This is a genomic window from Polaromonas sp. P4_F4 (assembly GCF_056401355.1).
Genome location: NZ_JBFUJO010000004.1, coordinates 56204 through 280745, shown reverse-complemented (window position 1 = coordinate 280745; position 224542 = coordinate 56204). Strand labels below are relative to the sequence as shown.

222 protein-coding genes, 1 tRNA gene and 1 pseudogene (2 of these 224 cut by a window edge) are annotated in these 224542 nt (G+C 63.6%); 105 read left to right on the top strand and 119 right to left on the bottom strand.

Translation table 11 applies throughout. The features are described from left to right. Positions 1 to 816: the 3' portion of an AMP nucleosidase gene (locus AC1DUR_RS07100; protein WP_477719037.1), read on the top strand. 684 nt of this gene lie to the left of the window's left edge; the window shows 816 of its 1500 coding nt (coding positions 685-1500); the start codon falls outside the window, past its left edge; the stop codon is at positions 814 to 816. A 5-nt stretch (positions 817 to 821) separates the two neighbouring features. On the opposite strand, the gene AC1DUR_RS07095 is transcribed toward AC1DUR_RS07100, so the two are convergent. From AC1DUR_RS07095 to purT, 7 genes are all read right to left on the bottom strand, one after another. After that, positions 822 to 2000, bottom strand: coding sequence for an MFS transporter (locus tag AC1DUR_RS07095; protein ID WP_477719036.1), 1179 nt, complete (start codon positions 1998 to 2000; stop codon positions 822 to 824). Between the two features lie 60 nt (positions 2001 to 2060). Next, the gene (tcuB, locus tag AC1DUR_RS07090) at positions 2061 to 3248 is read right to left on the bottom strand and encodes a tricarballylate utilization 4Fe-4S protein TcuB (protein ID WP_477719035.1); all 1188 of its coding nucleotides are present in this window, start codon (positions 3246 to 3248) and stop codon (positions 2061 to 2063) included. Beyond that, complete coding sequence (tcuA, locus tag AC1DUR_RS07085; protein WP_477719034.1) at positions 3235 to 4641, bottom strand: FAD-dependent tricarballylate dehydrogenase TcuA; 1407 nt, start codon at positions 4639 to 4641, stop codon at positions 3235 to 3237. Before tcuA ends, tcuB begins: the two co-directional genes overlap by 14 nt. 22 nt (positions 4642 to 4663) lie before the next feature. Continuing rightward, entirely contained in the window at positions 4664 to 5656 is a 993-nt protein-coding gene (locus AC1DUR_RS07080) for a Bug family tripartite tricarboxylate transporter substrate binding protein (protein WP_477719033.1), read from the bottom strand. 228 nt (positions 5657 to 5884) lie between these two features. Then, positions 5885 to 6817, bottom strand: a complete 933-nt coding sequence (locus AC1DUR_RS07075) for a LysR family transcriptional regulator (RefSeq protein ID WP_477719032.1) — start codon at positions 6815 to 6817, stop codon at positions 5885 to 5887. Between the two features lie 356 nt (positions 6818 to 7173). Beyond that, a complete protein-coding gene (locus AC1DUR_RS07070) occupies positions 7174 to 8268 on the bottom strand; it encodes a mechanosensitive ion channel family protein (protein WP_477719031.1) in 1095 nt (364 codons plus the stop codon). Between the two features lie 35 nt (positions 8269 to 8303). Continuing rightward, a complete protein-coding gene (gene purT / locus AC1DUR_RS07065) occupies positions 8304 to 9512 on the bottom strand; it encodes a formate-dependent phosphoribosylglycinamide formyltransferase (RefSeq protein ID WP_477719030.1) in 1209 nt (402 codons plus the stop codon). Positions 9513 to 9755: 243 nt separating this feature from the next. On the opposite strand from purT, the gene AC1DUR_RS07060 reads away from it, so the two are divergent. The 5 genes from AC1DUR_RS07060 to AC1DUR_RS07040 all read left to right on the top strand — a co-directional run bounded on the left by AC1DUR_RS07060 (position 9756) and on the right by AC1DUR_RS07040 (position 14581). Next, a complete protein-coding gene (locus AC1DUR_RS07060; protein ID WP_477719029.1) occupies positions 9756 to 10583 on the top strand; it encodes a siderophore-interacting protein in 828 nt (275 codons plus the stop codon). Positions 10584 to 10834: 251 nt separating this feature from the next. Beyond that, positions 10835 to 11779, top strand: a complete 945-nt coding sequence (locus tag AC1DUR_RS07055) for an ATP-binding cassette domain-containing protein (protein WP_477719028.1) — start codon at positions 10835 to 10837, stop codon at positions 11777 to 11779. After that, positions 11779 to 12603 (top strand): ABC transporter permease, encoded by an 825-nt coding sequence (locus AC1DUR_RS07050; protein ID WP_477719027.1) that lies wholly within the window; start codon positions 11779 to 11781, stop codon positions 12601 to 12603. The genes AC1DUR_RS07055 and AC1DUR_RS07050 overlap by 1 nt, the downstream gene beginning before the upstream one ends. Before the next feature lie 68 nt (positions 12604 to 12671). Next, entirely contained in the window at positions 12672 to 13181 is a 510-nt protein-coding gene (locus AC1DUR_RS07045; RefSeq protein ID WP_477721492.1) for a hypothetical protein, read from the top strand. Then, on the top strand, positions 13178 to 14581 hold the full coding sequence (locus AC1DUR_RS07040) for a GAF domain-containing protein (protein WP_477719025.1): 1404 nt from the start codon (positions 13178 to 13180) through the stop codon (positions 14579 to 14581). The genes AC1DUR_RS07045 and AC1DUR_RS07040 overlap by 4 nt, the downstream gene beginning before the upstream one ends. A gap of 8 nt (positions 14582 to 14589) precedes the next feature. Here AC1DUR_RS07040 and AC1DUR_RS07035 read toward each other — a convergent pair whose 3' ends face one another. The 3 genes from AC1DUR_RS07035 to pcaH all read right to left on the bottom strand — a co-directional run bounded on the left by AC1DUR_RS07035 (position 14590) and on the right by pcaH (position 16921). Next, positions 14590 to 15306 carry a hemerythrin domain-containing protein gene (locus AC1DUR_RS07035; protein WP_477719024.1) on the bottom strand — a complete coding sequence of 239 codons (717 nt, stop codon included), beginning with the start codon at positions 15304 to 15306 and terminating at the stop codon, positions 14590 to 14592. Between the two features lie 278 nt (positions 15307 to 15584). Then, complete coding sequence (gene pcaG / locus AC1DUR_RS07030; RefSeq protein WP_477719023.1) at positions 15585 to 16175, bottom strand: protocatechuate 3,4-dioxygenase subunit alpha; 591 nt, start codon at positions 16173 to 16175, stop codon at positions 15585 to 15587. A 32-nt stretch (positions 16176 to 16207) separates the two neighbouring features. Continuing rightward, positions 16208 to 16921, bottom strand: a complete 714-nt coding sequence (pcaH, locus tag AC1DUR_RS07025) for a protocatechuate 3,4-dioxygenase subunit beta (protein WP_477719022.1) — start codon at positions 16919 to 16921, stop codon at positions 16208 to 16210. 101 nt (positions 16922 to 17022) lie between these two features. On the opposite strand from pcaH, the gene pcaQ reads away from it, so the two are divergent. Continuing rightward, a complete protein-coding gene (gene pcaQ, locus AC1DUR_RS07020) occupies positions 17023 to 18000 on the top strand; it encodes a pca operon transcription factor PcaQ (protein WP_477719021.1) in 978 nt (325 codons plus the stop codon). Positions 18001 to 18021: 21 nt separating this feature from the next. Here pcaQ and AC1DUR_RS07015 read toward each other — a convergent pair whose 3' ends face one another. Next, entirely contained in the window at positions 18022 to 18963 is a 942-nt protein-coding gene (locus AC1DUR_RS07015) for a class I SAM-dependent methyltransferase (protein WP_477719020.1), read from the bottom strand. A 283-nt stretch (positions 18964 to 19246) separates the two neighbouring features. On the opposite strand from AC1DUR_RS07015, the gene AC1DUR_RS07010 reads away from it, so the two are divergent. The 5 genes from AC1DUR_RS07010 (at position 19247) to AC1DUR_RS06990 (ending at position 23385) form a co-directional block, all read left to right on the top strand. Then, positions 19247 to 19651 carry an RNA recognition motif domain-containing protein gene (locus tag AC1DUR_RS07010; protein WP_477719019.1) on the top strand — a complete coding sequence of 135 codons (405 nt, stop codon included), beginning with the start codon at positions 19247 to 19249 and terminating at the stop codon, positions 19649 to 19651. 279 nt (positions 19652 to 19930) lie between these two features. Continuing rightward, positions 19931 to 20386 (top strand): MarR family winged helix-turn-helix transcriptional regulator, encoded by a 456-nt coding sequence (locus tag AC1DUR_RS07005; RefSeq protein WP_477719018.1) that lies wholly within the window; start codon positions 19931 to 19933, stop codon positions 20384 to 20386. Between the two features lie 87 nt (positions 20387 to 20473). Then, entirely contained in the window at positions 20474 to 20893 is a 420-nt protein-coding gene (locus tag AC1DUR_RS07000; protein WP_477719017.1) for an organic hydroperoxide resistance protein, read from the top strand. Between the two features lie 333 nt (positions 20894 to 21226). Beyond that, complete coding sequence (locus AC1DUR_RS06995) at positions 21227 to 22303, top strand: serine/threonine protein kinase (RefSeq protein ID WP_477719016.1); 1077 nt, start codon at positions 21227 to 21229, stop codon at positions 22301 to 22303. A gap of 113 nt (positions 22304 to 22416) precedes the next feature. Continuing rightward, entirely contained in the window at positions 22417 to 23385 is a 969-nt protein-coding gene (locus AC1DUR_RS06990) for a tripartite tricarboxylate transporter substrate binding protein (RefSeq protein WP_477719015.1), read from the top strand. Positions 23386 to 23471: 86 nt separating this feature from the next. On the opposite strand, the gene htpG is transcribed toward AC1DUR_RS06990, so the two are convergent. Beyond that, positions 23472 to 25352: a molecular chaperone HtpG gene (gene htpG, locus AC1DUR_RS06985; RefSeq protein ID WP_477719014.1), complete on the bottom strand. Its 1881-nt coding sequence runs from the start codon at positions 25350 to 25352 to the stop codon at positions 23472 to 23474. Between the two features lie 274 nt (positions 25353 to 25626). Between htpG and AC1DUR_RS06980 the strand changes: the two genes are divergently transcribed. The 6 genes from AC1DUR_RS06980 (at position 25627) to AC1DUR_RS06955 (ending at position 31933) form a co-directional block, all read left to right on the top strand. Next, positions 25627 to 26079 (top strand): spore coat protein U domain-containing protein, encoded by a 453-nt coding sequence (locus AC1DUR_RS06980; protein WP_477719013.1) that lies wholly within the window; start codon positions 25627 to 25629, stop codon positions 26077 to 26079. Between the two features lie 65 nt (positions 26080 to 26144). Beyond that, the gene (locus tag AC1DUR_RS06975) at positions 26145 to 26699 is read left to right on the top strand and encodes a hypothetical protein (RefSeq protein ID WP_477719012.1); all 555 of its coding nucleotides are present in this window, start codon (positions 26145 to 26147) and stop codon (positions 26697 to 26699) included. Between the two features lie 65 nt (positions 26700 to 26764). Next, positions 26765 to 27439: a fimbrial biogenesis chaperone gene (locus AC1DUR_RS06970; RefSeq protein ID WP_477719011.1), complete on the top strand. Its 675-nt coding sequence runs from the start codon at positions 26765 to 26767 to the stop codon at positions 27437 to 27439. Positions 27440 to 27480: 41 nt separating this feature from the next. Then, positions 27481 to 29847 carry a fimbria/pilus outer membrane usher protein gene (locus AC1DUR_RS06965; protein WP_477719010.1) on the top strand — a complete coding sequence of 789 codons (2367 nt, stop codon included), beginning with the start codon at positions 27481 to 27483 and terminating at the stop codon, positions 29845 to 29847. A 184-nt stretch (positions 29848 to 30031) separates the two neighbouring features. Beyond that, positions 30032 to 30964: a Csu type fimbrial protein gene (locus AC1DUR_RS06960; RefSeq protein ID WP_477719009.1), complete on the top strand. Its 933-nt coding sequence runs from the start codon at positions 30032 to 30034 to the stop codon at positions 30962 to 30964. A 576-nt stretch (positions 30965 to 31540) separates the two neighbouring features. After that, a complete protein-coding gene (locus tag AC1DUR_RS06955; RefSeq protein ID WP_477719008.1) occupies positions 31541 to 31933 on the top strand; it encodes a hypothetical protein in 393 nt (130 codons plus the stop codon). Positions 31934 to 32019: 86 nt separating this feature from the next. On the opposite strand, the gene AC1DUR_RS06950 is transcribed toward AC1DUR_RS06955, so the two are convergent. The 9 genes from AC1DUR_RS06950 to AC1DUR_RS06910 all read right to left on the bottom strand — a co-directional run bounded on the left by AC1DUR_RS06950 (position 32020) and on the right by AC1DUR_RS06910 (position 42681). Next, positions 32020 to 32400 carry a response regulator gene (locus AC1DUR_RS06950; RefSeq protein ID WP_477719007.1) on the bottom strand — a complete coding sequence of 127 codons (381 nt, stop codon included), beginning with the start codon at positions 32398 to 32400 and terminating at the stop codon, positions 32020 to 32022. A gap of 235 nt (positions 32401 to 32635) precedes the next feature. Further along, positions 32636 to 33484, bottom strand: a complete 849-nt coding sequence (locus AC1DUR_RS06945; RefSeq protein ID WP_477719006.1) for a pseudouridine synthase — start codon at positions 33482 to 33484, stop codon at positions 32636 to 32638. Between the two features lie 95 nt (positions 33485 to 33579). Then, a complete protein-coding gene (kdpE, locus tag AC1DUR_RS06940; protein ID WP_477719005.1) occupies positions 33580 to 34284 on the bottom strand; it encodes a two-component system response regulator KdpE in 705 nt (234 codons plus the stop codon). 11 nt (positions 34285 to 34295) lie between these two features. Next, a complete protein-coding gene (locus AC1DUR_RS06935) occupies positions 34296 to 37013 on the bottom strand; it encodes a DUF4118 domain-containing protein (RefSeq protein WP_477719004.1) in 2718 nt (905 codons plus the stop codon). 34 nt (positions 37014 to 37047) lie between these two features. Next, positions 37048 to 37620, bottom strand: coding sequence for a potassium-transporting ATPase subunit KdpC (gene kdpC / locus AC1DUR_RS06930; RefSeq protein ID WP_477719003.1), 573 nt, complete (start codon positions 37618 to 37620; stop codon positions 37048 to 37050). A gap of 9 nt (positions 37621 to 37629) precedes the next feature. Continuing rightward, positions 37630 to 39750 (bottom strand): potassium-transporting ATPase subunit KdpB, encoded by a 2121-nt coding sequence (kdpB, locus tag AC1DUR_RS06925; protein WP_477719002.1) that lies wholly within the window; start codon positions 39748 to 39750, stop codon positions 37630 to 37632. 24 nt (positions 39751 to 39774) lie between these two features. Then, complete coding sequence (kdpA, locus tag AC1DUR_RS06920; protein ID WP_477719001.1) at positions 39775 to 41574, bottom strand: potassium-transporting ATPase subunit KdpA; 1800 nt, start codon at positions 41572 to 41574, stop codon at positions 39775 to 39777. Next, positions 41574 to 41672, bottom strand: a complete 99-nt coding sequence (locus AC1DUR_RS06915) for a potassium-transporting ATPase subunit F (RefSeq protein ID WP_477719000.1) — start codon at positions 41670 to 41672, stop codon at positions 41574 to 41576. Before AC1DUR_RS06915 ends, kdpA begins: the two co-directional genes overlap by 1 nt. 289 nt (positions 41673 to 41961) lie before the next feature. Beyond that, the gene (locus AC1DUR_RS06910) at positions 41962 to 42681 is read right to left on the bottom strand and encodes a Crp/Fnr family transcriptional regulator (RefSeq protein ID WP_477718999.1); all 720 of its coding nucleotides are present in this window, start codon (positions 42679 to 42681) and stop codon (positions 41962 to 41964) included. Between the two features lie 187 nt (positions 42682 to 42868). Here AC1DUR_RS06910 and AC1DUR_RS06905 point away from each other — a divergent pair, with 187 nt between their 5' ends. The 9 genes from AC1DUR_RS06905 to AC1DUR_RS06865 all read left to right on the top strand — a co-directional run bounded on the left by AC1DUR_RS06905 (position 42869) and on the right by AC1DUR_RS06865 (position 54149). Further along, positions 42869 to 44815, top strand: a complete 1947-nt coding sequence (locus tag AC1DUR_RS06905; RefSeq protein WP_477718998.1) for an AMP-binding protein — start codon at positions 42869 to 42871, stop codon at positions 44813 to 44815. A 17-nt stretch (positions 44816 to 44832) separates the two neighbouring features. Beyond that, positions 44833 to 45618 (top strand): ABC transporter ATP-binding protein, encoded by a 786-nt coding sequence (locus AC1DUR_RS06900; protein WP_477718997.1) that lies wholly within the window; start codon positions 44833 to 44835, stop codon positions 45616 to 45618. A 242-nt stretch (positions 45619 to 45860) separates the two neighbouring features. Further along, entirely contained in the window at positions 45861 to 46790 is a 930-nt protein-coding gene (locus tag AC1DUR_RS06895) for a branched-chain amino acid ABC transporter permease (protein WP_477718996.1), read from the top strand. Between the two features lie 158 nt (positions 46791 to 46948). Further along, complete coding sequence (locus tag AC1DUR_RS06890; protein ID WP_477718995.1) at positions 46949 to 48025, top strand: branched-chain amino acid ABC transporter permease; 1077 nt, start codon at positions 46949 to 46951, stop codon at positions 48023 to 48025. Positions 48026 to 48152: 127 nt separating this feature from the next. Continuing rightward, positions 48153 to 49487, top strand: a complete 1335-nt coding sequence (locus AC1DUR_RS06885; RefSeq protein WP_477718994.1) for an ABC transporter substrate-binding protein — start codon at positions 48153 to 48155, stop codon at positions 49485 to 49487. 110 nt (positions 49488 to 49597) lie between these two features. Further along, on the top strand, positions 49598 to 50407 hold the full coding sequence (locus tag AC1DUR_RS06880; RefSeq protein ID WP_477718993.1) for an ABC transporter ATP-binding protein: 810 nt from the start codon (positions 49598 to 49600) through the stop codon (positions 50405 to 50407). A gap of 174 nt (positions 50408 to 50581) precedes the next feature. Further along, on the top strand, positions 50582 to 51844 hold the full coding sequence (locus AC1DUR_RS06875) for a phenylacetate--CoA ligase family protein (RefSeq protein WP_477718992.1): 1263 nt from the start codon (positions 50582 to 50584) through the stop codon (positions 51842 to 51844). A 148-nt stretch (positions 51845 to 51992) separates the two neighbouring features. Next, a complete protein-coding gene (locus AC1DUR_RS06870; protein ID WP_477718991.1) occupies positions 51993 to 52979 on the top strand; it encodes a tripartite tricarboxylate transporter substrate-binding protein in 987 nt (328 codons plus the stop codon). A gap of 213 nt (positions 52980 to 53192) precedes the next feature. Beyond that, on the top strand, positions 53193 to 54149 hold the full coding sequence (locus AC1DUR_RS06865; protein WP_477719053.1) for a Bug family tripartite tricarboxylate transporter substrate binding protein: 957 nt from the start codon (positions 53193 to 53195) through the stop codon (positions 54147 to 54149). Positions 54150 to 54301: 152 nt separating this feature from the next. Here the strand turns inward: AC1DUR_RS06865 and AC1DUR_RS06860 are convergent, their stop codons facing one another. Continuing rightward, positions 54302 to 54598 (bottom strand): DUF1840 domain-containing protein, encoded by a 297-nt coding sequence (locus tag AC1DUR_RS06860; protein ID WP_477718990.1) that lies wholly within the window; start codon positions 54596 to 54598, stop codon positions 54302 to 54304. On the opposite strand from AC1DUR_RS06860, the gene AC1DUR_RS06855 reads away from it, so the two are divergent. The 9 genes from AC1DUR_RS06855 (at position 54597) to AC1DUR_RS06815 (ending at position 63160) form a co-directional block, all read left to right on the top strand. Continuing rightward, on the top strand, positions 54597 to 54776 hold the full coding sequence (locus tag AC1DUR_RS06855) for a hypothetical protein (protein WP_477718989.1): 180 nt from the start codon (positions 54597 to 54599) through the stop codon (positions 54774 to 54776). The two genes, AC1DUR_RS06860 and AC1DUR_RS06855, sit on opposite strands and share 2 nt — an antisense overlap. 5 nt (positions 54777 to 54781) lie before the next feature. Then, entirely contained in the window at positions 54782 to 55531 is a 750-nt protein-coding gene (locus AC1DUR_RS06850; RefSeq protein ID WP_477718988.1) for a 2OG-Fe dioxygenase family protein, read from the top strand. Between the two features lie 164 nt (positions 55532 to 55695). Next, entirely contained in the window at positions 55696 to 58029 is a 2334-nt protein-coding gene (locus tag AC1DUR_RS06845; protein WP_477718987.1) for a bifunctional salicylyl-CoA 5-hydroxylase/oxidoreductase, read from the top strand. Between the two features lie 50 nt (positions 58030 to 58079). Then, complete coding sequence (locus AC1DUR_RS06840; protein ID WP_477718986.1) at positions 58080 to 58565, top strand: MarR family winged helix-turn-helix transcriptional regulator; 486 nt, start codon at positions 58080 to 58082, stop codon at positions 58563 to 58565. Beyond that, positions 58562 to 59416 carry an enoyl-CoA hydratase family protein gene (locus AC1DUR_RS06835; RefSeq protein WP_477718985.1) on the top strand — a complete coding sequence of 285 codons (855 nt, stop codon included), beginning with the start codon at positions 58562 to 58564 and terminating at the stop codon, positions 59414 to 59416. The genes AC1DUR_RS06840 and AC1DUR_RS06835 overlap by 4 nt, the downstream gene beginning before the upstream one ends. Before the next feature lie 39 nt (positions 59417 to 59455). Continuing rightward, complete coding sequence (locus AC1DUR_RS06830; RefSeq protein WP_477718984.1) at positions 59456 to 60691, top strand: acyl-CoA dehydrogenase family protein; 1236 nt, start codon at positions 59456 to 59458, stop codon at positions 60689 to 60691. Next, a complete protein-coding gene (locus AC1DUR_RS06825) occupies positions 60688 to 62334 on the top strand; it encodes an AMP-binding protein (RefSeq protein WP_477718983.1) in 1647 nt (548 codons plus the stop codon). The genes AC1DUR_RS06830 and AC1DUR_RS06825 overlap by 4 nt, the downstream gene beginning before the upstream one ends. Continuing rightward, on the top strand, positions 62331 to 62768 hold the full coding sequence (locus AC1DUR_RS06820) for an acyl-CoA thioesterase (protein WP_477718982.1): 438 nt from the start codon (positions 62331 to 62333) through the stop codon (positions 62766 to 62768). The genes AC1DUR_RS06825 and AC1DUR_RS06820 overlap by 4 nt, the downstream gene beginning before the upstream one ends. Beyond that, positions 62765 to 63160, top strand: a complete 396-nt coding sequence (locus tag AC1DUR_RS06815; RefSeq protein WP_477718981.1) for a RidA family protein — start codon at positions 62765 to 62767, stop codon at positions 63158 to 63160. The genes AC1DUR_RS06820 and AC1DUR_RS06815 overlap by 4 nt, the downstream gene beginning before the upstream one ends. A 16-nt stretch (positions 63161 to 63176) precedes the next feature. Here the strand turns inward: AC1DUR_RS06815 and AC1DUR_RS06810 are convergent, their stop codons facing one another. After that, a complete protein-coding gene (locus AC1DUR_RS06810; protein ID WP_477718980.1) occupies positions 63177 to 64070 on the bottom strand; it encodes a LysR substrate-binding domain-containing protein in 894 nt (297 codons plus the stop codon). Positions 64071 to 64193: 123 nt separating this feature from the next. On the opposite strand from AC1DUR_RS06810, the gene AC1DUR_RS06805 reads away from it, so the two are divergent. The 15 genes from AC1DUR_RS06805 to AC1DUR_RS06735 all read left to right on the top strand — a co-directional run bounded on the left by AC1DUR_RS06805 (position 64194) and on the right by AC1DUR_RS06735 (position 82895). Further along, entirely contained in the window at positions 64194 to 65204 is a 1011-nt protein-coding gene (locus AC1DUR_RS06805; protein ID WP_477718979.1) for a Bug family tripartite tricarboxylate transporter substrate binding protein, read from the top strand. A 190-nt stretch (positions 65205 to 65394) separates the two neighbouring features. Further along, positions 65395 to 66279, top strand: coding sequence for an HTD2 family dehydratase (locus AC1DUR_RS06800; RefSeq protein WP_477718978.1), 885 nt, complete (start codon positions 65395 to 65397; stop codon positions 66277 to 66279). Between the two features lie 32 nt (positions 66280 to 66311). Then, a complete protein-coding gene (locus AC1DUR_RS06795; protein WP_477718977.1) occupies positions 66312 to 67475 on the top strand; it encodes an acyl-CoA dehydrogenase family protein in 1164 nt (387 codons plus the stop codon). A gap of 27 nt (positions 67476 to 67502) precedes the next feature. Then, positions 67503 to 68693: a CaiB/BaiF CoA transferase family protein gene (locus tag AC1DUR_RS06790; protein ID WP_477718976.1), complete on the top strand. Its 1191-nt coding sequence runs from the start codon at positions 67503 to 67505 to the stop codon at positions 68691 to 68693. 50 nt (positions 68694 to 68743) lie between these two features. After that, positions 68744 to 70132 (top strand): MmgE/PrpD family protein, encoded by a 1389-nt coding sequence (locus AC1DUR_RS06785; protein ID WP_477718975.1) that lies wholly within the window; start codon positions 68744 to 68746, stop codon positions 70130 to 70132. After that, complete coding sequence (locus AC1DUR_RS06780; protein WP_477718974.1) at positions 70129 to 71022, top strand: HpcH/HpaI aldolase/citrate lyase family protein; 894 nt, start codon at positions 70129 to 70131, stop codon at positions 71020 to 71022. Before AC1DUR_RS06785 ends, AC1DUR_RS06780 begins: the two co-directional genes overlap by 4 nt. Positions 71023 to 71200: 178 nt before the next feature. Further along, complete coding sequence (locus tag AC1DUR_RS06775) at positions 71201 to 72193, top strand: tripartite tricarboxylate transporter substrate binding protein BugD (protein WP_477718973.1); 993 nt, start codon at positions 71201 to 71203, stop codon at positions 72191 to 72193. A gap of 388 nt (positions 72194 to 72581) precedes the next feature. Next, on the top strand, positions 72582 to 73049 hold the full coding sequence (locus tag AC1DUR_RS06770) for a (2Fe-2S)-binding protein (protein WP_477718972.1): 468 nt from the start codon (positions 72582 to 72584) through the stop codon (positions 73047 to 73049). A gap of 119 nt (positions 73050 to 73168) precedes the next feature. Next, entirely contained in the window at positions 73169 to 75544 is a 2376-nt protein-coding gene (locus tag AC1DUR_RS06765) for a xanthine dehydrogenase family protein molybdopterin-binding subunit (protein ID WP_477718971.1), read from the top strand. Between the two features lie 22 nt (positions 75545 to 75566). Continuing rightward, positions 75567 to 76358, top strand: coding sequence for an FAD binding domain-containing protein (locus AC1DUR_RS06760; RefSeq protein WP_477718970.1), 792 nt, complete (start codon positions 75567 to 75569; stop codon positions 76356 to 76358). Between the two features lie 186 nt (positions 76359 to 76544). Continuing rightward, complete coding sequence (locus AC1DUR_RS06755) at positions 76545 to 77447, top strand: AAA family ATPase (RefSeq protein ID WP_477718969.1); 903 nt, start codon at positions 76545 to 76547, stop codon at positions 77445 to 77447. Between the two features lie 212 nt (positions 77448 to 77659). Beyond that, the gene (locus AC1DUR_RS06750) at positions 77660 to 78844 is read left to right on the top strand and encodes a vWA domain-containing protein (RefSeq protein WP_477718968.1); all 1185 of its coding nucleotides are present in this window, start codon (positions 77660 to 77662) and stop codon (positions 78842 to 78844) included. 30 nt (positions 78845 to 78874) lie between these two features. Then, complete coding sequence (locus tag AC1DUR_RS06745; RefSeq protein ID WP_477718967.1) at positions 78875 to 79462, top strand: SRPBCC family protein; 588 nt, start codon at positions 78875 to 78877, stop codon at positions 79460 to 79462. A 167-nt stretch (positions 79463 to 79629) separates the two neighbouring features. Continuing rightward, a complete protein-coding gene (locus AC1DUR_RS06740) occupies positions 79630 to 81735 on the top strand; it encodes a TonB-dependent receptor family protein (protein ID WP_477719052.1) in 2106 nt (701 codons plus the stop codon). Positions 81736 to 81794: 59 nt separating this feature from the next. Further along, positions 81795 to 82895, top strand: coding sequence for an XdhC family protein (locus AC1DUR_RS06735; protein ID WP_477718966.1), 1101 nt, complete (start codon positions 81795 to 81797; stop codon positions 82893 to 82895). 61 nt (positions 82896 to 82956) lie between these two features. Here AC1DUR_RS06735 and AC1DUR_RS06730 read toward each other — a convergent pair whose 3' ends face one another. The 9 genes from AC1DUR_RS06730 to AC1DUR_RS06690 all read right to left on the bottom strand — a co-directional run bounded on the left by AC1DUR_RS06730 (position 82957) and on the right by AC1DUR_RS06690 (position 93229). Next, a complete protein-coding gene (locus tag AC1DUR_RS06730) occupies positions 82957 to 83976 on the bottom strand; it encodes a Bug family tripartite tricarboxylate transporter substrate binding protein (protein ID WP_477718965.1) in 1020 nt (339 codons plus the stop codon). Positions 83977 to 84049: 73 nt separating this feature from the next. Further along, complete coding sequence (locus AC1DUR_RS06725; protein WP_477718964.1) at positions 84050 to 85252, bottom strand: amidohydrolase family protein; 1203 nt, start codon at positions 85250 to 85252, stop codon at positions 84050 to 84052. Positions 85253 to 85320: 68 nt separating this feature from the next. Further along, a complete protein-coding gene (locus tag AC1DUR_RS06720; protein WP_477718963.1) occupies positions 85321 to 86793 on the bottom strand; it encodes an amidohydrolase family protein in 1473 nt (490 codons plus the stop codon). A gap of 7 nt (positions 86794 to 86800) precedes the next feature. Beyond that, a complete protein-coding gene (locus tag AC1DUR_RS06715) occupies positions 86801 to 87802 on the bottom strand; it encodes an ABC transporter ATP-binding protein (RefSeq protein ID WP_477718962.1) in 1002 nt (333 codons plus the stop codon). After that, on the bottom strand, positions 87799 to 88824 hold the full coding sequence (locus AC1DUR_RS06710) for an ABC transporter ATP-binding protein (RefSeq protein WP_477718961.1): 1026 nt from the start codon (positions 88822 to 88824) through the stop codon (positions 87799 to 87801). The genes AC1DUR_RS06715 and AC1DUR_RS06710 overlap by 4 nt, the downstream gene beginning before the upstream one ends. Positions 88825 to 88829: 5 nt before the next feature. Next, a complete protein-coding gene (locus AC1DUR_RS06705) occupies positions 88830 to 89744 on the bottom strand; it encodes an ABC transporter permease (protein WP_477719051.1) in 915 nt (304 codons plus the stop codon). A 19-nt stretch (positions 89745 to 89763) separates the two neighbouring features. Next, positions 89764 to 90732 (bottom strand): ABC transporter permease, encoded by a 969-nt coding sequence (locus tag AC1DUR_RS06700; protein WP_477718960.1) that lies wholly within the window; start codon positions 90730 to 90732, stop codon positions 89764 to 89766. A 73-nt stretch (positions 90733 to 90805) separates the two neighbouring features. Beyond that, complete coding sequence (locus tag AC1DUR_RS06695; protein WP_477721491.1) at positions 90806 to 92395, bottom strand: ABC transporter substrate-binding protein; 1590 nt, start codon at positions 92393 to 92395, stop codon at positions 90806 to 90808. A gap of 93 nt (positions 92396 to 92488) precedes the next feature. After that, positions 92489 to 93229, bottom strand: a complete 741-nt coding sequence (locus AC1DUR_RS06690; protein WP_477718958.1) for an aspartate/glutamate racemase family protein — start codon at positions 93227 to 93229, stop codon at positions 92489 to 92491. 188 nt (positions 93230 to 93417) lie between these two features. Here AC1DUR_RS06690 and AC1DUR_RS06685 point away from each other — a divergent pair, with 188 nt between their 5' ends. Together AC1DUR_RS06685 and AC1DUR_RS06680 are read left to right on the top strand one after the other, a co-directional pair. Next, positions 93418 to 94158, top strand: coding sequence for a GntR family transcriptional regulator (locus AC1DUR_RS06685; RefSeq protein ID WP_477718957.1), 741 nt, complete (start codon positions 93418 to 93420; stop codon positions 94156 to 94158). 271 nt (positions 94159 to 94429) lie between these two features. Next, the gene (locus AC1DUR_RS06680) at positions 94430 to 95200 is read left to right on the top strand and encodes a fumarylacetoacetate hydrolase family protein (RefSeq protein ID WP_477718956.1); all 771 of its coding nucleotides are present in this window, start codon (positions 94430 to 94432) and stop codon (positions 95198 to 95200) included. A gap of 140 nt (positions 95201 to 95340) precedes the next feature. Here AC1DUR_RS06680 and AC1DUR_RS06675 read toward each other — a convergent pair whose 3' ends face one another. The 10 genes from AC1DUR_RS06675 to hydA form a co-directional block, all read right to left on the bottom strand. Then, a complete protein-coding gene (locus AC1DUR_RS06675) occupies positions 95341 to 96318 on the bottom strand; it encodes a Bug family tripartite tricarboxylate transporter substrate binding protein (protein WP_477718955.1) in 978 nt (325 codons plus the stop codon). Between the two features lie 53 nt (positions 96319 to 96371). Next, positions 96372 to 97778 carry an amidase gene (locus AC1DUR_RS06670; protein WP_477718954.1) on the bottom strand — a complete coding sequence of 469 codons (1407 nt, stop codon included), beginning with the start codon at positions 97776 to 97778 and terminating at the stop codon, positions 96372 to 96374. Positions 97779 to 97791: 13 nt separating this feature from the next. Next, positions 97792 to 99084 (bottom strand): TRAP transporter large permease, encoded by a 1293-nt coding sequence (locus AC1DUR_RS06665; protein WP_477718953.1) that lies wholly within the window; start codon positions 99082 to 99084, stop codon positions 97792 to 97794. After that, on the bottom strand, positions 99081 to 99665 hold the full coding sequence (locus AC1DUR_RS06660; protein WP_477718952.1) for a TRAP transporter small permease subunit: 585 nt from the start codon (positions 99663 to 99665) through the stop codon (positions 99081 to 99083). Before AC1DUR_RS06660 ends, AC1DUR_RS06665 begins: the two co-directional genes overlap by 4 nt. Before the next feature lie 62 nt (positions 99666 to 99727). Then, entirely contained in the window at positions 99728 to 100783 is a 1056-nt protein-coding gene (locus AC1DUR_RS06655; RefSeq protein WP_477718951.1) for a TRAP transporter substrate-binding protein, read from the bottom strand. A gap of 56 nt (positions 100784 to 100839) precedes the next feature. Continuing rightward, a complete protein-coding gene (locus AC1DUR_RS06650) occupies positions 100840 to 102120 on the bottom strand; it encodes a TRAP transporter large permease (protein ID WP_477718950.1) in 1281 nt (426 codons plus the stop codon). Then, entirely contained in the window at positions 102117 to 102647 is a 531-nt protein-coding gene (locus tag AC1DUR_RS06645; RefSeq protein ID WP_477718949.1) for a TRAP transporter small permease, read from the bottom strand. The genes AC1DUR_RS06650 and AC1DUR_RS06645 overlap by 4 nt, the downstream gene beginning before the upstream one ends. Before the next feature lie 26 nt (positions 102648 to 102673). Continuing rightward, the gene (locus AC1DUR_RS06640; protein WP_477718948.1) at positions 102674 to 103684 is read right to left on the bottom strand and encodes a TRAP transporter substrate-binding protein; all 1011 of its coding nucleotides are present in this window, start codon (positions 103682 to 103684) and stop codon (positions 102674 to 102676) included. 45 nt (positions 103685 to 103729) lie between these two features. Beyond that, positions 103730 to 104476, bottom strand: coding sequence for an aspartate/glutamate racemase family protein (locus tag AC1DUR_RS06635; RefSeq protein WP_477718947.1), 747 nt, complete (start codon positions 104474 to 104476; stop codon positions 103730 to 103732). Beyond that, positions 104473 to 105909 carry a dihydropyrimidinase gene (gene hydA, locus AC1DUR_RS06630; protein ID WP_477718946.1) on the bottom strand — a complete coding sequence of 479 codons (1437 nt, stop codon included), beginning with the start codon at positions 105907 to 105909 and terminating at the stop codon, positions 104473 to 104475. Before hydA ends, AC1DUR_RS06635 begins: the two co-directional genes overlap by 4 nt. A 308-nt stretch (positions 105910 to 106217) precedes the next feature. Here hydA and AC1DUR_RS06625 point away from each other — a divergent pair, with 308 nt between their 5' ends. The 4 genes from AC1DUR_RS06625 (at position 106218) to AC1DUR_RS06610 (ending at position 109764) form a co-directional block, all read left to right on the top strand. Continuing rightward, entirely contained in the window at positions 106218 to 106943 is a 726-nt protein-coding gene (locus AC1DUR_RS06625; RefSeq protein WP_477718945.1) for a maleate cis-trans isomerase family protein, read from the top strand. 68 nt (positions 106944 to 107011) lie between these two features. Continuing rightward, entirely contained in the window at positions 107012 to 107713 is a 702-nt protein-coding gene (locus AC1DUR_RS06620; RefSeq protein ID WP_477719050.1) for a GntR family transcriptional regulator, read from the top strand. 269 nt (positions 107714 to 107982) lie between these two features. Next, positions 107983 to 109194, top strand: a complete 1212-nt coding sequence (locus AC1DUR_RS06615) for a pyridoxal-phosphate-dependent aminotransferase family protein (protein ID WP_477718944.1) — start codon at positions 107983 to 107985, stop codon at positions 109192 to 109194. A 363-nt stretch (positions 109195 to 109557) separates the two neighbouring features. Next, on the top strand, positions 109558 to 109764 hold the full coding sequence (locus tag AC1DUR_RS06610; protein ID WP_011481474.1) for a dodecin: 207 nt from the start codon (positions 109558 to 109560) through the stop codon (positions 109762 to 109764). A 319-nt stretch (positions 109765 to 110083) separates the two neighbouring features. Here the strand turns inward: AC1DUR_RS06610 and AC1DUR_RS06605 are convergent, their stop codons facing one another. The 29 genes from AC1DUR_RS06605 to AC1DUR_RS06465 all read right to left on the bottom strand — a co-directional run bounded on the left by AC1DUR_RS06605 (position 110084) and on the right by AC1DUR_RS06465 (position 132595). Beyond that, the gene (locus tag AC1DUR_RS06605) at positions 110084 to 110851 is read right to left on the bottom strand and encodes a DUF2894 domain-containing protein (protein ID WP_477718943.1); all 768 of its coding nucleotides are present in this window, start codon (positions 110849 to 110851) and stop codon (positions 110084 to 110086) included. Beyond that, positions 110844 to 111497 carry an OmpA family protein gene (locus AC1DUR_RS06600; RefSeq protein ID WP_477718942.1) on the bottom strand — a complete coding sequence of 218 codons (654 nt, stop codon included), beginning with the start codon at positions 111495 to 111497 and terminating at the stop codon, positions 110844 to 110846. The genes AC1DUR_RS06605 and AC1DUR_RS06600 overlap by 8 nt, the downstream gene beginning before the upstream one ends. Continuing rightward, complete coding sequence (locus tag AC1DUR_RS06595; protein ID WP_477718941.1) at positions 111494 to 113665, bottom strand: DUF802 domain-containing protein; 2172 nt, start codon at positions 113663 to 113665, stop codon at positions 111494 to 111496. Before AC1DUR_RS06595 ends, AC1DUR_RS06600 begins: the two co-directional genes overlap by 4 nt. After that, entirely contained in the window at positions 113662 to 114453 is a 792-nt protein-coding gene (locus AC1DUR_RS06590; protein WP_477718940.1) for a DUF3348 domain-containing protein, read from the bottom strand. The genes AC1DUR_RS06595 and AC1DUR_RS06590 overlap by 4 nt, the downstream gene beginning before the upstream one ends. A 312-nt stretch (positions 114454 to 114765) precedes the next feature. Next, positions 114766 to 114842: transfer RNA gene (locus tag AC1DUR_RS06585), tRNA-Met, on the bottom strand. 18 nt (positions 114843 to 114860) lie between these two features. Continuing rightward, entirely contained in the window at positions 114861 to 115259 is a 399-nt protein-coding gene (gene rplQ, locus AC1DUR_RS06580; protein ID WP_477718939.1) for a 50S ribosomal protein L17, read from the bottom strand. An 82-nt stretch (positions 115260 to 115341) separates the two neighbouring features. Then, a complete protein-coding gene (locus AC1DUR_RS06575) occupies positions 115342 to 116331 on the bottom strand; it encodes a DNA-directed RNA polymerase subunit alpha (RefSeq protein WP_011481468.1) in 990 nt (329 codons plus the stop codon). A gap of 95 nt (positions 116332 to 116426) precedes the next feature. Further along, positions 116427 to 117050 (bottom strand): 30S ribosomal protein S4, encoded by a 624-nt coding sequence (rpsD, locus tag AC1DUR_RS06570; RefSeq protein ID WP_477718938.1) that lies wholly within the window; start codon positions 117048 to 117050, stop codon positions 116427 to 116429. A 128-nt stretch (positions 117051 to 117178) separates the two neighbouring features. Beyond that, complete coding sequence (gene rpsK / locus AC1DUR_RS06565) at positions 117179 to 117583, bottom strand: 30S ribosomal protein S11 (protein ID WP_007869288.1); 405 nt, start codon at positions 117581 to 117583, stop codon at positions 117179 to 117181. A gap of 13 nt (positions 117584 to 117596) precedes the next feature. After that, positions 117597 to 117962: a 30S ribosomal protein S13 gene (gene rpsM / locus AC1DUR_RS06560; RefSeq protein ID WP_011481466.1), complete on the bottom strand. Its 366-nt coding sequence runs from the start codon at positions 117960 to 117962 to the stop codon at positions 117597 to 117599. A gap of 25 nt (positions 117963 to 117987) precedes the next feature. After that, positions 117988 to 118101: a 50S ribosomal protein L36 gene (rpmJ, locus tag AC1DUR_RS06555; protein WP_011481465.1), complete on the bottom strand. Its 114-nt coding sequence runs from the start codon at positions 118099 to 118101 to the stop codon at positions 117988 to 117990. Positions 118102 to 118129: 28 nt separating this feature from the next. Beyond that, positions 118130 to 118348: a translation initiation factor IF-1 gene (gene infA / locus AC1DUR_RS06550; RefSeq protein WP_007869286.1), complete on the bottom strand. Its 219-nt coding sequence runs from the start codon at positions 118346 to 118348 to the stop codon at positions 118130 to 118132. An 18-nt stretch (positions 118349 to 118366) separates the two neighbouring features. Further along, complete coding sequence (secY, locus tag AC1DUR_RS06545; protein WP_477718937.1) at positions 118367 to 119686, bottom strand: preprotein translocase subunit SecY; 1320 nt, start codon at positions 119684 to 119686, stop codon at positions 118367 to 118369. A 20-nt stretch (positions 119687 to 119706) separates the two neighbouring features. Further along, positions 119707 to 120138 carry a 50S ribosomal protein L15 gene (gene rplO, locus AC1DUR_RS06540; protein ID WP_477718936.1) on the bottom strand — a complete coding sequence of 144 codons (432 nt, stop codon included), beginning with the start codon at positions 120136 to 120138 and terminating at the stop codon, positions 119707 to 119709. Between the two features lie 13 nt (positions 120139 to 120151). Further along, positions 120152 to 120334, bottom strand: a complete 183-nt coding sequence (gene rpmD, locus AC1DUR_RS06535) for a 50S ribosomal protein L30 (RefSeq protein ID WP_011481462.1) — start codon at positions 120332 to 120334, stop codon at positions 120152 to 120154. Positions 120335 to 120346: 12 nt separating this feature from the next. Then, positions 120347 to 120865 (bottom strand): 30S ribosomal protein S5, encoded by a 519-nt coding sequence (gene rpsE / locus AC1DUR_RS06530; RefSeq protein WP_011481461.1) that lies wholly within the window; start codon positions 120863 to 120865, stop codon positions 120347 to 120349. Positions 120866 to 120882: 17 nt separating this feature from the next. After that, positions 120883 to 121248 (bottom strand): 50S ribosomal protein L18, encoded by a 366-nt coding sequence (gene rplR / locus AC1DUR_RS06525; RefSeq protein ID WP_007869273.1) that lies wholly within the window; start codon positions 121246 to 121248, stop codon positions 120883 to 120885. A gap of 11 nt (positions 121249 to 121259) precedes the next feature. After that, positions 121260 to 121793 (bottom strand): 50S ribosomal protein L6, encoded by a 534-nt coding sequence (gene rplF, locus AC1DUR_RS06520; protein ID WP_477718935.1) that lies wholly within the window; start codon positions 121791 to 121793, stop codon positions 121260 to 121262. A 24-nt stretch (positions 121794 to 121817) separates the two neighbouring features. Then, positions 121818 to 122213 carry a 30S ribosomal protein S8 gene (gene rpsH / locus AC1DUR_RS06515; RefSeq protein ID WP_122954342.1) on the bottom strand — a complete coding sequence of 132 codons (396 nt, stop codon included), beginning with the start codon at positions 122211 to 122213 and terminating at the stop codon, positions 121818 to 121820. A gap of 18 nt (positions 122214 to 122231) precedes the next feature. After that, positions 122232 to 122537 (bottom strand): 30S ribosomal protein S14, encoded by a 306-nt coding sequence (gene rpsN / locus AC1DUR_RS06510; RefSeq protein WP_293405188.1) that lies wholly within the window; start codon positions 122535 to 122537, stop codon positions 122232 to 122234. An 8-nt stretch (positions 122538 to 122545) separates the two neighbouring features. After that, positions 122546 to 123085 (bottom strand): 50S ribosomal protein L5, encoded by a 540-nt coding sequence (rplE, locus tag AC1DUR_RS06505; protein ID WP_477718934.1) that lies wholly within the window; start codon positions 123083 to 123085, stop codon positions 122546 to 122548. 2 nt (positions 123086 to 123087) lie between these two features. Further along, complete coding sequence (rplX, locus tag AC1DUR_RS06500; RefSeq protein WP_477718933.1) at positions 123088 to 123408, bottom strand: 50S ribosomal protein L24; 321 nt, start codon at positions 123406 to 123408, stop codon at positions 123088 to 123090. A 9-nt stretch (positions 123409 to 123417) separates the two neighbouring features. Continuing rightward, the gene (gene rplN, locus AC1DUR_RS06495; RefSeq protein ID WP_007869247.1) at positions 123418 to 123786 is read right to left on the bottom strand and encodes a 50S ribosomal protein L14; all 369 of its coding nucleotides are present in this window, start codon (positions 123784 to 123786) and stop codon (positions 123418 to 123420) included. 490 nt (positions 123787 to 124276) lie between these two features. After that, the gene (locus tag AC1DUR_RS06490; RefSeq protein WP_477718932.1) at positions 124277 to 125893 is read right to left on the bottom strand and encodes a glycerol-3-phosphate dehydrogenase/oxidase; all 1617 of its coding nucleotides are present in this window, start codon (positions 125891 to 125893) and stop codon (positions 124277 to 124279) included. Between the two features lie 28 nt (positions 125894 to 125921). Continuing rightward, positions 125922 to 128045 (bottom strand): TIM-barrel domain-containing protein, encoded by a 2124-nt coding sequence (locus tag AC1DUR_RS06485; RefSeq protein ID WP_477718931.1) that lies wholly within the window; start codon positions 128043 to 128045, stop codon positions 125922 to 125924. 55 nt (positions 128046 to 128100) lie between these two features. Continuing rightward, on the bottom strand, positions 128101 to 129102 hold the full coding sequence (locus tag AC1DUR_RS06480) for an ABC transporter ATP-binding protein (RefSeq protein WP_477718930.1): 1002 nt from the start codon (positions 129100 to 129102) through the stop codon (positions 128101 to 128103). A 27-nt stretch (positions 129103 to 129129) separates the two neighbouring features. Next, a complete protein-coding gene (locus AC1DUR_RS06475; protein WP_477718929.1) occupies positions 129130 to 130173 on the bottom strand; it encodes a carbohydrate ABC transporter permease in 1044 nt (347 codons plus the stop codon). A gap of 10 nt (positions 130174 to 130183) precedes the next feature. Then, positions 130184 to 131173 carry a carbohydrate ABC transporter permease gene (locus AC1DUR_RS06470; protein ID WP_477718928.1) on the bottom strand — a complete coding sequence of 330 codons (990 nt, stop codon included), beginning with the start codon at positions 131171 to 131173 and terminating at the stop codon, positions 130184 to 130186. Positions 131174 to 131317: 144 nt separating this feature from the next. Next, complete coding sequence (locus AC1DUR_RS06465; protein WP_477718927.1) at positions 131318 to 132595, bottom strand: ABC transporter substrate-binding protein; 1278 nt, start codon at positions 132593 to 132595, stop codon at positions 131318 to 131320. Positions 132596 to 132952: 357 nt separating this feature from the next. Here AC1DUR_RS06465 and AC1DUR_RS06460 point away from each other — a divergent pair, with 357 nt between their 5' ends. The 4 genes from AC1DUR_RS06460 to AC1DUR_RS06445 all read left to right on the top strand — a co-directional run bounded on the left by AC1DUR_RS06460 (position 132953) and on the right by AC1DUR_RS06445 (position 136674). Next, positions 132953 to 133720 (top strand): DeoR/GlpR family DNA-binding transcription regulator, encoded by a 768-nt coding sequence (locus AC1DUR_RS06460; RefSeq protein WP_477719049.1) that lies wholly within the window; start codon positions 132953 to 132955, stop codon positions 133718 to 133720. A gap of 39 nt (positions 133721 to 133759) precedes the next feature. After that, positions 133760 to 135253, top strand: a complete 1494-nt coding sequence (gene glpK, locus AC1DUR_RS06455) for a glycerol kinase GlpK (RefSeq protein WP_477718926.1) — start codon at positions 133760 to 133762, stop codon at positions 135251 to 135253. A gap of 104 nt (positions 135254 to 135357) precedes the next feature. Beyond that, the gene (gene proC, locus AC1DUR_RS06450) at positions 135358 to 136194 is read left to right on the top strand and encodes a pyrroline-5-carboxylate reductase (RefSeq protein WP_477718925.1); all 837 of its coding nucleotides are present in this window, start codon (positions 135358 to 135360) and stop codon (positions 136192 to 136194) included. Positions 136195 to 136437: 243 nt separating this feature from the next. Next, on the top strand, positions 136438 to 136674 hold the full coding sequence (locus AC1DUR_RS06445; RefSeq protein ID WP_477718924.1) for a protein tyrosine phosphatase: 237 nt from the start codon (positions 136438 to 136440) through the stop codon (positions 136672 to 136674). 352 nt (positions 136675 to 137026) lie between these two features. On the opposite strand, the gene ubiA is transcribed toward AC1DUR_RS06445, so the two are convergent. Genes ubiA through AC1DUR_RS06430 form a run of 3 tightly spaced genes read right to left on the bottom strand, consistent with a single transcriptional unit; the run spans position 137027 to position 139819 of the window. Beyond that, entirely contained in the window at positions 137027 to 137887 is an 861-nt protein-coding gene (gene ubiA / locus AC1DUR_RS06440; protein WP_477718923.1) for a 4-hydroxybenzoate octaprenyltransferase, read from the bottom strand. After that, complete coding sequence (locus AC1DUR_RS06435) at positions 137887 to 138810, bottom strand: Dyp-type peroxidase (RefSeq protein ID WP_477718922.1); 924 nt, start codon at positions 138808 to 138810, stop codon at positions 137887 to 137889. Before AC1DUR_RS06435 ends, ubiA begins: the two co-directional genes overlap by 1 nt. Before the next feature lie 7 nt (positions 138811 to 138817). Next, complete coding sequence (locus AC1DUR_RS06430) at positions 138818 to 139819, bottom strand: LysR substrate-binding domain-containing protein (RefSeq protein ID WP_477718921.1); 1002 nt, start codon at positions 139817 to 139819, stop codon at positions 138818 to 138820. Between the two features lie 850 nt (positions 139820 to 140669). Here AC1DUR_RS06430 and AC1DUR_RS06425 point away from each other — a divergent pair. Further along, a complete protein-coding gene (locus tag AC1DUR_RS06425; RefSeq protein ID WP_477718920.1) occupies positions 140670 to 141035 on the top strand; it encodes a hypothetical protein in 366 nt (121 codons plus the stop codon). 69 nt (positions 141036 to 141104) lie between these two features. Here AC1DUR_RS06425 and recG read toward each other — a convergent pair whose 3' ends face one another. Then, the gene (gene recG, locus AC1DUR_RS06420; protein WP_477718919.1) at positions 141105 to 143309 is read right to left on the bottom strand and encodes an ATP-dependent DNA helicase RecG; all 2205 of its coding nucleotides are present in this window, start codon (positions 143307 to 143309) and stop codon (positions 141105 to 141107) included. Positions 143310 to 143565: 256 nt separating this feature from the next. Here recG and queA point away from each other — a divergent pair, with 256 nt between their 5' ends. From queA to AC1DUR_RS06390, 6 genes are all read left to right on the top strand, one after another. Continuing rightward, positions 143566 to 144627 (top strand): tRNA preQ1(34) S-adenosylmethionine ribosyltransferase-isomerase QueA, encoded by a 1062-nt coding sequence (gene queA, locus AC1DUR_RS06415; RefSeq protein ID WP_477718918.1) that lies wholly within the window; start codon positions 143566 to 143568, stop codon positions 144625 to 144627. Between the two features lie 261 nt (positions 144628 to 144888). After that, on the top strand, positions 144889 to 146085 hold the full coding sequence (tgt, locus tag AC1DUR_RS06410) for a tRNA guanosine(34) transglycosylase Tgt (protein ID WP_477718917.1): 1197 nt from the start codon (positions 144889 to 144891) through the stop codon (positions 146083 to 146085). 3 nt (positions 146086 to 146088) lie between these two features. Beyond that, the gene (locus tag AC1DUR_RS06405; protein ID WP_477718916.1) at positions 146089 to 147336 is read left to right on the top strand and encodes a glycosyltransferase family 9 protein; all 1248 of its coding nucleotides are present in this window, start codon (positions 146089 to 146091) and stop codon (positions 147334 to 147336) included. Then, positions 147306 to 147866 carry a GtrA family protein gene (locus AC1DUR_RS06400; RefSeq protein ID WP_477718915.1) on the top strand — a complete coding sequence of 187 codons (561 nt, stop codon included), beginning with the start codon at positions 147306 to 147308 and terminating at the stop codon, positions 147864 to 147866. Before AC1DUR_RS06405 ends, AC1DUR_RS06400 begins: the two co-directional genes overlap by 31 nt. After that, positions 147853 to 149637 (top strand): ArnT family glycosyltransferase, encoded by a 1785-nt coding sequence (locus tag AC1DUR_RS06395; protein WP_477718914.1) that lies wholly within the window; start codon positions 147853 to 147855, stop codon positions 149635 to 149637. Before AC1DUR_RS06400 ends, AC1DUR_RS06395 begins: the two co-directional genes overlap by 14 nt. Positions 149638 to 149678: 41 nt before the next feature. Further along, positions 149679 to 150680, top strand: a complete 1002-nt coding sequence (locus tag AC1DUR_RS06390; protein ID WP_477718913.1) for an aldo/keto reductase — start codon at positions 149679 to 149681, stop codon at positions 150678 to 150680. Between the two features lie 21 nt (positions 150681 to 150701). Here the strand turns inward: AC1DUR_RS06390 and AC1DUR_RS06385 are convergent, their stop codons facing one another. From AC1DUR_RS06385 to AC1DUR_RS06370, 4 genes and pseudogenes are all read right to left on the bottom strand, one after another. After that, positions 150702 to 151781, bottom strand: coding sequence for a serine endopeptidase (locus AC1DUR_RS06385; protein ID WP_477718912.1), 1080 nt, complete (start codon positions 151779 to 151781; stop codon positions 150702 to 150704). 42 nt (positions 151782 to 151823) lie between these two features. After that, positions 151824 to 151976, bottom strand: a pseudogene (locus AC1DUR_RS06380) (DUF2145 domain-containing protein); the annotation flags it as partial. Between the two features lie 148 nt (positions 151977 to 152124). After that, a complete protein-coding gene (locus AC1DUR_RS06375) occupies positions 152125 to 154074 on the bottom strand; it encodes an MFS transporter (RefSeq protein WP_477721490.1) in 1950 nt (649 codons plus the stop codon). Positions 154075 to 154178: 104 nt separating this feature from the next. Next, positions 154179 to 154985, bottom strand: a complete 807-nt coding sequence (locus AC1DUR_RS06370; RefSeq protein ID WP_477718910.1) for a hypothetical protein — start codon at positions 154983 to 154985, stop codon at positions 154179 to 154181. Positions 154986 to 155111: 126 nt separating this feature from the next. Between AC1DUR_RS06370 and AC1DUR_RS06365 the strand changes: the two genes are divergently transcribed. Next, entirely contained in the window at positions 155112 to 155843 is a 732-nt protein-coding gene (locus AC1DUR_RS06365; protein ID WP_477718909.1) for a helix-turn-helix domain-containing protein, read from the top strand. 162 nt (positions 155844 to 156005) lie between these two features. On the opposite strand, the gene AC1DUR_RS06360 is transcribed toward AC1DUR_RS06365, so the two are convergent. Continuing rightward, the gene (locus AC1DUR_RS06360; protein ID WP_477721489.1) at positions 156006 to 157298 is read right to left on the bottom strand and encodes an FIST signal transduction protein; all 1293 of its coding nucleotides are present in this window, start codon (positions 157296 to 157298) and stop codon (positions 156006 to 156008) included. A gap of 28 nt (positions 157299 to 157326) precedes the next feature. Beyond that, complete coding sequence (locus tag AC1DUR_RS06355; protein WP_477718907.1) at positions 157327 to 158220, bottom strand: PhaM family polyhydroxyalkanoate granule multifunctional regulatory protein; 894 nt, start codon at positions 158218 to 158220, stop codon at positions 157327 to 157329. A gap of 322 nt (positions 158221 to 158542) precedes the next feature. Between AC1DUR_RS06355 and AC1DUR_RS06350 the strand changes: the two genes are divergently transcribed. Together AC1DUR_RS06350 and AC1DUR_RS06345 are read left to right on the top strand one after the other, a co-directional pair. Next, positions 158543 to 158956 carry a VOC family protein gene (locus AC1DUR_RS06350; protein ID WP_477718906.1) on the top strand — a complete coding sequence of 138 codons (414 nt, stop codon included), beginning with the start codon at positions 158543 to 158545 and terminating at the stop codon, positions 158954 to 158956. 67 nt (positions 158957 to 159023) lie between these two features. Next, complete coding sequence (locus AC1DUR_RS06345; RefSeq protein WP_477718905.1) at positions 159024 to 159626, top strand: MarC family protein; 603 nt, start codon at positions 159024 to 159026, stop codon at positions 159624 to 159626. A 39-nt stretch (positions 159627 to 159665) separates the two neighbouring features. On the opposite strand, the gene AC1DUR_RS06340 is transcribed toward AC1DUR_RS06345, so the two are convergent. After that, entirely contained in the window at positions 159666 to 160661 is a 996-nt protein-coding gene (locus AC1DUR_RS06340; protein WP_477718904.1) for a fumarylacetoacetate hydrolase family protein, read from the bottom strand. A 271-nt stretch (positions 160662 to 160932) separates the two neighbouring features. Here AC1DUR_RS06340 and AC1DUR_RS06335 point away from each other — a divergent pair, with 271 nt between their 5' ends. The 3 genes from AC1DUR_RS06335 to AC1DUR_RS06325 all read left to right on the top strand — a co-directional run bounded on the left by AC1DUR_RS06335 (position 160933) and on the right by AC1DUR_RS06325 (position 163301). Then, complete coding sequence (locus tag AC1DUR_RS06335) at positions 160933 to 161730, top strand: IclR family transcriptional regulator (protein WP_477719048.1); 798 nt, start codon at positions 160933 to 160935, stop codon at positions 161728 to 161730. After that, positions 161727 to 162890, top strand: coding sequence for a DUF3108 domain-containing protein (locus tag AC1DUR_RS06330; protein ID WP_477718903.1), 1164 nt, complete (start codon positions 161727 to 161729; stop codon positions 162888 to 162890). The genes AC1DUR_RS06335 and AC1DUR_RS06330 overlap by 4 nt, the downstream gene beginning before the upstream one ends. A 129-nt stretch (positions 162891 to 163019) precedes the next feature. Then, positions 163020 to 163301, top strand: coding sequence for a BTH_I0359 family protein (locus tag AC1DUR_RS06325; RefSeq protein ID WP_477718902.1), 282 nt, complete (start codon positions 163020 to 163022; stop codon positions 163299 to 163301). Between the two features lie 140 nt (positions 163302 to 163441). Here AC1DUR_RS06325 and AC1DUR_RS06320 read toward each other — a convergent pair whose 3' ends face one another. Continuing rightward, positions 163442 to 164623: an AbrB family transcriptional regulator gene (locus AC1DUR_RS06320; RefSeq protein ID WP_477718901.1), complete on the bottom strand. Its 1182-nt coding sequence runs from the start codon at positions 164621 to 164623 to the stop codon at positions 163442 to 163444. A 73-nt stretch (positions 164624 to 164696) separates the two neighbouring features. Here AC1DUR_RS06320 and AC1DUR_RS06315 point away from each other — a divergent pair, with 73 nt between their 5' ends. From AC1DUR_RS06315 to AC1DUR_RS06290, 6 genes are all read left to right on the top strand, one after another. Then, a complete protein-coding gene (locus AC1DUR_RS06315; RefSeq protein ID WP_477718900.1) occupies positions 164697 to 165578 on the top strand; it encodes a ChaN family lipoprotein in 882 nt (293 codons plus the stop codon). A 222-nt stretch (positions 165579 to 165800) separates the two neighbouring features. Beyond that, positions 165801 to 166649: a formyltetrahydrofolate deformylase gene (gene purU / locus AC1DUR_RS06310; RefSeq protein ID WP_477718899.1), complete on the top strand. Its 849-nt coding sequence runs from the start codon at positions 165801 to 165803 to the stop codon at positions 166647 to 166649. Between the two features lie 5 nt (positions 166650 to 166654). After that, positions 166655 to 167554, top strand: coding sequence for a LysR substrate-binding domain-containing protein (locus AC1DUR_RS06305; RefSeq protein WP_477721488.1), 900 nt, complete (start codon positions 166655 to 166657; stop codon positions 167552 to 167554). A gap of 100 nt (positions 167555 to 167654) precedes the next feature. Continuing rightward, positions 167655 to 169157, top strand: a complete 1503-nt coding sequence (locus AC1DUR_RS06300; protein ID WP_477718897.1) for an FAD-linked oxidase C-terminal domain-containing protein — start codon at positions 167655 to 167657, stop codon at positions 169155 to 169157. Positions 169158 to 169199: 42 nt separating this feature from the next. Beyond that, a complete protein-coding gene (locus AC1DUR_RS06295) occupies positions 169200 to 169571 on the top strand; it encodes a CidA/LrgA family protein (RefSeq protein WP_477718896.1) in 372 nt (123 codons plus the stop codon). Beyond that, the gene (locus AC1DUR_RS06290; RefSeq protein WP_477718895.1) at positions 169564 to 170289 is read left to right on the top strand and encodes an LrgB family protein; all 726 of its coding nucleotides are present in this window, start codon (positions 169564 to 169566) and stop codon (positions 170287 to 170289) included. Before AC1DUR_RS06295 ends, AC1DUR_RS06290 begins: the two co-directional genes overlap by 8 nt. Before the next feature lie 93 nt (positions 170290 to 170382). On the opposite strand, the gene AC1DUR_RS06285 is transcribed toward AC1DUR_RS06290, so the two are convergent. After that, the gene (locus AC1DUR_RS06285; RefSeq protein WP_477718894.1) at positions 170383 to 170934 is read right to left on the bottom strand and encodes a bactofilin family protein; all 552 of its coding nucleotides are present in this window, start codon (positions 170932 to 170934) and stop codon (positions 170383 to 170385) included. A 148-nt stretch (positions 170935 to 171082) separates the two neighbouring features. Continuing rightward, complete coding sequence (locus AC1DUR_RS06280) at positions 171083 to 171388, bottom strand: RNA recognition motif domain-containing protein (RefSeq protein ID WP_477718893.1); 306 nt, start codon at positions 171386 to 171388, stop codon at positions 171083 to 171085. A gap of 253 nt (positions 171389 to 171641) precedes the next feature. On the opposite strand from AC1DUR_RS06280, the gene AC1DUR_RS06275 reads away from it, so the two are divergent. Beyond that, positions 171642 to 174596 (top strand): bifunctional diguanylate cyclase/phosphodiesterase, encoded by a 2955-nt coding sequence (locus AC1DUR_RS06275; RefSeq protein ID WP_477718892.1) that lies wholly within the window; start codon positions 171642 to 171644, stop codon positions 174594 to 174596. A 178-nt stretch (positions 174597 to 174774) separates the two neighbouring features. Further along, positions 174775 to 175143: an SPW repeat protein gene (locus tag AC1DUR_RS06270; RefSeq protein WP_477718891.1), complete on the top strand. Its 369-nt coding sequence runs from the start codon at positions 174775 to 174777 to the stop codon at positions 175141 to 175143. A gap of 181 nt (positions 175144 to 175324) precedes the next feature. On the opposite strand, the gene AC1DUR_RS06265 is transcribed toward AC1DUR_RS06270, so the two are convergent. From AC1DUR_RS06265 to AC1DUR_RS06250, 4 genes are all read right to left on the bottom strand, one after another. Continuing rightward, positions 175325 to 175768, bottom strand: a complete 444-nt coding sequence (locus AC1DUR_RS06265; protein WP_477718890.1) for a host attachment protein — start codon at positions 175766 to 175768, stop codon at positions 175325 to 175327. 181 nt (positions 175769 to 175949) lie between these two features. Then, complete coding sequence (locus tag AC1DUR_RS06260) at positions 175950 to 176435, bottom strand: adenosine-specific kinase (protein WP_011481379.1); 486 nt, start codon at positions 176433 to 176435, stop codon at positions 175950 to 175952. Positions 176436 to 176754: 319 nt separating this feature from the next. Next, positions 176755 to 179778, bottom strand: coding sequence for an L-glutamate gamma-semialdehyde dehydrogenase (locus AC1DUR_RS06255; protein ID WP_477718889.1), 3024 nt, complete (start codon positions 179776 to 179778; stop codon positions 176755 to 176757). A gap of 157 nt (positions 179779 to 179935) precedes the next feature. Continuing rightward, positions 179936 to 180388, bottom strand: a complete 453-nt coding sequence (locus AC1DUR_RS06250) for an Lrp/AsnC family transcriptional regulator (protein ID WP_477718888.1) — start codon at positions 180386 to 180388, stop codon at positions 179936 to 179938. Between the two features lie 185 nt (positions 180389 to 180573). Between AC1DUR_RS06250 and AC1DUR_RS06245 the strand changes: the two genes are divergently transcribed. The 10 genes from AC1DUR_RS06245 (at position 180574) to AC1DUR_RS06200 (ending at position 188816) form a co-directional block, all read left to right on the top strand. Further along, positions 180574 to 181659 carry an ornithine cyclodeaminase gene (locus AC1DUR_RS06245; protein ID WP_477719047.1) on the top strand — a complete coding sequence of 362 codons (1086 nt, stop codon included), beginning with the start codon at positions 180574 to 180576 and terminating at the stop codon, positions 181657 to 181659. Positions 181660 to 181679: 20 nt separating this feature from the next. Then, a complete protein-coding gene (gene rocF / locus AC1DUR_RS06240; protein WP_477718887.1) occupies positions 181680 to 182606 on the top strand; it encodes an arginase in 927 nt (308 codons plus the stop codon). Between the two features lie 98 nt (positions 182607 to 182704). After that, complete coding sequence (argH, locus tag AC1DUR_RS06235) at positions 182705 to 184099, top strand: argininosuccinate lyase (RefSeq protein ID WP_477718886.1); 1395 nt, start codon at positions 182705 to 182707, stop codon at positions 184097 to 184099. Between the two features lie 72 nt (positions 184100 to 184171). Then, positions 184172 to 184942 carry a basic amino acid ABC transporter substrate-binding protein gene (locus tag AC1DUR_RS06230; RefSeq protein WP_477718885.1) on the top strand — a complete coding sequence of 257 codons (771 nt, stop codon included), beginning with the start codon at positions 184172 to 184174 and terminating at the stop codon, positions 184940 to 184942. A 35-nt stretch (positions 184943 to 184977) separates the two neighbouring features. Continuing rightward, a complete protein-coding gene (locus tag AC1DUR_RS06225; protein WP_477718884.1) occupies positions 184978 to 185745 on the top strand; it encodes an amino acid ABC transporter permease in 768 nt (255 codons plus the stop codon). Continuing rightward, entirely contained in the window at positions 185723 to 186454 is a 732-nt protein-coding gene (locus AC1DUR_RS06220) for an amino acid ABC transporter ATP-binding protein (protein ID WP_477721487.1), read from the top strand. The genes AC1DUR_RS06225 and AC1DUR_RS06220 overlap by 23 nt, the downstream gene beginning before the upstream one ends. A 43-nt stretch (positions 186455 to 186497) precedes the next feature. Continuing rightward, positions 186498 to 186713 (top strand): hypothetical protein, encoded by a 216-nt coding sequence (locus tag AC1DUR_RS06215; protein WP_477720339.1) that lies wholly within the window; start codon positions 186498 to 186500, stop codon positions 186711 to 186713. A 285-nt stretch (positions 186714 to 186998) separates the two neighbouring features. Continuing rightward, on the top strand, positions 186999 to 187598 hold the full coding sequence (locus tag AC1DUR_RS06210) for a cytochrome b/b6 domain-containing protein (RefSeq protein ID WP_477720340.1): 600 nt from the start codon (positions 186999 to 187001) through the stop codon (positions 187596 to 187598). 13 nt (positions 187599 to 187611) lie between these two features. Then, positions 187612 to 188403, top strand: a complete 792-nt coding sequence (locus AC1DUR_RS06205; RefSeq protein ID WP_477720429.1) for a molybdopterin-binding protein — start codon at positions 187612 to 187614, stop codon at positions 188401 to 188403. Positions 188404 to 188504: 101 nt separating this feature from the next. Further along, positions 188505 to 188816, top strand: a complete 312-nt coding sequence (locus AC1DUR_RS06200; protein WP_477720341.1) for a pentapeptide MXKDX repeat protein — start codon at positions 188505 to 188507, stop codon at positions 188814 to 188816. A gap of 70 nt (positions 188817 to 188886) precedes the next feature. On the opposite strand, the gene AC1DUR_RS06195 is transcribed toward AC1DUR_RS06200, so the two are convergent. The 4 genes from AC1DUR_RS06195 to AC1DUR_RS06180 all read right to left on the bottom strand — a co-directional run bounded on the left by AC1DUR_RS06195 (position 188887) and on the right by AC1DUR_RS06180 (position 190710). After that, positions 188887 to 189099 (bottom strand): DUF3820 family protein, encoded by a 213-nt coding sequence (locus tag AC1DUR_RS06195; protein WP_477720342.1) that lies wholly within the window; start codon positions 189097 to 189099, stop codon positions 188887 to 188889. Then, positions 189099 to 189470 carry a translation initiation factor Sui1 gene (locus tag AC1DUR_RS06190; protein WP_477720343.1) on the bottom strand — a complete coding sequence of 124 codons (372 nt, stop codon included), beginning with the start codon at positions 189468 to 189470 and terminating at the stop codon, positions 189099 to 189101. The genes AC1DUR_RS06195 and AC1DUR_RS06190 overlap by 1 nt, the downstream gene beginning before the upstream one ends. 165 nt (positions 189471 to 189635) lie before the next feature. Further along, entirely contained in the window at positions 189636 to 190277 is a 642-nt protein-coding gene (locus tag AC1DUR_RS06185; protein ID WP_477720344.1) for an FHA domain-containing protein, read from the bottom strand. Between the two features lie 178 nt (positions 190278 to 190455). Then, entirely contained in the window at positions 190456 to 190710 is a 255-nt protein-coding gene (locus AC1DUR_RS06180) for a hypothetical protein (RefSeq protein ID WP_477720345.1), read from the bottom strand. A gap of 41 nt (positions 190711 to 190751) precedes the next feature. Between AC1DUR_RS06180 and AC1DUR_RS06175 the strand changes: the two genes are divergently transcribed. The 5 genes from AC1DUR_RS06175 (at position 190752) to AC1DUR_RS06155 (ending at position 194064) form a co-directional block, all read left to right on the top strand. After that, positions 190752 to 191348 (top strand): 3'-5' exonuclease, encoded by a 597-nt coding sequence (locus AC1DUR_RS06175; RefSeq protein WP_477720346.1) that lies wholly within the window; start codon positions 190752 to 190754, stop codon positions 191346 to 191348. Positions 191349 to 191561: 213 nt separating this feature from the next. Next, positions 191562 to 192653 carry a Vgb family protein gene (locus tag AC1DUR_RS06170; RefSeq protein ID WP_477720347.1) on the top strand — a complete coding sequence of 364 codons (1092 nt, stop codon included), beginning with the start codon at positions 191562 to 191564 and terminating at the stop codon, positions 192651 to 192653. Between the two features lie 303 nt (positions 192654 to 192956). Further along, entirely contained in the window at positions 192957 to 193319 is a 363-nt protein-coding gene (locus tag AC1DUR_RS06165) for an HVO_A0114 family putative DNA-binding protein (RefSeq protein WP_477720348.1), read from the top strand. A gap of 68 nt (positions 193320 to 193387) precedes the next feature. Then, complete coding sequence (locus AC1DUR_RS06160) at positions 193388 to 193732, top strand: toxin (RefSeq protein WP_477720349.1); 345 nt, start codon at positions 193388 to 193390, stop codon at positions 193730 to 193732. Positions 193733 to 193743: 11 nt separating this feature from the next. Next, positions 193744 to 194064, top strand: a complete 321-nt coding sequence (locus AC1DUR_RS06155; protein WP_477720350.1) for a helix-turn-helix domain-containing protein — start codon at positions 193744 to 193746, stop codon at positions 194062 to 194064. Between the two features lie 260 nt (positions 194065 to 194324). Here the strand turns inward: AC1DUR_RS06155 and AC1DUR_RS06150 are convergent, their stop codons facing one another. Next, a complete protein-coding gene (locus AC1DUR_RS06150) occupies positions 194325 to 194762 on the bottom strand; it encodes a hypothetical protein (RefSeq protein ID WP_477720351.1) in 438 nt (145 codons plus the stop codon). Between the two features lie 293 nt (positions 194763 to 195055). Between AC1DUR_RS06150 and msrB the strand changes: the two genes are divergently transcribed. Beyond that, positions 195056 to 195559 carry a peptide-methionine (R)-S-oxide reductase MsrB gene (gene msrB / locus AC1DUR_RS06145; protein WP_477720352.1) on the top strand — a complete coding sequence of 168 codons (504 nt, stop codon included), beginning with the start codon at positions 195056 to 195058 and terminating at the stop codon, positions 195557 to 195559. After that, positions 195556 to 196284 (top strand): peptide-methionine (S)-S-oxide reductase MsrA, encoded by a 729-nt coding sequence (gene msrA, locus AC1DUR_RS06140; protein ID WP_477720353.1) that lies wholly within the window; start codon positions 195556 to 195558, stop codon positions 196282 to 196284. Before msrB ends, msrA begins: the two co-directional genes overlap by 4 nt. Before the next feature lie 121 nt (positions 196285 to 196405). Here the strand turns inward: msrA and AC1DUR_RS06135 are convergent, their stop codons facing one another. After that, on the bottom strand, positions 196406 to 197857 hold the full coding sequence (locus AC1DUR_RS06135; protein WP_477720354.1) for a hypothetical protein: 1452 nt from the start codon (positions 197855 to 197857) through the stop codon (positions 196406 to 196408). Between the two features lie 345 nt (positions 197858 to 198202). Then, complete coding sequence (locus tag AC1DUR_RS06130) at positions 198203 to 199390, bottom strand: aminotransferase-like domain-containing protein (RefSeq protein WP_477720430.1); 1188 nt, start codon at positions 199388 to 199390, stop codon at positions 198203 to 198205. A gap of 20 nt (positions 199391 to 199410) precedes the next feature. Between AC1DUR_RS06130 and nth the strand changes: the two genes are divergently transcribed. Continuing rightward, positions 199411 to 200049 (top strand): endonuclease III, encoded by a 639-nt coding sequence (gene nth, locus AC1DUR_RS06125; RefSeq protein ID WP_477720355.1) that lies wholly within the window; start codon positions 199411 to 199413, stop codon positions 200047 to 200049. 29 nt (positions 200050 to 200078) lie between these two features. On the opposite strand, the gene AC1DUR_RS06120 is transcribed toward nth, so the two are convergent. From AC1DUR_RS06120 to AC1DUR_RS06090, 7 genes are all read right to left on the bottom strand, one after another. Continuing rightward, a complete protein-coding gene (locus tag AC1DUR_RS06120) occupies positions 200079 to 200732 on the bottom strand; it encodes a class I SAM-dependent methyltransferase (RefSeq protein WP_477720356.1) in 654 nt (217 codons plus the stop codon). 16 nt (positions 200733 to 200748) lie between these two features. Beyond that, complete coding sequence (locus AC1DUR_RS06115) at positions 200749 to 201186, bottom strand: universal stress protein (RefSeq protein WP_477720357.1); 438 nt, start codon at positions 201184 to 201186, stop codon at positions 200749 to 200751. A 252-nt stretch (positions 201187 to 201438) separates the two neighbouring features. Then, entirely contained in the window at positions 201439 to 201648 is a 210-nt protein-coding gene (locus AC1DUR_RS06110) for a hypothetical protein (protein ID WP_477720358.1), read from the bottom strand. Between the two features lie 305 nt (positions 201649 to 201953). After that, the gene (locus AC1DUR_RS06105) at positions 201954 to 202730 is read right to left on the bottom strand and encodes an enoyl-CoA hydratase/isomerase family protein (protein ID WP_477720359.1); all 777 of its coding nucleotides are present in this window, start codon (positions 202728 to 202730) and stop codon (positions 201954 to 201956) included. Further along, positions 202727 to 203965 (bottom strand): CaiB/BaiF CoA transferase family protein, encoded by a 1239-nt coding sequence (locus tag AC1DUR_RS06100; protein WP_477720360.1) that lies wholly within the window; start codon positions 203963 to 203965, stop codon positions 202727 to 202729. The genes AC1DUR_RS06105 and AC1DUR_RS06100 overlap by 4 nt, the downstream gene beginning before the upstream one ends. Before the next feature lie 158 nt (positions 203966 to 204123). Then, on the bottom strand, positions 204124 to 205098 hold the full coding sequence (locus tag AC1DUR_RS06095) for a Bug family tripartite tricarboxylate transporter substrate binding protein (protein ID WP_477720361.1): 975 nt from the start codon (positions 205096 to 205098) through the stop codon (positions 204124 to 204126). An 83-nt stretch (positions 205099 to 205181) separates the two neighbouring features. After that, positions 205182 to 206402, bottom strand: coding sequence for a pyridoxal-phosphate-dependent aminotransferase family protein (locus AC1DUR_RS06090; protein WP_477720362.1), 1221 nt, complete (start codon positions 206400 to 206402; stop codon positions 205182 to 205184). Positions 206403 to 206529: 127 nt separating this feature from the next. On the opposite strand from AC1DUR_RS06090, the gene AC1DUR_RS06085 reads away from it, so the two are divergent. The 5 genes from AC1DUR_RS06085 (at position 206530) to AC1DUR_RS06065 (ending at position 212390) form a co-directional block, all read left to right on the top strand. Beyond that, a complete protein-coding gene (locus AC1DUR_RS06085) occupies positions 206530 to 207222 on the top strand; it encodes a GntR family transcriptional regulator (RefSeq protein WP_477720363.1) in 693 nt (230 codons plus the stop codon). Beyond that, positions 207219 to 210308 (top strand): FAD-binding and (Fe-S)-binding domain-containing protein, encoded by a 3090-nt coding sequence (locus tag AC1DUR_RS06080; RefSeq protein WP_477720364.1) that lies wholly within the window; start codon positions 207219 to 207221, stop codon positions 210306 to 210308. The genes AC1DUR_RS06085 and AC1DUR_RS06080 overlap by 4 nt, the downstream gene beginning before the upstream one ends. A gap of 30 nt (positions 210309 to 210338) precedes the next feature. Then, entirely contained in the window at positions 210339 to 211277 is a 939-nt protein-coding gene (locus AC1DUR_RS06075; RefSeq protein WP_477720365.1) for a 1-phosphofructokinase family hexose kinase, read from the top strand. Between the two features lie 145 nt (positions 211278 to 211422). Then, positions 211423 to 211797 (top strand): CBS domain-containing protein, encoded by a 375-nt coding sequence (locus tag AC1DUR_RS06070; RefSeq protein ID WP_011483672.1) that lies wholly within the window; start codon positions 211423 to 211425, stop codon positions 211795 to 211797. Positions 211798 to 211886: 89 nt separating this feature from the next. Further along, complete coding sequence (locus AC1DUR_RS06065; protein WP_477720366.1) at positions 211887 to 212390, top strand: hypothetical protein; 504 nt, start codon at positions 211887 to 211889, stop codon at positions 212388 to 212390. A gap of 18 nt (positions 212391 to 212408) precedes the next feature. On the opposite strand, the gene AC1DUR_RS06060 is transcribed toward AC1DUR_RS06065, so the two are convergent. From AC1DUR_RS06060 to cobI, 16 genes are all read right to left on the bottom strand, one after another. After that, positions 212409 to 212537, bottom strand: coding sequence for a hypothetical protein (locus tag AC1DUR_RS06060; protein ID WP_477720367.1), 129 nt, complete (start codon positions 212535 to 212537; stop codon positions 212409 to 212411). 68 nt (positions 212538 to 212605) lie between these two features. Then, positions 212606 to 213661, bottom strand: coding sequence for a lactonase family protein (locus AC1DUR_RS06055; RefSeq protein ID WP_477720431.1), 1056 nt, complete (start codon positions 213659 to 213661; stop codon positions 212606 to 212608). Positions 213662 to 214017: 356 nt separating this feature from the next. After that, positions 214018 to 215481 carry a cobyric acid synthase gene (locus AC1DUR_RS06050; protein WP_477720368.1) on the bottom strand — a complete coding sequence of 488 codons (1464 nt, stop codon included), beginning with the start codon at positions 215479 to 215481 and terminating at the stop codon, positions 214018 to 214020. An 8-nt stretch (positions 215482 to 215489) separates the two neighbouring features. Then, entirely contained in the window at positions 215490 to 216512 is a 1023-nt protein-coding gene (locus tag AC1DUR_RS06045; RefSeq protein WP_477720432.1) for an aminotransferase class I/II-fold pyridoxal phosphate-dependent enzyme, read from the bottom strand. Then, positions 216512 to 217468, bottom strand: a complete 957-nt coding sequence (gene cbiB, locus AC1DUR_RS06040; RefSeq protein ID WP_477720369.1) for an adenosylcobinamide-phosphate synthase CbiB — start codon at positions 217466 to 217468, stop codon at positions 216512 to 216514. The genes AC1DUR_RS06045 and cbiB overlap by 1 nt, the downstream gene beginning before the upstream one ends. Continuing rightward, positions 217461 to 218144, bottom strand: coding sequence for a 5,6-dimethylbenzimidazole synthase (bluB, locus tag AC1DUR_RS06035; protein WP_477720370.1), 684 nt, complete (start codon positions 218142 to 218144; stop codon positions 217461 to 217463). The genes cbiB and bluB overlap by 8 nt, the downstream gene beginning before the upstream one ends. A 139-nt stretch (positions 218145 to 218283) precedes the next feature. Next, entirely contained in the window at positions 218284 to 218865 is a 582-nt protein-coding gene (cobO, locus tag AC1DUR_RS06030; RefSeq protein ID WP_477721486.1) for a cob(I)yrinic acid a,c-diamide adenosyltransferase, read from the bottom strand. 9 nt (positions 218866 to 218874) lie between these two features. Beyond that, positions 218875 to 219630: a uroporphyrinogen-III C-methyltransferase gene (cobA, locus tag AC1DUR_RS06025; RefSeq protein WP_477721485.1), complete on the bottom strand. Its 756-nt coding sequence runs from the start codon at positions 219628 to 219630 to the stop codon at positions 218875 to 218877. Further along, positions 219620 to 219976 carry a (2Fe-2S) ferredoxin domain-containing protein gene (locus AC1DUR_RS06020; protein WP_477721484.1) on the bottom strand — a complete coding sequence of 119 codons (357 nt, stop codon included), beginning with the start codon at positions 219974 to 219976 and terminating at the stop codon, positions 219620 to 219622. The genes cobA and AC1DUR_RS06020 overlap by 11 nt, the downstream gene beginning before the upstream one ends. Next, complete coding sequence (gene cobJ / locus AC1DUR_RS06015) at positions 219973 to 220968, bottom strand: precorrin-3B C(17)-methyltransferase (RefSeq protein WP_477721483.1); 996 nt, start codon at positions 220966 to 220968, stop codon at positions 219973 to 219975. The genes AC1DUR_RS06020 and cobJ overlap by 4 nt, the downstream gene beginning before the upstream one ends. Beyond that, complete coding sequence (locus tag AC1DUR_RS06010) at positions 220965 to 221792, bottom strand: CbtA family protein (protein WP_477721482.1); 828 nt, start codon at positions 221790 to 221792, stop codon at positions 220965 to 220967. The genes cobJ and AC1DUR_RS06010 overlap by 4 nt, the downstream gene beginning before the upstream one ends. 15 nt (positions 221793 to 221807) lie before the next feature. Continuing rightward, entirely contained in the window at positions 221808 to 221999 is a 192-nt protein-coding gene (locus AC1DUR_RS06005) for a CbtB domain-containing protein (RefSeq protein WP_049764243.1), read from the bottom strand. A gap of 220 nt (positions 222000 to 222219) precedes the next feature. Continuing rightward, positions 222220 to 222942, bottom strand: a complete 723-nt coding sequence (locus AC1DUR_RS06000; RefSeq protein ID WP_477721481.1) for a hypothetical protein — start codon at positions 222940 to 222942, stop codon at positions 222220 to 222222. 19 nt (positions 222943 to 222961) lie between these two features. Then, complete coding sequence (locus tag AC1DUR_RS05995) at positions 222962 to 223405, bottom strand: cobalamin biosynthesis protein (protein ID WP_477721480.1); 444 nt, start codon at positions 223403 to 223405, stop codon at positions 222962 to 222964. Next, a complete protein-coding gene (locus tag AC1DUR_RS05990) occupies positions 223402 to 224193 on the bottom strand; it encodes a cobalamin biosynthesis central domain-containing protein (protein ID WP_477721479.1) in 792 nt (263 codons plus the stop codon). Before AC1DUR_RS05990 ends, AC1DUR_RS05995 begins: the two co-directional genes overlap by 4 nt. Further along, on the bottom strand, positions 224190 to 224542 hold the 3' end of the coding sequence (cobI, locus tag AC1DUR_RS05985; RefSeq protein WP_477720380.1) for a precorrin-2 C(20)-methyltransferase. 439 nt of this gene lie beyond the right edge of the window; 353 of the gene's 792 nt are visible here — the last part of the coding sequence; its start codon lies beyond the right edge, outside the window; it ends in the stop codon at positions 224190 to 224192. Before cobI ends, AC1DUR_RS05990 begins: the two co-directional genes overlap by 4 nt.

Sequence of the window (224542 nt, the reverse complement as noted above, 5' to 3'; positions counted from 1 at the left end):
CACGAAGCCATGGCCGACCCGGACAGCGAGTACATCGCGTTTATCGAACCCGGCAATGTGGTCACGCGGCGCGCCGGCATGCCGCCCATCACGGGCGACGAGCTGGGCATGGCGCCGCCGCGGCTGCCGCAAATGCCGGCCTACCACCTGCTGCGCGCCGACCGCACCGGCATCACCATGGTCAACATCGGCGTCGGCCCGGCCAACGCCAAGAACATCACCGACCACATCGCCGTGCTGCGGCCCCACGCCTGGATCATGCTCGGCCATTGCGCCGGCCTGCGCAACAGCCAGCAGCTGGGTGACTATGTGCTGGCGCACGGCTATGTGCGCGAAGACCATGTGCTCGACGAAGAGTTGCCGCTGTGGGTGCCGATCCCGGCGCTGGCCGAAATCCAGAAGGCCCTCGAGCAGGCCGTGGAACACGTGACCCACCTGCAGGGCCCGGACCTCAAACGCATCATGCGCACCGGCACGGTGGCCTCCACCGACAACCGCAACTGGGAACTGCTGCCCGGCAACCAGCCGCAGCGCCGCTTCAGCCAGAGCCGGGCCATTGCGCTTGACATGGAAAGCGCCACGATTGCCGCGAACGGCTTCCGCTTTCGGGTCCCCTATGGCACCCTGCTGTGCGTGAGCGACAAGCCGCTGCACGGCGAGATCAAGCTGCCCGGCATGGCCAACCACTTTTACCGCGAGCGGGTCGACCAGCACCTGCGCATCGGCATCCGCGCGGTGGAGCTGCTGCGCGGCGAAGGCATCGACCAGCTGCACAGCCGCAAGCTCAGGAGCTTTGCCGAGGTGGCGTTTCAGTAAGAGCCTCAGGACGGCTCAGGCTGGCGGCGCAACAGGGGGCGCATGGCCAGCAGGCCCAGCGCCGGCCCGACACCCAGCCAGGGCAGCAGCGACGCCAGCGCATGGCGCTGTGTCAGACTGGTGAACAGCTCGATGCTAACGATGGAAATCGCAAAGCCTATGCTGTTGGTCAGCGTCAGCACGCTGCCCACCGCCTGGCGCGGCGCATTGCTGGCGGTGAGCGCGGAAAACTGCGGCGAGTCGCCGGCCACGGTGATGCCCCACACCAGCAGCCACAGCGCGAACCATACGGCCGGCGCGCCAATGAGCCAGGGCGCCAGCAGGCAGCACAGGCCGCTGATCGCCAATTGCCCGCACGCGACCCGCGCGCTACCGATTTTTTGTGCGACCCATCCGCCACCCATGCAACCGATGGCACCGGCACCCACGACGCCAAATGCAGCCAGCGACAGCGCCGCCCCGTTGAGCCGGCTGGCCAGAATCAGGGGCACCAGCACCCACATGGTGTAGAGCTCCCACATGTGGCCGAAATAGCCCAGGACCGAGGATCGCACACGCCAGTCGGTCCACAGCGTGGCCAACGCGCGCCATTCCAGCGTGCTGCGCCGCACCGGACCCGCAGGGGGCTCGGGCAACAGGCCGTACAGCAGCACACCGCCGGTAGCGGCCAACGCGGCAACACCCAGCATGACGCTGGGCCAGGGCAATTCACCGCTCAGCCCACGCAGCGCATGAGCACTGGCCGAACCAAGCACCAGGGCACCAATCAGCAGGCCCAGAGCGGCACCCAGCCCGCGTGAATACCATTGCGCGGCAATCTTCATCCCCACCGGGTAAATGCCCGCCAGAAAAAAACCGGTCGCCGTTCGCCAGACCAGCAGGGCCGTGAACTCGCGCACCATCCACCAAGCCCCCACGGTGCATAGGGCACCGGACAGTGAGCACACCAGAAAGACCCGCCGGGCCGGAAAGCGGTCGGCGACGGCCAGGACGGCAAAAACCAGCGTACCCACGATAAAACCAAGTTGCAGCGACGAGGTCAGCGTGCCGACGGCGGATGCCGGCCATCCGAGTTCACGCTGCAGGTCCGGCATCACCGCATTGACGGCAAACCACAGCGAGGTTCCGGCAAACTGCGCCAGTACCAGCACGGGCAGCACATGACGGGGAACGGCATCGTTCATGGGCTGGACTATATCCCGCACCCCCCGTCCATCCAAACTGCCGTTTCGTTGATGGGGCGCTCAGTCTTCGCTGAGCCGCAGCCCGGTGGGCAGGCGTTTTTCCGTCGTCCACTTCAGCAGGGCGGCGCAGCGGTACACCCCATGCGCAAATTTTCCGTACGGCAGGGTGGCAAACAGGGCCATCACCGCGCCCAGATGAACCGCCAGCAGCAGGGCCATGGCCGATGTGTCGCGCCAGGCCAGCAAGGCCAGGCCGGTCAGGCTGGTCAGAAACAGCAGGGCGATGAATCCGCGGTCCATCGGTTTCTGGGCCGCATCGCCGTGCTGCGGGTGGCGCCGCAGGTTGAGCCACAACAAACCCGCCGGGCCCAGCAGCAGGCCCACACCCCCCACCGTCCCCAGCAATACCGGCAGGCTGTTCAGCGCATAAGGCGCCTGCAGGCCCAACAGATAGTGGTAAAGCGTGGCCACCGCAGTAGCGGCAAAGCACAGCATGAAACCGTAGAAGGTGAGATGGTGAAAGCGCCGCCGCCACAGCGTCCACGCGTCGCTGTCGTTGTTGCAGCCCTCGCCATGCCCGCCGTCGAGGTATTTCAGGCGCAGCGCGTCCACGGTGGCCTCGACCGCCGCTTCCCGCTTCATGACTTCAACCGTGGCGGCCCCCGATGCGTCGCCTGGCGCCACGTCACGCCAGAACTTGCGCACGCCCAGTGCCAGCGCCAGCGCAGCAAACAGGAAAATCGGCGCGAACATGGAGACCAGCAGGTTGTGCGGAAAGATCGCATAGAAATTTCCCGCCAGCGGTTCATGCAGCAGCGTGCCCTTCATCACCAGGGCGAGCACCAGGAACAGCGCCAGTCCGGCGGCCAGCGCCAGTGCCAGCGTCAGGCCGTTGCGCTTGTACAGCGCCCCCAGGGCGGGCGGCCAGGCGTAGTCGGCATAGGTCTGGCCGCGCACCTGCGCCATGGCCTGCGGCACGTTGACGGCAAACTCGTGCGGCGGCGCGTACTGGCAGGCATGCAAGCAGGCGCCGCAGTTGTGGCAGAGGTTGGCCAGGTAGTGGATGTCGGCCTTGCCAAACTCGAGCCGGCGCGTCATGGCCGGGAACACGGCGCAAAAACCTTCGCAGTAGCGGCAGGCATTGCAGATCTGCATTTGCCGGCCGACTTCGGCCTCGAAAGGGGTCAATGGCAGGTCACCGACCGCCAGCGCGCGCGCTTCGCGGGTCAGGGCTTCAAGCTGCTGCATGTCGCGCTCCGTGATTCAGGGCCGCCCGGGCGGCCTGGGTGCCGGCAATCCGGCCAAACGCCGTGCCGATGGTCATGCCGACGCCGGCGGTGTAGCCCTTGCCCAGCACGTTGCCCGCCATGATTTCACCGGCGGCAAACAGGTTGGAACTGGGTTGACCGCCAAAATGCACGGCCGCCTGGTCGTTGACCTTCATGCCCAGGTAGGTGAAGGTGATGCCGGGCTTGAGCGCATAGCCGTAAAACGGGGCCGTATCCAGGGGCCGGGCCCAATGGGTCTTGGCCGGGGCCAAGCCTTCGGTATGGCAATCGTCGAGCACGGCATGGTCGAAGGTGCCGACGCGGCAGGCCGTGTTGTAGTCATTCACCGTGCGCAAAAACGCCTGCACGTCCAGGCCCAGCTGGCACGCCAGCTGCTCCAGCGAATCGGCTTTTTCGCCGGGGAACACCGGCGGCATGAAGCGGCCCACGGCCTTGGCATCGATCACCGAATAGGCCAGCTGCCCGGGCTGCATCGCCACCAGCCGGCCCCAGATGGCGTAGCGCTTGGGCCAGAAGTCCTCGCCCTCATCGTAAAAACGCTGGGCGTGTTTGTTGACCACCACACCGAGCGAGACACAGTCGACGCGGGTGCAAATGCCGCCGTCGTACAGCGGTGCGCGCGCGTCAATGGCGACCGAGTGGCTTTGCGTCGGATCGCCAATGGTGTCCGCCCCCTGGGCCATCAGGTCGCGCAACAGCACGCCCTGGTTAAAGCGCGTGCCGCGGATGGCAAAGTTGTCGGCCGGCCACTCGCCCGCTTCATTCTGGCCCCAGGCTTCGCGCAGCCACTCGCGGTTGGACTCGAAGCCGCCGCTGGCCACCACGCAGGCGCGGGCCTCAATCCGCTCGGCGCCGCAGTGCGCGGCCACGAAGCGGCCATCGCGCAGTTCCAGGCGATCGACGGGCGCGTCATAGCGGACCTGCACACCGAGGCGCCCGGCACTGCGGTAATAGGCGTTTATCAGCGCCTTGCCGCCGCCCATGAAAAAAGCATTGGTGCGCGACAGGTGCAGCGTGCCCGACAACGAGGGCTGAAAGCGCACCCCGTGCCGGCGCATCCAGTCGCGGCAGCGCGACGATTCGCGTATCGCCAGGCGCGCCAGCTGTTCATTGGTCTGCCCGCCCGTGACCTTGAGCAGGTCCTGCCAGTACTCTTCTTCCGGGTAGGCGTCGGTCAGCACGTCCTGCGGCGACTCATGCATGCAGCGCAGGTTGCGCGTGTGGCTGGAATTGCCGCCACGCCACTCGCGCGGCGCCGACTCCAGCACCAGCACGCTGGCGCCGGCCTCCCGCGCCATCAAGGCGGCACACAGAGCGGCATTGCCACCGCCAATCACCAGGACATCCAGCATCTCTTGCGACTCCCTTTGACGTTTAATCGGCGTGGATGCCGGCGCGCTTGACGATGTCGCTCCAGATCTTTTGCTCGCTCGCGATAAACGCGGCAAATTCGCTGGACGGCCCGCCGCCGCCAACCGCGTTGTCCGTGGCGAAGCGGGCGGTGACGGCCGAGGACTTGAGGGCCTTCAGCGACTCTTCCTGCAGATGCTTGACGACGTCCGCGGGCGTGCCGGCCGGCGCCAGGATGCCGTACCACTGCGAGGTCTCAAAGTTCCTGAAGCCCATCTCGGCCACGGTGGGCACATCGGGCAGGCCGGAAATACGCTGCGCGGTGCCCACCGCGATGGCGCGCAACTTGCCGCTCTTGATGTGCGCGCTCAGGGCCGGCAGGCCGGCTGACGAGGCTTGGGTACGACCCGAAAGCAGATCGGTCAGCTGCGGGCCGGTGCCGCGGTAAGGAATGTGCGTGATGAACATGCCGGTGACCAGCTTCAGATATTCCATGGCCAGATGCCCGGCGCTGGCATTGCCGGCCGAGCCGTAATTGAGCTGACCCGGGTTTTTCTTCACATAGGCGACAAATTCCTGGAAGTTTTTGGCCGGTACATCCGGATGGATCACAAAGACATTGGGCACCTTGGCCAGCAGGGTCACCGGGATGAAATCCCTGTTCACGTCATAGGGCTGGTTTTTCAGCATGTAGGGATTGACGGCGAGCGTGCCCACATGCCCGAGGATGATGGTGTGCCCGTCGGCCGGGGACTTGGCCACCTCCTGCATCGCCACCGTGCCCGCCCCGCCCGGCTTGTTTTCCACGTAGACACTTTGCCCCAGCTGCTTGCTGAGCTCGGCGGCCACCGAGCGCGCGACGATTTCAGAAGTGCCTCCCGGTGCAAACGGCACCACAAAGCGAACCGGCCGCGACGGCCATGCCGACTGCCCCAGCGCATACGGCAAGGCCAGCGCCGAGGCGCCCAGGCCGGCGGCCTGCAACAGCACACGCCGGGAAATGGAAGGGCTCATCATGACGGGTCTCCTTGTAGTAATTGAAGCTGAAGCGCGGCGAACGGCGCCAGGAAATGACACCTGTGACACTCGATACATCTGAGGCACCCATGACGCCGGGACCGCCGGCGTTGATCACCCGGCCGGGTTGTCAGCCACGCTGGAATTTAGCGCCAAAACACCGGCAGGCCTAGCGGGTCGGCGGCATGGGGGTATCACCAATCGTGATGGCAACGCGCCGAGTTGGCCTCAGGCGTCCACCAGCCGGGCGCCCAGCCAGCGGCCGGAGCGCACGGCCTCGGTCGCGCAATCGGCCAGCACCACGCGCGCCGCCAGGGCGGCGGGCGACAGCTCGTCGTCCGACAGGCTGCACAGTGAATTGACGCGGCGCGCCAGGGGGTCGGAGATTTGCGCCAGATGAAAGCGCTGCGTCGCATCGGTGAACCGGCTCACCGCGGCCCAGGGCTGCAGCGTGCAGCCGAGGCCGTTGTCAACCGCATCCATCAGCATGGCCAGTGAGTCGATTTCGGCCACCAGCGTGGGCTTGCATTTGGCCCGGGCAAAGGCACTTTCGATCGTGCTGCGCAAGCCGTGCGTGCCGGTGGGCAGTATCAGCGGCAAGCCCGCCAGCTGCGCCACACGGATGCGGTCGGCGGGTTTGCCCGCCAGCGTGCGGCGTGACCGGATCAAAAACAGCTTTTCCTCGAGCAGGGGCATCACGCTCCAGCGGCGCCCCGCCTGGGTGTTGAACAGCATGGCCAGGTCCAGCTGGCGGGCATTGAGCATGGCCGTCAGATGGCCCGACAGGCTTTCCACCATATGCAGGCGCACATCGGGGTAGCGTTCACGCATGGCGCGGATCAGCGGCAGGCCCAGCACGGCGGCCGTAGTGGGCGCCATGCCCACGCTGACACTGCCCGACAGGCGCGACTGCTGCGCCGCTCGCGCCGCCTGCTCGGCGTGGCGCAGCACCAGTTGCGCCTCGCGGAAAAACGCCATGCCGGCCTCGGTCGGGGTCACGCCCTTGGGGCTGCGCTGGAGCAAACGGGTGGACAGCTCGCTCTCCAGCCGGCTGATCTGCTGGCTCAATGCCGATTGCACGAGGTCCATGTCCAGCGCGGCGCGGCTGATGCTGCCCAGCTCGATCACCCGGACCAGGTAACGCAGTTGGCGCAGTTCCATGCAAAATCCTCCGGTGGGTTCAACCTAGAAACGGCAGTTGGATGCGTCTGAGTGCGCCGTGATCGGCGTGCCAGGCAAGGCGTGACAACGCAGTGGGCTACTGCCCGCAAGGCGGAGCAACGCCGCATGGTGCGTCGAGCACGGTGCAATCGGACGCATAGCGCTGTCACCCAGAAGGTGAACGCGATCGAAGAGGGGAAAGTCAATGGGCATGCGGCTTTCCTGAAGTTTGTGAGCGGTCAACTGCTGTTTCTAGGTTCAACCATCACCTTTCGTGATGCCCTTGATCATCGCATGCGCGCCCTGCCTGTCCGCGTTGCCTGACTGCCTTGGGCTGCGGGCCTGCGGGCTTTGGCTCAGCCGGCCAGCCCGCCCGCCGCGTTCTGCCCTGGCTGCGGCGCTTGCGCCAACTCGGCCCGCATGCGGGGCAGGTATTGCGGGTACTCGCGCTGCATGAAATCCACCAGCGCCTCGCGCACCTTGCAGCGCAAATCCCAGTTCAGGCTGGAGTTGGCCGACGTGACCAGCAAGCGCAACTGCATGCTGTGCTCCCCCGCCTCCACCACCTGCAGCAGGCACAGCCGCTTGTCCCATTCAGCAGCCGCTTCACAGGCCTGCAGTGCGGCGTGACGCAGCGGCTCCATCGGCATGCGGTAATCCACCCACAGCAGCACGGTACCGATGATTTGCGCGCTGTTCCGTGTCCAGTTCTGAAAGGGATTTTCAATAAACCATTGCAGCGGAACGATCATGCGCCGCTCATCCCAGATCTTCAGCACCACATAGGCACCGGTGATTTCCTCGACCCGCCCCCACTCGCCCTGGACGATGAGGACGTCGTCAATGCGGATGGGCTGGGCCAGCGCAATCTGCAAGCCGGCAATCAGGTTGCTGAAGACGGGGCGCGCGGCAATACCGACCACCAGCCCCGCCACACCGGCCGAAGCCAGCAGGCTGGCCCCAAACTGCCGGGCACCGGGAAAGGTCATCAACATCAGGGCCAGCCCGGCCATCAGCACGACGAACATGAGGGTGCGCGCCAGCATGCGAGTTTGCGTGTGGATGCGGCGGGCATTGAGGTTGTCAGCCACATCGACCGGATGCAAGCCAATCACACCCAGCGCTGCCCCGCGGGCCGCGCGCATGCCCGCCCAGGTCAGGGTGGCCAGCAGTAACAGGCCATTGGCATGGCGTATTCCGCCGATCAGCGAGAAGGCATCGGGCGCGCTGTGCCACACGACCTGCAGGGCAATCAATGGCAGCAGGAACTGCGCAGGGGACCGGCATTGCTCCGCCACTTTGGCCAGCACCGGCATGGAACGCGTCACGCGCAGCACGATGGCGGCACCGATGCGGGCCACCACCAGCGCCAGCACAACGCTGACACCGGCTGCCAGCACGATGCGCAGCGACGAGTCGTCCACCCAGGCGACGAGCTCAGACAGGTTCATACCGCAGCCTCATACCGCAGCCCTGTCAGCATGCATCAGCCCTTCACCACCCGGGGCTTGACCCGGGACGCGGCCAGCTTGGCGTTGGCACGCGCCACCTCGACATCGGCATCAAACGCCAGTGCCACGCCCATGCGGCGCTTGACGAAACTCTCGGGCTTGCCGAACAGGCGAATGTCGGTGTTGGGCACGCGCAGCGCGTCGGCCACGCCGTCAAACACAATGCCGTGGGCGTCCACGCCGCCGTAAATCACTGCGCTGGCGCCCGGGCTCTTGAGCGCGGTGTTGACCGGCAGGCCCAGGATGGCGCGCGCATGCAGCTCGAACTCGCTTTGCCATTGCGTGGCCATGGTGACCATGCCGGTGTCGTGGGGGCGCGGGCTGACTTCGCTGAACCACACCTCGTCGCCCTTGACGAACAGCTCGACGCCAAAGAGACCCTGGCCGCCCAGGTTGTCGGTGATGGCTTTGGCAATGGCCCGGCTTTTTTGCAGGGCGGCCTCGCGCATGGGGTGCGGCTGCCAGCTTTCCACGTAGTCGCCGCTGACCTGGATGTGGCCAATCGGTTCGCAAAAATGCGTTTCCACCTGGCCGTCAGCGCCGAGGGCGCGCACGGTGAGCTGCGTGATCTCGTAGTCAAAGTCGATGAAGCCCTCGACGATCACCCGGCCGTGGCTCACGCGGCCACCGGCCATGGCGTAGTCCCAGGCGGTTTTCACGTCGGCGGGGCCGGCGATCTTGCTCTGGCCCTTGCCCGAGGAGCTCATGACCGGCTTGACGATGCAGGGGTAGCCGATTTTTGAATCGATGGCGGCCTGCAGCTCCTGCAGCGAATCACAAAACACATAGGGGCTGGTCGGCAGGCCCAGGGTCTCGGCGGCCAGCCGGCGAATGCCTTCGCGGTCCATGGTCAGGCGGGCGGCGCGGGCCGTCGGGATCACGCGCACCGTGCCAGCGGCTTCGAGTTCCTCGAGCATGGCCGTGGCGATGGCCTCGATCTCGGGCACGACCAGGTCAGGTTTTTCCTTTTCAATCAGCGCCTTGAGCTGAGCCGGGTCGCTCATGGTGATGGTGCGCGCATGGTGGGCAACCTGCTGGCCGGGCGCATTGTCGTAGCGGTCTATTGCAATCGTTTCCACGCCCAGGCGCTGCAACGCAATCAGCACCTCCTTGCCCAGCTCGCCCGAACCGAGCAGCATGACTTTGGTGGCATGGGGGGACAAAGGGGTTCCGAAAGTGGTCATAAGCGCAGAAGGTAGAAGTGGGAGAAATGGGAGAAAAGGGGAACGGCGGCCGCAAGGCTGGGCGCCTGGGCACCGCTTGGGCTTACTTTACTGCACAAGCCCCGCAGCCCCGGGTAGGACGCCGGCCCGCTTTGCCCCTGCAAAGCACCGGTCATTGCAATCAGATGATAATAATTCTCAATTAGAACGTTTCTCCGTTTCTCCCTCAAGCAGCGCACGATGCGCCGCTCCTCTGAAAGACACATGTCCACCACACCCACTTCGCCCTCCACCCCCGCCGCAGCCCCTGTATCCGAGGCCGCGCCGCGCAAGCGCCGGCCGCCGCGCCGCGTGCAGGTCACCCGCGTGCAGACCCTGAGCCCGCTGATGCGCCGCATCACCTTGCAAGGCGCGGAGCTTGAAGGCTTTGAGGTGGGCGACCCAGCCAGCTATATGAAGCTGATTTTTCCCGAGCCTGGGCAGACCGAGCCGGACCGCCCACTGCCCGACGGCCCGAAGCCGAAGGCCATGCGCACTTACACGCCGCTGGCCGTGCGTGCGGACGTGCACGAAGTCGACGTGGACTTTGTGCTGCACGGCGACGGCCCCGCGTCCACCTGGGTCGCGCAGGCGCAGACGGGCCAGGTGCTGTTTTTGATGGGGCCAGGCCCGGGCTACAAACTCGCGCTGGACGCACCCGTGCACGTGCTGATAGGTGACGACAGCGCCCTGCCCGCGTTTGAAACCATTCTGGCGAGCTTGCCCGCAAGCGCTCAGGCAAAGGTGCTGGTCGAAGTGGTCGATGGCACCGAAGAGCGCCCGCTGCAAAGCGCCGCGAAAGTGGACGCACGCTGGGTGGCGCGCGGCGCCGACAACACCCAGGCCGGCCAGGCGCTGGAAGCCGCCTTGCGCAAAGCCGGCGCGCCCGCCGCGGATGCCCGCATCTACCTGGCCTGCGAAGCCGCCGCCATGCGCCGCATACGCCAGTTGCTCATTGAAGAACTTGGCGTGGAACGCAGCCGCATCGTGGGCCGCGGCTACTGGAAGCTGGGCACGGTCAATCACCCGGACCACGACTACGGCGAAGATTGAGCCCCCACGCTCCCCCACTTCGTGTGGGTCGCTGCCCCCCGAGGGGGCCGCCCGCCTGCGGTCTGGCAAAGCCAGTCCCGCGGCTCATGCTTGGTTCAAGAGTTCAGTGGCGTAACCCAGTAGGGTATTTCACCAGTGGGGGCCGCGGGTCCGGCTTTGCCGGCCCCAGGCGCCGCCCCCTTGAGGGGGGAACAGGCTACACGCAGTGAGCCTGGACGGGGGTGTGGTTATAGAGTGGGCACAATGGCCGCATGAGCAAGCCCCTGTTTGAAGTCGCCGGCCTGAGCAAGCATTACGGCGACACCATCGTCGTCAACCAGCTGTCTTTCAGCATCGCACCGGGCGAATGCCTGGGGGTCATAGGCCCCAACGGCGCCGGAAAGACCACCACCATACGCATGTGCCTGGGACTGACCGCCCCCGATGCCGGCAGTGTTTCCTATTATTCCAACGGTCATGCGGCAGGCACGCTGCAGATGCCGCAGGACGCGCTGGCCATCAAGGCGCGCTTGGGCATCGTCAGCCAGTTCGACAGCCTGGACCCGGATTTCAGCTGCGCGGAAAACCTGCTGGTGTTCGGACGCTACTTCGGCCTCAAGGACGCAGTGATCCGGGAGCGGATTCCGCGGCTGCTGGAGTTTGCCGCGCTGACGCACAAGGCCAATGCCAAGCTCAGTGAACTCTCGGGTGGCATGAAGCGGCGCCTGAGCCTGGCCCGCGCGCTGGTCAATGACCCGCAGTTGCTGATGCTCGACGAGCCCACCACCGGCCTGGACCCGCAGGCCCGGCACCTGATGTGGGAGCGCCTGCAGCGGCTGGTTCAGCAGGGCAAATCGATTTTGCTGACGACCCATTTCATGGACGAAGCCGAACGCCTGTGCAACCGCCTGCTGGTGCTGGACCACGGCAAGAAAATGACCGAGGGCACGCCGCGCGAACTGATTGCGCAAAACCTCGAACCCGATGTGGTGGAGGTTTATGGAAACGGCGCCCTGGCGCTGGCCGATTCACCCCTCAAAGCGCTGGCCGCGCGCACCGAAGTCAGCGGTGAGACGGTGTTCTTTTACACGCTGGATGCCAAGCGCCTGCTGAACGCGCTGACGGACTTTCCGCAGTTGCGCACGCTGCACCGCCCGGCCAATCTTGAGGACCTGTTCCTGAAGCTCACCGGCCGCCAAATCAGGGAGGAAGGCTGATGTCCGCCATACCGGGCGCCCCGACCGCAGGGCAGGCACTGCTCAGGCCACCGCAAATCAGCCCGCGCTGGCTGCCCGTCTTCCGCCGCAACCTGCTGGTCTGGCGCAAGCTGGCCATTCCCAGCCTCGTCGGCAACATCGCCGAGCCGCTGATCACGCTGGTGGCCTTCGGCTACGGGCTGGGCGCGCTGGTCGGGCAGGTGCAGCTCAACGGCACGGCCATACCCTACATCCTGTTCCTGGCCAGCGGTTCGATTTGCATGAGTGCGATGAACGCCGCGTCGTTTGAGGCGCTGTATTCGGCGTTTTCGCGCATGCAGGTGCAGCGCACCTGGGACGGCATCATGAATGCGCCAGTGCGGCTCGATGACGTGGTGTTTGCCGAAATGCTGTGGGCTGCCTTCAAGTCGCTGTTCACCACCACCATCATCCTGGTGGTGATGCTGGCGCTGGGCATCAGCCACAGCCCCATGCTGCTGCTGGCCTGGCCGCTGCTCGGGCTGGTGGGCATTACCTTCTCCAGTATTGCGCTGATCTTCAACGCACTGGCCAAGGGCTATGACTTTTTCACCTACTACTTCACGCTGTTTCTCACGCCAACGATGTTCCTGAGCGGCGTGTTTTTCCCGCGCGACCAGTTGCCGGGCGTGATGCGGGTGATCTCGGACTGGCTGCCGCTGACGGCGGCGGTGGAGCTGGTGCGCCCCTTGTTTCTGGGCCAGTGGCCGGCGCAGGGACTGCAGCATCTGGCGCTGCTGGTGTTTTATGCGGCGGCGGGCTTCTGGATTGCGCTGGTGCTGACGCGCAAGCGGTTTCGCAACTAAGAGCCTGTTCACGATCTGCAGGGGGTCGCACCTCAACGCCCCTACAATTTGGCCGCATGAACGCTGCCATGCCCGATACACCGGCGCCGCTGCTGCCGCCAGAGCTCGTCACCATGATGGGCAAGGGCGTGTCCGTCATCGTGAGCGCCTGCAGCCTCGAGATGCGGCCCAGCATCATGCGGGCGGTGGGCTGCGCGATTGCGCCGGCTGGGCACAGCATCACGGTGTATCTGTCGCGGCAGCAGTCGCGGCAATTGATCCAGGACATTGCCAGCACCGGACGCATCGCCGTGGTGTTTTCCGAGCCGAGTTCGCACCGCACGGTCCAGGTCAAGGCCGCGAGTGCGCGCATCCGCTGCGCCGAGGCCTCGGACGAGCCGGCGCTGGACTGCTATGTGGCGTCCATGGAAGAAGAAATCCAGCGGGTCGGTTACGCGCCGGTGTTTACCCGGGCCATGCTGGCGCGCCGGCTGGATGACCTGGTGGCCATCAGCTTTGAGCCGGCGCAGGCGTTTGACCAGACGCCCGGCCCCCAAGCCGGTGCGCCGCTGCCCCATGGCCCCGGGAGTCCGTCATGAACGCAGCTCAATCGGCGCAGTTGGCCCCGGAACCCTGCCTGGCGGACATACGCCCCTGCCTGGAGGGCGCCATCCCGGCCGTCATGGCCACCTGCGCGCTGGACGGCACGCCCAATGTGGCCTATATCTCGCAGGTGTTTTATGTGGACGAACGCCATGTGGCGCTGTCTTTCCAGTTCTTCAACAAGACGCGCAAAAACATCCTGGCCAATCCTTACGCCACGGTGCTGGTGTTGCACCCGGTCACGGCGGCGTTTTTCCGCATGCACATTCGCTACCTGCGCACCGAAACCGAAGGCCCGGTATTTGAGGGCATGAAGGCCCAGCTGGCCGGCATCGCGTCGCACAGCGGCATGGCGGGCGTGTTCAGGCTGCAGGGCTCGGACATCTACGAAGTGCAGGCGATCGAGTGCATTGCCGGCGAGCCCCTGCCCGCCGCCCCACCGCGCGCCAGCATGCTGACCGGGCTGCGCCGCGGCAGCGAGCGGCTGTCGCGCTGCACCGGGCTGGGGGAGCTGCTCAATGCCGCGCTGGCGACGTTGACCGATTTTGTGGGCATTCAGCATGCGATGGTGCTGATGCTGGATCCGGCCACCCAGCGGCTCTACACCGTGGCCAGCTGCGGCTATGCCACATCGGGTGTGGGCTCGGAAATTGAAATGGGCCAGGGCGTGATTGGCGTGGCCGCGCGGGAACGCACCCCGGTTCGCATCGTGCACATGAGCAACGCCTACGCCTACAACCGGGCCATTAAAACCGGCCTGGGCGCCAGCGCGCCTGAGCTGATGCTGGAGACCGACATTCCCTACCCGGGCCTGGCCGAGCCGCACAGCCAGGTGGCGGCGCCCATCGTTTCTGTCGGCCGGCTGCTGGGCGTGCTGTTTGCCGAGAGCCCGAACGACCTGCAGTTTGGCTTTGAAGAAGAAGACGCGCTGGTCGCGCTGGCCGGTCACTTGGGGGCGGCCATCGACCTGATGCAGGCCGGTCCGGAGGCCGCCGAACTGGCGGACGCCGCACCGCCGGCGGCAGCGGGGAACCGGCAGGCGGAAGGCCCTGGCGCCAAGGCAGGTGGTGCGGCCCTGCAGCTGCGGCGCTTCCAGAGCAACGACAGCGTGTTTGTCAACGACAGCTACCTGATCAAGGGCGTGGCGGGCGCGATCTTCTGGAAGCTGGTGACCGACCATGTCCGGCTGGGCCGGACCGAGTTTTCCAACCGCGAGCTGCGGCTGGACCCGGCCATTCACCTGCCTGACGTGACCGACAACCTCGAAGCGCGCCTGTTGCTGCTGCAACGCCGCCTGGCGGAGCACGGCCCGCACATCCGCATCGAGAAAACCGGACGGGGCCGCTTCAGGCTGGCGGTGCAGCGTCCGCTGGTGCTGGCAGAGGTGGCGACCTGAGCCTGCCCCTATGCAGTCGGCAGCCCGAGGCCGCGGGTGAGCTTGGCCCACTCCCGGTCGCTCAGGTGCGGCCTGACAGTGTCCAGTGCCGCGGCAAAAGCCGGCGCCGGTGCGTGCGCCCGCATATCGGCCATCATGGCGATGCGCTCGGCCGGGTTCATGAAGGGCACCAGCCAGCGCACGACGTACATCATTTCCTGCGGCGGGATGGAGGCGACCAGGGCGGCGTGGAGCTCGGCCAGTTCGGCGTCGGTGTAGCGCGACCAGAGCACTGCGTTATGGGCCGTTTCCTCCACATGCATGTGCTGGAAGTTGTCGGCGATGAACAGTGCCAGTTGCCGGTACAGCTCCAGCGCCGCGCCGGCGCGCTGCTTCGCCTCCAGCTTGAGCAGGGCACAGGCCAGGCCGCTCAGCTCGCCAATGTGCCGCTCATGCTCCTCGTGCTCATGGGCGATGGCCTCGCTGGCACCGGGGGCGCGCGCCTCCATGGCCGCGTGAATGAACGCGTTCTCGTGCTGAAGGTGCGAGGCGCAAAAATCCAGCAATTCCATCACCCGCTGGCTGGCCTGGGCCAGCTCCAGCGCATCGTCGGTGTCCGTGCGGCCCAGCGCCAGCAGGGTATCGGCCATCAGTGCGCGCAAGGCCTTGTGAATGCCGGCGTACAGGTCCAGGCGCGGCGCATCCTGCGCGGCGACCTGTAGCATTTCCTGGGGGGTGATGTTCATGGGGCTTTTCTTTCTCAGGCGACTGCCTGCTTGGAGGCTCCCCGGCGTAGCGCCACGCGCCAGCAGTACCGAAAAACCATGCCAAAGTCTAGAAAGATGCGCCTGCCGGCATTGCTAAAAAATGCCTACGGCAACCCTAAAAAAACCTTAAACCGCCTCAGGTAAAGGCAGATGCAGATGCAGAGGCAGAGGCAGCAGGGGCGGCGCTGCGCTTGCCAGTGTTCCCGGTGGCTCCCGCCGCCAGCCGCGTCCCGGCACCACCCTTTCAAAACGCTCCGTCAAAGGTCGAAGAAAACCGTTTCCTTCTCACCCTGCATGTGGATGTCAAAGCGGTAAACCGGCCCGGCGCCGGTCATCTCACGCTTGGCAATCAGCGTGGCGCGGCGCTCGGCGGGCACGCTGGCCAGCACGGCGTCCTGGCTGTTGGCAGCGGCTTCATCGTCAAAATAAATGCGGCTGAAGGTGTGCACCAGCAGGCCGCGCATGGTGACGCAGACATTGATGAATGGCGCCTGCCCCGGGGCGGCAGCACCGGGCTTCACGGTGTCAAAGGCAAAGTGGTTGTCCGGCAGGGTGCCGGTGCCGCAGCGGCCAAAGCCGGTGAAGCCTTTGGCCTGGGCATCGGCCACTGAAGCGACGGGCTGGCCGCTGGCGTCGGGCTGGCTGATTTCGACCATGGCGTCAAGAACGCTCTGGCCTGCGCCGTCGAACACCTGGCCGGTGATGCGGATGTGTTCGCCCTGCGCGTTTGGCTGGGCCAACACCGGGGTGAACAGGCTTTTGAGGTCGTAGCCGTATTGCGTGGGTGTGAGGCCGTAGGCAAAGAAGGGGCCGACGGTTTGCGAGGGGGTCTGTTTGAGTTGGCTCATGGTCGTGTTCCTGCTATTCCTGATGTTCCTGCTTATTCGAAACGGGTGGCCCGGGGGCCGCGCAGCACGATGTCAAACACATAACCCAGCGCAAAGTCGGGCTGGGTGACGTCGAGGCTGAACTTGGCCACCATCAGTTCGCGCGAGTCGGCCGGCACGCCCTGGTACATCGGGTCGTAGGCAAACAGCGGGTCGCCCGGAAAATACATCTGCGTCACCAGGCGGCTGGCGAAGTAGTCGCCGAACAGCGAGAAGTGAATGTGTTGCGGCCGCCAGGCGTTGGGGTGGTTGCCCCAGGGGTAGGCGCCGGGCTTGATGGTCATGAAGGTGTAGCGGCCGTCGCCGTCTGTCATGCAGCGGCCGGCACCCAGGAAGTTGGGGTCCAGCGGCGCGTTGTGCTGGTCCACCTTGTGCACATAGCGGCCGGCGGCATTGGCCTGCCAGACTTCGACCAGCGTGTTGCGCACGGGGCGGCCGTCTTCGTCCATGACGCGGCCGGTGACGATGATGCGTTCACCCAGCGGCTCGCCGTTTTTCACCGCATTTTTGGTCAGGTCATGGTCGAGCGGGCCGAGTTGATCGCTGCCATAGACCGGCGCATTCAGCTGGGCCAGCGCCAGCTTGATGGGCACCAGGGGTTGTTTGGGGCCGCGCAGCAAGGTTGATTTGTAGTACGGGTAAATGTGGGATGGGTGGGCGGCCCAGTCACGCGGGGCGAGATAGCTGGTTTGAAGGTCGCTGCTCATGGGGTCTCCTGTTTCAAGTGATGGATGACTTTAGTCAATATCAATGGTTATGTATATTGATATTTATTGCACTTTTCCATAACCAATGGCTATAGTTACGCATGATTGACGAGCGCATTAAATTCCGGCATTTGCAGTGCTTTCTGGCGGTGGCCCAGCATGGCAGTTTGCAGAAAGCGGCGGGGGTGCTGTCGATCACGCAGCCGGCCGTTTCCAAAACGCTGAAAGAACTGGAGGCCCTGCTGGCGGTGCGCCTCTTTGAGCGGGGCCGCCGTGGCGCGGTGCTGACGCGAAGCGGCGATGCCTTCGCGCGCCACGCCGGAGCCAGCGTGAGTGCGCTGCGCGAAGCGGTGGCCAGCGTCGCGCCCACCCGCCCGCACGGCAGCGAAGTGGTGACGCTGGGCGTGCTGCCCACGGTGGCGCCGCAGCTCATGCCCGCGCTGCTGCTGCAACTGGATGCGGCGAGCCGCGTCAGCCGCCCGGCGGGCTTGGTGGGCTTGGCTTGCAGCCTGCGCATCCATACCGCGCCGAATCCGGCCCTGCTCACGCAACTGCGCCAGCGCGAGCTGGATCTGGTGATTGGCCGCTTTGCCGAGCCGGCCCACATGGTGGGCCTGACCTTCGAGCATCTGTATGCCGACCCGCTGGTGCTGGCCGTGCGGCCCGATCACCCGCTGATCCGGGACGCTGCCCTGCGCTCCGATGCGCTGGCGCACCTGCCAGCTTTCACGGCTATCCTGCCCACGCAGGGCACGGCGATCCGGCACACGGCCGACAGTTTTTTGCTGACGCGCGGCCTGGGCCAGCTGGTGCGCACGGTGGAAACGCTGTCAGTGACCGGGGCGCGCAATTACACCGTGCGCAGCGATGCGGTCTGGTTTTCGCCCCGTGGCGCGGTGCAGCAGGACCTGGACAGCGGCCTGCTGGCGACCCTGCCCGTGAGCATGGCGGGCACCGAGGAACTGGTCGGCATGAGCCTGCGCGCCGACATGGCTCCCACCGTTGCCCAGGCCGAAGTGATTGGCGCCCTGCGCCTGCTGGCGGCCGCACACCGGGGCCTGGACGCGCCTGCGGGGTAGGCGGCCAGGCGGCTGGAGCGCTCAGGCAGCTACGGCGGCGGTTTGCGCGGTCACCGCAAAACGCGCCGTCAGCTCGTCCAGCCCCAGGGTCTGCAAAACCTCCTGCAGGCGCGCCTGGGCTGCACGGGTTTTGGCCGCGCTGGGCGTGGCGGGCAGGCTGGCCAGGATCAGTTCGTTTTTCATTGAATGCTCCCAGCCCACCAGCTCGGTCACCGTGACCTGGTAGCCGTTGGCCTCGAGCTGCAGGCAGCGCAGCACGTTGGTGATCTGGCTGCCGAACTCGCGCGTGTGCAGCGGGTGCCGCCACAGCTCGGCCAGCGGGGTCTTGGCCAGGTTCAGCGCCCGGCTCTTCTTGAGCACGCCCGCCACCTCGGCCTGGCAGCACGGCACCAGCACCATGTGCCGCGCATGCTTGGCCAGGCCAAAGGCAATGGCGTCGTCGGTGGCCGTGTCGCAGGCATGCAGGGCTGTCACGATGTCAATGCGCTCGGGCAAGTCGGCCGACGTGGTGGCTTCCGCGACTTTCAGGTTCAAAAACGACATGCGTTCAAAGCCCAACCGTGCAGCCAAGGCGCGGGACTTGTCGACCAGTTCGGCGCGGGTTTCAATGCCGTAGATGTGCCCGGCATCCTTGCGGCCCTGGTGCGCGACATTGAAAAACAGGTCATAGAGGATGAAACCCAGGTAGGACTTGCCGGCCCCATGGTCGGCCAGGGTGGGCGCCGGATGGGTGGCCGACACCTCATTGAGCAGGGGCTCGATGAACTGGTAGAGGTGGTAAACCTGCTTGAGCTTGCGCCGGGTGTCCTGGTTGAGCTTGCCCTCGCGCGTGAGGATGTGCAGCTCCTTGAGCAGTTCAATCGACTGCCCTGGGCGCAGCTCTTCAATGACCTGCGCAGCGGGCGCAGGCTTTCCAGTGCCTTTTGAAGGTTTTGCGGCGCGCGCGGTGCTGGAGGTTTGCATGGCTCCAATTTTAGTGGGGCGGTCCGGGCCTTATCCGCCGCGGTGCAAAGCCCTTTTAGCGCAGGCACCCGACCGGCGTGCGCGCCGGCATGACGCCCGCAGGGAGAAAGGATGAAAAAAGGCGCTCCGGCGGTTCTGGGCGCATAATCGAGCAGTACGGGTTGCAAAACACCCGCACAGGTTAGGTGATCGGTCAGTTTCGCGCGCTACGGCGTACTTTTTGGGTTTGTTGTGCTTTCGGGACCCCATCGCTTTGTTTTTATGTGTTTTTTGAGGAGTCCCCATGGGCAATAAACTTTACGTCGGCAACCTGCCTTACACGGTGCGCGACGAAGATCTGCAACAATCTTTTGGCGCTTTCGGCTCCATCACCAGCGCCAAAGTCATGATGGAACGCGACACGGGTCGCTCCAAAGGCTTTGGTTTCGTCGAAATGGGCAGCGATGCCGAAGCGCAAGCCGCAATTGCCGGCATGAACGGCCAGTCCTTGGGCGGCCGTAGCATCACGGTGAACGAAGCCCGTCCCATGGAGGCACGCCCTCCCCGCACCGGCGGCTTCGGTGGTGGCGGCGGCTACGGCGGCGGTGGCGATCGCTCTGGTGGCGGTGGCTACGGCGGCGGCGGTGGCCGTTCCGGCGGTGGTGGTGGTGGTTATGGCGGTGGCGGCGGTGGCCGCGGCGGTTACTAAACCCCGCAAACCCAGTCAACGGCAGAGATGCCGTTGCAAACCAGCTGTCTCAGCCTTGCGCTGAGCAAAGCCTCTAAGGCTTCAAAACTTCGGTTTTGAAGCCTTTTCTTTTTGGAAGGCTGCACCTGGACTTGCAGGCCGAACACACTGCGTACCTGCAAAAGCTGGCGTTGCGTGACCCAGTCCGTATCAAAGCAACTTAAAGCCGCTGAAACATCGCCGAAGCATCTTTCAGTCAATTAACTTGCACGCAATTTAATTGCGCGGTATAATTCAGCCATGCCCAACAAAACCGCCACCCCATCAGCCGACGCGATGCTGCTACTGGACAACCAGCTGTGCTTTGCGCTGTATTCCACCTCGCTGGCCATGACCAAGCTGTACAAGCCGCTGCTTGACGAGCTGGGGCTGACCTATCCGCAGTACCTGACGATGCTGGTGCTGTGGGAGCAGGACGGCCTGACGGTCTCGGAACTTGGCCAGCGGCTGTACCTGGATTCGGGCACGCTCACGCCCCTGCTCAAGCGCCTGGAGTCGTCGGGCCTGATTTCCCGCATTCGTGCCGTGGAAGACGAGCGGCGCGTACACATCACCCTGACCGCCGCGGGTCGCAAGCTCAAAACCAGGGCCGCCAAAATTCCCGGCTGCATCCTGAGCGCCAGCCAGTGCTCCATCCCCGAGCTGATGGCCCTGACACAGCAGGTGCAGGCTCTGCGCCAGCGGCTGGTGGCGTAAGGGCGTTGCCGATCTCCCGCCTCAAGAATATTCCCCCGTTTTCAACCCAACCCGCCTCATTCCGGGGCATTTTTCCAAGGAAGCACCATGACCACGAAACTCGAAAAAGTCCTTTACACCGCCCACGCCCATACCACCGGCGGCCGTGACGGCAAATCCAGGACCGACGACGGCCGCCTGGACGTCACGCTGAGCTCGCCCGGCACCTCCGGCACCGGCACCAACCCCGAGCAGCTGTTTGCCGCCGGCTATTCAGCCTGCTTCATCGGCGCCATGAAGGCAGTGGCCGGCATGCAGAAAATCACCCTCCCGCAAGACCTGTCGATTGATGCCAGCGTCGACCTCGGCAAAATCCCCAACGCCTACGGCATTGCCGTGCGCCTGGACATCAGCCTGCCCGGCATGGACCCCACCGCGGCACAGGCGCTGGTGGACGCTGCCCACCAGGTCTGCCCCTACTCCAACGCCACGCGCGGCAACATCGACGTGACCCTGACGCTGAAGTAAGCCCCTCCAGGTTGGCGGCTGGGCGAACTGCGCCGCCCGGCCAGCACCTCGGCCCGCCGGTCAATGACCGGCGGGCCGTTTTCGTTCAGGGTCCGACAGCTCTCTGGTCCACCCCCCCGATCCGCCGGCCCTTTCGCCAGGGAAGGCGCGTGGGCCAATCAACCGCCCGGCAGCTCGGGGCGAGGCGAACGCCTATTCCTATTGCCTATTGTTTGATAGCGGATACCGCTCACCTCTCCCGGGTTCAAAGCGGTTTAGAAAATTTGCCCTCTCCCGACGCGGATCAGCGGCCCGCACCGTGCAGCAAGCCACCATCTGCGCCGACAATGGGTCATGACTGAAAAAAACACGGCTGCGCCGACGCAACACGCGGTTCATGCCTACGAGACCCTGACGCCGGACCTGGTGCTCGATGCACTGGCCAGCGTGGGCCTGGCCGGCGATGGACGCCTGATGGCGCTGTCCAGCTATGAAAACCGGGTCTACCAGGTCCATCTGGAGAACACAGTCGGCCCCGATGACCTGGCCGGCGACATTGTGGTCGTCAAGTTTTACCGGCCCGGGCGCTGGAGCGATGCGCAGATTGCCGAGGAACATGCGTTTGCCGCCGAACTGATGGCCGCCGAGATCCCGGTGATCGGGCCCCTGGTGCTGGACGGCCGTACGGTGCACCATTTTGGCGGCTTCAGCTTCAGCGTCTCGCCCAGCCGCGGCGGGCGCCGGCCCGAACTCGACACGCCTGAAGTGCTGGAATGGATAGGCCGTTTTCTGGCACGCATCCACACGGTGGGCAGCGCCCAGCCGTTCACGCACCGGCCCGCGCTGAACCTGCAAACCTTTGGCTACGCCTCACGCGATATTTTGCTGGCGGGCGGCGCCCACGGTTCTCACGGCTCCCATGGTTATTTGCCCCTGGACATGGAGTCGCGCTGGCGCAAGGCTTTTGAAGAAGCGATGCTGGTGGCGCAGACCGTGTTTGAAAGCGTGGGCGACGTGAAGCAGCTGCGCCTGCATGGCGACTGCCACCCCGGCAACATCCTGTGGACACCCGAGGGCCTGCCCGGCGCCGGCCCGCATTTTGTCGACCTGGACGACGCGCGCACGGGCCCCGCCGTGCAGGACTTGTGGATGCTGCTGTCGGGTGACCGCGGGCAATGCACCCGGCAACTGGGCGCCCTGGTGGACGGTTACGAGGAATTTCGCGAATTCGACCGGCGTGAGCTGGCACTGATCGAGCCGCTGCGCACGCTGCGGCTGGTTCATTACAGCGCCTGGCTGGCCCAGCGCTGGCACGACCCGATCTTTCCCATCAACTTCCCCTGGTTTGGCTCCAGCGACTACTGGAAAGGCCAGGTCGACATGCTGGAAGAGCAGACGGAAGCGATGCAGGAGACGCCGCTGATAGCCTAGGCGGCCGTCAGGCGCCTAGGGATTGCGATGAGGCCCAGACCGCGGGCGGCCGTTAGCATGCTTCCATTGGGTCCCCGAACCTGTCGGGGTTGCCGGTCTACAAGGAGCACTGCATGAAACGTCGGTCGCTGTTGCTCGCCAGCCTTCTCATGTCTGCAGCCGGGTGGTGCGCGGCGCAGGGTGCCTGGCCCACCAAACCCATCACCATGATCGTGCCCTTCCCGCCCGGCGGCTTGGCCGACCTGGTGGCGCGGCCGGTGGCTGAAGCGATGTCGCGGGAGCTGGGGCAGCCGGTGGTGATCGAAAACAGGGCGGGCGCCGGCGGCGGCATTGGCATGGGCATGGCCGCCAAGGCCAAACCCGACGGCTACACCGTCCTGCTGGCGCTGTCGTCGCTGACCGTCATTCCCGAGGCCGACACCCTGCTGGGCCGGGCCGCCATGTTCTCCTTGTCCGACCTGCGGCCGATTGCCCGCTTCACGGCCGACCCCACCGTGCTGGCCGTGCGCGCCGATGCGCCCTGGAAGACCGCGCAGCAGTTCATTGACGATGCCAAAAAACGCCCCGGCGCCATCAACTACGGCTCATCGGGCAACTACGGCACCATGCATGTGCCGATGGAAATCCTGGCGCAAACCGCCGGCGTGAAACTGACGCACGTGCCGTTCACCGGCGCCGGACCGGCCGTGGTGGCGTTGCTGGGCGGCCAGATTGATGCGGTCTCTTCGGGACCGGCCACGGTGCTGCAGCAGGTCAAGGCCGGCAAACTGCGCGTGCTGGCGCATTGGGGCAACAGCGCGCTGAGCACGCTGCCCGAGGTGCCCAGCCTGAAAGACGTCGGCTTCAATGCCGAGTACGCGCAATGGTCGGGGCTGTTCATACCGCAGGCCACGCCGGAGCCGATTGCCCAGCGCCTGCGCGCCGCCGCGAAAGCCGCCGCACAGGACGCCCGGGTCAAGGAGGTGATTCTGGGTGCGGGCAGCCCGGTGCTGTACCAGGACAGCCCGGACTTCGAGAAGTACGTGCAGGAAGATGCCAAGCGCATGGCCGAGGTCGTCAAGCGCATCGGCAAGGTGGAATAAGCCCACTCTACTTTCCAGCCCCCGCCCCCACACCGTCAACGGGCCGACCGGTTCCACCAGGACCTTGGCCGGCATGGATGCCGGCCTTACACCAGCAACGCGTTGACACGCCGCACGTACGCGGCCGGGTCTTCCGGCATGCCGCCCTCGGCCAGCAAGGCCTGGTCGAACAGGATGTGGGCCAGATCGTCAAAGTGTTCACCGGCCTCCAGCTTTTTCACCAGCGGATGCTGCGCGTTGACCTCCAGGATCGGCTTGACCTCCGGCACGGTCTGGCCGGCCTGCTTGAGCATGCGGGCCAGCTGGGTGGACATGTCGCCATCCTGCACCACCAGGCAGGCGGGTGAGTCGACCAGGCGCGTGGTGGCGCGCACATCCTTGGCCTTGTCTTTCAGGGCTTCCTTGAGCTTGTCGAGAATGGGCTTGAAGTGGGTCTGCGCCTCCTCGGCGGCTTTCTTTTCGTCTTCGTCCTGCAGCTTGCCCAGGTCCACCGCCCCCTTGGCCACCGACTGCAGCGGCGTGCCGTCGAATTCGTGCAGGTAGTTCAGCGCCCACTCGTCCACGCGGTCGGCCATCAGCAGGACCTCGATGCCTTTCTTGCGGAAGATCTCGAGTTGCGGGCTGTTCTTCGCGGCGGCCAGGGTGTCGGCCGTGATGTAGTAGATCGCGTCCTGCCCCTCCTTCATGCGGGCCTTGTAGTCGGCAAAGCTCACGCTGACGGTGTCGGTGGTCGAACTGGCAAAGCGCAGCAGCTTGGCCAGGCGCTCGCGGTTGACAAAATCCTCACCCAGGCCTTCCTTGAGGACGGCGCCAAATTCGGCATAAAAGGTCTTGAACTTCTCGGCGTCATTGGCGGCCAGGTCTTCCACCATGGACAGCACACGACGGGTGTTGCCTTCGCGAATCGCCTTGACGGCGCGGCTTTCCTGCAACAGCTCGCGTGACACATTCAGGGGCAGATCCGCGGAGTCCACCACGCCCTTCACAAACCGCAGGTAGGTCGGCATGAGCGCCTGCGCGTCGTCCATGATGAAGACGCGCCGTACATAGAGCTTCACGCCCGCGGCCTTGTCGCGGTTGAACATGTCCATGGGCGCCTTGGCCGGAATGAACAGCAGCTGGGTGTATTCGGTCCCGCCTTCCACGCGGTTATGGGTGGTGGCCAGCGGCGCCTGGCTGTCGTAGCTGATTTGCTTGTAAAACTCGTCGTACTGTTCCTGCGTGATGTCTTTCTTGGCCCGGCTCCAGAGTGCGGCCGCCTGGTTGACGGTTTCCCAGTCACCCGTGACGATCATCTCGCCGGGCTGGCCGTCTTCCCCTTCCTTCCACTCCTCTTTCTGCATCAGGATGGGCAGCGAGATGTGGTCGGAGTATTTGCTGATGATGGCCTTGAGCTTCCAGGCGTTCAGGTAGTCGTGTGCGTCCTCTTTCAGGTGCAGGGTGATGCTGGTGCCCCGTTCGGCGCGTTCCATCTCGCTCACCTCGAACTCGCCGGTGCCATCGCTGCTCCAGCGCACGCCCTGGTTCACCGGCAGGCCCGCACGGCGGCTTTCCACGGTGATCCGGTCGGCCACGATGAAGCCGGAATAAAAACCCACGCCGAACTGCCCGATCAGCTGCGCGTCGTTTTTCTGGTCACCCGACAGCCGGGCCATGAATTCGCGCGTCCCGCTCTTGGCAATCGTGCCGAGGTTGTCAATCGCCTCGCGCTCGGACAAGCCAATGCCGTTGTCCGTAATGGTCAGGGTGTTGGCGGTCTTGTTGTAGCGCAGGCGCACCTGAAGCTCGGAATCGGATTCATACAGGGCGGCGTCATTGAGCGCCTCAAAGCGCAGCTTGTCGCAGGCATCGGAGGCATTGGAGATCAGTTCGCGCAAAAAGATGTCGGGATTCGAATACAGCGAATGCGTGACCAGGTTCAAAAGCTGGGCAACTTCGGCTTGAAAGGACAAGGTTTGTTTGTGCATGGTCAGGATTAAATGTAATTATCTTGTTACAGGTTGAATGGCAGAATCTGGGTGATGTGAATGGAGTTGGGGATTATTTACAACTCCTGGCGCCGGCCCGTTCTGTCGTAATTTGGCATAAACCCAATAATTTCAACGGTCTAACGTGACAAATTCCCGACATAAGCGGGTTTTAGCGGCTCCTGCACTGGTGAATTGTGAAATGTCTAGTTACAGTTCAGTCACATACAGATTCGGTCCTTCTTATTTTCGCCTCATCCACCAGGAGATTCTCATGAAAAAACTTCTCGCACTGCTTGCCCTGGCCCTTGTCAGCGTTGCAACCCTGCCCGTTCAGGCTGCCACCGCTTCCGGCCAGTTCGATGTGTCCATCAGCCTGACCGGCACCTGCAAGTACGCCAAAACCTCGGACGTTGCCTTCACTTACACCTCGTTCCAGACCGGTGCCCAAGCGCAAACCACCGCAGGCGGCTTCACGGTCCAGTGCACGAAAGACCTGGTTTATACCCTCGCCCTGGACTCCACCTCGATCACTGATGCCGCCGTTGACCTCGCCTACACGCTGGCACTGAGCGGATCGGGTGCCACCGGCTCCGGCGCTGCACAGGCTTACACCGTGACCGGCTCCATCGCGGCAGATCAGGCCGGTAAATGTGCGACCGCCGGCGGCGTCTGTACCAACAGCGGTTCGGGCAACAAACAGCGTACCCTGACCATCACCTACTAAGCTGATCTGCCAGGCTACTACTTGATATAAAACAGCAGGATCGCCCGCTCCCGGCGCCAATGCATATGTCCAACAAGCTCATCCTCGGGGTTTCGCTGATGCTGGCGGCCGCAAGCGGCTTTGCGGGTGGCGCCAGTGGACAGTTCGGCGTGCAGATCACGCTGAACAATGCCGGCGGCAACAGCTGCACCAGCGCGAGCGATTCAGGTACGACCAGTTCTTCGGTCCAGGTGCGGTGCACGACGAACGTGTTTGTCGAGATTGCAGCACGCACAACCACCAGCACCACCCCCCCCAGCACCAGCAGGTTCATGCCCGGCTATCGGCCGGCCCGGGACTCCCTGCTGCCGGACTATTGCCGCAGCGAGCTGTCCCGCGCTGATCGGGTCGCCGGCCTGACCTGCCGCCTCGATGACCAGCGCCAGTTTGCCGCAACCGACGATGAGGGGGACGAGGGCTGGGCTTTTGAGAGCCGGCTCTACGCGGTGAATACCGAAGGCACGGCGCTGCCAACGCAGGCGCGCTCCCGCGTTGAAGACGACCACGGCACCCTGACTTCCATACGTCTGGCCAGTGCGGATGGCCGCTCGGGCCCTGTTGAGATGCTGGTATCCTTCTGAGGATGAACGTCCTGCCGCGCCGAAGCCGCCTTCACCTTGTCAGCTACCTCCTCCTGCTAAGTCTCATGGCCCCTTGGGCCCCTGCCGTTGCCGGTGTGTTTTCCGTGACGCCCGTTCGGCTTTACATGACACCCCGCGACCGGGCCATCGCCGTGACGCTCACCAACGAAGCCGATACCGAAGTCGTGCTGCAGGCCGACATCAATACCTGGAGCCAAAAACCGGATGGGACCGATGAGCTGGTGCTCACCGAAGACCTGATTCTGGCCCCTCCCATCATCAAGCTGGCCCCCAAGGCCAGGCAGGTGGTGCGGCTGGCCTTGCTGAAACCGGCGGATGCAAGCCGGCAGCTGACCTACCGCATGATCATCCGCGAAGTGCCGGAAGCCCTGCCCGCATCGGGCATTCAGGTCCCCATTGCATTGGCCCTGAGCATGCCTGTCTTTATCACGCCACCGGCCGCCAAGCGCCAGATGAACTGCAACACCGGCCGTGCAGACGCCAAAACCGTCAACCTGCAGTGCAGCAACACCGGCACCGCCTATGCGCAGATCCGCGAGGCCGCGGTCATGCGCGGCGACCAGGCGCTCGCCCGCTTTGAGGGCGGCAGCTACATCCTGCCTGGCGCGAGCAAAACCATCAGCCTGCGGAGCGACAAAGCCGTCGCCGCGGGCCCGGCGCAGCTGGTCGTGACGTTCGACGACGGGCAGAACCTGACGACCAGCATCACGCTGCCCTGATCCAGCACGGTATGACAAGGGGGCGTTGCCGGCTTTCACATGTGCGCGCCTGCCTTGTCCTGGCAAGCCTCTGCACGGGCGCCGCTGCGCAAGTCCAAACCACGCCGCCGTCCAACGTTCCGGCCAATGCCCGGTCAGCCAATGACCGGCTGCTTCCGCTGGAAGTGTTCATCAACAGCACCAAAGGCGGCGTCTGGACCCTGCTCGAGCGCAACGGCATTTTGTATGCGCCGTCAGACGCCTTTGACGAGTGGCGCCTGAACCACCAACCCAGCGCCCAGGACATCCAGTTTCAGGGACAGCAGTGGTACCCGCTTTCGGCGATTCCGGGGTTTGAAGCACGGCTCAACTTTGCCACCCAGTCGGTCGACCTGGTGTTTTCGCCGGCCGCCTTCAACGCCGTGCGCCTGACGCAGGAAGCCGCACTGCGTCCCCCGCTGTCGCCCACCATTCCCGCCGTCTTTGCCAACTACGACCTGAACTACACCACCAGCCGCAGCCGCATTGCGGGCAGCGATGACTTGCACGCCAAGGATCTGGGCGCCTTGACGGAGCTCGGGTTTTCGGGGCAATGGGGCCTGGTGACCAGCAGCTACGTTGGCCGCAACCTCGTCAGCCAGGACCCCACCCTGAATGCCTCGTGGCGGCGGCTGGAGACCACCTACACCCGGAATTTCCTGGACAGCAACAGCACGCTGCGACTGGGTGACAGCACCACGCGCACGGGTATCTCGGGCCGCTCCGTTTACTTTGGGGGCTTTCAGTTCGCCAAGAATTTTGCCCTGCAGCCGGGCTTTGTGACGCAGCCCATCCCCACCGTCACGGGGTTGTCTGCCGCGCCCAGCACGGTGGAGCTGTACGTCAATGATGCGCTCCGGCAAACCTCCCGGGTGCCCTCGGGGCCCTTCAGCATTGACAACTTCCCGGCCCTGACGGGCGCCGGCGAAGCCCGGGTCGTGGTGCGCGACATCCTGGGCCGCGAAACCGTCATCACCCAGTCCTTTTTCAGCAATGCCAACCTGCTGGAAGAAAACCTGACGGACTGGAGCTTCGAGCTGGGGGCCATCCGCAACAACCTGGGCACCGACAATGCCAACTACGGCCCGCGCTTCATCGCCGGCCTCTGGCGCAAGGGCCTGAGCAAGAGCCTGACGGTGGAAGGCAACGCCGAGTGGTCCTCCTCGCTGAGCCGTGCCGGCGCGGGTGTCAGCTACGCGTTGCCGTTCCAGATGCTCGGACAAACCGCGCTGGCGGTCAGCCGCAGCGATACCGGCGGCAACGGCGGCAACTGGCTGGTCGGCGTAGAGCGCAGCGGCCTGCGCCACGGCGTTGCCTTCAGCGCGCAAGGTGCATCGCGCGGTTACCGGCAGCTCGGTATTGACACAACATCGCCCCGCCTGCAAACCACCGCCAGCTATAGCTACAGCAGTGACCAGTTCGGGGCGCTCAACCTGAGCTATGCCGGCTTTGACAATTACGAGCTGGGCAAGCTCAACACCCTGAGCCTGAGCTACACCATCCGGCTGGGGCAGCGCAGCGCCCTGACGCTGAGCGCCACCCGGCTCAGCGGCGTGTCTTCCGGCAATTCGCTGGGCGCATTCCTGATTGTGCCGCTCGAAAACCGCATCACCATCGCCTCCGGTGTGACGGCACGCGGCGGCTCGACTGACAGCTATGTGAACGCCAGCCGGGCCCTCAGTGCCGAAACCGGCTGGGGCTGGCGCACCGCTCTGGGCTCGCGTGCCAATGGGGGCTATGCGGAAGGCGGCGCTTATTACCAGGGCACCCAAGGACTGTTTTCAGCCGACGTCAGCGGCGCAAAAAACCAGCAGAACCTGCGCCTGGGCCTGCTCGGCGGCGTCGTGATGGCCGATGGACAGGTCTTCGCCACACGCCGCGTCCAGGACAGCTTTGCGATTGTCGAAGTGCCGGGCTATGCGAATGTGGGCGTGGGCTTTCAGGGCAGCACACTGACCCGCACCAACGACAGCGGCGTGGCGCTCCTGCCGCGCCTGCTGCCCTTCCAGCGCAACAGCGTGCGCCTGGATCCGACCGAGCTGCCGATCAGCGCCGAGCTGGACTCGATTGAGCAGGAGGCCGTGCCGGCCCTGCGCAGCGCCGTCAAGATCACCTTCCCCGTGCGGTCCGGCCGGGGCGCCTTGATCCGCATTGAATTCGACGACGGTGAACCCGCGCCCGCCGGCGCTGAAATCGAACTGGTGGGAGACAAGAAGGAATTCTTTGTCGCCCGGCGCGGAGAGGCTTTTGTTACCGGCCTGCAGGCCAGCAACCGCTTGCGCCTGAAATGGAACGGCGCCAGCTGCACCTTTGACGTGGCCTTGCCGCCCGGCAAGCTGGAGGAGATCACCCGGGTGGGCCCCGTCCGCTGCATCGGCGTCAAACGGTGAAGCGCCTCCGGACGAATGGATCCGGAAAACTGTGCAAAGGGGGCGCACGCCGTGATAATCCACGAACAAAGTTTGCAGTTACCCCGTGCATTGAGGCTTTTGTCACGAGTTGCCCATCCATCTGCCCGCGACGCCTACTGGAAATGGACCAAGTCACCCCTCGCGTAACATAATGTTACCCATCATGGCCATCATGTGTAAAAAGCTTCCCGAAGCAACACCCCGCGATACCGTACGTGGCCGGGTGAGTGCAGTGGTGACTCTGCGCCATTTCCTGCTGGTGGCAGTGGCCTGGGCCGGACTCCTGGCCGCGTGCGCCGCCCACGCCACGATCAGCTGCAGCGTCTCCGGCAATGGATTCACATCGGTTTACGACCCGGTCTCGACGGTGTCGAACGACAACGTATCAAGTGTCACCATCAACTGCTCACGCGCGTCGGGCGACCTCGCTACGACCACCTATTCGCTGGCGGTCAACAATGGCGCCAATCCCAACGGACAAACCAATCGCGCCCGCTACCTGACGAACAACTACCTCAAATACGACGTCTACAAGGATGCCGCCTATTCGACCCGCTGGGGGAGCAACGGGAGTGCGCCGTTCACCGGAACACTCAGCTTTGCCAGCGGCACATCGGCCTCGTTGACCCTTCCCTACTACAACCGGGTGACCGCCCAGCAATCGGCCGTGGTGGGGGATTACACCGACGTGATGACCGCGACGCTCACCTATTCGGTGACGTCAGGGGTCAATGCGATAGCCACGCCAGCCACCATGCCGGTGATCATCACCACCAATCCGCAGTGCCAGTTCAGCACACCGCCTGGCACCATGAGCTTCAGCTATACCTCGTTCCAGTCGACGGCCGCGACAGGCAGCTCGCAATTCGCCACGCGCTGCACCAGCGGACTGCCGTACACGATGGCCCTGGGCTCCACCAGCGGCACGCTGCTGGGCCTGGCCTACAGCCTGTCGCTGAGCGCCGCCAGCGGCACAGGCACCGGCGCCGCCCAGACCTACCTGGTCAATGGCAACATTGCTGCCAATCAGGCAGGCATCTGCGCCACATCGGCCTGCTCCGCCTCCGCCCCGCAGACCATCACCATCAGCTACTGAGTCGCTGCGTCGGCGACGGGTTGACGACGGGTTGACGCGGCAACGATGCCACGCCGCTGTCATCCATCGAACACCGGCGGGCACGTTACACGCTCCGCCTCCCGGCCCGGTCACGCGCCAGTCGGCCCTCGCGCGCCACTGCGAAGGCTGACTCATGGCCTGAGTCGGGGATGCCGATAAGGGATGTCGTCAACGCTCACCGCCGATTGAAGGCCCCTGCGGCTGAAAATCTCTACCCGCCAAGCCAAAGGCCGCCGGATGCTATGACCTTCATAGCATTCAATCCAACTTCCATATGGGTAAACGCCATTTTTCGTCCGAAAAATGCGCCGAGCAAGCCTGCCACGGAACCGGCTCCCAGAAAGGTTTGGCCACCCTTGAGCTCCCAATAAATTGATAAATTTGACGAAAAAAATCGAATTCACGGCCATCGCACGCGCCAAAACTCCTCATTTCACCTAATTTGGTGAAAAATCACACAGATCAGCAAACTGATAACTTAAATTAGATATTGCGCGAATTTATCAATTTAATTAAAATTCAGGCAACAGTTGATAGTTTCAGGGAGTCAGTGCCATGCGAACCTTCACCACCGCCTTTGCCGTTTTGACCATCCAGCTTCTGCTGGCCATGTTCAGCCCCGCCCATGCGCAAAGCAGTTCCGGCACCAGTTCTGGCACGTTTGGCGTCACGATTGTGTTGCGCACCTTCAGCGAAGTGGCCACCGCAGACCATCGCTGCACCCACCGCGGGCAGCCAGAAGGACAGGCCGGCACGCTGCGCATCAGCTGCCCGGCCACAGTGGATGTGCAGGCCATTGCCAGCGCCTCTACCCGCAAAACAGGTCAACAACCCCACATGAATGCCGTGGCCGATCAGGCTAATCAGGCCGATCGCACGCAGCTTGCGGTCGTTGCCGGCCAGCCCATGAATTACCCCAACCCGGTTGAACTGACGATTTCCTGGTAACGCACGACAAGGAACGCGATGCGTGCTCCCCTCCGGAATGCATTGACCGCGCAACCAACATCAAATCCCGGCTGCGGCCACGCCTGTTACCCCTGCAGCGCCGTCTGCTCCATGCAGTAGGCAAAGAGATCATCCAGTTCCCCGGACTTGTCAAACACGGCATCCGCGCCAAGCGCGGCGGCCCGCCTGCGGATCTCGGGCGTAGCGTAGTTGGTCAGCATGACCACCTTCTGGAAAGGCTCGCGGTTGCGGCAGCCCTCCAAGACACCGAGACCGCTGCCCTCCTTCAAAAACAGGTCGACGATCGCCAGGTGCCACTCGCCGTTGTGCACGGTGAGCCAGCGGTGGGCATCCGCCTCGGTGGCACCAAAACCAGTGACCTTGACCGCGCAGATTTCCTCCAGCGTCTCGATCAGGTTCTCGAGGACGGTCTCGTTGTCTTCCGCCAGATAGGTAATGAGTGCCATGATGAGAGCGCAGGTGGGTGGGGGTAGACGGGGGTGATTTGATGACGTGGCCGGGCTGCTGCGCGTTTGGGACCTGTGAGACATGGCCAAGCCCTTAAAGACACTTTAGGCCGCATCAAGCAAAATGTTGCCAGCCTTTGGCGTACGTCGTCGTAGGACAGAGTGCGCCCTGCGCTGGCAAGGACGGTGGTGCTCCTGCAGCGTTACCGACCGCTGCAGATCACCACGGCAAAGGCTAAAAAGACTCGTGCGCCGCCAGGTAGCGCCACTGGCCTACCGGCAAATGGCCGAGGTTGACCCGACCTATCCGCACGCGCTTCAGTCCAGTCACAAAAAGCCCCACTTGCTCGCACATGCGGCGAATCTGGCGCTTTTTGCCCTCTTTGAGCACAAACCGCAGCTGCTCGGGGTTTTGCCAGTCCACCTGCGCCGTGCGCAAGGCCTGCCCGTCGAGGCTCAGACCATGGCGCAGCAAGGCCAGCTTTTCACGCGGGAACACCGCCTGCACATTGTTCGTTTCGGCGCCGTAGCTGACCCGCACCAGGTATTCTTTTTCGATCTCCGAGTTTTCACCGATGAGCTGGCGCGCCACGCGCCCGTCCTGTGTCAGCACCAGCAAGCCGATGGAGTCAATGTCCAGGCGGCCGGCCGGCGCCAGGCCCCGCAACTGCTCGGGACCCCAGCGCATGCGGCTGTTGCACTCGCGCCAGCGGTTTTGCGGCTGTACCAGCACCACCGCAGGCTCATGGCCGTCTTCAGCCTGGCCGCTGACATAGCCAACGGGTTTGTTGATCAGAATGGTGACCTGCTGGCGCTGCTGCTGCTCGGCCTGGCGATCCACTTCGATGCGTGCATCAGGGGCGACCGGCTGGCCCATCACGGCGGGCGCTCCATTCACCAGCACCCAGCCGCGGGCAATCCAGTCGTCGGCCTCGCGTCGCGAGCACAGGCCCAACTCGGCCATGCGTTTGTTCAGCCGCACGGTGGACGGTGGCGCACCTGCGGCGGAAGCAGCGGCTTTCGGAATACGCACCGCGGTGCCGGATGGCGGCGATGCTGTTTTAGGTTTCAGGGGATCTTGCATTTGCTATCTATTTTGTAGCTTACTATGCCCGTACATATTGGAAGAAATCCATATTTAGCTCTGATTATCGTGGAAATCCGGCACCGACCGGGGCCTCAGGACACCAGCAACCGGTAACCGACCGCCGTTTCCGTAAGCAGGTGCTTGGGCTGCGCCGGGTCGGTTTCCAGCTTTTGGCGCAGGTGCCCCATGTAAATACGCAGGTAGTGGCTCTGCGCCGCATGAGACGGCCCCCAGACCTCGCGCAGCAACTGGCGGTGCGTCAACACACGGCCGGCGTTGGTCATCAACACCGTCAGCAGCCGGTACTCGATCGGCGTCAGGTGAACCTCGACCCCCTGGCGCCGCACCAGCCGGGCCTGCCGGTCAACCACCACGTCGCCAAAGCTGAACAGTGGCTCCGCAGGCGCGCCGTCGACGCCGGCAGCGCGTGGCCGACGCAGATTGGCGCGCACCCGGGCCAGCAACTCGCCCACGCCAAAAGGTTTGGTCAGGTAGTCGTCGGCCCCGGCGTCAAGCGCGGCAATCTTGTCAGCCTCATCGACCCGCGCCGACAGCACCACAATCGGCACGCCCGACCAACTGCGCACATCGCGGATCACGTCCAGGCCGTCACCATCGGGCAGGCCCAGGTCCAGCACCAGCAGATCGGGTTTGCGGGTGCCGGCCTCGGTCAGCCCGCGCTGCGCGGTGTCGGCTTCAAACACCTGCCAGCCCTCGGCTTCGAGCGCGGCGCGCACAAAGCGGCGAATCTGCGGCTCATCTTCAATGACAACGGCAACGGGCGTGGGCTGGGACATTCGGTATGGGGTCAGGGATTTTCGGGCAGGCTTTGTGGTGGTGGACGGCGCGGCAGGCTCATGGTGAATTCTGCACCACCGCCTGAGGCGTTGGCCGCCGTGATCTGGCCGCGATGCGCATCAACCACCGCCTGGCAGATGGCCAGGCCCAGGCCCACGCCCGGCGTGGCCGACTCGGCGACGCCGCGCGTGAATTTCTCAAACAACTCGTGTTCGCGGCCCTTGAGCGCAGCGGGCAATCCGGGCCCATGGTCACGCACCGTCAGCACCAGAGCCTGGTCGGTCACATGCGCGCTGACTTCAACAGGCAAATTTCCGGAGCCTCCATATTTGCCGGCGTTTTCCAGCAGATTGACCAGCGCGCGTTCTATCAGCACCGCATCAAACTCCACCAGTGGAAGATCGGCCGGCAACGCCGTCTTGACGGTTTTGCCCGCCAGCGCGTGCTGCGCCTGGCGAATCGCCGAGCCCACAATCTCTTCGACCGACTGCCACTCGTTTTTGAGGTTGACGGCGCCGCTTTGCAGACGCGCCATGTCCAGCAGGTTGTTGACCAGCGCACTCAGGTGGCGTGCCTCGTCGCTGATGGCACGCGCGGCCTGGGCTTGGGCGTGGCTCAGCGGCGGTGTGGTTCGCTGCAACGAGTCGGCTAGGCCAATCAACGCCGTCAGTGGTGTACGCACGTCGTGCGAAATGGCGGCCAGCAGCACATTGCGCAGTTTTTCCGACTCCATTTGCACCAGCGCCTGCTGCGCAACCTCGACGTAATGCACCCGCTCCAGCGCAATCGCAATTTGCCGCGCCAGCGTGTCCAGTTGCTGCTGTTGCTCGGGAATCAGCAGCCAGCGCGGCTGGTCAGGCTTGAGCGCCAGCACACCGCGCACCCGCATGGGCGCCCTGAGCGGGATGTAATGCCAGGCTTGCGCCGACAAGGTCGAAGTGGCCAGGCCGGCGGCCTGCTCGTTGCGAAACGCCCAGTCGGCCACGCCCGCGTCGAAATCAACCGGTGCGTTGCTGCCGGGCAGCACCAGCTGGTCATTGGCATCGGTGGTCAGCACCAGCGCCTGGCCGCCAAAGTTGCGCTGCACCGCCGCCTCGCCCAGCTCGGTTACCTGCAAACTCAAGAGCGCAGCCGACAGGTCGCGCGTCAGTTCAAACAGCGATTGCGCGCGGCGTTCCCGGCTCGATGAAATGCGTGCCTGAAAGCGCAGCCCCGCCGTGAGCTGGCCCGTCAGCAACCCCACCACCAGCATCACCGCAAAGGTCAACAGGTACTGCACGTCGCTCACCGCGAACGACAGGCGCGGCGGCACAAAGAAAAAGTCAAAGGCCGCCACATTGAGAAAAGCAGCCAGCGCCGCTGGGCCACGGCCGAACTTCAGCGCGACCAACACCGTGCCCAGCAAAAACAGCATGACGATGTTGGCCAGGTCGAAAAACCTGAACAGCGGCAAGGCCACCAAGGTGATGGCCGCGCTGCTGGCCATGGCCCAGGCATAACGCGGCAGGCTGCCGTGCCAGGCGGCAGCGTCTTCTTCATCCGTGCGCAACACGGCCCGTGCCAGCCGCCGCGCGCTCTCGGCATGACCCACCTCCACAATGTCTAGCGCGGGCGACAGCGTGGCCAGCTGGCGCGTCATGGTGCGCCGACTCCACAGGGCGGACCAGCCCGACAGCTGCGGCCGCCCGACCACCAGCGTGGCGCAGTTCAGCAGTTGCGCCTGCGCCACCAGTTCGGTGGCTGCATCGCTACCCGCCAACACAGCGGTGGTGGCGCCCAGCTCTTCAGCCAGCTTGATCACCGCCAGAATCCGGTCGCGCTCGGCCACCGCCAGCCGCTGCAGGCGCGGCGTTTCCACATAGGCCGCATGCCAGCGCACATTGAGCTGGCCGGCCATCCGCGCTGCCGTGCGCACGGTCTGCTCGGCGCCTTCGCGCGGACCGATGCAGGCCAGAATCGCGCCTTCGGTGTTCCACACCGAGGCGATGGATTTCTCGACCCGGTAGCTGCGCACATCGTCTTCCACATGCTCGGCCGTGCGGCGCAAGGCGATCTCGCGCAGCGCAATCAGGTTGCCCTTGCGAAAAAAGTTTTTCGCCGCACGCTCGGCCTGCTGCGGCAGGTAAACCTTGCCGGCTTTCAGCCGCGCCATCAGCTCATCGGGCGTGACATCGACCAGGATGATTTCGTCGGCATCGTCCAGCACGGTGTCGGGCACGGTCTCATTGACGCGAATGCCGGTGATGGCGCCCACCGTGCCGTTCAGGCTTTCGAGGTGCTGCACATTGACAGCGGACCAGACGTCGATACCGGCTTCGAGCAGTTCCTGCACATCCTGCCAGCGCTTCGGGTGGCGCGAGCCGTCCACATTGCTGTGCGCCAGTTCATCGACCAGGAGCACAGCGGGCTTGCGCGCAAGCGCCGCGTCGAGGTCGAACTCCTGCAAGGTACGGTCGCGGTAAGGCACCTGGCGCAGCGGCAGTTGCGCCAGCCCGGCCAGCAGCTCCGCCGTTTCGCTGCGCCCGTGCGTCTCGACCACGCCGACCAGCACCTCACGTCCGGCCTTGCTTTCGCGCTGTGCGGCGCTGAGCATGGCGTAGGTTTTGCCGACCCCCGCGTTCGCCCCGAAATAGATGCGCAGCTTGCCGCGCGCGCCCTGTTCTGCCTGCTGCTGCAGTTGTAGCAACAGCACGTCAGGGTCGGGGCGTTGGTTGCTGGATACCTTCATGGCAACAGATTACCGCATGCCTTGGCGCATTCATTCACTTCAAGTCATCCAGCGCCAGATTCAGCTTGAGCACATTGACGCGCGATTCACCCAGAAAACCAGCCAGCGGCGTTTCGGTTTGCTGATCGACGAGCCCCTGTACCTTCTCGACAGGCAGGCTGCGCGCCTTGGCCACGCGCGCCACCTGGTAACGGGCCGCAGCCGGGCTGATGTGCGGATCAAGTCCGCTGGCAGAAGCGGTAACCAGATCCACCGGCACTGTAGCCGTGTTGCCCGGATCGGCCGCCTTGAGCGCCTCGATGCGGCCTTTGACCGCATCGGCCAGCGCCGGGTTCAGCGGGCCCTGGTTGGAGCCGCTGGAAGCGGATGGGTTGTAAGGCATGGGTCCGGTTGCCGAAGGCCGGCCCCAGAAATGGCCGGGCTCGCTGAAGTTCTGCCCGATCAGCGCCGAGCCGACCGGTTTGCCGTCACGCAGGATCAGGCTGCCTGCGGCCTGCACCGGAAACAGCGACTGCGCCACGCCGGTCACCACCAGCGGGTAGGCCACGCCGGTGACCAGCGTAAGAACAAAGAAAAGAATCAGCGCGGGACGAAGAATGTTTTTCATGAATTTTCCTTAAACGAGGTTCATGGCCACCAGCAGCAGGTCGATCGCCTTGATTCCGATAAAAGGCACGATCAAACCGCCCAGGCCGTAAATCAACAGGTTGCGGCGCAGCAGCGCGGCAGCGCCGACAGCACGGTACTTGACACCTTTAAGCGCCAGCGGGATCAGGAACATGATGATCAGCGCATTGAAAATCACCGCCGACAAAATCGCCGATGAAGGGCTGCCCAGCTGCATCACATTGAGAGCGGCCAGCTGCGGATAGGTCGTCACAAAAATCGCCGGAATGATGGCGAAGTACTTGGCCACGTCATTGGCAATCGAGAAGGTGGTGAGCGAGCCGCGCGTCATCAGCAGCGCCTTGCCGGTCTCCACAATCTCCAGCAGCTTGGTCGGGTTGGAGTCCAGATCGACCATGTTGCCAGCCTCCCTGGCGGCCTGGGTGCCGCTGTTCATCGCCACCGCCACGTCGGCCTGCGCCAATGCGGGTGCATCGTTGGTGCCATCGCCCGTCATCGCCACCAGCCGGCCTTCGGCCTGGTACTGGCGAATCAGCTTGAGTTTGTCTTCAGGCGTGGCCTCGGCCAGGAAATCATCGACGCCGGCTTCCGCCGCAATGGCTGCCGCCGTGAGCCTGTTGTCTCCGGTGATCATCACGGTCTTGATGCCCATGCGGCGCAGTTCGCCAAAGCGCTCCTTGATGCCGCCCTTGACGATGTCCTTGAGCTCGATGACGCCGAGCACGCGAGTCGAGTCGCTGACTACCAGCGGCGTGCTGCCGCGGCGCGCGACGTCGTCGACGGTCGCCTGCAACGCGGACGGGAAGCTGCCGCCCAGCGATTCGACATGCTTGCGGATCGCCGCGGCTGCGCCCTTGCGCACCTGGCGAACCTCGACCGCCGTGGCCACGCCGCCGTTCTCCGACTCGGCTTCGCCGCCCGTGGCGATGTCCACGCCGCTCATGCGCGTTTGCGCCGAGAAGTGAAGGAAATGCGCGCCCAGGCTTTGCAGGTCGCGCTCGCGCAGGTTGAACTTCTGCTTGGCGAGCACGACGATGCTGCGGCCTTCGGGCGTCTCGTCGGCCAGCGACGCGAGTTGCGCCGCGTCGGCGAGTTCACTCTCCTTCACGCCCGGCGCGGGCAGGAAAGCCGAGGCCTGGCGATTGCCGAGCGTGATGGTGCCGGTCTTGTCCAGCAGCAGCACATCCACGTCGCCGGCCGCTTCGACTGCACGACCCGAGGTAGCGATCACATTGGCCTGCATCATGCGGCTCATGCCCGCCACACCGACGGCAGACAGCAGGCCGCCTATGGTCGTGGGAATCAGGCACACCAGCAAGGCGACCAGCGCGGTGATGCTCACCACCGTGCCGGCCTTGACCGCCTCCACACTGAAAATGGAGTACGGCAACAGCGTGACCGTGACGACCAAAAACACGATGGTCAGCGCCACCAGCAAAATCGTCAGCGCAATTTCATTCGGTGTTTTCTGGCGTTTGGCGCCCTCGACCATGCTGATCATGCGGTCGAGGAAAGACTCGCCGGGATTGACCGCGATGCGCACCACCAGCCAGTCGGACAGCACGCGGGTGCCGCCCGTCACCGACGAGAAGTCGCCGCCCGACTCGCGCACCACGGGCGCCGATTCGCCGGTGATGGCGCTTTCGTCGACCGAAGCGACGCCTTCGATGACTTCACCATCGAGCGGAACCATGTCGTTGGCCTCCACCAGAACCACATCACCTTTACGCAGGTTCTCGGCCTTCTCCGGCAACCAGGCCCCGCCGTGTCTCGGTTCCTTGAGCTTTTTGGCCCAGGTGCTTTTTTTCAGGCTGCGCAGTGATGCTGCCTGGGCTTTGCTGCGCCCTTCGGCCATTGCTTCGGCAAAGTTAGCAAACAGCACGGTGAACCAGAGCCAGAGGGCCACGGCGAAAATGAAGCTCGCTGGCGACTCACCCTTGCCCTGCAAGGCCTGCAGACCCAGCAAGGTCGTCAGGATGCTGCCGATATAGACGACAAACATCACCGGATTGCGCCATTGCACACGTGGGTTCAGCTTGGTGAACGAAGCCGCGATGGCCGGCTTGAGAAGAGCCGGGTCCAGCAATACAAAAGATTTTTTGATACTCATGGTAATTACTCTTTGCCTTGCGGTTTATTTGCCTGACCACAGCATCAGGTGCTCAACCATCGGACCCAGCGCGAGGGCAGGCACGTAATTGAGCAGGCCCACCAGCAGCACGGTGCCGATCAGCAGCGTCACGAACAGCGGGCCGTGCGTGGGCATGGTTCCTGCCGTTACCGGCAGGCGTTTTTTGGCGGCCAGTGCACCTGCAATAGCCAGCACCGGCACGATCACGCCAAAGCGGCCCAGCCACATGACAATGCCCAGCAGCGTGTTGTAGAACGGCGTGTTGGCCGAAAGACCGGCAAACGCGCTGCCATTGTTGTTGCCCGCCGAAGTCAGCGCATAAAGGATTTCGGAAAAACCGTGTGCGCCTGGGTTGGCGATGCCCGCCTTGCCGGCGCCTGCCAGCACGGCAACGGCGGTTCCTGCCAGCACCAGAATTGGCGTCACCAGAATGGCGATCGAGGTCAGCTTCATTTCATGCGACTCGATTTTTTTGCCCAGATACTCCGGCGTGCGGCCAATCATCAGGCCGGCAATGAACACCGCCAGGATGGCGAAAATCAGCATGCCATAGAGGCCGGTGCCGACACCGCCAAACACGACTTCGCCCAGTTGCATCATCACCATGGGCACCATGCCACCCAATGGGGTGAGCGAATCGTGCATGGCGTTCACTGCACCACACGATGCAGCCGTGGTGATGACCGCGAACAGGGCGGAGGCGTTGATGCCGAAACGGGTTTCCTTGCCTTCCATGTTGCCGCCCGATTGCAGGGCGCTGGCCGTCTGGTCCACACCCAGCGGCGACAGCAGCGGGTTGCCCACCTGCTCTGCGGGCGTGATGGCCACCACCGCAATCACGAAAACCACAGTCATCGCCGCCAGCACGGCCCAGCCCTGGCGCAGGTCACCGACCTCGCGGCCAAACGCAAAGCACAGCGCGGCCGGGATCAGGAAAATCGACAGCATCTGGAAAAAATTGCTCAGCGCGGTCGGGTTTTCATAGGGGTGCGCCGAATTGGCATTGAAGAAGCCGCCGCCGTTGGTGCCCAGCATCTTGATGGCTTCCTGCGAAGCGACCGGGCCCATGGCCAGCGTCTGCTTGTCGGTCTTGGCGTCTTCCATGGCAGGATTGCCCTTGTCGTCCTTCAGGGCCTGGCCGTCGGGACCATTTTTCGGCTGCTGGTAGCTGTTGACCTCCAATGTGCTCACGTCTTTGTAAGCACCAAAGTTCTGGATCACGCCCTGCCCCACGAGGAAGATGGCAAACACCAGCGACAGCGGCACCAGCAGCCAGGCCGTGATGCGCGTGACGTCCGCCCAGAAGTTGCCGATGACGCCGGTTGAGCGCGCGGCAAAGCCGCGAAAGAGCGCGAATACCACGGCGATGCCGGTGGCCGCCGAGAAAAAGTTCTGTACCGCGAGCACCAGCATCTGCGTCAGGTAGCTCATGGTGGCTTCACCACTATAGCCCTGCCAGTTGGTGTTGGTCACAAAGCTGACGGCGGTATTGAAAGCCGAGTCAGGCGACACGGCCGCCATGCCGGCAGGATTCAGCGGAAGCCATACCTGCAGGCGTTGCAACGCATAAACAGCCAGAACGCCCAGTGCATTGAAGGCCAGTAAGGCCAGCGCATAGTGCGACCAGTTCATGGACTTGTCCGCGGACGTGCCGGCCAGGCGGTACAAAGGTGCTTCCAGCTTGTGCATCCAGCCCGGAAGCCGGCCCGAACAAAGACGCGCGAGCCAGATGCCAAGCGGCCAGGATGCCACCAGCAAAACGCTCAGGAAAAGAGCCAGCAGGCCCCAAGAGGAGTTAGTCATCAGAACTCCTCGGCGCAGATCAGCGCACAAACCAGATAGGCGAGCAGCACAATTGCACAGACGCCACCAAAGCCGTACAGGACGTCAAGGCCGATCATGAGCGGCCTCCCCGCGGACGTTCCAGCTTCTGGAAACCCCAGACCAGTAACACCATCACGCCCCAGAGCGCGGCGGCACCAACAATAAAGACAATATCCATGGACCTTCTCCAAACGTAAGACGATGTAAGGAGGTTAGGTTTCGGCGCGTAAAAACGGGGATGAAAGTGGGGCGGGCGGCGTAAAAAAACCGTAAAAAAGCGCTGAACAGCGCCGCCCGGGCATGTCGAACCCGATCCGCAAACTATCAAATTGATAGCTGACTACGCCCACCAGCCAAGGACGGCGACTACGATTTGCTTAAGGCAATGCTGGAACGCAGGGCGGCCAGGTCGAGCACGCGCAGCCCGCCGTATTCCACCCGGATGAGGCCTTGCGCCTGCAGGGCTGTCAGTGCTTCATTGACGCGCTGGCGTGACAGGCCGACCAGGTAGGCCAGCTCCTGCTGCGTGATGCGCAGGATTTCGCCCACCCCCGGGTACAGCACCGGATTGAACAGCGCGGCCAGGCTACGCGCCACGCGGATATCGGGGTTGTTCATGCGGTCAATTTCACGCGCGGCGATGAACTGGCCCAGCCGTTCATTGAGCTGGTTCATCACAAAACGGTTAAAGCCGATGGAATGGTCGAGCAGCCCGTGAAAGGTATCGACCGGCAGGCCTGCCACCACGCTTTTACGCAGCGCCTGGATGTTGTAGCGGTAGGGCTCGCGCTTGAGCGTCGTGCCCTCGCCAAACCAGCCGCCTGGCGGCAACCCGGCGAAGGTCATGGTCTGGCCCTGGGCGTTGTCGCTGCTCATCTTGAGCAGGCCTTCGACCACGCCGAACCAGTAGGTCACCGGCTTGCCTATGCGGCAGACATAGTCACCCGGATACGCCTCGCCCACCCGAAGTTCGGCCACGGCACGCTCGCGCTCGGCAGGCAGCAGCAGGCGCAGCCAGGGAATGCTTTGCAGTTCATCCGGAGTGGGCATCCTGCGGCGCTGGTGCAGGGTCAGGTCAGTGGACATGGTTCGCAAGAAGTACCGGATCGGGCGAGGGATAGGCCGGGGGACCCGGGGACACCCCAGTAGGACTTACCCGCAAATTGTCGTCGCAATGACACCGCGACGTCAAATGCGGTCCTACTATTCGTTTACATCAGCGGCTTTCTCCGACAGAAGGCTGCACCAAGAAAGAAAGAGACAAGGAACCGGAATGCAGACCACGTTCCCACGATTGCTGCTCCAACATGCCGCCGAGCGCCCCGGCGCCGCGGCCATGCGCGAGAAAGAATATGGCATCTGGCAGGCGCACAGCTGGGCCGGCATGGCCGGGCTGGTGGAACACATTGCCTGCGGCCTGCACGAGGCGGGCCTGGCGCGTGGCGAACACATGGCCGTGATCGGTGCCAACCGGCCGCGCCTGTATGCCACCATGCTGGCCGCGCAGTCGCTGGGTGCGATTCCCATTCCGCTGTACCAGGATGCCGTGGGCGCCGAATGCATCTTCCCCATCACCAACGCGGATGTCCGGTTCGCCATGGTGGAAGACCAGGAGCAGGTCGACAAGCTGCTGGAAATCCGTGACCGCTGCCCGGACCTGGCCCACATCATTTTTGACGACCCGCGCGGCCTGCGCAATTACGAAGAGCCCGGACTGGTGTCGCTGGACCAGCTGATCGAGTCCGGCAAGGCCTTCGCCGCCCGCCAGCCCGCCTGGTTCAGGGCGGAAGTGGACAAGGGCCGTCCGGACGATGTGGCCGCCATGTTTTTCACCTCGGGCACCACCGGCAACCCCAAGGGCGTGGTGCACACGCACACGACCTTGCTGGACCGTGCACAGGCCGGCGCGGAATTTGACAAGCTCACTTCCCGCGAGGAGGTGCTGGCCTACCTGCCGCCTGCGTGGATTGGCCAGAACATCTTCAGCTATGCACAGTGGCTGGCCTGCGGCTATGTGGTGAACTGCCCCGAAAGCGCCAGTACGGTGATGATTGACCTCAAGGAGGTCGGGCCGACCTACTACTTTGCCCCTCCGCGGGTGTTTGAAGGCATGCTCACCACGGTCATGATCCGCATGGAGGACGCAGGGCGCCTCAAGCGGGGCATGTTCAATTACTTCATGGGGGTGGCGCGGCGCGTGGGCCCTGACCGCATGGACGGCAAGCCGGTCAGTTTCGTCCAGACCCTGCTTTACGGCCTGGGCAACCTGATGGTCTACGGCCCCCTGCGCAACAACCTGGGCTTTTCGCGCGTGCGGGTGGCCTATACCGCCGGCGAAGCCATTGGCCCGGACCTCTTCACTTTTTACCGCTCCGTCGGCATCAACCTCAAGCAGCTCTACGGCTCCACGGAAACCGCCGTGTTCGTCTGCCTGCAGCCCGACAACGAAGCGCGGGCCGACACGGTCGGCGTGCCGATTCAAGGCGTGCAAATCCGGGTGGCCGACAACGGCGAGGTCCTGGTCAAGTCGGCCGGCCTGCTCAAGGAATACTACAAAAATCCGGCGGCCACGGCCGAGGTGCTGACGGCCGACGGCTGGTACCACACCAGCGACGCCGGATTTCTGGATGCCAGCGGTCACCTCAAGATCATTGACCGGGTGAAGGACGTGGGCCGCATCAAGGGAGGCGCCAGTGACGGCGCCCTGTTCGCCCCCAAATATGTGGAGAACAAGCTCAAGTTCTTCCCGCACATCAAGGAAGTCGTGGCCTATGGCGACGGCCGTGAAAAGGTCTGCGTGATGATCAACATCGACTTCGAGGCGGTGGGCAACTGGGCCGAACGGCGCAACCTGCCTTATGCGGGCTACACCGACCTGGCGCAAAAACCGGAGGTCTACCAGCTCATCAAGGAATGCGTCGAGAAGGTCAATGCCGACCTCAGCGCCGATGCGCTGCTGGCCGGCTCGCAGATCAGCCGCTTCCTCGTGCTGCACAAGGAACTCGATGCCGACGACGGCGAGTTGACACGGACCAACAAGGTGCGCCGCGGCTTCATCGCCGAAAAATACCAGCCGCTGGTGGATGCCCTGTACGGCGGCAAAACCGAGCAGTTCATTGAAACCGTGGTGAAGTTTGAAGATGGCCGCAGCGGCAGCGTGAGCGCCACGCTCAAGATCAGCGACACCCAAACCTTCGCGCCGGTCCTGGCGGCAGCCTGAGCAAAGACACGCACATCATGGCCCAAAAGAAAATAGGCGAAGTCATTCTCGACGTCAGCAACATCTCCCTGAGCTTTGGCGGCGTCAAGGCGCTGTCCGATATTTCCTTCAATGTGAAGGAGCACGAGATCCGCGCCATCATCGGCCCCAACGGCGCCGGCAAGAGCTCCATGCTCAACTGCATCAACGGCGTCTATTCGCCGCAGCAGGGAGCCATCACCTTTCGCGGCCAGACTTTCAAGCACATGAACAGCCACCAGGTCGCGGTGATGGGTGTGGCCCGCACCTTCCAGAACCTGGCGCTGTTCAAGGGCATGAGCGTGCTGGACAACATCATGTCGGGCCGCAACCTCAAGATCAAGAGCAACCTGCTGCTGCAGGCGCTGCGGATTGGACCGGCCGAGAAAGAGGAAATCATGCACCGCGAGGCGGTCGAGAAAATCATCGACTTCCTGGAGATCCAGGCCTTTCGCAAAACACCGGTCGGCCAGTTGCCCTACGGACTGCAAAAACGCGTCGACCTGGGCCGGGCGCTGGCCATGGAGCCGCAGGTCCTGCTGCTTGACGAGCCCATGGCCGGCATGAATGTCGAGGAAAAACAGGATATGTGCCGTTTTGTACTCGACGTGAACGATGAATTCGGAACCACCGTCGTGCTGATCGAACACGACATGGGCGTGGTGATGGACATCTCCGACCGCGTGGTGGTGCTGGACTACGGCAAGAAGATCGGCGACGGCACCCCCGACGAAGTGCGCAACAACGAAGACGTCATCCGTGCCTACCTCGGAACCAGCCACTGATATGCAAGACAACACTTTGAAAGAATCCCGGGGTATGACTACAGACCTTTCCAGCAGGCGCCGCGGAACCGGCTATGCCGGGCCGCTGGCGTCGCCCCCTGCAAGGGGGGAGGCCGCTACGCGAAGCGAGTCGGCAACGGGGGTGAGCAAAACCATCGGCTTCGCCGGGCCACAGGCGTCGTCCCCTGCAAGGGGAGAGGCCGCTACACGCAGTGAGTCGGCAACAGGGGTGAGGAAATAATATGGCTTTCTTTCTGGAAACACTCTTTGGCGGCCTGATGGCCGGCATGCTCTATTCGCTGGTGGCGCTGGGCTTTGTGCTGATCTTCAAGGCCTCGGGGGTCTTCAACTTCGCGCAGGGCGCCATGGTGCTGTTCGCCGCCCTGGCCATGGCCAGATTCTCCGCATGGATCCCGCAATGGACGGGCATCGACAGCCTCATCTTCGCCAACCTGGCTGCCTTCGTGATTGCCGGCATCATCATGTTTGCGGTAGCCTGGCTAATCGAGCGGCTGGTGCTGCGCCACCTGGTCAACCAGGAGGGCGCAACGCTGCTGATGGCCACGCTCGGCATCGCCTACTTCATGGAAGGCCTGGGCCAGACCCTGTTTGGCAGCAACATCTACAAGATCGACATCGGCATGCCCAAGGAGCCGATTTTTGTCGCCGACGGCATATTTCCGGGCGGCATCCTGATCAACAAGGAAGACCTGATTGCCGCCGCGATTGCCGCAGCACTGGTCGCCTTGCTGAGCATCTTTTTCCAGAAAACCGCGACAGGCCGCGCCTTGCGTGCGGTGGCCGATGACCACCAGGCCGCGCAGTCCATCGGCATTCCGCTGAACCGCATCTGGGTCATCGTCTGGTGCGTCGCGGGTGTGGTGGCACTGGTGGCCGGGATGATCTGGGGCAGCAAGCTGGGTGTCCAGTTCTCGCTCACCACCGTGGCGCTTCGCGCCTTGCCGGTGGTGATTCTCGGCGGCCTGACCTCGGTGCCAGGGGCCATCATCGGCGGGCTCATCATCGGTGTCGGTGAAAAGCTGTCCGAGGTGTACCTCGGTCCCTATGTTGGCGGCGGCATCGAGATCTGGTTTGCCTATGTGCTGGCGCTCGGCTTCCTGCTGTTCAGGCCGCAGGGATTGTTCGGCGAAAAAATCATTGACCGCGTATAGACATGAAGCCCCCACGCTTGTCACTTCGTGTACTGCGCTGCCCCCCGGGGGGGCCGCTGCGCCTGCGGCCCGGCAAAGCCGGTTCCGCGGCCCCTGCTGCACGGGGCAAAACCCGACGCGGAACTTCTTTCATTGCGATCTAACAGCGGCTCATCCTTATGCTCTACAGAGAAAACGGCCAATTCAAGACAACCTACCGGGCGGACCAGCAGATCTTCCCCATCCTGCAGGACCGCGTGGTGGTGGGCCTGTTCCTGATTTTCGCCTTCGCAGCGGTGCCCATGCTGGCTAGCGACTATCTCTTTCGCGCCATCCTCATCCCTTTCCTGATCATTGCGCTGGCCGCACTCGGCGTGAACATCCTGGTGGGGTATTGCGGGCAAATTTCACTGGGCTCCGGCGCCTTCATGGCGGTGGGCGCGTATGGCGCCTATAACTTTTTTGTGCGCATTCCCGGCATGCCGCTCATCCCGGCGGTGATTCTGGGCGGGCTGTGCGCCACGGTATTCGGCATCCTGTTCGGGCTGCCCAGCCTGCGGGTCAAGGGCCTGTACCTGGCGGTGGCGACGCTGGCCGCACAGTTCTTCGCGGACTGGATGTTCCTGCGCATCAAGTGGTTTACCAACGACTCCCCTTCAGGGTCGGTGTCCGTCTCCAACCTGCAGGTGTTTGGCCTGCCGATTGAAAGCGCCCACAGCAAATACTGGCTGTGCCTGTCTATCCTGGTGGTGATGGCGTTCCTGGCCAAGAACCTGGTGCGCGGCGCCATCGGGCGGGAGTGGATGGCGATCCGCGACATGGACGTGGCAGCGGCCGTCATCGGGATTCGTCCGATGTACGCCAAGCTCAGTGCCTTTGCGGTGAGCTCCTTCATCATCGGCATGGCCGGCGCACTGTGGGGCTTCGTCTACCTGGGCGCCTGGGAGCCTGCCGCATTTTCGGTAGACCAGTCCTTCCGGCTTCTTTTCATGGTGATCATCGGCGGCATGGGCTCCATCCTGGGCGGCTTTCTGGGTGCGGCCTTCATCACCGTCCTGCCGATCGCGCTGAACCAGTTCCTGCCGGTGCTGGCACATGCATTTGGATTTGAGATTTCCACCGCGGGCGTCTCCCATGCCGAGCTGATGATTTTTGGCGGTCTGATCGTCTGGTTCCTGATCGTGGAGCCGCACGGGCTGGCCAAGCTCTGGGCCATTGGCAAACAGAAGCTGCGGCTCTGGCCGTTTCCCCATTAGGACCAGGGTTGATTGGGGACTACCCATGAAACGAGCGCATTTTTTTGGTAATTGATCACTTGTCGGGATATCAGTTTTCGGATTTCGGGTTTTCGGGTGCTTTGCTTTTAATTATTAGGAGACAACAATGAAGGTTCGCAATTTGATTCTCGCCGTTGCGGCTGTGGCTGCCGGCGCATCGTCCCTGGTGTCCACCGGCGCGCTGGCCCAGGCCAAGGAGCAGTTCATTCCGGTGCTGTCATACCGGACCGGGCCTTACGCGCCCAATGGCGCGCCGTGGGCCAATGGCTATGTCGACTACCTCAAGCTGGTCAATGCCCGCGGCGGCCTCAATGGCGTCAAGCTCTCGTTTGAAGAGTGCGAAACCGGCTATGACACGGCGCGCAGCGTGGAATGCTATGAACGCCTGAAAGGCAAAAACGGTGGCGCCGCGCTGGTGCAGCCGCTGTCCACGGGGGCCACCTTCGCCATCACAGAGAAGGCGCCCGCCGACAAAATCTCCGTCGTCACGGTGGGCTACGGGCGCAGTGAAAGCGCGGACGGCTCCGTCTTCAAATGGAATTTTCCGATCGCGGGCACCTACTGGGTGGCCTCGGACGCCATCCTGCAGGCCATCGGTAAAAAAGAGGGTGGGCTCGACAAACTCAAAGGCAAGAAAATCGCGCTGGTCTACCACGACAGCCCCTATGGCAAGGAGCCGATTGCCCTGCTGCAGGAGCGCAGCAAACAACTCGGTTTTGAGCTGCAGCTACTGCCTGTCACCGCGCCCGGCGTGGAGCAAAAAGCCACCTGGCTGCAAATTCGGCAGGCCCGCCCCGACTACACCTTGCTGTGGGGCTGGGGCGTGATGAACTCCACCGCCATCAAGGAAGCGCAAGCGACCGGCTACCCGCGCGAAAAAATGTACGGCGTGTGGTGGGCCGGTGCCGAGCCTGACGTGAAAGACGTGGCGGACGGCGCCAAGGGCTACAACGCCGTGACCTTGCAGCACGGCGCCGAACCGCAGTCCAAACTCGTCAAGGACGTGTTGACCCTGGTGCACGACAAGGGCCAGGGCACGGGGCCCAAGGACGAAGTGGGGCAGGTGCTCTACGTACGTGGCGCCATGAGCGCCATGCTGGGCGTGGAAGGCATACGCGCCGCCCAGGACCGCTTCGGCAAGGGCAAGGTCATGACAGGCGAGCAGGTCCGCTGGGGTCTGGAAAACCTCAACCTGACGCAGGCCAAACTGGACGCCCTGGGCTTTGCCGGCGTGATGCGCCCGATCAGCACCTCGTGCACCGACCACATGGGTGCAGCCTGGGCCCGCATCCACACCTGGGACGGCAAGCAGTGGAAATTCACCTCCGACTGGCTGCAGGCCGATGAACAAATCCTCAAGCCGCTGATCAAGTCCACCGCCGCCAGATACGCCACCGAGAAAAAGCTGACGCCGCGCACTCCGGCTGACTGCCAGTCCTGACAGCACCCTCCCCAGCCCTGCCCGCCGGGCGGGAGGGGCGCGGCTCCGATGAGCCGCCAACTGAAAGAACAGAGGGCTGTTCTTTCAGTTGGCACTTGGAAAAAAACAGCATGGAAAAACCAGACATCGTTCTCAACGTCAATGGCATCGAGGTCATTTACAACCACGTGATCCTCGTGCTCAAGGGCGTTTCGCTTCAGGTCCCCGAAGGCCGCATCGTCGCCATTCTGGGCGGCAATGGCGCGGGCAAGACCACGACCCTGCGCGCGATTTCCAACCTCCTCAAAGGGGAACGGGGAGAAGTCACCAAGGGCTCGATCGAGCTGCGCGGCGAGCGCATTGAAAACCTCTCGACCTCCGACCTGGTGCAACGCGGCGTGGTGCAGGTCATGGAAGGCCGGCATTGCTTCGCCCACCTGACCATCGAAGAAAACCTGCTGACCGGCGGCTACACCCGCAAGAGCAAGGCCGAAATGGCGGCCAATCTGGAAAAGGTCTACAACTACTTTCCGCGCCTGAAAACGCGGCGTACATCGCAGGCCGCGTACACCTCCGGCGGCGAGCAGCAGATGTGTGCGATTGGCCGGGCATTGATGGCCAGCCCCTCCGTGGTGCTGCTGGACGAGCCGTCGATGGGGCTGGCGCCGCAGATTGTGGAAGAGGTGTTCAACATCGTCAAAGACCTCAACCAGAAAGAAAAAGTCACCTTCCTGCTGGCTGAGCAAAACACCAATATGGCGCTGAAGTACGCCGACTACGGCTACATCATGGAAAGCGGCCGCGTGGTCATGGACGGGCTCGCGGCCGACCTCGCCAACAACGAAGACGTCAAGGAGTTTTACCTGGGCGTGGGCGGCGGTGAACGCAAAAGCTTCAAGGACGTCAAGAGCTACAAGCGCCGCAAACGCTGGCTGGCGTGAATATGGCCCCCACGCTCCCCACTTCGTGTGGTTCGCTGCCCCCCGAGGGGGCCGCTGCGCCTGCGGCCCGGCGAAGCCGGTTCCGCGGCCCCTGCTGGTTTCAGATTCGTCGCCCCATGTTCCGCTGCTGCAACTGATCGCGCCGAGGTATTGACAGGATTTGGAAGATCTCACATGACCACACATTACGACGCACTGGAAGTGCGAAGCCCTTCACAACGCGAAGCCGCCCAGATGGCCGCGCTGCCGCAGCAGATCGCGCATGCGCAGTCCCACGCGCCGGCTTTCGCCGGCATCCTGCAGGGCGTGGACAGCGCAGCCATCAGCTCGCGCGCCGCGCTGGCGCGCCTGCCCGTGACGCGCAAGCACGAGCTGCTGGAGCGCCAGCAGGCCGCACGACGGGCGGGCGGCGACCCTTTCGGCGGCTTCAGCGCGCTGCGTTATGGCGCCGCGATGCCGCGCGTGTTCGCCAGCCCCGGCACGATTTACGAGCCCGACAGCACGCGCAAGGACTACTGGCGCATGGCGCGGGCCCTGCACGCCGCTGGCTTCAAGCCGGGGCAGCTGGTCCACAACTGCTTCAGCTACCACTTCGTGCCGGCCGGCACCATGATGGAAAGCGGCGCCCACGCGCTGGGCTGCACGGTGTTTCCGGGCGGCACGGGGCAGACCGAGCAGCAGGTACAGGCCATGGCCGAGCTCAAGCCGGCCGGTTATGTCGGCACGCCCAGCTTCCTCAAAATCATTGTCGAAAAAGCCGCCGAGATGAAGGTGGCGCTGCCCACCGTGACCCGGGCCATGGTGTCTGGCGAAGCCTGTCCACCCAGCCTGCGCGACTGGCTGGGCGAGCACGGCATAGCCGCCTACCAGTGCTATGCGTCGGCGGACCTGGGCCTGATTGCCTACGAAACCGAAGCGCGTGAAGGCCTGGTGCTGGATGAGGGCGTGATTGTGGAAATCGTCCGTCCCGGCACGGGCGACCCGGTGGCCGAAGGTGAAGTGGGCGAACTCGTGGTGACCACGCTAAACCCCGACTATCCCCTGATCCGCTTCGGCACCGGCGACCTGTCGGCCGTGTTGCCGGGCACCTGCCCGACCGGGCGTACCAACACCCGCATCAAGGGCTGGATGGGGCGGGCGGACCAGACCGTCAAGGTGCGCGGCATGTTTGTGCACCCGGGCCAGATAGCCGACATCACCCGGCGTTTTCCCGAGGTGGGCAAGGCCCGGCTGGTGGTCAACGGCGAGATGGCCAATGACAGCATGACCCTTCAGGTCGAGGTCGCAGGGGGCGCCGCAGCGCAGGCGGGGCTGGACCAGCGCATCGGCGAGGCCATACGCGATGTCACCAAGCTGCGCGGCACGGTGCAGTTGATGGCCCCTGGAAGCCTTCCGAACGACGGCAAGGTGATTGAGGACGCCCGCAGCTATCAATGAAGAAAGGGTATGCCTGCCCGAGGGGGGAGGCCGCCACTCTTTTCGTGCGGGAGCACGCCCCTCTAGAGGATTTTGCTTACGTAGTTCCCGCCGTCAATTTACGGCGGGCCAACCGTACACTCAAGGGCTTATTTTCAAGGAGACACGCATGAAACGCCTGTTAGTCTTGGCCGTCGCCGCGACAGCCCTCTTCGCCAACGCCCAAACCTTCCCGGGCTCCAAGCCCATCAGCTTCGTGGTTCCTTTTGCAGCCGGCGGCCCCACCGACCGGGTGGCGCGCGACCTGGCAGAAGCCATGCGCAAATCCATGGGCGGTGGCGCCAATTTTGTGGTGGAAAACGTCAACGGCGCCGGCGGCACGATTGGCGCTACCAAGGTTGCCAAGGCTGCACCCGACGGCCACACGCTGCTGCTGCACCACATCGGCATGGCCGCGGCGCCGGGCCTGTACCGCAAGCTGCAGTACAAGCCGCTCGAAGACTTCGAATACCTGGGCATGGTCAACGAAGTGCCAATGACGCTGATTGGCAAACCCCAGCTGGCGGCCAACAACTACCGCGACTTTGAAAACTATATTCGCACCAACGCCGGCAAGCTCAATATTGCCCATGCCGGCCTGGGTTCAGCCTCTCATCTGTGCGGCCTGATGTGGCAATCGGCCATCAAGGCCAGCGAGGCCATGACGACGATTCCATTTGGTGGCACCGCGCCTGCCATGAACGCGCTGGTGGGTGGCCAGGTCGACCTGATGTGCGATCAGACCACCAACACCACGGGGCAGATCGAGGCCGGCCGCGTCAAGGCGTTTGCCGTGACGACCGCCAAGCCGCTGTCCGGCAACAAGGTGCTCAAGGACTACCCGACGCTGCAGGAAATGGGCTTGAAGGGCTTCGAGCTGACGATCTGGCATGGCCTGTATGCGCCCAAGGGCACACCTCCAGCCGTGCTGGCCCAGCTCAACACCGCGCTCAAGCTGGCGCTGAAGGACCCTGACTTCATCAAGAAGCAGGAAGGCCTGGGCGCCATCGTCGTCGCCGACAAGCGCGTCGAGCCGGCGGCCCACAAGGCTTTCGTGGCGGACCAGATCGCCAAAATCAAGCCGGTGATCGAAGCCGCCGGAAAGTTTGCCGACTGAGCACGCAGGCATCGCCCTGATTGCCAAGCCGCCGGGTCGACTCCGGCGGCTTTTTTCATGCCCGGATCATGCCCGGATTTACCCTCTTGAAGCAACGGTGCGGGCACGGTATCTTTGCTGGCTGCAGCGTGCACCCATCCACCGGAGACCGTCTTGAATCTTTCCTTTAAACAAAACCGGCGCCTTGCCCTCGTTAATTGCGCGCTATCTGCTATTGTTTTTATAGCGCCTACCGTGTGGGCCCAAAGCACATGGCCGACCAAGCCCGTCAAGATCGTGGTGCCTTTCGCGCCTGGCGGCACCACGGACATTCTGGCCCGCGCAATGGCGCCTGAACTGTCCAAAGCCTTCGGCCAGCAGTTTGTGGTCGAGAACCGTGCCGGGGCCGGTGGCAACATCGGCGCCGATGCGGTGGCCAAGTCGGCGCCCGACGGCTACACCCTGCTGATGGGAACGGTCGGAACGCACGGCATCAACAAATCGCTCTACAGCAAGATGGCTTTCGACCCGCAAAAGGACTTTGCCCCCATCACGCTGGTCGCGGGCGTGCCGAACGTGATGATCGTCAACGCTGAAAAAGCGCGGGCTGCCGGCATCAGCAATGTTGCCGACTTCATCCGGGTCGCCAAGTCGAAACCGGGCCAGTTCAACATGGCCTCCAGCGGCAACGGCACGTCCATCCATCTGGCCGGCGAGCTGTTCAAAACCATGAGCGGCACCTACATGACCCACTTCCCTTACACCGGCTCGGGCCCGGCGCTGCTGGCCATGGTGGGTGGCGACATGGATGTGATGTTCGACAACCTGCCGTCCTCCATGCAGCTCATCAAATCAGGAAAGCTCAAGGCGCTGGCCGTCACCAGTTCACAGCGCTCCGCGGCCCTGCCCGATGTGCCGACGGTGGAACAGGCGGGCGGGCCCGCGCTGAAGGGTTATGACGCGAGTTCGTGGTTTGGTTTGCTGGCGCCGGCGGCAACGCCGCCCGACGTTGTCAACCGCATCCAGCAGGAAGTGGCCAAGTCGCTGAACACGCCGGCCATCAAGGAAAAACTGCTTGCACAAGGTGCGATTCCGGGCGGCAACACGCCGCAACAGTTCACGGCCTTCATCGACGCGGAGCACAAGAAGTGGGCCCAGGTGGTGAAGGCTTCCGGTGCGAAAATCGACTGAGTTCCGAACCGGGTTTCGCTGAGCTTCGTGTAGCGCTGGCGCTGCAGCACTGCCTGCACGTCCAGCGCGCAAAAAAGCCCCGTCACCGGGGCTTTTTGGCGGGAGGAACCGGCGCAGGGCCGCAGCCTTTATCGCAACCTTTTCCGCAGTCTTTACACGCCCCAGACCACTTCGTGGCCGGCCTTGTGGTTGCGCTCGAGCATGTCGATGAAAGGCAGGGCGCGCTGATGCAGGCCCAGCCCATCGCCCGGCACGGTACCGACCTGTTCATCGCCTGCATATTCCAGCGCAATGGCCGCCTTGAGCGCCTCAATCGCCGCGGGCATCTCCTCGGGCAGGATGATGCCCTTGGGCCCGGCGTGCTTGCCGATGATTTCAAGAACGCGGCGGCCATTGGGCTCCAGCATGATCACGTTGCCGGCATCTTTGGATTTGAATTTGTACAGCATGAAAGACTCCTCTGATAAACAGCACCTTCATTATGAGCAGCTTTTTGACCCCTGTCTGCAGCGAGGGTTCACCTCTTTTTGCTCATTTTTGAAATCGCCTTTCGGCCCTGCTCTGCGCACCGCTTCCGGCTCCAGCAAACCCCTGCGCTGCATCTGGGCGCACGGTAAAGCAAAATAGCCAGCATGTTCAATATCGCCACCGTTCAAAAACCCGCGGATCAGGCCCTTCGCCAGGATGGCCTGAGCCTGCTCTACCCGGCCGGCCTCACCACCAGCCTGCACCTCGACAGCCCCGCATGGAGGCAGGGCTGGCACCAGCTGACCGACTCCTGGAACCGCTTGCCGCCCGACGCCCACCTCAAGGACGGCGGGCATTACCGCAAGCGCCGGCATGCCTGCTTTGTCCAGGAACTGCCCGGTGGCGCGCTCACGCAGGTACCGCACCGCGCCCACTGGCAGCCCACCGACTACAACGCCTTGCATGGCGGCTTCGAGCGCTGGTTCGAGCCGGTGGAACCAGCTGTGGCCGAGGCGCCCGCCTGGACTGATTTGCTGGCCAGCCTGGGAAAGCTGTTTGCCCAGGTCCGGCCGGTGCCGCGGTGGTATATCGAGGCCCACCAGTTCCGCATCGACACCGCCGGCGGCGTCGGACGCCCGACGCCGGAAGGCGCTCACCGCGATGGCGTGGACTTTGTGGTGGTGCTGCTGGTAGCCCGCCACGGCGTCAAAGGCGGGGAAACCCGGGTGTTTGACGCGAATGGCCCGGACGGCGTACGCTTTGTCATGCAGGAACCCCTGACCACCCTGCTGCTGGACGACGCACGCGTCATTCACGAAACCACACCCATCCTGCCGGGCGATGGCCCCGCGGAAGACGGCTACCGGGACACGCTGGTGCTCACGTACCGCGCCGCGGGCTTTCAGGCGCCCTGAAACGCCTCGACACGCCCCTGAGGTTGGGAGCCCTGACCTCATTTGGCTTCAATTGGCTTTTGGCTGGCCGGAAAAGCGCCGTGGCCGGCCGGTGAAAAACCGCTTGACGAATTTACTTTAAACCTAAACAATTAAGGTCAGATTAATCGAGCGAGCACACATTCATGCACATCCTTTGTCTTGGCGGCGGCCCCGCAGGTCTGTATTTCGCCTTGTTGATGAAGCTGCAAAACCCGGCACACCAGGTGACCGTGGTCGAGCGCAACCGCCCGTTTGACACCTTCGGCTGGGGCGTGGTGCTGTCAGACCAGACGCTGGGCAATCTGCGGGTGGCCGACCCGGTCAGCGCGCAGCTGATTGGCGACGCCTTCAACCACTGGGACGATGTCGAGGTGTTCTTCAAGGGCCGCAGCGTGCGCTCGGGCGGCCATGGTTTTTGCGGCATCGGCCGCAAGCGCCTGCTCAATATCCTGCAAGAGCGCTGCCTGGCGCTGGGTGTTGAGCTGGTGTTTGAAACCGATGTGCAGGACGACCAGGCGATTGCCGCGCAGTACCAGGCCGACCTGGTGGTGGCCAGCGACGGGCTGAACAGCCGCATCCGCAACCGCTACGCGGAAACCTTCCAGCCCGATGTCGAGTTGCGCGCCTGCCGCTTCGTCTGGCTGGGTACGCGCAAGACCTTCGACGCCTTCACCTTCGCCTTCGAGAAAACCGAGCACGGCTGGTTTGCCGCGCATGCCTACAAGTTTGACGAGAACACCTCGACCTTCATCGTCGAAACCCCGGAAGCCGTCTGGAAGGCCCATGGCCTGGACCAGATGAGCCAGGAAGACGGCATCGCCTTTTGCGAGCGCCTGTTTGCCAAATACCTGGACGGCAATGCCCTGATGAACAATGCCACGCATGTGCGCGGCTCGGCCATCTGGATCCGGTTTCCGCGCGTGGTGTGCGAACGCTGGGTGCACCATGAAACCGTGGAAGGAAAGCGCGTGCCCATTGTGCTCATGGGCGACGCCGCGCATACCGCGCATTTCTCGATTGGCAGCGGCACCAAACTGGCGCTCGAGGACGCGATCGATCTGGCGAATGAATTCAGCGCGAGCGCTGAGGAATTCAACACCGGCCACGGCATGGACGAGGTACTGCAGGCTTATGAGGCACGGCGCAGCGTCGAGGTGCTGAAAATCCAGAACGCGGCGCGCAACTCCACCGAGTGGTTCGAGAACGTCAACCGCTACAGCAGCATGGAGATCGAGCAGTTCGCCTATTCGCTGCTGACCCGCTCGCAGCGCATCAGCCACGAGAACCTGCGGCTGCGCGATGCAAAATGGATCGAAAGCTATGAATCCTGGCTGTCGGGCGGCCCGGTGATTCCGCCCATGCTGACGCCGTTCAAGGTGCGCGGCACCGAGCTCAAGAACCGCATTGTGTGCTCGCCGATGGCAACCTACAGCGCCATTGACGGTGTGCCGCAAGACTTCCACCTGGTGCACCTGGGCGCGCGCGCGCTCGGCGGTGCCGCCATGGTGATGGTGGAGATGACCAGCCCGAATCCCGAGGGCCGCATCACTCCGGCCTGCACCGGTCTGTGGAACGACGAGCAAACGGCCGCCTTCAAGCGGATTGTGGATTTCGTGCACGGCCAGAGCACGGCCAAAATCGGCATGCAGCTCGGCCACAGCGGCCCCAAGGGCTCGACCCAGGTGGGCTGGGAAGAGATGGATGAACCGCTGCCCGCAGGGGGGCCGCATGCCAACTGGCCGGTGGTGTCGGCCAGCGCCGTGCCCTATGGCGAGCGCAACCAGACGCCGCAGGCCATGACGCACACGCACATGGAAGCGCTCAAGCAGCAATTTGTGGACGCCACCCGGCGCGCCGCCGCCGCCGGCTTCGACTGGCTGGAACTGCACTGCGCGCACGGCTACCTGTTGTCGGCCTTCATCACGCCGCTGACCAATCTGCGCAGCGACGAGTACGGCGGCAACATCGAAAACCGCTGCCGCTACCCACTGGAGGTGTTTCGCGCCATGCGCGCGGTCTGGCCCGCACACCTGCCCATGAGCGTGCGCATTTCCGCGCACGACTGGGCGCCTGGCGGCAACACGCCCGACGACGCGATCGTGGTGGCCCGGTTGTTCAAGGACGCGGGCTGCGATGTGATCGACGTGTCCTCGGGCCAAACCACGCGCCAGGCCAAACCGGTGTATGGCCGCATGTACCAGACGCCGTTTGCCGACCGCATCCGCAACGAGGTCGGCATACAGACCATTGCGGTGGGTGCGATTTCCGAAGTCGACCATGTCAACAGCATCATTGCCGCCGGCCGGGCCGACCTGTGCGCGCTGGCCCGACCGCACCTGGCCGATCCGGCCTGGACACTGCACGAAGCCGCCAAGCTGCAAAGCCAGGCCGTGGACTGGCCCAAACAGTACCTCAGCGGCCGGGATCAGCTTTACCGTGAAATCTCAAAGCAGCAAGCGCTTGCGGCCCAGTCATGACCAAGGCAGGCGGCTCTCAGGAAAACAGCAAAACAAAAAGGAATGGCTCTATGGACATGGAAGCACGAGGCCACAGCGAACACCCCGAAGCCCTGCGGCTCTGGCTGCGCCTGCTGACCTGCACCCAGCTGGTGGAAAAACAGGTGCGTACCCAGTTGCGGGAGCAATTCGACACCACGCTCCCGAGGTTTGACCTGATGGCCCAGCTCGAGCGCAGCCCCGAGGGCCTGAAGATGAACGAGCTATCGCGCCGCATGATGGTGACCGGCGGCAACGTCACCGGCATCACCGACCAGTTGGTGCAGGAGGGGCTGGTGGAACGTGTGGACGTTGAAGGCGACCGCCGTGCCTACCGCGTGCGCCTGACGCCGCGCGGGCGCAAGCTGTTTGACGAGATGGCGCGCCAGCACGAGGCCTGGATTGTGGCGGCCTTTGAAACCCTGTCGCCGCGTGAAGTCGAATCGCTCCACAAGCTGCTGGGCAAGGTCAAGCACCACCATATGCAGCAAAACGAAAACAAACTGGAAACCGCATGAAACACTACATAGTCCCCGCCAACCCCATGCACGCGCAGTTCGATGCGCTGGCCACTTACCAGGCCCGGCACTTTGCCTACGCCTTCGACGCCGGCGTGGCGACGCTGACGCTGAACCGCCCTGAGCGCAAAAACCCGCTGACGTTTGACTCCTACGCCGAACTGCGCGATTTGTTCCATGCACTGAACCGCGCCACTGATGTGAAAGCCGTGGTGCTCACCGGCGCAGGGGGCAATTTCTGCTCGGGCGGCGATGTGCACGAGATCATTGGCCCGCTGACCAAAATGACCATGCCCGAACTGCTGGAGTTCACGCGCATGACCGGCGACCTGATCAAGGCGATGCGGCTGTGCCCGCAGCCCGTCATCGCGGCGATTGACGGTATCTGCGCCGGGGCCGGCGCCATGATGGCGCTGGCGGCCGACCTGCGGCTGGGCACCGCGCAGGCGAAGACCGCCTTCCTGTTCACCCGTGTCGGCCTGGCGGGCGCAGACATGGGCGCGTGCGCCCTGCTGCCGCGCCTGATCGGCCAGGGCCGCGCCTCCGAGCTGCTGTTCACCGGCCGCGCCATGAACGCCCAGGAAGGCCTGCAGTGGGGCTTTTTCAATGCCCTGCATGAGCCCGGCGAGGTCCTGGCCCAGGCCCACAAGCTGGCGCACGAACTGGCCAGCGGCCCGACCTTTGCGCACGGCATGACCAAAACCATGCTGCACCAGGAATGGGCCATGACGCTGGACCAGGCGATAGAAGCCGAAGCCCAGGCACAGGCCATCTGCATGCAGACCGGCGACTTCACGCGCGCCTACGAAGCCTTTGCGGCCAAACAAAAACCGGTGTTCCAGGGCGATTGAACGCCGGGCACAGTCCACAGTCACAAGGATGTTTTCAGCATGAACCCGACGACAGCACATCTGGCACTGCCGTTTTTTGACGGCGCGCACCGCGACCTCGGCCGGCGGCTGGCCGACTGGATCCCCCACCAGCACATCGACGAGCGTGATGACCGCCAGGCCTGCCGGGAGTGGGTCCGGCTGCTGGGCGAGCACCAGTGGCTGCGCTACTGCGTGCCCGCGGGCAAAGACGGCGTGCTGGGCGGCGCACTCGACCAGCTCGACTCCCGGGCCCTGGTCATCTTGCGCGAGATGCTGGCCTTCCACTCGCCGCTGGCCGACTTCGCGTTTGCCATGCAGGGGCTGGGCAGCGGCGCCATCACGCTGGCCGGCTCACCCGAGCAACAAGCCGCCTACCTGCCGCAGGTAGCCCGCGGCGAAAAAATCGCCGCCTTTGCGCTGAGCGAAGCCGAGGCCGGCTCCGACGTGGGCGCCATGCAAACGAGCGCCACCCACACGGATGACGGATGGGCCCTCAACGGCAGCAAGACCTGGATCAGCAACGGCGGCATCGCTGATTTTTATGTCACCTTTGCCAAGACCGACCCCGGCGCAGGCACGCGCGGCATCACGGCCTTCATCGTCGATGCCCCGACGCAGGGCCTGGACAGCAGCGAGGCGATCGCGGTGATCTCGCCCCACCCGCTGGCCACACTGAATTTCACCCATTGCAGGCTGGCCGACAGCGCGCAGCTGGGCACGCTGCACGGCGGCTTCAAGCTAGCCATGCAGACGCTGGACATCTTTCGGGCGTCGGTGGCCGGCGCCGCGCTGGGCATGGCGCGCCGCGCCCTCGCGGAGGCGGTGCAGTTTGCCCGGGCGCGCAAGATGTTCGGGCAGACGCTGGCGGATTTTCAGTTGACCCAGGCCAAACTCGGCGAGATGGCGGCCCTGGTGGACGCAGCGGCGCTGCTGACCTACCGCGCCGCCTGGATGCGCGACCATCACAACGATCCGGGCGCGCGTCCGGACAACGCCACCACCACTGCCATCACCGCCACCACGGAGGCCGAAGGCCGCCGGGACCGCACCGTGGCTGCCGCGATGGCCAAAATGACGGCCACCGAAAACGCGCAGCGGGTGATCGACATGGCACTGCAGATGCACGGCGGCCAGGGCGTGAAGGTGGGCAGCAAGGTGGAAAGCCTGTACCGCGACATCCGCTCTCTACGCATTTACGAAGGCGCCACCGAGGTCCAGCAACTCATCATCGGCAAGGCGGTGTTGCAATCATGAATACGCCCACACACGCACCGGATTCGAAGGCGTCCTCTGCGCAGACCGACTGCTTCGTGCGCGACCGCCTGCCACCGCCCGACCAGTGGCCAAAACTGCTCTACCCCTTGCCCGAACTGCGTATTCCCGACCAGGCCAATCTGGTGGACGTGCTGTTCTCCCGGGCCAGGGCGCAAGGACATGCCGACAAGCCCTTCCTGCGCTCGGACCGGATCACCCTGAGCTATGCCGACGCACTGGAGCGCGTCAACCGGATCGCCCAGGTGCTGACGGAAGACTTTCACCTCGTGCCGGGCAACCGCGTGCTGCTGCGCGGCGGCAACTCCATCGGCATGGCCCTGGCGTGGCTGGGTGTCGTGCAGGCCGGGCTGGTGGCGGTGGCGACCATGCCGCTGCTGCGCGCCAAGGAGCTCGGCGAGATCATCGACAAGGCCCGGCCATCGCTGGCACTGTGCGATGCCAGCCTGCTGCAGGAATTGCAGGCCGCCAGGGATCAGGGCGGCCTGCTCGGCACCATCGTGCCGTTCAACCTCATGAACGAGCCCGGTTCGCTAGCGGTCCTTTCCGCACAGAAAGACGGCCAATTCACGCCCTGCCCGACGGCGGCCGACGACATTGCGATGATGGCCTTCACGTCCGGCACCACCGGCAAGCCCAAGGCCGCCGTGCACACGCACCGCGATGTGCTCGCCGCCTGCGAAGCCTGGCCGCGCCATGTGCTCAAGGCCAGGCCTGACGACATCGTGATGGGATCGCCCCCGCTGGCCTTCACCTTCGGGCTGGGCGGCATGCTGATCTTCCCGATGTGGGCTGGCGCCTCGGTGTACTACCCCAGCGTGGCCTACACACCCGAGGTCATGGTCAGGCTGATGAACCAGATCGGTGCCACCCTGTGCTACACCGCGCCCACCTTTTACCGCCAGATGGCGCCGTTTGCCAAGCAGCTCGGCGTGCCCAGCCTGCGCATCTGCGTGAGTGCGGGCGAGGGCCTGCCGGACGCCACACGCCAGCTCTGGAAGGACGCCACCGGCATTGAAATGGTCGACGGGATAGGCGCGACCGAGATGTTCCACATTTTCATTTCGTCCGCAGGCGACGAGGTGCGGCGCGGCGCCATCGGCAAGGTGGTGCCGGGCTACACCGCCAAGGTGGTCGACGACCAGGGTGCGGAAGTGCCGCATGGCACCGTCGGCAAGCTGGCGGTCATGGGGCCGACCGGCTGCAAATACCTGGACGATGCGCGCCAGGCGAAGTATGTCAAGGACGGCTGGAACTACCCCGGCGATGCCTTTGTGCAGGACGATGACGGCTACTTCTTCTACCAGGCCCGCGCCGACGACATGATCATCACGTCGGGCTACAACGTGGGCGGCCCCGAGGTGGAAGACGCGCTGCTCAAGCACCCGGCCGTGGCCGAGTGCGGCGTGATCGGCCTGCCCGACGAGGAGCGCGGCATGATCGTCAAGGCCTTTGTGGTGCTAAGGCCCGGCCACGAGGCTGGCGAGACCCTGGTCAAGAGCCTGCAGGACCACGTCAAGGCCACGCTGGCGCCCTTCAAGTACCCGCGCCAGATCGAATTCGTGGGCAGCCTGCCGCGGACCGAAACCGGCAAACTGCAACGTTTCAAACTACGTCAACCATGAAATTCACGACGCAAAAGCAGGTCCGGTTTCACCACTGCGACCCGGCGGGAATTGTTTTTTACCCGCAGTTTTTCTACCTGCTGCATGAGGTGCAGGAGGATTTTCTGAACCACATCGGCTTTCCCGAACACGTCCTGATCGCCGGCGGCGCGGGCGTGCCCATCGTGGACCTGAAAACCGAATTCCTGGGCATGTGCCGCCACGGCGACCAGCTCACAATGACGCTGGAGCTGACCAAAGTCGGCAACGCCAGCGTGGGCATGCACTATGAAATTCACGGCGAGCCGTCCGCCCCCGGGGGCAGCAGCCTTCGGGTCAGGGCCCATGGCGTCGTGGTGTATTCGGAAGTCCCGCACGGCAAGCCGGTGCCCATTCCCGACGCCCTGCGCAACGCCCTGCTGCCCTACCTGAAAACATCCCCGGAGACCACATGATCACCAAAATCCAACCGCCCGACTGGGCCGAGCCCAAGGGCTACGCCAACGGCATTCTCGCGCGCGGCGCGCTGCTGTTCGTCGGCGGCCAGATCGGCTGGAATGCCCAACAGGAGTTTGAAAGCGATGATTTTGTCGCGCAGACGCGCCAGACGCTGCAAAACATTGCAGACGTTCTGAAGGCCGGCGGCGCCGGGCCCGAGCACATGGTCCGCATGACCTGGTACGTGGTGGACCGCGACGAGTATGTGGCCAGCCTCAGGGCGCTCGGCGGTGTCTACCGCGAAATCATGGGCAAAAACTTTCCGGCCATGACCTGCGTGCAGGTGGCCGGGCTGGTGGAGGCGCGTGCGCGGGTCGAGATTGAAGTGACGGCCGTGCTGCCCGACTGAGGCCGCGTCAGCCGCGTCAGCCGCGGTAATGCGCGCACAGGGTGTCGATCAAGGCCTGGGCGTAGGCCGGCAAGGCGGCCTGGTCGCGCACGAGGATGTAGCGCTCGCGCACGCTCCACTCGTCGGTGAGCTCGATCAGCGCCAGGTTCATCGTGTCCCGGTTGCGCCGGGCCGCCGACTCCGGCACGATGCCGATGCCCACACCGCTGCCTATCATGCGGCACATCGCATCGAAGCTGGTCAGCTGGATGCGCAGCTTGAGCGGCTTGCCCAGCGACTCCGTCACCGTGGCCAAAAAAGTCTGCAGCGTGCTGCCGTGGTGCATGCCCACCGCGTCTTCGTCCAGTGTCTCGGCAAAGGCAATGGTCTTGCGCCCGGCAAAGCGGTGCTGGCGCGACGTGACCAGCACCAGGCGGTCGGTGCTGAAGTGGATGGCCTGCAGCCCCAGCGTATCGACCCTGCCGGCCACAATGCCGATGTCGGCACGGCCGTCCAGCACGCCCTTGGCGATCTCAGCGTTCGGTTTTTCCTGAAGGTCCACATTCACGCGGGGGTTGTCCGCGAGGAAGCCGGGCAGGATTTCCGGCAGGAAATCCGTCACCGCGGTGGTGTTGGCGAAAACCCGCACATGGCCGCGCAGGCCGCCCCCGTACTCCTGCAGGTCGACACGCAACTGGTCCACCTGGCGCAGCACCCCCCGGGCGTGGTGCAAGAACGCTTCGCCGGGCGGCGTCAGGCGCACGCCACGGGCTTCGCGGTACAGCAGGGGCTGGCCCGCCTGGGTTTCCAGCGACTTGATGCGGCTGCTGGCCGCCGCCAGTGACAGATGCTGGCGCTGGGCCGCCCGCGTCAGGCTGCCCTCGTCCGCCACCATCACAAACAGCCGCAGATCCGTGAGGTCGAATTTCATCGCACCATGCTAGCGCAAACGCTGCAAGCCTTCAATAAATCCGAAGCCTTGGTTTGAAAATCAGTGATTGCATTGAGGCACGGCTACAGCGACCATCAGTGACCCCACAATGGAGTTCAAAGCATGCATCGTCTTCTGCTGAGCAAGAAATTGAGTCGTCGGGTTTTCGCCGCCAGCCTGTGCGCGGTGCTGATCCCCGGTACCGCGGTGCTTGCCCAGTCGCCCTACCCGAACCGCCCCATCGTCATGATCGTGCCCCAGGCCGCCGGCGGCACCAACGACATCGTGGGCCGGCTGGTGAGCCAAAAGCTCGGCGAGGTGCTGAACAGCCCGGCCGTCGTGGAGAATCGCCCCGGCGCCGGCGGGAACATCGGCACCCAGGCGGCGGCCAAGGCGCCGAAAGACGGCTACACCCTGCTCATGACCATCAGCAGCAGCCAGGCCATCAACCCGGCGCTCTACAAGAATGCCGGTTTCGATCCGGTCCGCGATTTCAAACCCGTCAGCCTGATTGGCGCCGTGCCCAATGTGCTGCTGGTGCACCCTTCGTTTCCGGCGAAGTCGGTCGCCGAACTGGCCGCGCTGGCCAAGGGCAAGCCGGGCCAGTACCAGTACGCCTCGGCCGGCAACGGCACGCTGAACCACCTGCTCGGCGAAATGCTGGGCAGCATGGCCGGCATCAACCTGCAGCATGTGCCCTACAAGGGCGTGGCCCCGGCGCTGAACGACGTGCTGGGCGGGCAACTGCCCATGCTGTTTGCCAGCCTGCCATCGGCGCTGTCGCACATCAAGGCAGGCAAGCTGCGTGCGCTGGCCGTCAGCGGCGCCAACCGCTCGCCGGTGCTGCCCGATGTGCCGACCATTGCCGAAACCGTGCCCGGCTACAACGGCACGCTGTGGATCGGCCTGTTCGCCCCCGCCGGCGTGCCGCCGGACGTGCTGGCCCGGCTGCAGGACGGCATGGCCAAAGCGCTGGCCGCCAAAGACCTGCGCGACAAGCTGGAGCAGCAGGGCGTGGAACTGGCGGGCCCGTCCGAGCGGCCGGTGACGCCGGAGCAGTTCGCCGCGCTGCTCAACGACGACATCGCCAAATGGGCGCGCATCGTCAAGTCCTCCGGCGCCTCGGTCGATTGACCCGCCTGCCGAACGGGCGATGAACACTAAGAGCCGCTAACAAAACCCAGCGCAGCGGTCCTGGCTAGGCGTGCCGCCGCAGACAGTGCTGTAGCACGGCAAGGCGGCACAACGACGCCAGGAGGGTTTTGTTCGCGGCTCTAAACGATGAACTCCAAACCCTGAACTCCAATCTCACCCTGAAGCGATCATGAGCACTGACATCCGCACCCTCGACGCCGCCACCCTGGCCCATCTGCAAGGCTGGGTCGGCAAGACCGAAACCCTGGCCGACGACATCACCGCCGCGCCGGTCCGCGCGCTCTCGGCCACGCTGGACCGCGACGATGCACCGCCCGTACCCGGCACGGCGCTGCCCCCGCTGTGGCACTGGCTGTATTTTTTGCCGCAGCATCGCCAGAGCGAGATCGGCCCGGACGGCCATGCGAAGCGCGGCGGCTTCCTGCCGCCGGTGCCGCTGCCGCGCCGCATGTGGGCCGGCGGCCGCCTCAACTGGCAGCCGGGCAACCCGCTGGTGGTGGGCGAGGCGGCCCGGCGCGTCTCGCGCATCGAGTCCGTGACGCACAAGGCCGGCCGCACCGGCGACCTGCTGTTCGTGCTGGTCAGGCATGAGCTGCACAACGCCCGAGGCCTGGCACTGACCGAGGAACACGACATCGTCTACCGCGCCAACCCGCAGCCCGGTGACCCGGTGCCGCCCCCGGTGGCGGCGGAGCAGGGCGCGGACTGGCAGCGCGAGATCGTGCCCGACGACGTGCTGCTGTTTCGCTATTCGGCGCTGACCTTCAACGGCCACCGCATCCACTACGACCGCAAGTATGTGACCGAAGTCGAGGGCTACCCCGGCCTGATCGTGCACGGCCCGCTGATTGCGACGCTGCTGGTGGACCTGGTGCGCCGCCATGTGCCGGATGCCTTTGTCAAAAGCTTTTCCTTCAAGGCGGTGCGGCCCACCTTTGACCTGCATCCGTTCCGCCTGCATGGCCAGCCCTCGGCCGATGGCAAGACCGTGAAGCTCTGGGCCGCCGACCACGACGGCTGGCTCACCATGCAGGGCACCGCCGAACTCGCCTGAACAGCCCTCCAACCAAACACCCTACGACCGCCATGATCAAGACCGCCACCGACCAATACCAGGACATCCGCGATGCCGTGCGCGCACTGTGCGCCGAGTTCCCGGACGAATACCACCGCAAGATCGACGAGCAGCGCGCCTACCCCGAGGCCTTTGTCGATGCGCTGACCAAGGCCGGCTGGCTGGCCGCGCTGATCCCCGGCGAATATGGCGGCTCCGGCCTGGGCCTGGCCGAGGCCTCGGTGATCATGGAAGAGATCAACCGCTCCGGCGGCAACTCCGGCGCCTGCCACGGCCAGATGTACAACATGGGCACGCTGCTGCGCCACGGCTCCACGGCGCAAAAGGAGCTGTACCTGCCCAAGATCGCCAGCGGCGAATGGCGGTTGCAGTCGATGGGCGTGACCGAGCCCAGCACCGGCACCGACACCACCAAGATCAAGACCACGGCCATCAAGAAGGGCGACCGCTACGTGATCAACGGCCAGAAGGTCTGGATCTCGCGCGTGCAGCACTCCGACTGGATGATCCTGCTGGCGCGCACCACAGCGCTGGCCGAGGTCAAGAAAAAATCCGAGGGCATGTCGATCTTCATGGTCGACCTGCGCCAGGCCGAGAAATCCGGCATGACGGTGCGGCCTATTCCCAACATGGTGAACCACGAGACCAACGAACTTTTTTTCGAGAACCTGGAAATCCCCGAAGAGAACCTGATCGGCCAGGAAGGGCTGGGCTTCAAGTACATCCTGGACGGACTGAATGCCGAGCGCACGCTGATCGCCGCCGAGTGCATCGGCGACGGCTACTGGTTTCTCGACCGGGTCACCAAATATGTGGGCGAGCGCGTGGTGTTCGGCCGCCCGATCGGCCAGAACCAGGGCGTGCAGTTCCCGATTGCCGAGGCCTACATCGAGGTCGAGGCCGCCAACCTGATGCGCTACAGGGCCTGTGCGCTGTTCGATGCCGGCCAGCCCTGCGGCGCAGAGGCGAACATGGCCAAGTACCTGGCGGCCAAGGCGAGCTGGGAGGCGGCCAATGCCTGCATCCAGTTCCACGGCGGTTTCGGTTTTGCCAACGAATACGACGTGGAGCGCAAGTTCCGCGAGACGCGCCTGTACCAGGTGGCGCCGATCTCGACCAACCTGATCCTGAGCTACGTGGCCGAGCACCTGCTGGGCCTGCCCCGCTCCTTCTGAAGCTCTTTCTGATTTCCGGAGACATCCATGCCCCGACCGCTTGACGGCATCACTGTCGTTTCCCTCGAACACGCGATCGCCGCGCCGTTCTGCACCCGCCAGCTGGCCGACCTCGGCGCCCGCGTGATCAAGATCGAACGCCCCGGCGTGGGCGACTTTGCGCGCGCCTATGACCAGCGTGTGCGTGGCCAGGCCTCGCACTTTGTCTGGACCAACCGCTCCAAGGAAAGCCTCACGCTGGACCTCAAGCAGCCCGCGGCGCTGGCCGTGCTGAAGGCATTGCTGGCCAAGGCCGACGTGCTGGTGCAAAACCTCGCGCCCGGCGCCACCGCGCGCATGGGGCTGGGCTATGAAGCGCTCAGCCAGGACCATCCCGGCCTGATCGTCTGCGACATCTCGGGCTACGGCGAAGACGGCCCCTACCGGGACAAGAAAGCCTACGACCTGTTGATCCAGAGCGAGGCCGGCCTACTGTCGATCACCGGCACGGCCGAGGAGCCGTCCAAGGCCGGCAACTCGATGGCCGACATCGCCGCCGGCATGTACGCCTACACCAGCGTGCTGGCGGCGCTGCTGCTGCGCGATAAACGGGGTGGGACCGGCAAGGGCTCGCACATCGACGTGTCCATGCTCGAATCACTGGCCGAATGGATGGGCTACCCGCTGTATTACGCCTTTGAAGGCGCCCCGCCGCCGCCGCGCACCGCCGCCTCGCATGCCAGCATCTACCCCTACGGCCCGTTCCAGGCCGGTGACGGCGGCACGGTGATGCTGGGCCTGCAGAACGAGCGCGAATGGAAAGTGTTTTGCGAGGTCGTGCTGCAGAACGCCGCGCTGGCCACCGACCCGCGCTTTGACAGCAACGCCCGTCGCAACGAAAACCGCGATGCGCTCAAGGCCATCATCCTGGCCGCCTTTGCCGAGCTCGGCACCGCCCAGGTCGTGGCACGGCTGGACGAAGCGCAGATTGCCAATGCCCGCATGAACAGCATGGCCGAGGTCTGGGCGCACCCGCAGCTCAAGGCGCGCGAGCGCTGGCAAAACGTGGGTTCACCGGCGGGTGACATTCCTGCGCTGCTGCCGCCGGGCCGCAACAGCAGCTTTGACTACCGGATGGACGCCATCCCGGCCGTCGGCCAGCACACCGACACCATCCTGCGCGAGCTGGGCCGCGACGAGGCCGCCATTGCCGGACTGCACGCGGCCCAGGCTGTTTAACCCTTTAACCCTATTGGCCTTGTGCCGATTGCACTCACAAGGATGACCCGATGAGTTCTCCCACCGCCCAGCTGGCCGCTTTTGCCGCCGGTCTGACTTTCGAGGCCATTCCCGCGCCGGTGGTGCGCAAGGCCGAAGACCTGCTGGTCGACTGGTTCGGCTCGGCGCTTGCCGGAAAGGGCGCGCGCCCGGTGGAGACCATCGCGCGCTTTGCTGCGCAGATGGGGCCGCAGCCAACGCGCAGCGGCAGCGCGCTGCCTGCCGGCACCTCCGAAGTGCTGATCAACCGCGGCTGCACCAGCCCCTACCTGGCGGCCATGGTCAACGCGGCCGCCTCGCACGTGGCCGAGCAGGACGACGTCCACAATGGCTCGGTGTTTCACCCCGCCACGGTGGTGTTCCCGGCGGCGCTGGCAGTGGCCCAGGCGCGGCGCGCCAGCGGCCGGCAGCTGCTGACGGCATCGGTGGCAGGCTACGAGGTCGGGATTCGGGTGGGCGAGTTCCTGGGCCGCTCGCATTACAAGGTGTTCCACACGACCGGCACCGCCGGCACCCTGGCGGCGGCCGCCGCGGCGGGCCATCTGCTCGGGCTCACGGCGCAGCAGATGCAGCACGCCTTCGGTTCGGCCGGCACGCAGTCGGCCGGGTTGTGGGAGTTCCTGCGCACCGCGGCCGACTCCAAGCAGCTGCACACCGCGCACGCTGCCGCGGCGGGGCTGATGTCGGCCTACCTTGCGCAGGGCGGATTCACCGGCGCGGCGCAGATCTTCGAAGGCCCGCAGGGCATGGCGGCCGGCATGTCGAGCGATGCCGATCCTGCCCGGCTCACCGCGGGTCTCGGCACCCGCTGGGCCACGGCCGAAACCTCGTTCAAGTACCACGCATCCTGCCGCCACACACACCCGGCCGCCGACGCGCTGCTGCAGGTGATGCAAACCCACCACCTCCAGCCCGACGACCTGGCCAGCGTGGTCACCCACGTGCACCAGGGCGCGCTGGACGTGCTGGGGCCGGTGACGCATCCCGCCACCGTGCACCAGAGCAAATTCTCCATGGGCACGGTGCTGGCGCTGGTGGCGCGCTTCAGCCACGCCGGCCTGGCCGAATTCGACCGGCACTTCCACGATGCCGCCACGCAAAGCCTGCGCGACCGCGTGACCATGGTGCTGGACGCCGAAGTGGACAGCGCCTACCCGCAGCGCTGGATTGGCAAGGTCACGGTGACCACGACCGATGGCCGGGTACTGCAAGGCCGCGTCGATGACCCCAAGGGCGACCCCGGCAATACCCTCAGCCGCGAGGAGATCACCGCCAAGGCCTTGCGGCTGGCGGCTTACAGCGGTGCCGCCGCGCCTGCCGAAATGCAAGCCGCCATCGATGGCCTGTGGGCCATGGCGCGGAGCCCGCGACTGGGGCCGCTGCTCGGGGGTGTGGCATGACAACCGGCCCGGCCCCCGCGCCCGCTATTGCACCCGCTATCGCACCCGCAGTCGCGCGCGCCCACGCCCTGCTTTTTGTGCCCGCCAACCGGCCGGAGCGCATTGCCAAGGCGCTGGCCAGCGGCGCCGGCGCGGTGATTGTGGACCTGGAAGACGCCGTGCCGCCGGATGCCAAGGCAGCCGCCCGCGATCAGCTGGCGCAGGTGTTCGCGGGCCTGGGCGCGGCGGAACGCGCGCGCCTGCTGGTGCGCATCAACGCCGGCAGCACGCCCTGGCATGCCGGCGACCTTGCACTGGTGGGCCGGCTGGCCGCGCAGGGCTTGGCCGCCGTGATGGTGCCCAAGGCCGAATCTGCAGCAGACCTGGCACAAGTGGCCGCTGCGGTCGGCCCGGCATGCGGCCTGCTGCCGATAGTGGAGTCGGCTGCCGGGCTGGCGGCCGCGGATGCGCTGGCGCACAGCCCGCAGGTCGTCCGGCTGGCGTTTGGCAACCTCGACTTTCAGGCCGACCTGGGGCTGGCCTGCGAACCGGACGAGGCCGAGCTGGTGTCGGTACGCCTGGCCCTGGTGCTGGCGTCGCGCCGCGCCGGGCTGCCGGCGCCGGTCGATGGCGTCACCCCCGACATCGGCGACCTCGCGGCGCTGCAGGCCACCGCAGCCCGCAGCCGGCGCGGCGGCTTTGGCGCCAAGCTGTGCATTCATCCTGCCCAGGTGGCCCCGGTCAATGCGGCGCTGGCGCCCAGCGCGGCCGAACTGGACTGGGCGCGCCGCGTCATTGAAGGCAACGACAGCGAGCGCGGCGGGGTGTTCGTGCTGGATGGCCGGATGGTCGACGCCCCGGTAGTGCGGCGGGCCCGGCAGCTGCTGGCGCAGGCACCCGGGAATCCATGAGCCGCATGAACCGGTGAACCGGCGGGCCGTCTCAAGCAAAGGATCAGGCAAGGGGTTTCTCCGATTGCGCTGCCTGACCTCAGCGCCCAAGATGAGATCACAGGGTGGCAGCGCCCCCGCTCCCGCCAGCCGGCCCGGCAGCAACCATTTACAGCATTTACAGCAAGGAAGACACACCATGATCAAACTCAACACCGTCAAAACCGTGCTGGCGGCTTGTACGGCAGCGCTGGCGCTGTCCGTCCACGCGCTGGCCTTCAGCCAGGCCTTCCCCGACAAACCCGTCACCCTGGTGGTGCCGTTCGCGGCCGGTGGCCCGACCGACGTGCTGGCCCGCATGATCGCCATTCCCATGGGCAAGTCCCTGGGCCAGACGGTGATCGTTGAAAACACGGTCGGCGCCGGCGGCACGATTGCGGCCACCAGGGTGGCGCGCGCCACCCCCAATGGCTACACCCTCTTTATCCACCACATGGGCATGGCCACCGCGCCGGCGCTGTACAAAAAGCTCAGCTTCGATCCGCTGAAAGACTTCGAGTACATCGGCCAGGTGGCGGATGTGCCGATGACGCTGCTGGCGCGCAAGGACTTTCCCGCCAACAACCTCAATGAGCTGCTGGCCTACGTGAAGACCAACAAGGAAAAGGTCTCGCTGGCCAATGCCGGCCTGGGCGCCGTGTCGCACCTGTGCGGCCTGTTGTTCATGAGCCAGATCGGCGTGGACCTCAACACCATTCCCTACAAGGGCACCGGCCCTGCCATCAACGACCTGCTGGGCGGCCAGGTGGACCTGCTGTGCGACCAGACGACGCAAACCGTGCCGATGATCAAGGACGGCCGCGTCAAGGTCTTCGGCGTGACCTCGCTCAAGCGCCTGTCGGCGCTGCCGAATGTGCCCACGCTGGACGAGCAGGGCCTCAAGGGCTTTGAGGTCAAGGTGTGGCATGGCATGTATGCACCCAAGGGCACGCCGGCACCGGTGCTCGACAAGATCAACGCCGCACTGCGCGCCGCCATGCGGGACCCCGCGGTCAAGCAGCGCCTGGCCGACCTGAGCTCGGACATCGTGCCCGAGGACAAGATGACCCCGGCCGCCCTGAAGAGCCACCTGGAAGCCGAGATCAACAAATGGAGCCCGGTGATCAAGAAGGCGGGCGTGTACGCTGACTGAACCGGATTTGAACCGGATTTGAACCTGTTTTGAACCCGCTCGCATTTCACTTCGCCACCACGGCTGAATGATGAAATTGGGGTGATAAAACCGGCTGCGGCCCCTCACGGATGGCCGCAGCCGGCGATTGATTTCAGGCCGCTTCCAGGCCATCGCCCGCTGCCACTCCACGGCAGGTCCAGCGGCATTGGCCTGCGGCTCGGACGGGGGTTCCGTTCTGCCCCCGGAAATCCCGAAAACATGGCCTCGCCTTGCAGCCTGACACGTATTGTTCCAATTTGAGAATTTCACCAGGACCTGGCACGCATGCTAGGGTTTAACCTAGGGATGTCCGTCGTCAGTGATCCAACAATGAGCCCTCAGCCCCAAGCCAACAGGAGACTCGCCCATGCAAGTTCAACTCACAGTCAACGGGAAATCGTCCAGCATTGAGGCCCCGCCCAACACCCTGTTGGTGCAGGTGTTGCGGGAACATCTCAAGCTCACCGGAACCCATGTGGGCTGCGACACCGCCCAATGCGGCGCCTGCACCGTCATCATGAACGGGCGGGCCGTCAAGTCCTGCAACATCCTGGCGGCCCAGGCGGCTGGCGCCGAGATCACCACCATCGAAGGCCTGGCCAAGGCAGATGGCACGATGCATCCGATGCAGGCCGCCTTCAAGGAGTGCCACGGCCTGCAATGCGGTTTTTGCACCACCGGCATGGTGATGAACGCCGTGGACCTGTGCACGCACCACCCCCAGGCCACGGAAGCCGAAATCCGCGAGCTGCTGGAAGGCAATATCTGCCGCTGCACCGGCTACCAGAACATCGTCAAGGCCGTGCAGCAAGGCGCGGTGGCGATGACGGCCTGAAGACCTGACGCGGCGAGGTGTCCCGTTCACGCCGCCGGAATTTTTGACACGTTGAAACGCCCCACCTGCGCGGGCCAGCGCCACACCAAGTTAGCCATCTTTCCCAGGGAGTACACAACATGGGTGCATCCGACTTCATCAACCTGCCGACGATTGGCACGTCCGTTCGCCGCAAGGAAGACTACCGCTTTCTCACGGGTGGCGGCCAGTACACCGATGACATCACGCTGGCCAACCAGAGCTATGCAGTGTTTGTGCGCTCCCCGCATGCGCATGCCCGGATCAGGAGCATCAGTACGGCGCAGGCCAAGGCCGCGCCGGGCGTGCTGGGCGTGTTTGTCGGCGAGGACGTCGCGGCCGACAAGATCAACGGCCTGCCCTGCGGCTGGCTGATTACCAGCATCGACGGCACCCCGATGAAGGAGCCGCCGCACCCCATCCTGGCGCAGGGCAAGGTGCGTTATGTCGGCGACCATGTCGCCATGGTGGTGGCCGAAACGCTGGAGCAGGCCAAAAATGCCGCCGAGCTGGTCGAGGTGGACTACGACGTGCTGAGCGCCGTGGTCAAGGTCACGGATGCCGCGAAAGCCACGGCGCTGCACGAGGCCGCACCCGACAACCACTGCTACAAATGGGCGATAGGCGACAAGGCGCAGGTTGACGCGGCTTTTGCCGGGGCGGCGCATGTGACCAGACTCGACCTGATCAACAACCGCCTGGTGCCCAACGCGATGGAGCCGCGCGCCGTGATTGGCTCCTACAGCCGGGCGACCGATGAATACACGCTGTACGTGGCCAACCAGAACCCGCACGTGGAGCGCCTGCTGCTCACCGCGTTTGTGATGGGCCTGCCGGAGCACAAGGTGCGCGTCATTGCACCCGATGTCGGCGGCGGCTTCGGCTCCAAGATTTACCTCTACGCCGAAGATGTGTGCCTGACCTGGGCCTCGAAAAAGCTCAACCGCAACATCAAGTGGACGGCCGACCGCAGCGAAGCCTTTGTCAGCGACGCCCATGGCCGGGACCATTCCAGCCATGCCGAAATGGCGCTCGACAAGGACGGCAAATTCCTCGCGCTGCGCGTGCACACCGACGCCAACATGGGCGCCTACCTGTCGACCTTTGCGCCGGCCATCCCGACCATTTTGTATGCCACGCTGCTGGCCGGCCAGTACACCACGCCGCAGATTTATGTCGAGGTCGATGCCTGGTTCACCAACACGACACCGGTGGACGCCTACCGCGGCGCCGGCCGGCCCGAAGCGACCTATCTGCTGGAGCGGCTGGTCACGCGCGCCGGCTGGGAACTGGGCCTGGCGCAGGATGAAATTCGCCGGCGCAACATGGTGACGCAGTTCCCCTACCAGACGCCGGTGGCGCTGCAATACGACGTGGGCGACTTCCGCGCCTTGCTGGAACGCGCCAACGAGCTGGCCGACGTGGCCGGTTTTGCCCAGCGCAGAACCGCAACCGAAGCGAAGGGCAAACTACGCGGCATGGGCTACTCGAGCTACATCGAAGCTTGCGGCCTGGCGCCCAGCAACATCGCCGGCGCCCTCGGTGCCCGCGCCGGCCTGTTCGAGTGCGGCGAGGTGCGGGTTCACCCCACCGGCAGCGTGACCGTGTTCACCGGCTCGCACAGCCACGGCCAAGGCCATGAAACCACGTTCTCCCAGGTGGTGGCCGCCCGTCTGGGCATTTCGGTCGAACAGGTGGACGTGGTGCATGGCGACACCGGGCGTGTGCCTTTCGGCATGGGCACCTACGGCTCGCGCTCGCTGGCGGTTGGCGGCACGGCCATCATGAAGGCGCTGGACAAGATCGAGGCCAAGGCCAAGAAAATCGCCGCCCACCTGATGGAAGCCAGCGACGCCGATGTGGAGTTCGCCAACGGGGAGTTCACCATCAAGGGCACCGACAAGAAGGTGACCTTCGGCCAGGTGGCGCTGACGGCCTATGTGCCGCACAACTACCCGCTCGACAAGCTGGAGCCCGGCCTCAACGAGACGGCGTTCTACGACCCGACCAACTTCACCTTCCCGGCCGGCACCTACATCTGCGAGGTCGAGGTCGACCCCGCCACCGGCGAAGTGCGGGTGGACCGTTTCACCGCGGTGGACGACTTCGGCAACATCATCAACCCGATGATTGTCGAAGGCCAGGTGCAAGGGGGGCTGGTGCAGGGCATTGGCCAGGCGCTGATGGAAAACTGCGTGTACGACCAGGAATCCGGCCAGCTGCTGACCGGCTCCCTGATGGACTACGCGATGCCGCGTGCCGACGACATGCCCAACTTCACCCTGGCCACGCTGTGCACGCCGTGCAGCCACAACCCGCTCGGCGCCAAGGGCTGTGGCGAGGCGGGCGCCATCGGGTCACCGCCGGCGGTGATCAACGCCGTGCTCGATGCGCTCAAGCCGCTGGGCGTGACCGACTTCGACATGCCCGCATCGCCCGGCCGTGTCTGGGAAGCTATCCAGGCCGCCAAACACTGACCCCTTCCAAGGAGCAACCACCATGTATGCATTCACCCTGGAGCGCCCCGCCACCCTGGCTGACGCCGCGAAGCTCGCCGCTGCCGGCGCCAAGCCGCTGGCCGGTGGCCAGACCCTGCTCGCGTCGATGAAGATGCGCCTGTCCAGCCCGGAGCAACTGGCCGACCTGAGCGGCATCAAGGAACTTGCCGGCATCAAGCGCGACGGCAATGCTTTTGTGATCGGTGCGATGACGCGCCACGCCGATGTCGCCGACAACGCCGAGCTGAAAGCGGCCTTGCCCGCGCTGGCGGACATGGCAGCCCACATCGGTGACCGCCAGGTGCGTGCGATGGGCACGCTCGGCGGCTCGGTGGCCAACAACGATCCGGCCGCCTGCTACCCCAGCGCGGTGCTGGCGCTGGGCGCAACCATTCACACGACGGCGCGCAAGATTGCCGCCGACGATTTCTTCCTCGGCATGTTCGCGACCGCGCTCAACGAGGGCGAGCTGATCACGGCGATCAGTTTTCCCATCCCCAAACGTGCGGCCTACATGAAGTTCAAGCAGCCGGCCTCGCGCTTTGCGCTGGTCGGCGTGTTCATTGCGCAGTTTGATGCCGGTGTGCGCGTGGCCATCACCGGGGCAGCCAACGGCGTGTTCCGCCATGCCGGCCTGGAAGATGCCTTGAGCAAAAGCTTTACGCCCGAAGCGGCCGCGGCCGTCAAGATTGACGCGACAGACCTCAACAGCGACATCCACGCCACAGCGGCGTACCGCGCCAACCTGATCAGCGTGCAGGCGCAGCGTGGTGTGGCGAAGGCGCTGGGCTAACCAAAAAACCAAGCAAGCAAGGCGGGGAATTTCTGCACAATCCGTTTAAATCCGTTCGGGCTGAGCTTGGCTTGTACTGAGCTTGTCGAAGTGCGAAGCCTTTCCCCAGATGCTGATTGGTATAGAGAATAGAGAGCGTTTCGACAAGCTCAACGCGAACGGAAGAAAACCGGCAGGCCGATTTCGATGACACCATTCCCAAGCATTGATGCGCTGATGCAGGCGCTGCAGGGCGCCGGCTACTTTGCCGACCGCCGGCTGGCGACAGCGGTCTTTCTGGCCCTCAGGCTGCAGCGTCCGCTGCTGCTGGAAGGCGAGCCCGGCGTCGGCAAGACCGAGCTGGCCAAGGCGCTGGCCGTGGCGCTGCAGCGGCAACTGATACGCCTGCAGTGCTACGACGGGCTGGAGCAGCGCGAAGCCCTGTACGAATGGAACTATGCGGCCCAGTTGCTGCACATGCGGGCCGTGGAAGGCCACGGCAACGCCGCCGATGTGGAGCGCGAGGTCTACCAGGACCGCTACCTGATCCGGCGCCCGCTGCTGCAGGCGCTGCAAACGCCCCCGCCGGGCGCGGTGCTGCTGATCGACGAAGTGGACCGGGCCGATGAACCCTTCGAAGCCTTTTTGCTGGAATACCTGGGCGAGTACCAGGTCAGCATTCCGGAGATCGGCACGGTGCGCGCCGAGGTGACGCCCGTCACCATCCTCACCAGCAACCGCACGCGCGAACTCCACGACGCCGTCAAGCGGCGCTGCCTGTACCACTGGCTCGACTACCCGGACCGCGAACGCGAACTCGCGATTGTGCGGGCCCAGGTACCCGAGGCCAGTGAGCAGCTGTCGGCGCAGGTCGCCGGCTTTGTCGACCGGCTGCGCCGCTCGCCGTTTGGCAATGCCTTCCAGCGTGCGCCGGGCATTGCCGAGAGCGTGGAGTGGGCCAGGGCGCTGGTCGCGCTCGACACACTGGTGGTTGACCCCGAAGTGGTGGCCGATACGGCAGGCATCCTGTTCAAGCAGCGTGAAGACGTGGCGGCGCTGACGCATGGGATGGCAGTTGAGTTGCTCAAGCCGGAGGAGGTGGCGGGATGATGCGCACTCGCCGTCCTTCGACAACTCAGGACAGATCAGGTATTCGGGGGCGAGCCCTCACCCCAGCCCTCTCCCAGAGGGAGAGGGAGCAAGTCAGTTCTTCATTCCCTCTTCCGCTGGTTCACCCCACGACCTTCCGCACGCTGGCAAGGGAGCCGGCCAGTTCTTCATTCCCTCTCCCTCTGGGAGAGGGTTAGGGTGAGGGCTCCCCCGTGCTGCTAGGCGACGCCAGGGCCGGCAAGCTGGCCGACAACATCGCCGGCTTTGGCCGGGCGTTGCGCCGGGCCGGCGTGAAAATTGACAGCCAGCGCATTGCACTGGCCAAGGAGGCCGCGCTGGCGGTCGGTGTTGCCGACAGGGAAGACCTCAGTGCCGCCTTTGAAGCGGTCATGGTCAGCCGCGAGCAGGACCGTCTGGTGTTTCGCGAGCTGTTCGATGTGTACTTCCAGGATCCGAAAGTCGCCAACAAGCTGCTGGCGCAATTGCTTCCCAGTGCCGAAGGCAAGGCCGAAGCGAGCAAGCGCCGGCCCCGCGTGCGCGAGGCGCTGTCGCCGCAAAGGACCTTTGGCCAGCAGGCCCAGCCCCGCGCCGAAGACCAGAAGGTGGAGTTCGATGCGGCCATGACCGCCAGCGACATTGAGCGCCTGCAGCATGCCGACTTCAACGCCCTGTCCGCCACCGAGTACCGCCTGGTCGAGCGGCTGGCGCGCGACATCAAATTGCCCTTGCCCATGTTTGCCTCGCGCCGCAGCCGCCCCGCCGCATCGGGCGCACGCATTCACTGGCCGGGCGTGATGCACCAGGCCGCGCGCACGGGCGGCGAACTCATGCACCTGCCGCGGCTGCAGCGGCGCGAGCAGGCCCTACCCTTGCTGGTGCTGGTCGATGTGTCGGGCTCGATGGAGCGTTATGCGCGTTTGCTGCTGGCCTTTTTGCACGCGGCCACGCGCCGCCATCCGCACCGCGACGTATTTGCCTTCGGCATGCACCTGACCGATTTGACCCCGGCGTTTCGCCAGGCCGATACCGACGAGATGCTGGCGCATGCCAGTCTGGCGATCGAAGACTTTGCCGGCGGCACGCAACTGGGCGCGTCGCTGGCCAGCCTGCGCGAACGGCATGCGCGCCGACTGGTGGGCCGGCGCACCATGGTGCTGGTCATCACCGACGGGCTGGACACCGGCGAGCCGGCCGATCTGGCGAAAGAGCTCGCCTGGCTGCGCCGGCGCAGCCGCCGCCTGCTCTGGCTCAACCCCTTGCTGCGCTTTGAAGGCTACGCGCCGCTGGCCCGCGGCGCGGCCGTGCTGCATGCCCATGCGCATGGCATGCTGGCAGTACACAATCTGAGCAAGCTCGAAGAATTGGCGACCAGCCTGGCCGCCCTGATGAAAACCTGAAAAACCAAAAAAACCTGAAAGAATCTCCCCATGGACATGCAAGGAAGCCGTCAACTGGCCGTGACCCAGCAACAAGCGTGGGATGCGCTGAACGACCCGGCCGTGCTCAAAACCTGCATACCGGGTTGCGACAAGGTGGAAGCCTCCGGCGAGAACCAGTACGCCATCGGCATGGCGCTGAAGATCGGCCCGGTATCGGCCAAATTCTCCGGCAAGATCACGCTGAGCGACATCACCCCGCCGGCCAGCTACCGGCTGTCGTTTGAAGGACAAGGCGGCCCGGCCGGTTTTGGCAAGGGGAGCGCTGCGGTCGCGCTGACGCCGGACGCCGATGGTTGCGAGCTGTCGTACACGGTCAACGCCACCGTAGGCGGCAAGATTGCGCAGCTCGGACAGCGGCTCATCGACGGCGCGGCCAAATCAATGGCGGAAGACTTCTTCAAGCGTTTTGACGAAGAAATGCAACGCCAGCACCCTGAAAGTTATGCGGCCAAGATGGTGATGGGCGATGTGGATGCCGAGCCGGTGAGTCGGGCGCACCCTGCGGGCGTGCCGGTGTGGCTCTGGGTCGGCGGTGCCGTGGTGGGGGCCCTGGTCGTGTTCTTGTTGATGTATTAGGGGCGCAGGCGCAGTGTGAAACTCCTCCTGAAAACCCGATGTGATGGACGCGGCTGTTGGCACAAGCGCTGCTGAAAGACGATGTGAAGAGCCCATCCATCGTGAGCGGCCAGCCGTTCGGGCGGCACCGGCTTCAGGCCAACAGCCAGGCATTGGCCTGGCTGGCTATGCTGGGGCTGCCCGCGCAAGCGTGGAGCCAGGCCGCCGCTCCGGAACCGGCCGTGCGCACCCTGCGTCCGGTGGTGGTGACCGTGACGCGCGGCGTCGAGCAGTCGGCGTTCGATAGCCCCGCCTCGGTCGACGTCATCGACGCCACCACGATTCAGAACGGGCAGTTGCAGGTCAACCTGTCCGAAACGATGGTGCGCGTTCCCGGCCTGGTGGCGCAGAACCGCCAGAACTATGCGCAAGACATCCAGATCTCTTCGCGGGGGTTTGGCGCGCGCTCGACTTTTGGCGTGCGCGGCCTGCGGCTCTACGCCGACGGCATCCCGGCCAGCGGCCCAGACGGGCAGGGTCAGGTGTCGCACTTCGACCTGGCTTCCGCATCGCGCATCGAGGTTTTACGCGGTCCGTACTCGGCGCTTTACGGTAACTCCTCCGGCGGTGTCATCAGCATTTTTACCGCCGACGGCGGGCCGCAAACGGTGGCCGACATCTCCAGCGCCTGGGGCAGTGATGGCGAGCAGCGCACCGGCGCCAAATTGAGCGGCAGCCAGGGCGCGGTGCAATACAACCTGAGTGCCGCGCGCTTCAGCACCGACGGCTACCGCGACCACAGTGCGGCAAGTCGCACGGGTTTTAACGGTAAGGTGAAGGCCACCGTCCACGACGATACCCGCCTGACCTTCGTTTTGAACAGCATGAAAATGCCCGATGTCCAGGACCCGCTCGGGCTGACGCGCGAAGAAATGCAGGCCAACCCGCGCCAGGCCACGCCCAATGCCTACACCTTCAACACCCGCAAGTCGGTCGATCAACTGCAGGGCGGTGCCGTGCTGGAGCATCGCCTGAGCGCGGGCCAGTCGCTGCAGCTCACTGCCTACACCGGCGAGCGCGAGACGCAGCAGTTTCAGGCGATTCCCGTGGGCACCCAGGCACCGGCAACGCATCCAGGAGGGGTGATCGACTTGCGCCGCCGCTACCACGGCCTGGATGCCCGCTGGATCAACAAGACCCGCCTGCTGGGCAAGCCCCTGACGCTGACGGCGGGCCTGTCCACCGACCAGGCCAGGGAGGCGCGGCGTGGCTTTCAGAACTTTGTGGGGAGCACGCTCGGCGTGCTGGGCGCGCTGCGGCGCGACGAGGCCAACACCGTGCGCAGCTTTGACCAATATGTGCAGGCCCAGTGGGTGGCTGCTGAACGCTGGAGCGTCTCAGCGGGCTTGCGCCACTCACGGGTGTCGTTTGACTTTCGGGACAAATACATCGTGCCCGGCAATGGCGACGACAGCGGCTCGGTCAGCTACCAGGCCAGCACACCCGTGCTGGGCGTCGTGTACCACGTGACCGATGCCACCAACCTGTATGCCACAGCGGGGCGGGGCTTTGAAACGCCGACGCTCAACGAGCTGGCCTACCGTGCCAGTGGCGGAACAGGCCCGAATTTGGCCTTGCAGAGCGCGACCAGCCGGCAATGGGAAATCGGCGCCAAAACCGAATTCATGCCGCAGTGGCGCCTGAACGCCGCCTATTTCCGGGCCCGCACGGCCAACGAGATCGTGGTGTTGAGTAACGCCGGTGGCCGCAGCACATTCCAGAACGCGGGAACCACACAGCGCGACGGCATTGAGGCCGCGCTGTCCGGGCGCTGGGGCAAGGGCTGGTCCACCTACCTGGCCGCCACTTACCTGGATGCCCGGTACGGCAACGGCTTTTTGACTTGTGTCGCCGCGCCCTGCACCACGCCCAACACCCTGGTGGCCAGTGGCAACCGCATTCCCGGTATTCCGCACGCCAGCCTTTTCGCTGAGCTGGCCTGGCAGCACAGCCCCTGGGGCCTGGAAACCGCACTGGAATGGCGCCATGTCGGCAAGATCTATGTGGATGACAGGAACACCGACACGGCGCCCCGCGCCAGCACGGTGAACCTGCGGGTGTCGCTGACGCAGAAATTGGACCGCTGGTCAGTCAGGGAATTCATCCGGGTTGACAATCTGACTGACCGCCAATACGCCGGCTCGGTGATCGTCAATGAGGGCAACGGGCGCTTCTTCGAGCCGGCGCCGGGTCGCAACTGGCTGGTCGGCGTGAACGCCGTCTATGCGTTCTGACGGAGTAGTACGGGCTCGCCGCGCCGGTGACCCGAAGCAGGCTGAAAAAAGGGTGAAGTATGGAAAACCTCGATGTCATGGTGTTGCGCACGCTGCGCGACTGGCGAACGGCGGGCAAACGCGCCTTGCTGGCCACGGTGGTGCGCACCTGGGGCTCGTCGCCGCGGCCGGTGGGCTCCATCATGGCGCTGTGTGAAGACGGCTCGGTGGTCGGCTCGGTCTCCGGCGGCTGCATTGAAGACGACCTGATTTACCAGTACACACGCGCCTATGCGTCGGCGGCCGCTCAGCCCGACGGCGCTGGTGCTGGTGCTGGCAGCCAGCAGATCCCGTCGGGTCCGCCCGCTTTTGTCAAATACGGCATCACCGCCGACGAGGCCCACCGTTTTGGCCTGCCCTGCGGCGGCACGCTGGAGCTGGTGCTGGAGTACGACCCCGACGCCAGCCAGCTGGCCCAGCTGGTCGAAGGGCTGGAAACCGGGCAGCTGATGCAGCGCAGCGTGCGCCTGAGCAATGGCGCGGTGACGCTGGCGCAGGCCACAGCACCTGCAGCGCTCAGCGTCTCGGCCACGGAACTCGTCAACACCTTCGGCCCCGAATACCGCATGCTGCTGATTGGCGCCGGCCAGCTGACCGAATACCTCGCCACCATGGCCCTGTTCAGCGGCTTTGCCGTCACCGTCTGCGATCCGCGCGAAGAATACCGCAGCGCGTGGTCGGTAGCGGGCGCCAAGGTGCTCAGCGACATGCCGGACGATGTGGTCCTCGCCTTCAAGCCGGACCGGCGCAGCTGCGTGATCGCGCTCACGCACGACCCCAAGCTTGATGACCTGGCGTTGCTCGAGGCTTTGGGCACCGATGCGTTTTATGTTGGCGCCATCGGTTCACGGCGCAACAACGAAGCACGGCACCAGCGCATGATCGAGCACTTCGGCCAGACCGAAGCCACGCTGGCCCGGCTGCGCGGCCCCATCGGCATTTACATCGGCAGCAAAACCCCGCCGGAAATTGCCGTCAGTGTGATGGCTGAAGTGCTGGCCGTGAAAAACGGCGTGGTGCTGCCGCGCGACATGGAAGTGGCGCAGGCAAAAAACGAGCGGGCCATCGCGGGTAACGCGGAAGACGCCCTGGTGTGCGGCACCAGGAGCGTGACCGCCTGATCAGTCAAGCGGCCGGCGCCCCCACTTTCCACTTTCCACTTCCCACTCCCCGGCTTCACCCTTAACCGCCGGTCTTCATCGCGGCAGGCGCAATGCTCTGGACTCGCTTGACCTCGTCGCGGATACGCTGCGTCAACGCCTGGGGCGTGCCGCCCTGGGTTTCGACGCCGGCCTTCTGCAGTTTTTGCCAGACCGCCGGCTCGCGCAAGACCTCGTTCAGCTCGCGGTTCAGGCGGGCGGTGATGGCCGGCGGCATTTTGGCCGGACCGAACAGGCCGTTCCACAGGCTGATGTCAAAGCCCTTGAGCGCCGGGGTTTCCGACAGCGACGGGATTTGCGGCGCAGCCCGGGAGCGGCCCGGGGTCGTGACGCCCAGCGCCACCATCTTGCCGGCCTCGATGTGGGGCAAGGCCGTGGGTGTCATGAAAAAAGCCAGTTCGATGTTGCCGCCCGCCACGTCGACGGCCATTTGCGCCGCGCCGCGGTAAGGCACATGGGTAATTTTGGTTCCCGCCTTCTGGTTCAGCAGCTCGCCGGCCACATGCAGCACGGTACCCACGCCGGAGGAGGCATAGCTCAGCGCACCCGGCTCCCGCTGGGCCTTGAGCAGCGCTTCCGGCGCGCTCCTGAGCCCGGATTTGGGGCTGGCCACCAGCACCAGGGGCACATCGCCAATCAGCCCGATATGGGTGAAGTCGGTTTCCCCGTTGTATTTGACCGCCGGATTGAACAGCCGGGCAATCGACACTTCGCTGCCCGAGGCCATGAACAGGGTGTAGCCGTCGGGTGCGGCATTCACCACCTTCTGGCCGGCGATGGTGCCGCCCGCACCGCTGACGTTCTCAATCACGACCGGTGTGCCCAGGCGCTTGCCCAGCGGCTCGGCGATGGTGCGCGCAATCATGTCGGCGCTGCCCCCAGCGGGGAACCCCACCACCAGGGTGATGGGCCGCTTGCCGGGCCATTCCTGCGCGTGGGACAGGCCGCTCAGGGCCGGAATGACGGCCAGGATTGCCAGCGCGCTGGCGCGGGTCAGGACGTGGCACAGGGCACGGCGTCTGGAAGTAAAAAGATCGGACACGGAAAACCTTTCAGGAAATTTCAGGGCATATGGGTGGAACGCAGGTTGTCGCCTCATGCAGGTTCATGCAAGTTCACGCAACTTCAGGCAGCAGGGACCGCCCATCACGGGCGACCACGCGGCCGCGCTTGAGCACCAGCCGGCGCGCCGGATGAAAGGCGACGGCCTCGGCGGCGGTTTCGGCTTCGACCAGCACCAGGTCGGCAGCCGAGCCCACCGCCAGGCCATAGTGTTCGACGCCCATCACCTGTGCGCCGCCGTAAGTCGCCATGCGCAGGGCGATTTCAATACCGGCATCGTCACGGAAGCCGCTGCGGTAGGCCAGCAGGTAGGCGCGCTCCAGCATGTCGCCGTTGTTCAGTGGACTCCAGGTATCGCGAATGCCATCCGACCCGGTGAACAGCCGCACCCCGCGCTCGTGCAGCAGGCGTATCGGCGGGAAGGGTGTCGGGCCCGACGGTGCGTGGGTCATGATCGCGATGTCGTTGTCCAGCAGCAGCGCGATGAGGGACTCCAGGCGCGCAGGCTCGACCCCGCCCAGGCAGAACGCGTGGCTGATCGCCACCTTGCCGGCCAGGCCCAGGCTGCGGGTGCGCTCGGCAATCATTTCGATGGTCACCGCGCCCAGGTCGCCGCGGTCATGCAGGTGAATGTCGACCCCACAACCGTGCCGGCCGGCAATGGCGAAGATCCCGTCCAGCTGGCCCTTGGGGTCGCGGTCGACACCCACGGGATCGAGTCCGCCGATCACCTCCGCGCCATCACGCACGGCCTGCTCCAGCAGCTCGAGCGTGCCCGGCCGGATCATCACGCCCGTCTGCGGGAACGCCACAAAGTCAATATCGATCCAGTCGCGATGCCTGTCGCGCATCGCCTGCACGCCATGCAGGTGCGCCAGCCCGACGTCGGGGCCCACATCGACGTGGGTGCGCACATGGGTGGTCCCGCAAGCGATCAGGCGCCTGAGCAGCCGGGCGCTCTGGACTTCGGGCGCCAGGCCCAGCGAGTCCAGCACCTGCCGCTCGTTCTGGATCTTGTCCATCAGGGTGGGACCCGCCTGGTGCGGATGCCAGGGCGTACCCCAGAGGGTCTTGTCGATATGGGCATGCGCGTCCACCAGGCCCGGTATGACCAGGCAGCCGCGGGCGTCCACAATTTCGTCCCCCGGCGCGGCGGGAAGATCGGCGCCGATGGCGGCAATGCGGCCATCCCGTACGGCGATGTCCGCGGTCTGGGAACCCCAGGGCCGGCCGCCCCGTATCATCAGATTTTGCATGGATAGTCCTTCACAGGTCATGGCTGGCAACGCTGGCGGTAGCAGCCCCCGCTGCGCTGCTGCTGCGTTCAATAATGGCTGACACCCCACAGCCGCGCCGGGGCCTGCGTCAGGTGCCGCAGGCCGCTGCGGTCGAGCATGCGCTCGGCGGCTTCATTCACCTCTTCCAGTATCTCGCTTTCGTTGACGGTCTGCACCTGGCGGTCTTCCATCAGGAGGCGGCCGTTGACGATGGTGGTGCTCACATCGGCGGCGTTGGCAAAGCAGGTGACGCGGTAGACCGGCATGTTCAGCGGCAGCATGTGGGGCTTGAACAGGTCCACCAGGATGATGTCGGCTTTCTTGCCGGCCTCCAGCGACCCAATCTCATGCTCCATGCCCAGTGCCCGGGCCGCGTCAATCGTCACCATTTCCAGCACCTTGCCATGGGGCAGCACGCCCGCGTCGCGGAAATGCCGGCGGTGGTAGTGCATGCACTGGGACATGTGGCGGAACATGTCGTAGCCGCGGTCCGGCGCGGCACCGTCCGAACCGATCGCCACCGTGACGCCGGCATCGATCAGCTCGGGCACCGGGCAGCGGCCGCGAATCGACATGATGGCGCTCGGGTTGTGCACGATGCGGGTGTCCGTCTCGCGGGTCACGGCGATGTCCTCCTCGTTCAGGTCAATGCTGTGCGACATGAAGGAAGTCGGGCCCAGCAGGCCCAGCTCGCGGTGCGCCAGGGCCAGCGTGCCGGTGCGGTGGCCATCCTGCGTGAAGGTCAGGCCGCGCGCCTTCGCGAGGCCGAAGTAATCCCTCGCCTGGCGGTGGAACTCATCGCGCAGCAGCACGTGGTCCGGCTCATGCATGGGCGCAAACACCGCCAGCGTTATGGCGATGCTCAGGCGGCCGTCGGCCCGGCCGTGGTTCTCGTCAATGATCTGGTTGCAGACCTCCAGCACCGTCGCGGCATCGACATCGCGCGAGGTCGGTGGCTCGGTCGCCCAGTCCACATAGCGCGTGGGCCCTGCAGGACGCGAAGGGCCCACCGCCACCACCGAGCGGGTGCCGGCGCGCGCCACCGCATCGCAATGCACCCTCGCGTACTTGGGGTCGTCCACCCGCATGATGGAGTCGCCGCCGCCAAACAGCGACACCCCCGTCGTCACGCCAGCCTTCAGGCGCTCCAGCGAGGTCATGGCCGACTCGGCGCGCCAGAACTGCTCATCCGATGCCGTGGTGTAGATCACGGCGCAGGCGTCCATCCAGGCGCCGGGGTCCCCCGCCCCCATGGTCCGCAGCATGCCGTGGCCGGCATGGGCATGGCTGTCGATCAGGCCGGGCAACACCGCCTTGCGGTAGGCGTTGATGGTTTTGGTGGCCGTGAAGCGGGCGCGCAGTTCCGCGGACGTGCCGACGGCCACAATGCGGTCGGCCCTGACCGCCACGGCGCCGTCCTCGATGACGCGGCGTTGCGCGTCCATGCTGATGACTGTGCCGTGCTCTATCAGAAGATCTACGTGGTCTATGCGGTCTACGTGGTCTGTGTTTTCAGTCATGGGCAACTCAGGCGAGTGAAAAGGATGAAGCGGCAGAATCAGGAGCAGTGGGATGCGCCGCGCCCGGCATGAAGCGCACGGGCTGGCCACCGCTGCCGACGGCATGGCAGGCGACCGAGACACCGTTGTCCAGCGTGCGCAGCGCCGGCGCTTCGCGGCGGCAGATGTCCATGGCCGCCGGGCAACGCGGATGAAAGGTGCAGCCTGGCGGCGGCGCCAGCGGGCTGGGCAGCTCGCCGGCCGGAAGACTCACCGGACGGCGACCCTGGCCGATGCGCGGAATGGCGGCCAGCAAGAGCTGCGTGTACGGATGGCGGGGCGCCGAGAACAGCTCGGCCGTCGGCGCCACCTCGACCAGGCGGCCCAGGTACATGACGCCGATCATGGACGAGACAAAACGCACCACGGCCAGGTTGTGGCTGATGAACAGGCTGGTCAGGCCCTCCTCTTTTTCCAGGCGCTTGAGCAGGTTCAGGATTTGCGCCTGCACCGACACATCCAGCGCGGAGGTGGGCTCGTCGCACACCAGGAAGCTGGGCTCGCCAGCCAGCGCGCGGGCGATCGACACACGCTGGCGCTGGCCGCCTGAAAATTCGTGCGGGAACTTGGCGGTATCGGCCGCCGACAGGCCCACGCGGGCCAGCAGGTCTTCCACACGCTGCTTCACATCCGCGCGCAGGCGCAGATTCTGGAAGGTGATGGGCTCGGCGATCGCATCCCCGATACGCCAGCGCGGGTTCAGCGAGGCATAGGGGTCCTGGAAAATCATCTGGGTGCGGTGCACGCGGCCGTCCACCGGCGCGCTGAACTGCATGGAGCCCGCACTGGGTTTGTCCAGCCCGGCAATCACACGGGCCAGCGTGGTCTTGCCGCAGCCCGACTCCCCCACCAGGCTGAAGGTGGAGCCCACGGGAATCTCAAAGCTCACGTTGTCCACGGCGCGCACCGTACGGCCCTGCGCCTTGAATTCGCGCGACAGGTTTTTGACACTCAAGTAAGGCATGTTCATGCTGCCACTCCTGCGACGCCTGCGGCGGCCATGCCTAGCTGCGGATGCCAGCAGGCCACCAGCGCCACGCCTTCCGGGTGCGGCATGGGCCGCGTAGTGACGCACTGCTCGGTCGCATGTTTGCAGCGCGGGTGAAAGGGGCAGCCGGTGGGCCGGGCGGACAGCCGGGGCATCGCGCCGTCGATCTGCTGCAGCCAAAGGGTGTCATGGTCGACCGGCGGGATCGAGCCCATCAGCCCGCGCGTGTAGGGGTGGCGCGGCTGGTTGACGATCTGGTCCACCGGGCCGGTCTCGGCAATGTGGCCGGCGTACATGACGGCCACGCGATCGGCGTTTTCGGAAATCACGCCCATGTCGTGCGTCACCAGCAGCACGGCGGTGCCGCGCTCACGGCACTGCGTGCGCAGCAGTTCCAGCACCTGCGCCTGCACCGAGACATCGAGCGCCGTCGTCGGTTCGTCGGCAATCACCAGATCGGGTTCGGCACACAGGGCCAGCGCGATCACGATGCGCTGGCGCATGCCGCCCGAGAACTGGTGCGGGTAGGCGTCCACGCGTTCGGCCGGCGAGGGAATGCCGACCTGGCGCAGCCACTCGATGGCCCGCTCGCGGGCTTCATCGCGGCTCATGGGCAGGTGGGTCCGCATGGTTTCCGTGAGCTGGTCGCCCACCGTCAGCAAGGGGTTGAGGCTGAGCAGCGGGTCCTGGAAGATCGCGCCGATGCGGCGGCCGCGCAGCCTGCGCATCTGGGCGGCGGGCAAGCCGTGAATGGGCTGGCCGTCAAAGATGATCTCGCCGGCGGTGACATGGGCGGGCGGATCGAGCAGGCCCAGCACGGCCATGCCGGTGATGGATTTGCCGGCGCCGGATTCACCGACAAAGCCGAGGATCTCGCCGCGCGCAATGTCGAAACTCACGTCGTCGAGCGCCGTCAGGGGGCCGTGGCGGGTAGGAATCTGCACGCGCAGGTGGCGCACCGACAGCAGGGGCGCAGCGGGTGACGCAATGTTGGAAGTGGTCATGATGATTATTTCAACCGTGGATTGAGCGCGTCGCGCAACCAGTCGCCAAACAGGTTGACACTGAGCACCAGGCCAATGAGCAGCAGCCCCGGCAACACCGTGATCCACCACTCCCCGGAAAACAGCACCTCATTGCCCAGCCGGATCAGGGTGCCCAGCGACGGCGACGTGGCCGGCACACCCAGCCCCAGAAAGCTCAGGGTGGCCTCGGTCAGCACCGCCAGTCCGATGGACAGCGTGGCGATGACCAGCACCGGGCTCAAGATGTTGGGCAGCACGTGGCGAAACAGAATGCGCGCCCGGCCCATGCCGATCAGCCGCACCGCGTTGACGTAGTCCTTGTCTTTTTCGATCATGGTGACGCTGCGCACCGTCCGGGCGTACTGCACCCAGTTGGCCAGCGCAATCGCCACCACCACAATCAGCAGCGACAGCTGCTCGTGCACGGCGCGCGGCAGCACGGTGCGCGACAGGCCGTCAATCAGCAGCGCCACCAGGATGGCCGGAAAGCTCAGCTGGACGTCGGCCGCACGCATGATGACGTTGTCCAGCCGGCCGCCGGCATAGCCGGCGATCAGCCCCAGCGTCACGCCGACCACCAGCGAGAGCAGCGTGGACGCAATACCGACCAGCAGCGACATGCGCAGGCCATACAGCATCACCGACACCATGTCGCGTCCCTGGCCGTCGGTACCCAGCAGGTATCTCAGCTGGCCACCTTCGCTCCAGGCCGGCGGCAGGCGCGCGTCCATCAGGTCCAGCGTCGTCAGGTCAAAGGGGTTTTGCGGCGCCAGCAAAGGCGCCAGCAGCGCCATGCCGATGTAGGCCAGCAGCACCAGGGCGGACAGCCAGGCTTCGGGCGAACGGCCCAGGCTCCAGGCGAGATCGGATTGGCGCCAGCGGCGCAGGGTCAGCATCATGGAATTCATGTCGTGCTCCTCAGCGCTGTGCGCGCAGGCGCGGGTCCACCGCGAAATACAGAAGGTCCACCACCATGTTGATCAGCACGAACAGCAGCGCGATCAGCAGCAGGTAGGCGGCAATCACCGGTACATCGCCAAAATTGATGGCCTGGATGATCAGCAGCCCGAGGCCCGGCCACTGGAAGACCGTTTCGGTGATGATGGAAAAGGCAATCATCGAGCCCAGCTGCAGGCCGGCCACCGTGATGATGGGAATCAGGGTGTTGCGCAGCGCGTGGCGGTAATTGATGGAGCGCTCCCGCAAGCCCCGCGCCCGTGCGAACTTGATGTACTCGCTGCGCAGCACCTCCATCATTTGCGTGCGGGTCAGGCGCATGAAGAGCGTCAGCTGGAACAGCGCCAGTGTCACGGCGGGCATAAGCAGGGACTTCCAGCCCGTCACCGTCAGAAAGCCGGTGCTCCAGACGCCCAGCATCACCGTCTCGCCACGGCCAAAGGACGGCAGCCAGTTCAGGGAGATGGAGAACAGCAGGATCAGCATGATGCCGGTCACAAATGACGGCACCGAAATGCCGACCAGTGAAATGACCTGCAGGCTGCGGGTCAGCAGCGAGCGCGGATGCAGACCCGCATACACGCCCATGGGAATGCCGACGCCCAGCGCCAGGATGGCGGCTATCAGGCTGAGCTCCAGTGTGGCGGGCAGCCGGCTGGCAATCACCCGCGATACCGGCTCGATATTGCGGTAGGACACGCCGAACTCGCCCTGCACGGCGCGCCCGACAAACTTCAGGTACTGCAGCGGCAGCGGTTGGTCGAGCCCCAGCGATTGGCGCATGGCCTCACGCTCGTTGACCGTGGCATTTTCACCGACCAGATTGCTGACCGGATCGCCAATGAAGTTAAACAGTGCAAACGACAGCATGGACACCAGCACCATCACGATGGCACCGTTGGCCAGCCGGCCCAGAAGAAAGCGCAACATCAGTTTGTCTCCCAAATAGGTGCCGATGGCTTGTCAGTCATCCACCGTGCACCCGGTTGCATGTCCGCTCGCCTTATCTCGGGGCGACGTTGACCAGCCACAGGCGAAGCTGGTTGTCGGGCGCCTGCGCCATAGCGATGCCCTTGCGCGACGCCCAAGTCACCGGCTGCTGGTGCAGCGGAATGTGGGAGACATCGGCACGCTCGATGGTCACCGCTTCCTCGATCAGCCGCGCCCGCTTGGCAGGATCGATTTCGCTGGCGATCTGCGGCATGTAGGCGTCGAACTTCGGATTGGAGTATTTACCGGCATTGAGCGAGCCTTCCTTGCCGGTGCGGGTGGCGACCACGTCCTTCAGCAAGCCGTACACATCGGCCATGGGCAGGCCGGCGTGCCCCACCATGTAGAACGACACATCATTGGAGTTCAGGCGCACGCTCCATTTGGCGGTGGGCTCGATCATCAGGTTGGTCTTGATGCCCACCTTGGCCAGCATCGAGGACATCGCCAGGCAAAGCGCTTCGTCGTACACATAGCGGTCGTTGGGGCACTGCATGCCCACGGTGAAGCCGCTGGGGTAGCCGGCCTCGGCCAGCAGGGCCTTGGCGGCCTCCGGGTTGTACGGCAGGAGGCGCTTGTTCAGTGCCACCGGCGAGCCATTGAGGGAAGGCGACAGCAGATTCCCCGCGGGCCAGGAAGCACCCCGCATGACCGAGCGCTTGAGCGCGTCCACATCGATGGCCTGGTAAACCGCCTTGCGCACGCGCACGTCCTTGAACGGATTTTTGCCTTTCACGTCGCTGTACAGCAGCTCGTCGCGGCTCTGGTCCATGCCCATGAAGATGGTGCGCAGCTCGGGGCCCTGCACGACCTCCAGCGTCGGCACCGACCTCAGGCGCTGCACATCCTGCAGCGGCACATTGATGGCCGCGTCGATGCCGCCGCTGATCAGCGACGAGGTGCGGGTGGCATCCGACTTGATGGGCGTGAACATGACCTGGGTCAGGTTGTGCTTGGGCTTGTCCCACCAGCCGGGATTGACCGCCAGCACCGTGCGCGTGTCGACCTCGCGCGAAATCAGCTTGAAGGGGCCGGTGCCGTTGGCATTGCGGTTGGCGAAGTTTTCCTTCTGCCGCCCCAGGTCGCTGGCTTCGGTGGCGCGGTTTTGCTCGGACCAGCCTTTGTCCATGACCAGCAGCTGGACCAGCTCGTTGGTGAGGGTCGGCAGTGGGCTGTTGGTCTCCACGTCAACGGTGAAGGCATCCACCTTGCGCACCTCTTTCAGGTCGCTGAGGTTGCCCTTGACCAGCGAGCCCGGCGTGTTGACGCGCTGCCATGAAAACACCACATCGTCGGCGTCGAAGCTTTCACCGTTGTGAAACTTCACCCCCTGGCGCAGGGTGAAACGCCAGACCGTGGGACTGACGACCTTCCAGGAGGTGGCGAGCGCCGGCTCGATCTGCAGCTTGTCGTTGAAGCGGACCAGCGACTCGTAGATGTTGCTGACGAATGCGTTGGTGAAGCTGTTATTGGTGGAGTGGGGATCCATGGACAGGGCGTCCAGATTGGAAGACCAGGTGAAGGTGTTGGCGCCTGCTGCCGTCATCGCAAGACCGAGCGCCAGGCCAATCGCACCGCGTTTGAATGATGTCGAGATCTTCATGGAGATATCCTTTAAGGATGGGGGTTGAGGTTTGGGGATTGCCCGGGGAACGGAAATGAAAAATGGAAATGAAAATGGGAACGCAAAAATGAATCAGGCGGCCGGCGCAAACTGCGCCATGGGACCGGTGTACGACTTGACCTGCGGCGGCGCGTAGTCACCCTGCTTGCTGGTGCGCATGCCCAGGCCCACCAGCGCTTCGGCCAGCTTCACGGCCGAGGTGACGCCATCAATGACGGGAACGCCCAGCTGGCCCGTCAGTTCGGCACACAGGTCGGCCATGCCGGCGCAGCCCAGCACAATCGCACCGACACCATCCTCGGCCAGGGCACGCTCGCATTCGGCCCTGATTTTTTGTTTCAGCGCCTGGCTGGTCTGCGCCTCCAGCTCCAGCACCGCAATGCCGGTGGCCCGCACCCGCCGGCAACGGCTGACCATGCCGTAGTCCAGCAACAGGCGCTCCGCCGTTGGCACGGTGCGCGCCAGCGTGGTGACGATGCTGAACGACGCCGACACGAGACAGGCCACCTGCATGGCCGCTTCCGCAATGCCGATCACCGGCGCCCTGGCCATTTCACGCGCGGCGCGCAGGCCGGGGTCGCCGAAACAGGCAATCACGTGGGCATCCACGCCCATGGCCTCGCCGGCCTGGATCTGGGCCAGCAGCCCCGGCAGCGCCAGCGCTTCATCACTGGCGCTTTCAATCGAGGCAGGCCCGGTGAGCGACTGCACCGCCAGGATGTGCGTGCCGGCAGAAGCGACCTGACGGGCCGCCACCGCCATCTTGGCCGTCATGTCATCCGTCGTGTTCGGGTTGATGAGCTGAATCCGCATATTTTTCAAGATTGTCACAATAACTTTTGGTCAGTTTGCTAATGAAATTTCAGTAAAACCCGTTGGAATTTTAATTTTCATGAATTTATTGTGACATTAAATTCTTTGATTGTCACAATCTTTTTTTAAACGGTGACAATAAAATAAAAAATGTGGCACCATTCAGCCCTGAACTACCTAGAAGAACCATGTCCCGCCCCCCTAAAAACAAGCCCTCACTGGCCCGGCCGGAAACCGCCAGCGATGCGTCCCAAACCGAGCTGGCCGAGGAAAACCGGGTCCGCCACGCCATCGTCGAGGCCGTGCTGGCCCATCGCCTGCCCCCTGGCACCCGGCTGGTCGAAACCCGGCTGTGCGAGGCTTTTGGCGTCAACCGCTCCCTGCTGCGCCGGGTATTTGTGCGGCTGGCCGGTGAAAAAGTCATCGAGTTGCAGCACAACCGGGGCGCCACCATTGCCCAGCCGGGGCCGCAGGAAATGCACCAGGTCTTTGAGGCCCGGCAACTGATAGAGAGCGGCATCATTCGCTCGCTGAGCCAGAAAGCGACGCCGAAAACACTGGCGGCCATACGCAGCCTGGTGGCGGAGGAGCGCGCCGCCTACCTGGCCGGCGAATGGTCCAATTGGGTTCGCCTGTCCGGCGAATACCACCTGCAGGTCGCCCGCCTGCTGGGCAACACCGAGCTTGAAGATATTTTGCGCAGCCTGATTGCGCGCACCACGCTGATGATTGCGCTGTACGACTCGCCGGGCAGCAATGTCTGCTCCTTCGACGAGCACCTCGAAATCCTCGACGCCCTGGAAGGCGGCGACAGCGAGCATGCCTGCCGCCTGATGAGCCATCACCTGCACGGCGCTGAAGTCAAGCTGCGGCGTGACACCACGACACCCGAGGTGGACCTGGTCGCCCTGTTCAGCAACCCGGCCTGAACGTCGCCGCACTCGAACGTCCTTGCGTGCGCATGCGTACGCGTGAGCGGGCCTGCCTGCTCACGCACTACGAGCGCCGCGCCGGCGTTTCGCGTTTCGCGTTTCGCGTTTCGCGTTTCGCGTTTCGCGTTTCGCATCATCCATGTCAAAACTGTTATAGCTTTCCATGCGCTTGCCGCAGGCGCCGGCAAGACGACAATATCCAGGCCCATCCCGACCCATCCAGGCTTGTTCAAGCTTATTCAAGCCAACGACTCAACAGGAAAATCCCATGACAACACCCAACCAGGCCGCAGTGGCCGAAGCCATCCTGCAGGCACGCCGCAACCACCAACCCGCTGACGCGCAAGCGCTCGCCGATCACCTGACCACTGCCGACGATGCCTATGCAGTACAAGCCCTGGTGGCCCAGGCCATGCAGGGGCCGGCTGCGCCCTTCCCCCGTTGCTGGAAATCAGGCGGCCCGTCCCGCGACGCAATACTCACGCACGCGCCGCTGCCGCCTGAAGGCGTGTGGCCCAGCCCTGCGCAGGCGGGCGCATGGCCCTTCAACATCTGCCTGGTCGAGGTTGAAATTGCGCTGCGCATCGGCCGTGACGTGACCCCGGCCGATGCCGCCGGCCTGACCCATCCGCAAGCGGTCACGCTAGTGGATGCGATGGCCGTGTCGATTGAGCTGGTCGATTCGCGCTGGCGCCAGGCCCTGGACGCACCGGCCCTGCTAAAACTGGCGGACCTGCAGTCGCACAGCGCCCTGGTGCTGGGCCAATGGGTGCCTTTTGCGCCGCGTGACTGGGACGCGCAGTCCTGCACCATCCGGATTGGCGCACGGCCGGTGGTCGAGCGACGCGGCACGCACTCCATGCAGGACCCGGCCTGGGTCTTGCCGGCATGGCTGCGGCATGCGAGCCGTGATGGGCAGACGGTGCCGGCCGGCACGGTGGTGACCACCGGAACGTGGTGCGGCATATTGCCCGCCGCGCCCGGTGAACTGGTACACGCGCGCTTCGACGGCGTGGGTGAGGCGTCGGTGCAGCTCTAGACCTCTCCCTGTTACCGCAAGCCGGGGACAGGGATTCGCGCCCGGCGTGAGACGCGAATCGCCGCGAAGGCAGGACGCCTTCGCAAGGGTTTCAACGCCGCCGCCCCGCCCTGCGGCAGAGCGGCACAGCGGCGGACGGGTCAGCCGTCGACCCGGACATTGGCCTCCTGGGCCACTTTGGCCCATTTAACGATTTCACTGCGCACCAGTTCGGCAAACTTCTCGGGTGAACCGCCTCCGTCCTCGACGCCAAAGGCATCGAACTTCTCCTGCACGTCGGCCATCGCCAGCACGGTGTTGATGTCCTTGTTCATGCGCGCCGCGATGGGTGCCGGCAGCTTGCCCGGGCCCGAAAGGCCATACCAGTTGAAGGTTTCGAAGCCGGCAAAACCCTGCTCCTGCATCGTGGGCACATCGGGATAGGCTTTCACGCGCTTGCTGCGGGTTTGCGCCACCGCAATGGCGCGCCCGCTCTTGACGTGGGGCGTTGCCGCCGTCATCGTTTCAAAGCTGTACTGGATCTGCCCACCGACCAGGTCGGTCAGCAGCGGGCCGCTACCTTTGTAGGGCACATGGAGCGCGTCGACCTTGGCGCGCAGCTTGAACAGCTCCAGCGCGAAGTGCTGGGCGGTGCCGGGCCCGGCCGAGCCGAAAGTGACCACGCCCGGTTTGGCTTTGCACAAGGCCACCAGGTCCTTCACGTTTTTTGCAGGCTGGTTGGCCCCGGCAATCAGCAGGTTGGGCGTCAGGCCCAGCAACGCCACCGGCACGAAGTCACGCTCCGGGTGGTAACGCATCTTTGGCAGCACGGCGGGTGCCAGGGCATGGCTGTTGATGGTGGTCAGCAGCAAGGTGGTGCCGTCGCTCGCCTGCTGGGCCACGTATTCGGCGGCCAGGGTGCCGGACGCGCCGGCCTTGTTTTCGATGACGACGGGCTGGTTCCACAGGGCGCCCAGCTTCAGCCCCACCACGCGGGCCAGCGCATCGGCCCCGCCGCCGGGCGGAAAGCCGACGACGATGCGGATGGGCCCCGTGGGCCAGCTTTGCGCCCGCAGCGCGGGCAGGGCCAGCGCAGCGGCACCTGCGCCGGTGGCCTGGATGAAATGACGTCTTTGCATTTTTTGTCTCCTTGGATGTATCGAAAAAGTTAAGCAGTAATTAAGTAGTTGTTTTACAGGGCAGGCCAGCGCCCGCTCCACGGATGCGCCGCCTCGTAGCTGGCGCCGAGATCGAGCAGTTGATCGTCGGCGCCAAAGGCACCGATCATTTGCATGCCGATGGGCAGGCCCTCGCGTGAGGGCTCGCAGGGCACGGCCAGGCCCGGCAGGCCCGCGGCATTGACCCAACCGGTGTAGGCTGCATGGCCGCGCGGGCCGACAGGCTGGCCGTCAATGACGGACGGATAGGCCTCGTGAGCCGGCCAGGGCAGCGCGGCGGCAGCGGGCATGACCACCACGTCGATGCGCTCGAACAGCGCGGCGCTTTCGCGGCGCAAGCGCCGCACCGCTTCCATGATCTGCCAGACCCGCGCGCCCGAGACGCGTCGGCCAGCCTCGGCCGCCTCGCGGTATTTGGGACTGGCCTGGGCTTCCCAGTCGGGATGCTGATCGAACATCGCGGCCAGGCCCACCTGGCCGATTTGCGGCCAGGCCTCGGTCATGAACCTCACGTCCAGCGGCAATTCGCCAGTCTCGACGCGGTGGCCCAGCGCGGCGAGCTGCTGCATGGCCTGAAGGCAACTGGCGGCGATCTGCGGGTCCAGCGGGTTCGCGTTCAACCGCTCGACGTAGAGCACGCGCAGCGGGCCCGCAGGCCGCGGCTGCGCCGCTGCCCAGGCCGCCGCCATCGAGGATCGGTCCACCGGCGAGGGGCCGCGCAGGGCCTCGAACAGCAAGCGCGCGTCGGCCACTGTGCGCGCCACCGGGCCGATGCAGTCAAAGTCCAGCAGCAGGCCGGGCAGCGCGTGCTCGCGCGGCCAGGCACTGAGCGAAGGCTTGAGGCCGACCAGCCCGGTGTGCGAGGCCGGGCGGCGGATCGAGCCGCCGCCGTCCTGCGCGATCGCCAGCGGCGCGATGCCGGCGGCCACGGCGGCCACCGCACCGCCGCTGGAGCCGCCGGGCGAGAGCTCCGGAGCCCAGGGGTTGCCGGTGACGCCGAACAGCGGGTTGGCCGTGTAGCCGTCGTTGGCGAACTCGGGCACATTGGTCTTGCCGATGATCAGGGCGCCACCGGCGCGGGCCCGCGCGGCGGCCAGCTCGTCGTGGCCGGGCCGGTGCTCGCGCAGCGCCGCCGTGCCGCAGGTGGTCGGCAGGTCGGCCAGGTAGAGGCTGTCCTTCACGGTGAGCGGAATGCCGTCAAGCACCGACAGCGGCTGTCCGCGTGCATGGCGCTCCGTGGAGGCCTTGGCCTCCTCCAGGAGGAGGGCGTCACGCCGTGCGATGACCGCGTTCAGTCGCGGGTTCACCGCTTCCAGTCGCGCCAGGCAGGCCTGGGCCACCGCCAGTGGCGTGAGGGAGCGCTCGCGAAAGCGCTGACCCAGCTCTACGGCGCCCAGGCGCCACAAGTCGTTGTCGATCATTCGCGTTCAGTCCTCACATGTGGGCGGGCAGCCAGGTGACGATCTGCGGCACCAACATGATCAGCAAGGTGAACAGGATCATGATGGCCGCGTAAGGCAGCGCCCCCCAGATCGCGTCCTCTATGCCGCCCTTGTCGGGCCGTATGCCATGCACCACGAACAGGTTCATGCCCACCGGTGGCGTGATCAGGCCCAGCTCGCACATCAGCACGATGAAGATGCCGAACCAGATCGGATCCACGCCCAGCGCCGTGGCGATCGGGTAGGTGATCGGGATGGTCGCCACCTGCATCGACAGCACATCCATGAACATGCCGAGAATCAGGTAGAACACGATCAGCGCCAGGATCAGACCGGTTGCCGACAGGCCCAGGCCCGCCACCCACTTGGTCATCGTCTCGGCCACGCCGGTCAGGCTGATGGTCAGGTTGAGGATGAAGGCTGCCGTCATGATCAGCAGGATCATGCCGCTGACGCGCGCCGTGGAGATGAAGCAGGTGCGCAGCAGTTCGCGGCTCATCTTCCCTGAGTGCACGACAAAGCCCAGCGCCGCGATCACGCCCAGTGCCGCGCTTTCCGTGGTGGTGGCGATGCCGAAGTACAGGCTGCCCATCACGATACCGAACACGACCATGGGCGGCACCAGATGCACCAGCGAGCGCAGCTTGTCGGCCATCGGCACCTTGGCCTCGCGCATGGCGTTGCCACTCATCAGCGACGACACGGCGATGTACAGCATGAAGCAGCCCGTCAGCAACAGGCCAGGGATGATGCCGGCAATGAAGAGCTTGCCGATCGAGTTGTTGGTCAGCGAGCCGTAGACGATCATGTTGACGCTGGGCGGGATCAGGATGCCCAGCGTGCCGCCGGCCGCCAGCGAGCCGAGCGAAGCGCGCATGGGGTAGCCACGTTTTTGCAGGGATGGCAGTGCGACGGTACCCACAGTGGCCGCTGTAGCCACCGACGAACCGGAGGTCGCAGCAAACAACGCGCAACTGCCGATGTTGGTGTGCAGCAAGCCACCAGGCAGCCGTCCGAGCCAGGCCGACAGGGCGATGTACATGCGGTCAGCAATGCCCGAGCGCAGCAGCAACTCCCCCAGCAGGATGAACAGCGGAATCGAGGTCAACAGGCTCTCGTTGTGCACGCCCCAGACCACGGGCGCTATCGAGTCCATAAAAGGCGCGCCATAAGCGGCGATACCGCCGATGATGCCCACAGCTGCCATGGACACGGCGATCGGTATGCCGACCAGCATCATGCCAAGCATCGCCACGAAGGCGAGTCCAAATAATCCTATGCTCATGCTTGAGCTCCTTGTTCTGCGGACTGGCGCTGGGCGAGGTCATCGAGCTCTTCCTTCAGCTCCTCCTTGGCGCTCTTGGGATGGAAGTCATGGTTCAGCGTTTCGACTTGCCGGTTCAGCAGCAGCCAGCTGGCACGCAGCGAATAACCGATGGCCACCAGAGCGAAGATCACCAGCCCGGCATACCAGACGGCCTGCGGCCAGATCAGCGGCGTGGCCCAAGGCGTCTGCGCGGTGCTGCCGTACTGCAGGGTATCGGTGATGACCTTGGTTGCAACCCAAGCCACGAAGACCCCGAAGGAAGCCAACGTCACGATGGAAAACCAGTTCAGGAAAGCCTGCATGGCGCGCGGAAACCGCTCATGAAATACATCCACCCGGATGTGATTGCGCCCCATCAGTGCCAGACTGAACGCGATGGTGGAGCCCACGGCCAGCGCATAACCACCCAGCTCGTCGGCGCCTTGCAACGACACGTTGAACACCTTGCGCGAGACGGTTTCGACCGCCACCACGCACGCCAGCAGCAGGAAGATGCCGCCGAACACCGTGGCCAGCACGTTCTCAATATGGTCCTTCATGTCGAGTCTCTTTTGGATGGGGGCCGCCGTTGGCCGGCCCCGGTTGATGGTAGTGGCATTGCTCATTTCAGCCCCAGCACCGGTGCGACCTGGGCACGCCACTGTTGCGAGCAGCCCGGGTTGGATTTGTCACAGACTTCGGCCCAGACCGGCAGGCTAACCTTGCTGACGGCACCGCGTACCAGTTCGCCGTCGGCCGGCGTCACAGCCACATTGACGAGCTTGAACTTCTTGCCGTTGGTGCAAGGGTCCTTACCGGCGTTGCAGTTCAAAGCGTCCAGGAACAACTCTTCCGAATATTTCCAGATGTCATCGGTCAGGCCGTCGAAGGCCGCCTTGAGCTTGACCTGCTGGTCGGGCTTGAGCTGGTTCCAGGCTTTCATTGAAATGGCATACCCATTGAGGGCCATCTGGAAGCCCAGCGGCAACTGGTGTGTGGTCACCTCGGGCCAGCCTGCCGAGTTGGCCGAGCTCGGGCCAGTGATCGCGCAATCCACGACGCCCAGCGACAGCGACTGGTGCGTGTCGGCGAACGACACCGGCACCGGCGTGCCACCCACCATCTCGATGAACTTGGCCAGATTCTGGTCGTAGACGCGGACCTTCAGTCCCTTCACATCGGACAGCTTGGCGATCGGTTTGGCGCAGAACAGGATTTGCGGGCCGAACGGCCAGACGCCGAGCAGCTTGACGTTGAACTGCTTTTGCAGGCGCTGATCGGCGGTGTCGAAGTACGCCTTGGCCACCTTGCGGCCGGTGGCGTAGTCAGGACTGGCGCCGACCAGGTCCAGGCCGAGAATGGTGGGCTCGTCACGCGAGTTCTGCGACACCCGCAGCGACACGATGTCGAACAGGCCGGCCTTCATCACGCGCAGTTGCTCGGTGTCCTTGATGCCTAGCGTGTCCATGGGCTTGTAGTCGGCATCAATGGGCAGGCCGGTTTTGGCTGCGAAGTTTTCGAAGAACGGTTGCTCCTTGTTTTTCTGGATCAGGCCGGTCGCCAACGGTTGGCCGATGACCTTGAACTTGAGCTTTTCCTGGGCATGACCCGGCAGGCAAAGTGTTGTGGCAAGTGCGGCCACGGCGGCAAGAATCGTGAAACGGGAACGGTATGACATGGTGAGCTCCAGTGGTTGAAAGTTGATGAAATTGCGACAGGTCGCGGGGAATGAATTCAGTAGCCGAGCGCGTGCGGCAGCGCAGTGACAAAGGAAGGCACGAGCATGCACAGCACGAGCACGGCATACATCAGCACGATGAAGGGCCAGAGGTTGCTGACCAGCTCGCGCATGCGCACGCCGGTGATGCCGCAAACGACAAACAGCACCACTCCGACCGGGGGCGTGAGCATGCCGATCACAAGGTTGAGGACGAACAGGAAGCCAAAGTGCAGCGGGTCGATGCCGTACTGCAGCGCGATCGGATGCAGCAGCGGCACCAGCATGATGTAGGCCGCGTTCGACTCCAGGAACATGCCGACAACAAACAGCAGTACCGCGACCAGGACCAGGAATGCCAGCGGGCTGGTAGTGAAGCCGCGGAGCAGCTCCGAGAGCTGCTGCGGCAACAGATCCACCGTCATCAGGTAGGTGATGATGGACGCAAAGGCGATCAGCGCGCCGACCATGGCCGAGGTGATGGCCGCACGCACCACGATGCCGGGCAGGTCGGCCAGCTTGAGCGTGCGGGTGACAAAGAAACCCAGCGCCATGGAGTAAACCACCGCGATGGCCGAGCCCTCGGTGGCCGTGAAGGCGCCGCCGACGATGCCACCGATCACCAGCACCGGCATGGCCAGCACAATCAGCGAGCGGCGCAACTCGGCCAGCACGGTGGCCAGCCGGAACGGCTCACCGGTGGCGGCCCAGCCGCGACGCGTGGCGATCCACGAGCACAGCGCGATGAAACCGAAGGTGATCAGCAGGCCCGGCACCACGCCGGCCATGAACATGCCGCCGACCGACACAGACGAGCCGGCCATGAAGGCGTAGACGATCATCGCACCGGAAGGCGGGATGATGGGCCCGAGATTGGCTGCCGCGGCGACGATGGCGGTGGCGAATCCCTTGTCGTAAATCTTCGTCAGCGATGGCACCAGCATGGACGACAGCGCGCTCGCATCCGACACGGCAGCACCGGACACGGTGGCCAGGCCCGCGCCCGACAGCATGGTGACATGCGCCATGCCGCCGCGCACCCGGCCGACCATGGTGTTGGCCAGCGCGATCAGGCGCTCGACGATGCCGGCCTTGATCATCAGCTCACCGGCCAGCATGAAGAAGGGGATGGACATCAGCGGAAAGGAATTGACGGCGTGCATCATGCGCTGCGGCACCATCGAAAAATCCACCCCGCTGTACCAGAGGGCGCCGAGCGCGGCCACGCCCATGGCAAAGGCGATCGGCAGCCCGAGCAGGGCCAGCAGCATGAAGGCAATGACGACGGCGAGGCTCATTCGGCACTCCCCAGCGCCTGCACTGGCGCGCCCACGATGACGATGCGCATCAGGTGCAACCCGCTCAGCAGCGCGCCCAGGCCGACCGGCACAATGAACCAGCCGACGCTCCAGTCGACCGTGGCCATCAGTTCATCCCATTGCTCGCGCGCAACACGGAAGGCCGCCCAGGCAATTGCAAACATCATGGCGGCGCACAGCGCTGCGCCGGCCCGCTTGAGCACGCTGCGCCAGCTGGCCGGCAGCTTGTCGACCATGATGTCTATGCCAATATGCGCGCCCTGGCGCACGCCCAGCGGGATGGCAAGAAAGATGGACCAGACAAAAGCCAGGCGTCCGATCTCGTCGGCCCAGTCAATCGAGCGGTTGAAGCCGTAGCGCAGCGCGACCTGTGCGGATACGACCCCCACCATCACCGCTACCGTGGCGAGCAGCACGCCCGTGATGAACCGGTTCATCCCGTCAAGTGCGCGCCCGGTCCAGCCCGCAGGCACGGCCGGTTCCAGCGCGATTGTTTCCGTTGTCATGGCGGTCTCCCTGCGTGCCGTTCGGGTCAGCGCCGGGCGGCTTCAGCCAGCACCTGGTTCACCAGGTCAGCGCCGGCACGCTTCTTCACGTCCTCGATGACCGGGGCCGTCGCGCGGCGCATTTCCTCCAGCGCGGCGGGCGTGATTTCGGTGTAGGTCATCTTGCCCTTCAGTTCGGCCAGCCGCTTTGCCTCTTCCTCGGCGGCCAGCTTGCGCTGAAAGGCAATCGTGGCGGTCATGCCCTCGCGTATGGCCTTCTGGTACTCGGGCTTGAGCTGCTCGAAGGCTTTCTTGCTCGCAACCACGGCAATGAGGTCGAAGAAATGCCCGCTGTTGGACAGCTGCTTTTGCACCTCGCTGTAGCGCGCAGCCGAGATCACCGTGTATGGGTTCTCCTGCGCGTCGACGACGCGCTGCTCCAGTGCGGAGTACAGCTCCTTGACGTCCATGGCCACCGGGTTGGCGCCGAGCGCCCTGAAGGTCGCCAGGTGGGTCTCGTTGGGCTGCAGGCGGATCTTCAGGCCCTTCAGGTCGGCCATGCTTTTGATCGGCCCCCGGCTGTTCGTGACGTTGCGCATGCCCAGCTCCATCCAGCCCAGCGAGACAAAGCCCTTGTCGCCCAGCTTCTTGTCGATGGCATCGCCGACCGGACCGTCAATCACCCTGAAGGCGCTCTGCCGGTTGGGGAACACGAAGGGCAGGCTGACCGCTTCGAGTTCGGGTGCGATGCGCGACAGGAAGGCCGCGCCGACCCAGGTCAGCGCCAGCGTGCCAGAGCGCACGGCGTCCACATTCTCCTTGGCGCCACCCAGCTGCATGGCGGGAAACACATCGACCTGCAGCTGGTTGTGGGTCAGGCGGGCAACCTCCTTTTTGAACACCTGCTCGACCGCCACGCTGCTCGGGTGCTCCGACGCAAAGTTGCCGGCAATCTGCAGCTTCTGCTGTGCCGCGACGGGCAGCATGGCAGTGGCCAGCGTCAGCGCCGCAGCGGCGGCCAAGCGGGTGATCAGGGGCAGGCGGGAGGGCTGTTTCATGATGATCTTTTGGGAGTGGAGGAATGACGGAAAGGGTGGAAAGAATCAGCTGGTCCGGTCGAGCAGCTTGGCGATGGCGGGAGGCAAGCCGCGATTCGGCTTGACGGGCGGCGGGGAGAAACTGCCGCGCTGCGCGGTGCCGGGCTGCAGGGCGGCCAGGGTTTCGGCGTGGCGTACCGCGCTGGAGACGCCATCGACCACGGGCACCGGCAGCTGGCCCTTGAGCGCGCGTGCCAGCCCCGCCAGGGGAGCGCCGGCCAGCACAATGACATCGGCCCCATCCTCATCGACCGCGCGTTCGGCCAGCGCTTTCAGCGCCTGGGCGTGCTCGTCCTGCACCTGGCCGATGCTGGCCAGCGGCCGGTCCAGCGCCCGGATGCTGGCCAGCCGGGAGCCCAGGCCATAGGACTGCACCACCTCGCGGTACCACGCCTGGATGCGCTGAGAGATGGCAATGATGGAGATGCGGTTGCCGAGCAGGCAGGCACTGGCCAGCGCGGCTTCGGTGAGCCCGGTCACCGGCACCGGCAGGGCTTCGCGCAGGCCGGTGAGCCCCGGGTCGCCGAAGGCTGCGACCACCACCGCGTCGAAACGCGCATGGTGCTCGGCGGCGAGCTGGGCCGCCGCGTAGGCGCCGATCAGCGCTTCGAAGCGCGTTTCGATATAGGCCACACCGAAGGGCGCGGTCAGCACCTCGATCTCGGTGCCTGCCGAAGCGCTGCGTTGCGCTTCGCTGCGGATCAGCTCCGACACGCTCTCCGAGATATTGGGGTTGATCAGCAGCAGCTTCATGCCGGCCTCCCGAGGTGGCGCGACGGCATCAGCGAGGGTGCGCCACAGGCCAGGAACTGGCCGCGACCGGCCCGGCCATGGAAGTCTTTTCCGTCCCACACCACCTCGCCGCGCGACAGCGTGAGCCCGGGCCAGGCTTTCAGGGTCCTGCCTTCGTAGGGTGTGTGATCCACCGCGTGGTGCAGCTGCGTGTTGCGCAGCACGAACTCGCGTTCGTCCCAGATCACCAGGTCGGCATCGGCGCCGATGGCGATCGTGCCTTTGCGGGGGTGCAGGCCATAGGCCTTGGCCGGGTTGGTAGCGGTCAGCTCAACGAATTTTTCGAGTGTGATGCGCCCGCCGAGCACGCCTTCGGAGTAGAGCAGCGCCATGCGCGTCTCTATACCGGCCAGGCCGTTCGGGATGTGGCGGAAGCTGACTTCCTCGCCGCCGGGCTTGCGGCCCTCGGTGCCCTCGTAGTTGAACGGCGCATGGTCGGACGAGAACAGGGTGAACAGGCCGTCATTGAGGCCATTCCAGATCACCTCCTGGTTGGCCTTGTCGCGCGGCGGCGGGCTGCAGACACAGCGCGCGCCACGGTAGCTGTCGTCAATCCCCAGGTCCTCGGCGGTCAGGAACAGGTACTGCGGGCAGGTTTCGGCAAACACCTTGAGGCCCTGGGCACGCGCCCAGCGGATCTGCTCAACCGCTTCACGGCCCGACACATGCACGATCAAAATCGGCACGTCCACCAGCTCCGACAGCGCGATCGCCCGGTGCGTCGCTTCCCGCTCGACGAGCATGGGCCGCGCATGGGCATGAAAGCGCGGCGCGGTACGCCCGGCGGCCTCGAGCCGCTTCGTCAGCCATTCGATGCAGTCGGCATTTTCGGCATGCACCATGGCCATGGCGCCATGCTGGCGCGCCACGTCCAGCACGTCGAGAATCTGGCCATCGTCAAGCTTCAGGTCGTCGTAGGTCATGTAGATCTTGAACGAGGTGTAGCCTTCGGCGATCAGCGCCGGCAGTTCCACGTTCAGGACTTCCGGTGTCGGGTCGCTGACGATCAGATGGAAGGCGTAATCGACATGCGCGCGTCCGTCGGCGCGCTGGTGGTAGTCATCCACCGCGGCACGCAGCGATTGGCCTTTTTCCTGCGCCGCGAACGGAATCACGGTGGTGGTCCCGCCGCAGGCCGCAGCACGCGTGCCAGTGTCAAAGTTGTCGGCCATGCGTAGGGGCGGCGCCATCGGCTGGTCGAGGTGGCAATGCGCGTCCACGCCTCCGGGGGTGACTACGCGGCCAGCCGCATCGATCTCCTTCTCGCCGCGGCCCAGGCCGGTTCCCAATTGGGCTATCCGCCCGCCAAGCACCCCGATGTCGGCATGGAAGGTGTCGCTGGCCGTCGCAACACGCGCGTTTCGAATCACCAGGTCAAACGGTGCGCTGCTCATACACCCGCCCCATACGCACCAAGCCGGTGAATAAGTGTCGTCTTTAGTGCAAACATGATTGTTGACATGTTTTGCATTAATTTGTTTTGGTGCATTGTCATTTTCAGATCAAGAATAGTGTCGTCATCGCAAATTCCGGGCCCAGCCCATTCGGAGCTTTTCGGCACATGTGCGTAATATCGACGATAATTAAATTGCAGACAGTAGTGTTAACACTAATGTCAACAGTTTTGCGATAAAGTTCACAATCACCAGCAAGGAGGCTTCCATGCCCTATCCTTGCCACAACCTCTTTCAGGAGCCAGCCCATGACCCAGCCCGTTCGCCTCGGCGTATTGACCCCCTCGTCCAATACCGCCCTGGAGCCTCTGACCAGTGCCATAGCGGTAGAAATTCCAGGTGTTAGCGCACACTTCTCACGCTTCAGGGTGACCGAAATCTCGCTGGACGCGCAGGCGCTGGGGCAGTTTGACGACAGCAAAATCCTGGCGGCGGCCGAGCTGCTGGCCGACGCGAAGGTCGATGTGATTGGCTGGAGCGGCACGTCTTCGGGCTGGCTGGGCTTCGAGGCCGACCACCGCCTGTGTGAGCGCATCCGCGAGCGCACCGGCATTCCGGCCACCACGGCCGTATTGGCGCTCAATGAATTGTTGGCGCTGCAGGGTGTGCGCAAGCTGGCGCTGGTGACGCCCTACACCGCGGATGTGCAGCAGCGCATCATGGCCAATTACCGCGCGCTCGGCATCGAGGTGGTGGCGGAACGCCACTTGGGGATCCGCGTCAACCATGACTTCGCCGGTGTCGAGCCGTCGACGCTGCTGGCGTTGATGCGCGAGGTGGCGGCCGATGGCCCGCAGGCCATCACCACCTTCTGCACCAACCTGCGCGCCGCGCCGATGGCGCAGCAGGTAGAAGAAGAGCTGGGCATCCCGCTGCTGGACACCGTGAGCACCACCGTGTGGGGCATGCTGCGCGCTGCCGGCATGCCATCAGCCAACATCACCGGCTGGGGGAGGCTTTTCCAATGCTCGTGAGACCCTCGAGTGAGGATGAGGATGCACTCGATAGAATGCAGTCACCCTCCTCCACCAATCAGACCGACATGACCAGCACGCGCCAGTCCACGAGCCGCCTCGACCGGGAAAACACGATCGATGCGATCTATGAAAGGATCTATGTCGCCATTCTGGAACACCGCCTGCACCCCGGCACCAAGCTGGGCGAGGAGAGGTTGGCCGACATCTTCGGCACCAGCCGGGCGCGCATCCGCGAGGTGCTGGCCCGCCTGGCGCATGAGCAGATCGTGGAACTCTATCCCCAGCGCGGGGCCTACCTGGCCAAGCCCTCGATCGAGCAGGCGCGCGACGTGTTCGAAGCGCGCCGGCTGATCGAGCCGGCCGTGCTCAAGCGCCTGATCGACACCCTCACCCCCGAGAAAGTCGCCCGCCTGCGGCAACACCAGGAGCTGGAACTCGATGCCCGCCGGCGCGAAGACAAGCGCGCGGTGATCAGGTTGTCCGGCGAATTCCATACCCTGACGGCGGAGCTGGCAGGCAACTCGGCGCTGGCCCGCAGCATGCGCGAGCTATGCATGTTGACCTGCCTCATCATCTTCCTGTACGACGCACCCACGGCCAGCAGTTGCCGTGCCGACGAGCACACGGTGATCGTCGACGCGATCGCCAAGCGCGACCGGGTACGCGCCGAAAAACTCATGCTGGATCACCTTCACCACATCGAGCACAGCCTCAAGCTCGACAGCACCGCCGGGGAAGCGGATCTCGAGGCGATTTTCGGCAGCTGAACCAGCACTCTCCAACGCCCACGCCGCCCCGCGTGGCGCTCCATCCCAGCCGCCCGGCAAGGGTCGGCCCTGCTGCGACCTCTGCCTTCAAGCACATTCGCATTCTTTTGAGCGGCCGGGCGCAGCTTCATCAACAAGCTTTATTCTGCAATTTTTGTATTATGCATACAAAAGTTCAGACTACTTAAGCCAATAAGCCCATTCACATAGGGCACGAAGGGTCGTACATTCTCCATAAATTGTATGCAAATTTATTGAAGGAGAACCCGATGAACCTGAATTTCCATCCCGCCGGTCGCCATTTCCTGCAGATCCCAGGCCCCAGCCCCGTGCCGGATCGCCTGCTGCGCGCCATGAGCTACCCCACCATCGACCATCGCGGACCTGAATTCGGCGCCCTCGGGCGCAAGGTGCTATCCGGCATCAAGGACGTTTTCAAGACGCGTCATCCCGTGGTCATCTACCCGGCCTCCGGCACCGGCGCGTGGGAGGCCGCACTGGTCAACACGCTGAGCCCGGGGGACTCCGTGCTCATGTTCGAGACCGGCCACTTCGCCAGCCTCTGGAACAAGATGGCGCTGCGGCTGGGCCTGAAGCCAGAATTCATCGGCCTGCCGGGCACCGAGGGCTGGCGAAACGGCGTGCAGGCCGACATGATCGAGCAGCGGCTCCGCAACGACGCGCAGCATCAAATCAAGGCTGTGTGCGTGGTCCACAACGAGACCTCCACCGGCGTCACCTCCAACATCGCGGCCGTGCGCCGCGCCATTGATGCGGCCAAGCATCCCGCCCTGCTGCTGGTCGACACCATTTCAGGCCTGGCCTCAGCCGACTACCGACATGACGAATGGGGCGTCGACGTCACCATCAGCGGCTCGCAAAAAGGCCTGATGCTGCCGCCGGGCATCAGCTTTAACGCGCTGTCACCCAAGGCGCTGGCCGCCAGCCGCGACGCCAGGCTGCCCAAGGCATTCTGGGCCTGGGACGAGATTGTTGAAATGAATCAGACGGGCTACTGGCCCTACACACCGAATACCAACCTGCTGTATGCCCTGAGCGAGGCGCTGGACATGATCTCGGCCGAGGGACTGCCCCAGGTTTTTGCCCGCCACGAGCGCCTGGGCAAGGCCTGCCGCAATGCCGTAGAGGCCTGGGGGCTGGAAATCCAGTGCGCCGACCCGGCGGTCTACTCCCCGGTGCTGACCGGCGTGATGATGCCCGAGGGCGTGGATGCCGACCGGGTCCGGCAAATCGTTTACCAGCACTTCAACATGTCGCTGGGCGCTGGGCTCGGCAAGGTCAAGGGCCGGATGTTCCGCATCGGCCATCTCGGCGAATGCAATGACCTCACCCTGCTGGCCGCGCTCGCGGGTTGTGAGATGGGTCTGAAACTCGCAGGCGTACGCCTGCGCGAGAGCGGCACCTCGGCGGCCATGGAGTATCTGGCTGCCACGGCACAGCCTGCAGCGACACTGGGTTAGTGTGGTGTTGCATGCTTGACGGTACAAATAAAACCGATGGATTTTTGTTCAGGGCAAGGCGCAAACCACAGCAATAGTTCCACTATTGCGAGGATTTGCAACGCCGCCATGGGCAAAAAGACACGGTTTTATGTACCGGATAGCGTGCAACACCACACTCGGAAGCCGCGACCCGATCGGAAAGCCGCCTGATCGATGAAGGCTCACCCGGCATGCACGGGTAGCTTCTTCGCTTGCCTTCATCAATTGGGCTCGGTATTTTTTTGCGTCTGCAGGGCAGGCACTGACTCACGGCTTCATGCTTGTGGTTCCAATACAAAACCCTTAAGCTTTGACAGACCGATCAACTCCTGGGAGCGACACATGAGCAGCCATGTCTACAAGCAGCTTGAACTCACCGGTTCCTCCGCCACCAGCATCGAAGATGCCGTGAGCACCGCCATTGCCAAGGCACATGAGACGGTGCGAAACATCCAGTGGTTCACCGTCACCGAAACGCGTGGCCATGTGGTCGACGGCAAGGTGGCGCACTGGCAGGTTTCAATGAAGATCGGCTTCACGCTGGAATAGTCGCCAGGACAGAGACATTGCGGCGTGCCGGCAAGGGGCGCCATCGATGAAGGCTGTAGCGGCCTCGACTTGATCTCGCCAGTCTCGGCAGGCCCCTGCCGAAGCATCGTGCTGAAGACTGAACGCTGATGGAATTTGAGGCGTGCAGCCTGACAGACAGCCCAAAACAATCTTTACCCAAAGACAAAAACGCGCACATGTGACTAAGGGGGAGATGCTCGCCGCCAACGACAAGGCGCGTCCGCAACTCACCAGTTTTACGCGCTCACCTTCTGAGCGACGACCGGCCAGCAGGACCCAGAGCACATGCAACTCGCCTTCATTTTTTTTGCCGGCTTCGACGCGCCGGTTTCGCCTTCACCGGCGTGTATTTCTGGTTTGCCTGATCGAGCCACAGCAAGGTGTCCACATGCGACAGAAAGCGCCGCAGGTAGTCGGGTGACAGCTTGCGCATCAACGCAAGGGAACGAAGCACCAGCATGTGCGAATTCAGCGGGCCGGCGTTGACAGGCCCTCGCCCGACGGCCTGGTCCACCTGGTCTTCGGCAGCAATCCTGGACCACGCCTCCCTGAAGCGACGGACGCTCGCCATCTCAGAACTGACCCCCATGTCGCTGACCAGACTGCGCCCAAGACCGCTCCCCAGGCGGTGATCGATACCGTCCTGCTTCACGTTCTGGATGTACTGGTTCAGCTGGGCCAGCGGCGCGCCGGGCCTGTTGAACGCCGACTGCGCGCCCAGCCGGCGCATGCCGCCGTAATCACCAGCCGCGAACAGCCGCTGCAGTTCACGGGCCAGGTCCGGATGCCTGGCTGACAGGCACGCCAACTCGTCGCTGGCTGCCTTCTGCGCCTGCCTGAAGCGTTCGCCATAGTCCGCCAGTGCAACTTTGAGCTTGCCTTCCAGGATGCGTCGCACCTCGCCTGGCGCTGTGTCCATGCGCTGCGACAGCAGCTCCAGGTAATGAAAGCGCGCGGGGTCGAGGCGCTGGGCTCCCTCACTTCGCAAGGACGCATGCCACGACTGCAGCGACTTTTCTCCATCCTGCTGCGAATGCGGCATTTCGGCGCGGCCCGACTCACTCATGGGCGGAGGGTTTCACATTGGCGGACTTGGGCACCGGCGCCATTTCCACGCGCCGGTTCAGCGCGCGTCCCTTTTCATCCGTGTTGGAGGCGACCGGCTGCTCTGCGCCAAAGGCCGCGGCAAAGGCCAGTGACGACGGCATGCCTTCCTCGATCAGGGCACGGGTCACCGTCAGGGCGCGCTGGGCCGACAGCGCCAGGTTGTCCGCAAAGCGCTGGTTGCCTTCCTGGATGGGCTTGTCGTCGGTAAAACCGCTCACCATCAACAGTTCATCGCGCTCACCCAGGTAGACCTGCAACGGGGGCACGAGACTCTTCAGCAGTAGCCGGCCGTCGGGACGCAACTGGTCCGAGTTCAGGGGGAACAACACGCTGCCACTGATGCCAATGCGTCCGTTGTTCAGTGTGACCCGGCCCGTTGCCAGCGGAATGGCCAGGGCCTTTTCCAGGGCGATGCGGCGCTGCTCCTCCACCCGGCGCTTTTGCACCTCAGCCTCCAGGTTGGCCATCAGGTCCATCTGGACCACCAGCACCCCGACCAGGATCAGCACGAAAGCGCCCAGCAAGCCCGACATCAGGTCTCCGAAAACGGCCCAGACTGGCGCGGTCTGCTCCATGCCGTCGCCCCTTTCGTCAAGGTCGATCATCCAGCGACTCCCTCGGACAGCGAGGCTTGCTTGCTGTGGAGTTGGCGCAGGTCTTCGACGATGCCCTGCTGCGAGGTGATGCTGAGGTCGATTACCTCGCGCGCCTGCGCCACGTAGTAGGCGAGTTGTTCGTCACTTCGCGCCATGGACTGGCTCATGGTGCCTTCCATGCGCTGCAGGCTTTCAATCAGCTTCTCGTTGGTCGCGTTGAAAAGCTGGACGCCATGGTTGAAGGATTCGCCCAGGCTAGCCAGCTCGACCGCGCTGCCGGTGACGTGCGCCGCCATGTTCTCCGCCTTGCCGGCCTGCGCCCCCAGCGTTTCAGAAAACTGGCTGCCGGCCTTGTCCAGCACAGCCGCCGCCGAGCCCACCAGCGACTCGATCGCCGCGCGCTGTTCGCCCGCGGCCTGGTTGATGGTCTGGAGCAGCGCATTGATCTTGTCCATCACGGCGGTGCGCTCCTCTAGCGCAAGGTTGTCCTGCTCGGCGATCCGGCTTATTTCCTGACGCAATTGCGCAATCACGCCAGCCGCCGCCTGGGGTACCTCGGAGGCCGTTTGCATAAGGCGGGTCATGGGCGCTTCCAGCGCGGCGCCCAGCGTGGCCAGATGCGTGGCCAGCGCTGCCTGCAGTTCGCCCAACCGCTCGACGGCGGCGTTGCCGCGCGTTGCTTCTTCTTCCCTGAGCGCACCGAGTTCGGTGCGCCACACACTGGCCAGCTGGTCCATGCGGTCGCCGTGCTGCTTCATCCAGTCGGCCTCCGAATCCATGCGCGAACGAATGAGCGCTTCGGACTGGGCCAACAGCCGCGTCATGTCGGCAAGTGTCCGGCTGGCCTGATCGCTGCTGCGCTGGGTGATCTCGCCGGCGGTTTTCTCCAGTGTCTGGCAGACGGCCTGCTGTTGGGCGAGCGACTGCGCCCCGACGCGCTGCCATTCGCCGTGCAGCGTGGCCGCCATGGACTCCATCGCCTGCGTCCAGGCCTGCAGTCTCTGCCGATCCGCCGAGGCCTGGTCCGATTGCGAGCTGGACACGGCCTCGCCGACCGTTGCCAGCAACGCGCCGGAGCGCTGCTCGAAGGTGTCCGTGAAGGCCGCCAGTGCCCGGTCCAGGCCACTAACCTGGCTTTCGCTGGTCCGCGCATGGTTCTGGAGAGCCGTCGTCCAGGTCTCGGACACGGTGCGGGCGGTGGCGCTGAACTGGGCCGAGAGGCCCGTCAACTGGGTCTGCGCTGCGTCGCTCACGCGCTCGTGCAGACGCTTCGATTCCTGCGCAATTTCCGACATCGCCGCCTCGACCACGGGCTTGATGCTCTCGCCCGCCACTCTTGCGCTGGCCGTCAGGCTGTCTTTCAGGGACTGCCCGACGGTGTCGGCCAGACCGGTGTAGGCGACGCTCACCTCACGGTGGAAATGCGCCTGACTGCCCAGCAGCTGCTCGTTCAACTGCTGGCTCCGGCGTTCCATTCCCTCCATCATGGCCTGCAGCTTGTCGACCACGTCGGGCAAGGCGTGCGCCTGCACCTGCAGCGCCTTGAAGGTTTCCTGACGCTGATGGGCGAGCGAAAACGGCCGAAAGACGGTCGCAATACGGGAGTCCAGCTGCCGCGCGACGTCCACCCTCTCGCGGCGGCTGATGGCCGACAGCAGACCCAGCATGGCCGACGCGGCCACCCCGGCCACCGAGGTGCCAAATGCTAGCCCCAGGCCCTTGATGGGTGCGGCTAGCGCCGACCGGATAGCGTGAAGATCCGTCGAGCCCTCCAGAGCGAACACGGCCCCCTTGAAGGTCACAACCATCCCCAGGAAGGTACCGAGCATCCCCAGCATCACCAGCAGCCCCACCAGGTACGGTGTCAACGCGGGGCCCGGCAAGGCGACCCGTTCACCCTCGATCCGTAAACGCACGGAGTTTTGCAGGGAAGAAGGTACGCCGACTAGCCAGACGCCGATGTCCGGCAGCGGCTGAGGAATGTCGGCAAGCGCCGCCGCCAGCGAGGCTGTGGCAGCGCGAAACTGTCTGAGTTCAAACGCGCCCAGCAAATAAACCCCGGCAATCACCGCCGTCATGACCAGGGCGATCCAGCTCGAACCGACAAACCCCAACCCCACCCAGGTCACGGTCATCAGACCGATGGCGAAGGCGACTGCAAAAAAAATCCTGTTCATTGGTACTTCTTAACCTCGTTGCTGAATGCTTCAATTAGTCCCACGACCGGCTGCAGCCGGACCCCCAGTTCCGCCAGCAAGACCTCCTGCATCTCCTTGCCGAAGACGTCCAGCCACCCGCCCGGTTGTCGCCACAAGGCCGGGTCGTCCTGCTGCTGCGCAAGGTCGAGCCCGAGCTGGTGGGTTTTGCGCAAGTGCCCGAAACGTCGCTCAAGCAGCACAGGCACCGTTGACAGCAGTTTTTGCTCCCGGCCACCGAGCATCTGGTCCATCACGGCATCGAAGGTTGCCAGCTGCCCGAGTTGGGGAGAGACCTTCGCGATGGCTTGCCGGACATGGGCACGCAATGCATCAATCCTCAATGCCATGTGGCGTTGCTGGTCGAGATAACGCTGGTGATACGGTGCATATCCAGCGTCCGTTTCCGTGGCGGCTTCTGGCTGGGGTATCGGGTTCCTGACTTGTTTTCCGCTGGCAGGGGATGCACTGCTTGCTGTGATGGCCTTCACCAAGGCTGTTCGCACCCGATGAAATTCTTCTTCCAGAGCGAAGGTTCTGCCCAACAGCGCATCCGATGGTTTCTCTTCGTCAACCGTCTTGATCGACTGGTGCGCCGCATGGAGCGTGATGCCATCGAAAACGTCCAACCACAGGCCCAATCGTTCCGCAAAGTCCTGCCTCGACGCCTCAACATCCACGGAGGCCAAATCACTGAGCAAGCGAACGAGTCTTGCGCTGCTGAAATTCCTGGGCAAATACATTCCTTTGACGTTGAAACGTGGGAACAAAGTCTGTCGGACTCTACATAAGTAGCCAAAGTCATCGAAAACATGGCCCCTGTCGAGACCACCACCGCAGACACCGCAAAAAGACGCCTTTGAAATAAGGTCTGTCGGAACTTGAACCGAACCGCCCCCTACGACCAGAAACGCTCATCAGTCGGTCAGTGACACGGCTACCTGCAGAAATAGCCAATGGTCACTGCTGAATTTTGAGAAATTTTGTGGCACAGGCTGGGCACGATATAGGCACAGAGTGGGCACAAAGCAAAACGCCCACATGAAGTGGGCGTTTGCTACCAGCCTTGACGGCTTGGATGTTGGTTGCGCGGGCAAGATTTGAACTTACGACCTTTGGGTTATGAGCCCAACGAGCTACCAGGCTGCTCCACCGCGCGATATGTGTTTAGTATACCTTACTCTGCCTTCGCCGCGTCAGTAGTAGTGTCTTCTATTTCAGGACGATCCACCAATTCAACCAGGGCCATGGGTGCATTGTCGCCAACGCGAAAACCCATTTTCAGGATGCGGGTGTAGCCACCAGGACGGGCTTTGTAGCGTGGGCCCAGTTCTGCAAACAGCTTGACCACCATGTCGCGGTCGCGCAGGCGATCGAAGGCGAGACGCTTGTTGGCCAGCGTTGGCTCTTTGGCCAGCGTGATCATCGGTTCCACCACACGGCGCAATTCCTTGGCCTTTGGCAGGGTGGTCTTGATGACTTCGTGCTGAAGCAGCGAGTTCATCATGTTGCGCAGCATGGCGAGGCGGTGCTCGCTGGTGCGGTTCAGTTTACGTAGTCCGTGTCCGTGTCGCATGGTGATTTCCTTTTTAATAATCAGGCAGCCGTATCAGGTACTGCCCGTGCGCCATCTCTTCGAAGATGGTCAGTTTTACAAATTAACGTTTGTCCAGGCCTGCAGGTGGCCAGCTCTCAAGGCGCATGCCCAGAGTCAAGCCGCGGGAAGCCAGCACTTCCTTGATCTCGTTCAGAGATTTCCGTCCGAGATTGGGAGTCTTGAGCAGCTCATTTTCAGTACGCTGAATCAGATCGCCAATGTAGTAAATGTTTTCTGCTTTCAGGCAGTTTGCCGAACGCACCGTGAGCTCAAGCTCGTCGACAGGGCGCAACAGGATAGGATCAAACTGCTGCGAGCTGCGCTGCACCGGTGCATCAAATGCCGCCAGTTCATTGCCTTCCAGCTGAGCGAACACAGCCAGCTGCTCAACGAGAATCTTCGCCGATGCGCGGACAGCATCCTCAGCGGTCACTGCACCATTGGTTTCAATTTCGAGGACCAGCTTGTCCAGGTCCGTGCGCTGCTCAACGCGGGCGCTTTCGACGGTGTAGCTCACGCGCTTGACCGGGGAAAACGAAGCGTCCAGCACAATGCGGCCGATGGATTTCGGTGACTCATCGCCATAGCGACGCATGGTGCCCGGCACGTAGCCACGGCCATTCTCAACCTTGATCTGCATGTCGATCTTGCCGCCGTGCGACAGATTCACGATCACATGTTCAGGGTTGATGATTTCCACGTCGTGCGGCGTCTGGATGTCGGCGGCAGTGACGGGGCCTTCGCCGTCCTTGCGCAGGCTCAGCGTGACTTCGTCGCGGTTGTGGAGCTTGAACACCACACCCTTGAGGTTCAACAGGATGTTGACGACGTCTTCCTGCACACCGTCGATGGACGAGTACTCATGCAGAACGCCGGCAATGGTCACTTCAGTGGCGGCATGGCCAACCATGGAGGACAACAACACACGGCGCAGGGCATTGCCCAGCGTGTGGCCGTAGCCACGCTCGAATGGCTCCAGAGTCACCTTGGCGCGATTCGCGCCAAGCTGCTCCACATTGATGGTTTTAGGTTTCAACAAATTGGTCTGCATGCAGTCTTCCTCTCAATACCCTCGGTTCGTTACACCGATAAGGCCGGCGAAGCACACCCTGGCGATACGGTGCCCCGTATCGCAGGAACGAAAAATTAGCGTGAGTACAACTCGACAATCAACGATTCGTTGACGTCGGCGGCAAACTCATCGCGGTCAGGAACCTTCTTGAAGGTGCCTTCGCCCTTGTCGGCGTTCACATCGACCCAGGCGGGCAGGCCGACCTGTTTTGCGAGCTCGAGCGCTTCGGTGATGCGGGTCTGCTTCTTCGACTTGTCGCGCACGGCGATGACGTCGCCGGCCTTGACCATGTACGAAGGAATGTTGACCGAACCGCCGTTGACCGTGATGGCCTTGTGCGACACCAGTTGGCGCGCTTCGGCGCGGGTCGAACCGAAGCCCATGCGGTACACCACGTTGTCCAGGCGGCATTCCAGGATGAACAACAGGTTGGCGCCGGTGTTGCCTTTGCGGCGATCGGCTTCCTCGAAATAGCGGCGGAACTGCTTCTCCAGCACGCCGTACATGCGCTTGACCTTCTGCTTTTCGCGCAGCTGCAGGCCGAAGTCGGAAGTACGGGTACCTGAAGTACGACCGTGCTGGCCGGGCTTCGAATCAAATTTGGCCTTGTCGCTGATGGCGCGGCGTGCGCTCTTCAGGAAAAGGTCGGTGCCTTCACGGCGGGATAGTTTGGCCTTGGGGCCGAGATAGCGTGCCACTTGAGTGTCCTTGTGTCATCTGCTGCATTGCTGCAGGAGCCTTCGGTGTGAACCTAACGGCGGTGGGCTTGATAAAAAATGCCTGACCTGGCTGACTGCAAGGCAATCAACCAGAGCAGGCAAGGCAATTAAATGCGGCGGCGCTTTTGTGGGCGGCAGCCGTTGTGCGGAACCGGGGTAACGTCGGCAATCGAATTGATCCGGATGCCCAGCGCGCCTAGTGCACGGACGGAAGATTCGCGTCCGGGACCTGGGCCCTTGATTTCAACGTCAAGATTCTTGATGCCCTGCTCAATGGCAGCACGGCCAGCCACCTCGGATGCAACCTGCGCTGCAAAAGGCGTCGACTTGCGCGAACCTTTGAAACCCTGACCACCGGAAGAAGCCCAGGACAATGCATTGCCCTGGCGATCCGTGATGGTGATGATCGTGTTGTTGAAAGAAGCGTGGACGTGGGCAATGCCATCCGCCACGTTCTTGCGTACTTTCTTGCGAACGCGCTGTGCGGCGTTATTGCTTGGTGATTTTGCCATGACGACCTCTCAATTATTTCTTCAAAGCAGCAGCGGCCTTGCGCGGACCCTTGCGGGTGCGGGCATTGGTCCGTGTGCGCTGGCCACGCATGGGCAGGCCGCGACGATGGCGGAAACCACGGTAGCAGCCGATGTCCATCAGGCGCTTGATGTTCATCGTGGTTTCACGACGCAAATCGCCCTCGATGGTGAACAGAGCAATCTGGTCACGGATTTTTTCCAGATCGCCGTCAGTCAGATCTTTGATTTTTTTCGAATAGGCGATATCACATGCTTCGCAAATCTTGCGAGCGCGTGTGCGACCTATGCCGAAAATTGCAGTCAAGCCGATTTCGGCGTGCTGCTGCGGCGGAATATTGATACCAGCGATACGTGCCATGTGCGTCCTCTAAATCTCTTGAAAATCAGCCTTGGCGCTGCTTGTGACGCGGATCCGTACAGATCACGCGTACAACGCCCTTGCGGCGGATGATTTTACAGTTGCGGCAAATTTTCTTGACCGAAGCTGAAACTCTCATTTCTTTCTCCTAAACTTTCTCTCTGTGCTTACTTGGCACGGAACACAATTCGTGCTCGCGATAAATCGTATGGTGTCAATTCAACTGTCACCTTGTCACCTGGAAGAATGCGGATGTAGTGCATGCGCATTTTTCCTGAGATGTGTCCAAGTACAACATGTCCATTTTCCAGCTTCACCCTGAAAGTTGCATTGGGAAGGTTTTCAACGACCTCCCCCTGCATCTGAATCACATCGTCTTTAGACATATCCCATCAAATATCCGGTTAACCGCCCAGTGACGTCTTGAAATTCGCCTTTTTAAGCAACGACTCATACTGTTGCGACATCATGTAATTCTGTACCTGGGCCATGAAATCCATGGTGACCACCACAATGATCATCAACGACGTGCCACCGAAATAAAACGGCACGTTGTATTTCAAAATCAAAAACTCTGGCAACAGGCACACAAACGTGATGTACACCGCGCCGGCCAAGGTCAAACGAACCAGAATCTTGTCGATATACCGGGCCGTCTGGTCACCCGGACGTATGCCTGGAATGAACGCACCACTCTTTTTCAGGTTGTCTGCCGTTTCACGGCTGTTAAACACCAGGGCCGTGTAAAAGAAGCAGAAAAACACAATCGCACTGGCATACAACATCACGTAAATGGGCTGGCCTGGTGTCAATGTGCCGGCAATGTCTTTCAGCCAGCGCATGCTTTCACCCGAACTAAACCATCCAACGACCGTCGCCGGCAACAAAATGATGGAGGAAGCGAAGATCGGCGGAATCACGCCTGCCATATTCAGCTTCAACGGCAAGTGCGAAGACTGCCCGCCATACACCTTGTTGCCCACCTGGCGGCGGGCGTAATTCACCAGAATCTTGCGCTGCCCCCGCTCGATAAACACGACGAAATACGTCACCAAAACCACGACGGCCACGATCACGATCGCTATCAGGATACTCATCGCCCCGGTACGCACCAGTTCCAGCAGGCCACCCATGGCGTTCGGCAACCCTGCCGCAATACCTGCAAAGATCAGAATCGAAATACCGTTACCCAGACCACGCTCGGTGATCTGCTCACCCAGCCACATCAGGAACATCGTTCCAGCGGTCAGGCTGAAGACCGCCGTCATCCGGAAGCCAAAACCAGGCACCAGAACCAGCCCGGGTGAGCTTTCGAGTGCCACGGCGATACCCATCGACTGAAACAGGGCCAACGCCAGTGTTCCGTAACGTGTGTACTGCGTGATCTTGCGGCGACCGGCTTCGCCTTCTTTTTTCATCTGCTCGAACGTCGGCACAACATACGTGAGCAGTTGCATGATGATCGAGGCCGAGATGTACGGCATGATGCCCAAGGCAAACACCGTGAATCGCGCCAGGGCACCACCGGAGAACATATTGAACAAGTTCAGTATGCCGCCCTGCTGGCCCTTGAAAAGCTCTTTCAGCTGGCTAGGGTCAATACCCGGCACCGGGATGTGCGCGCCAATGCGGTACACCACCAGGGCCAGCAGCAAAAACACAAGCCTGTTGCGCAAATCACCGTACTTGCCGGTTTTCACAATTTGAGCCGAGCTGGTTGCCACTGATTTATCCAGTCAGGTATTTAAGCGACGGAGCCGCCAGCGGCTTCAATAATGGCCTTGGCACCCGCCGTGGCGGAAATGCCGTTCAGCTTGACAGCCTTGGACAGTTCACCCGACTTGATGACCTTGACGTTCTTGGCGAGCTGACCCACCAGGCCGGCAGTCTTCAGCGCCAGCAGATCCACTTCGGCCAGGCCGAGCTGCTCCAGCGCGCCCAGAGTGACCTCGGCGTTGAACTTGAGCAGATGCGACTTGAAGCCGCGCTTGGGCAAGCGGCGCTGCATGGGCATTTGACCGCCCTCGAAGCCCACCTTGTGATAACCGCCAGCGCGTGACTTCTGGCCTTTATGACCACGTCCAGCCGTTTTACCCAGGCCCGAACCAATGCCGCGACCGACACGTCGCTTGGCATGTTTTGCGCCCAGGCTAGGCTTGATTCCGTTCAATTCCATGTTGAGTCTCCGCTCAGATAACCTTGACCAGATAACTGATCTTGTTGATCATGCCGCGCACCGCGGGCGTGTCCTGCAATTCGCTGACGCTGTTGACACCGCGCAGGCCCAAGCCGCGCACAGTTGCGCGGTGTGATTCCTTGGTGCCAATCGGGCTGCGAACCAGCTGGACTTTTACTTTGGCTTCTTTGGTCATTTCAATGCTGCCTTAGCCGAAGATTTCTTCGACCGATTTACCACGCTTGGCCGCTATTTCAGAAGCCGTGGTGGAATTGTTCAGTGCATCCATCGTGGCGCGCACCATGTTGTAAGGGTTGCTCGAACCATGGCTCTTGGCCACGATGTCGGTGATGCCCATCACTTCAAAAACAGCGCGCATCGGGCCGCCGGCGATGATGCCGGTACCCTTGGGAGCCGGCGCCATCATGACGTTGGCGGCACCCCAGTGGCCGAATACATTGTGGTGGATGGTGCCGTTTTTCAACGAGACCTTGGTCATGTTGCGGCGCGCTTCTTCCATGGCCTTTTGCACGGCTGCAGGCACTTCTTTCGACTTGCCCTTGCCCATGCCAACGCGGCCGTCACCGTCGCCAACCACTGTCAGTGCGGCGAAACCGAGAATACGGCCGCCCTTCACCACTTTGGTGACGCGGTTGACCGCGATCATCTTTTCCTTCAGACCATCGTCTGGAGCGTCGTTTTGCGATTTTGCTTGAAACTTAGCCATACTTAATTCCAGTCTGCTTAGAACTGCAAACCAGCTTCGCGAGCCGCATCAGCCAGCGCTTTGACGCGGCCGTGGTACGCAAAACCGGCGCGATCAAACGCCACTTTTTCCACACCTGCTGCTTTTGCCTTTTCGGCAATACGCTTGCCAATGGCCTGCGCAGCAGCAACGTTTCCACCTTTACCCGAAGCGCCAATTTCCTTGCGCACTTCCACTTCCGCGGTGGATGCAGCAGCCAGGACCTTGGTGCCGTCGCCAGAAATGACACTGGCGTAAATATGCAGATTGGTGCGATTCACGGTCAGACGGGCAACACCTTGCGTGGCGATGCGGATCCGGGTCTGGCGTGAACGACGAAGGCGCTGCTCTTTTTTGGTCAACATGATGCAGCTCCTTATTTCTTCTTGGTTTCTTTGATCGTGATCTTCTCATCCGAATAACGGATGCCCTTGCCCTTGTAAGGCTCGGGAGGACGAACTGCGCGCACTTCGGCGGCAATCTGGCCTACACGCTGACGGTCAGAACCCTTGATCACCACCTCGGTGGGGGTTGGGGTTGCGACAGTGATGCCAGCAGGCATGTCCATGATCACAGGATGCGAGTAACCCACGGTGAGGTTCAGCTTGGCGCCTTGCGCCTGGGCCTTGTAACCCACGCCGATCAGGCTAAGCTTTTTCTCGAAGCCCTTGGTGACACCCGTCACCATGTTGTTCACGAGCTGGCGCATCGTGCCGCTCATGGCATTGGCTTCACGCGAGTCATTGGCAGGCGCAAACGTCAGCTTGCCGGCATCATTCTTGATGGTGACAAGCGCATTTTGCGTCAGCGCCAAGGCGCCGAGAGCGCCCTTGACATTAATCTGGTCGTCTTTGATTGCCACATCCACACCCTGGGGCACGGTAACCGGCATTTTTCCTACACGAGACATTTCAGTTTCTCCTCAATGCCGCCGTTAGGCCACGTAGCACAGCACTTCACCACCGATGCCGGTAGCGCGCGCCTTGCGATCCGTCATAACGCCCTGGGGCGTCGTGACAATTGCCACACCAAGGCCGTTCATGACCTGGGGAATGGCGCCATGACCTTTGTAGACACGCAGGCCCGGGCGGCTGACGCGCTCAATGCGCTCAATCACGGGGCGGCCTGCGTAATACTTCAGGGCGATTTCCAGTTGGGATTTGCCTTCGTCGGTCTTGACGGAGAAGCCATCGATATAGCCCTCGTCTTTCAACACCTGCGCGATGGCAACCTTGACTTTTGACGACGGCACCAGCACAACGGCTTTTTCAACCATTTGTGCATTCCGGATGCGCGTCAGCATGTCGGCGATAGGATCACTCATACTCATTTGCGGTTCTCCTATTGCTTACCAGCTTGCCTTGGTGATACCAGGGATATCACCAGCAAAAGCCAATTCACGGATCTTGGCGCGAGCCAGGCCGAATTGACGGAACGTACCGCGCGGGCGACCCGTGATTTCGCAGCGGTTACGCTGGCGAGTCGGGTTGGCGTTGCGGGGCAACTTTTGCAGCTCGAGGCGAGCCAGCTGACGCTCTTCATCGGAGCGCTTGGCGTCGTTGGACGTCGCCTTGAGTTCAGCGTATTTCTTGGCGAACTTGGCCGCGAGTTTTTCGCGCTTCAGTTCACGTTGCAGTAAAGCTTGTTTTGCCATGTCCCGCCTCAGTTCTTGAACGGAAAACGGAAGGCGGTGAGAAGTGCCTTGCACTCTTCATCGGTCTTGGCCGTTGTGGTGATGCTGATATTGAGACCGCGCAGGGCGTCGACCTTGTCGTACTCAATTTCAGGGAAAATGATCTGCTCTTTCACGCCGATGTTGTAATTTCCGCGGCCATCAAAGGCGCGACCGGAAATACCGCGAAAGTCACGAACACGCGGCAGGGCCACGGTCACGAAACGATCGAGGAACTCATACATCTGCACGCCGCGCAGCGTCACCATGCAACCAATGGGCAGGTCTTCGCGGATCTTGAAACCGGCGATAGCCTTTTTGGCCTTGGTCACAACAGGCTTCTGGCCGGCAATCTTGGCCATGTCGCTCACAGCGTTGTCCATGACCTTCTTGTCTGCAACAGCCTCGCTCACACCCATGTTGAGCGTGATCTTGGTGATGCGCGGAACCTGCATGGGCGAGGTGTAGCCGAATTTCTCAATCAGGCTGGGCGCGATTTTTTCGCGGTATTGATCTTGCAAGCGTGCCATGTTTATGCAGCCTTAATTTCGTCGCCGCTGGACTTGAAGACGCGCACTTTTTTGCCGTCTGCCAACAACTTGATGCCAACCCGATCCGCCTTGCCCGTTGCAGCATTGAAAATGGCCACATTGGACTGGTGAATCGGCATGCTTTTCTCGACGATGCCGCCGGTGGCGCCCTTGAGCGGGTTGGGCTTGGTGTGTTTTTTCACCAGGTTGACCCCATCCACCAGCACGTGGCTGTCGTCTTTGCGCAGCGAAACCGTGCCGCGCTTGCCTTTATCGCGACCTGCGATCACGATGACTTCGTCGCCTTTGCGAATCTTGTTCATGGGGCGTCCTTACAGAACTTCAGGAGCCAGAGACACGATCTTCATGAACTTCTCAGTGCGCAACTCGCGCGTCACTGGTCCGAAGATGCGGGTGCCGATAGGCTCCAGCTTGGCGTTAAGCAACACTGCCGCGTTGCCATCGAATTTGACGAGCGAACCATCGCCGCGGCGGATGCCCTTGGCGGTGCGAACGACCACAGCACTGTAAACCTCGCCTTTTTTGACGCGGCCACGGGGAGCGGCTTCTTTGATGCTCACCTTGATGACATCACCAACGCTGGCGTACCGGCGCTTGGATCCGCCCAGCACCTTGATGCACATCACGGATTTAGCACCCGTGTTGTCAGCAACATCGAGTTTGGATTGCGTTTGAATCATTTAAATTTAGTCCCAACTTGCACCAGAAAGCCGCATTGCAAAATCCTCGGATCCCGCAAGCCACAGCCCAGTCAGTCTTGGGCCCGTCGTCCACATCACAAACCACTTGCAATGCTTCCGCTGGGCAGAATTCTTCGCCTTTTTCACAGCGAAGCCCACGATTATGGCCGAATCCCAAAGCACTGTCAACTGCCTCTTGTGAAAATAACCCCACAATTACAGCCAGAGACGCCCGCTGGGGCCGGCAGACCAACCGGGTGGCATATTCGGGGAAGCGTCCGCTACGCCCGGGCCCGCGCAAGGCCAGTGACGATATTTACGGGCAAATCGGGCCTTAGCCTAATATTCACCGGGATAAGCAGCTACCAAAAGAGTAGCAAAATTCGCTTCATTGCTGGCTTCATGGTTGAGTTGCGGTGATGGGGATGGTGGCGTTAGTGGTGACCGGATCACCGAAGCCCTCCGTGGCGGTTTCGGGCCGTTCAGTCGTTCAACTCGTTCCGGCTGGCAAGCTGAGGTACTGGCCACAAAGCGCCTGAAATGCCTCCAGCTGCGGATCGACCCCGTTTTCCTGCAGAAGCAGTGCCGCCACCCCGGGCGCCAGCGACCGGGCCTGGGCCGCGTCCAGGAACAGCAGGCGGGAGCGACGAGCCAGCACGTCTTCCACGCAACGCGCGTACTCGTAACGGGCAGCAAACCGCACCATGGCTTCCGTCAGCCCCCCTCCCAGTTCATGGTCGGCGCCCGGCAGGCTCTGCACGGCTGCGGCTTCACTTCCGTACAAGTGAACGCCCGGCGCATCGCTTATCTTATGGCCGGCATCCTGAGCGCCCACTAACTTCAGGTGGGTCGTCACGGTACCCGCACGCCCCGGGAGCAGGCCCGCGGCGAAGCAGGTGTCCAGCACATCCTCAGCCATGGCCCGGTAAGTGGTCCACTTGCCCCCGGTCACTGTGACCAGACCGCTGTTGCTGACCCGCACCGTGTGTTCCCGCGACAGGGCCTGGGTTCTCTCCGCATGGTCATCAGACGGCTTGACCAGGGGCCGCAGGCCGACCCAGATGCTTTTGATGTCGGACGGGCCGGGCGCGCGGCTCAGGTAGCGCGCCGATTCGCGCAGTATGAAATCAACCTCTTCCTTGAACGGCAGCGGCTCGCGGGCCAAATCATGCCGCGGCGTATCGGTGGTCCCCAAAATGGTTTTACCCAGCCAGGGCACGGCAAACAGCACCCGGCCGTCAGCCGTCTTGGGAATCAGCATCGCGTGGTCGGACGGTAAAAACGACCGGTCCACCACGATGTGCACGCCCTGGCTGGGTACGACCATGGGTTGGGCTTCGCGGCCTGTCGCCTGCCCGTCCTGCAAGCGCAGCTGGTCGACCCAGACACCCGCCGCATTCACCACGCATTTGGCCTTGATCTCAAAAAGGCGACCCGTTTCCTGGTCCTGCGCGTGAAGGCCCGCCAGTTTGCCGTTTTCATGAATCAACCCCGTGGCGGCACAGTAATTGACCAGCAGCGCGCCCTGGCGGGCGGCGGTGCGGGCCAGCGCCAGGGCCAGGCGCGCGTCGTCAAACTGGCCGTCCCAGTACTTGACGCCGCCCCGCAGGCGGCCATTGGGTCCTTGCAACTGGACCGTGGGGAGGTAGCCCAGCGTTTCGGTTCGGCTCAAAAACTCTGTTGGCCCCAGTCCGGCCTTGCCGGCCAGGGCGTCGTACATCTTCAGCCCCACGCCATAAAAAGGCGCTTCCCAGAACTTGTAGGAAGGCATGACAAAAGCCAGGGGCTGCGCCAGGTGCGGCGCATTGGCCAGCAGCGTGGTGCGCTCGTGCAAGGCCTCGCGCACCAATGAAATATTGCCTTGCGCCAGATAGCGCACACCACCATGCACCAGCTTGGTAGCCCGCGACGAGGTGCCTTTGGCAAAGTCGTGCGATTCGACCAGCACGACAGAGAACCCGCGCGCCGCGGCATCAAGCGCCACGCCCAGGCCGGTGGCGCCGCCGCCGATGATGGCGATGTCGTACTGACAGGGTTGGGCCAGCCGGGCGATCAGCTCATGGCGCCGCGTCGGCAGCGGCGTGGATTCAGTTGAAATGGGCCTCATTTTCCGTAGTGGGTGTTGCAAAGTTTCCCTAGCCCGAAAAACTCCGCACGCCGCTCACCGGGTCGTCATGGCGATGACGGCCTGCGACGCCGGCCGCCACCGGAATCGACGCACCGAAGCGGGCAAACAAGGGCAGCGCGGACAGCGGCGCCGCGACCGTGTGCACTTGGCCGGCCTCGAAGCGTGCACCGGTGTGGAAGTCAAACCACGCCTCGGGTCCTTTGGGCAGGTAGACACTGCGTGACGTGGCGCCAGCGTGCACCACCGGAGCGACAAGCAGTGCGTCACCAAGCATGAAGTCGTCGCTGTCGGCGAAACATTGCGCGTCGTCCGGAAAATCATAAAAGGTCGGGCGAATGATGGGTTGGTGCAGACCATGGGCGCGCTCGAAGAGAGACCACAAATACGGCATCAGGGTGTAACGCAGCCGGATCGCTGCAGCCACATCAGCCGTCACCGCCGGGTGCAGCCAGGGCACGTTGACGGTGCCGTCCGTTTTCCAGGAGTTCATCACCATGCGCGGGTTCAGGCTACACGCCTGCACCCAGCGCAAAAACAGTTCAGGGTCAGGTGTCGGGCCGGCGAAGCCGCCGACGTCATGGCCGATGTTGAACATGCCCGACAGGGACATTTGCAGGCCGGTGCGGATGTTCCAGCGCAAAGTTTCCCAGCTGGTGGTGTTGTCGCCGGTCCAGGTTTGCGCGTAGCGCTGGATCCCCGGAGAGCCGCCGCGCGTGACGGTGAAGACCTCTTCGTCAGGGCGGTGCGCGGCCTGCGCCTCAAAGGTTGCACGCGTCATCAGCAAGGGATGCAGGGGGCGTGCGCGGTGCATCGGGATGGCTTCGCCAAAGCCATGGCACATGGCGCCATCGTCCATGATGGCGTATTCGTTGTTGTCGTTCCAGCCGGTATCGATTCCGTAGTCGAGTACCTGCGCCTGCAGGTTCTTTTGCCACCAGGCCACGGCCGAGGGATGGGTGAAGTCGAGGTGGGCACCGACGCCGTCCCAGAATTGCTCCACCACGGGCTGCCCGCTTTGGGCGTCGTGGATAAAGCCGCCCTGCGCGCGCACCTCGCCATAGGCGGGGTGGTCATCGAGCAGGCAGGGCTTGATATTGGCCACCACATGCATGCCGGCCTCATGGAACCTGGCATTCAGCGACTTCGGGTCAGGGAACTTGTCGGTATTCCAGGTGAACACATAACGGCGCTTCCCGCGCGACGAGTAGCCCGATCCGTAATGGAAGGACGAACACGCGATGCCCTCGGCTTCAATGCGCGTGATGAAGGCATCGAGTTGCTTTTGCGCGTCGCTCGCATCGGTCAGCCCCATCGCCGTTTGGGCAAACCCCAACGACCAGCGCGGCGGCAAATGGGTGCCACCGATCAGGCGCACAAACTGCGAGATCACCTCGCCGGGTGTGTCCCCCACCATGACGTAGTAGTCCAGGTCGCCGTCATCGATTTCGACATAGCGAAATAGCTCGTGGTAGTTGTCGTGTTCGCAGCCCAGGTCGAAGGTGCATGCCGACAAGGTGTCGTAATAGATGCCCCACCACTGGCCGCCGGGGGCACGCGTCAGCACAAACGGCCAGTGTTTGTACAGCGGATCACCTTTTTTCGGGTCGTAGCCCAGAGAGTCCAGCGCCAGCGTGCGCAAGCGCCTGCCATGCAGGTCGAGCGGCCCGGTCTTGTCGCCCAGCCCGTAGTAGCGCTCGGCGCGGTCGCGCTGCAAATAGTGCCGGACGGCGCCGGTGCGCTGACTCGCGAAATACGACGAGGTCGCACGGTCGCTGAAGAGCACTCGTCCCTGGCTGTCCTGCCACGACAAGGTCAGTGGATCTTCCTTCACCGTCACCGAGAGAGCGCTGGTACGCAGAGTCACCTCTCCGGCCTGCTCGATCACCCGTGCGCCTGGGCGACTGAATCCGCCGGTGTCGTCGCGCTGGCGCCCGGACCATGCGACGTCCTCGCCGGCGTGCGGCGCGATGGCCCAGGTGCGCGGCTCCCGGTAGCCGGACGCTGGTTTGCAGCGCACGCGAACCATGGCGGATTCCAGCACCTGAATGCTGAAGCCAGCGCCGCCTTCGATCGACAGATCGACGCCGTGTTCGTGCGCTTGGGTGACGCGGGCGCGTCCGAATGTCTTCATTGGTTTCTCCTGTTGAATGATTTACCCAGGACCGGATATGCCGGCAGGGTTTGGCTTACAAGCGCAGGCCGTTCTGGTCGAAGCAATGCACGTGCTCCGGCGGCACGGAAACCTTCACGGTGTCGCCGCACCGGATGGATGTCTGTCCGCTCAGGATGATCTCGAATGGCGCATCCGGCACCACATTGCCGCGCAGGACGCTGGTGCTGCCGAGCTGCTCGACCTGCGACACGACCAAGCTCAGTGGACCGCTGTCGGAAAGCTGTGCATGCTCGGGTCGGATGCCCACCGTGTGGGTGCCCGGCTTCGCCATGGGCAGGTGCATCACCGGCACGAAGTTCATGCGCGGGCTGCCGATGAAGCCAGCCACGAACTCGTTGCAGGGCCGGTTGTACAACTCCAGCGGCGCGCCGATCTGCTCGATGCGACCGGCGCGCAGTACCACGATCTTGTCGGCCATGGTCATGGCCTCGACCTGGTCGTGCGTCACGTAGATCATGGTGGCACCCAGGCGGGCGTGCAGGTCGCGGATCTCGGCCCGCATCGACACGCGCAGTTCGGCATCGAGGTTGGACAGCGGCTCGTCGAACAGGAAGAGCTTGGGCTCGCGCACGATCGATCGGCCAATGGCCACACGCTGGCGCTGCCCGCCAGAAAGCTGCGTCGGCTTGCGCTGCAGCAGCTGTTCAAGCTTCAGCATCCTGGCCGCCGCCTGGACCTTGGTCTCGATGACCGACTTGGCCACGCCCAGGTTTTCGAGGCCGAATGCCATGTTGTCGTAGACGCTCATGTGCGGGTACAACGCGTACGACTGGAACACCATGGAGCAGCCCCGGTGCGCAGCGGGAACCTCATTGACGCCCTTGCCGTCGATGCGGATCTCACCGGTGGTGGCGGGTTCCAGCCCGGAGATGATGCGCAGCAGCGTGGATTTACCGCAGCCCGAGGGGCCGACGAAGACGACGAATTCACCGCTGGAAACCGTGAGGTCCACGCCATGGATGGTCGTGATCTTGTCAAAGGTCTTGACGATGTTGGAGAGTTGGAGAGTAGCCACGAAAGTGTCCCGTGTTGATGTCAGGCTTTACTTGACGCCGGCGCTGGCGATACCGGTGGCGATGTACTTCTGCAGGAAAGTGAAAACCAGGGTGATCGGAATCAGGGTGATGACCGTCATGGCCAGCAGGTAGTGCCATTGGGTATTGAGTTCGCCCTGGAAGGCGTTGAGTGCCAGTTGCAGCGTGAAGTTTTCCGACTTGGACAGCACGATCAGTGGCCACAGGAAGTCGTTCCAGCGCCACATGAACGAGAAGATGGCCAGCACCGCCATGGCGGGCGCAGCCAGCGGCAGGATGATCTTCCAGTAGATGCGCCATTCGCTGGCGTTGTCCATGCGCGCGGCCTCGAGCAGCTCGTCGGGAATCGTCAGCATGTACTGGCGCAGCAGGAACACGCCGGTGGGCGTGGCGACCGCGGGCAGGATCACGCCCCACAGGTTGTTCAGCAAGCCCATGCTGGAGATCACCAGGAACGCCGGCACCAGGATGATGGTGGGCGGGACCATCAAGGTCGCGATGATGACCAGGAAAACGGTCTTCTGGCCGGTGAACCGGTACTTGGACAAGGCGAACGCCGCCATGGAGTTGATCAGCAGCGTGATGAGGGTGGCGACCACGGTGATGAACACGCTGTTCCACAAGTAGGTGCCGAAGGCGAACTTGCCGAACAGCTCGGTGTAGTTGCCGCCGGCGAACCTCAGTTCGTTCACCGGCTTGCGCTCATTGATGTTGACGCGGACCTCGGTTTGCGGCTGCTGCGGATCCACCATGGTGGCGACGATGCCAATGCGGCGTACCTGAGCCAGCTCGCGCGTGCTGCCCTGCTCGTCCTTGACCAGGTACAGCGGCAAGGGTTGGTCGTGACCTGGCACCACCGCCGTCTTCTGGCTGTAGGGCAGGAAGCTGGGGGGAAACTGGCTCAGCGCGCTTTCGGTCTTGAAGGACGACATGACGAGCCAGAGCACCGGCCCGAACATGACCACCAGCCCGAGCAGAAGATAGCCGTAGGAGACCCAGTCGGTCCAGTGCAAGCGGCTGCGGCCGCGGGTACGGGTGAGGAAATTCGCCATCGCTCGGTCCTTATTTCTTTGCTTTTCCGGCTTCACCGGCCCTGGACAGCCGCAACTGCGCCAGCGTCAGCGCCATGAGGCCGACAGCGAGGATCAACGAGGCGGCTGCGGCCAGACCGTACAAGTGGATCTGCTCGGCAAAACCGGTCTGGTAGATGTACTGCACGATGAAGGTGGTGGCCGATCCCGGGCCGCCGCCGGTGAGCACGAACACCTCGTCGAAGATCTGCACCGCGCGGATCATCAGCAGCACCAGCACCACGATCAGGTTGGGCATGAGCAGCGGCAGCGTGATGCGCGACAACACGCGCCACGGTGGGGCGGCATCCATCTCGGCGGCCTCATACACGTCTTTCGGGATGGCCTGCAAGCCCGCCAGCAGGATCAGGGTGTAGAAACCCATGTGGGCCCAGATAGACACCACCACCACCCAGAAAAAGGCCCAGTGCCTGTCCAGCAGCCAGTTGATGGGCTCGGCGCCCACGCCCACCAGGCCGGCGTTGAGCACGCCCTGGCTTTGCAGCAGCCATTTCCAGATCAGCGCCACCACCACCGGCGACAGCAGCACGGGGTAGAAGAACACGCCGCGCCAGAAGCCGCGCCCGATGATCTTGCGGTTCAGCACGAGGGCCGTGGCCAATGAGAAGAACAGCATCAGCACGACCTGGATCAGGCTGAACTTGACCGTGCTGAAGATCGAGCGCAAGAAGATGTCCGTGCGGCAGCTCTGCAGGTCCGTGTAATCGCGGCATTCCAGCAGGGTGACGAAGTTCTCCATCCCGGTGAAGGGCCGCTGCGTGGGCAGAAGGTTCACACCGCCGGTCACCGCATACGCCAGATTGATCACGATCGGCAGGAGCGTGAACAGGCCAATCACCAGCAGATTCGGCCCGACAAAGAGCCAGCCGATGCGCGAGGCGCCGAGCCATTTCTGGCCAAGCCGGAACACCGGCTCGAACAGGTTGAAGCAAAAGCCCAAGAAGGCTGAGAAGACTGACATACCGACTCCGATCTACTGTCCCGTGACGCCGCCAGCGCCGCTGCCTTATTCCAGAGACACCGCGGAACTGGCTCCGCCAGGCCGCAGGTGTCGCCCCCTGCAAGGGGGGAGGAGCGACACGCAGTGCGCGACTTGGGGGTGAACCTACTTCCCCGCCTGCTTGACCGCTTCTGCCATGTCGGCGCTGATCTTGGTGACGGCTTCGTCCACGCTGATCTCGCCAACAATGGCCTGCGTGACGCGGGTCACGGTCGGCAGCATCAGGGCGCGGTTGTACTTGTAGCCCTGCAGCGCGTAGGCAGGCGGCGCCAAACTCGCGGTGCCGCTGGTGAACACGCCGAGTGCGGCCTGGGCCGCGGGGCCGGCGCTCGGGTAGCTCACGCCCTTCTTGGCCACGCCAGCATGGGCCGGGATATTGTTGGTCTTGGACGCGAATTCGGCGACGTTGGCTTCTTGCGCCATGAAGTCGAGGAACTGGCCCACTTCCTTCGGCGACTTGGTCGTCTTCAGCGCAGCCCAGGCGGCACCGCCGGGCATGCCGGTGCAGGCCGCCGGGCCGCACGGATTCGGCACGGCGACCCAATCGAACGCGTTGCCGATTTCCTTCTGCATGCGGTTGATCTGCCAGGAACCCGACAGGATCATCACCAGACGGCCGTTCTTGAACTCACCCACGGTATCGGCATAACTGGAGCCGCCCGAGCCGCCCCACGCGTCCTTCAGCATGGTGCCGTCCTTGTGCCAGTCGACGAACTTGCGCACAGTGGTCTTGTAGCCGTCGTCCAACACCAGATTGCCCTTGGCGTCGAAGATCTTGGCGCCATAGCTGATGGCCGGGCCTGCGAAGCGGTGGCCCGAGCGGTCCCAGGCCATGGCGGCCGGCGTCTGCGTGGCCTTGGCCACCTTGCGTGCCGCGTCGACCCACTCTTCCCAGGTCGCTTTCGGCCCGGGCATGGCAATCTTGGCTTGTTCGAACAGCGTCTTGTTGACAAACGGGCCGGTCATCGTCAACTGCGACATGAAGCCGTAGATGCCCTTGTCGCTGGCGCTGGGCCGCAGCCAGGGCAGGGTGGCACCGAAGTTCGCTTCCCAGTATTTGCGGTCCTTCACATAGGGGCTAATGTCCAGGTAGTACTTCGACAGCCCACCCAGGTCGGTGAGGCGCGCAATATCCGGGCCCTGCCCCGCAGCCAGCTGCACCGGTAGCTGCTCCAGAATCGTCTTGAACGGGACGACGTCAAGAATCACCTTGGTGCCGGCGTTTTGGGCCTCAAAACGTTTTGCCAGTGCGGCCGTGACGTCGCACTCGTTGCCATCCTGGTAACACATTACACGGATGTCTGCAGCGCATACCGACACAGGCAACGCAACTACGGCTGCCACCACAGCGGCCAAGCCATTCCTGGAAACACGAACTTTCATAGTGAAATCCTTCATAACGTTCATGGTGAAATCCTTCAAAGCAGTGGAACTTGGGCCTGGCGAACCGACATAGTCACGCCTTTGCCGATTGGCCGACTTTCTTACTGGCGTGATCAAGGGCCAGAGCCGCATCACGCCACCCTGGACAAAACGGGGCCGCGCGGCACGGCGGCAACGAGCGCCGCGCCCTGAAAAAATGAAATGGCGAACAACACAGATACTCCCTGCATGGCTTTGTCAAAGTTCGAATATGTTCTATTGTTGTTCTTTTTTGATTGTTTTATCTAATAGTTTTCCCTTAGTATTTTCCTTTTGTTTCGATATAGAGTGTGAAAAACTCTTGTCATGCATACCCTCGTGAACTCCAATCCCCGGCAAATCAAGCTTCTTGACTTCGTGCGCGCCCATGGCGCGGCTTCGGTTGAACAACTCGCCGACAAGCTGGGCGTCACCCTGCAGACCGTGCGGCGCGATGTGCAGCGCCTGGCGGATGCCGGTTTGCTGGCGCGCTTTCATGGCGGTGTGCGGGTGCCCAGCTCCACCATAGAAAACATTGCGCACCAGCAACGCAAAAATCTCAGCGCAGAAGGAAAGGCGCGCATTGCCCGTGCCGTGGCCCAGCGCGTACCCAACGACTGCTCGCTGATCCTCAATATCGGCACCACGACGGAGGCCGTTGCCAAGGCACTGCTGCATCACAAGGGACTGCGGGTCATCACCAACAACCTGAATGTGGCGGAGATTTTGTGTGACAACCCCGACTGCGAGGTCATCGTGGCCGGCGGCGTGGTGCGCGCGCGCGACCGCGGCATTGTGGGTGAGGCTGCCGTCGATTTCATGCGCCAGTTCCGGGTGGACATCGCCATCATCGGCATTTCCGGCATCGAGCCCGACGGTTCCCTGCGCGACTTTGACTACCGGGAGGTCAAGGTGGCGCAGACCATCATTGAGCACGCCCGCGAGATCTGGCTGGCCGCCGACAGCAGCAAGTTCAACCGCCCGGCCATGGTCGAGCTGGCCCGACTGTCGCAAATTGACCGTCTGTTCACCGATATGCCGCCGCCCGAGCCTTTTCCCGCCTTGCTGGAAGAGGCCGACGTCAGCTGTGAAATAGCCCACCCCTGAGCCGGCACGGCCACCCAACCCCCTCCACACGGAAGCGCCATGACTTACCTGCTCGCCCTTGACCAGGGCACCTCCAGCTCCCGCAGCATTGTGTTTGACGAGCTGGGCCACATCGTGGCCCTGGCCCAGCAGGAACTGCCCCAGATCTATCCCAGGCCGGGCTGGGTCGAACATGACCCGATGGAAATCTGGCGCACCCAGCTGGCCACGGCGCGCGAAGCGCTCGGCAAAGCGGGACTGAAAGCGAGCGACATTCGCGCCCTGGGCATCACCAACCAGCGCGAAACCACGGTGGTATGGCACCGCGCGACCGGCCAACCCATCCATAACGCCATCGTCTGGCAGGACCGACGCGCCGAAGCGACCTGCGCACAACTGCGCGAGCAGGGCAAGGAAGCGCTGATCCAGGCCAAAACCGGGCTGCTCATCGATGCGTATTTTTCCGGCACCAAGCTCAAGTGGCTGCTCGACAACGTACCCGGCGCGCGCGCGCAGGCCGAGCGCGGCGAGCTGGCCTTTGGCACCATCGACAGCTGGCTGATGTGGCAACTGACGGGCGGTGCGCTGCATGCCACCGACGTGAGCAATGCCTCGCGCACCATGCTGTTCAATGTGCACAGCAACCAGTGGGATGCCGAGCTGCTGGACCTGCTGGGTATTCCCGCTTCGCTCATGCCCCAGGTGCTGCCGTCCAGCGCGCACTACGGTGAAACCCGGCCCGAACTGCTGGGCCACGCGATAGCGATTGGCGGCGTCGCCGGCGACCAGCAAAGTGCGCTATTCGGCCAGGCCTGCTTCAAGGCAGGCATGGCCAAAAACACCTATGGCACGGGCTGCTTCATGCTGATGCACACCGGCACGCAATTCCAGACCTCCCGCAACGGCCTGCTGACCACCAGCGCCGCACAAACCACGGCACACCCCGAATTTGCCATGGAAGGTAGCGTGTTTGTCGGTGGTGCGGTGGTGCAGTGGCTGCGCGATGGCCTGCATGCCATCAAGGGCAGCGGCGAGGTGCAGGCGCTGGCGCAAAGCGTTCCCGACTCCGGCGGCGTCATGATGGTGCCGGCCTTCACCGGCCTGGGCGCCCCCTACTGGAAACCCGATGCCCGCGGCACCATCACCGGGCTGACCCGCGGCACGACGGTGGCCCATATTGCGCGTGCCGCACTGGAAAGCATTGCCTACCAGAGTGCCGCCCTGCTACAGGCCATGAGCCGGGATGCGGTGAGCAATGGTGCTGCGCCCTTGGCCGAGCTGCGCGTTGACGGCGGGGCCTGCGCCAATGATTTGCTGATGCAGTTCCAGGCCGACCTGCTGGGCATTCCGGTGCTGCGACCGGCGGTGATTGAAACCACCGCCCTGGGCGCGGCTTACCTGGCCGGCCTTTCCAGCGGGGTGTACCGCAGCACGGACGAGCTGTCCGGCATGTGGCGCGCAGAGCGGACGTTTTTGCCCACCCTGGGCGCCGACAGCGCGGCGGCACTGATGAACCGGTGGGAGCATGCCGTCAGGCAGACGGTGCTTCAATAGCCTTGGCCACCCTTGGCCACCCTTGGCTACCGCGCTGTTCGGCGACAATCCCTTATCGCGCGGATGTTTCAAAGCCGGGCGGATTTTTAGCGAGCGATTGATCCATGAGCACCCAAAACCCTGGCAGCAACGAACACATCGCCTTCATCGGCGGCGGCAACATGGCCAGCGCCGTCATTGGCGGCCTGCTCAAGCAGGGCCTTCCGGCCGGGCAGATCCAGGTGGTGGAACCTTTTGCCGAGCAGCGGGCCAAGCTTGTGCAGCAGTTTGGCGTGGCGGTCAGCGACGCCCCGGGCGCTTCGCTAAGCAGCGCCGGCCTGGTTGTCTGGGCCGTCAAGCCCCAGACCTTCAAGGAGGCGGCAGCGCAGACCCGCGCCCACACTCAGGCCGCCCTGCACCTCAGCGTGGCCGCCGGCATCCGCTCGGACAGCATTGCGCAGTGGCTGGGCACCCAGCGCGTGGTGCGCTCCATGCCCAATACGCCGGCACTGGTGGGCAAGGGCATGACGGCGCTGTTTGCCCGCCCCGCCGCCACCGCCGCGGACCGGGCAGCGGTCGAGCGCGTGATCCAGACCACCGGCGAGTATTTGTGGCTGAATGACGAAGTGCAGCTGGACGCCGTGACCGCACTCTCCGGCTCGGGCCCGGCCTACGTGTTTTACTTCCTCGAGGCCATGATCCAGGCAGGCATGGACATGGGCCTCGACGGCGCGCAGGCCCGCAAGCTGGCCGTGGGAACCTTCGTCGGTGCCTCGGCGCTGGCCCACGCGTCGGACGAGCCGCCCGAAGTCCTGCGCGCCCGCGTCACTTCCAAGGGCGGTACCACCTATGCAGCGCTCACCTCGATGGAGCAGGCTGGCATCAAGCAGCAGTTCATGCAGGCCATCGAGGCCGCCCGGCAACGCGCTGGCGAGTTGGGTGACGAGTTCGGCGCCACCTGATCCCCTTCTATTAGTCTTAGTCCGTTCTATTTTTCCGGCAACAAGATGTTTCGGGGCAAAGCCGTCGTCTTCATCTAACCCGACCAACCCACCAAGCGAAATTTCGGCGCAAGCACAGCCGGCGTCAACCCTGCAACACCCGCAAGCGTTGAAACACGGCGCATGTACCGCCGCTCAGCCCCACCGGGGCCATGATCCGGGCAAGATGCGCTCACAAAAACTTTCTAACATCCGGAATTCAACATGAAAAAATTACTGTCCATCCTCGCCAGCGCCACCGTACTGGCCCTGCCCCTGGCTGCCGTCTCCACGCAGGCCTCCGCACAAACCGGCGCGCCCGTAGCCGCTCCCGCTACGGCGCCGGCCGCAGCACCCGCTGACCAGGCGACCCCGCCCAAGGCGAAGACCTCCGTCAAGAAAAAAAGCAAAGCCAAAGCCAAGCGCAAGGCCAAAGCCACATCGACCAAAAAAGCGATTTGACCCAACGGCACGGTAGCTGGCTGTCCGGGGCACCCGGACAAGTCAGTTGAAGGTCCTGAACAGCCCGCCGCGCGCGGGCTTTTTCTTTTTAACCTAGAAACGGCAGTTGGATGCGTCCGAGTGCGTCGTGATCGGCGTGGCAGGCAAGGCGTGACAACGCAGTGGGCTTGTGCCCACAAGGCGGAGCAACGCCGCATGGCGCGTCGAGCACGGTGCAATCGGACGCATAGCGCTGTTACCTAGAAGGTGAACCCAATCGACGAGGGGAAAGTCAATGTGCATTCGGCTTTCCTGAAGTTTGCGAGCGGTCAACTGCTGTTTCTAGGTTTAATGCAGGCCGGTCAGCCCGGACTCAAGCCACCAGATAAGACAAGGCAATGCCGGCAAACACCGTGCATCCCAGCCAGTGGTTCAGGCGAAACGCCTTGAAGCAGTCGTCGCGCTCGCGTTTGCGGATCAACCAGCCATGCCACAGCGCCTGCAGCCCTGCCAGCCCAATGGCCATCCAATAAATGGCTGCTTGCGGAATGTCGGCAAGGGCCAGAGCCCAAACTGACAGGTACAGCAGGTAACTGAGCATGACCCCCGCCACATCGAACCGCCCCAGCGTGATGGCCGAGGTTTTCATGCCTATCTTCAAATCATCGTCGCGGTCCACCATGGCGTACTCGGTGTCGTAGGCAATCACCCAGAACAGGTTGCCCAGCAGCAGCACCCAGGCCAGCAGCGGCACGCGGGACTGCACGGCGGCAAACGCCATCGGAATGCCAAAACTGAAAGCCACGCCCAGCACCGCCTGCGGCATGGACACATAACGCTTGGCAAACGGGTACACCAGTGTGACGGCCAGCGCGGCAAACGACCAGGCGATGGTGGTGGCATTGGTGGTCAGCACCAGGCCAAACGCCAGCAGGGCCAGCACGGCGCCCAGCCACAGCGCCTCCTTGACCGAGACCGCGCCGCTGGTGACCGGCCGCTGGGCCGTGCGCTTGACGTGCCGGTCAAAGTCCCGGTCCGCCACATCATTGACGCAGCAGCCTGCGCTGCGCATCAGGATGGTGCCCAGCGTGAACACCGTCAGCAAGTGCCAGCCCGGAAATCCGTGCGCGGCCACCCACAGCGCCGACAGCGTAGGCCAGAGCAGCAGCAGCCAGCCCGCCGGACGGTTCCATCGGATCAGCGCAAGGTAAAGATCCAGTTTGCGGCGCAGCATCACAAGCCGAGCTGCCGCAAATCAAGCCGGCCTGCATGCATGGGCGGACACCACAGGTAAGCGCCGCTGACCGGCCTGGAGATACGAAACATCGCATCGACAATGCCATCGTCCAGCCCCACCATGCGGCGCATCTGTGCTTCAAACGCATCCAACGAGCGGCCAAACGCCACAAACACCAAACCAGCCTTGCTGCCGCCCGGCGCATGCAAGGCCCACGGCATGGAGCGCCGCAGCACAAAAGCCTCGGGTTGAAAGCTTTCCTGTGCGGTGCGCTTGACATGGGCCGATTCGGGCGCGTCCTCCAGCTCCTCGTTGTCGCTGCGCCGCCTGCCTATGGTGTCGTCCTGCTCGGGTGGGCTCATGGCTTCAAATGCATCAAAGTCATGCAGCCATTGCTGCACCGCGACGAAACTCGATCCGTCGAGGCCCACCCCCTGCCCCTGCACGAAGGCTGCGGCCTCGGCCGCCTCGCCTTTGGGGTTTTCGGTGCCGTCTTCGTAGCCCGTCAGGTCCCGGCCGTGGCCCGTCGGACCCTGACCATGGCGAAAGGACTCGATCACGCGATCCAGGTGAAGTGCCGGGGCCAGCGCTTGTTCAAGTCGCCGCGTCAGCAACACCAGATCGCCCCGGTCGCTACCGCGCAGCCACAGGCACAGCGCGACGGGCGTGACCGGAAGCTCAATACCACCGCCCGAGAGCGCCGGGAAGTCGCGCAGGCCCGGGACTGCCGCACCCAACGCCGTGACAAGTCCGGCGCCGAATGCCGCCACCACGGCCTGGCCATCCGCCAGCGGGGCGAGCCGCTGCAGGCTTTGGCGCAGCGCCGCCGGCTGCTCGGCCGCAGAGGCTGTGATGGAGAAAAAAGCGTAGCGCCCGACGGTGGGCACCGCTTGCGAAATTCCAGGTTGGGAAAGGCTCATCTTTGCATCAGGACAGTCGTGTGACACCCGGCAGCTCGCAGGCGTAAATGGCATTGCGCAGCGCGGCAATTGCTTCGTAGCGCGTAAAACTGCGGCGCCAGGCCAGCACCACGCGCCGGCTCGGCACGTGCCCTTCGAACGGCAGGTATTTGATGAAGTTGGGCTGCGCGGCAGCCGCAGCGGCCGCGGCGGCCATCGCAGCCTTGCCTTTGGCGGGTTTTTTGGCGACCGGCGCCTCAATCAGCGCTTCCTTGGGCACACCCAGACGCGGCACCAGCGTGATACCCATGCCCGCAGCTACCATGTGCTTGATGGTTTCCAGCGACGAGCCTTCAAAGCTCTTGCGGATGCCGTCGGTGCTGCTGGAAAAGCGCGCGAACTCCGGACAGACCTCCAGCACATGGTCGCGAAAGCAGTGCCCGTTGCCCAGCAGCAGCATGGTTTCCTTCTTGAGCTCTTCGGCAGACACGCTGACGCGCGCAGCTAGTATGTGCGCGCTGGGAACGGCCGCCATGAAGGGCTCATCGTAGAGCGGCGCAATCGCCAGGTTGGTGTCGGGAAACGGCTCGGCCAGGATGGCGCAGTCAATCTCGCCGGTGCGCAACTCCTCCAGCAGTTTGACGGTGAAGTTTTCCTGCAGCATCAGCGGCATTTGCGGCGTATGGGCAATCGCCTGTCGCACCAGGTCGGGCAGCAGGTAGGGGCCAATCGTGTAGATCACCCCCAACCGCAAGGCGCCAGCCAGCGGGTCTTTGCCGCGCTTGGCAATTTCGCGGATGTTCTCGGCCTGCTCCAGCACGCTTTGCGCCTGGCGAACAATCTCTTCGCCCAGCGGCGTGACGGTAATTTCATTGGCATTGCGCTCAAACAGCTTGACCTGCAGCTCTTCCTCGAGCTTCTTGATGGCGACGCTGAGCGTCGGCTGCGAGACATGGCAGGCCTCGGCGCCCTTGCCAAAATGCTTTTCCCGGGCCACGGCGACGATGTATTTGAGTTCGGTCAGCGTCATGGGCTTATTGTCCTGCTTTTCGCTCAGGGAAGCGGATTGCGTTTGTTGAGGTCGTTTTTGGTCTGGCTGGGTTGCCCTTCACTACCAAGCCGGGGGGAGCCCGGCGGCTCGTCACTTTATTTTGCTACGCCAAAATAAAGTAACCAAACAAAAGGCGACCCGCAGTCTGGGTCCCTTCGCTGCGCTACGGGCAACCTGCGCTGCTCGACTCCTGCGGGGGTCCGCAGAACTCGCCTGCGGCTCAAACAACTGCGGCCCTGATCCCGCCTCCGTCTGCGCTGCTCAGCCCAGCCAGGACGGGGTTAGGGAAAAAGTCAAAAGACAAAAAGCACACCGATGCCTCACTCCCTCCCCCGCTGGGGGAGGGTTGGGGTGGGGGCTGACCCCGAACCCGCACCCGTACCTGCACCCACCCCCTTCTGTCTGCGCTGAGGAGCGGAGGGCCAGACGGATCAGGGCTCGCGATTGTCTGAGCCGCAGGCGAGTTGAGCGAGACCCCGGCTGGACCGAGCACCGCAAGGTGCCCGTAGCGAAGCGTAGGGTCGCAGACAGCAGGGTCGCCTTCTCTTTGCTTACTTTCTCTTGGCGACGCAAGAGAAAGTGAGTCGCCCGCCGGGGCGAGTCCCGGCCTGGTAATGAAGGGCAACCCGGCCAGACCAGAAACGACCTCAAAAAGCCCGGTCATAATTTACTCAGGCAGACAAGGTGAAGATGACAAACCCCTGTTCCACCCCCATCGGCCATCCCGGCCGGCGGTTCAGTCCAACAAGGCTTATCCGCAGCAAGAGGTGCTCTTGGTTTCTATCAGCTTGGCCTCGCGGCAGATAAACGCTTCTTTTCGTTAGGACTCATGACAGCACCTTCAAAGCAGCTACTCGGCGGTCTCCTGATCGCTGGGTCATTCGCCATTCTTGGAGCGGCCTACGCTGCGCTTCAAGTCGTCAGTCGCGGTCATTCACTTAGCGGTGCCATCCAATTCATTGCGAGTATCGCGTGCATTGGCTTGTTGCTCGGGGCGATCATTGCGTTCGATGGTGAATCCGAAGTCAAAACCACCGACCGACCTTTTGTGCGCATCGCCGTTGGTTGCTTTTCTGGGCTATTGTTGGCGCTCATTTGGCATTGGCCTGGCGATGGCATTGCGTTGTCGGTTTTGCTGTCAGGCATCCTTGGGTATCTTGGTACTTTTTGGGCAAGGTATGTCGACTTCTATTAGGCCAACAAGCTACTCCAGCGGACGGGCCACCTGCGGCGGCCATCCGTTGAGCCAACGCTAACCGTCAATTCAAGCCCTCAAAAACTCAGCCTTCCCCCCCAACCACCGCAAAATATGCCGCTGCGCCAGCCCGGCATGCTGGTCCAGCATCACCGGCGCCACCCCCCGCGCCCAGGCCAGCAGTTCGGCATCCGTAGTCAAGTCGGCAAAACGCAGCAGCGGTGCACCCGACTGCCGCGCCCCCAAAAACTCCCCCGGCCCGCGAATCTCCAGATCACGCCGCGCAATTTCAAACCCGTCATTCGTCTCCACCATGGCCTTGAGGCGCGCCCGCGCGATTTCGCCCAGCCGGGGTCCGTCGCCGGTTGAATACAACAGCACACAGGCCGATGCCGCCGCGCCGCGCCCGACCCGGCCACGCAACTGGTGCAACTGGGAGAGGCCAAAACGCTCGGCATGCTCGATCACCATCAGCGAGGCATTGGGCACATCCACGCCCACCTCAATCACGGTGGTGCTGACCAGCACGCCCATCACACCCTCGGTGAACAGGGCCATCACGGCTTTTTTCTCGGCCACGGGCATGCGCGAATGCAGCAAGCCCACCCCTACATCCGGCAAGGCCGCGCTCAGGGCTTCATGCGTCTGGGTGGCGTTGATCAGGTCGATTGACTCGCTCTCTTCGATCAGCGGGCACACCCAGTACACCTGCCGGCCTTCGGCGAGCTGGCCGCGTATGCGCTCGATCACCTCATCGCGCCGGGCATCGTTGACCACCTTGGTGACGATGGGGGTGCGCCCCGGCGGCAGCTCGTCAATCGTGGAGACATCGAGGTCGGCGTAGTAGCTCATGGCCAGCGTGCGCGGAATCGGCGTGGCGGTCATCATCAGCAAATGGGGTTCCTGCCCGTTGTCCTGACCATCCAGGGTCATCTTGCTGCGCAGGGCCAGCCGCTGCGCCACGCCAAAGCGGTGCTGCTCGTCAATGATGGCCAACGCCAGATTTTTGAACTTCACCTTGTCCTGGATCACGGCGTGGGTGCCGATGACCAGGTTCGCCTCGCCGCTTTCAATCATGGCCAGCGTCTCGCGCCGCTCTTTGGCCTTCTGGCTGCCGGTCAGCCAGGCGGTCTTGATGCCCAGCGGCTCGAGCCAGCCGATCAGTTTGCGAAAGTGCTGCTCGGCCAGGATTTCGGTGGGCGCCATCAGGGCGCATTGCCAGCCGGCATCCATGCAGCGGGCCGCTGCCAGCGCCGCCACCACGGTCTTGCCGGAGCCCACGTCGCCCTGCAGCAGGCGGTGCATGGGAATGCTTTTTTGCAGGTCGGCGTCTATCTCTGCGCAGACACGCTGCTGGGCCGGCGTCAGCCGGAAGGGCAGGCGCTCCAGCAGCTGCTCGTGCAGGGTGCAGTGCGGCCCCTGCAGGCTTGCCCCATCCGCTGCGGGATTGCGCATCGACGGGCCGCCCAGGGCCGGGGCGCGCATGGCGGCACGCCCGCGGCGCGCCTGCAGCTGCGACAGCTGCTGGGCCAGCAGCTCCTCGGCCTTCAGCCGCTGCCACGCCGGATGGCTGCGGTCTTCGAGCGTGGCCAGCGCCGCGTCGGGCGTGGGATGGTGCAAAAACTGCAGCGCCTCGCGCAGCGTATGCAAGGGATGCGGCAGGTTTTTACTTAAAAACGGGGCGGGAATGGTTTCGCTCAGGTCGGCGCGGGCCAGGCCGCTGAGCACGGCCTTGCGCAGATAGGCCTGCGGCAAACTGGCCACCGTTGGATACACCGGCGTCAGCGCACCCGGCAGCTCACCGCCCGCCAGCTTGAAGCTGGGATGCACCATCTCGCGGCCAAAACCTCCCGCGAAGGAGCCGCCCCGGATCTCGCCGCGCACCCGCACCCGGGCGCCGACGCTCAGGGTCTTCTGGTGCGAGGGGTAGAAATTGAGGAAGCGCAGCACGCAGGTGTCGCTGCCGTCGTCCACCGTCACCCGCAACTGGCGGCGCGGCCGGAACGCGATTTCGCTGTGGGTGACCTGCCCCTCGATCTGCACCATGTCGCCGTCCCGCGCATCGCGCAGCTGCACGATGCGGGTTTCATCCTCATAGCGCAGCGGCAAATGCAGGGCGAGGTCAATGTCGCGGCGCAGGCCCAGTTTTTCGAGGGCCTTTTGTGCCGGAGATTTGGCCGGAGGTTTTCCCACCGGGGCTTTGGGCGCGGCCCGGTCCCCGGCCATCTCCTCGGAGGTGGCGGCTTTTCGGGCAGGAGCACCGGGTGGCGACATGGGACAATTGTGCCGTCAACCTAGAAACCGCAGTTGACCGCTTGCAAACATCTAAAAGTCCGCTTGAATACCGTCATTCTCCTTTTCGCTGGCACTCACCTTATAGATGACAGCGCTATGCACCCGATTGCGCCACCCGCACAGCACCATGCGGCGTTGCTCCGCCTTGTGGGCAACAGCCCACTGCGTTGTCACGCCTTGCCTGGCGCCGCGCGGGCAGCACACTCGGGCGCATCCAACTGCGGTTTCTAGGTTTATGAAGACGCATTTCAGCCTCAGCGATTTTGATTTCACGCTGCCCGAAGAACTCATTGCCCAGCACCCCGCCGCCCAGCGCAGCGCCTCGCGCCTGCTTGACGGCCGGGACACCCCCGCAGTAGACCGCCGCTTCGCCGACCTGCCCGGGCTGCTGAACCCGGGCGATCTGCTGGTGTTCAATGACACCCAGGTGGTCAAGGCGCGGCTGTTCGGCCAAAAATCCACCGGCGGGCGGCTGGAACTGCTGATCGAGCGGGTGTTGCCCGCCCTCGCCGACGCCAGCCATGAAGTCGCGGCGCACATGAAAGTGAGCAAAAAGCCCCTGCCGGGCGCCGTGCTGCAGATGGACGGCGGCTTCACTGCCACCCTGCTGGGCCGCTGGCCGCAGGAGGACGGGCCGCTGTACCGCTTTCGCTTCAGCAGCGACCCCTATGTGCTGATGGCGCAGCATGGCCATGTGCCGCTGCCGCCCTATATCACCCACAGCGACTCTGCAGAAGACGAGCTGCGCTACCAGACGGTGTTTGCGAAAAACCCCGGCGCCGTGGCCGCACCCACCGCCGCCCTGCACTTTGACGAAGCCATGCTCGCGCAGCTGGAGGCGCGCGGCATCGCGCGCGCCAGCGTGACCCTGCATGTGGGCGCGGGCACCTTCCAGCCCGTCAAAACCGAGAACATTGCCGACCACACCATGCATTTCGAGCGCTTTGACGTGCCGGCCGCCACGCTGCAGGCGATTGCCGCCTGCAAGGCGCGCGGCGGCCGCGTGGTGGCCGTGGGCACCACCACCGTGCGGGCGCTGGAATCCCATGCCAAATTTGGGCCCGACTGCAACGACACCAACATCTTCATCACGCCGGGTTTTGAGTTTGCCGTGGTGGACCTGCTGCTGACCAACTTTCACCTGCCCAAGAGCACGCTGATGATGCTGGTCAGCGCATTTGCGGGCTATGAACACATCATGGCGCTGTACCGGCATGCGATTGCCGGGCACTACCGCTTTTTCAGCTATGGCGATGCCATGCTGCTGGCGCGCAAAACCCCGCGCGCGGGCGTTTAAACCTAGAAACAGCAGTTGACCGCTCGCAAACTTCAGGAAAGCCGCATGCCCATTGACTTCTCCCTCTTCGATCGCGTTCACCGTCGGAGTGACAGCGCTATGCGCCCGATGGCACCCTGCTCGACGCGCCATGCTGCGTTGTTCCGCCTTGTGGGCAACGGCCCACTGCGTTGTCACGCCTTGCCTGGCACGCCGATCACGGCGCCATCGGGCGCATTCAACCGCTGTTTCTAGGTTAAACACACCTGCGACAATCACAAGATGCTCGAATTTGAAGTTCTGAAGACCGACGCAAGGACCGGCGAAGGGGCCAACGCCCACCCCGGCTCGCATGCCCGGCGCGGCCGGTTGACGCTCACCCATGGCGTCGTGCAAACGCCCATCTTCATGCCGGTTGGCACCTATGGCACCGTCAAGGGCGTGATGCCGCAGTCGCTGCACGACATGGGCGCCCAGATCATCCTGGGCAACACCTTCCACCTGTGGATGCGCCCCGGGCTGGACGTGATGAAACAGTTCGGCGGCCTGCACCGATTTGAAAGCTGGGACAAACCCATACTCACCGACAGCGGCGGCTTTCAGGTCTGGTCGTTGGGCGAGATGCGCAAGATTTCCGAAGAAGGCGTGAAGTTCGCCTCGCCCGTGAACGGCGACAAGCTGTTCCTGACGCCCGAAATCTCCATGCAGATCCAGACGGTGCTCAACAGCGACATCGTGATGCAGTTTGACGAGTGCACGCCCTACGACACCAAGGGCCACATCACCACCGAAAGCGAAGCGCGCAGCTCGATGGAACTGAGCCTGCGCTGGGCCAAACGCTGCATCGCCGAGTTTGACAAACTGGAAAACCCCAACGCGCTGTTTGGCATTGTGCAAGGCGGCATGTACCAGAACCTGCGCCACGAATCGCTGGATGCGCTGGTGGAGCTGGACTTGCCCGGTTACGCGGTGGGTGGCGTGAGTGTGGGCGAGCCGAAGGAAGAAATGCAGCGCATCATGGCGCACACGCCCCATCGCCTGCCGGCCGACAAACCGCGCTACCTGATGGGTGTGGGCACGCCCGAGGACCTGGTGGAGGGCGTGGGTGCCGGCATTGACATGTTTGACTGCGTGATGCCGACGCGCAATGCGCGCAACGGCCACATGTTCACGCGCTTTGGCGACCTGAAAATCCGCAACGCGCGCCACAAGGCCGACGATCAGCCCCTGGATCACACCTGCACCTGCTACACGTGCAAGGGCCGCACGCTGCCTGACGGCAGCATGTCGGGCGGTTTTTCGCGGGCCTACCTGCACCACCTGGACCGCTGCGGTGAAATGCTGGGCCCGATGCTGGCCAGCATCCACAACCTGCATTACTACCTGAACCTGATGCAGGAAATACGCGATGCGCTCGATGCAGGGCAGTTCGGCGAGTTCGCCGCGCGGTTCCGGACCGACCGGCTAAGAGGCGTCTGAGCGATGAACATCCAGCTGCAACGATGGATTGACCGCTGGGTCGGCATTCCGTTGTGCGCCGCGGTCTCTGGCCTGGATGCGGTGACCAGGGCTTTGCGGGGGCCGTCCCGCGAGGCGGCCGCCACCACCGCGCCACGAGCGATCGTGGTGATCCTGCTGTCCGAAATGGGCAGCCTGGTGCTGGCACACGAGATGTTTGCGCGCCTGAAGCAGCGCTACCCCGGCGCCGAGCTGCATGCCCTGCTGTTCAGGAAGAACCGGGAAATCCTCGACCTCATGCAGGTGGTCGACCCAGCCCATGTGCACACCGTGGATGACAAGTCGCTGCCTGGCCTGCTGTCCAGCCTCTGGAAAGCGGTGGCCGAACTGCGCCGCGCGAAGGTCGATGTGGCGATCGACTGCGAACTGTTCTCGCGCATCAGCAGCCTGCTGTCGTTTGCCAGTGGTGCGCCGGTTCGCGTGGGCTTTCACCGCCATACGCAGGAAGGCCTGTACCGCGGCTCGCACATCAACCGACCCGTGCCCTACAACCCTTATCACCACATCAGCGCGCAATTTCTGGCGCTGGCGCGTGCCATCGACTCCACGGCGGTACCGAAATCAAAGCTGCCAATGGTGGGCACCACCAAGCCCCCGCCGCCTGTGCAGCTGGACGCCGTGCTGGTGCAGGGCATTGCGCAGCGACTGGCGCAGGACTTTCCCGCCATCGCCGGCAAGCCGCTGGCGCTGGTCTACCCGGGCGGCGGCATTCTGCCCATCCGCGCGTGGCCGCTGGCCTCGTACACCACGCTGTGCGAAGGCCTGGTGGCCGACGGTTGCGCGGTGGCGGTGATTGGCCTGAAAGACGACCAGGCGCTGGCGCAGCAACTGGTCGCCAACGTCAACCAGGCCTACCCGGCGGGGCCGGTGATCGACCTGACGGGCTACACACGCTCGGTCGCCGAGCTGCTGGCGCTGTTCCATGTGGCGCGCCTGCTGGTGACCAACGATGGCGGACCCGGGCAGTTCGCCGCATTAACGCCCATCTGGACCCTGATGCTGTTCGGGCCCGAAACGCCCGGCCTCTATGCGCCGCAGACGCCAAAGTGCCATTCGTTTTACAGCCAGTGGCCCTGCTCGCCCTGCCTGACTGCCTACAACCACCGCTCCTCCTACTGCGACGGCGACAACCAGTGCCTCAAGGTCATTGCGCCCGCCGCGGTGCTGGCCAAGGCGCGGGAATGCCTGGCCGAAACTCCGGCGATGGCCTGATGGGAACACTCCGGTCCATCGCGGAGGCGCTGATCAGCCGCCTGCCACCCCGCCTGCAGCCTATGGCGCGCTGGCGCTTCATCAAGTTTGGCGTGGTGGGCGCCAGCGGCACGGTGATCAACATCGCCGTGCTCTATGTCGCGCAGGAGTTTTTGCTCAGCTTCATCGCAGACTTCCACTCGCGGCTCAATTACTCGATTGCCCTGGCCATCACCTGCGCGACCATCAGCAACTTTTACTGGAACCGGCGCCTGACCTGGCGGGACCGCAAGCACGAGGTCCATCATTCCGCGCTGTTCCTGTTTTCCAAATATGTGATGGCGGCGGCCCTGTCGATTGCCGTTCAGTCCGTGCTGACCAAATGGCTGGCCATCTACCTGCACTACATCCTGGCCAACCTGGTGGCCATTGTGCTGGCCAGCGTGTGCAATTTTGTCGCCAATGACCGCATGACGTTCCGCCGCCGCGCGAAAATTCAGCCGCCCAATGCTGCCACAACGCCCCCTGCCGATGTCCATGACCAGCCCTGAGCCACTGAAGCCCCGCCTTCCCGCCCACTTCCTCTGGCTGGCCCTTGCCGTCGCGGTTGCGCTGGGCTACCTGTTCGGCCTGGACGGCGACCATATTCCCCGCCTCGGCGATGAGCTGGTGTACGCCCACATCGCGCGCCTGACGGCGGAAACCGGCCATTGGCTGCCGCTGGTCAGCTCTTACGACTTCATGCGCAACACCAAGCCCCCGCTGCTGTTCTGGCAGGCGATGGCGGCGGGCGGCTGGGGCGAGCACTGGACGCTGCTCAGCCTGCGCCTGCCCAGCGTGGTCTATTCCTGGGCGATTGCGCTCATGGTGGGCCTGCTGACCTGGAAGGTGGTTCGCAATGAGGTCACGCCCACCCCGGAGGCAAGCCCCGGCGCCGCGACGGCCGCGGACCGCAGCAGCCGGGCGATCACCCTGGGCGCGATTGCGGCGCTGGCCTATCTCTCTTTTTTGAGCAGCTACCGTTATGGCCGGCCCTACCTGACCAGCTCGCCCGAGACCTTCTGGCTGTTCGCTGTGTTTTTTGCCCTCGCCTGGTCCCCGGCGAAACTGCTGGCCTCACGCTGGAAGTTTCCTCTGCTCGCAGGAATCGCCATCGGCATCGGCTGCCTCTACAAATCCTTCGCCATGGTGGTGCCGGTCGGCTTCGGCCTGGCGCTGTGCTACCAGGTGCTGGGCGCCCGGCAAGCCCCCTGGCAGATTTTCCGGCGCGGCATCGTCATCGACGCCATCAAGGTCGCCACCATCTGCGCAATGGCCCTGGCGGTGTTTGGCTTGTGGTTCGCCATTGACCCGCAACCGGGCGAGGTGTGGCGCGAGTTTGTGGTTGGCGAAAACGCCGGCAAATTCAAGTCATCACCCGGCTACTTCAAGGTTGCTTTCCGCAGCAGCGGCGGGCTCCTGACGATTCTCACGGGCTACTTTTCAAACGCCGGTTTTCTGCTGCCCGTCGCGGTCGGCTGTGTCTGGACCGCCTGGCGCAGTTACCGTCGGGGTGTGCCCGTCAGCGATGCCGAAAAAATCCTGTGGCTCTGGCTGCTGGCGCTGGCGCTGGTGTTCCTCCTGCCCAACCAGCGGTCTGCCCGTTACCTGATACCGGCCATGCCAGCCCTCGCGATCCTGATGGCGCTGTACTGGAGCGGCATTGCGCGCGTCTGGTTCAGCATCGCCCTGGCGCTCTGCCTGCTGGGCACCCTGGCCATGGGCCTGATCGGATTCGGTGCGGTGCGCGCCACACAAACCGGCTGGCTTTATTCGCCGCTGTTTTGGCTGTTCCTGGCAGCCCTTGCCGCAGCCTGCGTCATCGGCATGGCCAAAAAAGAGCTGGCCCGCCCAATCGCCGCCGTGGCCGGTTTCGCCGTGCTGTTTGCGCTGGCCTGGGCCACCGCACCGTTCAACGGCGAGAGGGGCCACTTCCGTGCAGAAACCAATGCGCTGCTCAAGGGCCAGGCCGTGTCCGTCCCCAGCAACTTCAACGGCCATTTTGAGCGTTACGAATTCATCATTCCGGGTGCAAAAATTGTTCCCTACTTCGCAGCGCAACCGGTCGACTACCAGGACGTCAACGCCCTGTTCAAAAACACCCGCTATGCCCTGGTGCAGCGCCGGGTCGGGCAGAAACCCTGCGATGCGTGCCGCATCCTCGATGAACGCTGGGACCTGCGCTCGCGGCAGGACGAGAATGAAGGCCAACTGGCCGTCTTCAGAACGCCCGAGACCTACCTGTATGCCAAGGAGTACTTGGTCGAACGGCTCACACCCTGAGCGCCGTCTCGCCCCCGTCTTTTTTCAGCAAGGAACTGACCATGCAATACCGCCGCCTCGGAACCAGCAACCTCAAAGTCTCGACCCTCTGCCTGGGCACCATGATGTTCGGCCAGCAGACGCCTGTTGAGGAGGCGGCGCGCATCGTGGCCTCGGCGCGCGAGCAGGGACTCAACTTCATCGACACGGCCGACGTCTACAACAAGGGACAGTCGGAAAAGGACGTCGGCAAACTGCTCGCCGGCCAGCGCCACCACTGGGTGCTGGCCAGCAAGCTCGGCAACCCGGTCAGCGGGGCCGTCAACGAGAGCCATTACTCGCGGCGCTGGCTGATCCAGCAAACCGATGCGATCCTGACCCGGCTGCAAACCGACTACCTCGACATCCTGTACCTGCACCGCGACTACCACGAGGCCAACCTCGAAGAGGCGGTGCGTGCGCTGGGCGACCTGATCCGCCTGGGCAAGATCCGCAGCTTCGGCCTGTCCAACTTCCGCGGCTGGCGCATTGCCGAGATCGTTCGCCTGTGCCGGGAACTGGGTGTGCCGCCACCGGCCGTGTGCCAGCCTTATTACAACCTGCTCAACCGCGGGCCGGAAGTGGAAATCCTGCCGGCCTGCGGCCATTACGGCCTGGGCGTCGTGCCCTACAGCCCGCTGGCGCGCGGCGTGCTGACGGGCAAGTACCCGCCAGGCCAGCCGCCGGCTGAGGGCACGCGCGCCGGCAGCGGCGACCGGCGCATTCTGGAAACCGAGTTCCGTGAGGAATCGCTGGTGATCGCCCAGAAAATCAAGGCCCGCTGCGAGGCCAGGGGCCTGGTTCCCGGGCAGTTTGCCGCCGCCTGGGTGCTGGCCAACCCCATCATCAGCTCTGTGATCGTCGGCCCGCGCACACTGGCGCACCTGGAAGACGTGTATGCCGCCACGGAGCTGAAGCTCACGCCGGACGACGAGGCCTTCATCAACGGCCTGGTGGTGCCCGGCCATGCCTCCACCCCGGGCTACAACGACCCGGCCTACCCTTTCTTCGGCCGCCCGGTCTGAGAACCTGTTCTTAGCCCGGCTTCAGACCGCAGGAGCCGCTGAGGCCGCCGGTGGCGCGGGCCTGGCCTGCTCGCCGCTGGCGCCACAGGCATGGCAGAACCTGGCGAAAGCGCTCTTGCGGGTGGTGCATTTAAAGCAATGGTCAAACAGGCCGATGCCGCAATGCGGGCAAAAATCGATCTCCGGGTTCTTGAGGTCTACCGCCCGCTCACATCCCGGGCACACAGCCTTGGACAACCGCGTCAGCGCGGTGTCGTAACTCAGCTCCTCGCGGCGTTGCGCATCGGGTAATTGCTCCGCGAGCTTCTGTTTTTCGAGGTAGCGATTGAGCGAAATAATCGCCTGCCGCCCCACCAGCGCCGTCACCACAATGCCGACGATGTAGCGCACATAGCCGCCATAGCTTGGCAGGTAGGGCACCAGCTCGACGAAAAAGGCGAACAGCGCAAAGATGATGAAGCCCCAGACAAAGGGCCAGTAGGTGCTCTTGCGTTTTTTCGCAAACAGCCAGCCGGCGGCCACCAGCAGCGGCAAGGTCAGCGCCAGGCGGTACAAAAAGACGCGCAGCTCCACGCGGCGGTATTCGGCGTTGAGCAGCTTTTGCGCCACTTCCTGCAGTTCGGCGAGTTTGCCGCGTTCGCGCGCTGCCGCCTGCCGGGCATCGAGCGCGGCCTGCTGCTGCGCCTCCACGGCCACGCCGGTGGCGCGTTCGCGGGATTTCAGCACGTCCAGCGCCCGGGTCCGTTCGATCAATTCGGGGTCCTGGTCGGCCAGTTGCGTGGCATGGCGCGTGGACAGCCAGTTGTTGAAGGTGTCGCGGGCCGCGGCCGAGTCGGCCTGCGCGGCGCGGCGCTTGAGCTGCGCCTGCTCCAAAGCACTTTGGGCGTCCTGCTCGGCACGCGTGGCGGTTTTGATCGCCGTGCGCAGGGCAGTCGTGGTGGCCGGGTCCATGAAGTCGTCGAGCGAGAGCCGCTTTTCCACCTTGGGCAGATCGCCCACCACGGTGCCGCCCAGCCCGATCAGGAAACCGGCAAACACCAGCGCCACCAGCCACAGGCCGCGGTGAAACCATTTCTCGGAGAGTCGCAGACCTTTGCTCATGATGGGTTCCTTGTTTGAAGCAGTCGGGCAGGATGACAGGATTTAAAGTTTGACGATTGTCGGGGTTTGGCCCGGTGCCGCCGGCTGCGCGCGCGGCAGCCAGTCAAACACCTCGACGGTGACAGTCTCGATGCGGTCCGAAAAACGCTTGTCGTTGGGATGGTCGTCAAACGCTACATTGGCGGCCGTCAGGCGGGGCCTGGAATCACGGTGTATCAGCGTCTGCATAAAAGACCTTTGAGGTCGTTGCGGTACCTCCAATGTGCCGCGGCGCCCCAAAAATTGATGCAGATACCGATACAGTGACCACTGAATGATCTTTTAGTATCAGTTTTCGATACTTTCAGGCATCCATCAGCGCGGCCACGCGTATTCGCAAAGCCTCGGGCTGCACGTCGGCGGGCGCGATGGCCGGTCCGGCATTCAGGCCGACCCGGCTGAAAAAGCCGCGCCGGAACGGCCGCACCATCGCCGTGCCCTGTTCCACCCGGCTGAAGAATGAGCCCCACAGGTTGGTCAGGGCCATCGGAATGACCGGCACGCTGAGGCCATCGCGCTCGGCGTTTTCGAGGATTTTCATGATGCCGGCCTTGAACACCTGAAGCTCCCCGTCCCTGGTGATGCCACCCTCGGGGAAGATGGCCAGCAAATCACCATTGCGCAGCACCTTGGCAGCCGCTTCGAACGCGGCTTCATAGGCCACCGGGTCTTCCGCGCGCGGCGCAATCGGAATGGCCTTGGCCAGCCTGAACAGCCAACCCAGCACCGGCATTTTGAATATGCGGTGGTCCATCACGAAATAAATCGGCCGCGGGCTGGCGGCCATCAGCAGCACCGGGTCCACAAAGCTCACATGGTTACAGGTCAGCACCGCGGCGCCCTGCGCGGGGATGTTGTCATCGCCCGTGATCTTGAAGCGGTAAACCAGGCGCGAGGCGACCAGCGCGATGAAGCGCAGCAGGTATTCCGGCACCAGCAGGAAAATGTAGAACGCCACCACCGCATTGGCCAGGCCGACGAACAGGAAGATCTGCGGAATGCTGAAGCCGGATTTGAGCAGCGCGCCCGCCAAGATGGCGCTGACGATCATGAACAGCGCATTGAGAATGTTGTTGGCGGCGATGATGCGGGCCCGGTGCGTGGGCTGGCTGCGCAACTGGATCAGCGCGTACATGGGCACGCTGTACAGGCCGGCAAACAGGCTGAGCAGCGCCAGGTCGGCCATCACGCGCCAATGGGCGGGCTGCGCCATGAAGCTGCCGATGCTCATGACGGGCGACATCGGCAAGCCCCGCGACGCAAAGTACAGGTCTACCGCAAAGACGCTCATGCCGATCGCGCCCAGCGGCACCAGGCCGATCTCGACGTGGCGCCGGCTCAGCACTTCGCACAGCAGTGATCCGGTCGCGATGCCGATCGAGAAAACCACCAGCAGCAGGGACGCGACCTGCTCGTTGCCGTGCATCACCTCCTTGGCGAAACTCGGGAACTGGCTCAGGAAGACCGCGCCAAAAAACCACATCCAGCTGATGCCCAGCATGGAGCGGAACACCACCAGGTTCTGATTGGCAAGCTTGAGGTTGCGCCAGGTCTCGGTGACCGGGTTCCAGTTGATCCGGAGGCCGGGGTCGGTGGCCGGCGCCAGCGGAATGAACTGCGCCGCGGCACGGCCCGCGAGCGCCAGCAGCACGCAGGACAGCGCCACATAATGCGGGCCGACACCCGGCACCGCCACGATCAGGCCGCCCACGATGTTGCCGAGCAAAATCGCCACAAAGGTGCCCATCTCGACCATGCCGTTGCCGCCGGTCAGTTCACGCTCGCTCAGCGCCTGCGGCAGGTAGGCAAACTTGACCGGACCAAACAGCGTGGAGTGCAGCCCCATCAAAAAGGTGCAAGCCAGCAGCACCGTGGCCTGCAGGTTGACGTTGCGGCTGGTAAAGCCCGCGGCAGCGATCAGCATGATCACTACTTCCAGGTTCTTGACGAAGCGGATCACGCGGGTTTTTTCGAACTTGTCGGTGAGCTGTCCGCTGGTGGCCGAAAACAGCAGAAAAGGCAGGATGAACAGCGCCCCGATCACTAGCCCCGCGAGGGCCGGCGGCAGCCAGCTCACGCTGAGCTGGTAGGTCACCATCACGGTGAAGGCGAACTTGAACAGGTTGTCATTGGCCGCGCCCGAAAACTGCGTCCAGAAAAAGGGCGCAAAGCGGCGCTGCTTCAGCAGCGCGAACTGGTTCGGATGCTCGTGTGCTGCCGGTGGGGGCGCCAGGGCGCTTGTATCAACACTCATGCTGGACTCCTCTATTCGCTTTTATTCGCTTGTTGCTTGTGGGCTTGTGGGCTCTTGCTGTGGCCACGCAAAAGGCATGGCCGCTCGCCGTGCAGCCGCTTTGCTCAGGCGGGGATGTGCAGAGATTCTGCCTTGGTTTTCTGCGCGGGTATCAGCGCAGACACCACCGGCCAGGCGGCACAACTCGCCACCACATGTTTCAGGCTGTGGCCCGACACGAGTTGCCCGGTCCAGTCAAAGACCAGCTGGTCCCCGAATTCAAACAACTTTGCCAGCGCATACAGGGCGATCACAAGCATCCAGCGAATGGGCAAGCCCCCTGAAGGATGGGCCGCCCCCTCGGGCAGCGGCGGCAGGCAGGCCAGCCAGACCATCAAACCCAGGCCGCCGAATTGCAGGAGGCCCCATGGCAGCGCATTGCCTGAGGCCAGCCAGACCCCGACGCTCAAGGGCCCCAGCACCAACACCGCCGCAGCGATGGCGACGCCCGCGCGGGCACTGGCGCGCCCGGCAGCCGCCAGCCCCAGCAAGCCCGCAAACGCAACGACCATGCCGAGCCGGTCAATCGCCAGGCGCGGGTCATCCGGCTGCCAGTGATACCAGGCAGACCCTGCCGCCGTGGCCAGCAGGCCGGCAAAGAACAGGGCCGCCAGGCCGTGTTGCGCCATGCTGCCGGCCGGCCCCGCAACCCGACGCCGCCACGCGAGACAGCCCAGGCCCGCCGCACCCCACAGCGCAAACGGCAGGTTGCTCAGCACATCGAGCGCAAAGGGAATGCGCCCCCACGCTCGCTGATCGGCAAGGTCATGCAGGTGCGCTGGCTGTGCCACTGACGGGCCGACCACGGCCACGACCAGCAACACCAGCACAGCGCCCAACAGCAGGCGCTCGGGTTTTTCAAGTTGGAACATGGTGGAAGTCCTTTCAATATAAGTGGGCGCAGTCTGAGCGCACAAGCTGAAAATCCCTCCATCCATCGATACAAGCTGAATCCGCACGACCTGAAGTATCGATAATCAATACCAAGGAGTTTTTTCATGAGCACAAGCGCTGACCTGGTCATCGTTCTGAAGAAGGAACTGAAGGCCGCCCAGATGACCTATGCCGACCTGGCCCGGGCCCTCTGCATGGCCGAGTCCAGCGTCAAGCGCATGCTGGCCAAAGGCGACATGCCGCTGTCGCGCATCGACGCTATTTGCCGTGCCTTGAAACTGGACTTTGCCGAACTGGCCAGGCGCGTGGCTGACACCCAGCCGCTGCTGGCGGAGCTCACGGAAGCGCAGGAAAAGGCGGTGGTGGCCGACAAGAAACTTTTACTCGCCGCGATTTGCGTGCTGTCCCAGTGGACACTGGAGCAGATGACGGAGTGCTACCGCCTGTCGGAGGCCGAGTGCATCAAATACCTGGCGCAGCTGGACCGCATCGGCATCATCGAACTCAAACCGCTGAACCGCTACCGGCTCAAACTCGCCAAGACCTTCCGCTGGCGACCGCACGGCCCGGTGATGGACTACTTTCGCGACAACGCCTTGCTGGACTACTTTTCAGGCGGCTTCGATGGCGGCGGTGAAGGCCTGCTGTTGGTGCATGGCTCGATCAGCCGCAGCCTGGCACCCTCGTTTCTGGAGCGCATGCAGCGCGTGGCGCAAGACTTCGCGCAGCAACACCAGGCCGACCAGAAACTGGCCGCCAAGGACCGCGAGGGCTACACCTTGCTGCTGGCCATGCGGAGCTGGGAGTTTGAGGCGTTTGCGGCGTTGAGACGTTGAATAGGGCACACCCCTGTTGCCGCTCACTTCGCGTAGCGGCCTCTCCCCTTGCAGGGGACGGCACCTGCAGACTGGCGAAGCCAGCTCTGCGGCCCCTGCTGGTGGGTAGCGGCATCCCATCTCGCCTGCGACATGTAACGCGCTCCCATCGAAGAACGCGTGTCAGTCCGTGGCCGCAAACACCGTCAGCACCCCGGTATAGCCATACAGGTGGTGGCGCGCAATTTCGCCGCCCGCGAAGAAGCCCACCAGCGGCACGTCGCCCAAGGCTCGCCGCACGATCTGCAACTCGGCGCTGGGCGCGCCAAAATGGGGGCCGCCGCGGCCCGAGCAGCTGACATAAATGGCGCCTGCGATTCGCCGGGCCGGATGCGGCGCTGCGTCGGCTGGCATGCCGCTGAGGGCGCTGGCGACGTCCAGCGTGACTTCTTCAGGCTCCAGCTCTTCGCGGATTTCGGCGCAGACCCGAATCAGGTCGGCACGCGCGGCCTGCGCGTTGCGTTCGCAAAAAGCCAGCTTCATGCCCACGTGGGGGATGTCGGCTATCGCGACGCCCTTGCGAGCGGGGTCCAGCCCGATCAGGTGGCGCACCACGACTTCCGCGCCAAACTGGCCCGCCCGCCGGCTGCGGGCGTCATGCAGGCTGTCCTCGGGGCGGCTCAGGCCCACCAGGGTCGTGCGCACCTTGGCCAGCGCCTCGCGCGGCTGGTCCAGCGATACGCCCAGGTCCTCCAACAGCACATCCAGCGCCGGCTGGCCATCCAGCCCGGTCACCACATTGCTCTCGCAGGCGGTGATGTCGTGATTCGCCGAGACGGGCTGGCAGCCTTGCGTGACGCGTGACATCAGCGCCATCCCGCCCGACAGATCGCGCGCAAACGCCACGCCACTCAGGCCCCCGTTGAACACGCCGCCGGCCGCGCCATGCCCCTTGACGTTGCCGTGGCCGCTGAAGGCAAACTGCACGGTGCTGGAGCGGCTCGACGCCAGGCCGCCAAAGACGTAACCACTCTCGGTACGCTGGGCCATCTCGGCAATCAGTTCAGCGACGTCGGGCGTGCCAGCATCGGCATGCACCAGGGCGGTATGCGCCTTGAAACGGCCACTGGCCGCGGGGGGCAGCGGCGACACGCCGGAGAACACGCGGTACTGGTCGTGCGGCAGTTCGCACAACATCACCGCCAGCGCGGGCTCGTCAAAGTACTCGACATTGTTCGACGCGATGCCCACGCCCACCGTGCCGCTCCAGTCGGTGATGTCGGGCAGCTCGGCGCTCAGGTGATCGAGGATATCCTGCGCATGGGCGGCGTAATGGTCGGTGATGTAGAGCAGCGCCAGGGTGGGCGCATGGGCATACGCGGGCAAGGCCATGTGGGCACGCAACTGGGCCAGCGCAAGGCCGGCCGCCATCTGCCATTGCGGATGGGTGGCATGGCCATAGGGAAAAAGCTTCATGGGATCCCGGCAGACGAATTCAAGGTGTTCAAGGTGTGGTTTTTCGGACCGTACTGCGCGCGGTCTTGCGCGCCGGCGTTTTGGCTTTGGAGCTTGACGGGGATTTTGCAGCCGACGACGCCATGGAGGCCGGTGTAGGCCAGTCCTGGGCGCTGCGCAGCGCGGTGTTCATGGCGGCGCGCGCCCCGCCCGCCACCGTTTTTCCGGCGCTTTCAGCCATGCCTTTGGCCAGGCCCGTGGCCATGTCGGTGGCCGTTTTCACCGCATCCTTGGCCAACCCGGCGGCCATGTTTTTGGTAGTGTCCACGGCGGTCTTTCGGGCGACATCTTTCATGGCATCCGCTGCAATGGTCTGGAACTGCTGGGTCAGGGCACCCCACCATTGCATCGGGTCGACCACGCCGCCCGCGGCAGCGGCCGCATCGGGAGACTTGGCTGCCGCCACTTTGGCTTTTGCCTTGGCCTTGGCCCCGGCTTTTGCCGCCGTGTCTTCGCTAGCTTGTGCACTTGCCTGATGGCCGTTAAAAGCCGAAGGCGGGATCTCCAGCCCGGAAAATGTCTTGCCCTTGTCGGCTACGCTGTCGGCAACCTTGAGCTTGAAGGCGTTGGCCACATCGCCCATGTTGAAATTCATGCCCCTGAGCGTCGCCAGGGTCATCTTCTGCACCTCCAGCGCCTGGATGGTGGCCTTGAGGGCCGTGGCATTCTGGTCCAGCCAGAACTGCACCGCCTTGAGCTCGTCGATGCGCTTGTCCAGTTCTTCCACATTGAGCGTGGGCGCGACCCAGCTCCCCAGCTTGGGCAACTGCGGAATGCTTTGCGTCGCACTGTCGGCCGCCTGCCTGGCCAGGTTTTGCAGGAAGTCAAAACCGGGCACAAGCTTGCCGAAACCGGCAAAGGAATTGTTGTCTGCGTCGCTCATGGTTGTCTCCTGCCGAGTTGGGCAATATTGTGTGGTCCGGATAAGTTGCCATGCCATGAGCCTCACGGGATGAGGCCAGGATGCGCCTTCATTGTGCAACGCCATGGCGGGACGTCAACCGGTTTTTACACGCCAGAGATACGCCAGAGCCACGCCGGCCCTCATGGGACAGGGGGTTGGCACAAGAAGGGCATCGCGCAATCCATCGATCAGAGAGGGCCTCACCCTCATCACACGGACTTTTTCGCTATTGATTTGATAGCACCCTGCCACACGGGACACCTTCAGGGGAAGGCGGGCAAGCGCCCGCTAAACTGGCGCCATGAAAAGCCTGTTTCACTTTGCCTTCAATGTCAGGGACCTGGACCTCGCACGCGGCTTTTATGGTGGCGTGCTGGGATGCACCGAGGGCCGCTCTACCGACACCTGGGTCGACTTCGACTTTTTTGGCCACCAGATTTCACTGCATTTGGGCGAGCCGTTCAAAACGGAGCGCACCGGCCATGTCGGCGACAAGCTGGTGCCCATGCCCCACTTCGGACTGGTCCTGGCCCTGCCCGACTGGCAGGCCCTGGCCCAACGCCTGCAGGCGGCCCACACCGAATTCGTGCTGGCGCCGCAGGTGCGCTTTGAGGGCCAGCCCGGCGAGCAATGGACGATGTTTTTTTGCGATCCGTTTGGCAATCCCATCGAAATCAAGGGCTTTCGCTCGCTGGATGCGCTCTACGCCGGCTGAGCGTGACGCCCCCCGGTTCGTTCGCCCCTGATCTGCCTGATCTCCAACCACCTGTCACGCTGCAGCCATGGCCTACACCTTTGCTTCGGCCACCGTCTTGCTGCTGCTGATCACGGATCCGCTGGGCAACATTCCCATCTTTGTCAACGCCCTGCGCGGCGTGGCCCCCGAGCGGCGCATGCGCGTCGTCCTGCGGGAGGTGCTGATTGCCTTCCTGCTCTTGCTGGCCTTCATGTTTGTCGGCGACGGCTTTCTGCGCCTGATGAACCTGAGCGACCTGTCGCTGCAAATCGCCGGGGCCGTGGTGATGTTCCTGATCGCGCTGCGCATGATTTTCCCCTCGGACCAGCCGGAGGCCGCGCCCCTGCAGGGTGAACCGCTGATCGTGCCGCTGGCCATTCCGGGGCTGGCGGGCCCCTCGGCACTGGCCACGGTGATGCTGCTGGTCTCGCAGGCTCCGGCGCGGCGGCTGGAATGGATTGCCGCGCTGAGCGTGACCATGGTGGTCTGCGCGGTGGTGCTGGTGCTGTCCGAGCGGATTCAGCGCATCGCGGGCGACCGCGTCATGATGGCCTTTGAACGGCTGATGGGGCTGATCCTGGTGGCCATCTCGGTGGAAATGCTGCTGCGCGGCCTGAAGCTCTTTGTGGCGCAGCTCGGCCACCCGTAAACCGCCCATCCCCCGGCGGGGATTTCAGGTTGAATCGGCTTACCGCAGCGGCGCAACCTTCTGCTCAATCGCACCAAACACCGACAGCCCATCCTTGCCCTTGACCTCGATGCGGATGGTGTCGCCAAACTTCATGAACGGCGTTTTCGGCTTGCCGTCCTCGATGGTTTCAGTCGCGCGCTTTTCGGCAATGCAGCTGTAGCCGTGGCTCCAGTCCTTGTTGCTCACGGTGCCAGAGCCCACAATGCTGCCGGCGCGCACGTTGCGGGTTTTGCAGATGTGGGCAATCAGCTGCCCGAAGTGAAAGGTCATCTCGGGTCCGGCCTCGCACATGCCGACCTTGCGGCCGTTCCAGGTGCTTTGCAGCGTCATGTGCAGACGGCCCTTGTCCCAGGCATTTTCTCCATTGAACACCAGTTCATCCAGCGTCACCGCGACCGGGCTGAAGGCCGTGGCCGGCTTGCTCTGGAAAAAGCCGAAGCCTTTCGCCAACTCGTCGGGTATGAGGTTGCGCAGCGACACGTCGTTGGCCAGCATCACGAGGCGTATGCCTTCGAGCGCCTGCTCGGGCGTGGCGCCCATGGGCACATCGGCCGTGATCACCGCGACCTCGGCTTCAAAGTCGATGCCGAATTCTTCGCTGGCAACCACCACGTTGTCACAGGGGCCGGCGAAGTCGTCGCTGCCACCCTGGTACATCAGCGGATCGGTATAAAACGTGGCGGGCACTTCCGCATTGCGGGCCTTGCGCACCAGCTCCACATGGTTGATGAAGGCCGAGCCGTCGGCCCATTGGTAGGCGCGCGGCAGCGGCGCCATGCATTGCGCCGGCTCAAACGGGAAGGCGTGGCGCGCCTTGCCGTTGTTGAGTGTTTCGTACAGGTCCTGCAGTTGGGGCGAAAGGAAGTTCCAGTCGTCCAGCACCTGCTGCAGTTTGCTGGCGATGCCCGTCGCATAATGGGCGGTGGCAAGATCGCGCGACACCACAACGAGCTGGCCGTCGCGGGAACCGTCTTTGTAAGTGGCGAGTTTCATCAATATCCTGATTGGGTGGCTGGCGGGTTTTCTTCAGTGTTGCATTGCAAAAAGCACACTGGATTGTGCCGTCCCTGAAGGGCTCGGGCGCTTCGCGGCACCCTGCCACTGCCCGGGGAACGCCTCAAAACCTGAAAATCATTGTTTCGCGTTACGATAAGTGAAATCAGTTTACCTAAATGTAATTCGAAATTCTCTCACTTTCATGAACGCTCCTCCTGGCTCCCTCGACATCCCGCTTGCCGCGCCGCCTGCTGCGCCACTCACCGATCTGCCACCCCAGCGCGCGGGCATTCAGTCGGTGGAGGTTGGGTTCAGCCTGCTGGGGGTGCTGGCCGCAGCACCCGGTCCGCTGATGCTGCGCGACTTGGCGGCGGCGGCAGGCATGAGCGCGGCCAAGGCGCACCGCTATCTGGTGAGCTTCCAGCGCCTCGGGCTGGTCACGCAGGATGCCGGCTCCACGCGCTACGACCTCGGGCCAACCGCACTCAAGTTAGGGCTCGCTTCTCTTTCCCGGCTTGACAGCGTGAAACTGGCGCGTCAGCGCCTGCAGCCGCTGACGGAGCAGATCGGCCAGACCCTGGCATTGGCGGTCTGGGGCAATCAGGGCCCGACCATTGTTCACTGGGAGGAGTCGCCCCAAGCCATCACCGTCAACCTGCGCCTGGGCGACGTGATGCCGCTGCTGTCCTCGGCCACCGGCCTGTGCTTTGCGGCCTTCATGCTGAACCAGCATGCGCCGCAGAACCGGCTGGCCGCATTGCTCAAGGACGAGCTGGCACGCACCCAGAAGCTGGGACGCAAGGACCTGCCCACCAGCATGGCCGAGGCGACCGCGCTGCTGGAAGAAGTGCGCCGGCGCGGCTTGGCGCGCGTTGTGGACACCCTGCTGCCCGGCGTGGCCGGTTTCTGTGCGCCGGTGTTTGATGCCGACGGTCATCTGGCGCTGGGCATGGTGGCGCTGGGCTCGCTGGCCACGTTTGATCCGGCCTGGGACGGCGCGGTGGCCCGGCCACTGGCGGCAGCCGCCCGGCAACTTTCCAGCGATCTGGGGTTCACAGGGGCATGAACAGCGTGCTGGCAGCACCAGGGGTAGCTTCGGGGGGGTCGCGCGCGGCACCCCCCTGGCGAGCGCTGGTCATGCTGGCCGTGCTGGTGCTCGCCGTACACACGCTGCTGCTGCGAACGACGCCCGACCGGTTTGGCCCGGAAACGGACCCTGCGTCCACCCGCAGCCGCACCGCGCCGGCATTTGTCACGCGCAGCATTGAGGTCCTTCCACCGGCCAAGGTGCTTCCCCCGCCAGCAGCGCCTCCCGCGGTCAAGCCCGCAGTCAAGGCGCCGGTCAAACCCAAAAGGCCTCCTGTTCCTGTTAAAGAAAATGAGGCTGTGGCCGCTGATGCACCTGCGCAGCCTGCTATTGATTCTGCAGCGCCTCAAGCCCCCGACTCACTCGCGGGCAGCGAACCTCCTGCCTCGTCCAGCGCGGACAGCGTGCCGCTCCCGACGGCCGATACGTCCGCCAAGGAACCACCCATGCCCGCGGCGCCTGCGCTGCCAGCCGGCCCCAGCCTGACTCCGGTAACGGCCATGGCCCTGCCCCCCAGCGTCAGGCTGGCCTACAAGATGACCGGCCAGGCCAAGGGCATGACCTACCACGCGAACGCCGAACTCGGCTGGCATCAGGCGGGCGGCAGCTATGACGCCCGCATGACCGTGAGCGCGCTGTTTCTGGGCTCGCGCAGCATGGCCAGCAGTGGCCAGGTGGGCGCCGAGGGGCTGGCGCCCACGCGCTTTTCGGATAAATCGAGAAGCGAGGTGGCTGCCCATTTCGAGGCCGACAAAGCCCGCATCACCTTCAGCGCCAACACGCCCGCCGCCCCATGGGTCAAGGGCGCCCAGGACCGGGTGAGCGTGTTTTTACAGCTGGGCGGCATGCTCGCAGGCAAGCCGGCCAGCTTTCCGGTCGGCTCCAGCATTTCGCTGTACACCGTGGGACCGCGCGATGCGGATACCTGGACCTTTCTGGTGGAGGCCGAGGAAAGCGTCAGCCTGCCTTTCGGGGACATCGTCGCTCTCAGGCTCACGCGCCAGCCGCGCCGTGAATACGATCAGAAAGTGGAAGTCTGGTACGCGCCCTCGCTGGGCTACCTGCCGGTGCGCAGCAAAATAACCCAGTACAACGGCGATTTTGTCGACCAGCAGCTCAATACCGTGAATAAATTCTGAAAATCGCTGCGCAATTTGCCATAAACGCCGCAGCGTGACTTTTTGCCTGCCTATACGGCGCATTGCGGCTTACCCTGTCCTCTTGAAACCTGGCACCAACGTTGCTATGTAAAGGCGAAGGACATCACCATGCACATGCTTTACGACTCCGACTCTTTTGTGGTGGTTCAGATTCACGCGAACGCGCCCGAAGAATCTGCGCCAGCGCCCGCCGTTCCCCAGCTGGCGCGCCACGGCTTTGAAATCGTGGACAAACGATCGGGCAAAGAGGTGTACCTTGACGGCTCGTGGGCAGAAATGTTCCAGGAGCGCCTCAGTGCCTGGGCGAAAAACACGCCGACCCAGGAAGAAATCGAAGACACGCTCGAAGGCTATAGCGGGCTGGCTAACACGCCCATCTCGTTGCACTAAAAAAGCCCCCACGCTTTTCACTTCGTGTAATGCGCTGCCCCCCCGGGGGGGCGCTGCGCCTGCGGCCCGGCGAAGCCGGTTCCGCGGCCCCTGCTGATGGGGTGAGCCGCCACGCTCGCTCTCTGCCTCCTTTTTTCTTGTCATTTAGCGGGTGGGCTTTCAGCCTGCGCCGCGGGGCGCTTCTGGTACATCCAGCGGTACATGGGCTCGGCCAGCAATAACACGGCCGCCAGCCGCGTGACGTGAAAGGCCGTCACGACGGGAACGCCCAGCTGCAACACCTTGGCCGTGATCGACATCTCGGCAATCCCGCCCGGCGAGGTGCCCAGCAGCAGCGTGGCCCAATGAAGGCTGCTGAACCGTGCCAGCAGCCAGGCAAAACCGGCACACAACCCCATCATCCCGACAGTCGCCAGCGCCACGGAGCCGAGCCAGCGCGGCGCCAGATGCACAAAACTGCGGGTAAAGCGCACGCCCAGGCTGATGCCGATCACGAGCTGCGCGGCATTGGTCAGGGGCTGCGGGATGGCCGACAGCGTCACGTCACACGCGGTCAGCAGCAAAGACACCACCAGCGCACCGATGAACCAGGGGTTGGCGCGGTCCAGTTTGAGCATGGCCCAACAGCCGATGCCGGTCAGTCCAGCCAGCAGCGCCAGCCCCGGCAAGTGAACGTCCCGGGCACCCGGGAGCGTGGTGTCCAGCCCATGCAGGCCGGCCCACTGAAAGCCAAAGGGAATGATCAGCGTCACCAGCAGCACGCGCAGGCTGTGTGCCGACGCCACCAGGTCCGTCTGCGCGCCGTGGCGCTCGCCCATCAGGGTCATTTCGGAGGCCGCGCCTATGGGGGCGGCGAAGTAGGTCGTGATGCGCGACAAGCCTGCCACATGAAATCGGGCACCCCATGATGGCCGGGGCGCAGGCTGCTGCTGGCCGGCCATGGCGGTCGGCCCCGGCCCGCGATGCACCCAATACAGCCACTCACCAAAGGCCAGGCCCAACAACAGCGCCCAGGCAATGTTCAGCGCAATCGCCCACCACAAGCCGGCCATCAGCGCCACCACCTGCGGTGTGAAGTAAAGCCCCAGCGCGCAGCCAATAATCCACTGGCCGGCATTGCGCAGCGGCGTCCAGCTGGCCGTGGCGCCGCCCAGCATGGAACATGCGGCGGTTACCAGCAACGGCCCGATCATCCATGGCAGGGGCGTGCGCAACATGACGCACAGAGCGGCCGCGGCCCAGGCGATCAGCAGCGTCAGGATGACGCAAACCGACGGAGATCGAAGCAAGGACGATAGGCGTTTGGCTGCGTCAGGAAGCATGGACGTGTAAGCGGAAAATGACAAGGAAAAAGCATGCCGGGCGGAGCCGGGCCGAAGGCATTAGTATCCACCGATGTTTCATTTCCCTTTGCCGGCTTTGTCAGCCTTGTCAGTTTTGTCAGGGCTCCCCGGTGCACTGGTCTGTGCTGCCGCCGTGGCGCTGACGAGCGGCTGCGCCAGCCGACCCGGCCCTCCGGAGGCGCCCATCCTCCAACCCGCCAGCGGCAGCACTGCCGCAGCCACGGCCGCCCGGCTCGATGCCCTGCTGCCCATGGATGCGCTGCTGATCGGCGAACAGCACGATGCCGCAGAACACCAGCAGGTAGCGCAGCAAGTCATCGCGCACCTGGCGCAACGCGGCCTGCTGGGGGCCCTGGCGCTGGAAATGGCCGATGCCGGGGTGAGCACCGCCACTCTCCTGCCCAGCGCCTCCGAAGAACAGACACGCTATACGCTGAAATGGAACGACAAAGCCTGGCCCTGGGCGGCGTACGGACCGGCCGTGATGACGGCCGTGCGCGCCGGCGTGCCGGTGCTGGGCGCCAACCTGCCGCGCGCACAGATGCAAAGCAGCATGGACGACAGCAAGCTCGACGTTCAATTGCCCGGCCCGGCCCTGAAGGCACAGCAGCAGCTGATTCGCATGGGCCATTGCAATCTGCTGCCCGAGAGCCAGATCACACCCATGACACGCATCCAGATCGCCAGGGACATCATCATGGCCCAAACCCTGAACCAGGCAGCGCTGCCCGGCAAGGTGGTGGTGTTGCTGGCCGGCAGCGGTCATGTGGACCGCACCGTGGGCGTGCCGCAGCACCTGGCCGCGGAATTCAAGGTCCGTGCCATTCGCCTGCGCGCAGGCAACGCCACGCCCGAAAAAGCGGACGCCTTCGATAGCGTCTGGGGCACGCCAGCACTCCCCGATATGGACTACTGCGCGAGCCTGCATAAATAGGCCCCCACGCTTGTCACTGCGTGTAATGCGCTGCCCCCCGAGGGGGCCGCTGCGCCTGCGGTCTGGCAAAGCCAGTCCCGCGGCCCCGGCTGGGGTGGAGAGCCTCCACGCTTTTCACTGCGTGTAGTAATCTTGCATTCCGGTGCTCTTGCGCCTCCCCGGCACCCGGGATTCCGGCCGGATCAGGCGATCGGTGGCGGAGCCTGCGACAATTCATCCCCTATGAACCACGCATATATCCTGACCCTGTCCTGCCCGGACCGTAGGGGCATTGTTCACGCCGTTTCCGGTTTTTTGCTGCAGAACGGCGGCAACATTGAAGAAGCCGCCCAGTACAACGACCATGACACGGGCCTGTTTTTCATGCGGGTGCAATTTGCCTGTGACCAGCTGACGCACGCGGAGCTGTCGCAGCAGCTGAAGGGCTTTGCCGAGCCGTTCCAGATGAACTGGAAGCTGCACGCAACCACGCAGCCCATGCGCACGGTCATCATGGTCAGCAAGGAGGGCCATTGCCTGAATGACCTGCTGTTTCGCTGCAAATCGGGCCTGCTGCCGCTGGACGTTCGCGCCATCGTGTCCAACCACCGGGAGTTCTACCAGCTGGCCGCCAGCTACAACATCCCTTTCCACCATTTTCCGGTGACCGCCGCGACCAAGGCCCAGGTCGAGGACAAGCAGCTGGAAATCATCGAATCAGAGGGCGCCGAGCTGGTGGTGCTGGCGCGCTACATGCAGATCCTTTCCAACGACCTGTGCCGCAAACTGGCCGGCCGCGCGATCAACATCCATCACTCCTTCTTGCCGAGTTTCAAGGGCGCCAAACCCTATTACCAGGCGCATGACCGCGGGGTAAAACTGATAGGCGCGACCGCCCACTATGTGACGGGCGACCTGGACGAAGGCCCGATCATCGAGCAGGACGTGGCACGCGCAGACCACAGCAAGACCGTCGAAGACCTGACGGCCATGGGCCGCGACACCGAAAGCCAGGTGCTGGCGCGCGCCGTCAAGTGGCACAGCGAGCACCGCGTGCTGCTCAATGGCCACAAGACCGTCATTTTCAAGTAACCGCCATGGCCGCGCCGGCGAGAATTCCGCCCATTCAGTGCCTGCTGACATTTGAAGCGCTGGCGCGGCTGCGCAGCGTGACCCAGGCCGCGGAGGAACTCTGCGTCACGCCCAGCGCCGTGAGCCACCGGGTCAAGCAGCTCGAGCAGATCATCGGCACCAAGCTGTTTGGCCGCGCCGATTTCTCCTTGACCACCGAAGGCAGCGAATACCTGGCGCATGTGCGCGAGGGCCTCGCCACACTGCAGAAGTTCCCGGGCACAGCGGGCCAAAACGGCACGCCCGGCAAACGCAAGCTGCGGCTGGCGGTCACGCCCACGTTTGCACGTTCCATTCTGATTCCGCGGTTGCGGCAATTTACCGAGGCCTATCCCGAGATTGACCTGACCTTGCAGGTCTCCATTCCCCTGCTAGACGTGGTGGCCGAGGACGCCGACCTGATCRTGCGCTTCGGCACCGGGCGCTATGCCGACCTGGAACATGTGTGCCTGGCCAGTGACGACATCACCCCGCTGGCCTCGCCGGCCTTTGTACGCGAGCACGGACCCTTTGAAGCGGCCGAAGACCTGGAAGGCGAAAACCTGCTGCGCTCCCCGCTGGAGCCCTGGCGCACCTGGTTTGCCGCCAACAACCTGGACTGGCCCGAACCGCAAGACGGCTCCCAGTTCAATGACATCGGCCTCATGTGCGATGCGGCCGCGGCGGGCATGGGCATCGCGCTCGTCCGCCTCAAGCTGGGTGCGCCCTGGCTGGACAACGGCTCGCTGGTGCGCCTGGGCAATAACGCTGTCTTCGGCAGCAACATTGCGAGCCCGCACGCCCACTACCTGTGCTGGCGCACCGGCACCATGGACCGCTGGGAATGCACGGCATTTGCCGACTGGCTGCGCAAAAGCCTGAACTGAGGTTCACCGACCGGCCCCGCATTTCACACAGGGATTTAAATTTCTTCAACCCGGCGGGGGCGGCTTGCCCTACAGTTTCATCTCACTCAGGAGTCCGACCATGAACGCCCCCGCATCCAGCCTGCAGCAAGATTTGCCAGAACGATCAGAACGGCAGTCACAGGTCGTTGGCGCCTTGCAGGCGGTGCTGCCCGCCCATGCGCTGCTGTGGAACACCGAGGACACAACGCCTTATGAGTGCGACGGCCTGACAGCCTACCGGCAGCGACCACTGGTGGTGGCCCTGCCCGAAACCTATGCCCAGGTGCAGGCCGTGCTGAAAGCCTGCCACGGCCTTGATGTGCCCGTGGTGGCGCGCGGCGCCGGCACGGGCCTGAGCGGCGGCGCCATGCCGCACCGGCTGGGCGTCACGCTGTCGCTGGCCAAGTTCAACAAAATCCTGAAGCTCGACCCGACCAGCCGCACCGCCGTCGTGCAGGGCGGCGTGCGCAACCTGGCGATCTCCGAGGCGGCAGCGCCCTACGGCCTCTATTACGCACCCGACCCGTCGAGCCAGATTGCCTGCACCATCGGCGGCAACGTCGCCGAGAATTCCGGGGGCGTGCACTGCCTCAAATACGGTCTCACCGTGCACAACGTGCTCAAGGTCAGGGGCTTCACCATCGCGGGCGAAGAAGTCGAATTTGGCAGCGATGCCCTGGATGCGTCGGGCTACGACCTGCTGAGCATCATCATCGGCAGCGAAGGCATGCTGGCCGTGACCACCGAAGTCACCGTCAAGCTCGTTCCCAAACCGCAACTGGCGCGCTGCATCATGGCCAGCTTTGACGACCTGCGCAAGGCCGGTGACGCAGTGGCGGCGGTGATTGCAGCCGGCATCATTCCAGCCGGGCTGGAGATGATGGACAAACCCATGACCGCCGCCGTCGAAGACTTTGTGCACGCCGGCTATGACCTGACGGCCGAGGCGATCTTGCTGTGCGAGAGCGATGGCACACCCGAGGAGGTCGAGGAAGAAATCGGCCGCATGAGCGAGGTGCTGCGCCGCTGCGGCGCCACCGCCATTGCCGTGAGCCAGAATGAAGCCGAACGCCTGCGCTTCTGGAGCGGCCGCAAGAATGCCTTCCCCGCGTCTGGCCGCATCAGCCCCGACTACATGTGCATGGACTCCACCATTCCGCGCAAACGGCTGGCCGACATCCTGCTGGCCATTGCCGAGATGGAAAAGAAATACCAACTCCGCTGCGCCAACGTGTTCCATGCAGGCGACGGCAACCTGCATCCGCTGATCCTCTTTGACGCCAATGACCCGGACCAATTGCACCGCTGCGAGCTGTTTGGCGCCGACATCCTGGAAACCAGCGTCGCCATGGGCGGCACCGTCACCGGTGAGCACGGCGTTGGCGTGGAGAAACTCAACTCCATGTGCGTGCAGTTTTCCGCGGAAGAAAACGAGCAGATGTTTGGCGTCAAGCGCGCCTTCGACGCCAGGGGCCTGCTCAATCCCGGCAAGGTGATTCCGACCCTGAACCGCTGCGCCGAGTACGGAAAAATGCTGGTACGGGGCGGCCAGATCGCGCATCCGGACCTGCCGCGCTTCTGACAACCAGGCAACTCGGAATAAGGAAGCGGAAACGCACCGACCATGCAAGCCCTGCGCGGACTGGCCTGGCTGCTCGCACTTCAGTCCGTGGGTGAGCTGATGACGCGCGGATGGTCCCTGCCCTTTCCGGGGCCTGTCATTGGCATGATGCTGCTGCTCCTGGCGCTGCGGTGGAGCGTGGTGCGCGAGCCTGTTGCCGCATGCGCCGATTTTTTACTGACACACCTTTCGTTACTCTTTGTACCCGTCGGCGTGGGTGTGATGACGCATCTTTCGCTGGTCAGCCAGTATGGCGTGCGCATGCTGGCAGTCGTTGTGCTGTCCACATTGGCCGGGCTGGTGGTGACTGTTTTGAGCCTGCATTTCCTGCAGGGCCGCACCGACCCCCTCGGCAAGGAAGGCCCGGATGCCTAAGTTCGTGGAGTTGTGGGTCTATCTCTCGGCCACGCCGCTGTTCGGGCTGACCGCAACACTGGTGGTGTATGTGCTGGCCCAGGCAGCGTACGCGCGCCTGGGGCATGCGCCCTGGGCTAACCCGGTGCTGTGGACGGTGGTGTGCATAGCCAGTGGCCTGCTGCTCACTGGCGTGCCCTACCCCAGCTATTTCGCGGGCGCGCAATTCATCCATTTCCTGCTGGGTCCGGCCGTGGTGGCGCTGGCCTGGCCGCTTTGGCAGCGGCGCGAGGAACTGCGTCGACGCTGGTGGCGCTTGCTGCTCGCCGCCCTGGCAGGCGGCATGGCCGCGAGTGGCTCGGCGCTGCTGCTGGCGTGGGCCTTGAACCTGCCGGCGGACGTCGCGCTATCGCTGGTGCCGAAGTCCGTGACGGCACCCGTCGCCATGGGTATCGCTGAAAAAATAGGCGGCATTCCGGCGCTCGCTGCCGTGTTTGCCGTCATCACCGGCCTGGTCGGGGCGCTCGCCGGCAAGTACCTGTTCGATGCCTTGCGCATACCGACGAACCAGGCGGGATGGGCCGCACGCGGCTTTGCCCTGGGCACGGCGTCCCATGGCATTGGCGCGGCGCGCGCCCTGCAAGTCAACGCCGATGCCGGCGCCTATGCCGGCCTGGCGCTGGGCCTGCAAGTGGTGCTTGCCTCCCTGCTGATACCGCTGGCGTTCCGCTGGTTTTAGGCTTCGCGGGCAAGCTGCCGGCGCGGCTGTCCAGCCGCCCCCTCCGGGACGCCCCGAGGGTTCAGGCTGAATTTCCGCGCTTCTTTTCTCGTCTTATACCGCCTGCAAACCTGGCTTGGCCGCGGCCACCGGCTTGCTGCCCGAGGCGCCGAACTGGATCTCACCCGAGAGCTGTCCGCCTTCTTCGACCACCAGCTTGCCATAGCGAATGGTGCCGGTAACCTTGCCGGTCGAATAGATCACCAGCTTCTGGCGCACCGTCAGGTTGCCATTGAATTCGCCGCGAATTTCAGCGACATCAATTTCGGCCGAGCCCTTGAAGGCGCCCTGCTCTGCAATCTGGATCACGCGCGAATCCATGGTCGCTTCGACCAGGCCTTCCACGACCAGGGTGTCGCAGTCGGTGATTTCCACGCCCTTGAGCTTGATATTGGGGCCGACCGTCAGCTTGCTGCCGCCTTCCTTGCTGGTGGAGGCTGCAGGATCATTCACAGGTTTGGCATTGCTTTGCTGATTGGCAGCCGCGGAAGCAGACTGCAATGTGCTGGAGCTTCCTGCGGCTCCATAACCGGGTGCACCATGACGCAAATTGGGGGACGTGGTAGACGTCTCATTTTCTCGTTTGCCAAAAAACGGTGTTGCCATGTGTCTTCCTTGAAAAAGTACGCATGGTACGTCTGCAGAAAATAAAAAGATCCGCCCTTGTGCAAGAGAGGTAACCAAATTAATTTTCGCAGGATGCTGCTGTAGCGCACCCGGTATGGCATTCGAGGCGCGCGTGCTGGCCCTTCAACTAGAAGTTGCCGGAGTCAGCCCACTGGGATGAGGGACCGAAGTCTTCCTGCGAGTCCGGCGAAACCAGATCAACCACGAAGACCACTTCGCCGCCGAACTTTCCCACGCCCAGCGTCTTCATCAGGGCCTGTTCATTTTCGGGGGAGTCCAGGCGCAGGAAGCAGATGGCCTGCTGCTTGCCTTCATGCATGGCCGTCAGGATGTCCAGCCTTTCAACGCGGCCAAATCTTGAGCACAGGGCGTGGAGAGCAGGTTTCAGTGTGGCAACATCAGGGCATTGCTGCAAATCCTGCATGGAATTCATGATGCATCTCTCCCTGTACTTTCTACCGGCAGCCCGGGTCTACAAAAAAGCCTGGCTTTAAATATACTCGGCACAATGCTAACGCCATGTGACATTTAACACAACAATCCAACATATTCCTGAGGCAGCTCCCCTATGGAACGTACAGCGTCGCTGGAACCTAATAGTGCACTGAGTCAGGTCATGTCGGCAATGGTTTTTTCAAGGCCCATCATGCACCGTTTATGCACCCACTGACTGGAGCGAACGCCTTGTGACTTCCAACCCGCCCGCCATCCCCCGCAGCGCAGCAGAGGCCGGAGCGTCTGGCGTCAGCGTTACGCCTCTCTCCGAACCTGACTTTGACGGGCTGGTGCAGCTGGCCGCGAAGTTGTGCGGAACCCGTGCGGCCGTCCTGCAGCTGGTGGACGAAGAGACGCCCCCGTCCTCATGGTCGGTGGGCCTTCCAGAGGTAGAGGTGGCGGCCGGCTTGACCGATTTTTACGCCCGGGTTCTGCAGCCTGGCGGGAAGCCCCTGACGATTCCCGACGCCGCAGCGGACCCAGAGCTGTCCCGCCACCCGATGGTGGCCGGCCCTGCAGGCCTGCGCTTTTTCGCGGCGGTCCCACTCATAGCGGCCGATGGCACGCCACTGGGGGTGCTGGCCGTCATGGACCCGGCTGTCCGCACGTGCCGGGACGCGGACCTGAGCGCCCTCGACATCCTGGGCCGGCAGGTGGTGGCGCAACTGGAGCTGAGGCGCCAGCACCGGCTCCTGGCGGACCATAGCACCGAGCAGCAACAGCAAAGCCAAAGGCGCCTGCACATCGCCATGCGCACCGCCCAGATGAGCAGCTGGTCGATGGACCTCGCAGACGGCCGCCTGACCTTGTCCCCCGAGTTCGCCGCCATGCTCGGCACCGGCGCGGCCATGCCGGGCACGCTCGAGGAGCTGCTGCGCCGCTGCGCCCCAGAATCGCGCGCCAGACTCCGCCAGGTCATCACGGAATGCGCGCGTAACGCGACGCCCTTCGACGAGGAAGCCCAGTTGCTGACCGCGCAGGACGGGCGCCGGTGGGTGCGGATGATTGGCGAAGTAGTCCGCAGCGCCAACGGAACGGTCGCCCGTATCCAGGGCGCCCTGCAGGACATCAACGCCCGGAAACAGGCGCAGGAGGAAACCCTGCGCCTGGCCATGCGCCTGACCACCACGTTGGCCAGCATCACCGAGGCTTTTGTCACACTGGACCGCGAGGGCCGCTTCACCTACCTCAATCAGGAGAGCGAGCGGCTGCTGCAGCGCTCGACCGCCGAGTTGCTGGGCCAGGAAATCTGGCAGGATTTCGGCGAGGAGGTGAGCGGACGGCTGCGCCAGCACATCCAGCAGGCGCTGGCCAGGAATCGTCAGGTGGAGTTCGAGGATTTCTACCCGCCGCTCGGCAAATGGCTGGAAGTGCGCGCCTATCCGTTTGCCGAAGGCCTGGCAGTCTACTTTCGCGACGTCAGCGAGCGGCGCAATTCCCAGGAGCAGTTGATGCTGCTGGAAACCGGCATCGCGCGGCTGAACGACATTGTGGTCATCGTCGAGGCGTCGCCGCGCCATGGGTCGGGGCCGCAGATCGTCTTCGTCAATGACGCCTTCGAGCGGCATACCGGCTATACGCGCGAGGAGGTGCTGAGCCGGATGCCGGGCATGCTGCAGGGGCCCGAGACGCGGGAGGACGAGCTTGCCCGCATCTTCGGCGCGCTGCGGCAATGGAAACAGGCGCGCGGCGAACTGATGATCTACCGCAAGGACGGCGGGTCGTTCTGGGTGGACCTGGAAATCGTGTCGGTGGCGGCCAAAACCGGCGAGCTGACCCACTGGGTTGCCGTGGGCCGCGACATCACCCAGCGCAAGGCGGCCGACGAGAAGATCCATCATCTCGCCTTCTACGACCCCCTGACGGAGTTGCCCAACCGCCAGTTGCTGCTGGACCGGCTTGAACAGGCGCTGGAAGACTGCGCCCTTACCCGGCAGGAAGGCGTGCTGATGTTCATCGACCTGGACAACTTCAAGATCCTCAACGACACCCTGGGGCACTCCAAGGGTGACCTGCTGCTGCAGAAGGTGGCCGTACGCCTGAAGGGCTGCGTGCGCAAGCTCGACACCGTGGCGCGCCTGGGTGGCGACGAGTTCGTGGTGATGCTGCAGGACCTGGGCACACACCCCGAAACTGCGACCCGCAAAGCCCAGATCGTCGCCGAAAAAGTGCTGGCCACCCTGCGAGAACCGTACGACCTCGCGGGCTACCAGCATTACAGCACCTCCAGTATCGGCGTGACCCCCTTCAACATGCTGCAGGGCAGCGTCAGCGAACTGCTCAAGCAGGCCGATCTGGCGATGTATCAGGCCAAGACCATGGGCCGCAACACGGTCTGCTTTTTTGATCCGGACATGCAGGCTTCCGTCAGCGCCAACGCCGCCCTGAGCACCGACCTGCGCGCGGGCCTGCGGGAGCACCAGTTCCTGGTCCACTACCAGCCGCAGGTCGACCGCGAGCAGCGCATCACCGGCGTGGAAGCCTTGCTGCGCTGGAAGCATCCGCAGCGCGGCATGGTGAGCCCCGCGGACTTCATTCCGGTGGCCGAAGAAACGGGCCTGATCCTGCCGCTGGGTCAATGGGTGCTGGAGCAAGCCTGCCTGCAGCTGGCGGCCTGGCAGAAACGGCCTGAAACGGCAGGCCTGAGCATTGCCGTCAACGTCAGCGTGCGGCAGTTTCGCCACCCCGACTTCGTGGACATGGTGATGGCCGCGATCAAACAGACCGGCATCCGGCCCCACAACCTCAAGCTCGAGCTGACGGAGAGCCTGCTGGCCGACCGCATGGAAATCGCCATCGCCAAGATGGGCACACTCAAGGCGCTGGGCGTGACCCTGGCGCTGGACGACTTCGGCATGGGCTACTCCTCGCTGTCCTACCTCAAACGGCTGCCGCTGGACCAATTGAAGATCGACAAAAGCTTCATTGCGGACGTCTTCAGCGACCCGAACGACGCCGCCATCTGCAGCGCCATCATTTCACTGGCGCAAAGCCTGGGACTCGATGTGATTGCCGAAGGCGTCGAGACCGAGGCACAGCGCAGCTTTCTGGCCGAGCAGGGTTGCGGCTACTACCAGGGCTACCTGTTCTGCCCGCCACTCCCCATTGCCGAGTTCGAGGCCTTTATGCGGAGCGCGGCAACCTGACCCCATGCGCCATGGCGCCGCACGGCAGGGCTGATACCGGTCCCTACGCTCACCGTCTCACTACGTTCTCGGGGAACGGACTGCAACGCAGCGTCAGCCGCGGGTTCGGCGCCTCTTGTTGCTTATTCTTACAGTAGTTCTACACTGAAGATTCCCAAGCTTTGATGTGGAGGTTGTCATGGATACCCTCAATCGTTGGCAGGACAGACTGGAAATCGCCGCCGGTCTCTGGCTATGCATTTCGCCCTGGGCGCTGGGCTTGCCGGTAGCGGCGGCCTGGTGCGCTGTGGTGGTCGGCGTTGGCATCATCCTTCTGGCCTCTGAAGACCTCTTTTTAACAACCCAGATTGATGACTGGGGCAATGCCCTGCTGGGCATCGGGCTGATGATCTCGCCGTGGGTCTGGGGTTATGCGGATCATCAAAACGCCATGATCAACGCGCTGGCCATCGGCTTGCTGGTCGCCGCGATGTCGCTGTGGGCGCTGGAACGCGTCGTCTACGACAAATTCAAGGAGTGGAGAGCGCACCATCCCGCCCACAGCTGAGTGACCTTGCGCCGGAGCGGCCGAAGACTTCATCGTTGGCCTGCTCGTCGGCCACATCCATGGTGCTGCCAGGCTGGCCACGCGCCATCGGCTCTCCTGTCATGGAAAGTGACTGGATACCCCAGAATGGACGTTAACCGACGTGTATTGGGGTTAGAGGTGCGGCGGGATCATCCGCCGGTCAAAGATAGATGCAGGACTCCAGATGTCCGGCGAGTTCTTTTTCGCTGGCCTTGGTGTAATCCTTTTCGAAGCGGTCGGTGACCAGGTTGGCGGTGTGGCCGTCCAGCTTGTCGTTGATCAGGCCCATGAAAGAGGGCGGGGCGATAAGGATGGCGCGCCCGAACTGGTTGGTGCTGCGGCCATGGTTGAACTCGCGCGCCAACTCCTGGGCGAAATGCTGCGCGGCGTTGCGCTTGGGGTCGGTCTGGGGCTGGCAGGCACCGTGGCCGTTGCCAATGCCCGGCATGTGTCCGGGGCGGTCGGTGACCAGATCGGCGTTTTTTTGCCGGCTCTCCGGGTGTTCGGTCTCCTTCAGAATCTTGAGTCCTTTCTTGGTGCCGTGGTTGGCATAGATTTTGGCGGTGCTTGCGTTGGCGACCAAGATCCAGGTGGTGTTGGGCATATGCATGCTCCTTTGAAGTAAACGGGCAACCAGTCACGTTGCCCTCTTACGTTAGTCGCCGGCGCCGCCGAATGCAAGCGGGCTGACAAATCAACCCCATTCCCATTGTTCGAACGACGCCGCCGAAGCCGGTAGTCCGGCAATGATTTACGGATCCCCTCCAGCCGCGCCGGCTCTTCAATCAAAGCTTGTAACCGATTTGCCGCAACAGATTCTTGCGCCAGCTGATGTCGTCCTCGTCCTCGACCCCTTTGGTTGGAAAGCCGTCCACCACGCCCAGGACACCGCGTCCCTGCTCCGTCTCCGCAAGAATCACTTCGGTTGGATTGGCTGTTGCGCAGAAAATGCGGCATACCTCCGGCACCATTTTGACGGTGTTCAACACGTTCAGCGGATAGAAGCCTTCCCCCAGGAAAATGATGAAGCAATGGCCCGCAGCAAGAGTCTTTGCGTTATTCCGGGCAAGTTCGACCATGGCGGGGTCGGTACCCGACCATCGCACCAGGCATTTGCCGGAAGCTTCGCAAAAGGCCAGGCCAAACTTGATGCCCGGCACGGCGCCCACCAGCGCTTCGTGGAGGTCCTCGACGGACTTGATGAAGTGGGTCTGCCCCAGAATGAAGTTGGTCGCTTCCGGCTTGTCGATTTTCACAGTGATGAGTTGCATATCGAACTCCTTCTTTCCCGGCTTGACTTGCCAGAGCGGTGAGGTGACACAACATACCTGACTGCCAATACCTCTAACGCATGGAAAATTCAATCACCTGAGTTCAAGTATCGCCACCGTCGGCCCATCCGGCAAGCGCCGATTCCCGTGTTCGAAACCTGGTTTGCGCGAGACCCGCAGCCCGAACGGGGGTTCAGGCTCTGGGGTGATTGAGATTTGCGCAACCTGTCCGCGACAGGAGCAGCTTTATCCCAAGGCGAACTTTTAGCCACTCTTAGCAAGTCTTAGCCACTCTTCACCTCACCCGTTGATGGCTCGCTCACCCCGCCAGCAAAGCTGCGTTTCCACCTGCCGCCGTGGTGTTGACGGTCACGGTCTGCTCGGCGCAAAAACGGTACAGGTAGTGCGGCCCGCCGGCTTTCGGGCCGGTGCCGCTGAGGCCTTCGCCTCCGAACGGCTGCACACCCACCACCGCGCCAATCATGTTGCGGTTGACATAGATGTTGCCCACATGCGCGCCAGCGGCCAGGGCCTGCGCGCGCGAGTCGATGCGGGTCTGGAGGCCCAGCGTGAGGCCGTAGCCGAGGGCGTTGATCTGTTCGATGACGGCTTCCGGGCTTTTCAGTTCGCCGCTGCCCCAGCGCACGATCTGCAGCACCGGGCCGAAGATTTCGTCCTTGACCTCGGCCAGGCTGTTGACCTCAAACGCCGCAGGCGTGATGCTGTTCGCCATCAAATCGTGGGCATCCCCTCCATTTTCCTTGCGCGCCACCAGCACTTTTGAGCTTGAACCCAGGCGCGTCAGATGCCGCTGGATGTTGTCGAAGGCTTCACGGTCAATCACCGGGCCGACGTCGGTGGCCAGCTCGGCCGGGTTGCCCACCACCAGTTCCTGCGCCGCGCCCTCGATCATTTCAATCACGCCGTCGGCAATGCCTTCGTGCACGCACAGCAGGCGCAGCGCCGAGCAGCGCTGGCCGGCGCTGCGAAACGCGCTTTGCACCACCGCATCGGCCACCTGCTCGGGCAGCGCGGTGCTGTCGACCAGCATGGCGTTGATGCCGCCGGTCTCGGCGATCAGCGGCACGATGGGGCCGTCCTTGGCGGCCAGTGCCCGGTTGATGATTTTGGCGACCTGGGTGGAGCCGGTGAACACCACGCCCGCCACCTGCTTTGCTGCCACCAGCGCGGCGCCCACGGTTTCGCCTGGGCCGTGCAGCAGCTGCAGTGCGCCTTCGGGCACGCCAGCCGCATGCAGCAGTTTCACCGCCTCCCAGGCCACACCCGGCGTTTGCTCGGCGGGCTTGGCCAGCACGGCGTTGCCGGTGGCCAGCGCGGCAGCGACCTGGCCGGCAAAAATCGCCAGCGGGAAATTCCAGGGGCTGATGCAGACCCAGGCGCCGCGCGCCGTCAGGCGCAGTTCATTGGTCTCGCCGGTCGGCCCCGGCAGCGCGACAGGCGCCATGATGCGCTCGGCTTCATTGGCGTAGTAACGCAGGAAATCCACCGCCTCGCGCACCTCGGACACGGCGTCGCCCCAGGTTTTGAACGCTTCCTTCACCAGCAGCGCGCAGAACTTCGGCATCTGCTGCTGCAGCACATCGGCGGCGTGGCGCAGGATGGCGGCGCGTTCGGCCACCTCCACCTTGCTCCATTTTTGATAGCTGCTTACTCCCGTAGCGACCGCACTGGCAGCCAGCCTGGCATCGAATTCCGGCACTTTGGGAACCTGCACAGCTTCAAAGGCGTCAAGCAGCGGCGCGCGCATGCTTTCCACCGTCAAGTCCAGCCCCGCGCTGTTTTTCCGGCTCGGGCCATACAGGGCGAGCGGCAGCGGCAAAGACGACTCAGGCTCCAGCCGCAGCGGCGAGATCAGCAACTCGCCCATACCCACCGACTCGTCAGCCAGCTGGTGCACAAAAGAGGAATTGGCGCCGTTTTCCAGCAGGCGGCGCACCAGGTAGGCCAGCAGATCGCGGTGCGCACCGACGGGCGCGTAGACGCGGCAGCTGATCAGCGGGTTCTTCAGCACTTCGCGGTATACGCCCTCGCCCATGCCGTGCAGGCGCTGCAACTCAAACTGGGGCGCCATGCCCACCGCCGGCGATGCCGCCTTCACGCTGCGCGCTGCCATTTGCAAAATCGCGGCAATCGTGGCGGCATTGTGGGTGGCGAACTGCGGGTAGATCGCGTCGGGCGCGTCCAGCAGCGCGCGGGCGCAGGCCAGGTAGCTGACATCGGTGTGGTGCTTGTGGGTGAACACCGGGTAGTGCGGCAGGCCCTGCTCCTGTGCGCGCTTGATTTCCGAATCCCAGTAGGCGCCCTTGACCAGGCGGCACATCAGGCGCAATTTGTATTTGCGGCCAATGGCGGCAATGTGTTCGATCAGCTCCAGCGCGCGCGTCTGGTAGGCCTGCATGGCCAGGCCAAAGCCCTGCCACTGCGGATGATGCTGCGCCACCCGCGCGGCGAGCGCTTCGAACACGGCGAGCGACAATTCCAGCCGGTCGACCTCTTCAGCGTCTATCGTGAGGTTGATGTTGGCCTGGGCCGACAACTCGCACAAGCCCCAGACACGCGGCACCAGTTCCGCCAGCACGCGCTCGCGCTGGGCGTCTTCGTAGCGCGGGTGCAGCGCGCTGAGCTTGATGGAAATCCCGTCGTTTTTCTCACAGGCGCCCGATTTATGGGCCTTGACAGCAATTGATTGGATGGCTTGCGTGTAGCTGTCGAGGTAGCGCAGCGCGTCGGCATCGGTGCGCGCGCCCTCGCCCAGCATGTCGTAGCTGAAGCGCAGGTTGGCTATTTTCTTGCGGGCGCCATCGGCTTCGGCCATGGCATCGCCAATGGTCTGCCCCAGCACAAACTGGTGGCCCAGCAGCTGCACCGCCCGCAAGGTGGCGGCCACGACCGTGCGCGCACCGAGCTTGCCCATGAGGCCGGGTTCCACATCCGTGCGCCCTGCGCCCGCCTGCGAATGCGGCAAAAACTTCTTGGACAAGGCAATCGCGGTGGACGACAGGCGTGCCAGCGTCGAGTCGCCCGCCCCTTCGAAGTCGGCGCGGCCCAGCTGATCGGCCGTGAGGGCGATCGCGGTCTCGGCATCGGGCACGCGCAGCAGCGCCTCGGCCAGGCGCATCAGGGCTAGCCCTTCGGCGCTGGAGATCGGGTACTCCTTGAGCAAACTCTCCATGGCCCAGAACGGCGGCGGGTTCTCGCGCACGGCTTGCACCCAGGGGCGGGCGGCTTGTGCCGCAGCGGGCCAGTCCAGCACCCCGCTCAAGGCGTCCAGACGGTGGGAGACGATGTCGGCTTCGGGCCGGTAGGGAAAAGGTAAACGCATGGAAACCTCGAAATATTTGCTAGATACTCGATGTTGAATCGTTTTTTGATTAATTTTTCACTGTATTTTTAACAATATGATGAATAAATCAAACCACCGAACGCCCAAACCGGCGAAGCATGCACCGTATGCATCCTGACGTCCTGACGTCCTGGCGTCAGGTCGGCAGGCTGCTTTGCGACTTGATTTCTTCCATGCAAATCATCGATCGCACTCCGGAAACACCCGGCACCTGCATCAGGCGATCCGTCAGGAACAGGGACAGGCTTTTCAGGTCGGCCGCCACCACCTTGAGCAGGTAGTCAAAGTCGCCGGAGATGGTGTGGCATTCGACGATTTCTGAGAAAGCCATCACATTGCGCTCGACCTCGCGCACATTGCGAAACTGCTCGCGGTCCAGCGACAGGCTCACAAAGGCCGTGACCTCCAGCCCGATGGCCGCAGGCGACACCAGGGCGGCATAGCGGCGGATCACGCCTTTCTCTTCCAGCGTACGCACGCGCCGCAGGGTTTGCGGTGCCGACAGGTGAATGCGCTCGGCCAGCTCCACATTGCTCATCCGGCCGTCGTCCTGCAGCCATTTCAGAATATTTCTATCGTAGGCGTCCATCAATCACTCCGGAATGGTAATTTTGATTTTTATGAAATTTTATTTCTTAAATCATCATAAACACGCATCAATAGGAAATCAAATTTCCAGCCATCCGACCTAAGATTGTGTATCGCCACCCGCCAGGCGGGCCCTGTACAAAAGTGCCCGCAGCCGGGTGGTTTGCCTGACAAAGAAAGAAAATGATGGTTGCTTTTATTGGTACGAATGATTTGCAGGAGCACCTGGCGACAACCCGCCCCGAAGGTGCCATCGGCGAATTGGTGCGCATGATTGACGAGGATTTCCGGCGCTGGCCGCAGTTCGACAAGACGGCCCGCGTGGCCAGCCACTCGCCGATCGGCGTGATCGAGCTGATGCCGATTTCCGATGGCCGCCAGTACGCCTTCAAATACGTCAACGGCCACCCGCAAAACACCCGCGACGGCCTGCTGACCGTCACGGCGTTTGGCGTGCTGTCGGACGTGGACACCGGCTACCCGCGCATCCTGTCTGAACTGACGCTGACCACGGCGCTGCGCACGGCCGCCACCTCGGTGCTGGCCGCCCAGCATCTGGCCCGGCCCGACAGCCGCTGCATGGCCCTGATTGGCAATGGCGCGCAAAGCGAGTTCCAGGCCATCGGCTTTCACTGCCTCATGGGCATCGAAGAACTGCGGGTCTATGACGTGGATCCGCAGGCCACCGACAAGCTGGTCCGCAACCTGCTCGCCTACCCCAGGCTGCGTATCTACCGCGCCAGCTCGATCGCCGACGCGGTCCGCGGCGCCGACATCGTGACCACCGTGACGGCTGACAAAACCAACGCCCTGATCCTGACGCCCGAAATGATAGAGCCCGGCATGCACATCAACGCCGTGGGCGGCGACTGCCCGGGCAAGACCGAGTTGCACGCCGACATTCTTTACGCCGCCAAAGTGGTGGTGGAGTACGAACCCCAGTCACGCATCGAAGGCGAGCTGCAGCAGATGCCGCCGGACTTTGCGGTGACCGAGCTGTGGCAGGTGCTGAACGGGCAGGCGACCGTGCGCACCGATGCCGCCCAGGTCACGGTCTTTGACTCGGTGGGCTTTGCGCTCGAAGACTTCTCCGCCATGCGTTACCTGGAAAAACATGTGCTGAAAGACACTTCGCGGGTGCTCGACCTGATTCCCGAACTAATGGACCCGAAAGACCTCTATGGCATGGGCATGGCCCGTACCGCGCCCGCACCGGCCCCCGACCCCGTCACCGCAGGCACCCCGAACCGCAGCGCTGCGGCGGCCTGCTGATCGAACCGCAGAAATCCATTGTGAAAACCATCCACCTGATCGGTGCGCCCACCGATATTGGCGCCAGTGTGCGCGGCGCGGGCCTGGGGCCCGACGCCCTGCGGGTCGCCGGCCTGCCGCAGGCGCTGCGCGATCGCCAGCTGCACGTCATTGACAGCGGCAACCTGGCCGGCCCCCCCAACCCCTGGGAGCCGCCACGGGACGGCTTTCGCCACCTGCCTGAAGTGATTGCCTGGAACCAGTCCATCTACACCGCCGTGAACGACGCGCTGGCGGCCGGCCAGCTGCCGGTGCTGCTGGGCGGCGACCACTGCCTGGCCATCGGCTCCATCAGCGCCGTGGCACGCCACTGCAAGGCCGCCGGCAAGCAGCTGCGCGTGCTGTGGTTTGACGCCCACGCAGACACCAACACCGCCCACATCACGCCCAGCGGCAACATCCACGGCATGCCTGTGGCCTGCCTGCTGGGCCACGGGCCCGAAGCGCTCACCCACCTGGGCGGCGAGGTCGCCCTGCAGGCACGCGAGCTGCGCCAGATCGGCGTGCGCAGCGTCGACGCCGAAGAGCGCGCCTTTGTCACCGAACTGGGGTTTGAAGTTTTTGACATGCGCTACATCGACGAATTTGGCATGCGCGCAACGATGGAGCAGGCGCTAGCGGGCGTGGACAGCAACACCCACCTGCACGTCAGCTTTGACATGGACTGCATGGATCCGGAGATTGCGCCCGGCGTCGGCACCGCCGTGCGCGGCGGGCCCACCTACCGCGAGACCCAGCTGTGCATGGAAATGATTGCCGACACCGGCTACCTCGGCTCGGTCGACCTGGTCGAGTTGAACCCGGCGCTCGATGTGAGGAACCAGACCGCCGAACTGGCGGTGGACCTGATCGAGAGCCTGTTCGGCAAGTCCACCCTGATGCGGCAGACGCCCGCCGCCGGGCTCTGACATAACTCAAGGCCCCTGGCGACACAGCAACCCACACACAAAGAACAAACAGAGAACAAACAGAGAACAAACCGAGAAAAAGAGGAGACAAAAGCGACATGTTTGCAGAAGCAAAAACTGAGGCCTGGTCCGGGCGCTTTGCCGCGCCGATGGACGAGCTGCTGACCGACTACCAGCAATGCCTGGACATCGACATCCGCCTGGCCGGCGTGGACATTGACGGCTCCCTGGCCCATGCCGAAATGCTGGCCAGCATCGGCGTGCTGTCCGGGCAGGACCTGGCCGACATCCAGCGGGGCATGGCCAGTATCCGCCAGGAAATCAGGGAAGGCGTGTTCCCCTGGGCCAAGGACCGTGAAGACGTGCACATGAACATCGAGCACCGCCTGACGCAGCTGATCGGCGATGCCGGCAAGCGGCTTCACACCGCGCGCTCACGCAACGACCAGGTGGCCACCGACCTGCGCCTGTACACCCGCCATGAACTTGATGGCCTGTGCGACGAACTCAAGGAACTGGTCACCGTGGCGCTGGACCTGGCTCGCACGCATGCCGCCACCATCATGCCGGGCTGCACCCATCTGCAGATTGCGCAGCCGGTGACGTTTGGCCACCACCTCATGGCCTATGTCGAAATGTTCCTGCGCGACATCCAGCGCGTGCGCCAGGCGCGTGAGCGCCTGAACGAGCTGCCATTGGGGGCGGCCGCGCTGGCCGGCACCTCCTTCCCGATTGACCGCCATTTCGTCGCCGGGCGGCTGGGCTTTGCCGGGGTCTGCCGGAACTCGCTGGATGCGGTGTCGGACCGGGATTTCGTGATTGACGCCTGCAGTGCCGGCGCACAAATCATGATGCATTTGTCGCGGCTGTCGGAAGAGCTGGTGTTCTGGTCCAACCCGCTGATCGGCTTCATCGAAATCGGAGACCGTTTCTGCACCGGCTCGTCCATCATGCCGCAGAAGAAAAACCCCGACATTCCAGAGCTGGCGCGCGGCAAGGCCGGCCGGGTGTTCGGCAACCTGGCCAGCGTGCTGGCCGTGATGAAATCCCAGCCCCTGGCCTACAACAAGGACAACCAGGAGTCCAAGCAGCCGCTGGTCGACACGCTCGAGACCGTGCGCAGCTCGGTCCGGGTGTTCAGCCGCCTGCTGCCTTCGCTGGGCGTCAACCAGGAGCGCATGCGCGCGGCCGCCGGCGCCGGGTTTTCGACCGCGACCGACCTGGCCGACTACCTGGTCCGCCGGGGATTGCCTTTTCGCGAAGCGCATGAAGTGGTGGCGCTGACGGTTCGCCGCTGCATCGAATCCGGCAAGGATTTGAGCCAGCTGACCCTCGAGGAATTGCGCCAGTTTTCCCCCGTCATTGAGGCCGACGTCTTCCAGTCGGTGACGCTGGAGGGTTCGGTTCTGGCCAGAAATCATGTCGGGGGGACTGCACCCGCTGCAGTCACCAGCGCCATTGAGAGTGCCCGGCAACGGGTAGCAGCGGCCTGACCGGCCGCCGCATGCCAGGTTTTGTTTTTATCCCACGTTGACACTAACTATTTTTATTCACCGGAGAACTTCATGAGCTTGAAACGCCTAGCCAGTCTTGCCTTCACCACCCTTGCGCTGTTTGCCTCAGGTCTCAGCAGCGCCCAAAGCCAGGAACTGGTAGTCGGCTCCAGCGCCACCTACCGGCCGTTTGCCTACGAAAGCCCGAGCAAGGACATCGTCGGCTACGACGTGGACATGATCAAGGCCATCGCCCAGAAGGCGGGCCTCAAAATCAAGATCGTCAACACCCCCTGGAGCGGCATCTTCGCGGCCCTGAACAACGGCGACCTCGACCTCGTGATCTCCGGCGTCACCATCAACGACAAGCGCAAGCAGTCSTAYGACTTCACCAGCCCCTACTTYGAGGCGCGCCAGCTSATTGCCGTGCACAGCAACAGCCCCGCCAAAAGCCTGAAAGACCTGGCCGGCAAGAAGATCGGCGTGGTCAACGGCAGCACCGGCGACGACATGGCCTCGCGCGAGTTCGGCAAGACCAACCCCGACATCCGCCGCTTCGAGAGCACCCCCGTGGTGATCTCCGAGCTGGCCAACAACGGCCTGGATGCGGCCATCGGCGACAACGGCGTCATCGCCTTTCGCGCCCAGGAGCACAAGCAGCTCAAGACCGTGAGCGACCCGGCCTTTCCCAAGGAGTACTTCGGCATCGTCGTCAAGCAGGGCAACAAGGCCTTGCTGGACAAGCTCAAYGCCGGCCTGGCCGCGGTGAAGGCCGACGGCAGCTATGCCCAGATCTACAAGAAGTGGTTCCAGGCTGAGGCCCCCGTGCTGCCGGCCCAATAAGCGCCGGCAACGACTGGGTTCACGCYTTTTCCTGTATGGAGCAAGTCCTCTGGTTCGGCTGGTTTCGCGCCGACATCATTTCAGAATACGCCGTGCTGTTCTGGCGCGGCCTGCAGATGACCATCACCGTCACGCTGATCTGCATCGTGCAGGGCACGGCGCTCGGCCTGGCCATCGGCATGGCGCGCCTGGCGCAGGCGCGCCACGCGCCKGCCCGCCAGCTGTGCCAGTACGCCCTGCGCTGGCCGTCCACCGTGTATGTCAGCTTTTTCCGCGGCACGCCGCTGTTTGTGCAGATCCTGCTGATCCATTTTGCGGTGCTGCCGCTGTTCATCAACCCGGCCGACGGCCTGCTGATTTCGGGCGAGAACGCGCGCCACATCAAGCAGAACTACGGCGCCTTCCTGTCGGGCGTCGTGGCGCTGACGCTGAACGCGGGCGCCTACATCTCGGAGATCTTTCGCGCCGGCATCCAGTCGATYGACAAGGGCCAGGTGGAGGCCGCGCGCTCGCTGGGCATGCCGTTTCCGCGCACCATGTACCACGTGGTGCTGCCGCAGGCGTTTCGCCGCATGCTGCCGCCGCTGGGCAACAAYGCGATTTCGCTGCTGAAAGACTCGTCGCTGATCTCGGCCATTGGCCTGGCCGAGCTGGCGTATGCCGCGCGCACGGTGGCCGGCGCCTATTCGCGCTACTGGGAGCCCTACCTCACGATTTCGCTCATGTACTGGGTGCTGACGCTGGGCCTTGCTTACCTTGTGAAGAGACTGGAGGCTCGCTATGGACGAGGTGATTCGCGTTAACCGGCTGACCAAGCAGTTTGGCCATCTGCCGGTGCTGCGCGGCATTGACTGCAGCATCAAGGCGTCGGAGGTGGTGTGCGTGATCGGGCCGTCGGGCTCGGGCAAGAGCACCTTCCTGCGCTGTCTCAATGGCCTGGAGGACGCCAGCGGCGGCGAGGTGCTGGTGCATGGCGTGTCGGTRCATGAGCCSGCCACGGATGTGGATGCGCTGCGCGCGGAAATCGGCATGGTGTTCCAGCGTTTCAACCTGTTTCCGCACAAGACGGTGCTGGAGAACATCACGCTGGCGCCGACCAAGGTGCGCGGGCTGACCGCGCTGGARGCGCGYAACCGCGCCAGCGAGCTGCTGGTGAAGGTGGGCCTGCTGGACAAGATCAATGCCTACCCGAACCAGCTCTCGGGCGGGCAGCAGCAGCGCGTGGCGATTGCCCGGGCGCTGGCGATGCAGCCGCGCATCATGCTGTTTGACGAGCCGACCTCGGCGCTGGACCCGGAGATGGTCGGGGAGGTGCTCAACGTCATGCAGGCCCTGGCCGAGGAGGGCATGACCATGGTCGTCGTCACCCACGAGATGGGCTTTGCCCGCCAGGTGGCGGACCGGGTCATCTTCATTGATGAGGGACTGGTGGTGGAGGAAGGCACACCCGCCGCCATCTTCGACCAGCCGCAGGAAGAGCGCACGCGCAGGTTCCTCAGCAAGGTCCTGTAACCCCGTAACCCCTTAACCCAGCGCTTCACCAAGGAAACGATCCATGAAAAAACTTCTGCTGCTGGTTTGCGTCCTGATGACGGGCTGCGCCGCCGAACTGATCAGCGCGAACGAAAAGACCATCATCGTGCAGGCGCGGCGCCAGGACGTTGCGAACGCTCAGGACATTGCTGAAGCCGAATGCCAGAAGCGCGGTCTGCATGCCAGGCTGACCAGCAAGCCCGCCAGCAACCAGTTTGGATTTGATTGCGTGCGGTGATTTAAAACATTCGCCTTTCTTCTTTTAGGAAGGCAGCCGCCATCTTCGACCGGCCGCAGTAAGAGCCCACGCGCCGCTTCCTCGGCAAAGTCCAGTAGTCCTCCTGCAGTCCTTTCCCCAACAGGGCCTGGCCCCTCGCGGGGCACCTCAAACCCATCTACGGGTTTTCCATGAATCCCAACCGGTTGTAAGAAACCGGCGCACCGCCCGACCAATCGTCAACACGCAGCAAAACTGCCGCGGAAACCCTGGGAGTCCCAGGCTTTGTTGGCGAATGAGGAGCACATGATGGATACCGGCAAGCAGGTGATTCACCCCGGGTGGTTGCGGGCCATGCACTGGCTCAACGCCCTCGCGGTCGTGGTCCTGATGATGAGCGGCTGGAGAATCTACAACGCCACCGCCTTCCTGGGCTTCACAATTCCGAAAGACATCACGCTGGGCGGCTGGCTGGGGGGCGCCCTCCAGTGGCACTTTGCCGCCATGTGGGTGCTGGGCGTCAATGGCCTGCTTTACCTGGCCTTCAACCTCGCCACCGGCCGCCTGCTGCGCAAGTTCTTTCCGCTCTCTCCCCGCGCCCTGCTGGCCGATTTGCAGGCCGCGCTCAAGGGCCGGCTCGCCCATGCCGACCCGCGGCATTACAACATGGTGCAGCGCCTGGCCTACCTGTTTGTGATGGTCGACACCGTCCTGCTGGTGATCTCTGGCCTGGTGCTCTGGAAATCGGTGCAATTCCCCCTGCTGCGCGAACTGATGGGCGGCTACGAAGGCGCCCGGCTGGTGCACTTTTTTGCCATGGCCGCACTGGCCGCGTTTGTGGCGGTTCACCTGGTGATGGTGGCGCTGGTGCCGCGCACGCTGCTGTACATGGTTCGCGGCCGCTAAGGAGCCTGACATGATGATCAAACCCCCTCCCCGCCTGGCCATTGACGGCGATGCCGTGCTCAAGGAAGCCGTGAGCCGCATCAGCCATGCCGCCCGCATCAGCGAGCCCGCCCGCCGCGACTTCCTGCGCCGCTCGCTCACGCTTGGCGGCCTGTCCATGCTCACGGGTTGCACGCTGGTGGATGAAGCCAGCATTGACACGGCATTGATGCGGATTTCCCGCATGAATGACAAGGTGCAGGGCTGGCTGTTTGACCCCAACCGCCTGGCCCCCACCTACCCCGACTCGATGATCACGCGCCCCTTCCCCTTCAATGCCTACTACAGCGAGAGCGAAGTGCGCCAGATCGAGGAAGGCAGCTACCGCCTGGAGGTCACCGGCCTCGTCGCCGACAAGCGCAAATGGGCGCTTCCGGAGCTGCGCGCCATGCCGCAGGTTGACCAGGTCACCCGCCACATCTGCGTCGAAGGCTGGAGCGCGATCGGCAAATGGGGCGGTGTGCCGTTTGCCAGCTTTCTGCGCCGGGTCGGTGCGGACCTGACTGCCAAATACGTTGGTTTCAAGTGCGCCGACGACTACTTCACCAGCATCGACATGCCAACCGCCTTGCACCCGCAAACCGTGCTGGCGCTCACCTACGACGGGCAGCCGTTACCCCCCAAATACGGCTTTCCGATGAAGCTGCGCATGCCCACCAAGCTGGGCTACAAGAATCCCAAACATATCCAGGCGATTTTCGTCACCAACACCTACCCTGGCGGCTACTGGGAAGACCAGGGCTACAACTGGTTCGGAGGTAGCTGAGCCTGCTCAGAGACCCTGCAACGCCGGCAATAGCTGAATCATCGACTTCAGCATTGCCGTTTTATTCAACAACTGATTCATCACCACCAAGGAAAACAACCATGAAAACACTGACCGCCGCCCTCCTGTCTGCCTGCATGCTTTTCGCCGGCGCTAGCGTCATGGCACAGGACGCCATGAAAAAGGATGCGATGGGCAAAGATGCGATGTCGAAGGACGCCATGGCAAAAGACACGATGGCTAAAGACACCATGTCAAAGGACGCGATGAAAAAAGATGGCATGAAGAAAGATGCCATGAAAAAGGATCACATGGCCAAAGCCGGCATGGCCAAGGACGGCATGAAAAAAGACGCTATGGGTAAAGATGCTATGGGTAAAGACGCCATGGCCAAGGACGAGATGAAAAAGTAAGGCGATTGCGAAGGACGTTCCGGGAGGGCTGTGCCTTGCAGGCCGCCTCCGGAATTCATTTCAATAAACCCTATCGCTTGCGAAGCGGATCCAGCAGGGACGACAGGCCGTTGTGGTCGATTTCGTGCATCAGCGCCAGCAGGCGACCAATCTCGCCCTTCGGAAAACCTTCACGGGCAAACCAGTTGAGGTAGTTGCCAGGCAAGTCGGCAATCAGCCGCCCCTTGTACTTGCCGTAGGGCATTTCGCGGGTCAGCAGGAGCTGTAGGTCTTCGGAGTTCACTAACCACCGCTCCGCTTGACGACATATCCCTGCTTCTTCAGCGCCTGCATGACCAGGTCGCAATGCTCGCCCTGCACCTCAATCACACCGTCCTTCACCGTGCCGCCTGAGCCGCACGCGGTCTTGAGCTGCTTGCCCAGCTGGGCCAGGGCCATCGCATCCAGCGCCAGCCCCTTCACCACGGTCACGCTTTTCCCGCCACGGCCTTTGGTCTCCCTGGAAACATAGGCCACACCGCCGGACTTTCCGCCAGTCGTTGCCAGGGCCTTGAGTTGACGGCACACACAGCCCGCCACGGGCTTGCGGCAGTCGGGGCACATACGTCCCCCGTCAGTGGAATAAACGAGTCCGCCGGATGGATTGCTTTTCATGGATGGGTTGGGCTTGGCAGCCAGGGGAAAGAGCAGGCCGGACGAATCTGCCACGGCGCAATAAAGATTTGAAACCTGCCGGCCGGTGCAAAGCCTTCGCAACAGCGCGGCTTGCGTCCCGACAGGGCCATTCGATAAGTACTTCAATGAGTACTTCGATAAGTGTTATCGGGGTTGCAGCAAAAACTCCATCTCGGTTCCCGCCAGGTTCAACACATCGTGGTGGCTCAAGGGAATCGCCTTGTACCCGATTGATTTGCCATTGAGCGTGGGCTGTGTCTCACCGTCCATATGGGCGACGTAATAACCATCGCGCCGATGAGAAATGGCCACGACCGCCACGCCCGGCCGGCCAAAAGTCGTCACCGCCTTGACCACCGGAACCTCCAGCCCCGCCGAAGAACCCGACAAGACCTTGAGGCTGGCCTGCAACGCGCCGCTGGTGCCCGGAAAACCAAGCGCCTCCAGCGGCATGGTGCCCGTTTTTTCGGATACGAGAGGCTGCTCATGCTCGGAGGCCGAGAGATACTGAATCCTGAAATTACCAATGGCGATGATGTCCTTGTCCAGCAGCAGCTGCCTGGACTTGATCATCTGGCCATTGATATAGGTCCCGTTGGTACTGCCCAGGTCCTCGATATACACATCCGCGAGGCCCTTGAGTTCAAACACGCAGTGCTCGCCGCTCACCACCAGGTTGTCAAGCACGATGTCGTTATAAGGTCTGCGGCCAAGCGTCGTTCTGTTGTTCTTCAGATAAACATGCTGGATTTCGACGCCTTCGACAGATGCGATGAGTTGTGGCATAGAACCTCCCCTCCTGCGTTATACGCCGCCAGACACGCCTGGCGCGGTGGCGACAATTGATGGTAGCCGTGCTGCCACAAAGGCACAAGGCCAAGACTATGACAAAGCCGTCCCCAGTATAAAAGCATGTGCCGGGACTTTGCTTGAAGGCGCTGCCGGGTCAGTCCAGTCAGTCGGGTCAGTCCGGCACAAAGCGTGCCTTGAACTTCAGTTCGTCTTCGGGCTGCTCGAACGTCGCCACCTGCCCCATCTTCATGTCTGCCAGGCGGCAGGCCGAAAACAGGCTGTATTTGCCCTTGAGGTCGTAGCTCTCCATGTCAATCAGCATGTAGGGGTACGGCACAAAAACCTGGTGCGGGAAAACCGTCCGGTGCCGGTTGCGGGGCGATGGGAAAAGTTTGTAGGTGTCTGTTGTAATGCTTTGTGCTGCCATGATGTGGGTCGCTCTCTCCCTATTTTGATGCATGGAACCCTATGACCGAGCTTCTCGTAACACCTGGTAAAGAACAAATCGCGCTGCTTGAACCTTTCGAGCGGCTGAGGTTGGCTCAGATACAGGTGGTTTCAACGCCGCAGCAGGCCGGCAGGGCGCTGGAGGAACTCGCAGGCATCACGGCCCTGGGGTTTGATACTGAATCCAAACCGACCTTTGCCAAAAACGAGGCGTCCGACGGGCCCCACATCGTTCAGCTGTCTACACTGGAGAAGGCCTATATCTTTCAATTGCAGGACACCGAATGCCGCCGCGCCGTAGCCGTGCTGCTGGAGTCGCCGGCCATCATCAAGGCCGGCTTCGGCCTGGGAGACGACCGCCGGCGTCTCATCAGCAAATTCGGCGTTGACCCGCAAGGTGTGCTTGACCTGAACACCGTGTTCAGAAAAAAAGGCTACCGCAAGGACATGGGTGTGCGGGGGGCGGTGGCCGTGGTTTTCAACAAGCGGTTCATCAAGTCCAGAAAAGCCACCACCTCCAACTGGGCCAACAGCAAGCTGTCCGACGCGCAGATCATCTACGCCGCCAATGACGCCTATGCGGCGCTCAGGGTCTTCATGGCGCTTGAGTTGAACTGACCGCTCAGGGAACGCCGTGATTTACGGCGGGATCCAGAGAAGGGCCATCGACGGCACGGCCAAGCCACCAGCTGGCGCGCCCTCCCACAGCGCTCACAGCGCCCGCAGCCCCTGCAGCCCTTGTATGCGGCAGCACATTGCCGCCACAATGACCTGGCACGACCTTGTCCAACCGGTCCCGAACGCGCAGGAGAAACTGCCATGGCGCTGCGAATGCATTCCCAACCAATCCACATGACTCGCCACACGACTCGTCACCTGAACCGCCGCGCCGCGCTGGCGGCGTTAACGGGACTAACGGGGCTCTCGGGCATCGCCCTGGGCGGGGTGTATGCCACCGTCCTGCTCTCGCCCGGCACCGGGCGCGCACAGGCAACGGGCACCTCTCGCCTGCAATCCTGGCCGCTCAACACCCCGCGCAGCACAGGCATTCATGACGTAGCGCCTGCGCCCGGTGGCGGGGTCTGGTTCTCGGCGCAGCGCAGCGGGCACCTGGGCTGGTTTGACCCGCGCACCGGCAAGTCCGAGCTGATCGCCCTGGGAAGCAATGGCGGCAGCTCGTCGCCGCATGGCGTGATTGCCGGGCCCGACGGCGCGGCCTGGCTGACCGACGGCGGACAAAATGCCATTGCACGCGTGAGCTGGCCGGCGCGTGAAGTGAAGCTCTTCCCCCTGCCTGCCGGAACACCCTACGCCAACCTCAACACCTGCGCCTTTGATGGCAACGGCGACCTGTGGTTTACCGGGCAAGGCGGCTACGTGGGCAAGGTGGCCGTGCGCACCGGCGTGGTCAGCGTGAAAGAGTCACCACGCGGACGCGGGCCCTACGGCATTTGCGCCACACCGAAGGGCGACGTCTGGTGGTGTTCGCTGGCCGGGTCCTTCATTGCGCAGATAGACCGCAACACCGGCGAGTCACGCGTGATTGAACCACCCACCCAGCGCCAGGGCGCGCGCCGCGTCTGGTCCGACAGCCGCGGCCGCATCTGGGTGGCCGAGTGGAACAGCGGCAACCTCTCCGTGCACGACCCGGCATTGGGCATGGGCGCCAACAGCTGGCACACCTGGAAAGCACCCGGCGCCGACCCGCACGTGTACGCCGTGTATATCGACGACAAAGACATCGTCTGGGCCTCCGAGTGGAGCAACAACGCCATGCTGCGCTTCGACCCGCGCGCCGAGAAGTTCGAGGTGATCGCGATGCCCCGTCCCGCGGCCAACATCCGCCAGATACTCGGCCGGCCGGGGGAAGTCTGGCTGCCCGAAAGCGGCACGGAGTTTATTTCGGTGATCAGGACGGGGTGAGCGCCGGTAACTTCAGGGCTGAGGGGCATGCCCACGCACTGGTCATTGAAGGCCTGACCCGCTATCCATGGATCCCGGATCGGGGCTGTCCCGGACCTGATTCAGTGTCCCGGATGACCAACCAGTGAGTTGCTTCACCGTACGGGAGCCGAGCTTGATTTCTATATTGTAATTTTGCAATATATTGCTAAAATGCAATATACATGCAAGCAAAAGCCGAATGCCAGAGCCAGGGAGATACGTGATGACAGTTCTGAGGTTGAGATTGTTGTCTGGCACGACATAGGAACCTGGAACTAAGCCATGAAAGCAGTCATTGAAATCGCCCCACGCGGCTCCGTGTTCAGCGTAGCCCGCAAGCAGCTCAAAGCGGCTGAGGCCAGCCCAAAATACGGGGCCGACTACCACCTGAGCTTTGAATCAGCTCGCGCCCTGTTTTCAGAGCTGACACCTGCGCGCATCGACCTGCTGGAAGCGCTGCGACAGTGCGGCCCCTGCTCGGTCTATGCGCTGGCCAAAACCGTGGAGCGCAACTACTCGAACGTACACACGGACATCGGAAAGCTGGAGGAGCATGGACTGGTCAAGCGCACGCCGGACGACACGGTGTTTGTGCCTTTTGAATCGGTGGAGATCCATTTGGCCTTGTTCAAAAAGGCCATTTGAAGCCACAGGCTGTCAGCCATCCATTCGCTATCAACCATAAACCATACGCAACTAGCGTACAATAAATCTTGCAAGCAGTATTCATCGAACTACCTCCCTTTGAACGCATGAGGCAGGGCTATCTCGACGACCAGGCCTACCGTCAGCTACAACTCGACTTGATGGCAAACCCGGAGGCGGGTGATGTGATTGAGGGCACGGGCGGTTTGCGCAAATTACGCCAACCAGATCCCCGCCGAGGTAAAGGCAAACGCGGCGGCTTGCGAGTGATTTATTACTGGTGGTTGGGCGGCGGGCAGTTTTGGCTTTTTACCGTGTACGACAAAGATCAGGCTGATGATTTGACGCCCGTTCAACGCAAGACATTGAAGCAACTGCTTAAAAGCGAGCTGGAGCAGCGGCAACCCAAGTAAAGGCAAACATCATGAAGAAGAAAAGGCGCGACATTTTTTCAGAATTGACTGAAGGTTTCGACGCGTTGAAATCGCAGCGCGAAGGCAAACTCACGCTGCGCACCTTCAAAGTAGTAAGCAACCCTGCGCCAACACTCTCCCCGCAAGACGTCGTGAACGTGCGCGAGCAATTGCACTTGTCGCGCCCCGTGTTCGCGCGCTATCTGCGCACCAACCCACGCACGCTTGAAAACTGGGAGCAGGGGCGCGCAAAGCCCAATGCCCAGGCAGCGCTGCTGATCAAAATGGTGGCGCAGTTTCCGGATATGGTGGAGCGGCTGGAGGCCGTTTGACCTTTTGGAAAATTAAAGTTTGCCCCAGATTACCCCGGTGCCGGCTCCGTGACCAGGATGGAGAAGCACTCATGCCATCAGCGCCCCCAGATAAGGGCACATCACATTGGCCACGCAGTTAACAGCCACATAGGAAAAATCAGCAGCACCAGACCTCGACTGACCGAACCGTCATCGCGGGCCTGATCCGCAATCCATGCGTCCCGGATCGAGTCCGGGAAAACAAACCAGGGCAAGGGCTTGACCGAGCCGCATTGCTCCTAAGGTAGCGTGCCCTCCGCCACGCGCCGATAACGCACCTGGCGCTTGCGAACATTGTCTGTACCGATGAATTCATTGCGCGACTCGAACCGGACCTCGAACGCGGCATACGGAAACTTGGGTGCGGAAGGTTTCTGCCCGTCGATGTTGGTGTAGCGGCGCTTCAGGTTGGTGCCGTCAAAGTGCCATTCGCCGGTGTGATGGTGCTGGAGCAGCACCCCGTCGCGCAGGGTGACCGTTGACATTTCGCCAAACTGGCCGTCCTGCGCCAGCACCAGCACGCGGCGCACCCGGGTCCCGTTTTCTTCATAGTCCCGCAGCCATGTTCCCGTCAGCTGCAGCTGGACATCTTCGGCGTGCGAATCGTCGGGCGGGCCGTTGCAGGCCGCCAGCGCGCCCAGCATCAGAACAGCGCAAAGCCTGAAGATCTTGTGCATGCCTGTGATTGTGGCGCGGGTTTGGAGTCCATGACGCCCACGCGATTACCCCGCGAATCCTGGCCGGGAACCGAACGCGGACATCTTCATCCAATTTCAGTATCCGCAGGGTGTTCCCCCTGGTTCCCCCTCTGCTGCTCTTCTTCTGCTCCTCTTCTAAAAAAGAAAAGCGGCGCAAAAAGCAAAACCTGGCCCGATCTGGCCTGATGGGGCTCCTGGACTCAGCCTGTAAGAAACAGGCCCCCTCGCCGACCAACAGCCATGGCCCACTTTGGGCAACGCGAAAGACACTCATGATGACCCGCAGAAACTCTTTGTTGAAATTTGGCGCACTCTCCGCCGGCGTAGCCGCCGCCCTGGCCGGCATGCGCGGCCTGCTGGTGGCCACGCCAGCGCACGCGGCACGGGTTTATGAAGTCGCCCACAGCGATGCCGAATGGCAGAAGCTCCTCAGGCCCGACCAATACCGCGTCTTGCGCCAGGCCGGCACCGAGCCCCCCTACACCAGCCCGCTGAACAAGGAAAAGCGCGCAGGCGTTTTTACCTGCGCAGGTTGCGCCCTGCCCCTTTTTTCGTCGGCCACCAAGTTTGAAAGCGGCACCGGCTGGCCCAGCTTCTGGCAACCCATGGACAAGGCCGTGGTGGAAGAAAGCGACACCACCTTGTTCATGAAACGAGTAGAAGTGCTGTGCCGCCGCTGCGGCGGGCACCTGGGCCATGTGTTTAACGACGGCCCCAAACCCACCGGCCTGCGCTACTGCATCAACGGCCTGGCCCTTAACTTCAAGGCAGCATGATGATGAACAAATACCTTTTCACCCTTGGCGCAGTCGCACTGGCTGCATGGGTTTTTGTGGGCGGCGGCATGGGCGTGAGCTCAGCAGAAGAAAAAGCCGTCAAACTGCCCACCCCGGCCATCGACATGCCGGCCACCGCGCTGGCAGGCCCGCAGTCGGGCAACGCCACAGCCGTGTTCGCCGGCGGCTGCTTCTGGGGCGTGCAAGCCGTGTTCCAGCACACCCAGGGCGTCCTCAACGCCGTATCGGGCTATGCAGGCGGCGACAAAGCGACCGCCAGCTACGAGATGATCGGCTCAGGCCGCACCGGCCACGCCGAATCCGTGCAGATCACCTACGACCCGAAAAAGATTTCATACGGCAAGCTGCTGCAGATTTACTTTTCGGTGGCGCACGACCCAACAACATTGAACCGCCAGGGCCCGGACAGCGGCACGCAATACCGGTCCGCCGTTTTTTACCAGGACGCCAACCAGAAAAAAGTGACCGAGAGCTACATCGCGCAGCTGGACGCAGCCAAGGTGTTTCCCAGCAAAATCGTGACGCAGCTCACGCCGCTAACCGCCTTCTACCCGGCGGAGGCTTACCACCAGGACTACGCAACCCTGCACCCGAACCAGCCTTACATTGCGCGGTTTGATTTACCGAAGATCGCAAATTTGAAGGCGGTGATGCCTGAGGTGTATCGGGACAAGCCGGTGCTGGTGTCGCAAGCTGGCAAGTAGGGCTGGAATGGTGCGGGCTTGTTGAGAGAAATTGGATTCTGACTTCGATTGCCGTGCCATGGTTCGAGCCAGTTGTGGCACCGCAATAAGGCAGATGATGGTAACTGGGAAATTTCCATTCCTACATGATCAAGTCAGTAAATTTTTTCCGTAAAAGTGGATACTCCGAGCCTCCGTTGGAGGATCTGTAATCAGCCACAAGTTGCGCTAGGTCAGCATCGCTTAATGTGATGACGTAGCCTCTATTGTCCTGAGCCGTGTCCTTACAACTGGCTGCGAGCTTTGACGGATTCTGAACCGACCGACATACCAGTAGTCCGACTTGACCACGACTGGGCGAAAAACGACCCGCTAGCTGGTCAAATTCTGGATTGGCGATTTCCTTGCCGTAGTTCTTGCATTCCACAAATATGTGTGAACTGGGATAGTGCGACAGCACCCACTGAAAGAATCCGCTCGTGGGATTGTTGACGTAGGTAATGTCGATCCGCTTTCTTCCATCATGAATTTTAAGCTGTTTGGTCGGCGATGAAAGCGATGGAAAGAATAGTGCACTAAGTAGCTTCTCGATGGCATCCTCGTAATTAGTTGAATCTTCCCGGCCAGTTGGAATCGCTGCTAACGCGGCGAGTAGAGCTGTAAAGTTAGGCGGTGCAATATTTTCGATTTCTGCCAGCTGTTCATGAGTAATCGGCCTAGAGGACCGCTGCGCTGCTTCTCGGTACTCGTTCAGCGCTTCCGGGTGTCGCAAAGTCTCACGAGCTATCGTCAATTTATCGGCACCATATTTTTCTTTTAAGCTCTTTTTGGTCACACGCTTGCGACCGTCTTTTAAGGTCTGCACTAACCCAGTGTTCAGGTGCTTCTCTGACTCTTGCATGGCTGGGAGAAGGTGGTGAGTGAAATAGGTCGAATAGTCATAAACGAACCGATGGCGGACCGCCAATTTAGGAATAAGAAGGAGCTTTCCAAATGGAGTCACAGGTAAGGGGATGAGCGAGTCCTCCCATACCTCCGTATGCACGTTCCAAATGGGTCCTGACGCGATCCCATCCGAGAGCGGAATGTCGTAATAATTGCAGATGTCTTGTGTGTAGCGAATTAGCGGCCCGCGGAGAATATTACAAACGGCGTCTGAAATCCGGTCTGGCCCGACTCCCTCGATGAATAGGCATGCGTCTTCAATGTCTTTTAGCAAACCAGTGTTCCCTGCTTGGCTTTTCGACAATGCTTTCCAGACCTCCTTGGCGTAGCCTTTGCCAAAGGCTCGTCCATCCGATAAACCGCTTGAAAATCCCAAGTGAAATTCGTTCTTTTCCGTGAGCGCCTCAAGCATATGAGTGCCAGCAGCTCGGTCGTCTGCCTTCAAGTGCCGCAGTAATGTCTCAAAGAAATGTTGCAGAAGCGAATTGCACTCTGAGGCCCACGGACTCTGCATAGTTCTAAGTCTGCTCGGATCTAGGAACACAGGAGTGTCGTTTCCAATCGGAACATCAACAAAATCAAGGGTGGTTTGATCGCGACCGAGCTTGAAGTACCGCGAAACTCGCATCTTCGGGTTGGGTTTCGCCATTATTTTTGCCTTAAATTGATCCGTGGTGTCATCGAAATGCGTCGCGATGCTGAACCCGCGTTTGCCCGGTTTAGGTAACACGGGGGGCTATAAATACAAAAGACACATAGTACGGGGTTTGTTACAAACCTCTCTCCTCCAATTGGAGGATAAGCCCTGAAAGAGTCGGCTTCGGCGATCCCGTTACGCCCGTGATACGCGGCAAAAAACGGCTTTATTGGTTGCTGCGGCAAAAAAAAACGGGGCACTACAAGAGTGCCCCCAAATTCCGAACTGTGTGGCTCCCCATACGGGGCTCGAACCACGCCCCCTCAAGACCGATTCAAAAATCGGCAGCGCACACGGCTAAAGCGCCTTCCCCAAGCGCCCCACGCCTTCCTCAATCTTCGCCACATCCGCCGTCGCAAAGCTGAGCCGCAGCGTAGCCACATCCGGATTGCTCGCATAAAACGGCGAGCCCGGCACAAAGGCCACGCCCTGCTCGATTGCCTTCTTCGCAAACTCGCTCGCGTCTTTTGTCTTGCCGCCGGCGCCGGTCAGCCGGGCCCAGAAGAACAGTCCACCCTGCGGCTGTACAAAATCGATCGCGTCGCCCAGTTCGCGCTTCAGCGCAGCGCCCATGGCAGCGGCGCGCTCGGCATACACCTGGCGCACACGGGTCAAGGTGGACGGCATGCGCCCGCATTTGAGGTACTGGGATGCCGTGGCCTGGGCAAAGGTGCTGGTGTGGGCATCGCTGAACTGCTTGCACATGGTGGCTTTGGCCAGCAGCTCGGGTTGGGCAATCAGCCAGCCTATGCGCAGGCCCGGTGACAACACCTTGCTGAGCGAGCCGCAATGGGCCAGCAGGTCGCGGCTGCCGGGCACGGTTTCGCTCAGGGCCAGCAGTGACGGTGGCGGCGGCTCGGAAAAATACAGGTCTCCGTAGGGGTCGTCTTCGACGATCAAGGTGTTGTATTTGACGGCCAGCTCCAGCACCTTCTTGCGGCGCTCCAGGCTCAACAGGGCGCCGCTGGGGTTGCCGAAGGTGGGAATCAGGTACACAAACTTTGGCTTGTGCGTGGCAATCAGTTTTTCCAGCTCATCGGTTTTCACGCCGTTGGCATCGATGGGTGCGCTGATGAGTTCTGCGCCGTAGAGCCTGAAGCACTGGATGGTGGCCAAAAAGGTGGGGCCTTCCACGATCACCTTGTCGCCGGGCGAAATCATGGTTTTGCCGATCAGGTCCAGCGCCTGCTGGCTGCCGGTGGTCACGATCAGCTCGTCGGCAGCCACCACGGCGCGCTTGGTGGCCATGAAGGTGCTGAGCTGGTCGCGCAGCGGCTGGTAGCCTTCGGTGGCGCCGTACTGCAGGGCCGGGCCGGCCTCTTCATTCAGCACATTGCCGCTGGCTTCCTTCAGGCCCTCCACATCAAACATGGCGGGGTCGGGAAAGCCGCCGGCAAAACTGATGATGCCGGGCTTGCCCAGCAGTTTGAACAGTTCGCGGATGGCGGAGGTTTCGACATTGTTGAGGCGGTCGGCAAATTGCAGGGGCATGGGAGAATCGATCCATGAAGAAGGAATACATCGAGCCGTTTTTTGCCACCTTGCGAGCGGCCAATCCACTGCCCGTTACTGAATTGAAGTATACGAGCGTGTTCGAACTGCTGGCTGCGGTGCTACTTTCGGCGCAGGCCACGGATGTGGGGGTCAACAAGGCCACCCGCAAGCTATTTGCGGCAGCCCCCACGCCGCAGGCCATTCTGGACCTGGGACTGGAAGGCCTGGAGAATTACATCAAGACGATTGGCCTGTACCGCACCAAGGCCAAAAACCTGCTGGCCACCTGCCGGATTCTGGTCGAGCAGCATGGCGGCCAGGTGCCGCGCACCCGCGAAGCACTGGAAGCACTGCCCGGCGTCGGCCGCAAAACGGCCAATGTGGTGCTCAACTCGGCTTTCGGCGAAGCGGTGATGGCGGTGGACACGCACATCTTTCGCGTGAGCAACCGCACCGGGCTGGCACCGGGTAAAAATCCGCTGGAAGTCGAGATCGGGTTGCTCAAGCGCGTGCCCACCGAATATCTGGTGGATGCGCACCACTGGCTCATATTGCACGGGCGCTATGTGTGCACCGCGCGCAAGCCCCTGTGCTGGCAATGCGCGGTCGAGCCATTCTGCGATTTTCAGCCCAAGACGCCACGGCCCTGAACGCTGTAACGGTGTGGCCGGGCGGCGTTCTACGGCTTTGATGGCTTGGGCTTGCCACGCACACCGCTGGCGATGTAGATCGCGCCCATGCAGCGGGTCTGCACATCAAGGGGGCCGAGCAGCGCGCCAAGCTTGTCCCAGGGACTGCCCAGCCCTTCGAGTGAGGTGGTGGAGTGCAGCGCAATCGGCAGCACGAACCAGTTGACCGGCCAGGCCCAGGGTCCGGCCCATTGGATTCCCGCGGCCACCACGTGCGCCGCAGGCTTGAGATGCTCGACGACATGGGCAACGGCCTCGGGCGAGCGCAGGATGTCGTGGGTGAAATGAAAGAGCGCCGCATCGGCCATCCGCTCTATGACTGCCGTCTCGACTGGCGCGCACAGCAGCGTCACATTGCGCCACCCCTGCTGCTCCACGCGGCCCCGCGCCAGCTGCAGCATTTCGGGACACTGCTCGATGCCGATGACATGCCCCTTCGGGCCGACCTCCTGTTGCAGCCGCCCCAGGCTCAGGCCAGTGCCGCAGCCCACATCGAGCACGGTGTCGCCGCGCCGCAGTGCCAGTTGCGAGATGGCTTCCTGGCGGATAGGCTCGAACAGGGCCAGTTCAAGATCGTAAAAGCTGGCACGGCTGCGGTATTGCGCCAATGCGGCCGCTCGGTCGGGTGTTGTATCGGTCCACATCGCAGGGCCGCATCCGTCAAGGGGTGATCACGACGAGCACGCTACACGGCGCGTGCTCAATCAGCGCGCCCGAGATGGAGCCGCGCCACCAGCGTGCCGCCCAGCTGTCCAGGTGCCTGTGGCCAACGACGATGAGGTCGGCGTCGATCCTGGTCGCGTAATTGGTGATTTCGTCGACGGCGTCGCCGACCAGCACTTCGCCGCGGGCGGTGTGCCCCGACTGCGAGAGCCGCGCAAGCCCGTCGTCTAGCACGGCCTGGTACTTTTTCTTCTCGCTTTCCTCGAACTCCTTGCTGTAAATACCCCCTTCCAGGCCAACCAGGCCCATCGACAAAGGCATGACAGCAATCAGGAACAACTCGGCCTGACTCCACTGGGCGAGGTCGTTGCAGTCCAGCAGAGCCTTCTGTCCGGCATCGGAACCGTTGTAAGCCAACAAGATACGCTTGTACATAAGTCACCTCCTGACTGGAAAGTCACGCGGTTCGAGCCGCGCCTCCAGCATAGCCCTAATGTGGCCACATGGGAAATAACCGGGAACCAAGATCGGCCGCACCCGGGCGGGCTGCCGGGGACGCGAGCCTGGGCGCAGGCCGGGACGCGAGCTGCGTGGTGGCGCCACGGTGGCACCATGATGGGGAGACGCCCCAAAAATGCCCGCCGCTCCCGTCCGCCCGGAAGGCTGTGCCGGCGGGCAGCCAGCCGCTCAGCGAGCGAACGATCCGTCGGCGCGGATCATCGTCAGGGCGACGAAGCGTGAGCCCAGGTTGCTCTGCTTGCCGTAGGTGAGCGCAAAGCCGCCGAGGTCTTCGTTGGTGAATGACTCCAGCGTGCTGATGACCCTGGCGCGCGTGAGCGGTGCGGCCGCTTTCTGCAAGGCGCGGACCACGAGCTTGGCGTTCAGGAAACCTTCCATGCTGTTGTAGCTGAACTTCTTGTCGGCCGTGGCAGAGATGATCGTCTGGTATTTCGTTCATGCCGCGAACATAGTCGGTGGTCAGGGCCGCGGAGGTTCCCGACAAATCCCCGGACGACGAGCCCGTTTGACGAATCGTTGGGGATCAGTCTTCACCCCGGCCTTGACCAGATGCGCTGCTTGCAGCAGCCGTCGAGCTACTGGAACTACCCGAACTACCCGAACTACCCAAACTACTCGAACTACTCGAACTACTCGAACTACTCGAACTACTCGAACTACTCGAACTACTCGAACTACTCGAACTACTCACCCTTCCACACCGGGCTTCTTTTGGCGACAAACGCCTCCACGCCTTCATGAAAGTCGCGACTGCCATAGCACTTGCGTATCAGGTCTTCCGCATCGGGCAAGCCCTGCACCAGCAAACGCCTCAAGCCCTCCTTGGTCACGCTTTGGGTGACCGGAGCCAATGAGGCCAGGCGCTCGCACAAATGGGCCGCCTCGGCGCCCAGCTCTGCGGGCTCGCAAATCTGATGGAGAAAACCGCATGCCAGGGCTTCATCGGCATTCAGCAGTTCGGCAAGCAGCAACATGCGCTTGACACGCTGCATACCCCACACGGCGCTGAGCCGCGCCAGGTTGGCCATCGACAGGCAATTGCCAAGGGTCCTGGCAATCGGCACGCCAAAGCGGGAGGCCGGGGTTGCCAGGCGGAAATCGCAGGCGGTGGCAATGGCCAGGCCACCGCCTATGGTCCAGCCGCTGATCACCGCCACGGTCGGCATCGGCAATGATTCGATCAGGCCAATGCCGCGGTCGATGGTGCGCTCATAGGCCACGCCATCTTCACCACTCTCGAATGCCTGGAACTGCTCGATGTCGGTGCCGGCCACAAAGGCCTCACCGCCCGCGCCCTCGAAGGTCACGACGCGAACCGTATGATCCGTTTGCAGCGCTTCGCAAATGCGGCCCAGCTGCCCGTACATGGCCCAGGTCATGGCATTGCGCGCCTGCGCACGGTCGAACACCACCGAGGCCACGCCGGCATTGACCGTCAGGTGTACTGCCCCGTCACTCATGCTGCAAACGCGCCTTGCGCCCGAAGTTCGGCAAGCTCGCCGGCGCCAATGCCCATCTCGCCGAGCACCTCGTCGGTGTGCTCCCCCAGCAAGGGCGGATGCCGGCGCACCTGCTGCGGCGTGCCGGACAGCTTGACCGCAAAGCCGATGTTGGGCACCGAACCTTCCACCGGGTGGTCAATCTCCATGCGCATGCCGCGCGCGCGCGCATGCTCGCTGCCGAAAGCCTCCGGGTAGGAGAGGATGGGGCCGGCCGGAATACCGGCGTCGAGCAAGGTTTGTACCCAATAGTCTTTGGGGTGCTGGCGGAAAGTGCGCTCTAGCTCGGTCTCCAGCGCGGGGCGATTGGCCAACCTCAGCGAGATGGTGGTGAAGCGCGGGTCCCGCAGCAACTCCTGCCGCTCCAGCAGCACGCACAGTTGCTGCCACAGCTTCTGGTTGTTAGCGCCCATCACGAAATAGCCGTCCGAGCAGGCCATGGCTTGGTAAGGCGCTGTCATCTTGTTGGACGTGCCCAGTGGTTCGGGCGGTTTGCCCGTGCCCCAGTAGTCGCAGATGTCCCAGACCGAGAAAGCCAGCGCCGAGTCGAACAGGGATGCATCCACATGCTGGCCTTCGCCGCTTGCTTTGGCCCCGATGTAGGCCGACAGGGTGGCATAAACGGCAAACAGGGCACAGCCAATGTCGGCCACCGGCACGCCGGCCTTCACCGGCGGGCTGTTGGGGTAGCCGGTCACGCTCATCACACCCGACATGGCTTGCGCCATGAGATCGAAGCCCGGTCGGTCGGCCCAGGGGCCGGTCTGGCCGAAGCCCGAGATGCTGGTGTACACCAGGCGCGGATTGATTTCTTTCAAGACCTCGTAGCCCAGGCCCAGCCGCTTCATCGCACCGGGGCGATAGTTCTCGAGAAGGATATCGGCGTCCTTGACCATGCGCAACAGCACCTCGCGCCCGGCCTTGGACTTCAGGTTGAGCGTGACGCTGCGTTTGTTGCGGTTCATGTTCAGGAAACCCAGGCTGTCGGCACCCTTCATCTTGAAACCCATCGCGCCGCGCGTCTGGTCGCCCGCGCCGGGCGGCTCGACCTTGATCACGTCGGCGCCCAGGTCGGCCAGCAACATGCAGGCATAAGGGCCGGCCATCACCTGGCTGACATCGAGCACCCGCACACCGGCCAGGGGCAGCGGACGCGCCGCTTTCTTCGCCTGTTCATTCGTTGACGCTTCTTTCACTCGGTGGTCCTTGTGGAGGGATGTTGATCGTTTGCGGAAGTGGAAAATCCTCCCAGGCAAACCCGGGAGGTGACGGTTGGGATGCCGCGATGGCAGCACCCTCGAAAAAAGCAAAACAGGCTTCAGGACCAGCTCAGCGCGCCCCCGATGCCCATGGCTCAGGCTTCGCCCTTGACGCCACCGTCCTTGATGATCCTGGCCCACTTGATCTGCTCGGCGCGCATGAAGTCCCCGAACTTTTCGGTCGAGCCACCGCCATCCTGGGCGCCCGAGGCCGCCAGCTTTTCCATCACGTCGGGCATCAGCATGACCTTGTTGACATCCTCGTTCATGCGCTTGGCCATGGCCAGAGGCATCTTCGCGGGACCGGCCAGCCCGTACCACGTCGTCGCCTCGAAGCCGGGGAAGCCCGACTCGGCCATGGTCGGAACGTTGGCGTAGGCGCCCACGCGCTGCTGGCGCGTCTGCGCAAGGGCGATGGCCTTGCCGCTCTTCACGTGGGGCGTGGCCGCCGTCATGGTGTCGAAGCTGTACTGAATGGTCCCGCCGATCAGGTCGGTGAGCATCGGGCCCGAGCCCTTGTACGGCACGTGGATGGCCTTGACCTTGGCGGCCAGCATGAACATCTCCAGCGCCAGGTGCTGCGCGCTGCCCGTGCCGGCCGAGCCGAAGCTCACACCGCCCGGGTTGGCGCGGCACAACTCGACCAGATCCTTCACGGTCTTGGCCGGCTGGTTTTCATTGCAGATCAGCAGGTTCGGCGTGATGCCGACCAACACGACCGGCTGGAAGTCCCTGGCCGCGTCGTAGTTCACTTTCTGCAGGGCGGGCGTGATCGCCTGGCTGTTGATGTGCGCCATCAGCAAGGTGTTGCCATCACCGGGCTGCTTGGCCACGTAATCGGCAGCGATGGTACCCGAGGCGCCCGCCTTGTTCTCGACGATGACCTGCGTCTTCCACATGTCGCCGAGCTTCTGGCCGATCACCCGCGCCAGGATATCGGTGCCGCCGCCGGGGGCAAAGCCCACGACGATGCGAATCGGCCCGTTGGGCAGGGTCTGCGCCATCAGCGAGGGAAAGGCGAGTGTGGCGGCGCTGGCCGCGCTGACGGTTACGAAGGTTCTGCGTTGCATGGTTTTGTCTCCAGGAATAGTTGTGATCAGTTGGAATTCAGCGAAGCTCGGCAAACAGGAAAGTGGAACAAGAAAAGAGATCGTCAGGCTGCCTTGCGCTGCGGAACCACGGCGGCGTGGCTTGAAAAATGGTCCATCGCGGCCTGCACGCCCGAGCCCGCCAGCTTGACGCCTGCGAGCTTGAGGCCCATTTCGCAGCCCGACAGCGCAGCCATCAGGGTCAGGTCGTTGCAGTCGCCCAGGTGGCCGATGCGGAACATCTTGCCCTTGACTTTGCCCAGGCCCGTGCCCAGTGAGCAGTCAAAGCGCTCGTAAATAATTTTGCGCACGGCGTCGGCGTCTATGCCTTCGGGCGTCATCACGCCGGTCAGGACGGGCGAATACACGGCCGGGTCGGCGCACTGGATCAGCAGGCCCCAGGCCCTGACCGCGGCGCGCACGCCTTCAGCCCAGCGCAGGTGCCGCGCAAACACCACGTCCAGCCCGTGCTCAAGCAGCATGTCGCAGGCTTCGTTGAGCCCATACAGCAGGTTGGTGTTGGGTGTCGACGGCCAGTAGCCGGTCTTGTTCATTTCAATGATCTCGTCCCAGGCCCAGAACGATTTGGGCAACCGGGCCGTTTTGCTGGCTTCGAGGGCCCTGGCCGACACGGCGTTGAAGCTGATGCCGGGCGGCAGCATCAGGCCCTTTTGCGAGCCGCTGATGCTGACGTCCACGCCCCACTCGTCGTGCCGGTAGTCGGCCGACGCCAGGCCGGAGATGGTGTCCACCAGCAGCAGCGCCGGGTGTTTGGCGGCATCGATGGCCTTGCGCACGGCCGCGATGTTGCTGGTCACGCCGGTGGAGGTTTCGTTGTGCACCACGCAGATCGCCTTGATGCTGTGCTGCGTGTCCGCCTTCAGCCGCTCCTCGATCATGTCGGCCCGCACACCATGGCGCCAGGCCTCGGCGCCGGACAAGCTCATCACTTCGGTTTTCAGGCCCAGACGCGCCGCCAGCTTGTGCCACAACGCGGCAAAGTGGCCGGTTTCATACATCAGCACATGGTCGCCGGGGCTCAGCGTATTGGCCAGCGCCGCCTCCCAGGCACCGGTCCCCGAGGCCGGGTAGATGATGACGGGCTGTTTGGTCTGAAAAATTTCCCGGATATCGGCCAGCACCTTGAGGCCCAGCGCCGCAAACTCCGGACCACGGTGATCAATCGTGGGCAGGCTCATGGCCCGCAAGATACGGTCAGGTACCGGTGACGGGCCGGGAATCTGCAGGAAATGGCGGCCGGTGGGATGAAAATCGAGCGTCAACATGCGGGGTGTTCCTCAAAGGCGATAATAGAGTGAAGCCGTATTTTTTGCATACAAAATTCATTTGTCAACCTAACCAAGGGTAAACGATGGATTTGACAACCACTTTTTTTGCATACAAAATTTAACCATGTCCGCTAATGTCATTCCCATTCCGCGTGCCGCCCTGCATGAGCAGGTGGCCCACCGCCTGCGCGAGATGCTGGTGGAAAACCGCATTCCACCCGGCGCCAAGCTCAACGAGCGGGAGTTGAGCGAAGTACTCAACGTCTCGCGCACACCGCTTCGGGAGGCGATCAAAATGCTGGCCGCCGAAGGGCTGGTCGAGCTGCTTCCCAACCGGGGCGCGATCGCGGTCGAGCTGACCGAAGCCGATGTGATGAATACCTTCGAGGTCATGTCGGGCCTGGAGGCCCAGTCCGGCGAGTTGGCGGCCCAGCGCATCACCGAGTCCGAACTGGCCGAGATCAAGGCCATGCATTACGAGATGCTGGCGGCCTACACGCGCCGCGACCTGCCGGGCTATTACCGGCTCAATGCGGCCATTCACAACGCCATCAACGCCGCGGCCAAAAACCCGGTGCTCACGGCGACCTACAACCAGGTCAACGCCCGCCTGCAGGCGTTGCGCTTCCGCTCCAACCAGGACGGGGAGAAGTGGAAAGATGCCGTGAAAGAGCACGAACTGATGATTGAAGCGCTCAGTGCACGCGACCCGGTTGCCATGCGTGCCGTGCTGGCCAGCCACCTGATCCACAAACAGGATGTGGTGATCGAGCAGCTGCGCGCTGCCAAGACCCATCCTTCCACCGCCAAAGCATGAACGCGCCCCTCCCCCTCAAGATCACGCAGGAAGCCGCTGCCCGGGCCTACGACGACGTGGCGCGCGTCAGCAATGAAGTCGCCGGCCGGCTGGCAGCCCGCCTGGCCGGTGAAACGCGCGGCGAAGTGCTGTTCTCGCCGGCAGACCGGGGCCGCTACGCCACCGACGCCTCCATCTACCAGGTGATGCCGGTCGGTGTGTTTGTGCCGCGTACGGCCGATGATGTGAAAACCGCGCTGGATATTTGCCGCGACCTGCAGGTACCCATCGTGCCCCGCGGCGGCGGCACCAGCCAGTGCGGCCAGACGGTGGGCGCCGGCCTGGTGATCGACTACGCCAAACATATTCGCAGCATCCTGCATGTGGACCCGCAGGCGCGCACCGCCGAGGTTGAGCCCGGCATTGTGCTGGATCACCTCAATGCCGCGCTGAAACAACACGGCCTGTGGTACCCGGTGGATGTGTCCACCAGCGCACAGGCCACGCTGGGCGGCATGGCCGGTAACAACTCCTGCGGCAGCCGCAGCATCGCCTACGGCAACATGGTGCATAACGTGCTGGGCGCAACAGCCTGGCGCTCTGACGGCCGTCTGCTGCAGCTGGGTCGTTACGACAGCGCCAGCGGCGAGGCGCGCGCCCTCGGCGACCATGTCAAGATGCTGTCGGACCAGCTCCGGCCCGAACTGCAGGCGCACTGGCCCAAGGTGCTGCGCCGCGTGGCGGGCTACAACCTGGACATCTTCAACAACCAGAACGAAAAGCCCTACACCCAGGACGGTTCGGTCAACCTGGCCCACCTGCTGGTGGGCAGCGAAGGCACGCTGGCACTCACCCGGTCACTGAAGCTGCGCCTCAGTGAACTGCCGCGCACCAAGGTACTGGGCGTGGTGAACTTTCCCACGTTTTACCAGGCCATGGACTCGGCCCAGCACATCGTCAAATTAGGGGATGGCACGCTGACGGCCGTCGAACTGGTTGACCGCACGATGATCGAGCTGTCGCTGCAAAACCCGGCCTTTGCGCCCACGGTGCGCACCGCGCTGATTGGCCAGCCCGATGCCATCCTGCTGGTCGAGTTTTCTGGCGCCTCCAAAGCCGAACTCACCCCCAAGATCAAGGAACTGGTCGAGCTGATGGGCGACTTGGGCCTGCCCGGTTCGGTGGTGGAAATGATTGACGATGCGCCGCAGAAAAACCTGTGGGAAGTGCGCAAGGCCGGCCTCAACATCATGATGAGCCTCAAGGGCGACGGCAAGCCGGTCAGTTTTATTGAAGACTGCGCCGTGCCGCTAGAGCACCTGGCTGAGTACACCGATGCGCTCACGCAGGTGTTTCGCAAATACGGCAGCAAGGGCACCTGGTACGCGCATGCGTCCGTCGGCACGCTGCATGTGCGGCCCATTCTCGACATGCGCCGGGATGGTGGCGCCAAGATGCGCGCCATTGCCGAAGAAGCCTCTGCCCTGGTGCGCCACTACAAGGGCGCCTACAGCGGCGAGCATGGCGACGGGCTGTGCCGCGGCGAATGGGTGCAGTGGCAGTTCGGCCCCAAGATCAACGAAGCGTTTGCGCAGATCAAGAACTACCTCGACCCGGTGAATCTGCTCAGCCCGGGGCGCATCGTTGCGTCAGCCGGGCATCCACTGCCCAAAATGGACGATACCCGGCTGATGCGCTTTCCGCCGGGGTACAAGGTGATCCCCATCCGGCCCGCGCTGGACTGGAGCGCCTGGGACGTGCAAAACGACCCGGTGACCGAGCAGACCAGCGCCCCCGGCACCGGCGGCGACCCTGCACACGGCTTTGCCAAGGCGGTGGAGATGTGCAACAACAATGGCCACTGCCGCAAGTTTGATGCCGGCACCATGTGCCCGAGCTACCGCGTCACGCGCGACGAAAAACACCTGACGCGTGGGCGGGCCAACACCTTGCGCCTGGCGCTTTCGGGTCAGCTGGAGGGCCTGAAGGCAGAAGACGCTTTCACCAGCGACGCCGTGCACGAAGCCATGGACCTGTGCGTCGGCTGCAAGGGCTGCAAGCGCGACTGCCCAACCGGCGTGGACATGGCCAAAATGAAGGTGGAGTTTTTGCACCACTACAAGGCCAGGCACGGCTACACGCTCAAGGACAAGCTGGTCGCGTATTTGCCCGACTACGCCCACTGGGCCAGCCGCCTTGCGCCGCTGCTCAACCTGCGCGACAGCATTCCGGGTCTGGCGGCCCTGAGTGAAAGGCTGTTGGGCTTGTCTGCCCGGCGCACGCTGCCGCAGTGGAAGACAAAAACCTTCTTCAACTCGGCCCCCGCCAGCGCCACACGCGAAGAGGTGCTGGCCGCCAGCAAACCCGTGGTGCTGTTCGTCGACACCTTCAACGGCTACTTCGAATCCAGAAATGCGGTTTCGGCATTGAAAGTGCTGCAGGCCGCGGGTTATACGGTGCATGTAGCGACAAAAACCAAAGCGGACGGCAAGAGCCTGTGCTGCGGCCGAACCTACCTTGCCAGCGGCATGATCGCGGAAGCCAAGGCCAAGGCGCGCGAACTGACAGACGCGCTGCTGCCTTTCGCCGAAAAGGGAATTGCCATCGTCGGGCTGGAACCCTCCTGCCTGCTGACCCTGCGCGACGAAGCGCTGGTGATGGGACTGCGCAACGCTGCGCAAACCATCAGCCAGCACGCGCTGTTGCTGGAAGAGTTCCTGGCCCGCGAGGCAGCTGCCGGCAAGCTGGAAACCCTGAAGGCCGCGCTCCAGCCGGTCACCCGGCCTATCCTGCTGCACGGCCACTGCCACCAGAAGGCTTTTGGTGCGGTGACTCCCATCATGGATGTGCTCAAGCTGATACCGGGCGCCCAGCCTGAACTGATCGAATCAAGCTGCTGCGGCATGGCCGGCAGCTTCGGCTACGAGGCCAGCCATTACGAGGTGTCCATGCAGATGGCCGAACTCAGCCTGCTGCCGGCCGTGCGCAAGCAGCCGGATGCCATCGTGGTGGCCGACGGCACCAGTTGCCGGCACCAGATCAAGGACGGTGCGCAGCGCGAGGCGATTCATGTCGCCGTGCTGCTGGCGCGGCAGCTGCGGGCCTGAGGCGGGGAAGCACGGGAGCAAGTGACGGCCATGACTGACATCCTGACCATCACCATGAACCCGGCCCTGGACGTCTCCACCTCGACCGACAAGGTCATGGACACGCACAAGCTGCGGTGCGCCGCCGCGCAATTGCATCCTGGCGGCGGCGGGATCAACGTGGCCCGCGTCGTGCAGCGGCTTGGCGGCGACTGCCTCGCGCTCTTTCTGGCGGGGGGCATGAACGGGCAACGGCTGCGGCAACTGCTTGAGCGGGAGCAGGTGCGCAGCCACTGGATACCCATTGCCGGGGAAACCCGCGAGAGCTTTTCCGTCCACGAAACATCCAGCGGGCGGGACTTCCGCTTTGTACTGCCCGGGCCGGCCCTGACGGCGCCGGAGTGGCAAGCCTGCCTGGACTTTGTCAGCAAGCTCGACGTGCCGCCCGCTTATGTGGTGGCGAGCGGCGGCCTGCCCCCAGGGGTGCCTAACGACTTTTATGCCCAACTCACGCGGCTGGCCCGCTCGCGCGGCAGCCGCGTGGTGGTGGACACGTGGGGGCCGGCACTGGCAGCAGTGCTGGCAGAAGGGGTGTACCTGATCAAGCCCAGCCTTCAGGAGCTGCGCGAACTGACCGGCTTGCCGCTGGCAGGCGAGCCGCAGTGGCGCGAGGCGGCCAAGCGGATCATCCTGGCCGGACAGGCGCAGGTCGTAGCGCTGTCGCTGGGCGAGGACGGGGCCTTGCTTGTCACCGCTGACGCGGCGCTGCGGGCACGGGGCGTAGCGGTCAAGGTGGCCAGCACCATCGGCGCCGGCGACAGCTTTGTCGGCGGCCTCGTCTGGACACTGAACCGCGGTGGCGACCTGGCTCAGGCGTTTCGATACGGCATGGCGGCCGGCGCGGCCGCCCTGCTCACGGCGGGAACGGCACTGTGCCAGGCGACGGACGTCGAGCGCCTTAGCAAGGACGTGATCATCGAACCGGTCTAGTCATAACGGAATCAAAAGTAGCAGAATCAGGAAAAGCGCCCGATTCGTAGCCAGGTTCGCGGTACATGGGGACGGCATGGGGACGGGCGCCACGCAGCGCCGCGCCGGCGCGACATGAGCCGCCACCGGCGGCCTGGAGCATGCCATGAGCAAAAAGATATCGTCATTGATGCACCGTGAAGTGTGCCTGGTCGGGCTCGACGACACGGCGCAATCCGTCGAGGCCCAGATGGTGGCCAAGGGCCTGTCATGGGTGCCGGTGGCCAATGCCGACGGCGTGGTCCTGGGCGTCATCAGCAGCGCGGACCTGCTGCGCCTGCATGCCGAAGGCAAGCCCTTCCAGAAAGTCAGCGCCTGGCAGCTCTGCACCTACAAACCGATCACCGTGCGCCCGGACGCCACCCTCAGCGAGGTGGCCAGCTTGATGGTCGCCATGAATATTCACCATGTGGTTGTGGCGGAGGGCACCCATATCAAGGGGGTCGTCTCCTCACTCGACTTCGTGCGCACCTTCGTGTAGTGACAGCAGGGCAACTCCAGGTGGCAGCCTGTGGCACCTGGTGGCGCCGGCTTGCTCGAGGTGACTCCAGGCTTCTTCATAATCACCCCATGAAGTCTTTACCACGCCACCCCGGAAGCAGGCCCCCTGCATTCCGCCAAATCCATGCACTGCTTGTCGCCGCCCTGCTCTGCGGCTGTGCCGCCAAGGCACCCAAGCCACCCAAGCCTGCCCCCGCCTTGCCGGCAGCACCCGCGCCCCACCCGCTCGTAGGAACGTGGACCTGGACATTGCCCGGCAAGCCCTGTACCGAAACCTGGCAGTACGGCGCCAACGGCACCCGGCTGAGTACCAGCGGTGAAGAGGTCACACAGGGCAATTACGAAATACCGCGTGCGCCTGGCCTGCTCGGCTTCTACCGGCTCGCCGAAACAGTCACCGCCAGCAACGGCAAGCGCGACTGCTCGGGCGACCTGCACGAAAGCCCGGAAGGGAGCGTCACGGAGAGCGTTACCCGCTTCATCCAGTTCAACCCCCAGAAGGACCAGTTCATCGTCTGCAAGGCCGAGTCGCTCCAGGCCTGTTTTGGGCCCCTGAAGCGCGTCCCCGACTAAGAGGCTAAGCGGTCGTTATCAGCGACTGCCGTTTTGAATAGCTGAAACCCAGGCTTCTGTCGCCATCCCTAGTTTGTCTGGCCAGGCCTGAGCGTTGACAGCCAAAGCGGCCAGGCACAGCGAGATGGAGGTCAGGATTTTCTTCATGTGATGTCTCTTTATGCAGTGGACGTGAAGGCCGTGAGCGATCGGGAGGCTCAGGCCTTTTGTGCGGATCAGGGCAGATCGACGATCTCGATCCAGTTCGGGTTCTTGCCCACAGCCAAACGATTCGGTGTGCCAAGCGCGCCACTGGCGGCGTCGATGGCGTATACCGACACGCTATGCGACTCTTGCCCAGCAGCCACTAAAAAGCGCCCGGTCGAATCGATGGCGAATCCGCGCGGGGTCTTTTCTGTGGCGGTCTGCCCCAACGGCTGCAGCAGCCCGCTGCTCGGGTCGACACGGAAAGCCGAAATCGTGCTGGAGGTGCGCTCTGAGGCATAGAGGAACTTGCCGTCCGGCGTCAGGTGCATATCTGCAGCCCAGGGCTTGCCGGTGAAGCCACTTGGCAGCGTCGTGGTGCGCTGTAACTCGCGCAGCGTTCCGCGCGCAGCGTCCCACGCGTAAACATACAACGAAGCATCGAGCTCGTTGAGCAGGTAGAGAAAGCGCTGAGCCTTGTCCCAGACAAAGTGGCGCGCACCCGACTTGGGCGCGGCCGAAACCAGTGCCGGGTCATTGGGGGAGAGTTGCCCCTTCGCCGCATCGAAGCGCCAGATCGACAGGTTGTCGCCGCCCAGGCTGCTGGCCAGCACAAACCGGTTGTTCGCATCGGCATGGATGGCGTGGGCATTGGGTGCGGTGGAAAGCAACTGCTGCACAGCGCCCACCACACCATCCTTGCCAATGCTGTTGACCGTGATCTTGTGCCCAGGATAAGACGCTGCAAACAGCCAGCGCCCCGTGGCATCCAGGTCGATGTTGGCCATGCTGTCGGCCAATGGCGCTTCGCCCAGTTTGCGCAGGTGACCATTGGAGGCGTCGATAGCGAAGCTCGCCACCCGGTACGGCTGGGAGCGCAGTGCGGCGTACAAAAACCGCTTGTCCGGGCTCACAACCAATGGCATTACCGTGCCAGCCACCGGCACCGTCTCCACGGGCTTGACCAGCCCTTGGCTTCTGTCCAGCTCCAGTACCGAGATGTCCTGGCTGTCGGCGTTGGACACATAGACAAACGTCGCGGCGTGGGCGCTGCCCATCGCCAACAGCAATGCCGACGTTGCCACCATAAAACGGGCCACTCGGGCGGACCCCATAGGCACATGCATAAACCGTCTCCTTTTTTAGATTGACTTGAAGCAGTCGAAGATTTCCATCGTTATACGTTGTCATACAACGCGTGCATTATCCGCACAAGAAAATCGACATGTCAATCATTCAAACCCTTTATGGGAATGAAGATTAATCGGAGAACTTGCCTTGCATCTGAGGGAGACTAGGGGAGACTGCGGCGCACTGCTGTTGAATGCGTGCATCATCTGATCCAAAAATCATGTCATACGATGACTGATAAACAAACAGAGGGTTTGCACCAGTAACAGGCCTTCGCCAGCGCCCCCCGGGCCCCATCTCCTCGTGGGGCGAGTCAAGCGGTCGTTATCAGCGCCTGCAAAACGCCCGGCTCAAAGTGCTGCTCAATGTAATCGGCGAGGCCGTCAAATACGACATCCAGCGTGGGTACCGTGGCGCCAAAAAGCGCCTGCAGCACGGCTGGATCTTCAAACATGCCATGCAAATACAGGCCCAGCACATTGCCTCTAGTGTTTTGCCAGGCCAGGCCTTCGGCCATCACGCCATGGGCAATGTCCCCCGCCGCCGCCATGGCCGTGTGGGGCGCCGTTTGGCCGTGATGAATTTCGTAGCCCTGCAGGCCCACGCCCGACAAGGCGGCCCAGGCTCCGGCCAGCTCGCCAAACCGGGCATGCCTGCGCTGCACGGTTTTGCCTTCTTCAAACACGGTGACCACCGGCAACAGCCCCAGCCCTGGCGCGTTGCCGTCGATGCCATGCGGGTCAATCAGTGCCTCGCCGAGCATTTGCAGGCCGCCGCAAATGCCCAGCACCGCGCCGCCCTGCCCTGCATGGGCGGCCACCGCGCGGTCCAGCCCCTGCGCGCGCAGCCAGGCCAGGTCGCCGCTGGTGTGCTTGGAGCCGGGCAGGACGATCCAGTCGACGCCGGCCAGCTCGCCCGGGCTGCGCACCCACTTCAGGTGCACGCCCGGTACATTTTTGAGCGGCTGAAATTCGTCGAGGTTGCTGATGCGCGGGTAGGCGATGACGGCGATGGTGGTGGTCACGGCCCCTGCCGCCCGGCTACGGTCGTCAAACACACCGTCTTCTTCGGGCAGGCCATGCTGCCACCACATCGGCAGTGTTGCCACGGTGGGCACGCCGGTCATCTCCTGCAGCATTTGCGGTCCGGGCGCCAGCAGGCTGGCGTCGCCGCGAAACTTGTTGAGCACAAAGCCTTTGATCAGCCGGCGTTCCGCCTCATCGAGCATGGCCCAGGTGCCATACAGGTGGGCAAAGGCGCCGCCGCGGTCGATGTCGGTGACCAGCAGGCAGGCCGCATTGGCATGCTGCGCCGGGCGCATATTGACGATGTCGCTGGATTTGAGGTTGATCTCCGCCGGCGAGCCCGCGCCTTCGATCACCACCACGTCGTTCTCGGCCAGCAGTTCGTCCAGCGCCCGAGCGATGACCGGCCACACCGAAGCGCTGCGGCCGCGCCAGGGCATGCGCGAGAGCCCGGCATCGACCTGCCCCATCAGGATGACCTGGCTTTGCGTGTCTTTTTCGGGCTTGAGCAGCAGCGGGTTCATGCGCACCTCGGGCTCGGCGCGCGCCGCCAGCGCCTGGAAATACTGGGCGCTGCCAATCTCGCCGCCCGCGACAACGCGCGCATTGTTGCTCATGTTCTGCGCCTTGAAAGGCACAACCTTCAACCCCTGCCGCGCGTAGTAACGGCACAGTGCGGTGGTCAGCCAGCTTTTGCCGGCACCGCTGGTGGTACCCAGAACCATGACGCTTCTGGCCAATGTGCCGCTCATGCTGACTTTCATGTGATGTGTTGCCATGCATTGTGCAATGCGTCCTGCGCGGCGGGCGGCTGGACGCTGATGCGCACATGGCCGGGCAAGCCGAAGGAGGTCGTGTCGCGCAGCTTGATGCCCTGGAGGCGCAATGCAGCCAGCACCTGCTGCAACGCGACGCCCGCCGGTAATGCGGGCCGGGCGCAGAAAAAATTGGCATGGCTGGGCAGGCAGGTCCAGCCCAGGGATTCGCACATGGCAATTTGCCGTGCTTTCCACTCGCGCAGGGTCTTCAGGCTGTCCACCAGCCAGTCTTGCACGTCAGGACGCAGCCAGGCGTGCAGCATGGCCACGCCGTGCGCCCCCAGCGGCCACGAAGGACACAGCTGCTCCAGCGCAAGCACCTCCTCCCCCGCATCGACGGGTGCAATGGCGTACGCGGCACGCACGCCCGTCAAGCCCAGCGCTTTGTTCGGTGTCCAGAGTTGCCAAAGTTTTTGCAGTTGCGCATCGGTGAGCGCCAGCGCCCCACTCAGTCGCAAGGGTTCGTAGGCCCGGTCGAGCACACTGATAGCGGGCGAGCCGGCTTCATTGACCAGATCATCCAGACCCGCATGCGCCGCGCCCAGCGGGCTGGATGGGTCGCAACTCCAGCGCAGCTGTGCGTCGGCGACCTGGTCCGCCACTGTCAAGCGATGTGCATGGGCCGCTTGCGCATAGTCGCCATAGCTGTGCGGCGGCAGCCAGACCGAACGCCCGCCCGCCTTCGCCGCCAACGCCACCAAGGCGGTGATGCGGAAAATAAATTCGCTGGCGCTGCCAGCCAGCAATACACGCCGCACTTCCACCCCGTGAAACCCGGCCAGTTGCTGGCGCAGGGCGGTGTAGCTCCCATCAGGGTACTGGCTGGCATCGGCCTGGCTGACAGCGGCTTGCGCCAGAGGGCACGGCCCGCGGGCATTGCTGTTGGTGGAGAAGTCATGAAGCGGCACGCCATACGGGTCGGGGCCACCGTGAATTCGCAGGCTTTGCGGTTGCTGCGTGCTCATCATGAAAAATGCGTGAACGCTATGAATATGATGGCTGTCAGCGCACATAAAACAATAGCCAAAACCACTTTGGATGCGTGTTTTTGCGCAGAAACGGTGTCAGGAGCCTGTGGCGGTTTGCCCTCAGGGTTGAGCGTGTAAACACCGGGTTTGCGCAGGCTGACGCCCAGCGCCAGGGCCATGGCCGCCATCGGCCAGCCGCTATTCGGGGATGGCGTTTTGCGGGCTTCCCGTCGCAAAGTCTGCAAGTTTTTAAAGGACAAGCCACCCGCCACCAGGGCCAGCAGCAAAGCCGTCAGGCGCGCCGGAATCCATGACAACACATCGTCAGCCCGCGCCGCCCATTTGCCGGCCCACTCCCAGTTTTTCCCCTTGTAAATCCCGCGGTAGCCCCACATCGCGTCGGCGGTGTTGGCAAAGCGGTAAATGGCGGCGCCGGGCAAGCCGAACAGCACAAACCAGAAGATGGGAGCCACCACCGAGTCGTTGAGGTTTTCAGCCAGCGATTCGATGGCGCTCTCACGCACTTCGCTTTCATTGAGCAGCACGGTGTTGCGGCTGACCAGCCACGACAACCGTTCGCGTCCTGCTTCCAGCGATTGCTGCAGCGCCGCTTCAACCGCATCGACTTCGGTGCGCAGCATGCGCCAGGCCAGCATGGGCTTGAGCAGCACGGCCATGAACACCGCAGCAATGACCGGATGCAGGCTAAAAACCATCTGCTGCTGGGCAAACCAGGCCAGGCCCCCCACCAAAGCCGCACCCGCCAGCCACGCCAGAGCCCCCGAGCCGAACGCCAGCGAGGGCTGCAAACCAGGCAACAGCTTGCCACACCGCGACAGGTACTTGCCCATGCCCACCACCGGATGCATCCAGGCGGGTGGTTCGCCGAATGCCCTATCCATGAGCAAGGCGAGCAACAACGCTGCCGCCACGAGCAGCGCGCCATCACTCATGGGGTAAAGCCGGCCTGGCCCAGTAGTCTTCAAAAACCATGTCAGCCAGCGGCGCACGGTGCGCCCAGTGTTCAGCCTGCAGCATGGGCTGCTCGTAAAACGCCTGGACAGGGCCCAGGCACAGCACAGCAATGGGTTTGCTGCCCTCGGGCATCTGCAGCAGTTGCGCCAGTTGCTGCGGGGGGAACATCGACACCCACCCCATGCCCAGCCCTTCCGACCGCGCGGCCAGCCAGAGGTTTTGAATGGCGCAGGCGGCGGAGGCCAGGTCCATTTCAGGCAGGGTACGGCGGCCAAAGACATGCTGCTCGCGCCCTGGCGGCAGCGCCACCACCAGCACTTCGGCGGCATCGAGCACGCCCTGCACCTTGAGCTTCATGAACTCGTCTTCACGCTCGCCCAGCGCCCGGGCCGTCAGGATGCGCTCCTCCTCGATCAGCGCATGCACAGCGGCGCGCAGCGGCTGGCTGCGCACGCGGATAAAGCGCCAGGGTTGCATGAAGCCGACGCTGGGCGCATGGTGGGCGGCAGCCAGCAGGCGCTGCAACACCTCATCGGCCACCACCCCGCCGCTGAAATGGCGCATGTCGCGCCGCTCGTAAATGGCGCGGTACACCGCCTGCTGCTCGGGCAGGCTGAAGGCGTGCGCTGCCACAGAAGAAAGTGCTTCAGTCACGAACGCGGCCCCCAGGTAGCGAAGATGCCGGGAAATCGTAGCGAGCAGCCCAAGGTCGTGCCGAGGACCGGAGCCGTACATTCGTACGGCGAGGACCGCAGGTGCGAGATTGGGTTGCGCAGTAGATTTACTGGCATCTTCAGTCTTCGATGCCGCGCTGGGCGGGAATGCCGGCATTGAACGCGTGCTTGACCTTGGTCATCTCGGTCACGGTATCGGCCAGCTCGATGATTTCGGGCGGGCAGCGCCGGCCGGTGATGACCACGTGCACGTCCTTCGGGCGATCGCGCAGCGTCTGCAGCACGTCGTCGAGCGGCATCCAGCCGTAAATCAGCGGGTAGGTGATTTCGTCCAGCACCACCATGAAGTACTCACCGCCCAGGATAGCTGCCTTGGCTTTTTCCCAGCCATCGCGTGCCAGTTGCGCGGAATGTTCCAGGTCCTGGCTTTTCCAGCTAAAGCCGTCGCCCAGCCCTTCGATCGGAATGCCCAGCTGTTCGAACATGCGGTGCTCGCCAAAGCGGGCGCTGGGCACTTTCATGAACTGGAAAATCTTGACGGCCTTGCCATGCACATGGTGGCGCCCGTGTGCGCGCAGGGCCAGGCCAAAGGCAGCGGTGCTTTTTCCTTTGCCGTCGCCGGTATTGACGATGACAAGGCCGCGGCGTTCACCCTCGGGTTTGTCATAGGGCTTGTCGGACGGTGGGGTTTCAATCTGCATGGCAATCACCTAAAGGTTGAAATGGGGGCTGAGTTGCACGGTCTCACCAATGATGAGCAAGCCGGGCTGGGGGCCATACGCCGGCGCGCGCGCCACCAGGTCGCGCAGCCCGGTAGCGATGACAGTCTGCGTGGCGCGGGCACCGTCGCGCACGATGGCGGCCGGGGTATCGGGCGCCAGGCCATGCGCGATGAGCTGGTGGGCAATCTGCGCCAGGCGCTGTACGCCCATGTAAAAAACACGGGTCTGGCCCGGGCGCGCCAAGGCCTGCCAGTCGTGCGTGGCTTCGTCGTCAGCCAGGTGGCCGGGCAGAAATACACAGCTGCCCGCCAGGTCGCGGTGGGTCAGCGGAATGCCCGCCGCCGCCGAGCAGCCACTGGCCGCAGTCACGCCCGGCACCACTTCAAAGGCAATCGCCGCCGCCTGCAGGGCCTGCACTTCTTCGCCCCCGCGCCCAAACACATAAGGGTCACCGCCCTTGAGGCGAACCACCCGTTTGCCCAGGCGCGCATGCGCCACCAGCAAGTCATGGATGCCCTCTTGCGGCACGGCGTGATTGCCCAGGGCCTTGCCTACATATACGCGCTGGGCGGCCTGGGGGATCAAAGCCAGTACCTCCGGCGCGATCAGGCGGTCGTGCACCACCACCTCGGCCCGCTGAAGCCGGTCGAATGCCCGCAACGTCATCAAATCGACCGGGCCCGGGCCGGCACCCACGATGGACACGAATCCGCGGCTGGTTTGCTCCTGTGCGTCAAACGTCATGGCAGTCCCCCGGTCCCTGGTGAAACACCAGATCAGCCACAGGCTGTCCGCCCACCAGATGCTGGTCAATGATGCGGTCCATGTTGGTGGGCGTGACGTTGTAGTACCAGGTGCCATCAGGCTGCACGCACATGACCGGCCCGCCCTTGCAGGCGGCAAAGCAGCTCACCCGGCTGCGCTTGACGCGCATCTCGCCGTCGTGCAGCCCGGCCGCCTTGAACTTGTCGCCCAAGCTGTCGAACAGCTCCTGCGACGCACCATCCTGCGTGCAGCGTGGGCCGGTGCAGATCAGCAAATGGCGTTTGTAAGCGCCAATCCTGGGTTTGACCACCGCTTCTTCGCTCATGCTTCAGATTCCTCGGTACTGGCAGTTTCTTCCTTGACGGCCTCTTCTTCAATTGGCGTGGTCAGCACGGCCTCGATGTAGTCCGCAGGCAGTTTGTGCTGCTGGGCCAGCGCGGCAATGCTGATGCCCTCCGCGTGGTCGGCGCGCAGATTTTCCATCCAGCCCAAAAGGCCGGTGGATAGCGAGCGCCCTGCCCTTTCCCCTGCACGGGTACTGCCGCCATCGTCCAGGTCGTACTTGTTGGCATAGCCGCGCGGCGTGACCATCAGGCCATGCTGCACGAAGGTGTGACTGTTGCCAATCAGCACCGTGGTGAGCATGCCGATGTCGCAGTCGCTCATCTTGTCCAGTGTGGTGAACTCGATGCGCTCGCGCCTGCGGTAAGCCGACTTGACCACGGCCACCGGCGTGTCGGGCTTGCGGTGCCGCAAAAACAGCTGCTGTGCCTGCACGATCTGCTGGGTGCGGCGGCCGCTCTTGGGGTTGTACAGCGCCACCACAAAATCCGATGCCGCCACCGCATCCAGCCGGCGTGCAATCACCGGCCAGGGCGTGAGCAGGTCGGACAGGGAGATCGAGCAGAAGTCGTGCGTCAACGGTGCACCCACCAGTGCCGCGCAGGCATTGATGGCCGACGCGCCCGGCACGACTTCGACTTCCACGTCAGACTCCGGCGTCCAGCCGGCCTGGAACAGCACCTCATAGGTGGGCCCGGCCATGCCATACACCCCAGCGTCGCCACTGGAGATGAGCGCAACCTTCTTCCCTTCGCGGGCGCTGGCCAGCGCGTGCACCGCGCGGTCCAGCTCTTCAGTCATGCCTTTGCGCACGACCTCCTTGCCTTCCAATAAATCGGCCACCAGCTTGATGTAGGTGACGTAGCCCACCACCACATCGGCCTCGGCAATAGCGGCACGGGCGCGCTGCGTCATATGGTCATGGCTGCCGGGACCAATGCCCACCAGCATGATTTTCCCTTTGGGGCCGGTCATGGGCTCACCGCCGTGCCAGCCGATGCAACCGGCTTCGAGCGTTCAAAAGTTGCATGCAGCACCGGACGCAGCCAGCGCTGAAACGCCGCACCGCATATCAGCCCCATGCAGGCCCAGAACGACAACGATACCCAAGTGGTGGCCCAGATGAACTGCGTGCCAAGTTCGCGCAAAGCAAGCTGCGCTGCGCCGCTAAAGCCAGCCAACGGGTCGGCGCTAATGTGCGGTGCACCCACCACAAAAGGCAAAGCCAGCCACGCCGCTGCGGCAGCCCAGCGCAAGGGATGACGCAGGCCCGCCAGCGAGGCACAGGCCAGTGCTGCGCTGCCCGCAGCCAACACCCACCAGCCCTGGCGCGAGCCCAGACGGGCCGCATCCATGCCGGGAATCTCGGCGTGCAGGCCCAGTGATGGCCAGAAGTGAAAGCTAAGCCAGCCCGCCGCAGCCACCAGCAAAGCCAGCGGCAGCGAACGCACGGCGGTGCCGCGCCACAGGCAGACACCCATCACGGCAAACACCAAAAGCGCCATGCTGAAGGCGTGCAGGACGTTGGCCACCCAGGTCCAGAAAATGCGCTCGGCCCCATCAGCCGGCGCCCATTCCTCGGCGCTGCCATGGTCATGCGCGTGTTCAGCTGCCACGCCTTCGGCGTGGACGTGCGCAGCGGGTGCGGGCGGCTCTGCGGGTGCCTCGACCTTTTGCCCCTCGTACACCTCGGCCGCCAGAATAATCGGCACGGCCTGCCACTGCTGCACACCGGACTGCACACTGCCCACCAGCAAGGCGGCAGCCAGGGCGGCCCAAATCAATCGTTGAAACAACATGAAAAGCTCCAGGGCTCAGTGGCAGGGTTTGACCGTGACGTGGCGCACGTCGTGGGCGGCGTTGTGGGCCAGCGGGCTTTCAGCAAAAGCCACGCCGTACAGCACCACCAGGCCCAAAGCGGCACCGGCGGCCAATTGCAGCAACAGGCTGCGGGTTGCGCTACCGCTCGCAACAAGGGAGATGGAAGATGCAGAAGATGCGTTCATGGGTTGCTCCATTTCAGGGTTGAGAAACAAAAAAAAATGACCAAGGAAAACTGTCACATGGGGCTAACGACACCGTGGCCCGTTGCTCTGCCGCGGCTGCGAGTTGGCTCAAAACCTGCCGCTTCGCGCGGACCTCTGACGCAGCAGTCGACGCGGGAACGATGAGAGGGAAGTTCATTGAAGGTTCCTTTCAGGGCTGGAACAAAAAAATTCCTTCATCTCACCACCCAATGCCGTACCAGCCCAGCCCGACGGTGACGTTGCGCGCCGGCTCGGCACCAGTACTGCGGCCGACGGTGAAATCCAGCGCGAGGCGTTCCGGTTGCAGCCACCAGCGAGCGCCCAGGTTGCGCTGGGTCGGGCTGTGCCGCACGGTCATGGCCTCGGCCACCAGGGTCAACGAGGGCGTGGCATCCCAGCTGAGCGCGAGATTTAGCAAAGGCTCGGTGCTGCGACTGGCGTGGTCCTTCTCGAACCCGAAATTGCCGTGTACCGCCACGGCCTCACTCGCCTGCCAGGTCAGCAGCCCCATCGCGCCGGAAGTGGTCGCCGCCCAGCGCGGTGCCTCGCGGCCATGCGCCGTGCCACGCCACGCCTTGAGCCCCCAGTTCAGCGCACCTGCTTTCCAGGCCGGGTCTACCCATTTGACCGCCAGGCCGCTCTCGAACCGGATGCCGTCGTCGGGCACAGTGCGCGCCATTTCGACATTGAGCTCCACGGCCTCGCCGAGGCCGCAGGCTGGCGACAAAACCCATGTCCTGGCCTTCGGGTCGGAGCTGCGTTTAAGCCAGCTCTCGACCTGGCAGGTGTCGGCACCAACAGTTCCGGCATCGTCGGTTCCCATCGGACGCCCTGCATGGGCCGCGAAGGGGAAGTAAGCCAGCAGCGCGACGGTGCTGACCATGGCAAGAAGAGAAGGTCTCGAAGGTCTCATTGTTTTCATTGGTTTGTCGAGGTTGAAATCATTGGGGCTCGTGCGCGCCGGAGCAGCGCGCCACCGACACCGTGGCGTTGCGTCCATCGGTGTCCCGGTACTTGTGTTTTTCGACCAGCAGTGCAATGGCGGGAACCGCTTGCCCGGCTTGCGATGCCGCCATCAGCAAGGCCGCCGCTTCGCTGACGGACGGGCTACCGGTGTACTTGCGCACCGTCTCGGACGGGTTGGGCACGGGCACGGCTGCCAGCTGTTCAGGGGTGTAGAAGGTCAACGGCCAGCCGTGCTGCGCGGCCAGGGCCAGCAGGCCCGGCTCGTCAGCCTTCAGGTCAATGCTGGCGGCCGCTGCCACGTCATCCAGCCGGACACCGGCCAGGGCCAGGGCCTCGTCCAGCGCCTTCTGCAGCGTGGCCAGCGGCGTGCCGCGGTCGCAGCCCAGGCCCACGGCGACTTGCATCGAGATGCGCTTCATGCTGCCGGCACTTGCGGCGGGCGGTACACCACCAGGCGCTCATTCAATTGCTGCCAGCGTTCAGCCGCGACCTCGGCGTGGGTGATCCACAGCACGGCCTTGAAGTGATTCAGATCAACATCTTCAAAGCGTTCAAATCTATGGATGGTGGCGGGCAGCGGCGTAGGCCGGGTCCACCAGTTCGGGCTGCCCGCCTCCTGCACCACGGCAATCGGCTCGCCGTTGACCACATGGGCCGACACGCGGGTGATGTTGATCTTGGGCGCCTCGACCTTCCAGCCCAGCTCACGGCCCAGAATGTCCACCGGAATGGTCTTGCCCACGTCGGAGGCAGTCGTCAGCACCGGGGTTGCCCCCAGCAGCGCGGCAACCTGCTCGGCCATGGCGTTGGCGCCGCCCACGTGGCCCGAGAGCACGGGAATGACAAACTGCGCCGCGTCATCGACCACCAGCACACCGGGGTCTTCATCCTTGCTCTTCAGGTGCGGCGCGATCAGTCGCACCACCGCGCCCAGCGAGACGAAGAACACCACCTGGTCAAAGTCGGTGAACAGCGTGGCGATCTCGTCGCGAAAAGCCCCGCTGTAGGCGCGCACCGGGTTGGGCAGGCCGGCCATCAGCGGCGCGAACTTGTCGGCCACGCAGACGCTGGCCTGGGGCAGTTGGCGCGCCAGTTCGGCGGTTTGCTGCGCGCCATGCTTGGTGATGGCAACCAATACCACGCGCACGGCCTGGTCGGTCGCCGCAACGGGTGTGGAATTGGCGTTTGACAGTGTGTCGGGGGTCATGCTTCGTTTTCCTCTTCAATTTCAGTGCTTGTTTTCTTGCGGCAGCCGCGCAGCATTTCGCCGCGTTCGCGGTTGGGGTTTTTGACCAGCAGCAGCGACAGGTAGTTGACCTTGGTGCCCTTGAGTTCGGCCACGTCGTGCACGATGCGCTCCACCGGGGAGCCAGCCTTCTCGATAAAACGGCTGTGCGCCAGCAGACCCCGGCGCGCCAGCAAATCAATCAGGTCATCGAGCAGCGGCTTGACCTTCATCAGCACCAGCGTGTCGAAATCGTCCAGCATGCGCTCCACCGCTGCAATGCCGTAGGCGGCCGGCACGATGGCGATCGTGTCGTCCTGCTCCGACAACG

Excerpts from the sequence above, each read along its gene's own strand:
- AC1DUR_RS06405 (WP_477718916.1), top strand. The coding sequence starts at position 146,089 with ATGAACATCCAGCTGCAACGATGGATTGACCGCTGGGTCGGCATTCCG.
- AC1DUR_RS06705 (WP_477719051.1), bottom strand. The coding sequence starts at position 89,744 with ATGATGCTGACCCTGCGCCGCTGGCGCCAATCCGATCTCGCCTGGAGC.
- AC1DUR_RS06465 (WP_477718927.1), bottom strand. The coding sequence starts at position 132,595 with ATGAAAGTTCGTGTTTCCAGGAATGGCTTGGCCGCTGTGGTGGCAGCC.
- tgt (WP_477718917.1), top strand. The coding sequence starts at position 144,889 with ATGCTCGAATTTGAAGTTCTGAAGACCGACGCAAGGACCGGCGAAGGG.
- AC1DUR_RS05995 (WP_477721480.1), bottom strand. The coding sequence starts at position 223,405 with ATGAAGCGCATCTCGATGCAAGTCGCCGTGGGCCTGGGCTGCGACCGC.
- AC1DUR_RS06595 (WP_477718941.1), bottom strand. The coding sequence starts at position 113,665 with ATGAACAGGATTTTTTTTGCAGTCGCCTTCGCCATCGGTCTGATGACC.
- AC1DUR_RS06805 (WP_477718979.1), top strand. The coding sequence starts at position 64,194 with ATGCATCGTCTTCTGCTGAGCAAGAAATTGAGTCGTCGGGTTTTCGCC.
- AC1DUR_RS06605 (WP_477718943.1), bottom strand. The coding sequence starts at position 110,851 with ATGAGTGAGTCGGGCCGCGCCGAAATGCCGCATTCGCAGCAGGATGGA.
- AC1DUR_RS06680 (WP_477718956.1), top strand. The coding sequence starts at position 94,430 with ATGACAACACCCAACCAGGCCGCAGTGGCCGAAGCCATCCTGCAGGCA.
- AC1DUR_RS06050 (WP_477720368.1), bottom strand. The coding sequence starts at position 215,481 with ATGAGCGGCACATTGGCCAGAAGCGTCATGGTTCTGGGTACCACCAGC.
- glpK (WP_477718926.1), top strand. The coding sequence starts at position 133,760 with ATGACTTACCTGCTCGCCCTTGACCAGGGCACCTCCAGCTCCCGCAGC.
- AC1DUR_RS07005 (WP_477719018.1), top strand. The coding sequence starts at position 19,931 with ATGCCCAACAAAACCGCCACCCCATCAGCCGACGCGATGCTGCTACTG.
- AC1DUR_RS06765 (WP_477718971.1), top strand. The coding sequence starts at position 73,169 with ATGGGTGCATCCGACTTCATCAACCTGCCGACGATTGGCACGTCCGTT.
- AC1DUR_RS06695 (WP_477721491.1), bottom strand. The coding sequence starts at position 92,395 with ATGAAGATCTCGACATCATTCAAACGCGGTGCGATTGGCCTGGCGCTC.
- AC1DUR_RS06945 (WP_477719006.1), bottom strand. The coding sequence starts at position 33,484 with ATGCAAGATCCCCTGAAACCTAAAACAGCATCGCCGCCATCCGGCACC.
- AC1DUR_RS06755 (WP_477718969.1), top strand. The coding sequence starts at position 76,545 with ATGACACCATTCCCAAGCATTGATGCGCTGATGCAGGCGCTGCAGGGC.
- AC1DUR_RS06740 (WP_477719052.1), top strand. The coding sequence starts at position 79,630 with ATGCTGGGGCTGCCCGCGCAAGCGTGGAGCCAGGCCGCCGCTCCGGAA.
- infA (WP_007869286.1), bottom strand. The coding sequence starts at position 118,348 with ATGTCTAAAGACGATGTGATTCAGATGCAGGGGGAGGTCGTTGAAAAC.
- tcuB (WP_477719035.1), bottom strand. The coding sequence starts at position 3,248 with ATGCAGCAGCTTGAAGCCCTGACCCGCGAAGCGCGCGCGCTGGCGGTC.
- AC1DUR_RS06250 (WP_477718888.1), bottom strand. The coding sequence starts at position 180,388 with ATGGACGCCTACGATAGAAATATTCTGAAATGGCTGCAGGACGACGGC.
- AC1DUR_RS06055 (WP_477720431.1), bottom strand. The coding sequence starts at position 213,661 with ATGGTGGCAACGTCGGCATTGCTGTTGGCGATGGGCAGCGCCCACGCC.
- AC1DUR_RS06795 (WP_477718977.1), top strand. The coding sequence starts at position 66,312 with ATGATCAAGACCGCCACCGACCAATACCAGGACATCCGCGATGCCGTG.
- AC1DUR_RS06890 (WP_477718995.1), top strand. The coding sequence starts at position 46,949 with ATGCTCTACAGAGAAAACGGCCAATTCAAGACAACCTACCGGGCGGAC.
- AC1DUR_RS06315 (WP_477718900.1), top strand. The coding sequence starts at position 164,697 with ATGTTTCATTTCCCTTTGCCGGCTTTGTCAGCCTTGTCAGTTTTGTCA.
- rpsM (WP_011481466.1), bottom strand. The coding sequence starts at position 117,962 with ATGGCACGTATCGCTGGTATCAATATTCCGCCGCAGCAGCACGCCGAA.
- recG (WP_477718919.1), bottom strand. The coding sequence starts at position 143,309 with ATGTCGCCACCCGGTGCTCCTGCCCGAAAAGCCGCCACCTCCGAGGAG.
- AC1DUR_RS06360 (WP_477721489.1), bottom strand. The coding sequence starts at position 157,298 with ATGAAGCTTTTTCCCTATGGCCATGCCACCCATCCGCAATGGCAGATG.
- AC1DUR_RS06625 (WP_477718945.1), top strand. The coding sequence starts at position 106,218 with ATGACCCAGCCCGTTCGCCTCGGCGTATTGACCCCCTCGTCCAATACC.
- AC1DUR_RS06070 (WP_011483672.1), top strand. The coding sequence starts at position 211,423 with ATGAGCAAAAAGATATCGTCATTGATGCACCGTGAAGTGTGCCTGGTC.
- AC1DUR_RS07075 (WP_477719032.1), bottom strand. The coding sequence starts at position 6,817 with ATGGAACTGCGCCAACTGCGTTACCTGGTCCGGGTGATCGAGCTGGGC.
- AC1DUR_RS06085 (WP_477720363.1), top strand. The coding sequence starts at position 206,530 with ATGTCCGCTAATGTCATTCCCATTCCGCGTGCCGCCCTGCATGAGCAG.
- AC1DUR_RS07080 (WP_477719033.1), bottom strand. The coding sequence starts at position 5,656 with ATGATGAGCCCTTCCATTTCCCGGCGTGTGCTGTTGCAGGCCGCCGGC.
- AC1DUR_RS06210 (WP_477720340.1), top strand. The coding sequence starts at position 186,999 with ATGATGGATACCGGCAAGCAGGTGATTCACCCCGGGTGGTTGCGGGCC.
- AC1DUR_RS06835 (WP_477718985.1), top strand. The coding sequence starts at position 58,562 with ATGAAACACTACATAGTCCCCGCCAACCCCATGCACGCGCAGTTCGAT.
- AC1DUR_RS06180 (WP_477720345.1), bottom strand. The coding sequence starts at position 190,710 with ATGGCAGCACAAAGCATTACAACAGACACCTACAAACTTTTCCCATCG.
- cobA (WP_477721485.1), bottom strand. The coding sequence starts at position 219,630 with ATGACGTTTGACGCACAGGAGCAAACCAGCCGCGGATTCGTGTCCATC.
- AC1DUR_RS06060 (WP_477720367.1), bottom strand. The coding sequence starts at position 212,537 with ATGAAGAAAATCCTGACCTCCATCTCGCTGTGCCTGGCCGCTTTGGCT.
- AC1DUR_RS06950 (WP_477719007.1), bottom strand. The coding sequence starts at position 32,400 with ATGGCACTCATTACCTATCTGGCGGAAGACAACGAGACCGTCCTCGAG.
- rpsE (WP_011481461.1), bottom strand. The coding sequence starts at position 120,865 with ATGGCTAAGTTTCAAGCAAAATCGCAAAACGACGCTCCAGACGATGGT.
- rplO (WP_477718936.1), bottom strand. The coding sequence starts at position 120,138 with ATGGAATTGAACGGAATCAAGCCTAGCCTGGGCGCAAAACATGCCAAG.
- AC1DUR_RS06670 (WP_477718954.1), bottom strand. The coding sequence starts at position 97,778 with ATGATCGACAACGACTTGTGGCGCCTGGGCGCCGTAGAGCTGGGTCAG.
- AC1DUR_RS06340 (WP_477718904.1), bottom strand. The coding sequence starts at position 160,661 with ATGAAACTCGCCACTTACAAAGACGGTTCCCGCGACGGCCAGCTCGTT.
- AC1DUR_RS06105 (WP_477720359.1), bottom strand. The coding sequence starts at position 202,730 with ATGAGTGACGGGGCAGTACACCTGACGGTCAATGCCGGCGTGGCCTCG.
- AC1DUR_RS06135 (WP_477720354.1), bottom strand. The coding sequence starts at position 197,857 with ATGGCGAAACCCAACCCGAAGATGCGAGTTTCGCGGTACTTCAAGCTC.
- AC1DUR_RS06065 (WP_477720366.1), top strand. The coding sequence starts at position 211,887 with ATGAAGTCTTTACCACGCCACCCCGGAAGCAGGCCCCCTGCATTCCGC.
- AC1DUR_RS06090 (WP_477720362.1), bottom strand. The coding sequence starts at position 206,402 with ATGTTGACGCTCGATTTTCATCCCACCGGCCGCCATTTCCTGCAGATT.
- AC1DUR_RS06855 (WP_477718989.1), top strand. The coding sequence starts at position 54,597 with ATGAAAGACTCCTCTGATAAACAGCACCTTCATTATGAGCAGCTTTTT.
- AC1DUR_RS06675 (WP_477718955.1), bottom strand. The coding sequence starts at position 96,318 with ATGCAAAGACGTCATTTCATCCAGGCCACCGGCGCAGGTGCCGCTGCG.
- AC1DUR_RS06910 (WP_477718999.1), bottom strand. The coding sequence starts at position 42,681 with ATGTCCACTGACCTGACCCTGCACCAGCGCCGCAGGATGCCCACTCCG.
- AC1DUR_RS06800 (WP_477718978.1), top strand. The coding sequence starts at position 65,395 with ATGAGCACTGACATCCGCACCCTCGACGCCGCCACCCTGGCCCATCTG.
- cobJ (WP_477721483.1), bottom strand. The coding sequence starts at position 220,968 with ATGACCGGCCCCAAAGGGAAAATCATGCTGGTGGGCATTGGTCCCGGC.
- AC1DUR_RS06300 (WP_477718897.1), top strand. The coding sequence starts at position 167,655 with ATGAACGCCCCCGCATCCAGCCTGCAGCAAGATTTGCCAGAACGATCA.
- AC1DUR_RS06905 (WP_477718998.1), top strand. The coding sequence starts at position 42,869 with ATGCAGACCACGTTCCCACGATTGCTGCTCCAACATGCCGCCGAGCGC.
- AC1DUR_RS06725 (WP_477718964.1), bottom strand. The coding sequence starts at position 85,252 with ATGCAAAATCTGATGATACGGGGCGGCCGGCCCTGGGGTTCCCAGACC.
- AC1DUR_RS06640 (WP_477718948.1), bottom strand. The coding sequence starts at position 103,684 with ATGAAACAGCCCTCCCGCCTGCCCCTGATCACCCGCTTGGCCGCCGCT.
- AC1DUR_RS06975 (WP_477719012.1), top strand. The coding sequence starts at position 26,145 with ATGTCCAACAAGCTCATCCTCGGGGTTTCGCTGATGCTGGCGGCCGCA.
- AC1DUR_RS06370 (WP_477718910.1), bottom strand. The coding sequence starts at position 154,985 with ATGTTCCAACTTGAAAAACCCGAGCGCCTGCTGTTGGGCGCTGTGCTG.
- AC1DUR_RS06395 (WP_477718914.1), top strand. The coding sequence starts at position 147,853 with ATGACCAGCCCTGAGCCACTGAAGCCCCGCCTTCCCGCCCACTTCCTC.
- AC1DUR_RS06075 (WP_477720365.1), top strand. The coding sequence starts at position 210,339 with ATGACTGACATCCTGACCATCACCATGAACCCGGCCCTGGACGTCTCC.
- AC1DUR_RS06650 (WP_477718950.1), bottom strand. The coding sequence starts at position 102,120 with ATGAGCCTCGCCGTCGTCATTGCCTTCATGCTGCTGGCCCTGCTCGGG.
- AC1DUR_RS06875 (WP_477718992.1), top strand. The coding sequence starts at position 50,582 with ATGACCACACATTACGACGCACTGGAAGTGCGAAGCCCTTCACAACGC.
- AC1DUR_RS06435 (WP_477718922.1), bottom strand. The coding sequence starts at position 138,810 with ATGAGCCTTTCCCAACCTGGAATTTCGCAAGCGGTGCCCACCGTCGGG.
- AC1DUR_RS06485 (WP_477718931.1), bottom strand. The coding sequence starts at position 128,045 with ATGAAGACATTCGGACGCGCCCGCGTCACCCAAGCGCACGAACACGGC.
- AC1DUR_RS07070 (WP_477719031.1), bottom strand. The coding sequence starts at position 8,268 with ATGAACCTGTCTGAGCTCGTCGCCTGGGTGGACGACTCGTCGCTGCGC.
- kdpA (WP_477719001.1), bottom strand. The coding sequence starts at position 41,574 with ATGACTAACTCCTCTTGGGGCCTGCTGGCTCTTTTCCTGAGCGTTTTG.
- AC1DUR_RS06710 (WP_477718961.1), bottom strand. The coding sequence starts at position 88,824 with ATGACCACTTCCAACATTGCGTCACCCGCTGCGCCCCTGCTGTCGGTG.
- rpmD (WP_011481462.1), bottom strand. The coding sequence starts at position 120,334 with ATGACCAAAGAAGCCAAAGTAAAAGTCCAGCTGGTTCGCAGCCCGATT.
- rpmJ (WP_011481465.1), bottom strand. The coding sequence starts at position 118,101 with ATGAGAGTTTCAGCTTCGGTCAAGAAAATTTGCCGCAACTGTAAAATC.
- AC1DUR_RS06655 (WP_477718951.1), bottom strand. The coding sequence starts at position 100,783 with ATGTCATACCGTTCCCGTTTCACGATTCTTGCCGCCGTGGCCGCACTT.
- pcaH (WP_477719022.1), bottom strand. The coding sequence starts at position 16,921 with ATGAGCAGCGACCTTCAAACCAGCTATCTCGCCCCGCGTGACTGGGCC.
- ubiA (WP_477718923.1), bottom strand. The coding sequence starts at position 137,887 with ATGCTGCGCCGCAAACTGGATCTTTACCTTGCGCTGATCCGATGGAAC.
- AC1DUR_RS06815 (WP_477718981.1), top strand. The coding sequence starts at position 62,765 with ATGATCACCAAAATCCAACCGCCCGACTGGGCCGAGCCCAAGGGCTAC.
- argH (WP_477718886.1), top strand. The coding sequence starts at position 182,705 with ATGTTTGCAGAAGCAAAAACTGAGGCCTGGTCCGGGCGCTTTGCCGCG.
- purT (WP_477719030.1), bottom strand. The coding sequence starts at position 9,512 with ATGACCACTTTCGGAACCCCTTTGTCCCCCCATGCCACCAAAGTCATG.
- AC1DUR_RS06390 (WP_477718913.1), top strand. The coding sequence starts at position 149,679 with ATGCAATACCGCCGCCTCGGAACCAGCAACCTCAAAGTCTCGACCCTC.
- AC1DUR_RS07010 (WP_477719019.1), top strand. The coding sequence starts at position 19,247 with ATGGGCAATAAACTTTACGTCGGCAACCTGCCTTACACGGTGCGCGAC.
- AC1DUR_RS06080 (WP_477720364.1), top strand. The coding sequence starts at position 207,219 with ATGAACGCGCCCCTCCCCCTCAAGATCACGCAGGAAGCCGCTGCCCGG.
- rpsH (WP_122954342.1), bottom strand. The coding sequence starts at position 122,213 with ATGAGTATGAGTGATCCTATCGCCGACATGCTGACGCGCATCCGGAAT.
- pcaG (WP_477719023.1), bottom strand. The coding sequence starts at position 16,175 with ATGAGCCAACTCAAACAGACCCCCTCGCAAACCGTCGGCCCCTTCTTT.
- AC1DUR_RS07095 (WP_477719036.1), bottom strand. The coding sequence starts at position 2,000 with ATGAACGATGCCGTTCCCCGTCATGTGCTGCCCGTGCTGGTACTGGCG.
- AC1DUR_RS06325 (WP_477718902.1), top strand. The coding sequence starts at position 163,020 with ATGCACATGCTTTACGACTCCGACTCTTTTGTGGTGGTTCAGATTCAC.
- AC1DUR_RS06185 (WP_477720344.1), bottom strand. The coding sequence starts at position 190,277 with ATGCCACAACTCATCGCATCTGTCGAAGGCGTCGAAATCCAGCATGTT.
- AC1DUR_RS06400 (WP_477718915.1), top strand. The coding sequence starts at position 147,306 with ATGCCTGGCCGAAACTCCGGCGATGGCCTGATGGGAACACTCCGGTCC.
- AC1DUR_RS06635 (WP_477718947.1), bottom strand. The coding sequence starts at position 104,476 with ATGAAGCTGCTGCTGATCAACCCCAATATCTCGGAGAGCGTGTCGGAG.
- rpsK (WP_007869288.1), bottom strand. The coding sequence starts at position 117,583 with ATGGCAAAATCACCAAGCAATAACGCCGCACAGCGCGTTCGCAAGAAA.
- AC1DUR_RS06935 (WP_477719004.1), bottom strand. The coding sequence starts at position 37,013 with ATGAAGGTATCCAGCAACCAACGCCCCGACCCTGACGTGCTGTTGCTA.
- AC1DUR_RS06045 (WP_477720432.1), bottom strand. The coding sequence starts at position 216,512 with ATGAGCACGCAGCAACCGCAAAGCCTGCGAATTCACGGTGGCCCCGAC.
- AC1DUR_RS06120 (WP_477720356.1), bottom strand. The coding sequence starts at position 200,732 with ATGTGGACCGATACAACACCCGACCGAGCGGCCGCATTGGCGCAATAC.
- AC1DUR_RS06175 (WP_477720346.1), top strand. The coding sequence starts at position 190,752 with ATGACCGAGCTTCTCGTAACACCTGGTAAAGAACAAATCGCGCTGCTT.
- AC1DUR_RS06690 (WP_477718958.1), bottom strand. The coding sequence starts at position 93,229 with ATGCGGATTCAGCTCATCAACCCGAACACGACGGATGACATGACGGCC.
- AC1DUR_RS06995 (WP_477719016.1), top strand. The coding sequence starts at position 21,227 with ATGACTGAAAAAAACACGGCTGCGCCGACGCAACACGCGGTTCATGCC.
- AC1DUR_RS06475 (WP_477718929.1), bottom strand. The coding sequence starts at position 130,173 with ATGGCGAATTTCCTCACCCGTACCCGCGGCCGCAGCCGCTTGCACTGG.
- AC1DUR_RS06320 (WP_477718901.1), bottom strand. The coding sequence starts at position 164,623 with ATGCTTCCTGACGCAGCCAAACGCCTATCGTCCTTGCTTCGATCTCCG.
- AC1DUR_RS06660 (WP_477718952.1), bottom strand. The coding sequence starts at position 99,665 with ATGAAGGACCATATTGAGAACGTGCTGGCCACGGTGTTCGGCGGCATC.
- AC1DUR_RS06900 (WP_477718997.1), top strand. The coding sequence starts at position 44,833 with ATGGCCCAAAAGAAAATAGGCGAAGTCATTCTCGACGTCAGCAACATC.
- AC1DUR_RS06345 (WP_477718905.1), top strand. The coding sequence starts at position 159,024 with ATGGCCTACACCTTTGCTTCGGCCACCGTCTTGCTGCTGCTGATCACG.
- AC1DUR_RS07035 (WP_477719024.1), bottom strand. The coding sequence starts at position 15,306 with ATGAACATCACCCCCCAGGAAATGCTACAGGTCGCCGCGCAGGATGCG.
- AC1DUR_RS06115 (WP_477720357.1), bottom strand. The coding sequence starts at position 201,186 with ATGTACAAGCGTATCTTGTTGGCTTACAACGGTTCCGATGCCGGACAG.
- AC1DUR_RS06215 (WP_477720339.1), top strand. The coding sequence starts at position 186,498 with ATGAAAAAACTTCTGCTGCTGGTTTGCGTCCTGATGACGGGCTGCGCC.
- AC1DUR_RS06620 (WP_477719050.1), top strand. The coding sequence starts at position 107,012 with ATGACCAGCACGCGCCAGTCCACGAGCCGCCTCGACCGGGAAAACACG.
- pcaQ (WP_477719021.1), top strand. The coding sequence starts at position 17,023 with ATGATTGACGAGCGCATTAAATTCCGGCATTTGCAGTGCTTTCTGGCG.
- AC1DUR_RS06385 (WP_477718912.1), bottom strand. The coding sequence starts at position 151,781 with ATGAGCAAAGGTCTGCGACTCTCCGAGAAATGGTTTCACCGCGGCCTG.
- AC1DUR_RS06720 (WP_477718963.1), bottom strand. The coding sequence starts at position 86,793 with ATGACTGAAAACACAGACCACGTAGACCGCATAGACCACGTAGATCTT.
- AC1DUR_RS06780 (WP_477718974.1), top strand. The coding sequence starts at position 70,129 with ATGACAACCGGCCCGGCCCCCGCGCCCGCTATTGCACCCGCTATCGCA.
- rplF (WP_477718935.1), bottom strand. The coding sequence starts at position 121,793 with ATGTCTCGTGTAGGAAAAATGCCGGTTACCGTGCCCCAGGGTGTGGAT.
- cobO (WP_477721486.1), bottom strand. The coding sequence starts at position 218,865 with ATGCAGATTGAAACCCCACCGTCCGACAAGCCCTATGACAAACCCGAG.
- AC1DUR_RS06970 (WP_477719011.1), top strand. The coding sequence starts at position 26,765 with ATGGCCCCTTGGGCCCCTGCCGTTGCCGGTGTGTTTTCCGTGACGCCC.
- AC1DUR_RS06810 (WP_477718980.1), bottom strand. The coding sequence starts at position 64,070 with ATGAAATTCGACCTCACGGATCTGCGGCTGTTTGTGATGGTGGCGGAC.
- purU (WP_477718899.1), top strand. The coding sequence starts at position 165,801 with ATGAACCACGCATATATCCTGACCCTGTCCTGCCCGGACCGTAGGGGC.
- AC1DUR_RS07000 (WP_477719017.1), top strand. The coding sequence starts at position 20,474 with ATGACCACGAAACTCGAAAAAGTCCTTTACACCGCCCACGCCCATACC.
- AC1DUR_RS06375 (WP_477721490.1), bottom strand. The coding sequence starts at position 154,074 with ATGAGTGTTGATACAAGCGCCCTGGCGCCCCCACCGGCAGCACACGAG.
- AC1DUR_RS06365 (WP_477718909.1), top strand. The coding sequence starts at position 155,112 with ATGAGCACAAGCGCTGACCTGGTCATCGTTCTGAAGAAGGAACTGAAG.
- msrB (WP_477720352.1), top strand. The coding sequence starts at position 195,056 with ATGATGACCCGCAGAAACTCTTTGTTGAAATTTGGCGCACTCTCCGCC.
- AC1DUR_RS06990 (WP_477719015.1), top strand. The coding sequence starts at position 22,417 with ATGAAACGTCGGTCGCTGTTGCTCGCCAGCCTTCTCATGTCTGCAGCC.
- proC (WP_477718925.1), top strand. The coding sequence starts at position 135,358 with ATGAGCACCCAAAACCCTGGCAGCAACGAACACATCGCCTTCATCGGC.
- AC1DUR_RS06775 (WP_477718973.1), top strand. The coding sequence starts at position 71,201 with ATGATCAAACTCAACACCGTCAAAACCGTGCTGGCGGCTTGTACGGCA.
- nth (WP_477720355.1), top strand. The coding sequence starts at position 199,411 with ATGAAGAAGGAATACATCGAGCCGTTTTTTGCCACCTTGCGAGCGGCC.
- AC1DUR_RS06355 (WP_477718907.1), bottom strand. The coding sequence starts at position 158,220 with ATGAGCGACGCAGACAACAATTCCTTTGCCGGTTTCGGCAAGCTTGTG.
- rplQ (WP_477718939.1), bottom strand. The coding sequence starts at position 115,259 with ATGCGACACGGACACGGACTACGTAAACTGAACCGCACCAGCGAGCAC.
- rplN (WP_007869247.1), bottom strand. The coding sequence starts at position 123,786 with ATGATTCAAACGCAATCCAAACTCGATGTTGCTGACAACACGGGTGCT.
- AC1DUR_RS06870 (WP_477718991.1), top strand. The coding sequence starts at position 51,993 with ATGAAACGCCTGTTAGTCTTGGCCGTCGCCGCGACAGCCCTCTTCGCC.
- htpG (WP_477719014.1), bottom strand. The coding sequence starts at position 25,352 with ATGCACAAACAAACCTTGTCCTTTCAAGCCGAAGTTGCCCAGCTTTTG.
- AC1DUR_RS06880 (WP_477718993.1), top strand. The coding sequence starts at position 49,598 with ATGGAAAAACCAGACATCGTTCTCAACGTCAATGGCATCGAGGTCATT.
- AC1DUR_RS06000 (WP_477721481.1), bottom strand. The coding sequence starts at position 222,942 with ATGAAAACAATGAGACCTTCGAGACCTTCTCTTCTTGCCATGGTCAGC.
- AC1DUR_RS07060 (WP_477719029.1), top strand. The coding sequence starts at position 9,756 with ATGTCCACCACACCCACTTCGCCCTCCACCCCCGCCGCAGCCCCTGTA.
- cbiB (WP_477720369.1), bottom strand. The coding sequence starts at position 217,468 with ATGAGTGATGGCGCGCTGCTCGTGGCGGCAGCGTTGTTGCTCGCCTTG.
- AC1DUR_RS06845 (WP_477718987.1), top strand. The coding sequence starts at position 55,696 with ATGCACATCCTTTGTCTTGGCGGCGGCCCCGCAGGTCTGTATTTCGCC.
- AC1DUR_RS06205 (WP_477720429.1), top strand. The coding sequence starts at position 187,612 with ATGATCAAACCCCCTCCCCGCCTGGCCATTGACGGCGATGCCGTGCTC.
- AC1DUR_RS06425 (WP_477718920.1), top strand. The coding sequence starts at position 140,670 with ATGACAGCACCTTCAAAGCAGCTACTCGGCGGTCTCCTGATCGCTGGG.
- AC1DUR_RS06110 (WP_477720358.1), bottom strand. The coding sequence starts at position 201,648 with ATGGAAGGTTTCCTGAACGCCAAGCTCGTGGTCCGCGCCTTGCAGAAA.
- AC1DUR_RS06280 (WP_477718893.1), bottom strand. The coding sequence starts at position 171,388 with ATGAATTCCATGCAGGATTTGCAGCAATGCCCTGATGTTGCCACACTG.
- AC1DUR_RS06685 (WP_477718957.1), top strand. The coding sequence starts at position 93,418 with ATGTCCCGCCCCCCTAAAAACAAGCCCTCACTGGCCCGGCCGGAAACC.
- AC1DUR_RS06010 (WP_477721482.1), bottom strand. The coding sequence starts at position 221,792 with ATGTTGTTTCAACGATTGATTTGGGCCGCCCTGGCTGCCGCCTTGCTG.
- AC1DUR_RS06960 (WP_477719009.1), top strand. The coding sequence starts at position 30,032 with ATGGCCATCATGTGTAAAAAGCTTCCCGAAGCAACACCCCGCGATACC.
- AC1DUR_RS06490 (WP_477718932.1), bottom strand. The coding sequence starts at position 125,893 with ATGAGGCCCATTTCAACTGAATCCACGCCGCTGCCGACGCGGCGCCAT.
- queA (WP_477718918.1), top strand. The coding sequence starts at position 143,566 with ATGAAGACGCATTTCAGCCTCAGCGATTTTGATTTCACGCTGCCCGAA.
- AC1DUR_RS06260 (WP_011481379.1), bottom strand. The coding sequence starts at position 176,435 with ATGCAACTCATCACTGTGAAAATCGACAAGCCGGAAGCGACCAACTTC.
- AC1DUR_RS05990 (WP_477721479.1), bottom strand. The coding sequence starts at position 224,193 with ATGACCCCCGACACACTGTCAAACGCCAATTCCACACCCGTTGCGGCG.
- AC1DUR_RS06735 (WP_477718966.1), top strand. The coding sequence starts at position 81,795 with ATGGAAAACCTCGATGTCATGGTGTTGCGCACGCTGCGCGACTGGCGA.
- AC1DUR_RS06915 (WP_477719000.1), bottom strand. The coding sequence starts at position 41,672 with ATGATCGGCCTTGACGTCCTGTACGGCTTTGGTGGCGTCTGTGCAATT.
- rplE (WP_477718934.1), bottom strand. The coding sequence starts at position 123,085 with ATGGCACGCTTGCAAGATCAATACCGCGAAAAAATCGCGCCCAGCCTG.
- AC1DUR_RS06895 (WP_477718996.1), top strand. The coding sequence starts at position 45,861 with ATGGCTTTCTTTCTGGAAACACTCTTTGGCGGCCTGATGGCCGGCATG.
- AC1DUR_RS06265 (WP_477718890.1), bottom strand. The coding sequence starts at position 175,768 with ATGCCCAACACCACCTGGATCTTGGTCGCCAACGCAAGCACCGCCAAA.
- AC1DUR_RS06760 (WP_477718970.1), top strand. The coding sequence starts at position 75,567 with ATGTATGCATTCACCCTGGAGCGCCCCGCCACCCTGGCTGACGCCGCG.
- AC1DUR_RS06770 (WP_477718972.1), top strand. The coding sequence starts at position 72,582 with ATGCAAGTTCAACTCACAGTCAACGGGAAATCGTCCAGCATTGAGGCC.
- AC1DUR_RS07045 (WP_477721492.1), top strand. The coding sequence starts at position 12,672 with ATGCCCGATACACCGGCGCCGCTGCTGCCGCCAGAGCTCGTCACCATG.
- AC1DUR_RS07055 (WP_477719028.1), top strand. The coding sequence starts at position 10,835 with ATGAGCAAGCCCCTGTTTGAAGTCGCCGGCCTGAGCAAGCATTACGGC.
- AC1DUR_RS06980 (WP_477719013.1), top strand. The coding sequence starts at position 25,627 with ATGAAAAAACTTCTCGCACTGCTTGCCCTGGCCCTTGTCAGCGTTGCA.
- AC1DUR_RS06850 (WP_477718988.1), top strand. The coding sequence starts at position 54,782 with ATGTTCAATATCGCCACCGTTCAAAAACCCGCGGATCAGGCCCTTCGC.
- AC1DUR_RS06955 (WP_477719008.1), top strand. The coding sequence starts at position 31,541 with ATGCGAACCTTCACCACCGCCTTTGCCGTTTTGACCATCCAGCTTCTG.
- AC1DUR_RS06820 (WP_477718982.1), top strand. The coding sequence starts at position 62,331 with ATGAAATTCACGACGCAAAAGCAGGTCCGGTTTCACCACTGCGACCCG.
- rplR (WP_007869273.1), bottom strand. The coding sequence starts at position 121,248 with ATGTTGACCAAAAAAGAGCAGCGCCTTCGTCGTTCACGCCAGACCCGG.
- AC1DUR_RS06840 (WP_477718986.1), top strand. The coding sequence starts at position 58,080 with ATGGACATGGAAGCACGAGGCCACAGCGAACACCCCGAAGCCCTGCGG.
- AC1DUR_RS06615 (WP_477718944.1), top strand. The coding sequence starts at position 107,983 with ATGAACCTGAATTTCCATCCCGCCGGTCGCCATTTCCTGCAGATCCCA.
- AC1DUR_RS06155 (WP_477720350.1), top strand. The coding sequence starts at position 193,744 with ATGAAGAAGAAAAGGCGCGACATTTTTTCAGAATTGACTGAAGGTTTC.
- AC1DUR_RS06270 (WP_477718891.1), top strand. The coding sequence starts at position 174,775 with ATGGATACCCTCAATCGTTGGCAGGACAGACTGGAAATCGCCGCCGGT.
- AC1DUR_RS06200 (WP_477720341.1), top strand. The coding sequence starts at position 188,505 with ATGAAAACACTGACCGCCGCCCTCCTGTCTGCCTGCATGCTTTTCGCC.
- AC1DUR_RS06860 (WP_477718990.1), bottom strand. The coding sequence starts at position 54,598 with ATGCTGTACAAATTCAAATCCAAAGATGCCGGCAACGTGATCATGCTG.
- AC1DUR_RS06170 (WP_477720347.1), top strand. The coding sequence starts at position 191,562 with ATGCATTCCCAACCAATCCACATGACTCGCCACACGACTCGTCACCTG.
- AC1DUR_RS06790 (WP_477718976.1), top strand. The coding sequence starts at position 67,503 with ATGCCCCGACCGCTTGACGGCATCACTGTCGTTTCCCTCGAACACGCG.
- AC1DUR_RS06165 (WP_477720348.1), top strand. The coding sequence starts at position 192,957 with ATGAAAGCAGTCATTGAAATCGCCCCACGCGGCTCCGTGTTCAGCGTA.
- AC1DUR_RS06020 (WP_477721484.1), bottom strand. The coding sequence starts at position 219,976 with ATGAGCGAAGAAGCGGTGGTCAAACCCAGGATTGGCGCTTACAAACGC.
- AC1DUR_RS06575 (WP_011481468.1), bottom strand. The coding sequence starts at position 116,331 with ATGCAGACCAATTTGTTGAAACCTAAAACCATCAATGTGGAGCAGCTT.
- kdpE (WP_477719005.1), bottom strand. The coding sequence starts at position 34,284 with ATGTCCCAGCCCACGCCCGTTGCCGTTGTCATTGAAGATGAGCCGCAG.
- AC1DUR_RS06330 (WP_477718903.1), top strand. The coding sequence starts at position 161,727 with ATGAACAGCGTGCTGGCAGCACCAGGGGTAGCTTCGGGGGGGTCGCGC.
- AC1DUR_RS06600 (WP_477718942.1), bottom strand. The coding sequence starts at position 111,497 with ATGATCGACCTTGACGAAAGGGGCGACGGCATGGAGCAGACCGCGCCA.
- AC1DUR_RS06885 (WP_477718994.1), top strand. The coding sequence starts at position 48,153 with ATGAAGGTTCGCAATTTGATTCTCGCCGTTGCGGCTGTGGCTGCCGGC.
- AC1DUR_RS06255 (WP_477718889.1), bottom strand. The coding sequence starts at position 179,778 with ATGCGTTTACCTTTTCCCTACCGGCCCGAAGCCGACATCGTCTCCCAC.
- AC1DUR_RS06190 (WP_477720343.1), bottom strand. The coding sequence starts at position 189,470 with ATGAAAAGCAATCCATCCGGCGGACTCGTTTATTCCACTGACGGGGGA.
- AC1DUR_RS06715 (WP_477718962.1), bottom strand. The coding sequence starts at position 87,802 with ATGAACATGCCTTACTTGAGTGTCAAAAACCTGTCGCGCGAATTCAAG.
- hydA (WP_477718946.1), bottom strand. The coding sequence starts at position 105,909 with ATGAGCAGCGCACCGTTTGACCTGGTGATTCGAAACGCGCGTGTTGCG.
- AC1DUR_RS06645 (WP_477718949.1), bottom strand. The coding sequence starts at position 102,647 with ATGACAACGGAAACAATCGCGCTGGAACCGGCCGTGCCTGCGGGCTGG.
- AC1DUR_RS06610 (WP_011481474.1), top strand. The coding sequence starts at position 109,558 with ATGAGCAGCCATGTCTACAAGCAGCTTGAACTCACCGGTTCCTCCGCC.
- AC1DUR_RS06350 (WP_477718906.1), top strand. The coding sequence starts at position 158,543 with ATGAAAAGCCTGTTTCACTTTGCCTTCAATGTCAGGGACCTGGACCTC.
- AC1DUR_RS06830 (WP_477718984.1), top strand. The coding sequence starts at position 59,456 with ATGAACCCGACGACAGCACATCTGGCACTGCCGTTTTTTGACGGCGCG.
- AC1DUR_RS06700 (WP_477718960.1), bottom strand. The coding sequence starts at position 90,732 with ATGTTGCGCTTTCTTCTGGGCCGGCTGGCCAACGGTGCCATCGTGATG.
- AC1DUR_RS06785 (WP_477718975.1), top strand. The coding sequence starts at position 68,744 with ATGAGTTCTCCCACCGCCCAGCTGGCCGCTTTTGCCGCCGGTCTGACT.
- AC1DUR_RS06470 (WP_477718928.1), bottom strand. The coding sequence starts at position 131,173 with ATGTCAGTCTTCTCAGCCTTCTTGGGCTTTTGCTTCAACCTGTTCGAG.
- AC1DUR_RS06825 (WP_477718983.1), top strand. The coding sequence starts at position 60,688 with ATGAATACGCCCACACACGCACCGGATTCGAAGGCGTCCTCTGCGCAG.
- AC1DUR_RS06295 (WP_477718896.1), top strand. The coding sequence starts at position 169,200 with ATGCAAGCCCTGCGCGGACTGGCCTGGCTGCTCGCACTTCAGTCCGTG.
- tcuA (WP_477719034.1), bottom strand. The coding sequence starts at position 4,641 with ATGCTGGATGTCCTGGTGATTGGCGGTGGCAATGCCGCTCTGTGTGCC.
- rplX (WP_477718933.1), bottom strand. The coding sequence starts at position 123,408 with ATGAACAAGATTCGCAAAGGCGACGAAGTCATCGTGATCGCAGGTCGC.
- AC1DUR_RS07050 (WP_477719027.1), top strand. The coding sequence starts at position 11,779 with ATGTCCGCCATACCGGGCGCCCCGACCGCAGGGCAGGCACTGCTCAGG.
- AC1DUR_RS06005 (WP_049764243.1), bottom strand. The coding sequence starts at position 221,999 with ATGAACGCATCTTCTGCATCTTCCATCTCCCTTGTTGCGAGCGGTAGC.
- AC1DUR_RS06290 (WP_477718895.1), top strand. The coding sequence starts at position 169,564 with ATGCCTAAGTTCGTGGAGTTGTGGGTCTATCTCTCGGCCACGCCGCTG.
- AC1DUR_RS06245 (WP_477719047.1), top strand. The coding sequence starts at position 180,574 with ATGGTTGCTTTTATTGGTACGAATGATTTGCAGGAGCACCTGGCGACA.
- AC1DUR_RS06095 (WP_477720361.1), bottom strand. The coding sequence starts at position 205,098 with ATGCAACGCAGAACCTTCGTAACCGTCAGCGCGGCCAGCGCCGCCACA.
- kdpC (WP_477719003.1), bottom strand. The coding sequence starts at position 37,620 with ATGAAAAACATTCTTCGTCCCGCGCTGATTCTTTTCTTTGTTCTTACG.
- AC1DUR_RS06745 (WP_477718967.1), top strand. The coding sequence starts at position 78,875 with ATGGACATGCAAGGAAGCCGTCAACTGGCCGTGACCCAGCAACAAGCG.
- AC1DUR_RS06150 (WP_477720351.1), bottom strand. The coding sequence starts at position 194,762 with ATGCACAAGATCTTCAGGCTTTGCGCTGTTCTGATGCTGGGCGCGCTG.
- rpsN (WP_293405188.1), bottom strand. The coding sequence starts at position 122,537 with ATGGCAAAACAAGCTTTACTGCAACGTGAACTGAAGCGCGAAAAACTC.
- msrA (WP_477720353.1), top strand. The coding sequence starts at position 195,556 with ATGATGATGAACAAATACCTTTTCACCCTTGGCGCAGTCGCACTGGCT.
- AC1DUR_RS07040 (WP_477719025.1), top strand. The coding sequence starts at position 13,178 with ATGAACGCAGCTCAATCGGCGCAGTTGGCCCCGGAACCCTGCCTGGCG.
- kdpB (WP_477719002.1), bottom strand. The coding sequence starts at position 39,750 with ATGAGTATCAAAAAATCTTTTGTATTGCTGGACCCGGCTCTTCTCAAG.
- AC1DUR_RS06445 (WP_477718924.1), top strand. The coding sequence starts at position 136,438 with ATGAAAAAATTACTGTCCATCCTCGCCAGCGCCACCGTACTGGCCCTG.
- AC1DUR_RS06665 (WP_477718953.1), bottom strand. The coding sequence starts at position 99,084 with ATGAGCATAGGATTATTTGGACTCGCCTTCGTGGCGATGCTTGGCATG.
- AC1DUR_RS06430 (WP_477718921.1), bottom strand. The coding sequence starts at position 139,819 with ATGACGCTGACCGAACTCAAATACATCGTCGCCGTGGCCCGGGAAAAG.
- AC1DUR_RS06285 (WP_477718894.1), bottom strand. The coding sequence starts at position 170,934 with ATGGCAACACCGTTTTTTGGCAAACGAGAAAATGAGACGTCTACCACG.
- AC1DUR_RS07015 (WP_477719020.1), bottom strand. The coding sequence starts at position 18,963 with ATGCAAACCTCCAGCACCGCGCGCGCCGCAAAACCTTCAAAAGGCACT.